General features: G+C 55.5%; 153 protein-coding genes, 2 tRNA genes and 4 pseudogenes (1 of these 159 cut by a window edge). 61 read left to right on the top strand and 98 right to left on the bottom strand.

The features are described 5' to 3' along the window. Nucleotides 1-118 precede the first annotated feature (118 nt). Together FDP13_RS04915 and FDP13_RS04920 are read right to left on the bottom strand one after the other, a co-directional pair. Entirely contained in the window at nt 119-1,150 is a 1,032-nt protein-coding gene (locus FDP13_RS04915; protein WP_143838875.1) for a phage portal protein, read from the bottom strand. After that, nucleotides 1,151-2,917 (bottom strand): terminase ATPase subunit family protein, encoded by a 1,767-nt coding sequence (locus tag FDP13_RS04920; RefSeq protein WP_143838877.1) that lies wholly within the window; start codon nt 2,915-2,917, stop codon nt 1,151-1,153. Between the two features lie 150 nt (nt 2,918-3,067). Here FDP13_RS04920 and FDP13_RS04925 point away from each other — a divergent pair, with 150 nt between their 5' ends. From FDP13_RS04925 to FDP13_RS04965, 10 genes are all read left to right on the top strand, one after another. Next, on the top strand, nt 3,068-3,901 hold the full coding sequence (locus FDP13_RS04925) for a GPO family capsid scaffolding protein (protein ID WP_143838879.1): 834 nt from the start codon (nt 3,068-3,070) through the stop codon (nt 3,899-3,901). A 14-nt stretch (nt 3,902-3,915) separates the two neighbouring features. Next, on the top strand, nt 3,916-5,001 hold the full coding sequence (locus tag FDP13_RS04930) for a phage major capsid protein, P2 family (RefSeq protein ID WP_143838881.1): 1,086 nt from the start codon (nt 3,916-3,918) through the stop codon (nt 4,999-5,001). Nucleotides 5,002-5,003: 2 nt separating this feature from the next. Continuing rightward, nucleotides 5,004-5,666, top strand: coding sequence for a phage terminase small subunit (gpM, locus tag FDP13_RS04935; RefSeq protein ID WP_143838994.1), 663 nt, complete (start codon nt 5,004-5,006; stop codon nt 5,664-5,666). Between the two features lie 93 nt (nt 5,667-5,759). After that, on the top strand, nt 5,760-6,224 hold the full coding sequence (locus FDP13_RS04940) for a head completion/stabilization protein (RefSeq protein WP_143838883.1): 465 nt from the start codon (nt 5,760-5,762) through the stop codon (nt 6,222-6,224). After that, the gene (locus tag FDP13_RS04945) at nt 6,224-6,427 is read left to right on the top strand and encodes a tail protein X (protein WP_143838885.1); all 204 of its coding nucleotides are present in this window, start codon (nt 6,224-6,226) and stop codon (nt 6,425-6,427) included. The genes FDP13_RS04940 and FDP13_RS04945 overlap by 1 nt, the downstream gene beginning before the upstream one ends. Nucleotides 6,428-6,430: 3 nt before the next feature. Next, nucleotides 6,431-6,727, top strand: a complete 297-nt coding sequence (locus FDP13_RS04950; RefSeq protein WP_143838887.1) for a phage holin family protein — start codon at nt 6,431-6,433, stop codon at nt 6,725-6,727. Then, on the top strand, nt 6,720-7,208 hold the full coding sequence (locus FDP13_RS04955; protein ID WP_027711612.1) for a glycoside hydrolase family 104 protein: 489 nt from the start codon (nt 6,720-6,722) through the stop codon (nt 7,206-7,208). The genes FDP13_RS04950 and FDP13_RS04955 overlap by 8 nt, the downstream gene beginning before the upstream one ends. A gap of 39 nt (nt 7,209-7,247) precedes the next feature. Further along, nucleotides 7,248-7,421 carry a hypothetical protein gene (locus FDP13_RS21620; RefSeq protein ID WP_196808450.1) on the top strand — a complete coding sequence of 58 codons (174 nt, stop codon included), beginning with the start codon at nt 7,248-7,250 and terminating at the stop codon, nt 7,419-7,421. Nucleotides 7,422-7,424: 3 nt separating this feature from the next. Continuing rightward, nucleotides 7,425-7,856, top strand: coding sequence for a phage tail protein (locus FDP13_RS04960; protein WP_143838889.1), 432 nt, complete (start codon nt 7,425-7,427; stop codon nt 7,854-7,856). Then, nucleotides 7,849-8,292 (top strand): phage virion morphogenesis protein, encoded by a 444-nt coding sequence (locus FDP13_RS04965; protein WP_143838995.1) that lies wholly within the window; start codon nt 7,849-7,851, stop codon nt 8,290-8,292. The genes FDP13_RS04960 and FDP13_RS04965 overlap by 8 nt, the downstream gene beginning before the upstream one ends. Here FDP13_RS04965 and FDP13_RS04970 read toward each other — a convergent pair. Next, nucleotides 8,284-8,994 (bottom strand): DUF6216 family protein, encoded by a 711-nt coding sequence (locus tag FDP13_RS04970; protein WP_143838890.1) that lies wholly within the window; start codon nt 8,992-8,994, stop codon nt 8,284-8,286. The genes FDP13_RS04965 and FDP13_RS04970 overlap by 9 nt on opposite strands. A 120-nt stretch (nt 8,995-9,114) precedes the next feature. Here FDP13_RS04970 and FDP13_RS04975 point away from each other — a divergent pair, with 120 nt between their 5' ends. The 14 genes from FDP13_RS04975 (at nt 9,115) to FDP13_RS05040 (ending at nt 20,303) form a co-directional block, all read left to right on the top strand. Next, nucleotides 9,115-9,648 carry a phage baseplate assembly protein V gene (locus tag FDP13_RS04975; protein ID WP_143838891.1) on the top strand — a complete coding sequence of 178 codons (534 nt, stop codon included), beginning with the start codon at nt 9,115-9,117 and terminating at the stop codon, nt 9,646-9,648. Next, entirely contained in the window at nt 9,645-9,995 is a 351-nt protein-coding gene (locus FDP13_RS04980) for a GPW/gp25 family protein (protein ID WP_143838892.1), read from the top strand. The genes FDP13_RS04975 and FDP13_RS04980 overlap by 4 nt, the downstream gene beginning before the upstream one ends. Continuing rightward, nucleotides 9,992-10,900: a baseplate assembly protein gene (locus tag FDP13_RS04985; protein ID WP_143838893.1), complete on the top strand. Its 909-nt coding sequence runs from the start codon at nt 9,992-9,994 to the stop codon at nt 10,898-10,900. The genes FDP13_RS04980 and FDP13_RS04985 overlap by 4 nt, the downstream gene beginning before the upstream one ends. After that, on the top strand, nt 10,890-11,501 hold the full coding sequence (locus tag FDP13_RS04990) for a phage tail protein I (protein WP_143838894.1): 612 nt from the start codon (nt 10,890-10,892) through the stop codon (nt 11,499-11,501). Before FDP13_RS04985 ends, FDP13_RS04990 begins: the two co-directional genes overlap by 11 nt. Continuing rightward, on the top strand, nt 11,498-12,637 hold the full coding sequence (locus tag FDP13_RS04995) for a phage tail protein (RefSeq protein WP_143838895.1): 1,140 nt from the start codon (nt 11,498-11,500) through the stop codon (nt 12,635-12,637). The genes FDP13_RS04990 and FDP13_RS04995 overlap by 4 nt, the downstream gene beginning before the upstream one ends. Continuing rightward, nucleotides 12,637-13,260 carry a tail fiber assembly protein gene (locus FDP13_RS05000; protein WP_143838896.1) on the top strand — a complete coding sequence of 208 codons (624 nt, stop codon included), beginning with the start codon at nt 12,637-12,639 and terminating at the stop codon, nt 13,258-13,260. The genes FDP13_RS04995 and FDP13_RS05000 overlap by 1 nt, the downstream gene beginning before the upstream one ends. 93 nt (nt 13,261-13,353) lie before the next feature. Continuing rightward, entirely contained in the window at nt 13,354-14,526 is a 1,173-nt protein-coding gene (locus FDP13_RS05005; RefSeq protein ID WP_143838897.1) for a phage tail sheath protein, read from the top strand. An 11-nt stretch (nt 14,527-14,537) separates the two neighbouring features. Then, nucleotides 14,538-15,053: a phage major tail tube protein gene (locus FDP13_RS05010; RefSeq protein ID WP_143838898.1), complete on the top strand. Its 516-nt coding sequence runs from the start codon at nt 14,538-14,540 to the stop codon at nt 15,051-15,053. A gap of 62 nt (nt 15,054-15,115) precedes the next feature. After that, nucleotides 15,116-15,418, top strand: coding sequence for a phage tail assembly protein (locus FDP13_RS05015; RefSeq protein ID WP_143838899.1), 303 nt, complete (start codon nt 15,116-15,118; stop codon nt 15,416-15,418). A 14-nt stretch (nt 15,419-15,432) separates the two neighbouring features. Continuing rightward, nucleotides 15,433-15,552 (top strand): GpE family phage tail protein, encoded by a 120-nt coding sequence (locus tag FDP13_RS05020; protein ID WP_199886303.1) that lies wholly within the window; start codon nt 15,433-15,435, stop codon nt 15,550-15,552. After that, nucleotides 15,545-18,385, top strand: a complete 2,841-nt coding sequence (locus tag FDP13_RS05025) for a phage tail tape measure protein (protein ID WP_143838901.1) — start codon at nt 15,545-15,547, stop codon at nt 18,383-18,385. Before FDP13_RS05020 ends, FDP13_RS05025 begins: the two co-directional genes overlap by 8 nt. Then, nucleotides 18,382-18,915: a phage tail protein gene (locus FDP13_RS05030; RefSeq protein ID WP_143838902.1), complete on the top strand. Its 534-nt coding sequence runs from the start codon at nt 18,382-18,384 to the stop codon at nt 18,913-18,915. Before FDP13_RS05025 ends, FDP13_RS05030 begins: the two co-directional genes overlap by 4 nt. Then, nucleotides 18,912-20,021, top strand: a complete 1,110-nt coding sequence (locus FDP13_RS05035) for a phage late control D family protein (protein WP_143838903.1) — start codon at nt 18,912-18,914, stop codon at nt 20,019-20,021. The genes FDP13_RS05030 and FDP13_RS05035 overlap by 4 nt, the downstream gene beginning before the upstream one ends. 63 nt (nt 20,022-20,084) lie before the next feature. Continuing rightward, complete coding sequence (locus tag FDP13_RS05040; protein ID WP_143838904.1) at nt 20,085-20,303, top strand: ogr/Delta-like zinc finger family protein; 219 nt, start codon at nt 20,085-20,087, stop codon at nt 20,301-20,303. Between the two features lie 198 nt (nt 20,304-20,501). On the opposite strand, the gene FDP13_RS05045 is transcribed toward FDP13_RS05040, so the two are convergent. The 17 genes from FDP13_RS05045 to FDP13_RS05130 all read right to left on the bottom strand — a co-directional run bounded on the left by FDP13_RS05045 (nt 20,502) and on the right by FDP13_RS05130 (nt 95,283). Next, nucleotides 20,502-20,588 (bottom strand) — tRNA-Leu (locus FDP13_RS05045). An 8-nt stretch (nt 20,589-20,596) separates the two neighbouring features. Next, nucleotides 20,597-20,670, bottom strand: a tRNA-Cys gene (locus tag FDP13_RS05050). Between the two features lie 343 nt (nt 20,671-21,013). Further along, the gene (locus FDP13_RS05055) at nt 21,014-21,733 is read right to left on the bottom strand and encodes a 4'-phosphopantetheinyl transferase (RefSeq protein ID WP_050516106.1); all 720 of its coding nucleotides are present in this window, start codon (nt 21,731-21,733) and stop codon (nt 21,014-21,016) included. 51 nt (nt 21,734-21,784) lie between these two features. Continuing rightward, nucleotides 21,785-22,918, bottom strand: coding sequence for an ACP S-malonyltransferase (gene fabD, locus FDP13_RS05060; RefSeq protein WP_143838905.1), 1,134 nt, complete (start codon nt 22,916-22,918; stop codon nt 21,785-21,787). Nucleotides 22,919-22,987: 69 nt separating this feature from the next. Beyond that, nucleotides 22,988-24,886 (bottom strand): ACP S-malonyltransferase, encoded by a 1,899-nt coding sequence (gene fabD / locus FDP13_RS05065; protein ID WP_143838906.1) that lies wholly within the window; start codon nt 24,884-24,886, stop codon nt 22,988-22,990. Nucleotides 24,887-24,984: 98 nt separating this feature from the next. Continuing rightward, nucleotides 24,985-26,424 carry a PfaD family polyunsaturated fatty acid/polyketide biosynthesis protein gene (locus FDP13_RS05070; RefSeq protein ID WP_231578089.1) on the bottom strand — a complete coding sequence of 480 codons (1,440 nt, stop codon included), beginning with the start codon at nt 26,422-26,424 and terminating at the stop codon, nt 24,985-24,987. Nucleotides 26,425-26,447: 23 nt separating this feature from the next. Then, complete coding sequence (locus FDP13_RS05075) at nt 26,448-27,275, bottom strand: hypothetical protein (protein WP_143838907.1); 828 nt, start codon at nt 27,273-27,275, stop codon at nt 26,448-26,450. A gap of 79 nt (nt 27,276-27,354) precedes the next feature. Continuing rightward, a complete protein-coding gene (locus FDP13_RS05080; protein ID WP_143838908.1) occupies nt 27,355-43,899 on the bottom strand; it encodes an SDR family NAD(P)-dependent oxidoreductase in 16,545 nt (5,514 codons plus the stop codon). Then, nucleotides 43,892-50,971 carry an SDR family NAD(P)-dependent oxidoreductase gene (locus tag FDP13_RS05085; protein ID WP_234424379.1) on the bottom strand — a complete coding sequence of 2,360 codons (7,080 nt, stop codon included), beginning with the start codon at nt 50,969-50,971 and terminating at the stop codon, nt 43,892-43,894. The genes FDP13_RS05080 and FDP13_RS05085 overlap by 8 nt, the downstream gene beginning before the upstream one ends. A 127-nt stretch (nt 50,972-51,098) precedes the next feature. Further along, nucleotides 51,099-51,461: a hypothetical protein gene (locus FDP13_RS05090; RefSeq protein WP_231578091.1), complete on the bottom strand. Its 363-nt coding sequence runs from the start codon at nt 51,459-51,461 to the stop codon at nt 51,099-51,101. Then, entirely contained in the window at nt 51,461-52,624 is a 1,164-nt protein-coding gene (locus FDP13_RS05095; RefSeq protein WP_143838909.1) for a cupin-like domain-containing protein, read from the bottom strand. The genes FDP13_RS05090 and FDP13_RS05095 overlap by 1 nt, the downstream gene beginning before the upstream one ends. A 26-nt stretch (nt 52,625-52,650) precedes the next feature. After that, a complete protein-coding gene (locus FDP13_RS05100; RefSeq protein WP_033576299.1) occupies nt 52,651-52,920 on the bottom strand; it encodes an acyl carrier protein in 270 nt (89 codons plus the stop codon). A gap of 170 nt (nt 52,921-53,090) precedes the next feature. Beyond that, the gene (locus FDP13_RS05110) at nt 53,091-73,679 is read right to left on the bottom strand and encodes an SDR family NAD(P)-dependent oxidoreductase (protein ID WP_143838910.1); all 20,589 of its coding nucleotides are present in this window, start codon (nt 73,677-73,679) and stop codon (nt 53,091-53,093) included. After that, on the bottom strand, nt 73,672-74,805 hold the full coding sequence (locus FDP13_RS05115; protein WP_033576301.1) for a MupA/Atu3671 family FMN-dependent luciferase-like monooxygenase: 1,134 nt from the start codon (nt 74,803-74,805) through the stop codon (nt 73,672-73,674). The genes FDP13_RS05110 and FDP13_RS05115 overlap by 8 nt, the downstream gene beginning before the upstream one ends. Next, entirely contained in the window at nt 74,802-82,382 is a 7,581-nt protein-coding gene (locus FDP13_RS05120) for a beta-ketoacyl synthase N-terminal-like domain-containing protein (protein ID WP_143838911.1), read from the bottom strand. The genes FDP13_RS05115 and FDP13_RS05120 overlap by 4 nt, the downstream gene beginning before the upstream one ends. Nucleotides 82,383-82,388: 6 nt before the next feature. Next, entirely contained in the window at nt 82,389-83,693 is a 1,305-nt protein-coding gene (locus tag FDP13_RS05125; RefSeq protein ID WP_033576303.1) for an NAD(P)/FAD-dependent oxidoreductase, read from the bottom strand. Nucleotides 83,694-83,790: 97 nt separating this feature from the next. After that, the gene (locus FDP13_RS05130) at nt 83,791-95,283 is read right to left on the bottom strand and encodes an FkbM family methyltransferase (RefSeq protein WP_143838912.1); all 11,493 of its coding nucleotides are present in this window, start codon (nt 95,281-95,283) and stop codon (nt 83,791-83,793) included. A 982-nt stretch (nt 95,284-96,265) separates the two neighbouring features. On the opposite strand from FDP13_RS05130, the gene FDP13_RS05135 reads away from it, so the two are divergent. The 5 genes from FDP13_RS05135 to FDP13_RS05155 all read left to right on the top strand — a co-directional run bounded on the left by FDP13_RS05135 (nt 96,266) and on the right by FDP13_RS05155 (nt 100,664). Beyond that, the gene (locus tag FDP13_RS05135) at nt 96,266-96,517 is read left to right on the top strand and encodes an acyl carrier protein (RefSeq protein WP_033576305.1); all 252 of its coding nucleotides are present in this window, start codon (nt 96,266-96,268) and stop codon (nt 96,515-96,517) included. Between the two features lie 63 nt (nt 96,518-96,580). Continuing rightward, nucleotides 96,581-97,837: a beta-ketoacyl synthase N-terminal-like domain-containing protein gene (locus tag FDP13_RS05140; protein ID WP_143838913.1), complete on the top strand. Its 1,257-nt coding sequence runs from the start codon at nt 96,581-96,583 to the stop codon at nt 97,835-97,837. A 31-nt stretch (nt 97,838-97,868) separates the two neighbouring features. Beyond that, nucleotides 97,869-99,131, top strand: coding sequence for a hydroxymethylglutaryl-CoA synthase family protein (locus tag FDP13_RS05145; RefSeq protein WP_033576307.1), 1,263 nt, complete (start codon nt 97,869-97,871; stop codon nt 99,129-99,131). A 2-nt stretch (nt 99,132-99,133) separates the two neighbouring features. Beyond that, nucleotides 99,134-99,910 (top strand): enoyl-CoA hydratase/isomerase, encoded by a 777-nt coding sequence (locus FDP13_RS05150; protein WP_234424380.1) that lies wholly within the window; start codon nt 99,134-99,136, stop codon nt 99,908-99,910. Nucleotides 99,911-99,914: 4 nt separating this feature from the next. Next, complete coding sequence (locus FDP13_RS05155) at nt 99,915-100,664, top strand: polyketide synthase (RefSeq protein WP_143838915.1); 750 nt, start codon at nt 99,915-99,917, stop codon at nt 100,662-100,664. 182 nt (nt 100,665-100,846) lie between these two features. On the opposite strand, the gene FDP13_RS05160 is transcribed toward FDP13_RS05155, so the two are convergent. The 6 genes and pseudogenes from FDP13_RS05160 to FDP13_RS05180 all read right to left on the bottom strand — a co-directional run bounded on the left by FDP13_RS05160 (nt 100,847) and on the right by FDP13_RS05180 (nt 104,944). Further along, nucleotides 100,847-101,455 (bottom strand): LysE family translocator, encoded by a 609-nt coding sequence (locus FDP13_RS05160; RefSeq protein ID WP_033576310.1) that lies wholly within the window; start codon nt 101,453-101,455, stop codon nt 100,847-100,849. Between the two features lie 576 nt (nt 101,456-102,031). After that, nucleotides 102,032-102,402: pseudogene (locus tag FDP13_RS21625) on the bottom strand (transposase); the annotation flags it as partial. A 21-nt stretch (nt 102,403-102,423) separates the two neighbouring features. Further along, a pseudogene (locus FDP13_RS21630) lies at nt 102,424-102,573 on the bottom strand (RomA family MBL fold metallo-hydrolase); the annotation flags it as partial. A 49-nt stretch (nt 102,574-102,622) separates the two neighbouring features. Next, a pseudogene (locus tag FDP13_RS05170) lies at nt 102,623-103,036 on the bottom strand (SMP-30/gluconolactonase/LRE family protein); the annotation flags it as partial. A gap of 101 nt (nt 103,037-103,137) precedes the next feature. Next, complete coding sequence (locus tag FDP13_RS05175) at nt 103,138-103,905, bottom strand: glucose 1-dehydrogenase (RefSeq protein WP_143838917.1); 768 nt, start codon at nt 103,903-103,905, stop codon at nt 103,138-103,140. Between the two features lie 25 nt (nt 103,906-103,930). After that, nucleotides 103,931-104,944, bottom strand: coding sequence for an alpha/beta hydrolase (locus FDP13_RS05180; protein WP_370512551.1), 1,014 nt, complete (start codon nt 104,942-104,944; stop codon nt 103,931-103,933). A 1,403-nt stretch (nt 104,945-106,347) separates the two neighbouring features. On the opposite strand from FDP13_RS05180, the gene FDP13_RS05195 reads away from it, so the two are divergent. Further along, nucleotides 106,348-107,520 carry an NAD(P)-dependent alcohol dehydrogenase gene (locus FDP13_RS05195; RefSeq protein WP_143838919.1) on the top strand — a complete coding sequence of 391 codons (1,173 nt, stop codon included), beginning with the start codon at nt 106,348-106,350 and terminating at the stop codon, nt 107,518-107,520. 196 nt (nt 107,521-107,716) lie between these two features. Here FDP13_RS05195 and urtE read toward each other — a convergent pair whose 3' ends face one another. From urtE to FDP13_RS05245, 10 genes are all read right to left on the bottom strand, one after another. Continuing rightward, a complete protein-coding gene (urtE, locus tag FDP13_RS05200) occupies nt 107,717-108,415 on the bottom strand; it encodes an urea ABC transporter ATP-binding subunit UrtE (protein ID WP_012770421.1) in 699 nt (232 codons plus the stop codon). Between the two features lie 2 nt (nt 108,416-108,417). Beyond that, the gene (gene urtD / locus FDP13_RS05205; RefSeq protein WP_143838920.1) at nt 108,418-109,209 is read right to left on the bottom strand and encodes an urea ABC transporter ATP-binding protein UrtD; all 792 of its coding nucleotides are present in this window, start codon (nt 109,207-109,209) and stop codon (nt 108,418-108,420) included. Beyond that, the gene (urtC, locus tag FDP13_RS05210; RefSeq protein WP_143838921.1) at nt 109,202-110,278 is read right to left on the bottom strand and encodes an urea ABC transporter permease subunit UrtC; all 1,077 of its coding nucleotides are present in this window, start codon (nt 110,276-110,278) and stop codon (nt 109,202-109,204) included. The genes urtD and urtC overlap by 8 nt, the downstream gene beginning before the upstream one ends. Next, a complete protein-coding gene (gene urtB, locus FDP13_RS05215; protein ID WP_143838922.1) occupies nt 110,278-111,855 on the bottom strand; it encodes an urea ABC transporter permease subunit UrtB in 1,578 nt (525 codons plus the stop codon). The genes urtC and urtB overlap by 1 nt, the downstream gene beginning before the upstream one ends. Before the next feature lie 108 nt (nt 111,856-111,963). Continuing rightward, nucleotides 111,964-113,235 (bottom strand): urea ABC transporter substrate-binding protein, encoded by a 1,272-nt coding sequence (urtA, locus tag FDP13_RS05220; protein WP_143838923.1) that lies wholly within the window; start codon nt 113,233-113,235, stop codon nt 111,964-111,966. 64 nt (nt 113,236-113,299) lie between these two features. After that, the gene (locus tag FDP13_RS05225; RefSeq protein ID WP_027712572.1) at nt 113,300-114,001 is read right to left on the bottom strand and encodes a GntR family transcriptional regulator; all 702 of its coding nucleotides are present in this window, start codon (nt 113,999-114,001) and stop codon (nt 113,300-113,302) included. A gap of 11 nt (nt 114,002-114,012) precedes the next feature. After that, nucleotides 114,013-117,627, bottom strand: a complete 3,615-nt coding sequence (uca, locus tag FDP13_RS05230; protein ID WP_143838924.1) for an urea carboxylase — start codon at nt 117,625-117,627, stop codon at nt 114,013-114,015. Next, nucleotides 117,620-119,422 (bottom strand): allophanate hydrolase, encoded by a 1,803-nt coding sequence (gene atzF / locus FDP13_RS05235; protein WP_143838997.1) that lies wholly within the window; start codon nt 119,420-119,422, stop codon nt 117,620-117,622. Before atzF ends, uca begins: the two co-directional genes overlap by 8 nt. A gap of 336 nt (nt 119,423-119,758) precedes the next feature. Then, nucleotides 119,759-120,334: a flavodoxin family protein gene (locus tag FDP13_RS05240; RefSeq protein ID WP_033577602.1), complete on the bottom strand. Its 576-nt coding sequence runs from the start codon at nt 120,332-120,334 to the stop codon at nt 119,759-119,761. A 31-nt stretch (nt 120,335-120,365) separates the two neighbouring features. Continuing rightward, nucleotides 120,366-121,025, bottom strand: coding sequence for a DsbA family protein (locus FDP13_RS05245; protein WP_143838925.1), 660 nt, complete (start codon nt 121,023-121,025; stop codon nt 120,366-120,368). 97 nt (nt 121,026-121,122) lie between these two features. On the opposite strand from FDP13_RS05245, the gene FDP13_RS05250 reads away from it, so the two are divergent. Continuing rightward, a complete protein-coding gene (locus FDP13_RS05250) occupies nt 121,123-122,007 on the top strand; it encodes a LysR family transcriptional regulator (RefSeq protein ID WP_033577604.1) in 885 nt (294 codons plus the stop codon). Nucleotides 122,008-122,179: 172 nt separating this feature from the next. Here the strand turns inward: FDP13_RS05250 and FDP13_RS05255 are convergent, their stop codons facing one another. Then, entirely contained in the window at nt 122,180-123,085 is a 906-nt protein-coding gene (locus FDP13_RS05255) for an MBL fold metallo-hydrolase (protein ID WP_143838926.1), read from the bottom strand. Nucleotides 123,086-123,824: 739 nt separating this feature from the next. On the opposite strand from FDP13_RS05255, the gene FDP13_RS21635 reads away from it, so the two are divergent. Next, nucleotides 123,825-123,992, top strand: coding sequence for a hypothetical protein (locus FDP13_RS21635; RefSeq protein WP_199886304.1), 168 nt, complete (start codon nt 123,825-123,827; stop codon nt 123,990-123,992). Between the two features lie 291 nt (nt 123,993-124,283). Here FDP13_RS21635 and FDP13_RS05260 read toward each other — a convergent pair whose 3' ends face one another. Further along, on the bottom strand, nt 124,284-124,694 hold the full coding sequence (locus tag FDP13_RS05260) for a hypothetical protein (protein WP_234424381.1): 411 nt from the start codon (nt 124,692-124,694) through the stop codon (nt 124,284-124,286). A gap of 516 nt (nt 124,695-125,210) precedes the next feature. Next, entirely contained in the window at nt 125,211-125,387 is a 177-nt protein-coding gene (locus tag FDP13_RS21640; protein ID WP_181000722.1) for a hypothetical protein, read from the bottom strand. Between the two features lie 132 nt (nt 125,388-125,519). Here FDP13_RS21640 and FDP13_RS05265 point away from each other — a divergent pair, with 132 nt between their 5' ends. From FDP13_RS05265 to FDP13_RS05295, 7 genes are all read left to right on the top strand, one after another. Next, on the top strand, nt 125,520-125,861 hold the full coding sequence (locus FDP13_RS05265; RefSeq protein WP_143838927.1) for a hypothetical protein: 342 nt from the start codon (nt 125,520-125,522) through the stop codon (nt 125,859-125,861). Nucleotides 125,862-125,863: 2 nt separating this feature from the next. After that, the gene (locus tag FDP13_RS05270; RefSeq protein ID WP_143838928.1) at nt 125,864-126,313 is read left to right on the top strand and encodes a hypothetical protein; all 450 of its coding nucleotides are present in this window, start codon (nt 125,864-125,866) and stop codon (nt 126,311-126,313) included. A gap of 11 nt (nt 126,314-126,324) precedes the next feature. Beyond that, the gene (locus FDP13_RS05275) at nt 126,325-126,597 is read left to right on the top strand and encodes a hypothetical protein (protein ID WP_143838929.1); all 273 of its coding nucleotides are present in this window, start codon (nt 126,325-126,327) and stop codon (nt 126,595-126,597) included. A 241-nt stretch (nt 126,598-126,838) separates the two neighbouring features. Next, nucleotides 126,839-127,195, top strand: coding sequence for a Mor transcription activator family protein (locus FDP13_RS05280; RefSeq protein WP_199886305.1), 357 nt, complete (start codon nt 126,839-126,841; stop codon nt 127,193-127,195). A gap of 1 nt (nt 127,196) precedes the next feature. Continuing rightward, the gene (locus FDP13_RS05285; protein ID WP_143838931.1) at nt 127,197-127,823 is read left to right on the top strand and encodes a hypothetical protein; all 627 of its coding nucleotides are present in this window, start codon (nt 127,197-127,199) and stop codon (nt 127,821-127,823) included. Nucleotides 127,824-127,826: 3 nt separating this feature from the next. Continuing rightward, entirely contained in the window at nt 127,827-128,519 is a 693-nt protein-coding gene (locus tag FDP13_RS05290; protein WP_199886306.1) for a hypothetical protein, read from the top strand. A gap of 72 nt (nt 128,520-128,591) precedes the next feature. Further along, complete coding sequence (locus tag FDP13_RS05295; RefSeq protein ID WP_143838932.1) at nt 128,592-131,081, top strand: phage tail tape measure protein; 2,490 nt, start codon at nt 128,592-128,594, stop codon at nt 131,079-131,081. Nucleotides 131,082-131,183: 102 nt separating this feature from the next. Here the strand turns inward: FDP13_RS05295 and FDP13_RS05300 are convergent, their stop codons facing one another. Both FDP13_RS05300 and FDP13_RS05305 read right to left on the bottom strand, forming a co-directional pair. Further along, complete coding sequence (locus tag FDP13_RS05300; RefSeq protein ID WP_143838933.1) at nt 131,184-131,522, bottom strand: DUF1869 domain-containing protein; 339 nt, start codon at nt 131,520-131,522, stop codon at nt 131,184-131,186. A 10-nt stretch (nt 131,523-131,532) separates the two neighbouring features. Further along, on the bottom strand, nt 131,533-131,865 hold the full coding sequence (locus FDP13_RS05305; RefSeq protein WP_012770431.1) for a DUF1971 domain-containing protein: 333 nt from the start codon (nt 131,863-131,865) through the stop codon (nt 131,533-131,535). Nucleotides 131,866-132,227: 362 nt separating this feature from the next. Here FDP13_RS05305 and FDP13_RS05310 point away from each other — a divergent pair, with 362 nt between their 5' ends. Then, complete coding sequence (locus FDP13_RS05310) at nt 132,228-132,818, top strand: flavin reductase family protein (protein ID WP_033577607.1); 591 nt, start codon at nt 132,228-132,230, stop codon at nt 132,816-132,818. Nucleotides 132,819-132,925: 107 nt separating this feature from the next. On the opposite strand, the gene FDP13_RS05315 is transcribed toward FDP13_RS05310, so the two are convergent. The 9 genes from FDP13_RS05315 to FDP13_RS05355 all read right to left on the bottom strand — a co-directional run bounded on the left by FDP13_RS05315 (nt 132,926) and on the right by FDP13_RS05355 (nt 141,111). Next, nucleotides 132,926-133,429 carry a DUF2501 domain-containing protein gene (locus FDP13_RS05315; RefSeq protein WP_012770433.1) on the bottom strand — a complete coding sequence of 168 codons (504 nt, stop codon included), beginning with the start codon at nt 133,427-133,429 and terminating at the stop codon, nt 132,926-132,928. A gap of 124 nt (nt 133,430-133,553) precedes the next feature. Beyond that, nucleotides 133,554-134,456 (bottom strand): helix-turn-helix domain-containing protein, encoded by a 903-nt coding sequence (locus tag FDP13_RS05320; protein ID WP_143838934.1) that lies wholly within the window; start codon nt 134,454-134,456, stop codon nt 133,554-133,556. 138 nt (nt 134,457-134,594) lie between these two features. After that, nucleotides 134,595-135,050: a MarR family transcriptional regulator gene (locus FDP13_RS05325; RefSeq protein WP_033577608.1), complete on the bottom strand. Its 456-nt coding sequence runs from the start codon at nt 135,048-135,050 to the stop codon at nt 134,595-134,597. A 188-nt stretch (nt 135,051-135,238) separates the two neighbouring features. Continuing rightward, entirely contained in the window at nt 135,239-136,000 is a 762-nt protein-coding gene (locus FDP13_RS05330) for an ABC transporter ATP-binding protein (protein ID WP_143838935.1), read from the bottom strand. Nucleotides 136,001-136,003: 3 nt separating this feature from the next. Next, nucleotides 136,004-136,816 carry an ABC transporter ATP-binding protein gene (locus FDP13_RS05335; protein ID WP_143838936.1) on the bottom strand — a complete coding sequence of 271 codons (813 nt, stop codon included), beginning with the start codon at nt 136,814-136,816 and terminating at the stop codon, nt 136,004-136,006. Further along, complete coding sequence (gene opp1C / locus FDP13_RS05340) at nt 136,813-137,670, bottom strand: nickel/cobalt ABC transporter permease (RefSeq protein WP_027712584.1); 858 nt, start codon at nt 137,668-137,670, stop codon at nt 136,813-136,815. The genes FDP13_RS05335 and opp1C overlap by 4 nt, the downstream gene beginning before the upstream one ends. Next, on the bottom strand, nt 137,667-138,602 hold the full coding sequence (gene opp1B / locus FDP13_RS05345) for a nickel/cobalt ABC transporter permease (protein ID WP_143838998.1): 936 nt from the start codon (nt 138,600-138,602) through the stop codon (nt 137,667-137,669). The genes opp1C and opp1B overlap by 4 nt, the downstream gene beginning before the upstream one ends. Nucleotides 138,603-138,667: 65 nt before the next feature. After that, on the bottom strand, nt 138,668-140,242 hold the full coding sequence (nikA, locus tag FDP13_RS05350) for a nickel ABC transporter substrate-binding protein (RefSeq protein WP_143838937.1): 1,575 nt from the start codon (nt 140,240-140,242) through the stop codon (nt 138,668-138,670). A gap of 71 nt (nt 140,243-140,313) precedes the next feature. Continuing rightward, nucleotides 140,314-141,111, bottom strand: coding sequence for a class I SAM-dependent methyltransferase (locus FDP13_RS05355; protein WP_143838938.1), 798 nt, complete (start codon nt 141,109-141,111; stop codon nt 140,314-140,316). 566 nt (nt 141,112-141,677) lie between these two features. On the opposite strand from FDP13_RS05355, the gene katG reads away from it, so the two are divergent. From katG to FDP13_RS05375, 3 genes are all read left to right on the top strand, one after another. After that, nucleotides 141,678-143,876: a catalase/peroxidase HPI gene (katG, locus tag FDP13_RS05360; protein WP_143838939.1), complete on the top strand. Its 2,199-nt coding sequence runs from the start codon at nt 141,678-141,680 to the stop codon at nt 143,874-143,876. A 326-nt stretch (nt 143,877-144,202) separates the two neighbouring features. Then, nucleotides 144,203-144,619, top strand: coding sequence for a CidA/LrgA family protein (locus FDP13_RS05370; RefSeq protein ID WP_027712590.1), 417 nt, complete (start codon nt 144,203-144,205; stop codon nt 144,617-144,619). Then, a complete protein-coding gene (locus tag FDP13_RS05375) occupies nt 144,609-145,304 on the top strand; it encodes a CidB/LrgB family autolysis modulator (RefSeq protein ID WP_033575866.1) in 696 nt (231 codons plus the stop codon). Before FDP13_RS05370 ends, FDP13_RS05375 begins: the two co-directional genes overlap by 11 nt. Before the next feature lie 27 nt (nt 145,305-145,331). On the opposite strand, the gene FDP13_RS05380 is transcribed toward FDP13_RS05375, so the two are convergent. Then, nucleotides 145,332-146,129, bottom strand: a complete 798-nt coding sequence (locus tag FDP13_RS05380; RefSeq protein WP_033575867.1) for an AraC family transcriptional regulator — start codon at nt 146,127-146,129, stop codon at nt 145,332-145,334. A 343-nt stretch (nt 146,130-146,472) separates the two neighbouring features. On the opposite strand from FDP13_RS05380, the gene cfa reads away from it, so the two are divergent. The 4 genes from cfa to FDP13_RS05400 all read left to right on the top strand — a co-directional run bounded on the left by cfa (nt 146,473) and on the right by FDP13_RS05400 (nt 150,591). Further along, nucleotides 146,473-147,621, top strand: a complete 1,149-nt coding sequence (cfa, locus tag FDP13_RS05385) for a cyclopropane fatty acyl phospholipid synthase (protein WP_012770446.1) — start codon at nt 146,473-146,475, stop codon at nt 147,619-147,621. A gap of 118 nt (nt 147,622-147,739) precedes the next feature. Then, nucleotides 147,740-148,459: a (Fe-S)-binding protein gene (locus tag FDP13_RS05390; RefSeq protein WP_012770447.1), complete on the top strand. Its 720-nt coding sequence runs from the start codon at nt 147,740-147,742 to the stop codon at nt 148,457-148,459. A gap of 9 nt (nt 148,460-148,468) precedes the next feature. Further along, nucleotides 148,469-149,896, top strand: coding sequence for a LutB/LldF family L-lactate oxidation iron-sulfur protein (locus FDP13_RS05395; protein ID WP_143838941.1), 1,428 nt, complete (start codon nt 148,469-148,471; stop codon nt 149,894-149,896). Next, a complete protein-coding gene (locus FDP13_RS05400; RefSeq protein ID WP_143838942.1) occupies nt 149,896-150,591 on the top strand; it encodes a lactate utilization protein C in 696 nt (231 codons plus the stop codon). The genes FDP13_RS05395 and FDP13_RS05400 overlap by 1 nt, the downstream gene beginning before the upstream one ends. Nucleotides 150,592-150,951: 360 nt before the next feature. Here FDP13_RS05400 and FDP13_RS05410 read toward each other — a convergent pair whose 3' ends face one another. Continuing rightward, a complete protein-coding gene (locus FDP13_RS05410) occupies nt 150,952-152,694 on the bottom strand; it encodes an ABC-F family ATP-binding cassette domain-containing protein (protein ID WP_143838943.1) in 1,743 nt (580 codons plus the stop codon). Nucleotides 152,695-152,997: 303 nt separating this feature from the next. Continuing rightward, the gene (locus FDP13_RS05415; protein WP_012770451.1) at nt 152,998-153,762 is read right to left on the bottom strand and encodes a sulfite exporter TauE/SafE family protein; all 765 of its coding nucleotides are present in this window, start codon (nt 153,760-153,762) and stop codon (nt 152,998-153,000) included. A gap of 444 nt (nt 153,763-154,206) precedes the next feature. Here FDP13_RS05415 and FDP13_RS05420 point away from each other — a divergent pair, with 444 nt between their 5' ends. After that, nucleotides 154,207-155,106 carry a LysR family transcriptional regulator gene (locus FDP13_RS05420; protein ID WP_143838944.1) on the top strand — a complete coding sequence of 300 codons (900 nt, stop codon included), beginning with the start codon at nt 154,207-154,209 and terminating at the stop codon, nt 155,104-155,106. A gap of 69 nt (nt 155,107-155,175) precedes the next feature. Here the strand turns inward: FDP13_RS05420 and FDP13_RS05425 are convergent, their stop codons facing one another. Both FDP13_RS05425 and FDP13_RS05430 read right to left on the bottom strand, forming a co-directional pair. After that, a complete protein-coding gene (locus FDP13_RS05425) occupies nt 155,176-156,252 on the bottom strand; it encodes an ATP-binding protein (RefSeq protein WP_143838945.1) in 1,077 nt (358 codons plus the stop codon). After that, nucleotides 156,249-156,986, bottom strand: coding sequence for a response regulator (locus FDP13_RS05430; protein ID WP_012770453.1), 738 nt, complete (start codon nt 156,984-156,986; stop codon nt 156,249-156,251). Before FDP13_RS05430 ends, FDP13_RS05425 begins: the two co-directional genes overlap by 4 nt. A 133-nt stretch (nt 156,987-157,119) precedes the next feature. Between FDP13_RS05430 and FDP13_RS05435 the strand changes: the two genes are divergently transcribed. Beyond that, nucleotides 157,120-158,382 (top strand): efflux RND transporter periplasmic adaptor subunit, encoded by a 1,263-nt coding sequence (locus tag FDP13_RS05435; RefSeq protein WP_033575875.1) that lies wholly within the window; start codon nt 157,120-157,122, stop codon nt 158,380-158,382. Nucleotides 158,383-158,402: 20 nt separating this feature from the next. Further along, nucleotides 158,403-161,537 (top strand): efflux RND transporter permease subunit, encoded by a 3,135-nt coding sequence (locus tag FDP13_RS05440; RefSeq protein WP_143838946.1) that lies wholly within the window; start codon nt 158,403-158,405, stop codon nt 161,535-161,537. 413 nt (nt 161,538-161,950) lie between these two features. Here the strand turns inward: FDP13_RS05440 and FDP13_RS05445 are convergent, their stop codons facing one another. Continuing rightward, on the bottom strand, nt 161,951-162,817 hold the full coding sequence (locus FDP13_RS05445; protein WP_143838947.1) for an arylamine N-acetyltransferase: 867 nt from the start codon (nt 162,815-162,817) through the stop codon (nt 161,951-161,953). A 401-nt stretch (nt 162,818-163,218) separates the two neighbouring features. Between FDP13_RS05445 and FDP13_RS05450 the strand changes: the two genes are divergently transcribed. After that, nucleotides 163,219-164,133 (top strand): LysR family transcriptional regulator, encoded by a 915-nt coding sequence (locus FDP13_RS05450; protein WP_033575878.1) that lies wholly within the window; start codon nt 163,219-163,221, stop codon nt 164,131-164,133. 610 nt (nt 164,134-164,743) lie between these two features. Next, nucleotides 164,744-166,249: a glycine betaine/L-proline transporter ProP gene (proP, locus tag FDP13_RS05455; RefSeq protein WP_033575879.1), complete on the top strand. Its 1,506-nt coding sequence runs from the start codon at nt 164,744-164,746 to the stop codon at nt 166,247-166,249. A 79-nt stretch (nt 166,250-166,328) separates the two neighbouring features. On the opposite strand, the gene FDP13_RS05460 is transcribed toward proP, so the two are convergent. The 5 genes from FDP13_RS05460 to FDP13_RS05480 form a co-directional block, all read right to left on the bottom strand. After that, on the bottom strand, nt 166,329-166,556 hold the full coding sequence (locus FDP13_RS05460) for a DUF1272 domain-containing protein (protein ID WP_012770460.1): 228 nt from the start codon (nt 166,554-166,556) through the stop codon (nt 166,329-166,331). A gap of 42 nt (nt 166,557-166,598) precedes the next feature. Then, nucleotides 166,599-167,912: an iron uptake transporter deferrochelatase/peroxidase subunit gene (gene efeB / locus FDP13_RS05465; RefSeq protein WP_143838949.1), complete on the bottom strand. Its 1,314-nt coding sequence runs from the start codon at nt 167,910-167,912 to the stop codon at nt 166,599-166,601. 11 nt (nt 167,913-167,923) lie between these two features. Continuing rightward, on the bottom strand, nt 167,924-169,045 hold the full coding sequence (gene efeO / locus FDP13_RS05470) for an iron uptake system protein EfeO (RefSeq protein WP_143838950.1): 1,122 nt from the start codon (nt 169,043-169,045) through the stop codon (nt 167,924-167,926). Nucleotides 169,046-169,071: 26 nt separating this feature from the next. Then, nucleotides 169,072-169,917: an iron uptake transporter permease EfeU gene (efeU, locus tag FDP13_RS05475; RefSeq protein ID WP_143838951.1), complete on the bottom strand. Its 846-nt coding sequence runs from the start codon at nt 169,915-169,917 to the stop codon at nt 169,072-169,074. 300 nt (nt 169,918-170,217) lie between these two features. Beyond that, entirely contained in the window at nt 170,218-171,696 is a 1,479-nt protein-coding gene (locus FDP13_RS05480) for a sensor domain-containing diguanylate cyclase (RefSeq protein WP_234424382.1), read from the bottom strand. Between the two features lie 962 nt (nt 171,697-172,658). Here FDP13_RS05480 and dgcN point away from each other — a divergent pair. Genes dgcN through FDP13_RS05495 form a run of 3 tightly spaced genes read left to right on the top strand, consistent with a single transcriptional unit; the run spans nt 172,659 to nt 175,528 of the window. Next, nucleotides 172,659-173,648, top strand: a complete 990-nt coding sequence (dgcN, locus tag FDP13_RS05485) for an N-acetyltransferase DgcN (RefSeq protein WP_143838953.1) — start codon at nt 172,659-172,661, stop codon at nt 173,646-173,648. Between the two features lie 9 nt (nt 173,649-173,657). Beyond that, entirely contained in the window at nt 173,658-174,668 is a 1,011-nt protein-coding gene (dgcA, locus tag FDP13_RS05490) for an N-acetyl-D-Glu racemase DgcA (RefSeq protein WP_143838954.1), read from the top strand. Then, on the top strand, nt 174,668-175,528 hold the full coding sequence (locus FDP13_RS05495; protein WP_143838955.1) for a D-amino-acid transaminase: 861 nt from the start codon (nt 174,668-174,670) through the stop codon (nt 175,526-175,528). Before dgcA ends, FDP13_RS05495 begins: the two co-directional genes overlap by 1 nt. 68 nt (nt 175,529-175,596) lie before the next feature. Here FDP13_RS05495 and FDP13_RS05500 read toward each other — a convergent pair whose 3' ends face one another. The 18 genes from FDP13_RS05500 to FDP13_RS05585 form a co-directional block, all read right to left on the bottom strand. Next, on the bottom strand, nt 175,597-176,529 hold the full coding sequence (locus tag FDP13_RS05500) for a DKNYY domain-containing protein (protein ID WP_143838956.1): 933 nt from the start codon (nt 176,527-176,529) through the stop codon (nt 175,597-175,599). A gap of 61 nt (nt 176,530-176,590) precedes the next feature. Next, nucleotides 176,591-177,958: a tetratricopeptide repeat protein gene (locus FDP13_RS05505; protein ID WP_143838957.1), complete on the bottom strand. Its 1,368-nt coding sequence runs from the start codon at nt 177,956-177,958 to the stop codon at nt 176,591-176,593. Between the two features lie 69 nt (nt 177,959-178,027). Beyond that, nucleotides 178,028-179,461 carry a VasL domain-containing protein gene (locus FDP13_RS05510; RefSeq protein WP_033575889.1) on the bottom strand — a complete coding sequence of 478 codons (1,434 nt, stop codon included), beginning with the start codon at nt 179,459-179,461 and terminating at the stop codon, nt 178,028-178,030. A gap of 51 nt (nt 179,462-179,512) precedes the next feature. Next, nucleotides 179,513-183,010, bottom strand: a complete 3,498-nt coding sequence (gene tssM / locus FDP13_RS05515; RefSeq protein WP_012770473.1) for a type VI secretion system membrane subunit TssM — start codon at nt 183,008-183,010, stop codon at nt 179,513-179,515. Between the two features lie 25 nt (nt 183,011-183,035). Continuing rightward, entirely contained in the window at nt 183,036-184,478 is a 1,443-nt protein-coding gene (gene tssA / locus FDP13_RS05520) for a type VI secretion system protein TssA (protein ID WP_143838958.1), read from the bottom strand. Nucleotides 184,479-184,489: 11 nt separating this feature from the next. Further along, nucleotides 184,490-185,053, bottom strand: a complete 564-nt coding sequence (gene vasI / locus FDP13_RS05525) for a type VI secretion system-associated protein VasI (protein WP_012770475.1) — start codon at nt 185,051-185,053, stop codon at nt 184,490-184,492. Beyond that, nucleotides 185,053-186,591 carry a sigma-54-dependent Fis family transcriptional regulator gene (locus FDP13_RS05530; protein WP_033575893.1) on the bottom strand — a complete coding sequence of 513 codons (1,539 nt, stop codon included), beginning with the start codon at nt 186,589-186,591 and terminating at the stop codon, nt 185,053-185,055. The genes vasI and FDP13_RS05530 overlap by 1 nt, the downstream gene beginning before the upstream one ends. A 2-nt stretch (nt 186,592-186,593) precedes the next feature. After that, a complete protein-coding gene (gene tssH, locus FDP13_RS05535) occupies nt 186,594-189,194 on the bottom strand; it encodes a type VI secretion system ATPase TssH (RefSeq protein WP_143838959.1) in 2,601 nt (866 codons plus the stop codon). Nucleotides 189,195-189,209: 15 nt separating this feature from the next. Continuing rightward, nucleotides 189,210-189,986 carry a type IVB secretion system protein IcmH/DotU gene (gene icmH, locus FDP13_RS05540; RefSeq protein WP_012770478.1) on the bottom strand — a complete coding sequence of 259 codons (777 nt, stop codon included), beginning with the start codon at nt 189,984-189,986 and terminating at the stop codon, nt 189,210-189,212. Between the two features lie 16 nt (nt 189,987-190,002). Further along, on the bottom strand, nt 190,003-191,340 hold the full coding sequence (tssK, locus tag FDP13_RS05545) for a type VI secretion system baseplate subunit TssK (protein WP_033575895.1): 1,338 nt from the start codon (nt 191,338-191,340) through the stop codon (nt 190,003-190,005). Nucleotides 191,341-191,342: 2 nt separating this feature from the next. Beyond that, a complete protein-coding gene (tssJ, locus tag FDP13_RS05550; protein WP_143838960.1) occupies nt 191,343-191,879 on the bottom strand; it encodes a type VI secretion system lipoprotein TssJ in 537 nt (178 codons plus the stop codon). Then, nucleotides 191,879-193,093, bottom strand: coding sequence for a type VI secretion system-associated FHA domain protein TagH (tagH, locus tag FDP13_RS05555; protein WP_027712628.1), 1,215 nt, complete (start codon nt 193,091-193,093; stop codon nt 191,879-191,881). Before tagH ends, tssJ begins: the two co-directional genes overlap by 1 nt. 2 nt (nt 193,094-193,095) lie before the next feature. Next, nucleotides 193,096-194,109: a type VI secretion system baseplate subunit TssG gene (gene tssG, locus FDP13_RS05560; RefSeq protein ID WP_027712629.1), complete on the bottom strand. Its 1,014-nt coding sequence runs from the start codon at nt 194,107-194,109 to the stop codon at nt 193,096-193,098. Beyond that, nucleotides 194,073-195,839: a type VI secretion system baseplate subunit TssF gene (gene tssF / locus FDP13_RS05565; RefSeq protein ID WP_012770483.1), complete on the bottom strand. Its 1,767-nt coding sequence runs from the start codon at nt 195,837-195,839 to the stop codon at nt 194,073-194,075. Before tssF ends, tssG begins: the two co-directional genes overlap by 37 nt. 2 nt (nt 195,840-195,841) lie before the next feature. Next, nucleotides 195,842-196,273, bottom strand: a complete 432-nt coding sequence (tssE, locus tag FDP13_RS05570; RefSeq protein ID WP_012770484.1) for a type VI secretion system baseplate subunit TssE — start codon at nt 196,271-196,273, stop codon at nt 195,842-195,844. A gap of 6 nt (nt 196,274-196,279) precedes the next feature. Next, nucleotides 196,280-197,758, bottom strand: coding sequence for a type VI secretion system contractile sheath large subunit (tssC, locus tag FDP13_RS05575; RefSeq protein WP_012770485.1), 1,479 nt, complete (start codon nt 197,756-197,758; stop codon nt 196,280-196,282). A 33-nt stretch (nt 197,759-197,791) separates the two neighbouring features. Further along, nucleotides 197,792-198,295 carry a type VI secretion system contractile sheath small subunit gene (gene tssB, locus FDP13_RS05580; protein ID WP_012770486.1) on the bottom strand — a complete coding sequence of 168 codons (504 nt, stop codon included), beginning with the start codon at nt 198,293-198,295 and terminating at the stop codon, nt 197,792-197,794. A 1,093-nt stretch (nt 198,296-199,388) separates the two neighbouring features. Further along, nucleotides 199,389-200,546 carry a M20 aminoacylase family protein gene (locus FDP13_RS05585; RefSeq protein WP_033575897.1) on the bottom strand — a complete coding sequence of 386 codons (1,158 nt, stop codon included), beginning with the start codon at nt 200,544-200,546 and terminating at the stop codon, nt 199,389-199,391. 1,087 nt (nt 200,547-201,633) lie between these two features. On the opposite strand from FDP13_RS05585, the gene FDP13_RS05590 reads away from it, so the two are divergent. Then, on the top strand, nt 201,634-202,161 hold the full coding sequence (locus FDP13_RS05590; RefSeq protein WP_033575898.1) for a DUF6882 domain-containing protein: 528 nt from the start codon (nt 201,634-201,636) through the stop codon (nt 202,159-202,161). Nucleotides 202,162-202,398: 237 nt separating this feature from the next. Here FDP13_RS05590 and FDP13_RS05595 read toward each other — a convergent pair whose 3' ends face one another. Together FDP13_RS05595 and FDP13_RS05600 are read right to left on the bottom strand one after the other, a co-directional pair. After that, complete coding sequence (locus FDP13_RS05595; RefSeq protein ID WP_143838961.1) at nt 202,399-202,986, bottom strand: hypothetical protein; 588 nt, start codon at nt 202,984-202,986, stop codon at nt 202,399-202,401. Then, nucleotides 202,958-204,788, bottom strand: a pseudogene (locus FDP13_RS05600) (RHS repeat-associated core domain-containing protein); the annotation flags it as partial. The pseudogene FDP13_RS05600 and the gene FDP13_RS05595, both read right to left, overlap by 29 nt. A 333-nt stretch (nt 204,789-205,121) precedes the next feature. On the opposite strand from FDP13_RS05600, the gene FDP13_RS05605 reads away from it, so the two are divergent. From FDP13_RS05605 to FDP13_RS05615, 3 genes are all read left to right on the top strand, one after another. Next, nucleotides 205,122-205,454 carry a helix-turn-helix domain-containing protein gene (locus FDP13_RS05605; RefSeq protein ID WP_026358148.1) on the top strand — a complete coding sequence of 111 codons (333 nt, stop codon included), beginning with the start codon at nt 205,122-205,124 and terminating at the stop codon, nt 205,452-205,454. A 78-nt stretch (nt 205,455-205,532) separates the two neighbouring features. After that, nucleotides 205,533-205,862: a SymE family type I addiction module toxin gene (locus tag FDP13_RS05610; RefSeq protein WP_143838962.1), complete on the top strand. Its 330-nt coding sequence runs from the start codon at nt 205,533-205,535 to the stop codon at nt 205,860-205,862. Continuing rightward, on the top strand, nt 205,859-206,209 hold the full coding sequence (locus FDP13_RS05615) for a SymE family type I addiction module toxin (RefSeq protein WP_143838963.1): 351 nt from the start codon (nt 205,859-205,861) through the stop codon (nt 206,207-206,209). Before FDP13_RS05610 ends, FDP13_RS05615 begins: the two co-directional genes overlap by 4 nt. 64 nt (nt 206,210-206,273) lie before the next feature. Here FDP13_RS05615 and FDP13_RS05620 read toward each other — a convergent pair whose 3' ends face one another. The 10 genes from FDP13_RS05620 to FDP13_RS05665 form a co-directional block, all read right to left on the bottom strand. Beyond that, a complete protein-coding gene (locus FDP13_RS05620; RefSeq protein WP_143838964.1) occupies nt 206,274-206,867 on the bottom strand; it encodes a hypothetical protein in 594 nt (197 codons plus the stop codon). Then, nucleotides 206,858-211,900, bottom strand: a complete 5,043-nt coding sequence (locus tag FDP13_RS05625) for an RHS repeat-associated core domain-containing protein (RefSeq protein ID WP_234424384.1) — start codon at nt 211,898-211,900, stop codon at nt 206,858-206,860. Before FDP13_RS05625 ends, FDP13_RS05620 begins: the two co-directional genes overlap by 10 nt. 17 nt (nt 211,901-211,917) lie before the next feature. Continuing rightward, complete coding sequence (locus FDP13_RS05630; RefSeq protein ID WP_143838965.1) at nt 211,918-212,835, bottom strand: DUF4123 domain-containing protein; 918 nt, start codon at nt 212,833-212,835, stop codon at nt 211,918-211,920. Beyond that, a complete protein-coding gene (locus FDP13_RS05635) occupies nt 212,832-213,800 on the bottom strand; it encodes a DUF4123 domain-containing protein (RefSeq protein WP_143838966.1) in 969 nt (322 codons plus the stop codon). Before FDP13_RS05635 ends, FDP13_RS05630 begins: the two co-directional genes overlap by 4 nt. A gap of 170 nt (nt 213,801-213,970) precedes the next feature. After that, entirely contained in the window at nt 213,971-214,735 is a 765-nt protein-coding gene (locus FDP13_RS05640; protein ID WP_143839000.1) for an ankyrin repeat domain-containing protein, read from the bottom strand. Continuing rightward, a complete protein-coding gene (locus tag FDP13_RS05645; protein ID WP_143838967.1) occupies nt 214,732-215,499 on the bottom strand; it encodes an ankyrin repeat domain-containing protein in 768 nt (255 codons plus the stop codon). Before FDP13_RS05645 ends, FDP13_RS05640 begins: the two co-directional genes overlap by 4 nt. After that, nucleotides 215,496-216,272 (bottom strand): ankyrin repeat domain-containing protein, encoded by a 777-nt coding sequence (locus FDP13_RS05650; RefSeq protein ID WP_143838968.1) that lies wholly within the window; start codon nt 216,270-216,272, stop codon nt 215,496-215,498. The genes FDP13_RS05645 and FDP13_RS05650 overlap by 4 nt, the downstream gene beginning before the upstream one ends. Continuing rightward, a complete protein-coding gene (locus FDP13_RS05655) occupies nt 216,272-217,639 on the bottom strand; it encodes a PAAR domain-containing protein (protein WP_143838969.1) in 1,368 nt (455 codons plus the stop codon). The genes FDP13_RS05650 and FDP13_RS05655 overlap by 1 nt, the downstream gene beginning before the upstream one ends. A gap of 9 nt (nt 217,640-217,648) precedes the next feature. Continuing rightward, complete coding sequence (gene tssI / locus FDP13_RS05660) at nt 217,649-219,685, bottom strand: type VI secretion system tip protein TssI/VgrG (protein WP_143838970.1); 2,037 nt, start codon at nt 219,683-219,685, stop codon at nt 217,649-217,651. 165 nt (nt 219,686-219,850) lie between these two features. Further along, nucleotides 219,851-220,369 (bottom strand): Hcp family type VI secretion system effector, encoded by a 519-nt coding sequence (locus FDP13_RS05665; RefSeq protein ID WP_012768188.1) that lies wholly within the window; start codon nt 220,367-220,369, stop codon nt 219,851-219,853. A gap of 524 nt (nt 220,370-220,893) precedes the next feature. Here FDP13_RS05665 and FDP13_RS05670 point away from each other — a divergent pair. Next, on the top strand, nt 220,894-222,351 hold the full coding sequence (locus tag FDP13_RS05670) for an AMP nucleosidase (protein WP_143838971.1): 1,458 nt from the start codon (nt 220,894-220,896) through the stop codon (nt 222,349-222,351). Nucleotides 222,352-222,433: 82 nt separating this feature from the next. Here the strand turns inward: FDP13_RS05670 and FDP13_RS05675 are convergent, their stop codons facing one another. Further along, on the bottom strand, nt 222,434-222,769 hold the full coding sequence (locus FDP13_RS05675) for a hypothetical protein (RefSeq protein ID WP_027712649.1): 336 nt from the start codon (nt 222,767-222,769) through the stop codon (nt 222,434-222,436). A gap of 552 nt (nt 222,770-223,321) precedes the next feature. On the opposite strand from FDP13_RS05675, the gene FDP13_RS05680 reads away from it, so the two are divergent. After that, nucleotides 223,322-223,807: a Dps family protein gene (locus FDP13_RS05680; protein ID WP_012770506.1), complete on the top strand. Its 486-nt coding sequence runs from the start codon at nt 223,322-223,324 to the stop codon at nt 223,805-223,807. A gap of 102 nt (nt 223,808-223,909) precedes the next feature. On the opposite strand, the gene FDP13_RS05685 is transcribed toward FDP13_RS05680, so the two are convergent. The 6 genes from FDP13_RS05685 to FDP13_RS05710 all read right to left on the bottom strand — a co-directional run. Continuing rightward, nucleotides 223,910-225,052 (bottom strand): lactonase family protein, encoded by a 1,143-nt coding sequence (locus tag FDP13_RS05685; protein WP_143838972.1) that lies wholly within the window; start codon nt 225,050-225,052, stop codon nt 223,910-223,912. 176 nt (nt 225,053-225,228) lie between these two features. After that, nucleotides 225,229-227,655 carry a TonB-dependent receptor domain-containing protein gene (locus tag FDP13_RS05690; RefSeq protein WP_143838973.1) on the bottom strand — a complete coding sequence of 809 codons (2,427 nt, stop codon included), beginning with the start codon at nt 227,653-227,655 and terminating at the stop codon, nt 225,229-225,231. Nucleotides 227,656-227,854: 199 nt separating this feature from the next. Then, nucleotides 227,855-228,649, bottom strand: coding sequence for a heme ABC transporter ATP-binding protein (locus FDP13_RS05695; protein WP_143838974.1), 795 nt, complete (start codon nt 228,647-228,649; stop codon nt 227,855-227,857). Further along, the gene (locus tag FDP13_RS05700; protein ID WP_050516185.1) at nt 228,642-229,598 is read right to left on the bottom strand and encodes an iron ABC transporter permease; all 957 of its coding nucleotides are present in this window, start codon (nt 229,596-229,598) and stop codon (nt 228,642-228,644) included. The genes FDP13_RS05695 and FDP13_RS05700 overlap by 8 nt, the downstream gene beginning before the upstream one ends. A 29-nt stretch (nt 229,599-229,627) precedes the next feature. Then, nucleotides 229,628-230,443 (bottom strand): hemin ABC transporter substrate-binding protein, encoded by an 816-nt coding sequence (locus FDP13_RS05705; protein WP_143838975.1) that lies wholly within the window; start codon nt 230,441-230,443, stop codon nt 229,628-229,630. Then, nucleotides 230,440-230,686 carry the 3' end of a hemin-degrading factor gene (locus FDP13_RS05710; protein ID WP_143838976.1) on the bottom strand. 785 nt of this gene lie beyond the right edge of the window, so only the last 247 of its 1,032 coding nucleotides appear in the window; its start codon lies beyond the right edge, outside the window — the gene reads right to left on this strand; it ends in the stop codon at nt 230,440-230,442. The genes FDP13_RS05705 and FDP13_RS05710 overlap by 4 nt, the downstream gene beginning before the upstream one ends.

Consider the following 230,686-nt stretch of genomic DNA (forward strand, 5'->3'; position numbering starts at 1 on the left):
CCCAAAGCGAGGGCCGTTCGGATCTCAAAAACCCAGTATCCCGTTCACTCAAAACACCTTAAGTGAACGGTGTTACCACTATGGCGGTTTTTTATCACATGATGTTACTAAAAGTGAATTACGTTTCTTCAACACCAAGTTGATACGATTCAAAACGGATTACATCTATTCCCACCCATTCGTTTAACGCCAATATCTGGCGTTGCAGCGGCATCAGTTCATTGCGCACGAAAACTTTACTGGCTTTGCCTACATCACCGAAACCGCCGACGTTGTTCGGGATAATCCCCATCATCTGCGGCGGTATACGGTGCGCGGCCAGCATGTCATCGCGGCTGACGTTCTTGATGTTCAGGAACTCATCTTTGGCCGCCACTTCGGACACAGGGATCACCTTCACCGAATCCGGCTTGCCGTTCGGCGAATACAGAAACAGGTTGCGAAAGTTGCCCGGCCCCTTGGCGCTTTTCATCGCCTGGCGGATGTTGTTCACGTCTTCCTGATTCTGCTGGCCGTCGCTCATGTACAGGATAAAACCGGCGTGACTGCCGTTCAGGTAATACTTACGCCGGAACAACGTGGCGGACTCGTTCAGCAGTGCCGACGGAATGGCGGACAAGTATTCCGGCAGACCATAAATTTCTTGCCCCAGGTCAGGCTCCATCAGGTGAAACACGCTGCGCGGTTCAAATTGATACGGTTGGCTGTTGTAGCCGTAGCGGGCAAACCAGTAGGTGTCCAAATCCAGCCCGCGCCGGGTGTATTTCGCCAGCGTTGGTTGTAGCGACAGCAGGCCGCCGAGGCGGTTGGTACGTTTCTCCAGGTACGCATTGCCGAACACCAGATAATCCTGCACAAACCGGCTGAACGCCTGTTGGCTTAACAGCGGGTGGGGGATAAAGGTGCTGGTCAGAATATTGCGCTTCACGAAAATCGGCGAGCTGTGGTGTACTGCCGCCCGGAACGTCCGGGCCAGACCTTCAAAGCTGATTGGCGGTTCGTACCAGCGATCGGTGCGCACGCATTCGATATAGTCCAGCAACTCGCGCCGGTCGAGTACCGGGATTGGGTCGCCAAATGAAAAGGCTTCCACGCCTGCCGGGGCGGCGGTGAGCGTAGCGGGTGGTTGTAGTTTGCGGCGTTTTTTCATTTAAAAAATCTCTACGATGTTATGGCTGTTGGCGTTCTCGCCTTCCAGCGGTTCGTTGTGAAGTGCGTGCATGGTGGCCCAGGCCAGGTCGGCGTGACTGGCCTCCTCGCTGCGGCTCGCCTCATACGTCGGGTGGCTGCCGCTGGCGGTCATAGCCTTGCGGATGGACATAAAAGATTGGGCGATATCGGTGTGGCCGGCGTCGAACTCCAGCCGGCGATGACTGATTACATCATAGGCTTTCAAAACCAGGGCGTTTTTGACGATCGGGTTGTAAACGAACTCACGGGCCGCCGGGAAAAACTGTTTCACGTTCTGATAGACGCCGTGACCGACGCCGGTCGAATCGATACCGATGTAGGTCACGTTGTACTGTTCGGTCAGTTTTCTGATGGCGTCCGCCTGGGCGCGGAAGTCCATCCCCCGCCACTGGTGTCGCTCCAGAATGCGGAACTTGCCGCCCGGTGCCCGCGGCGGAGCCAGAACCACACACCCGGCGCTGTCGCCGTTTTGGGTGCCTTTGGCCGGGTCGTAACCAATCCATACCGGGTAATGCCCGAACGGCCGGATCAGCAGCGGCTGGAAGTCATCCCATACCTCCCAACTGTCCACCATACACGCCTGCATATCCGCGAGTGGAAACACCGATGCCAGGTCGTCGATAAACTCGCACATCAGCAGGTTTTGGTAGTCGGCCGGGCTATAGCGCAGGCGCAGTTGATCCAGGTCGAACAGGTTACAGCCGCCGCGTACGGCGTCTTCTACCGTGACTATCTGCCGGTATTGCCCATCCGGGCACAGCACGCCGGGGGACAAGTGGGCATGTGTCAGGTCAATGTCGATACGGTCAGCCTTGGCGCGACCCCGGTTAAACTGCGCCCCGGACCAGAACGGATAGGCACTGTGGGTCAGGCTGGGCGGCGTGGAAAAGTAGGTTTGTCGCCACTGTTTATGTAACGCCATCCCCGACGCCACCTTTTGCAATTCCTGAAACTTGGGGATCCAAAAGTATTCGTCAAGATACAGGTTGCCGTGATAGCTCTGCGCCGTGCGGGCGTTGGTGCCGAGAAAATACAGGGTGGCGCCATTGGGCAACGTCATTGGGTCGCCTTTCAGTTCGACGTCCACCTCGCGCGCAAATTCAATGATGTATTGCTTGAACACGTGCGCCTGCGCCTTGCTGGCTGACAGAAAGATCTGGTTGCGGCCGGTAGTTAGCGCGTCGATCAGCGCCTCGCGGGCAAAAAAGTAGGTCGCGCCGATTTGGCGGGATTTCAGCAGGTTGCGAACTGTGTATTTATTGCCGGCTTCCCACCAGTGCCGCTGATAGTCGAACATGCCGTGATGGAACACATCGACCAGTTTCTCTATCTGTTCGTCGGTGAAGACGTTTTTTTCCGGCGGCTTGCGCGGGCCGTTGTTGCGGTTCGCTACCTTTGGGTTTAGATCGGCCTCGTTACCGCCGTTGTTATATTTACCGATGCGGGCGTGTCGTTCGGCCTGTCGGGCCAGTAGGTCGATTTCCTTAAAGTCTTTCCCCTCTTTGACCGGCTTCATGATGAGCTGGCAATAGCGCGCCGCTGTGGTGAGCTGCATCTGGTCAAGCGGGCCGTAGTCACCCCACTTGTCGCGCTTCTTCCAACTATGAACGGTCGCAGGTTTCTCCCCCAGCATTTCGGCAATGCGGGCGATGCGTAATCCCTGAAACCATAAAAACATCGCCTGACGGCGGGGATCGAGGTCGGTGTGTTGCGCTGTCGTTTCCATGCCCGCAAGACTACGGCCTGACCCGCCTGCCCTGCCGCTCTTGCCCATTGTGCTGTCTGGCGCACAATGCCGCCGCGTTGTCTCGGCCCCTACTGACGCCGCACCCTAAAGGTTCTCTGATTGTCCTGATGATGAACTGGAGCCTGAACAATGGCAGCGAAAGCAAACGCACGTCGATTCCGGATTGGCGTGGAAGGGGCCACCACTGACGGCCGCACGATTGATCGTGCCTGGCTGGAGCAGATGGCCGCCAACTATGACCCGGCGGTCTATACCGCGCTGATCAACATGGAGCACATCAAAGGCTATACCCCGGATAGCCCGTTTCGCCGGTATGGCAAAATTGAGGCGCTGGAAACCGAAGAGATTCAGGACGGCTTACTGAGCGGTAAGCTGGCGCTGTATGCCTACCTCGCCCCGACCGATGATCTGATCGCCCTGACCAAGAAGTGGCAAAAGCTGTTCACGTCGATGGAGGTCAACCCTGATTTTGCCGACACCGGCGCAGCGTATCTGGTCGGCCTGGCGGTTACCGATGACCCGGCCAGCCTGGGTACTGAAATGCTGACCTTTAGCTCTGGCGCAAAGCAAAATCCGCTGGCCGCCCGCAAACAGGCACCGGGCAACCTGTTTACCGCCGCCGAAGAAACCCCGCTGGTGTTTGATCTCGATGACAACAAGCCGTCTCTGTTCGGCCGCATCTCTGCGCTGTTCGCCAAAAAACAGACCTCGGACGATGCGCGATTCGGTGATGTGCATCAGGCGGTAGAGCTGGTGGCACAGGAGCAGCAAACGCTGGCCGGCCAGGTGCAGCGACACGATGTGCAACTGGCCCGACTGACGGCACTGGAAACCGACCTGCAGGCGCATAAAACCGAGCTGGCGAGCCTGAAAGAGACGTTAGGCCAGCAGGACCGTAACCCGGCATTTCGCCCGCTGTCCACCGGCGGCGCAGATACCGCGACCGTTCTCACCGATTGCTAAGGATTTTCCACCCCATGAAGAAAGACACCCGCTTTAAATATAACGCCTACCTGACGCAACTGGCCGCCTTGAACAACGTCCCGGTGGAAGATGTCGGCACCAAATTTACCGTTGAGCCGTCCGTCAGCCAGACGCTGGAAGACAAGATCCAGGAGTCGTCCGCATTCCTGACCATGATCAACATCGTGCCGGTGGATGAGCAGTCCGGCGAAGTGCTGGGGCTGGGCATCGGCCAAACCGTGGCCGGGACGACCGACACGACCCAGAAAGAGCGCGAGCCGACCGATCCGACGTATATCGACGGCAGTGGCTACAAATGTACCCAGACCAATTTCGATACCGCCTTGCCGTATAGCAAAATCGACCTGTGGGCCAAGTTTCAGGATTTTCAAACCCGCATTCGCAACGCGATTGTGCAGCGTCAGGCGCTGGACCGCATCATGATCGGCTGGAACGGCGTGAAACGTGAGAAAAACTCTGATCGCGTGAAATACCCGCTGTTGCAGGATGTCAACATCGGCTGGCTTGAAAAAATCCGTCAGGAAGCCCCGGCGCATGTCATCGGCAATATCGTGGACGACGACGGTCAGGAGATTTCTAAGAAAATCCGGGTCGGCAAGGGTGGCGACTTTGACAACCTCGACGCGCTGGTGATGGCGGCGGTGAATGAAAAAATCGCCGTGCAGTACCAGGACGACACCGAGCTGGTCGTTATTTGTGGCCGTCAGTTGCTGGCTGACAAGTATTTCCCGCTGGTGAACAAAGAGCAGGAAAACAGCGAGAAGCTGGCTGCAGACCTGATCATCAGTCAGAAGCGCATGGGTGGTTTGCAAGCAGTCCGCGTGCCGTTCTTCCCGGCCAATGCGCTGCTGATCACCCGACTGGACAACCTCTCTATCTACTGGCAGGACGGCACCCGCCGCCGCGCGGTCATTGATAACCCGAAGCGCGACCGCGTAGAAGATTTTGAGTCGGTCAATGAAGCCTATGTGGTGGAAGAATACGGCTGCGCTTGTCTGGTGGAAAACATCACGCTGGGTGAGTTTGCCGAGAGCGCTGCCGCCCCGGCTGCTGCTGATAACCCCAACGCCGGGGCGTAATGATGGTGCTCAACCCGTTCCAGCGTCACACCCGGTTTATTCAGGGGCAACAGGCCGCCCACTCGGGCGGTACGGCGCGGCCACTGTCCGGCTATGACCGCATGTTGATGCAACTCACCGAGGACCAGATGCGCCTCAAGCGCATTCAGTCTCAGGAGAAAAAGGCCGAGCTAAAACGCCAATTGTTGCCGGCCTATGCGCCGTGGGTGGCGGGCGTGATCGCCGCTGACGGCACGCATCAGGACGATGTGCTGATGCATGTGATGGTCTGGCGCATTGATGCGGGCGACTATGACGGGGCGCTGACGATTGCCCGTCATGTGCTGCGCCACGGCTGGGTGATGCCCAAGCGTTACAACCGGACCACTGCCTGTACCGTGGCGGAAGAGTTCGCCGACGCCGCGATACGGGCGTTTCTGGCCCGTCAGCCGTTCGATGCCGGGTTGTTGCAGGCGGCGCTGGAGCTGACGGCTGACGACGATATGCCGGACCAGTCCCGCGCGCGACTGCATAAATCGCTGGGGTACGCGCAGCGGCTGGCCGATTGCCCGGTGCCGGCGCTGGATAACCTGCGGCGGGCGCTGGAGCTGGATCAACGGTGTGGCGTGAAAAAAGATATCGAGCAGTTGGAGCGACAACTGCGCAACGCCGGAAACGGCGGATAACCTAACGTGCCCACGCACCGGGCGGCACGGGGTGGCGACAGGTTTTAAGCCGCGTCAAAACCCCGTCCACCGCCCACCCATTCCGAGGATGCCATGAGCTTTATTGCCCCTGAGTCCGCGCCCTCGCTGCCGGACCTGATTAAAAACACCGCCTTCTGGCCCGATCTGGACGTGGGCCACTTCCGCGATGCGATGCGCACCGATGGCACGGTGACCCCGCCCCGGCTGCGGCAGGCGGTACTGACCGCCATTTCTGAAGTTAATGCGGAGCTGTTCGACTGGCGACAACGCCAGCTGGCTGCCGGGTATACCACGCTGGCCGACGTGCCCGGTGAGCAACTGGACGGCGAGCCGGAACGCCTGCACCTCTACCGCCGCGCGGTGTGGTGTTGGGCGCGAGCCAATCTGGCCGAGCGTTACCGCGACTATGACGCCACCGGCGCCGGTAACAAGCGTGCCGACGCGCTGGAGCCTGCGATTGATGACCTGTGGCGGGATGTTCGCTGGGCATTGAGCCGTCTGCAATCGCAGCCGCATGTGATTGTGGAGCTGATTTAATGCAGGTGCGGGCGCAGCAACACGACACCGTAGACGCGCTGTGCTGGCGTCACTACGGCCGCACGGCGGGATTGACCGAGCAGGTATTGGCGGTGAATCCCGGTCTGGCTGATATCGGCCCGATCCTGCCGCACGGGTTGCTGGTCGAACTGCCGGACGTGGAGCCGTCCGCCACGACGGAAACTCTTCAACTCTGGGACTGACATATGAATGAAACCGATAAAAGTATTGTGACCCTGTTCATCATCGGCATGCTGATTGCCGTCGGCAAGGTACTGGCAGGCGGTGAGCCGATCACCGTGCGGCTGTTTCTCGGCCGTGTTTTGCTCGGCGGCTTTGTCTCTACGGTGGCCGGGGTAGCGCTGGTGCAGTTTCCCGACCTGTCGCCGCTCGCTATTAACGGCATCGGTGCGGCGTTGGGCATTGCGGGTTACCAAACCATCGAACTGCTGATCCAGCGGCGTGCCAGGCAACTGAGCGATAAGGCGGGTCGCAATGAATAATCACCCTAACCTACAGGGGTTCCTGGACATGCTGGCGTTTTCGGAAGGAACAGCCAACCACCCGCTGACCCGTAACCGGGGCTACGACGTGATTGTGACCGGTTCAGACGGCAAGCCGGAGGTTTTTACCGACTACCGCGATCATCCGTTCGCCAGTGGCCGGCCGGCGAAAGTGTTTAACAAACAGGGCCAGCGCTCCACCGCCGCCGGGCGTTACCAGCAGTTGTACCGCTACTGGCCCACGTACAAAAAGCTGTTACGCCTGCCGGATTTCAGCCCGGCATCACAGGATACGCTGGCGATTCAGCTTATCCGTGAGCGCCGGGCGCTTGATGACGTACTGGCCGGGCGTATCGCCTGCGCGATCGTCGCCTGCAATAACATCTGGGCATCGTTGCCCGGCGCGGGTTACGGCCAGCGCGAACACGCCCTTGATCGTCTGCTGGTGGTGTACCAGCAATCAGGCGGAAAGCTGGCGTAAACCTCTCACACCTATCACAGACAACAACATGAGGTCGTTATGAACTATCTACTTGAAAGACTGAAAGAACCTTCCACCTGGCGCGGTATCATTATGGTAGTGGCTGGGGTGTTTGGCGTACAACTGGGTGCCGACACCCAGGCGCTGGTTATCTCTGCAGGTGTCACGGCTGCTGGGCTACTGGGTGCGGCGTTGCCGGATACGTGGAAATAACCGATGAAAAAACCGCAGTCACTCCGTAATGCTCTGACAAACGCCGTGATCCATCTACGGGAAAACCCGGAGTGCCTGCACTTATTTGTGGATGAGGGCGCAGTGGTCAGTACACTGGCCCCTTCACTCTCCTGGGAATATCGCTACACCCTGAATGTCATCGTGACGGATTACGCCGGAGATCCGAATCTGCTGATGGCCCCTATCCTGAGCTGGCTGAGAGATAACCAGCCCGATATCATGGCAAACCCGGAGAACCGGGAAAAAGGCTTTACCTTTGAAGTCGATATTCTCAACCATACCGCTTGTGACATCAGCATCAACCTTAAACTAACAGAGCGCATTCAGGTGCGAGCCGATAACGGTCATCAGGTAGTCGAAGCCCTGCCAGAACCCGTTGAACCGGATGACTACTGGGCAGAACGCCGTGGATGACTTTCAACACGTTGAGGGGTGGCTGGCGGCCTTACTGGCAAAGCTCACCCCGGCAGAACGCAAAACCCTATTGCGTGAAGTAGCACGCGACTTACGCAAACGCCAACAAGACCACATTCGCCTGCAACAGAACCCGGACGGCAGCGCATTTGAACCGCGCCGGGTGTCACCACGCGAGAAACCCGGCCGCATCCGGCGGCAGATGTTCCGTAAACTACGCACCGCTAAATACCTAAAAGCGACAGCCACGGCCAACGTGGCCGAGATCGGTTTTACCGGTAATGTCCAGCGCATGGCACGGGTGCATCATTATGGCCTGCGGGATAAAGTGCGCGAGCGCGGCGCCGTGGTGAAATACCCGGCGCGGCAGTTGTTGGGGATGGATAGTACTGTATCTAACGATTTATTAGCTAAGTTAACAATGCTTTTACGTTAAATATTCGTAGGCTTTAGCCTTCTCCTTTTCATGGTGTTTTAAAATTTTATCTCTAATATAAAGACTAACCCACATATCAATTATCACGTATGTAAAAATAAATAATAATGAAAAACAAGAAATATACAGCCCGATTTTAAAAAACTTAGTTTCTTCAATTTTACTTGAAATTTCATCAGAATATTCCTTATGACCAATGACATTACAAATAATCTCAATAAGTTCTTTTGATATATGAAATTCATTTGATAGTTCGATATTATTTTTTTTGCATTCTGACACATCAAGTTCCCACTTCCTATCGCCATACACATTTTTTGCTTTCTCTTGAGATAACAGAATCATCTCTCTCTTACCTCCATTATCATAATATAAATCTGCCCAACCGCTTGGTACCTTCAAGGCATGCTGATTTACAAAGGTAGCAAGTGACACTAGAAAGACAATAAAAACCGCAGTGAATATTACAGCAGAGAAATAATCTATTTTATTATTAGCTCTATATGCCTTTATTGCCGAGAATGAATAACCAAACCCTAACATCCAAGGCTTCAATCCATCAATGAGCAGCAAACTCTCTTTCTCTTTGGGTACTGAATTAAATTTTTTAATTAAAAATCTAAAAAAATAAACAACGATAGGAAATAGCACCCCCCACAATGGAGCACCTACAATCTCATTTACCTGTTTTATCGTATCCATAATTTTCCAAAGCTGAAAAGTAACCAACTGAAAAATAACAATGGTAGCGTGATTTTTGTTTGATTATCCATACAAAACCAACTGTTAGTTATCAAAATTATCTCATGGGATTCTTTCCCCATGAACGCACAAACTACCGAAATCATGCGCCTGTTGCTGAACCTGATCCGGGTCGGCGTCGTTATCGACGTTGACCCGGATAACTGGCTGTGCCGGGTTCAAACGGGCGAGCTACAAACCGGCTGGCTGAACTGGCTGACTACCCGCGCCGGGCGTGCCCGCACCTGGTGGAAGCCCTCACCAGGGGAACAGGTGTTGCTGCTGGCTATCGGCGGCGAACTGACTACCGCCTTTGTGCTGCCCGCTATTTTCTCCAATGACAACCCGCCGCCGTCCACCTCGGATGATGCGCTGGTGACGGTGTTCCCTGACGGCGCCCGCTTTGAGTACGAACCAGACAGCGGCCGGTTGCTGATTGACGGCGTAAAAAGCGTGGTGCTGAACGCGGACACACTGACGCTGAATGCTGCCGTGACCATCAACGGCACGGTCACCCATCAGGGCGGCAACCTGTCGTCAAACGGCGTAGTGGTGCATACCCACCAGCACAGCGGCGTACAGGGCGGCGGCAGCAATACCGGGGGGCCAGTCTGATGCGCTATCTGGGGATGAATCAGCAGACCGGCGGGCGGATCAGCGAGATGGCCCACTTGCGGCAATCAATCCGTGACATCCTGCTAACCCCGCTCGGCTCGCGTCTGGCGCGCCGTGAATACGGTTCGTTGCTGCCCGAATTGCTGGATCAGCCACAGAACGCTGCCACCCGGTTACAGGTGATGGCCGCCATTTACGGCGCGCTGCACCGCTGGGAACCGCGTTTGCAACTGACCGCGATTGATCTGACCACCGCGCTGGATGGCCGCATGGTGGCGGACCTGACCGGCGAACTGGTCAGCGGCCAGTCAGCTGCGCTGTCTGTTTCTCTGGGGAGTGATGCATGAGTGTGATCGACATGTCGCAACTGCCCGCGCCGGCCATCGTCACGGTGCCGGATTTTGAAACCGTACTGGCTGCCCGCAAGGCGGCCTATCTGGCGTTGTTTCCGGCCGATGAGCGCGACGCGGTAGCCGCCACGCTGGCGTTGGAATCAGAGCCAGTGGTCAAGCTGCTGCAGGAAAACGCTTACCGGGAAATATTGCTATTGCAGCGTATTAACGAAGCGGCGCAGGCGTGCATGGTGGCGTATGCGCTGGGTAGCGATCTTGACCAGTTGGCCGCCAATTACAACGTTAACCGCCTGACAGTCACCCCGGCGGATGAAACGGCGGTGCCACCGGTAGAGGCGGTATTGGAGAGTGACGACGACTTGCGGCAGCGCATCCCGGCCGCGTTTGAAGGGCTAAGCGTCGCCGGACCGACCGGAGCCTATGGGTTCCATGCCCTGAGTGCCGACGGCCGGGTGGCAGATGCGACGGCGATCAGCCCGTCACCGGCAGCGGTTACGGTAACCGTGCTGTCACGCGAGGGGGACGGCACCGCCCCGGATGATTTGTTGGTCGCTGTCGCGGCGGCGCTTAATGATGAGTCGGTGCGACCGGTGGCGGATCGGGTCACCGTGCAGTCGGCCCGCGTGGTTCCCTATGCGGTCACCGCGCGACTGTATCTCTACCCCGGCCCGGAGGCTGAACCGATACGCCAGGCGGCAGAAGTCAAGTTAATCGCCTACATTGGCACCCAGCGGCGGCTGGGGCGCGATATTCGCCGCTCTGCGCTCTATGCTGCGCTGCATGTGGAAGGCGTACAGCGGGTGGAGCTGGATTCCCCGGCGGCGGACGTGGTGCTGGACGATACCCAGGCGGCCTACTGCACCGGTCATCAGGTCACCATCGGGGGCAATGATGAATAACAGCCTGTTACCGCCGGGGTCATCTGCGCTTGAGCGCCGTCTGGCGGCGGCTTGCGGTGATATCAGTGCACTGTCGGTGCCTATCCGTCAGGTATGGAACCCCGACACCTGCCCGGCGTCGTTTCTGCCGTATCTGGCGTGGGCATTTTCGGTTGACCGCTGGGATGAGCGCTGGCCGGAGTCGGTGAAACGCCAGGTCATTAAGGATGCGTTTTTTATCCATCGCCATAAAGGCACGCTGTCAGCACTGCGCCGGGTGGTAGAACCGTTCGGCTATCTGATCCGCATTACCGAGTGGTGGCAGACCGGCGGCACACCCGGCACCTTCCGGCTAGATATCGGCGTGCAGGATGCCGGCATTGCTGAGGAAACCTATCTGGAACTGGAGCGGCTGATCGCCGACGCCAAGCCGGTAAGTCGCCACTTGCTGGGGCTGGCTATCCACCTCGACAGTCTGGGCGCGCTGCCGGTCAGCGTCGGGCAGTACAGCGGCGATGCGCTGACCGTTTACCCCTATTTCCCCGAAACCATTACCACCACCGGCGCCGATGTGCACGGTGTGGCGGTGCATCTTTCTGACAACGTGAGCGTACGCGCATGACAACCAAGTACTATGCGATCCTGACTAACACCGGGGCGGCTCTGCTGGCAAACGCCACCGCGCTCGGGCGGCAACTGCCGATTACACAAATGGCGCTGGGGGATGGCGGCGGCACCTTACCAACGCCTGACCCGTCACAAACCAAACTGGCAAACGAGCGGCGCCGGGCGCCGCTCAATTCTCTGAGCGTTGACCCGGCCAACACCAACCAGATTATTGCCGAACAGGTGATCCCAGAAGATGAAGGCGGTTGGTGGATACGCGAAATCGGTTTATATGATGCCAGCGGCAATCTGATTGCCGTCGCCAACTGCCCGGAAACCTACAAGCCGCAGCTACAGGAAGGCTCCGGCCGGGTGCAGACGGTGCGCATGATCTTGATTGTCAGTAGTACCGACGCGGTAACGCTGAAAATCGACCCGTCGGTGGTGCTGGCGACGCGGGCCTATGCTGATGGTAAAACTGCCGAGGGCAAAGCCTACACTGACGCCCAGACGGGCAGCGCAAAAATTGAAGTGAAAGCTTACACCGATAACATGCTGACTGCGCATCTGGCGGCGGCAAATCCACACCCTCAGTATGCGGTATCCGCTGATGTTGCCGCGACCATGAAAGCGAAGCTGGATGTCGCCGAGGTGGTGGGGATTCCACTACCGTGGCCGCTGGCCGTCGCGCCGGGCGGCTGGCTAAAGTGCAACGGTCAGGCTTTCGACAAAAGCCTCTATCCGAAACTGGCGACGGCTTATCCGTCTGGTGTGCTGCCGGATTTACGTGGTGAGTTTATCCGCGGCTGGGATGACGGACGCGGAGTAGACAGCGGGCGCGCGCTGCTATCAGCACAGCGTGCGACATTACTACGCACCGCAATGATCGACTACGCCGGAACCGATTTAGACGATTCCAGTGTTTTAAACGGACTGGCGTATGCCGAGGCTGATGGCTCTACCAAATCCATCTATCCAGCGTCGGCCATTTATGCGCCGAATGGTAACAATCTGAGTAACACGGCGGCGGCGGATAATGCCGTAGTGGGTACATCGTCATTTGCTGCATTTCAGACCGGCGTTACGCCACCAAACTGGATCTCTGTTCGACCCCGTAGCGTCGCCTTTAACTACATTGTGAGAGCCGCATAATGAGCGAGAAATATTCTGTTGCTGTACAACACGCCGCATTAGGCAAAAACGGGCTGGCTGAACGTGCGGGCTGGCTGACGGTCTATCATGTTGACGCGCTAACACGCGAGTATACCGGCGCCAGTTATGAATATTTAATGATCGGCACTGGCCTGCCTGCCGACAGTTACGCCGACGCGCCCGAGCTGCCTGATACGGGCCAGGCATTGTGCAGAACGGCGGACGGTACGACATGGGAGCATGTGCCAGACCTGCGCGGCAAAACAGCATACAGCATAACTACCGGACAGGCGCAGACAGTACCGGATATCGGCGCGTTGCCGGCTGGGTTAACGTTGCTGGCTCCGGTGACGGCGTTTGATGTATGGAACGGTGGTGAGTGGGTTACCGATGTCGCCGCACAACAGGCGGCTGCGGTCGTGGTAGCGGCGCAAGCGCTGGCAGACCGTAAAGCGGCGGCTGTCGCCCGCATCAATGAGCTGAACTACGCGGCAACACTGGGGATGGCGACCCGCGAGGAGAAAGACGCATTGACCGACTGGCAAACCTACCTGGTGCAATTAAGCCGCATCGATACCGCCGCCGCGCCGGATATCGACTGGCCCACGCCCCCGGAAAAATAACCCCGCCTTGTGCCATTGCTGACACAAGGCGTAATGAATGCGCGGTTGTGTCAGGCATTACACCATAGCAGGCACCCAATTACGGAGGCTGCTATGGCAACTGACTATCATCACGGTGTGCGTGTCACCGAAATTAACGACGGCACGCGCACTATCACAACCGTATCCACGGCCATTGTCGGGCTGGTCTGTACCGCCGACGATGCCGACGCGGCAACCTTTCCCCTCAATAAGCCGGTGCTGATCACCGATGTGCTAACGGCCAGCGGTAAAGCGGGCGAATCCGGCACGCTGGCGAGTTCGCTGGATGCCATCGCCGATCAGGCCAAGCCGGTTACCGTGGTAGTGCGCGTGCCGCAGGGTGAGAGCGAAGCGGAAACCACGTCAAATATCATTGGCGGTGTCACCGCCGACGGCAAGAAAACCGGCATGAAAGCCCTGCTGGCCGCGCAGGCTCAGTTGGGCGTAAAGCCGCGCATTCTCGGTGTGCCGGGTCATGATAATAAGGCGGTAGCGGTCGAGCTGGCGAGCCTTGCCCAGAGCCTGCGCGCCTTCGCGTACGTCAGCGCCTACGGCTGCAAAACGGTGGCGGACGCCATCGCCTACCGGGGCAATTTTAGTCAGCGTGAGCTGATGGTGATCTGGCCGGACTTTGTGGCCTGGGATACCGCCGCCGATGCCGAAGCGACCGCCTGGGCGACCGCCCGCGCACTCGGTCTGCGCGCCAAGATTGACGAACAAACCGGCTGGCATAAAACCTTGTCTAACGTCGGCGTGAACGGCGTCACCGGCCTGTCAGCGGACGTGTTCTGGGATTTGCAAGACCCGGCCACGGATGCGGGGTTGTTGAACCAGAACGCCGTGACCACCTTAATCCGCAAAGATGGCTTTCGCTTCTGGGGCAGTCGCACCTGTTCAGATGATCCGCTGTTCGCCTTTGAATCCTACACCCGCACGGCGCAGGTGCTGGCCGATACGATGGCCGACGCGCACATGTGGGCGGTCGATAAGCCGCTCACCCCCTCATTGGCCCGCGACATTATTGAAGGCATCCGCGCCAAGCTGCGCGAGCTGGCTGCACAGGGCTACCTGCTGGGCGGTGACTGCTGGATTGATGAGAGCGTGAACAGCAAAGACACGCTGAAAGCGGGCAAGCTCGCCATTGACTACAACTACACGCCGGTGCCGCCGCTGGAAAACCTGCTGTTACGCCAGCGCATCACCGACACCTACCTGATGGACTTCACCGGCCAGGTGAGCGGCTAAGGGGCTGAAACATGGCATTACCACGCACACTGAAATACCTGAACCTGTTCAACGACGGTAACAACTTTATGGGGGTGGTCGAGTCATTCACGCCACCCAAACTGACCCGCAAGCTGGAGAAGTTCCGGGGCGGCGGCATGTCCGGCACGGTCGATATCGATATGGGGCTGGACGATGGCGCCCTGGAATGTGAATGGCAGATTGGCGGCTGGGAGCCGCTGATTTTCAAGCAGTTAGGCACGGCAAAAGCCGATGGCGTGCAACTACGGTTTACCGGCGCTATCCAGCGTGACGACACCGGCGAGGTACAAGCGATGGAAATTGTGCTGCGCGGCCGCCATAAGGAAGTCGACAGCGGCGAAGCCAAGCAGGGCGAAAAGACCACCACCAAAATTTCTACGGTCTGCACTTACTACAAGCTGACCATCAACGGCGACGTGCTGGCCGAGATCGACATTCTCAACATGATTGAAAACATCGGTGGTGAAGACCGGCTAGCCGAACACCGATCCGCCATCGGGCTGTAATGCGCTGCAGCACAGGCGGTTTCGTCTGTGCCGGCCACTGACATTTTTTACCGGAGAACCCCATGCAGGAACTGAACACTGAAAAGACCGTCACGCTCGATAGCCCGCTGAAACGCGGTGAGGTGGCGATCGATGTCATTACCATCCGCAAGCCTACGTCCGGCGCGCTGCGCGGCGTGCGTCTGCAGGCACTGATGGAGCTGGACGTTAACGCCGTCATGGTGGTGTTACCCCGCGTCACCGCTCCGGCGCTGACGGCTGCCGAGGTGCTGGAGCTGGACCCGGCCGATCTGGTGGCGCTGTCTGTCGAGGTGGTCACTTTTTTGTTGCCGAAGTCGGCCCGGCAGGATTCCCCGGCGAGCTGACAATAGAGGATTTGGTGGCGGATATCGCCACTGTGTTTCACTGGTCGCCTGCGGTCACCGCGGATATGTCGTTAACCGAGGTGCTGACGTGGCGTCATAAGGCCATTTTGAGAAGCGGAGCCGGTGATGAGTAACAGCAGCCTGCGTCTGCAGGTGGTCCTCGACGCAGTGGATAAACTCACCCGCCCGCTGCGTCAGGCACAGGCGGGTAGCAAAGGGCTATCCGCTGCCATCAAAGAAAGTCAGGCGCGCCTGAAAGCGCTGGACACGCAGGCCGCCCGTATTGATGGCTTTCGTAAAGCCAGCGCCCAGGCTGCCGTGGTCAGTAACAGCCTGAAAAGCGCCCGCGAGGAAGCGGCCCGCCTGGCAACCCAATTTGCCGCCACCGAGCGCCCCACCGCCCAGCAGGCGCGTCTGCTGCAACACGCCAAAGACCGGGTTAACGAGCTGCAGGATAAATACAACGGCCTGCGCGTATCCGTGCAGCGGCAGCGTGAGGCGCTGAGCGCCTCCGGTATCGACACCAAAAAATTGAGCGACGCACAGCGGCAACTGCGCAGCGAAGCACAGTCGGTGACCGATGCCCTGCAACGTCAGCAGCAGGCGCTGAAGCAGTTGGGCGAGCGGCAGCAAAAGTTGAACGCCATCAAGGCGCGGCGAGAAAAGACGCTGGACACCCGCAACAAGCTGGCCGGCACCGGCGGCACGATGATAGCGACGGGTGTCGCCACGGCGGCCCCGATGATTGCGCCGATTAAGGCGTATGCCGATTCAGAAGACGCGGCAACGCAACTGGCCGGCTCCATGATGGGGCCGGGCGCCAAGGTGTCGGCGGAGTTTGAGAAAATCAATCAGTTGGCCGTGTCGCTGGGCGACCGGTTGCCCGGCACGACGGCGGATTTTCAGAACATGATGACCATGCTGCGCCGTCAGGGGCTGTCCGCGCAAAGTATTCTCGGTGGCACCGGCGAGGCAGCGGCTTACCTCGGCGTGCAGTTGAAAATGGCGCCCACCGAGGCCGCCGAATTTGCCGCTAAAATGCAGGATGCAACTGGTACGGTAGAAAAAGACATGATGCCGCTGATGGACATCATCCAGAAAGGGTTTTACGCCGGTGTGGACCCGACCAACATGCTGGGCGGGTTTGCTAAGATTGGCAGCGCTATGTCCATTATCAAGAAAGACGGGATAGAAGCCGCAAAGATTTTTGCCCCCCTGCTGGTCATGGCCGATCAGGCGTCGATGGAGGGCGGTGCCGCTGGGAACGCCTACCGCAAGATTTTTCAGGCAGCAATGAAGACTGACAAAATCAAGGATGTGAACGACGACCTGAAAGATAAAAAAATCAAAATTAAGTTCGATTTCACCAACGGTAAAGGCGAGTTCGGCGGGCTGGAAAAAATGTACGCCCAGTTGGGGCAGTTGCAGAAACTGAACACGGAAACCCGGCTGAAGGTGCTGAAAGACATATTTGGTGATGATGCAGAAACCCTGCAAGCGCTGAACATCATGATCACCAAAGGTCTGGACGGCTACCGGGAAACCCAGGCCAAGCTGGAACAGCAGGCATCCCTGCGTGAGCGCGTAGACGCGCAGTTGCAGACGCTGGGCAATAAATGGGATGCGGCTACTGGTTCATTTACCAACGCAATGGCAAGCATTGGCGCCACCGTCGCCCCAGACCTGAAACAGTTGATTGACGGACTGGGCGAATTGGCCGGAAAGCTCAACGACTTTGTGAAAGCCCACCCAGTACTGGTCAGCAGCCTGTTTAAATCTGCGGCCGGGTTTGCCATTGCCGCCACCGCGATCGGCATCCTGTTTGTTGCGATAGCCTCAGTGATGGGGCCGCTGTCGTTGCTGCGAATGAGTCTGGGTATGCTCGGTTTGAAACTACCCACTCTGGGCGGCGCCGTGGCGCGTTTTGTCGGTCTGTTCGGTAGCGTCGGCTCTGTGTTTAGTGGCGTGGGGCGTCTGCTGCTGTGGCTGGTGGCCTCGCCGTTTGCTCTGCTGCGCACGGCGTTGATGTTTGTCGGCGGTATCTTGGGAACGTTGCTTAGCCCCGTTGCGTTGTTTATGGCGGCGGTTGTTGCTGTCGGGGTAGCGATTTACCAACATTGGGAGCCGATCAAGGCATTCCTGGGCGGCGTGGTAGGCGGTTTCACAGCGGCCGCCGGCCCGATTGTAGCGGCGTTTGAGCCGCTAAAACCGGTGTTTACATGGGTGGGTGATAAAGTCCAGGCGCTGTGGAAATGGTTTACCGACCTGCTGGAGCCGGTGAAGTGGTCCGCTGCCGAACTGGATAACGCCGCCGCGATGGGGCGTAAATTCGGGGAGTTCTTGGCCGACGGGCTGAGCAAGGCCATGCACCCGCTGGACTCACTGAAATCCGGGGTGTCGTGGCTGCTGGAGAAATTGGGTGTCGTCAAAACTGAGTCGGACAAGCTGCCATCCGCCGATGTGATCCAGAAAGCCCAGGATGCCAAAGCCGCGGCGACCGCTCCGGTGAATCCAACCAACGCGACCCCGTGGGGCGCACCGCCGGTCTACAGCCCCTTTGCGGGCATGTATGACAGTGGCGGGGTTATCCCGCGCGGGCAATTCGGCATCGTCGGGGAGAACGGCCCGGAGATTGTCAACGGTCCGGCGCGTATCACCAGCCGCCGCCACACGGCGGCGCTGGCGGCGGCCGTGCTGGGTGCTGCCGCTTCGCCAGTGCTGGCCCAGCCGCTGCACCCGTTCAGCCTGCCAGCCAGTCAGTACAGCAGTGCCGGACAGGCGCGCTCTGCCGGGCAGTTGGCTCCGGCCGCACCGATTACCGTTAACGCACCTATTGCGATTTACACCCAGCCGGGCCAGAACGCGACGGATATCGCCCGCGAGGTCGCCCGGCAACTGGATGAACGGGAACGCCGGGCCAGAGCGAAATCACGCAGCAATTACAGCGACCAAGGGGGGATCGGATGATCAATATTAACTTGAGTGTCAGCGTCATGATGGCGCTGGGCCTGTTCGTGTTTGGCCTGCAAACCGTGCCGTATCAGGAGCTGCAGCGGCAACGTAACTGGCGGCATGTCACTAACAGCCGTATCGGTCAGCGGCCGGCCTGGCAGTTTATCGGGCCGGACAGTGACACGCTGACGCTGCAGGGTGTGCTGCTGCCGGAAATCACCGGCGGCCGGCTGTCACTGCTGATGCTGGAGAAGATGGCGGAGAGCGGTAAAGCATGGTCGCTGATCGAAGGCACCGGCACGATTTACGGCATGTATGTGATCGAGAGCCTGAGCGAAACCCGCACCCTGTTTTTTTTCAATGGCAGCGCCCGGCGCATTGAGTTCACCATCACCCTAAAACGGGTAGACGGGGATTTTGGGGCGGTGACCGGTAGCCTGTCGGAACAGTGGACTTCACTGAAAGACAGCGTGACCGGCTACGCTGACAAGGTGACCACCGCTGCCGGTCAGGCTGTTGACGCCGTGAAAGGGGTGTTTTCATGAGCCTGCTGGGCCAGATGAGCACCGGCCGGGAGTCCACGCCGGATTACCGTATCACCATCAGCGGCAAGGATGTGACCGAAACGCTGGATAAGCGGTTAATGTCACTGACCATCACCGATAACAGAGGCTTTGAGGCCGACCAGTTGGATTTAGAACTGGACGACGCCGACGGGCAACTGATGCTGCCGCGCCGTGGCGCCCAAATTACCGTTTTCCTCGGCTGGAAAGGCTATGCACTGACGAAAAAAGGCACCTTTGTGGTGGATGAAATCGAGCACAGCGGCGCGCCGGATCGGCTGACGGTTCGGGCGAGAAGCGCGGACTTTCGGCAGACGCTGAACATCAAGCGGGAAAAGTCGTGGCATCAGACCACCGTCGGCGCCATCGTGCGGGAGATTGCCGGCCGGCACAAGCTGACTGCTGCACTGGATGAAGTCACCGCCGCCCAGAAGGTTGATCATATCGACCAGACCAATGAGTCAGACTGTTCATTCCTGGTGCGACTGGCGAAAGACCACGGCGCTATCGCGGCCGTAAAGGATGGGCGGTTGCTGTTCCTGCGTCAGGGCCAGGGGAAAACGGCCAGCGGGAAGCCACTGCCGGCAGCGATTATTACCCGTGAAGACGGCGACAGTCATCGTTTTACCCTGGCGGATCGCGGTGCTTATACCGGCGTAGTCGCCAATTGGCTGCATACCAAAGAGCCGAAGAAAAAACAGGAAGTTAAAGTGAAGCGCCGTCGTCGGCGACGTCGGACGTCAACGAAAAAGAAAAAAGAGCCGGAGGCAAAGCAGGGTGAATACCTGATCGGCACTGACGAAAACGTGCTGGTACTCAGTCGGACCTATGCCAACAAAGCTAACGCTGAGCGTGCAGCTAAGATGCATTGGGAGAGATTGCAGCGAGGAACGGCCAGTTTCTCTATCGATCTGGCACATGGTCGTGAAGACCTATTCCCGGAGTTGCCGGTCAAAGTTAGCGGCTTTAAGCAGGAAATAGACATGGCAGACTGGACGATCACAACGGTCACGCATTCACTGAATGACCGGGGATTTATCACGTCTCTGGAATTGGAAGTGAAGATTGACGAATTGGATATGCAATAACCTCTATTCAAAATTGTGAACTTTAAATAGAATATTGTGAATAAAGCAAAGAGGATAACCACTATGATGAGATGTCCACTGTGCGGCCAGGCAGCACACACCAGATCAAGTCATGAAGTCACATCGCATACGAAAGAGCGCTATAACCAGTGTACTAATATTAATTGCGGTCATACCTTTATTACGATGGAGACGTTTATACGCTCAATCGTCGTTCCTGCCAGCATTAACTCCGTACCACAACACCCTAAAGCGAACGGACAAACCGTCCTGAATTTTTAATCACAATTTAAGAATAAAGATTTTTCCGGCCGCAATCTTATTCCTGCTTAGAAAGAGCTATCACGGACACATGAGAAAAACGCTGTCGCCACTCTGCCGCCATTTTGCCGCCACTTGCCAAATTACAGGCACAAAAAAACCGCCTCGTGGCGGTCATGTTCTTTTATTTATTTTCTTATTAATCAAGGCGTTAGCACATGGTGCCCAGAGCGGGACTTGAACCCGCACAGCGCGAACGCCGAGGGATTTTAAATCCCTTGTGTCTACCGATTCCACCATCTGGGCTCAGAATTTGGAGGCGCGTCCCGGAGTCGAACCGAGGTGGACGGATTTGCAATCCGCTGCATGGCCACTCTGCCAACGCGCCTTACTTCAAAACAACTGCTAAACTCATTTTCAACAAGCTAAGAGACGATAATTTGACTCATAACTCTTTGTTTTCAAATCGTTTTAGCGCCCTGCCTTACAGGATGGACGGCATTATGGACTAACTCTGGGTCTATGGCAAGACCCTTTATGCAATTTTTTATTATAAGCTCCGAGACTGCATGACTAACCGCTTTCTCACCTTTCCCCCCACCTCTCACATACGATCCCCCACAACGGGAAGACCCGCAAGCATTGGGAAGGCCTCCCGTATCACAATAGACGTTGCCGCTGCATATGCTTGAGCGGCTTATTTTTTTCGGTGTTTGACTAAGCACTGTACATCATTCGGTGAATATTGCGGGGTGGCCGTCGATTAAATCAACCATGGTTACATATTGCTGCTCAGGTAATACCCTAAAATAACCGCGTAAGATTTTACCTTTGACAAGCTGCGGACTCAGTGTCTTTTTTAAGACAAAATCCATGCTCTGATGGGTAAAATCAATCTTGAATATTGACATTGCTTCAAAACCGAAATAGCGGCCGACATGGCTGTAAGCCGCCTTAAAAAAACTTTCTTTGAGAGAAAAGAATAAGGTAAAGCACGCCTGATACAACGCCGGATTGACAGAAATTACGTCAATTTCATGCTCATCAAGAGTTTGAGTCAATACATTGCCAATCACCTCATGGCTGATTTCATCTTCAACATCAATGCCGACACCGATTCTCCCCGCGGCATGGCCAACCAGCGCTACCGCTCGGTTATGGCAATGACTAATCGAGCCGGTCATGCCTTGCGGCCAGAGCGGCTCGCCATGCTCGCCTCGGCCGATATGCCGCACATGAATCCCCCATTTTTTTAACGCCTGTACGGCACAGAAGCGGCCCGCCAAATACTCGGCGCGCCTTTTGACTACGGCGCGACTCACATACCCGGCGCTCTCTATCTGATACAGTTGGAACAAGCCATCGTGATAGTGCTCCCTGGCAAACATACAATGATAAAGTTCAACGTCGGTATCAAACCAATCACCAGACTGATTTTCCTGAAAAAACATCGTTCAATCCTTGTTGCCGTCATGCCTGGTTTATCACTCGGCCTATCCACCTTATACCGGCTTCAATTCATCCAGTTCGAAATAACCGTTGTAACCTTTCAGATAGATCGCCGCACGATGCTGAAACAGCAAAACGGCATCTGTGCGGGTTTCCACCTCGGTGTTCAAAATACTGGAGTAAACCTTTTGCCCGATCCGGAATCGACTATTCCATTGTTCCACCTTCCGGGCTGCCGCTAATGCTCTGCTATGCATCGACCGGTTTGTAGATTCCGCCCGCCCCTTCACATCATTGGCCTCAGCGTGTGACCGAATGGCCTGTAGTTCGGCCTCTGTCGTCTCCGCCTTTATTTTTTCGACCAGCCCACCGACAACGTTACCCTGCCCCAGTTCCGTAAACGTCACCGCTCCCAGACTCATCAGATATTGAATACTTTCAGTCCAACGTACCGGGCTGGCAATTTGTTGGGCAAGGCAAGTTAATAGCGCCTCTTCTTGATAGGGTCGCGCCGTTTTATTGGCGATAACCGGGATTTTCAACGCCGAGAATTGAAAGCTCTGCAAGTATTTTTCAAATTGCTCCATTGCCTCCTGCATCAATCTGGAGTGAAAAGCACCACTGGTATTTAAAGGGACGCATCTGATATTACTCTCTTCAAATGCATCTACGGCGTTCATAATATCGCTACGAGGTCCCGAGATCACAATTTGTGATGGCGTATTAAAATTAGCTAAATCAATATTTTCCAATCTTTTGATTTGCAATAACGCTCGAATCTGTGCTTCGCTTGCTCCCAATACCGCAGCCATACCGCCGCCGTCGGCCTGCCCCATCAGTTCACCGCGTCTTTTCACCAGCTTCAAGCCGGTGGCAAAATCAAAACACTCGGCGGCCAGTAGTGCATTAAACTCCCCTAAACTATGGCCTAAAACAAAATCCGGACGTGTACCGGTTTCCTCCAGCGTCATAAAATAAGACAGTGCATTAACGACATAGATTGCGGGTTGGGTATATTGCGTCCGATTTAGATTGCCGTCGGGATCATCAAGGCAGAGTGTTTCAATGGAATAACCCAGGATATCGTCGGCAATACGGGTTAAATCGGCAAATCGCCTAAATAACCCCTCCCCCATTCCTCGTCTTTGGGATCCTTGTCCAGGGAACATATAAACCTGAATTGACATGATGGTTCACTCCTTTGAATAGATTTTATTAGCTCTCTTTGCGTAATTGCCTGATTAACAAGCTCCCCGTTACGCATTCAATTGCGATAACAGATAATCAAGCGATTTTAATCCGTCACCGAACTGGTTCAATACATAGCCATGCCGACATTCGATGCCTTTCGAATACTTCAGAAAGTTGGACAAGCTCCCCGTAGCCGATACATCAATAAAAAAGGGGTCCTTCATTACGGTAAAGGTTGAACTGACGAGAGCAGAAAAATCGACTTTACTTCTAATTATTTGCCATAAGTAAACCTGAGCCTCAGCGTGTGATAACTCACCGACAGCCCGCCCCAGTACGGATGAATAAAGGGGAATAGTCGGAGTAAAAACCGGTGTCTGACGCAGTAGTTGCTGATATTCCGGTTTGATCGCTTCAATCTCATCCGAATGAAAGCCATAGCGTACCGGCAGCGCAACAGACAGGATGCCTTTATCAGACAGTTTCCGTTTCGCTGCTGTGATGGCTGTTTTATCTCCGGAAATGAAGAAGTTATTGTCAAAATTCACGCCAGCCAGCGTACACCGTGAAAAAATGTCTGCGTCGCTATAGAACGTCTGCGTCGGGGCCAGTACCACGACCAGTCCCCCCTGCGGCGCATACTGAACCAGCAATCGGGCCTGTTCAACAACCAGTTGAAGCGCATCATCCAGCCGCAGCATACCGGCCACAACGGCGGCGACGTACTCACCCAAGCTATGGCCGACCACCGCCGAGGGCTGGATACCACGGGCAATCAACATCTGAGTCAGGCTATAGCCCAGACAAAACAGTGCCGGATGCGTGTAACGAATATCATCAAACACCTCGCCGGAATGGCCTTCTCCGTAGAGTTTTTCCAGCAGATTGACACCGCTCAGCTGATAGACTTTGTCACAAAGGCTGTCCATCGTCTGCCGGAAGTGCTCATCGTTATGGTAAAAAACACGCCCCATCTGGTAATACTGGCTACCCTGGCCTGCATACATGAAAACGCACGGGTGCGGTGTTGCCGGTATCGGCTCGTCTGGCTTCTGAATCGGTCTCGATGCCGGCGAGACCACAGGCGCTGAACGCGCGTCACCGATCGGCATCGGGTCTTCGACAATACGCTGATGGAGCTTCGTCAACACATCACCAGGGCCCACTTCCGTGAAATCATCATAACCTTGCGCCAGCAACCAGGAGATAGACTCATACCAGCGAACCGGGTTGGAAATTTGCCGGGTCAACAGTGTCTGATATCCCGTCGAGGGATAAGCCCTGGCTGTTACATTCGACATCACAGGAACAGTCAAAGGATGAAAAGTGAATGTAGACAAGAAATCGGCGAACTCCCGCTCAATATCCACCATACAGCGAGAATGGAACGCCGCACTGACGTTCAATTGGACAAAGCGGGCTCCGGCATCCAGAAAACGCTGCTCCAGCGTCGGCGACAAGATTTCGTCATAATTCCCCGAGATAATGCACTGCCGCCGGGAGTTAATATTGGCGATATCCACATGTTGAAAGCCGCTATCGGCCAGAATACGCTCAATATCATCCAGATTAATCTCCAGCAATGCGACCATAGCCCCCTTGGGAGCCTGGCTCATCAACTGACCACGCTTTTGCACCAGCCGAAGCCCGGTGACAAAGTCAAAAGCACCGGCAGCAAATAACGCGTTGTATTCCCCCAGACTGTGTCCGGCGAGAAAATCGGGCGGCGTCATTCCACGCGCCTTACGCTCTAAATAGCTCAGCGCATTCACGGTGTACAATGCCGGTTGGGTATACTGCGTCTGATTTAACACCCGCTGAGGATCTTTCACGCACAGGTTGGCGATGTCATAACCCAGCACCTGATTTGCCTGTTCGACCAGATCCGGATAGTGCTCAAATAGGTCATAACCCATCGTACGATATTGCGATCCCTGCCCTGGAAAGGTATAGACTGTCTTCATAAGTTTCCCCGCTGTACTATTCTGTCAGGCCCGTCAGGCCATCGCCGTCAGACCGTCGAGCCGTTAGCCGCGCGTTGCTACGCAGATAACATGTTGCTTTACAATTGGTTTTCCAGTGAACCGATTTGTCGTGATAACAGGGAAGCCGCTTCCTGCATCAACATTTTCCCGATTTCATCGACATGGCGAGCACGCCAGCTTTCATAAGCCGTGCCTTTCACCCACTGATTAAACGCGCCTAAAGCCGGCCCGCAATGCACCTGATAATCCACTTTGTTCTGCGGATCGCCGGCCAGCGCCAGCCGCGAGCTATAGGCAAAATACCAGCGAAAGATTGCCGCCATTTTACGCTTGGGATTCGCTTCGATTTGCGCCAGCATCTGAGAACGATTAGCCTGATAATATTGCCTGACATCGTTCCAGACATCGGATAACGGGCGCTTAAAGTACTTGTCTTCAAGCTGCCGTTTAACCTCCGGCGGGATGGCCTCCAACGAAGCATATTGTTGATAAAGCTGATAAAGCCGATTCGCTCGCGAAGGGAAAAACACACCGCGCTTTAGCACCTGAACTTTGGCGCCCTGTTCAAACATATCGCCGGCAGGCGCATAGTCGGTATCCTGAATATTGATACGTTGCAGGAGATCTTTCACTTCATCGCTGGTGGCCGCTTCAACCGAACATTGATTGACCGAACCGGTGACAACAAAATCAGCACCCAGCATAAACGCCGCCATTACGGCTTCCGGCGTACCGATACCGCCTGCAGCGCCGACTCTGATAGACCGGGGATAGTGTTGTCGGGCTGAAATCTCCCGACAAAGCCGGGCGATAGCCGGGAATAGCACATACGCATTCCCCTGATCGGTGTGGCCTGCCGAATCCGATTCAACGCAAATATCCTGCGCCATCGGCACCCGTGGCGCCAATTCAGCCTCCTGAGCACTAATCAACCCTTGCTGATATAAATGGGCGACCAGCTCAGGCGGTGCCGGGTGAGCAAAAATATCGGCAACTTCGGGGCGTGACACTTTCGCCATCAACGTATTGGGGATCACTAATCGCTGATCCTCTCCCCGATGAATCCCACTCAACCGATAACGGACTAATGCCGGCGTCATCGTGATATAAGCGGCCGCTTCAATAAAACGAATGCCATGGGTCAGAAACAGTTCAATCCGCTGCATTTCCTTTTCCGGGAAATCGTAATCCGCCAGCATATTCATGCCGAAAGATTCCCCGTTCAAATCAGATTGAATCCCTAAAATCGCCTCTTCCAGCGCATGAAGACTCACCCCTCCTGAACCGAAAAAGCTCATCATGCCGGCTCGGGCCATCGCTACAACCAGTTCGCGGGAGGCAATCCCCTGATACATGGCACCACTGACATAGGCATACTTAATCCCATAATCCTGACGAAATGCCGCACTTCCCAATTGTTCGGCCTGAACACGCGGTTCTTGTCGGCGGTCTCCCCCCTGAGGGGGAAGACCTTCTCGGCGTTCAGCCGGCCTCGTTTGCCCAACATGTGTCATCATCGTGCTCTCCCCGTTTAACCTGTTCAGAAAGCGTCGCCTTTCATATCAAAGGGGGGATAAGCAGGAAAATCGGTCGTCGATGGGTACTTACTGAAAGTCATCACCTCACGGCCATTGGTCAACACGGTATTACCGCCACGCAATTCAAACTCATAACTGACGTAACTTTGCCCTTCGCCCCAGAGTTTGCTGTGCGTTCTGGTATTAAATGTCGTTCGCAGACGGTCCGGAGATATCACCGCCATCTCATTCGACTCATAATTAATAATGATCTCTCTCGATTTATTGAAATCACTGGTCACCAGAATGTTATAGCTCCCGTAATACATCTGATTCAGCGGTGTTGCCGTTTCACCGCTATGGTTGCCGGCCAGAGGAATGCCATTACTATCCAGTACCGAAATATAGAAACCGCCGTCACGGGCAATCCAACCTTCGGAAGGTAAGATAGTCCCGGCCATCGAATACAGCCGATAATGACCATCCGGGTTACCGGTATATGTTTTCAGCTCAATACGTTTTTGCGCCACCAGCGCCTCAACATCAATACCGAATTCCCGATTAAAATAAGCAATCGCCTCTTCTCTTTTCTGTGCTAATTCACTCTGATTCAGCCCCATAATCCGGGTGTAGAAATAATCACTGCTGCATAACGTTCCCTGACATCCGGATATGCCGGGGAAGGGTTCGGTATTTGCAATATTGAGCGAGCCGGTTCCCATAAAAACCAGTACCTGCTTAAATCCCATAGGTTTAGGTAAACGCTCGCCGGCGTGTGCATTAAATGTCATCAAGGCCAGAGAGAAAACGGCGATGGCGGCGGCTTTTCGTTTAAATGTACGTAACTGCATAGAAGCTCCTTGTTGTTTTTCACTGATAACCGGCAAACCGGTTATAAATGGCTTTGTCGTTCCCTAAGACTTCCGGATGTTAAACATCCAATACCGTCAAGTTCGATATATCTTCCGGCGACAAACGTTCCAGCAGTATTTCCGGAACGGGAATGTCGTCAATGGTCAGATCCGGCTGTTCCACCATCATGTCCAATAAAACCAATACGTGATCGGCAAGTATTGAGATCACCTCCGGTGAAAAATAACGACGGTCATATATAAACGGCAGACTTAATTTACCGTGCGTTTTCAATAAACCTACCCACAGTGGCGCGACCGCTTCCCGGTCTTCCAGCACCATCGGCAGCAACTTGTGGGCGAACGCCGTCACCTCAACGAAGGTATCGCGGTCATTACTGTCAACCGCCAGACTACCTAACAACGTATGGTCGTGCGCATCTTGCCCTTCAGGAGCAAGCTGTCGGTGCAGCGCAACAACATCAACGTGTTTATATTTCTGTAGCCGTAATACGGCGTCGTCATAGAGGCGCCAGACTTGCCGTAAGCTAAAATGCGGCTGAAGCGTTAACACCAGCGGAACCGATGAAGAGAAGTCACCGTAAACGGATTCAAATTCATAGCGGTCTCTGAGGTTATATGCCATTTGGATCGGCATATTTTTCCCGGTGATGCGATACACCAACGCGGCAAGAGCACAGGTAACCAGCTGTGTGAGCGTGGTATTTTGGCGACGATTCGATAATTGCAGCCGCTCAAGCCTCTCATCAGAGATATTCAGATCATAGGCCCCTGCTTTTTCCGGCTGGGCGTTGTCTGTCTGCGGGCGGTAAATCTGCTTATCCTGCAGCATAAAAGACGCCCGCTTGCCATGTAATTGGCTCAACCAGTATCGGGTCGCCGTTTCCTGATGTTCGCCGAACTGGCTCAAGGCAAAATGTGCATATTCGGCTGTCGGTGCGGGGCAAGCAAAATGCGTACCGTTGCACAAAGCGTGATAGCGGTGATACAGCTCCTGCAAAAACAGGAATAACGTAAACCCATCGGCATGGAAATGGTGCGTAACAAAGTAGACCACGCCCAGGTCTGCGCCGTTATGAACAAGATACAGTTCAAACATCGGCATCCGATCCGCCTGAAACAGCTTCATATTGGTCGTTTTCTGAAAACCGGCGACGGTTTGCTCAAACGTCGCTTTGTCAGAGAGATGGGGCCAACAGATTTCCCGGCATTGCCGTATTACCTCGTCGTGAACGACCTGCACCCAGTGTTGCCCGACCCATTCAGCGCCGGTTCTCAGAATGGCATGGTGGCGCACCATCTCGTTCAACGCCTGATTCAACAACGGCAGATCGACAGGCATTTCAATCCAGAAGCCCTGACCGATATTAAAGGTCGACCGCTTTTTCACCTCGGTCTCATGCAGAATAAATGCCTGAATATGGCTGACCGGATAGTAGCGAACGCCTTCGGCTAAACACGACCACAAGCAAGCCGGCCGCTGCACGCGATCGAGCACCTCTTCGGCACGGTGGGCCTGCCGGTAGAACTCAAAATGCAGGCCGGTTGCATCTTTCCAGACGCCGATGCCTTGCTGTAATAACCGGCTTAACTCGGCGCGGCCCAGCGTCGGATCGTCAGTTGGGGTCGCCGCCGACGGTAAAGCCAGCGAAACCGACTGAATAAACGCCGGGCGTCTCCCTGCTATTGGGTTGCCTGAGACAAGTGCGGATACCCCGGCATCGGATGAAGAAGATGCCGCGTGCGCGACATGGCGCGGGCTATCCGCAACATGCGCGGCAATCTCCACCGCAACAGACCGAAGAGACGCGTTCGTCAGCAAGTAAGCATCAAACTCAGTCGCGAAAGCGGCGTTGATCCTGTTTAACAAACGCAGCCCCAACAGTGAATCGATACCGTAGCTGGCTGCCGGTTCATCCAGATCGATTTCCGTGACGGACAAACCCGCGAGCTCCGCCAAAATTCCCGTCAGCCGTTGCGCAACCTGCTGTACTTGCGCGGGTTGCTTCGCCGTATGATCTGGAGCTTCGCTGACCGGGTTACGCTGAACGGTGCCGGACCAACACCAACGTTTGTCGAAAGGATACCCGGGCAGCGATAACGGGAACTTTTCCGCCGAAGAAAATGCAGCCTCAATTCGGGCATCAGCGTTGAAGTCCGGCGAGAAAAAGTCAACGCCGCTGACGTACAGCCGCGCCAGCGCCAGCAAATTATCGCTATCTGCCGGCGCCAGAACGGCCTGGCGGACCCGTTCAGCGGCGGACAAATCTCCCTCTGCCAGTGCCTGACGGCCAGCGCCGACTTTCCCTTGATAGCCGTTGTCCTGCGGTGTCAATGCCGCACCGGCGATCATCCGCGTCAGAAACGCGTGCAACGCGTTGACGTCAGAAATGACACAGGCGCACCGATAGGAAAAATGGCTACGGCGCAACAACAAGTTTGCCGCCAGTTGTTTCAAATTCAACGTGTGTCCGGTCTGCACACGCTGTTGCAGATCCCGACAGCGTTGCTGCAACGCGCCGAGGCTTTTTCCAGACAACACAATACATACCGGCTGTTGACCGCCATGCTCCGGCGACGCGCTTGTTTGTGACGATCCAGACCCGGCTATTGTTTCCGGCGCCCCCTGACGCAGCCCCTCGTTTTCATAAAGCTGCGCGACAACAATATGCACATTGATCCCCGTCGCCCCTAACGAGCTGATCGCCGCCCGGCGTTTCTCACCGGGCTCCACATGCCAGGGAATGGTTTCCGGGTTGATATAAAAGGCACTCTGGTCGTGCGCCAACAAAGAGGCCCGGTCTTGCGTATTTGGCGTTCCGGGAATTTTCCGATGCCTGAGCGCTAACAACACCTTGAATAGATGGTTCATCCCCGCGCTGTGGAAAGCATGGCCGACGTTATTCTCAACACTCCCTAACGCACAGCGTGCAGGCTGACCTGAACGCGCTTCCCGGCGATGCGGCCGAAAGACGTTTGTCAGAGCCTCGACTTCTGCGGCATCCGCCGCCGGCATCCCGGTAGCATGTGCTTCGACCAACGTAATACTCTCCGGCTGGATATCAAACCGTTGGTAGACATCAGAGAGCAGCGCTTCCTGTGCACCGGCGCTCGGCGCCATGATCCCATTGGTTTTACCGTTGTGATTACTGCCCCAGGCTTCGATCACACCATGAATTCTGTCGCCATCCGCCAGCGCTTGCTGCAATGGCTTTAGCACCACCACCCCAACGGACTCTCCGGGCATCATGCCGTCGGCCTGTGCCGAAAATGCACCGCCACGATCAGACGAAGACAACAACCCCAGGCGAGAGGCACTGCGCAACATATTCGGCGTGGAGTAAATCATCGCTCCGCCGGCAATCGCCACTTCACACTGCCCCAGCACCAGTTGATCACAAGCCTGTGCGACAGCCAACAGAGAAGATGCGCACCCCGCTTCAACCGTCTGACAAGGCCCTGTCAGGTTCAGCGTGTAAGCGACGCGCCCCGGAACCTGAGACAAGGTAATATTCGGCGCAAAATGCTCGCCCTCGGCAAAACGCAGCGTATAGTCGCCGGCACTGCCGCAGAAAACGCCCCAACGCTTGCCGGACAACGATTCAGGAACAATCCCCGCATCTTCAATGGCTTTCCAGCTTTCCTGTAAAAACAGACGCTCACAGGGGTCCAGCATGGATGCTTCGTGTGGCGATATCTGAAAAAACAGCGGATCGAAGTGTTCGATATCTGAGAGAAAACCGCCATAACCGGCATATTCGCCCTCACGCGCCGGGGCTATCGACCACCCGCGGCTATCCGGCGGCGTGGTAAACGCGGATTGACCTTGTTCAAGCAAGTGCCAAAAGTCGTCGGGGGTTTTCGCCCCGGGAAATTGCCCGGATATGCCGATAATCGCGATTGGATTCCGGCCCTCGCTCCGCTGCGGTTCGGTCTGGCGACGCGGTTCATGCGCCGTGGTGTTCCCTGCCGCCCCGCGCTGATAAATCGCCCGACAATGCTCAGAAATCATGTCAACGCTCTCGCGTTCAGACAACAGATGAAAATGATCTCTGGCGTGGGTGCGAAATACCTGAGCGCCCGGCAAATAATGCAACCAGCGCTGGCAATGGCTTTCATCATGGGTTAACGCGTCACCCAGCACGTGACGATTATTCTCGGCCAGTGCCGATAACCTGTCCCGGCGGTGTGAGCCGTCATCCTGTGATGACGTGATGGTGATATAGTGCAGGTCAATCTCATGGGCATTCGGTAACGCGTTTACTGAATAAGCCGCCATGGCTTCGCGGTTACGCGTCAAGATCTGCGCCATGTTTTCAATTTTGTCTTTCACTACCGCTAGCGGCTGCGTCACCCCTTTTTTCAGGCACCCTTCAGCCAGCCACGCCAGTTGTTCATCGGCATCCACACACAGCAACTCTTGTTCGGTGTAGGCGATGCTTTCAAACCTGACCCGACCGGATGCCAGCACGTCGCTCAGGCTGTAATGCAAGAAGAAGTTTGCACTCATCAGCAGCGCGTCGCGGTAACAGAATGGTGACGAGACAGGATGATTGTCCGGCTGTGGAAACGGCGGCTCTAAAAGAATCAGGCTCGATACCCGATAGCCGGCCAGTTGCAGTTGTCTGGCCATCTCATAAGCGATAATGCCGCCCATCGAATACCCGGCCAGCGCGTACGGCCCGGTCGCATCGGCAGCCTGAATGATTTCAATATAGTAACGCGCCATGCTTTCGATGCTTTCCAGCGGCGGTAACCGGGTAAGAAATCCGCGCGACTGAATGCCCCAGATGGCATATTCATCTCCCAGATTGTCGGCGATCTTCAGATATAACCCGGTCGAGCCGGTGAGCGGATGAATCCAGAACCGGGCACGTTCGGGCTTCGGTTGATCGGTCATCCCGACCTGACGCAATCGCGCGCTCAGCGGAATACACTCCGGATAGTGTTTCAACCACGCATTAACCGCAGGCCGGCCCTGCGATGCCGCGACGGTTGCACCCGATGCCCTGAGCGAATCATTCGCCGCTTTCTGGACAACCGCTTCACCCGCGCTCACCGGCACCGATGCAAGGGTATTGTCCTTTGAGCCGGGCACCGAAGACGGCATCGGGTCATCAAGATACAACGACAGTGCCTCAATAGTGGGGTGGTCAAAAATGGCCTTGATCGTCAGCCTGGACGCAAACGCCCGATTCACCGCGTCAATAAAGCCAACCGCGTTGATTGAGTTGAGTCCCAATTCGGTAAACGGTTGATGGTTCTCAATTTCGCTCTCTTCAAAATAGAGGGTTTGCATCAGCAAAGCGCGAAGCTGACGGACGATGCTCTCACGCGCTGAGGTATCACCTTGACGCCTCGCGCCATCCTCCGGCATCACGTCCTTTTTCTCGCCACTAGCCACAGATGCGCCGTCCGCCCGAGCCTGCGCGGTTAGCGGGGTCGAGGCCGGCGTGGCCCAGTAACGCCGGCCCTGAAACGGGTAACCCGGCAGACTGATCCGTTGCGGCAATGAGGCCCCACGATATAAATCAAACCAATCTAGCTCGACGGCGTTATTAACCCAGGCTCGCGCCAATTCCTGCCATTGTTCCGATGCGATCCACTCCTGACGCTGCGCCGCCGCGTATCCATCATCCCATGTCTGCTCTCTTGCCCATTCGGCATCATCGCTTGGTGATTCGCCAAGGTAATACGCGCCGGGAGACGCCGCTGCGGTAATAAACAGCGCTAATTTTTCGCGCAACTCCGTGATATCGGAGACCACAAAAGCCACGCGTTGAGTCATCGCTTCTCGCCCGGTTTGCAGGCTATAGGCCAGTTGATCCAGTCGTGTTGTTGGATGACGCTGCAAAAATTGCCCCAGGGCCTGGGCATAGGCTTGCAGGGCGGTAGTGGTTTTCGCCGATAGCGGAACAATCGCCGGACGAGCGGCGATGCCCAACGGACGCCGGGCACCCTCTCCCGGCGAATAGCTATCCGTTCCGGTTAACGATTCGGGGTCATCGGCAATGTATTCTTCAATCACCGCGTGCGCATTAGTACCGCTGATCCCCGTCGCGCTGATGGCGCCGACCCTCGGTTGCCGACCCTGACGCAACCAGGGTTGATTCTGCGGCTGAATCGTAAAGGGAGTCCGCTCTAATTTAATGTAGCGGTTACACGTCTCAAATCCCTGGGTTGCCGGAATCGTCTGATGCGCCATAGCCTTGAGCATCGCTATCAGACTCACAACGCCGGACGCAGCGAAGGTATGGCCGATGACGGGCTTAATCGAGCCTAAAACGCAGCGATGCGAATCGCTGCATCGTCCGGCAAAGGCATCGGTGAGCGCCTGAACCTCGATCGGGTCGCCCAATTGAGACCCGGTACTGTGGGAAATCACATATTGAATATTCCCCGGGTCGATTTGGTATCGGTCATAGATATTTTTCAGGAGTTCAGCCTGGCGAACTGGGTTCGGTGCCGTAATGCCATTGGTTTTTCCATCGTAGTTCACCCCGCTGGCTTTGATACACCCATAGATTCGATCGCCATCGGCTTTGGCTTTTGACAAGGGTTTGAGCAACACCACGGCCACGGCTTCCCCCGGCACCAGCCCGTTGGCGCGTTGATCAAACACGCTGGCTTTGCCGTCGGGAGACAGCATTCCCGTCCGATGCATACTCTGATACACCCACGGCGTCATCAACAGGTTGATTCCCCCGGCCAGCGCCATCTCGCAATCGCCCTGACGCAGCGCCTGACAAGCCTGATGAACAGCCACCAGCCCCGATGCACACGCGGCTGTAAGAGCCATATTCGGGCCTTTCAGATCGAGCGCATAAGAAATACGCGCGGCCAGGGTCGCATTCTGATTGCCATTTATCGACCCCTGATCGCCAACAATGGCGCCGTAATCACTCTCTTCCGCCCCGACATACACGCCACAGGACATTCCCTGAATGCGTTGCCCCATATAACCGGCATCTTCAAATGTGTGCCAGGCCTCCTGCAGGAAGAGACGCTGTCTGGGATCCATCTCCATCGCTTCTTTCGGCGCAATATCAAAGAATGCGGCGTCGAACTGCATAATATCCGTCATGAACGCGCCCCACTGCGGCAGCGTGTTATGCTTGCCCCGGCCGTCCGGCGATCCCGAAGACGGGTTATCGCTGACAGACTGCCAATCCCAGCGCGCGCCGGACATCTCGCCGATACAACTTTCCCCCTGAATCAGCATATCCCAGAAGTCATCAATATTATCCGCCTGCGGAAAACGCCCGCTCATCCCGATCACGGCGATGGGCTCATTCATGACGTCGCCGGCAACCGTACTCGTCGTCGCCGCAGTTGGCTGGTGAAACACGGTCGTTGTGTTTGTCTTCCCGCTGGCCGGATTAACCTCTTCCTGCCCGGCGGTCAATGGCTCATGGTCTGCTACCGAGGATACGTGGCTTGCTTTCGCCTCCGGCGACGCCTGACGCGAGAACAGCGCATCCAACGCCTGTGCGTGTTCGCGACAAAAATATTCCGTCAGCCGCTTAACAGATGAGTGACCGAACAGCACCGCCGGTGTGATTTCAACGTCAAAATAGTGACTCAACTCGCGGGAAAATGACGCCAGCGTAATCGAATCAAAGCCAAAATCAGCAAAACTGCTATTCAACCCGATACGTTCAACCGGCGTGCCCAGTAACCGGCTAATCTGCGTTTTCAGAATGTGGCTCACCGCAGTCCGCCGGTCTGTGACATCGGCGGGCAACGGTACACCGAGCCCTCCGGGGCGCGACGTCGTCTCCTGATGGTGTTTTTGCCCCGTGGCACGGGTAGCCGCTTGATTGGCGATATCCGCCTTGCCGCTTACCGGATGATGTCCGTTGCGTTCGTCAGCCAAAGGCGCTGCCAACTTCAGAAAACGGGCGACACGGCTGGGTTTTCCCGCCATCACCAGATGCTGACCTTCACTTTGCCGCAGCAATTGCTCAAAGACTCGCACCCCTTCGTCGCTTTCCAACGCTCGCTGGCCGCTGGACCGGAGATAAAACTCGGTGCTCTCCCTGTCACGAACGCCCATTTTTCCCTCTTTCCAGAAGGGCCAGTTAATCACCAGCGTCTTACCACGCAGCATCCCTTGTTGAACCTGCGCCATTCGGTGTTTGCCATACGCCATCTGGAAACGGTTCCCCATGGCGTAGTCACAAGAACCAAAATCCCCTAATAACGCGGCGCTGGAGGAGAAATAACAGACAAAATCCAACGGGTCCTGCATCAGCAATTCGTCTAATAATTGCGTTCCGTCGACTTTCGGGCGGAGGATGGCATCAAACGCCCGGCGGGATTTCTCGAATACCGGCTCGCTGGCTTCCAAACCTGCCGCGTGGATAACACCGAGGATCGGGCCCATCACCTCTCTGGCCTGCACCAGATTAAAACGCATCGTGCCGACATCGCAGACATCGGCCTGAATATAATGTACCTGCCCGCCCAGGCGAGTTAGTTCCTCGGCCAGCGCCTGGCGCTCAGCATCCATCGCGGAACGCCCGGTCAGAATCAGTCTGGCGGAATAGTGCTGAGCCAGATACCGAGCGAAAATCAGCCCCAGTCCACCGAATCCACCGGTGATCAGGTAGGTTCCTCCTTGTTTAATCGCTGCTTGCGACGCCGTTTCATGCGTCAACGAGACCGGGCTGGGCTGCACCTTCAGGACATATCGCTCCGCGCCTTCATAGCAGACACTGTCGAAATGTTGCCCCGTCAACTCTTGATAAAGCATTGCGATATAGTGCTCGCTGAAGGCCGGTTGCACGGTAACAGCCGTTATCGCTCCCGCCGTACCCACCTCTGGCGCAACGCTGATGGCAACCGCGCATTGCGTGCCGGGTAAGGCCGGCGTCAGGGAACGTTCGATACCTATCCATGATTCCAGGTAAGCGCGCTCCAGTGAGTGATGGCTCACACCGGCCAGCAGTAAGCGCGCCGGCGCCATATTCTCCGCCACCATCGACGACAACAACGCGTGCAGCGCAGCGGCATCTTGCAGATGACGGCGATCCTCCAGTGGCCATAAATATAAAATCGCACTGTGCCGAGGCTCTATCCGGGCGGATTTCAGTTGTGCAAAACAGCGTTGATAACTTTCGGTATTTTCCTGCTCTGTTTCGCCGGGCGGCAGTTGAACGCCGTTCACCCCATCCGCCAGCGGATGCCGGGAGACAAACACAATCTCCGTCTGTGGCGCCAGCACCGCCATCTGCGATTGCAGCAAACGCTGGTTTTCCGGCTCCGACAAAAAGCAGATCACGGTGTTAAATCGATGGTCCTGCGAGGATGCGGCCGGATGGGGCATCTTCTGCCAGGATTCGGTAAACAGCATCAGCGCTTCGCGTTCTTCCTGCGGCGCTGATTGCTGCGTCGATACCGCCTGGGGCGACGCCTCGCCAGATGATGCATTCCGGCCGATCCGCCCCAGATCGTCCGGTGCCTCAATCCAATGCCGCTCCCGGGCGAACGGATAACCCGGCAGGCTGATGCGGCGCGGCGTTTCTATCGCATAGAGCGAATACCAGTCCACGTGGAAGCCTTCCACCCAGAATCGGGCTATTTTGTGAAAAGCGCGTTGTTCCACCCAGCGCTGAAGCAGGGTGCGGCTGTCCTCAGCCGACATAAACCCGGTATCCCGGCCGGTTTCCTTAGCACCGCTACCGGCCCCTCGCCAGCAGCGCTCCGGTAAGGCGCCATCGTCGGCAAACGCAGTCAGTTTGTTTTGCAGATCGCGGAGATCCTGCACGACAAAAACCACCCGTTCTTCCAGCGTCCGCCGCCCAACTTGCAGCGTGAAAGCCAGATCCGCCGGGTGAATGCCGTCAATATCCGGATGCATCGCCAGAAACTGCGCCAGATTTCGGGCCATCTCCTGAAGCCGCTCTTCCGTTTTCGCTGATAACGGAACAATCAGCGGCGTACTCTGTTGCCGGCGGTTACCCACCGGCCTGACGTCCGGCGGCAGAAACTCTTCGACGATCACATGGGCATTCGATCCGGTAGCGCCAAACGAGCTGATCCCCGCCCGCCGTGGAACGTTGATCTGTTCACCGTCGTGATTGACCGTAGGTTGCGCCCAATGCTGGGTTTCACGCTGGATATAGAAAGGTGAATGATCCAGTTCCAGATAAGGGTTAACCTGCTCGGCGTGCAACAGTGACGGAACCAGCGTCTTATGATGCAACTGGAGAATAACTTTACTTAACCCGCTGATGCCGGCCGCCGACTCGGCATGGCCGATGTTCGACTTGACCGACCCGATCGCGCAGAACTGGTTGTCTTTCGTGTATTGCCTGAAGGCCTTCACCAAACCCTGAACTTCAATAGGATCACCCAATGCCGTGCCGGTGCCGTGCGCTTCGATATAACTGATAGTGCGTGGATCAATCCCGGTTTTTTCGTAACAGCGCAACATCAAATCGGCCTGCGCCACCGGGCTGGGCACCGTAATTCCGCTCACCTGCCCGACATGGTTGATGGCGCTGCCCTTGATTACCGCATAAATATTGTCCTGATCTTTGATCGCCTGCGACAGCGGTTTGAGCAACACCGCTCCGACCCCTTCGCCGGAGACAAAGCCATTGCCGCCGTCGCCGAACGTTCGGCAACGACCATCCGTGGAATACATGTCCGCCAGCCCATAAGTCATATACTTATAGGGATGTAACGACAGGTTTACCCCGCCGGCTAAGGCAACTTTACTTTCTCCTCGGCGCACGCTTTCCAGAGCCAGATGCAACGCGGTCAAAGAGGAAGAACACACCGTATCTACGGCAAAAGAGGGGCCATGAAAGCCGCAGAAGTACGATACCCGGTTAGCAATCGGGGCATAATTCATTGATAGCGGCACTATCTGACCACGATTGACGATTTCAGATGCGATTAAGGCGTAATCATTGTGCATGACCCCAACAAAAACCCCGACATCGCGACGCTTGTTCGGCCCCTGTTCTGCGACCAGCGTTTCCGGGGTGTAGCCCGCATCTTCGATTGCCGCCCAGCAGGTTTCCAGAAATAACCGTTCCTGAGGATCAAGCCACTGTGCTTCTCTGGGAGAGACCCGGAAAAACTGGGCATCAAAACAGTCCACATCCTCAATAAATCCGCCCCATTGAGGAATCGGCCGACCTGACGGCGACGTAATGCCATCCAGTACGCTTTTCTGCCATCTCGAATCCGGAATTTCGGTGACGCAATCTTTACCGGCTTTGAGATTATCCCAAAACTCCGCCATCTGTTTCGCTCCGGGATAACGGCCCGACATGCCGATCACGGCAATATCTTCGTTTTCCGATGCCGTCTGGCTGCTCGAAGCGGCATGAGAAGCCGGCTGACCGGCGTTGATCTGCGCCGTACCGGCCTGAGTAGCGCCGGCGGGCACGCCCCCCGCGTCCGATAACGTTTCCGATGCCACCCGATGAACCTCATCCTGCCCGGCGACGGCGGCGACACCGGCCTCGACGTCGGCAAGCGCACCGAATGATTCCGGGTAGCGCGCCAGCAAATACTCCGCCAGTGCGCCGACCGTGGCATATTCAAACAGCAACGTCGGATTCAACTTAACCTTGAGCGACTGTTCCAGTGACTGCACCATTTGCAGCAGCCCCGCCGAATCCAACCCCAACTCGTAATAACCGATATCGCTCTCGATTTCCGTCGTACTTTTCGCCAGCGTCTCGGCAAGTATCTTTTTCACCGTATTTTCAGCTTGTTCCCATGCCGAGGCATTCTCACTCGTCGAGATAGCCGAGGCCCCTGACGCCACAGGCGCAACCGGTTTGCCGGACGCCGCGATGGGTTCATCAGCCTGGGTTGGCGCCGCCGGGGTCCGCGATGCGTTGATCGCCGCGGGATCGCGCACGCGCTTACAGGTGAAATTTTTTAATTCGCCGATCTTTTCACCGCTTGGCTTAAAAAACTCCATGGTCAGGTAAGAGAGTTGGCTGGTTTGCTTGAGCGAGTCACGGTTGACGCGGGTAATACAGCGCTCTGACAACGGTTCTGTCGCGCGGAAGGACTCATAATAAAGCGGTAAAAAGATATCCTGCTGGTGGTTTTGTTCCAGAAACAGATCCCCTGACCCGATAGCGCTCCCGTCAATCAAAACCGGGTGAAACAGATACTGTTCCGCACCGAATAGCACATCGTCAGGAACGGCAATATCAATCAGATTCGCCGAAGGCAGGTGATAGATAATGCCGTCACCGACCATCGGCCCGCGGTGACGGATGTCATCGCCGCCAAATTCCGCATACGCATCCTGTAACCTAAGCTGACTGACCGCCGCCTTTTTCAGCCCGTCGATATCGAGTGTTTCATGAAATACCGACGCTGCAACCGGGTGCATTTCCGCACTCATATACAACTTCACCCCGGACGGCGAGTGCTCATCCGACACTTCACTGCCTTCCACTTTCAGTTGCCAGTATCCTTGCGCCTGCTTTTGGCAGCTGATTTGTGCCTCCACGCCATAATCATCACCGATAGTAAAAGGGTAATGAATGGTGAGGTTCCGCATTTCCAGTTGCCGGTAGTCCATCCCCTGCCGATGGAAAAACTGAAAGAGCAGATCGATATATGCCAGTCCGGGCAACAGCGATTGGCCGAACGCCTGATGGTTACGCAAAATGCGGTGATGGTGGTTAAATGGTTGACTCCACGGATGATTTTCCGCGAAAAACCCGGCACGACCGATAGGATAACGCCCTTCGCCAATGCGGCTGCCGTCATCAGCGATGTTTTCAGCCATGCGGGTTACCGATGCCGGTAACCGCGCCCGAAAAACGTCCTTCGCAAAGACATAACCGGGCAGATGAATTCGCGTTGGCGGCTGCGGATAGAAACTTTGCCAGTCAACCGGTTTACCCTGTAGCCAGGCGAGACCAATCGCCTCCAGTTCCGGTCGGGAGAGTTGGTGCAGACCACGGTGTTGATAAGCATCGGCAGTCAGAGGCGGTTGTTTTTTCCCCGCCGCCGCGACCTGACCGAAAGCGTGACTCGGCGCGACAGGCTGACGGCAGAATGCCTGTAACTGCTGCAGACAATCGTGCTTGTCCGTCGCAATCAGGAAAAAGCGTTCCGGCATCGCTTCCCGTCCAACCTGCAACGTATACGCCATTGACTGGATGAAAGACAAGCTATCATCAGGCCGCTCAGCGTCTGCAAGATAGCGGCTCAGCACCTGAATCTGCGCGTGCAGACTTTGCGTCGTTTTCGCCGATAACAGAATGATCCACCCGGCGGTAGCGGGCTCAGCAACCGCAACCCGTTGCGGTAAATACTCTTCGATAACCAAATGCGCATTGGTGCCGCTGTGACCGAAAGAGTTCAGCGCCGCCAGTCGTGGTCTGCCGGCATCGCTTTTCCAGGCCGACGTCGCGTTTTGAATGTAAAAAGCAGAATCCTGCAGCTCAAATAGCGGATTTGCCTGCTGATAATGCCTTAAACCCGGTAGCTGACCATGACGCATCGACAACAATATCTTGATGAGGCCGATCACCCCGGATGCCGCCGAAGTATGGCCGATATGCGATTTCACGCTACCCAGCGCACAGTAATGTCGTTTGTCGGTTAACGCCTTAAATGTTCGAGCCAGGGCATTGACCTCAATGGTATCGCCCAATTTACCGCCGGTGGCATGGGCTTCAACGTAACTGATCGCTTCCGGATTGATGTGATATTGCCGGTAGACCTGCTCCAGTAATTGTTGCTGAGCCGTACCGCTCGGCGCGGTAATACCGTTACTCGCCCCATCCTGATTGATACCGGAAGCACGAATCACGCCGTGGATAGGGTCCCCCTGCGCGATGGCCTGATCCAGACGTTTCAATGCAACGATCCCGACCCCTTCCGAGAGCAGCATACCGTCGGCCACCTGCTCAAAAACCGGGCACTCGTCGCGGTGAGACAACATGCCGATACCGGACAAACTGGCCAACGCGCCGGCATCCAATGCGGCGAAGACACCGCCGGCCAGCGCCAAATCGGTTTCACCACGACGCAGGCTTTCACACGCCAGATGTATCGCCACCGCAGAAGAGGAACAACCGGTATTCACCACCAGTGCCGGGCCTTTCATATCCAGAAAGTAAGACACACGTGATGCAATAATCGCCTCAGACGACCCGACAAAAGAGCCATGATGATAATTCGATGGTTCAGCGCCGATAAAAACGCCCGTATGGCTACCGGCCAGCGCTTTAGGGTTATAGCCCGCGTCTTCCAGTGCTTTCCAGCTTTCCTGCAATATCAGGCGCTGATGCGGGCTCATCGACAACGCATCCTGCTCGGTAATCCGGAAGAAGGTCGCGTCAAAGCAGTGTCGGTCTTTGACGATCCCACCCCATTTGCAATAGGTTTTTCCGCTCTGCGTTGCGTCTTTTGCGCCTGTGTCGCTGCTGTTTGTCTCGACAAAATATCTGGCTTGATCCAGATAATCCTCAGGTAACTCTTCTATGCCTGAGCGGTTGGCAATCAGGTTCTCCCAGAAACGCTGGGTATTCTCGGCGCCGGGAAATTGCCCCGACAGCCCAATCACGGCAATCGCCACCGGCTCGGCCGGTTGTCCCTCTGGCGCTCGCCCTGCATCCTGCTGGGGCATCGGCTGTGCGGCAAACGAGGAGGTCGCCGACGGCGTGGGTTCATGCTGGGGTGGCGCTTGCCACTGTGGCGACGTGGGTTGCCGTGATGGAGACGACGCCTGAGGGATAATGCTCTGAACGGCACACGTCAGCGCGATATGCGCACTTAATGTTTCGACCGTCGAATAATCGTAGAGCAACGCCGGATTTAGCGTGATCCCCAGCGATTGGTTGACCTGATTGATAAAGTTAACGCTAAGAATCGAATCAATACCAAAATCGGAAAACGCCCGCTGCTCATCAATCTGCTCAGGCGGTAAATTCACTGAACGGGCTAACGCCTTGATGACACGGCGCGTGATAGATTCCCGCGTAGTTTCATCATGTGCAGTTTCATTATGTACAGTTTCATCATGCGTCTTGGCTCGCCCGGCGTCATACGCCTGGCGGACCGGGGCGGCAAACAGCGTCTCGCGCGTACCGACAGAAAGCACGTCACGATCCGCAGTAAGGACGATATGGCGGCTCAACGTGGTGGCCGAGCTGTAGTCATACAGGATGGCGGGATTCAGGTGAATACCGAGTATTTCATTGATTCTATTTACAAAATTGACACTTAAAATAGAATCGATTCCGTATTCGGAAAAAGCGATGTCCGCCTCGATTTGCGCAGCCGACAGATTAACCGCCTGCGCCAAAGCAGACACGATGGCCTTATGGACATGTTCTGCAATGTGCTCGTCGGTGACGTGATCGTCGGTTATCGGCGCAGTGAGTGTGGCCGCCGCCGGTGAACGCGTAACCAACGCAACCGCTGGCGACGCCTCGGCCGTCAGCGCCTGCACGGCGGGTTGCCTTGGCTGGCGAATCATTCCGTCGCTTCTGGCGACAATCACGGTTTGCCCCAGTGCATGTGCACGTTGCGCCGGGAACTCAACCGCCAGGAACCCTTCTTCTTCCAGTATCTCCCGCCAGGTTTCAGGCGCGATGGCCGGGCTACCGACGATGCGTAACGCGGTGTCCTGATGTAACCACCATCCTTTGAGTAACCCGAACGTTAAATGAGTAAAAACAGACTTCTCGCTCAGCTCATTAATGACCACCATTCCCCCGCGGCGCAGGGCAGCTTTGCAATGTCGCAGCGTGGTCCGAATATCTTGGGTGGCGTGCAGTACATTCGTCGCAATCGCCACGTCAAACGATCCCTGCGCAATCGGCTGTGTCGCCAGCGGTTGTTCAATGTCCCACAATGCATAACCAAGAAACGGGCACGTCGGCCCATAGTGACGGCGGGCGTGCATCAAAAACGCCTGAGAGAGATCCGTATACAGATATTCCTGAATATTGTGCCGATATTTCATCAGCTCGGGCAAAACCATGGCCGTTGTTCCACCCGTACCGGCACCGATTTCAACCAGGCGCAACGGCGCATCATGATCAAACTGCAAGACTTCATGCACGTAGTCGCTCACCGCTGCCGTCAACACCCGATTAAAAAAATCAGAGACCGGATTATTTTTATAAATCCCTTCGACTTTCTCCATCGATGCATTGGGGAACAGCACTTCCGTTGCCTGCACCTGTCCCGTCAGAATCTGGGGCAACTGGCGCAGGCAGCTCTCGACAAGGTTCATCTGCGTCATGCGGGCGTGATCATGACGATAACGGTCACGATAGGCCTCCCACGCCTGCCATACCGACTCAGCCGACTCCGCCGACGGCTGTCGGCGAATCAACGCCTCGCCCTGCCGGGTTAGATATCCCGCCTCGCCTAACTGCGCCATCGACTCCGCCCACCAGGCGCGGAACTGATGTTCCAGCCCAATACGGCCGGCAAGCGAAGAAAAATCTGCGGCATCCGGCGACGACGAAAAAGCGCCAAGCCCGTCAAGCTGTACATAAAGCAGTTTCACCAACCACTGATTAATGGCCTCAGGATGATGGGATTGCAGCAGTGCGTCGGCCTCTTCATCCCATTGATTGTCAGAGATATTATGCATTGGTCAGCCTCCTGCTGCGTTTATCCGATGAAGATGGCGTGAATGATGGTTGGCGTTGATGGCTCAACAGCATGGACTCCTGCGGATGCAGGTTCATCAGTTGCTGTACCGGTGCAGAAGCATTCAGGCACACCAACTGTGCCAGGCGTCCTTGCTGTAACAGCGTGACAAAACGTTCAAAACAGGCAAAACCCTCAGCATCGCTCAGAGCAGAAATGCTTTGACTGGCGGGTAACCCGGCAAGGGAAGCTTGCCAGAATCCCCAATTGATAATCCCGACGGGAAAATCGGCGTGATGCTGTAAAGCCCGCACCAACGTATCAGAGAAAGTAATCCCTGCGGCATAAGCCGATAGCGTCGCGGCACCCGAGAAAGAGAACGCCTGGCAGGAGGAGAAATAGACCAGAAAATCCAGTGCTTCGTGCCGAAGCGCCTGGTAGAAATTAAAACTCCCCGACGCCTTGACCTGAAGTATCCGCCAGAATGTTTCTTCTGTTGTCTGGCTGACGGCATTCTCGGCATCAAAGACCAGACCGGCGAATATCGCGCCGTTAATGCGGGAATATGTCTGCTTGATCTGAGCCATCGCCGCCTGCAAAGAGGCCGGGTCCGTTGCATCTGCCTGAACATAATCCGGCCGGATACCGGCGGTTGCCACCGCCGCCAACGCGTTCTGAACGGCGGGACTGGACGCCGGCTGACGCCCCAGCCAGATAACCGTTGCCTGATAGTGCTCCAGCAACTGCCGGGTCACCACACGGCCAACAGTGCCGCTGCCTCCCAGAATCAGGTAGACGCCGCCATGCTTGAGCCCATTCTCATCACTGAAACTCTGCGGATCCAGGCGAAAGAAGGTTTGCCGGTAGCGGCGCCCGCAGAGCAACCGAATCTGTTCGCCCCGCTCGCTCATCCGCTCGCCGACTATCTGCTGCATCAGTTTTTCTCGCCGCTCCGGCGTCTGTAAATCGCGGCTGGACACATCCAGATTTCTGACTCTGAAGCGGTGGTCCCCCTGCGCAATCGAGTAAGCCAGCCCGCTGACTCCGGCACCGTGATAACGAATGTCCCGGGAAGAAGCGGGATGGTTATCCTGCGTGATTACGGTAAAATCTATCGTGGTCTCTTTTGCCGACCGCTGTTGTAGCGACTTCACCAGACGCAGCAGTTGCAGCTCGTTCTGTTTCAGGCTATCCGTGATCGCTTGCGCGTCGGCCTGCGATTGCCCGACGGCGGCGGCAATAAAAAAGACCTGCTGTACCGCGCCTATCTCATCCAGACACTCGTGGATCGCGTTTTCATCCTGAATATCACATCCCCAGTGATCCAGCCCGACCCGATACACTTTTTGACCGGCCTGGCTTTGACCGGTCTGGCTGCTCAGCGAGAGACGCAGCAGGCGCCCGGACTGGCCGGCCAGTTTAGCGACTAACGCATCTTCCAGTTCGTTTTCCTGTCGGCTCCCAACCACCAGCACGTTATCCGCCCTGCCCGTCGCTGCGGTTCTGACGTGAGGGGTTTCATCCGATTCCCACCGTGCAACATAGCTGAAATACTCATCAGCCCGATTGATGGCCGGCACCGCAGCGGGAGCACGCGGCGTGGCGTCGCGCCCGGCCAGCTCATTGAACGGTTCCGCCGTCGGCGACTGATTCGCGCGCAACGGCGTGGCTGACGCGTCTATCGTGGCATCAGGCGGCGCGGTCATCGCGGCATGGCGGGGATTGCCTACCCAGTATCGGTCGGTGGCGAACGGGTAAGTCGGCAGGCTGATTCTTTTTGGGCGCGATTGCGGGTATAACCGATGCCAGTCAACCGGCATTCCCTTGACCCATAACGCCAGAATTCTGGCGTATTTACGTTTATGGAACCACTGATCAAGCGTGGACATCATGTCTTCATCGGTTGCGAATATGTCCAGTATTTCTTTGTTTTGCCTGACATTCCCGAGAAATAAATCATCAATGATGTCTTCTCCCGCCAGAAATCCCCTCAGTTTTTCAGCCAGAAAATCAATAGACGAGGTCAGTATCCCCAGACGCTGTTCCATCGCGTCCCGCCCGACTTGCAGGGTATAAGCCAGTTCGCTCAGTGCCGGTTGCGGTTTATTTTCCGACGTAATCCGGGCCAAAAGATTTCCCGCCGCCGCCATCAGACGATCCGCATTTTTTGCCGACAGTATGACCATGACGGATTCCGGTTCCTCTGCCTGCCGGCCGACATCCGGCGCGTTCTGTCCTCCGGTATACTCCTCGAGCACGATGTGCGCATTGGCACCGCCAAAACCGAACGAACTGACGCCGGCCCGGCGAGGCAGCGTCTGCCCCTGGCTGTCCACAGGCGCGGCCCAGGGCCGGTTCTCCTGCACCACATAAAACGGGGAATCGTCCAGCCGGATGTAAGGATTAAGCTGTTCAGAATGCAGGCTTTTCACCAGCGTTTTATGCTGAAACTGCAGTAAGACTTTAATCACCCCGGCAATCCCGGCGGCCATCTCCAGGTGGCCGACATTCGTCTTAACCGATCCCAGACCGCAATGTTGCGGCGAGTTTTCCAGCGTCGTCGTGGCCGGCGTGTGACGATAGAGATCCTGAAACGCGCTTTTCAGCCCATCAATTTCTATCGGGTCGCCAAGCGGCGTCCCGGTGCCGTGGGCCTCAATGTATCCGACGCTGCGCGGATCGATCCCGGCGTCGGTGTAGGCTCGCTTCAACAAGGCCGTTTGCGCTCGCGGATTCGGCGCGGTTAATGAGTTGGCTCGGCCGCCGTGGTTTTCGGCACTGGCCCGGATCACGCCATAAATGTGATCACCTGCGGCCTCTGCAACACTGAGCTTGCGAAGAAAGAGCATCCCGACCCCTTCCCCCCGAACATACCCGTTGGCCGCACTGGAGAAGGTTTTGCAACGACCGTCCTGGCACAACATACCGGCTTTGCTAAAGCTGATATAACCATCGGGAGTCACCAGCGTGTTCACGCCACCGACGATAGCTTGTTCGCATTCGCCGGCGGCGATGGACTGAACAGCCCGGTGAATCGCAATCAGGGATGACGAACACGCCGTTTCTATCGGCTCGCTGGGGCCGTGGATATTCAGGAAAAAGCTCATTCGGTTTGGTCCGACCGACGGAACGATCCCGGTCAGGGAATAGCCTTCAATCGGCAGCCGGGCTTCACTGAGCAGCGCGCCGTAACCGCTCATGCCGGTTCCCACGAAAATCGCCGTCTCGGTGCCGGAAATGTCACCGGCACTGTAACCGGCGTCTTCAATGGCACTCCATATGTAAGTCATCAGCAACCGTTGTTGGGGGTCCATCAACTCGGCTTCTTTCGGCGAAATTCCAAAAAACAGCGGATCGAATTCATCAACACCCTCAATGAATCCGCCCCATTTCACATTGGATTTATTGACTTCGCGAACCGGATCGCCATACAACGCCTGCCAGTCCCACCGCTGTTTCGGGATCTCCTGAATACAATCTTTTCCGCTGACCAGATTGTCCCAAAAGGCGTCTAGATCCCGGGCCATCGGGAAACGACCGCTCATGCCGACAATCGCTATCGGCTCACCGGCAGGAGCGGTCGTTTTTATAGCGGATGTGTTTTTATCAGACGGTAGCGATGGTAACGCCGGATTTACACGCCCCGGGGAGCGGAATGTCGCGCGTTGGGAAACGTCACGCTGAGCAGGGACGGCGTTTACGATGCGTTCATCTATCGCCGCCGGCTCCGCGGCCTTGGTCGGCATTGATACCGTGGTTGTTGATACCGTGGTTAACGCCGACGGCAAACGTGATGGATGCTCCGGATGCGGCGTCGTGAATGCCGCCGGGTGCGTCGCCGCCAGATAATCAACAAACTCGCCCAAAGTCGGGTATTCAAAAAATACCGTTGGCGTCAGCGACAGGTGATATTGGCGATTCAACTGATTGCTAAACTCCGTCAGCAAAATCGAATCCAGACCAAACTGCGACAGCTCAGTATTAAGACTGATCTTACCCGGCTCCAGCTTACGTAGCCTTGCCAGTGATTTTTGCATCAGCGGGATCAACGTTTCTCGCAGCGCCGCCGTCGTTGTACTCACCGTCGGAGCTGCCTCCGCCAACGCCGTCCCTGCGGCGGTCGTTTCATTGGTTTCAGGCTCCGCCCGCATCACCGAATGCGTATCGGCATCGGCGGATATCGTCGATGCCGCGGCTCCTTTCGTCGCCTCGTCAACCACTCTGGATGAAAAACCACGGAGCCTGACCCAGACATAACCATGCTCATCGCATAAGTCATAGTCCATTTTTTTGACTCGGTCGGTTTTCGATGAGCCGGAGGTAAAACGCGCCCACACCCAAAGATTCTCAGGCAACGCCGTCGTCGTATCCCAAGGGGACATCTCCAGACTTTCCAACGCAAACGGCAAGGCAAATTCAGGGTGTTTAGCATCCACCAATAAGCCGGCCGCTATCTGTAATGCTGAATCCATCACACTGGGATGCAAAAAAAACTGATGCCGGGTATCCGCCACACAGTCGGGTAATACAATCCTGGCAATAGCCTGGCTATCGCCTTCATCAATCGATATCACACCTTGATAAGCCGGCCCATGCAGGATGTCCATCGCGCTATAAGCGCGATAACACGCGGCGCTGTCGAGATGTCTGGCGGTGCACTGGGCCTGCAACGCGGCGATATCGACGATGGATGATGCTGCAGGCATCGCAAGCGGCGCATCGCCATCAGGCGACGCCGTCATCTGAGCCATGCCCCGGCAATGCGTGACGCGGTCGGTTCCGCCGGCAGACGTTTCCTCGCTGTATATCTCAAAACTGATATCACCGTTGTCTTCAGGATGCAGGTCGACGGCCACATGCAATCCGGCCTCCTGAACGATCATCGGCCTCAACCAACTCACATTTTTCAGCATCACCGACTGAGAATGGCCGGCCGCATCCGCTATCGCCGCTCTGGCCAATTCCAGATAGGCCACCCCGGGCAGCACCTTCTGCCCTTTAACGATATGGTCGGCCAGAAAGAACTCGAGCCCGCTGAAAAAACTGCGGTAACGCTGAGTGCCGAAATCCGACGTGTTTTGCTGCACAAGCGGGTGAATCTCTCGCCACATCCGCTGTTCACGAGGCTCCGGCACCGATAATGCCGCGGTCTCGGCGGTACTCCAGTAGGGCTCGAGGTGGAAAGGATAGCGGGGCAACGAGATCTTACTAAAACCCGATGTCCCGGCGAGCTCGGTCAGAGGGACATCGACACCCCTCATCCAAAGTTCCATCAGTACACTTTTGTCATTTTCCCAGCTAAGCGTTTTTAGCAAATCAGACAATCGGTTATGACGGGTAAAGATGTCGAGGGCTTTATTGTCGTCGTGTTGCCCGGTTTTCAGGTAGTACGATTTCCGTCCATTCGCAGCAATAAACTGAGCCAGTTTTTCCTGTAGATTGTCGATGCTGGTGTAACGGAACACCACCCGCCGCTCAAACTTGTTTCTTGCCGTCAGATAGAAATATTCCAGCGCAGCGGGGTGAACATCATGAGATTGCTGCAAAAAGGCCAGCATGGATTTGGCGTAATGCATCCACTGCCATTCATGCATGACCGACAGCGCCAGAAAGTAGACGCCTTCCTGCGGCTTCATTGCATCGTCAACGGTATTGCCATGTGCCGGAACATCAGCGGCGCGGGGATATTCCTCCAGCAGCAAATGGGCATTGACGCCTCCGGCGCCAAAGTTATTCATCGCGGCCCGGCGGGGAATGTCTCTGCCGTGCTCATCCTGCAAAGGCGACCACTCTTCTGTGCCGTCATTGATATAAAAGCGTGAACCGTCCAGCTTGATTTTGTCGCTACAGACTGAAAAATCTTTAATTCCCGGTTTCTTTCGCGTTTTAAATGCATTCAGTACGCGAACCAGCGAGACCATCCCGGAAGCCGAGTTAGCGTGCCCCATATTAGGTTTGAGCGTACTGATTTTACATGGGTTTCTCTTTGACGGTTCCACCTGCGCCGTGAGTTGCGCATCGGCATGTTTCAACCCTTTAATTTCTTCGGCATCAGCCAGCAGCGACGACGCGCCGTGGGCCTCGACATACGTAACGGTGTCCGCATCAATGCCGGCCTGGCGGTATGCATTCACCATCACCTTCGCCTGCGATTCCGCGGAAGGCATCGTCAGGCTGCCATAACCTCCGGTGTGGTTGACATCCGAACCTAAAATCACCCCATGAATATTGTCTTGATCGGCAATGGCCTGCGATAAGCGTTTAAGCAAAACGGTCGCGGCGGTTTCGGCGGGCAAAAAGCCCTGTGCATTGGCCTGAAAAGGGAAACAGGCCGTCGCGCCGCCGAGAATCCCTAAAGACTCCTGCCCTAAATACGAACCGGCCAGCGCATCGCCGAATAAAAGGTTGGCCGCCCCCACCAGCGCGTAATCGGCTTCACCTCGCAGTAATGCTTCTTTCGCCTGATGCAAAGCAACACTGGCACCGGAGCAGGCGGTATCGATATAGAGGCTTTTACCGTTAAAACGAAAAGCATGGGAGAGGTAATTCGGCAAAGACCAGGACATCATGCCCAGGATGGAATAACTGGTCAGTTCGGCTTTGGCGAGAAAAGGCGTATAAGCAGCACCTTCGGAAGCAATATACACATCGACTTTCGCCTCCCGTAACTGCTGAGGCAAATAACAGGCATCCTCCAGCGTGTGCCAGGCGGACATCAACAATAATCGGGTCCTGGGGTCCATATATTCGGCTTCCATCGGCCCCATATTGAACAACTCAGGATCGAATCCGGCGATATCATTCAGAAATGCCCCATACCGGGTTTGCATCTCCGGCCCCGGAAAATGATTCTTCGGCACGAGAGAAAACAGCGACGCTTGTTGATCCAGCTTCCGGCAAAAATCCTCAATAGAATCAGAGCCGGGAAAAAAGCCGCCTATGCCGATAATCGCCACGGCTTCTTTTTCGTAAACCGAAAAGAGATCATTAGCCCAGGATGCATTATTAGCCACCTCGCCCTGTATCTCCGTTAATACCGCAGCCTCTTTATTGTCGTTATTCTGCTTCGTCACGTTCAAGCCTCCAATTGCCTTATCTGACGCCGTTACCCGGTCGCTGCACACGGTTTTTCGTGCTGAGTACAGCGACTGGGAATCAAACGATGGCGTGCATTCCTTTTCTCTTCGGACGAACAGTTCGCTAATTCGCCGACAATTGCAATTTGTCCCGCTTAAATACTTTGACGGTCCCGGCCTGAGAATCCCTGACCGCGACCAGACTGCCAAAGTTAAATTTTTTCAATACAAAACGGTCGATCAGTTCTGCTTCAGAAAGCTCCTGCCCTAAACGGTATTCTTTTTTATCAAAATCCTGCCACGATTCATCCGCCCGATAACGAAACCAGAGAGGTTTAAGCCGACTATACTGGACTTTTCCCCCTGCCAGAAACTCCTTTACCGTCTCTGCCGATGCCGGATCATCATCCAGAATATAGTAGGCTTTATCCGCCGGACAAATAATCATATTAAAGTTTCCGGAATTTATCAGATACTCGCTCATCATTAATCTTCCTTACTCAGAACATCACTGGTGGTGTTGTAGGCAGAAAAATAGTTCTCATCTCCGATAGTTTTGGATTTTTTACCCAGACTATTGAAAATATCGAATTTGAATTTGATAAAGGATGGATCAGAATTCAGGATATTGTCATACACCGGCATCAACGTGGGGACATCTTTGCCTTTCGTCATGGTTTCCAGATTCACTTCCGTCATCCGCATATTCGCCATGATCTGCAGCGGCGTCGTATTGATGACGGCATGAGGCCAGTATTTGGTGAAAAAGAGCACATCGCCTGGCTCCAAATCGACATAGAACTTGGGCGCATAAGCGTAAAGTGGGTTGTGAATTTTATGAAAGTTGATATCCAAACGCGCATCCATTTTCGCTGACATCCCATTTGCCCCATCAAGGAATGGGCGCAAGATATACCCCAACCGGGGATCGACAAAGTACCAGCGTTTTACTCCGCTTATCATCAACGCACAGGAAATATCATTCCCCTGATGCCAGTTAGTTCCCCAGGTTCGCAAATTACCCACAAATAACTGGCTAAAACTATTCGCCGAGTGACCATGGAACAGATCAAGAATTTTTCCCGCCCCCACTTCATCAATCAGGTCAGGGTAGTCATTAAAAATTTCCGCCGAGTTGTTAATGTAATAACTGACTCTGGAATCTTTGTCCAATTGAGAACGGAGTATTTTCTCCAGTTTGAGTTTTTTCAAACTGTTTCCCTTCTCATCATAGCCGACGGCAATAATCTCCGTATCTTTATAGTGTTCAATCAGATAATCATGGCTCCACTCCTGAACGGCTTTCGTATCATTGAGAAAACCTTTGGCAATAATCGGCGGCGTACCGGCATCATTGATCATTTTCTGAAAAGTCGCGCGATCCATATCTGAAAAATCGTAAGACTTCATTTTAATAAATGTATCGGCACAGTCCGTATCGGCCAAATCAGGATACGCCGCCTGTAAATCCGCCAACTTTTTCTCGAATAAATCACGTTCGAAGGTATCCATAAAATCGGGGGATTTCAACAGCAGACGCATATGCATCATAAAGTGAAAATTGGCCTGTTCTTCCTGAGAGAGAAAGAAAGACGGCATCATTTCAAACACTTTCCGTTGCGTTTCGCTTTGGATGTCATATTTTTCCATAAATATCTTCCTTTTGGATTCAGGACTCAGAGAAGAGCGGCTTCAAGGTTATTGAAATGATGTTTTTTCAAATAGTCACTCAACCCCTGAAGTGAATTAACTTCCAGAAATACCACCGGGGTTAACTTGATAGAAAAAAACGTGTTCAACTCAGCACAATATTGATTCACTTCCATCGACTCAAAACCATATTCATCAATATCGCTTTCCCACTCGATATTCGCTTGTTCACATTTCAGTATCCTGGCGGCCAATGTAACCAGATAGCCTGACAATGCTTCATCTAACTCATTCATTATTCACCTCTATTTCATCCAGAAATAACTATACCCAAAATAATTCGAGTTGCAGGAAGGCGGCAATCGAGCGAATCCCCAGGAGCTTACACAAGTAAGTGACTGGGGTGAGTGAGGGCAGCCAACGCACCTGCAACTTGAAGTATGAAGGGTATACACTCACTCCGTGTTTACGCCACAACAGAGCGCGGCTTCGCGTCTGTCGATACTGAATGACTTTCATCATTACTTTCATCAAATGTATTGATATCGTCGAAACCCTCATGCCAGCAAAAAACCTTTCGCAATGGATTAGCCGGCAGATGGAGTTTTTGTCGCGTTCTCCCCCGGCCTTCAGCCTGACGCAACGTCATCCAATCTACCGACTGCCCCGCCAGCCAATCCATCACCGCTTGCCGTATGGCATTGCCGCAATCGGACAGTTCGCCGGAAATATCCGCTGATGGCTGTCGGCTATCATCACTCCCGGGGGGATTGCCCGCATGGGCGAGCCAGCGCTGTAAACGCGTTTGCAACTGCGCCATGTTTGCGGCGCAAACCGCCAGCCGCACCGCCCGGTGTTCCCGCCCCTGTTGCAGGGTATATTCGAGCTGCGCCAGATAGGCCGCCTCACGCGCAGGTTGCGTTTCCACCGCCGACGCGGGCGCCCTCCACCGACCCGCAGCAATATCGGCCTGGATGCGAGACAAGAAATCCAGGTAGTCGCCCACCAGGGTATGTAACCCGGCGTCATCGGTTTCGGAAAACAGGAAAACGAAAGGTGGGTTCGCCTGCCCGGCGGACGGCTGAAATACCCCCTCGCCGTGAACGGCCTGCGGCTTAACCTCGAACTCTTCCAGCAACAGGTGCGCATTCACCCCGCCGATGCTCATGGAGTGAATCGCGCCTCGCCGGGGTACATCGCCCTGTTTCTCCCAGGTGCGGTCCTCTCTGATCAGCTCAAACCCATCAGCCAGCGTGATGCCTTCGTTCAGTTCTCCCAATCCGTCGATTTTTGCCAGACGGCGGTAGTACATCGACAACACCATTTTCACCAGTACCGGAAAGGTCGATGCCGTTTCCGCGTGCCCGGTCAGCGGCTTCAGCGACCCGATGGCAATCGACGGCGTCGGTCGGCCTGCCGGTAGAGCATGTTCCGGTAGAGGATGTGCCGGCGTCGTACGCAGCTTCTCCTGCAAATACGGACCATACACCGCCTGAATAGCAACCAATTCAGACGCGTCCCCCAACTGGGAACCGTTGGCTTCCGGTTCGATATAAGACACGGTGGCCGGATCAATGCCGGCCTCGCTGAGCGCGGCCTCAATGGCTGATTTCTGCCCTTCGATATTCGGGCTGTACCACTTCAGCGGTGCTTTGCCGCCGTGGCTGACCCCGACGGCCTTGACATTGGCATAAATGGCATCGCCTTGCGCCAGTGCCGTCTCTTCTGCTTTCAGGATAATGGCGCCGATCACCTCACTTTTTACATAACCGTCTGAGTCATTGGCAAAACTTTTCGTGACGGGATGAGAGCTATATAAAGCCTGATCATCCGTGCGATTCTGTACAAAAGGAGAGAGCCCCAACTCCGCCGTGGCGACAATCGCCTGCTGGCAGCGGCCTTCCTTGATGGCGCACATGGCGTGCCGGATTGCCACCAGAAAGCTGGCACAACCGGTTTCAACGATTTCGCTTAACCCTGCCAGGTTCAGGATATTGGAGATACGGTTGGCATAAGCGGATATCTGCTCTGCCTGAAAGCGCCACTGTGCCGTCTGGGCCGGGTCCAGTCTGGCGGGAATATCCTGATAACCGGAATGTCCCCGTGTCGCGACAAACAGTCCGGTGCGTTTCTCACGGAACTGGCTGAGGGTATATCCGGCATCCGCCACCGCCTGCCAGATAACTTCGAGCAATTTGCGTAGCTGAGGGTCCAGCTTTTGCGCCTCTTTGTGCGGAATTTTGAACAGCTTATGATCGAAATACTCCACCCCGTCGAGATAACCGCCAATACGGCTGTAGCCGCTGTCTCGCGCCTGTAACGCCATCAGATATTTGCGCTTGTCGCTCAAGACAGAAAGCGTCGTACGGCCGGCATTCAGGTTTTCCCAAAATTCGGCGATCTGCTCTGCCTGAGGGAAAATACCGGCCATGCCGATAATACTGACGTTCCGCCCCGGTTCGTCTTGGGTCGGCGCGCTATCGGCGCTCGCCGGGTTGGCGTGAACCACGCGTTCTGCCGCCTCGGTTGGGCGGCCCGGCATCATCCGTCGCCCGCCGAGATGGCTACGCAGATGCTGCTGAATGTCCCCCAGCGTGTGGTATTCCATAAACAGCGAGCGAGACACATCAGGGAATGTTTCCCGGATAGTGTTCAACAACGCGACGGAGACGACGGAATCCATCCCCAGTTCATCGAGCGCGCGATCCGGGCTAATCATCTCTTCGGCGACTTTGAGCTGCCGACTGATGAGCTGTTTCAGATAGGTCGCAAGATTAACGTCAGCGCTGTCGCTCTCAGCCTCGGCGTCTTGCAATAACGACGGCGGCATCTCGGCCGACTCGTCCGGCGCCGGGTGGGCGGCGCGGCTTTCAGTTACGTGCCTGACAACACCGTTTTTCTCCTGACTCGCCGGCAGCCAGAACGTCTGACGATCGAAGGGATACGTCGGCAAGCTGAGGCGGCGCGGGCGCAGTCCCCGATACAGTACCGACCAATCGAACGCCAGCCCCTGGCACCACAGATTCAACAACCTGGCGTACTTGCCGCGCTCGGCCCATTTGGCAACGGCTTCCCGTAACTCTTCGTCCGCCGAGAACTGGGCCATCAGGCTTTTATGCGCGCCGCGTTGGCCCCGGTATGTGTCGTCAGGGTTGGCGGTACTTTGTAGAAAATCGTCGATCTTCGCCATCAGGTCGTGGAATGACGTGACGATCCATCCCAAGCGTTCATCCATGGCATCGCGCCCGACTTGCAGCGTATAAGCCAGGTTGGTCAACGTCAGTTCGGCATCGCCTTGATGTCGCTCCAGATACAGCCTGAGATTCCGGGCAACCGACCGTAAACGCACCTCGTCTTTGGCAGACAACAGAATCACATACCGATCCTGCACCGCCTGCGATACCGGGCGAGTATCACGATATTCTTCAATGACCACGTGCGCGTTGGCGCCCCCAAAACCAAAAGAACTGACGCCGGCCCGGCGCGGCAACGGCTCGCCCTGCGCATTTTTCAGCGCTTGCCAGGGGCGATTTTCGTTAACGATATAGAACGGCGTGCCGGTGAAATCGATGTAGGGGTTCAGCGCCTCACAGTGCAGGCTCTTTACCAGGGTTTGGTGCTTCATTTGCAGCAGCACTTTAATCACGCCGGCAATACCCGCCGCCATTTCCAGATGTCCGATATTGGTTTTTACCGAACCGATACCACAGCCGACGTTGTGGTCCCCCTCCTGCGGCGAGGTGGCGTTTACGGCGTTAAATGCGGCTTTCAGGCTACTGATTTCTATCGGATCACCGAGTTTCGTTCCCGTACCGTGGGCTTCGATATAACTGACGCTGCCGGGGTCAATGCCGGCATTCCGGTAGGCGCTTTCCAGCAAGGCCGCCTGAGCCTTCGGATTCGGCGCCGTCAACGAGCTGGCTCGACCGCCGTGATTCTGCGCACTACCGCGGATAACACCATAGATGTGATCACCGTCCGCTTCTGCCGCCGCTAAGCGTTTTAGCAACAACATCCCGACCCCTTCGCCTCTGACATAACCGTCCGCCTGGCTGGAGAAGGTTTTACAGCGGCCATCGGCAGCAAGCATTCCGGCTTTGCAGAAGCTGACAAACGTATCCGGCGTGACCAGCGTATTAATCCCACCGACAATCACCATGTCGCAACCTTCATGGCGCAGGGCCGATACCCCACGGTGGATAGCGATCAACGAGGATGAACATGCCGTTTCAATCGGCTCGCTTGGACCGTGGACATTGAGAAAATAGCTCATGCGGTTCGGCCCGACAGACGGCACGACTCCCGTGGCGGTGAAACCTTCCGCCGGCAGCTTCGCATCAACAATCAGACCGGAATAACCGGTGTTCCCCGTTCCAACGTAAATCCCCAGCGAGCTGCCGGACAGAGAAGCCGCGGAATAACCGGCGTCTTCAATCACTTTCCAGGCGTGGGTCATCAACAAACGTTGTTGTGGGTCCATTAATTCAGCTTCACGGGGAGAAATGCCGAAAAACAGCGGATCGAATTCCGCCATATCCTGGATAAATCCCCCCCAACGAATACTGTCGCGGTTTTCAGCGCCATGCACCGCTTGCAGGTAGTCCCGCCAATTCCAACGTGCCGGCGGCACTTCGCTGATACAGTCTTTCCCCTGAAGCAGGTTTTCCCAGTACGTTTCAAGATCCGCAGCCATAGGGAAACTACCGCTCATTCCTACAATCGCAATCGCTTCGTGTTCATCACGCCAGGGTGGGTTACCGGCGGCCTGCACGCCGCGGCGTGCATCTGCCTGCGAGGTGTGAACGTCATGCCGTGGCGAGGCGTCATCTGCCGACGGATGGCTGGATAGTGGTGATTGCCGCATCACTCTTGCGGCAAACAAGCGACTGAAATGGTCCTGGTAATGCTCGGTCAGGTAGTGGGTCAACCCGGCAATGGTCGGGTATTCAAAAAATACGGTCGGGAGCAGCTCCAACGTGTATTGCCGGTTTAGCTTATTGGCAAACCCAGTCGTCAGAATCGAGTCGAAGCCCAGTTCATTCAGCTCGGTATCGATATCAATGTCGGCCGTCGCCACATGCAACAACGTGGAGACTTCCTGCACCAGCAACGACGCAATCACCTCATGCAACGCCTGCCTGTCCGGTTCGGCATGGCGTGCCTCGGCGGCCTCGCCTGGCCGGAAACGGGTCATAACGGGTTCAGCATGACTCGCCTGAGACGGGTCAACGCGCTCATGATGAACAAACGCGTCACGCGCGCCTGCCTGATGCAAGACATCGGCGAATTTCGCCGACAACACCGCCTGATACGTGTCGGCCAGATAACCACTTAATGCTGAAAGGGTCGGGTATTCAAAAAAGACCGTCGGCAACAGATCAAGCCCGTACTGACGGTTCAACTTGTTGGCGAACCCGGTGGTCAGAATTGAGTCAAAGCCCAATTCCGTCAACTCAAGATCCGCATCAATGTCTGCAGCGTCCACCTCAAGTAATGCCGACACTTCTCGCATCAAACGTTGCTGTACTACACTTGCCAACTCTTGCTTATCAATCCCGGTTGCCGTCATAGGGCCAAATCCTTTTGCCTGTTCTGCTGCTACCGCCTCGTCACTGCGTACTATCGGCGCATCACTGCGTACTACCACCTCGTCACTGCGCTTTTCATCTTGTACCGGCTGCCGCCCGCGGAGCGTTCGGCGTAATTTTTCAACGTCGCCGGCAATGACCAACACCTGATTGTCTTCCCGCTCAAGAGCCTGATAAAAAGCCTGCAGGCCGGCAGCCGTAGACATCGCCACCATGCCGGTACTCTGGTACATCATGGTTTCGACCGCGTCATCAACCTGCATTCCACCCTCTTTCCAGAGTGGCCAGTTGATCGCAAGGGTTCTTCCCATCCGCAACTGCGCAGCCGCCTGTTGTTGACGATAGTGGGCGTAGGCATCCATGAAACTATTGGCTGTAACATAGTCGGCCTGCCCCGGATTACCCAATCCTGCTGCCGTTGAGGAAAACAGAATAAAGAAATCCAGCGGATGCTGTGCCAGAGCCTGATCCAGATTCACGGTTCCCTGTACTTTGGGGGCCAACACCGCCTGAAAATCCGCCTCGGACTTTTTCAGTATGTAGCCGTCACGCAGCACTCCGGCGCAATGCAGCACGCCGTTGAGCGTCCCATACTGCGCCGTTAGGGTCGATATCAGTGCGTCAACCCCTTGCCTATCACACACATCAAGGCTGTGGTAATCGACCTGTGCGCCCAACGCGGCCAACCGGCTGAGCGATGTCTGAATGCGGGCGTTCATGGCGGAGCGTCCGGTTAAAATCAACCGGGCATGTTGGGTTTGACGGGCAATCTCCATGGCGAAAATAAGCCCCAGCCCTCCGGCACCGCCGGTAATCAAATAAACCCCCTGTTCTTTCCACGGCATACGGGGGAGCGTGGACAGCGCAGACGAAGCGCCGGCGGTAGGAGGAGCCAGCGTACTCGTCATCACGCCGACTTCCTGCCAGAACAGCACTTGCCGCCCTTCACGGCCATAGCGAATATGACGTTCGTCCGGCACCAGGCGACTTTCACGCAGCATCTCGCCCACCATATCGGCGCTGACCGACTCATCCAGCTCAATCAATTGACCGATAACATGGGGGTTCTCTAAACATGCCGTTTTTAACACCCCGCCGAGTGCGGCCAGTAGCCGAGCCGGGAAATCCCCCACTACCACCAGTTGCAGGAATATCGCCTGCTTGGGCTGGTCGGCTAACATCGTTTTTACATGCGCAAACAGCGCCAACGCATTCTGATGAAAGCTCAGGCCGATATCATCCCGGTTCATTCCCGGTAATACGACGTCGCCCGTCAGGCCACGCTCGGTGGCGCTAGCGAGGTCACCACACAATAAGATGTGGCGGCTCGCGTATGAGTGCGGAACAACGGTATCGACCGGAGCCGGTTTACGACGCCACTGCGGCACCAGCAGGAGCGTCCCCTTCTCCGGCGTCGGCGTCGGCTCAGGCGCGCGAGCGCTAAAGCCGCGCAGGAAAACACACAACACGCCGGCATCGTCGTACAACTTGATGGTCAGTCTTTGCACTTTTGCCTGGGGACCCGGCTGCACGCCGCCGTCATAAGAAATACTGGCCCACATGGCGGGCGTGCAGCGATGCAAGATATCTATCGACTCCATATCAAAAGGCAATCCCAGCCGATGCTCGCGGGACAACCCCAGCGTCGCCTGTAATGCCGAATCCATCAGGCCGGGGTGCAGGACATACTCGGCCAGTGTGTCATAGTACGATTCAGGCAATACCAGCCGCGCCAGAACGCGTCCTTTCGCCAGATACAGCTTTTCAATGCCCTGATGTCCTGGCCCGTAGATGATCCCCAATCGGTGAAAAGCCTGATAACACTCAGACTTATCCATGATGCCGTCCTGATGCCCGGCCATCGCGACAGACAAGTCGAGTGTTTCCCGGTCATTCGACAGCCGGTCAATGACACGCACATTCCCCTGACAATGCGTCTGGGTTTGACCATCCGCCATCAGAGAACAGATTTCAAACCGCATCGCCGTCGTTGACTGCGGCGACAATTTAACCGTTAACGGGTACATCCCATCGGCAGCCGCCGATGGCTGCGGAGGTTCGGCAATGAACGGTCGCACCCACACAATCTGCGTCAATTGCAGATGCAACCCGGCACCCACGACTTGCTCAACGGCGGCGCGCGCCATTTCGAGATAAGCCACGCCGGGCAACAGCTTTTTCCCTTTAACCCGATGGTCAGCCAGAAAAAACTCATGACCGTCAAACCAGGAGGTAAAGCTGAGCCCATGAATATCCGACGTGTTGCGATGCACCAACGGATGCAGACGATGCGGACCGGTTTTGACAGCGGATGCCATCGTGCCTTGTCGATCACGCTCCGGCGCCTTGATCTTCAGCCAGAAGCGATCGCGTGCGAACGGATACGTCGGCAAACCGATGCGACGAGGTTTTGCCGCGGCCGGATACCATTGCTTCCAGTCAACTTGTCCGCCTTTCACCCAAAAATCGAGGAGTTTGTCGTAGTGGCCTTGTTGTAGCCATGTTCCGACCATCGCTTGCCAGGTTTCTTCATCAGCCAGCATCGACAACGATTCTTTACCGGCTTTAACACTGCCGCGATAGATCCCCGGCGGCATGTCTGCGCCGGCAAGATAGGCGGCCAGAGTTTGTTTCAACTCCTGCACAGAACGAACGACAAAGGCCAGGCGCTCCTCCATCGCTTCGCGCCCCACTTGCAGGGTGTAGGCGATTTCCGTCAGGCTGGGCTGCTGGTCTGCATACGCGGCGGAATCCAGAAATGCGGCCAGACCTTGCACCACGTCATCCAGCCGCACCGCCTTTTTGGCCGACAGCACAATTGCGACCGGAGCGGCAGGCGCGATCGAAATAGCCGCCGGAAGCGCAGACGACGCATGGCCGACGTCAGACTCCGGCGCATACTCTTCGAGCACAATATGTGCATTCGCCCCACCGATACCAAAACTACTGACACCGGCGCGTCTCGGCACCGACCGACCGGCCGCATCTTCTCCGGCAGGCCAGGTTTGTGTCTCCCTGACCAGATAGAACGGGCTACCGGCCAGCTCCAGATAGGGGTTTGCCGTCTTAAGGTGCACATTGCCGGGAATTTTCCGGTGGCGGAACATCAGCAGAATCTTCAGCACACCGGAAATGCCGGCGGCCGCTTCCAGATGCCCGATATTGGTTTTCACCGATCCCAGACCACAATACGCCTGTTGGGGCATCGGCTTATTCTGTTCCCGGTAGAGGGTTTCAAACGCTTTTTTCAACCCATTGATCTCAATCGGGTCGCCCAGTTTTGTTCCCGTACCGTGGGTTTCGATATAGCCGATCGTCTCGGGATCAATGCCGCTACGGCGATAAGCCTGAACCAGCAGTTCTTGCTGTGCCAGCGGATTCGGCGCCGTCGGCGAGGTGGCTTTGCCGCCATGATTCTCGGCACTGCCGCGAATCAGGCCGTGAATACGATCGCCATCGGCTTTCGCCTGACTGAGGGGTTTGAGCATAATGGCGCCGACCCCCTCACCACGACCATAGCCATCGGCGCTGATATCAAATGTTTTGCAGCGGCCGTCCTCACTCAGAATGCCGGCCTCCCCGGCGGTAATCGTGATCCCTGGGTTGACGATAATGTTGACGCCCCCCACAATCGCCCGATCACAGCTACCGGAGCGAATCGCCTCTATCGCACGGTGAATGGCGACCAGTGAACTGGAGCACGCCGTATCGATAGGCTCGCTGGGGCCGCGCAGGTTCAATACATAAGAAACACGGTTTGCCAGCGCGAAGTGAGACAGCCAGGGCGGGTCGCCGATCCCGAATTTATCGTGAGAGTACTTCAGCCAGGCGTCTTTATACTCAGACGTTGATACGCCGACAAAAACCCCGGTATTGCTGCCCGATAAATCACTGGCGCAATAACCGGCATCCTCGATCGTAGCCCATACCGTTTCCAGAAAAACCCTGAATTGCGGGTCCAGTGATTGCGCCTCACGCGGCGAAATCCCGAAAAACAGCGGGTCGAAACAATCGACATCCTGCATGAACCCGCCGCAATTCACTTTGGTTTTGCCGGGGGTTTCATGCGGATCGCCATAGTATTCCCGCCAGTTCCAGCGATCTGCCGGCACCGGGCTGATCACGTCGCGATTCGCCTCCAACTGTTGCCAGAATTCGTCCAGATTGCGGGATTGAGGAAACCGGCCGCTCATCCCGATAATCGCTATCGCGTCGGATGTGGGTAACGCGCTCGCCTCGGGGGTTATCCCGCGGGAAGGCGGAACGCCTGATGCCGCCTCGCCGGACAGAGCGTCGTCAAAGGGCGCGATCGTCGGTGCTGCCGACGGCCGGCTTTGCGATGACGTCCATCGGCCAACGGCTTTTCTGCCCTCACCCACTTTCGCCGTGCCGGTGACGGTAAGCTGAGGCGAGCGTACCGCCGCCGCCATACCGGATACACCCCCGGCGGTGAGGGGGAATGCGGCGGTTTTATCCGCAAAAGCGTCAGGGTAAGTGCCCGCCAGATAGTTGCCCATCGCCCTCAGGGTCGAATGCTCAAAGAAAACCGTCGGCATCAGTGCCAGCCCATAGGTTTTATTGAGACGGCCGGCGAATTCGGTGAAATCGATAGAGTTAAAACCATATTTGGATAACTCCATATCCAGCTCTATCTTTTTCTCATCAAGCTTTTGCAGTTGCGCGACCATACTGACCAACAAGGCGCAAACCTGCCCAACCTGAACCGGGCTGCCGGCTGTTGCCGGCTTATCGATAGCCGCTGAATGCGCCGATGACGAATGCGACTGCGCGTGCCCGCCACAGAGCCTGGCCTGGATTTTCTCTGCGTCGCCATATATCACGCCAAGCTGGGGCTCCTGACTGTGCAGCCCCCGAATCAATGCCTGAAGCCCCGCATCGGTGGGCATTGGCATCAACCCGGTCTGCTGCCTGAGCAGTGCTTCATCCGGGCCGGAAATGCCCATACCGCCGTCGCGCCACAACGGCCAGTTTATCGCCAGGGTTTTCCCCCGACGCAAACCGGCGGCGACCTGCTGATTACGCCGGACGGCGAACCCATCCATAAACCCATTGGCGCCGGCATAATCCGCCTGACCCGCATTACCAAAAGCGCTGCTCAGCGAAGAAAACAGCACCATAAAATCCAGATTGCAGTCCTGGGTTGCGTCGTCAAGAGCCAGCGTTCCCGCCACTTTCGGGGCTAAAACATCAAGGAGTTCCGCCTCCGTTTTATTCACAATCAACGCGTCACGAATGATGCCTGCGCTATGAATAACGCCGTTCAGTTGACCTTCGTTTTGCAGAATCTGCCGTACCATCTGCCGGGTTTGTACCGGATCGGCCACGTCCCCTTGCAGGTAAGTCACCTCAACCCCTTGTTGCCGTAACGCCACCAGGCGCTGTTCACCTTGTGCATTCAGGGCAGAACGACCACTGAGCACCAAGCGAGCCTGATATATCGTCCCCAGCTCACGGGCAACCTGATAGCCAACCCCCCCTAAACCGCCGGTAATCCAAATAACGCCGCCGGAAGAAAGCGGCAGCGCCTCTTCCGCCATGTCTGACTGCGTTATCCGGTGCCACTCCTTCACGGAGCGCTGGCCCGCGCCATCGTAATAAATCTCGGTGGCGTCATTCGCATCGTGCATTTCGCACGGCAGCTGCGTCAGCAGCAATGACACCGCTTCTGCGGAATCGTGGTATCGGATCACTTTTCCATTGATGCCGGCGTGTTCTTGCCGGGCCGTTTTGAGCATCCCCGAAACAGCGGATAACCACGCTTCATTTACCGGCTCCGACGCCAGCAACAATATGGACTGCCGACGGGATGTTGCGCGGCAAGCACGTATACTTTCTTTGATGTGGGCAAACAGCTGTTGCAAACAATGCGTAAATAGCTGTGGCGCATCGCCCTGCCCGACAGACAAGCTCACCACCTGACAATCGGGCCAGCTATGCTGTAACGCGGTTTGCAGCGCCGTGTTTTCATCCGCCAGAATAAAACACGGCGGCGGCAGCGCTGACTCATCGCCATATTCCGGCGTGATGCCTATATCCTGCAAGACCCACTGAGGCCGGGCAAAAACCAGCTCCGCGCGTGGTGAAGCCGGAGCGCTGACCATGCTCAGCCCTTTCATCTCAACCAAAATATGCCCGCGCTCATCGGTAAGCCAGATGTCGCAACGTACGACCCGATGTTCAGCCCCCGCTTCGGACTGTGTTTGGCGAAGATAAGCCCGGACACTGGCAGGTAATGGCTGATAGACGCGTAGCGCATCCATGCTAAACGGCATCAGTGGGTGAGCGCCTTGCCGTTCGCCGCCGACGGCCAGCATAATGCCGGCCAACACAGCGCCATTCATCAGTGCCGGGGGTAACCCCTGTTCTTCTTGTGCACCGATGCAATCCGGATGTACCGCCAGCGTCACCAGCGCTTCCTGATGCCCTTGCTTATAGTCGGTGATGCCAAGCAATCTGGGGCCAATGGCGGCGCCGAAAAATTCGGCGCAGTCATGATGAGAACGCCACTGGCGACAGCGTTGCGCAATATCATCGAGTTGCAGGGGTTGGGGCGCCGTTGCGTCGGTACGCCCGGTCATCACCCGGCCTTGCGCATGAACCTGTCCCTGCCGACTGATTACGCAGTAATAACCCTGCTCGTCCTGATGCAGGCACAGATCGATATCCGCGCCCTGTTCACCCACCGTCACCGGTTGGCGCCAGACCACATCGCCAAGGCCGACCACCGCTTCGGAGTGGCTTGCCGGAAGGCGCGATACCGCCAGTTCTCTCATCCATTCCAGCGACAACATGCCGGGAAGCAAGCCACCGTGATCCTGCAAAAAATACTCGGTGCCGTTTAACACTTTACTCGTGCGATTGACGACCGGTGCCGTGCTCAGCGCCGCGTCAGCGGTAGCCGCTGGCCGCTGAGGCGTAGCGTTAGGCGCGGTGTGCACATCCGCGCGATGAGGCAGCGGTAAAATTCGCGTTGAGAACCCCCGCATACTGACGCAGATACGGCCATGATCGTCGCAGAGATCGATATCCATTTTCTGTACCTGCTCATCCGCCGGGCTTGCGGTTGACGCCAGTCGCAGCCACACCCAGAGGCGAGAGTCTATCTCACCGAAAACATCCAGTTGTTCCAGAGCAAAAGGCACATACGCCGCGCCAGACAACGCGCCCGCGAGATTCAGCCCGAGGCTGGTTTGCAAGGCCGCATCCATCAGGCTCGGATGCAGCACGAATGCTGAGGATATCGCGGCGTCCGGCAGCGTAATTCGCGCCAAGACCTGACGCTCCCCGGTCAGCAACCGTTCTATGCCCTGAAAGGCTTCACCATAATTCAACCCCATGTCGAGAAACGTTTGATAACAGTGTTCAGCCTGATACTCAGGGCCTGTCATCTGTTGCTGCAATTGGTTGAGATCCAGGTAGTGCGGCTCTGATGCCGGCCCTCCTGCGGCGGCGTCATCGAAGGGCGGCGCAATGATTCCCTGCCCATGAACCGTGCGTTGCCGACGGTCGTCTTGCGAATAAATCTGGTAGTCAACGACGCCATTATCCTGCTCGCTGAGCCCCAGATAGAGCGTAGTGGTGGGTTGTTCGGCTACCACCGGTTGAAGCCAGAGCACCTGCTTTAGCCGGAAATACGGCGAATGCGCAACGGGCATAACGGGATCGGCGGCATACGCGTACGCCGCCCGGGCCATTTCCAGATAGCTGACGCCCGGCAGCACCTTCTGCCCATGAATTTGATGATCGGTAAGGAAAAACTCCTCGCCGCTGAACTCAGCGCGAAAACGAAGCTCAGCCAGCGTTGATGCATTCTCTTTCAGCAGCGGATGTAGCGCCCCGGTTTCGGCGCCTCGCTCCGGCGATGAAGATAACGCCGTGGCATCTTCTATCCAGTAATGTTCTCTGGCGAATGGATAGGTCGGTAAGACGACGCACCGGGGTACATCCGGCAATAACGCGGCCCCGTCCAGCTCATACCCCTGACAATAATAATCCGCCAGCGCGGACAGGATTTCCTGATATTCCTGTCCCTTCGCGTGTTGCGACTGGTGTAATAACGCATCGACATGTTGCCGAATGGTTTTCTGCCCGCTGAAGTTCAGCGGGACTTTGCCGCGAAACAGATTCGGACGTGGCGAATGCGCCGCCTGTCGTAAACTGACGATGACGCCTTCCCGATCTTCAACCACCACCGCGAGACGGTATTGGAAATGACCTCGTCCCCGTAGCAGGGTATAACTGACTGCCGCCAGTCCCTGAGCGCTGGTCTGCGGTTTCTGCACGTGCGCAATCAGATCATCGACTTTACGGTATAACGCCTCGTCGGTTTTGGCCGACAGGCAAAGAAGATAGTGGCTGCGCGTCGGCCCCGGCGACGAAACCGGCTGCGGGTATTCCTGCATCACCAGATGAGCGTTGGTTCCACTCATGCCGAAAGCGCTCACGGCCCCCATTCTCGGCCGGTCCGGCCTTATCGGCCAGGCTTTGGCGGTTTTATTGACATAAAACGGGCTCTCCGCCCAGCTAATGTAGTCATTTTCCTGTTGGCAATGCAGGCTTGCGGGGATGATTTGCTGATTCAGCGCCTGAATCAGGCTGACGGCGCTCACCAGCCCCGAGGCGGCAAACGTATGACCGAAATTGGTTTTTGTCGACGTCAGGGCGCAAAAAGCCTGTTTATCGGTATACGCACCGAATGCATCATTCAGCGCATTAATTTCGACCGGGTCGCCAAGGCGGGTCCCTGTGCCGTGCGTCACGATATAGTCTATCTGCTCGGGATTGATATGCGCACGCTGATACACGCTGTTGAGCAACTCGGTCTGCGCAACGCCGTTCGGCGCGGTGATCCCATTCGTTTTACCGTCATAATTGATACCGCTGGCGCGAATCAGGCCGTGGATCAGATCGCCATCGGCTTGCGCCTGCGACAAACGTTTTAGAACCAGCACCACCACCGCTTCCCCCGGCACCATGCCGTTAGCGCGCTGATCGAAGGTATAACAAACGCCATCTTCAGAGATCATCCCTGAACGCGCCATGATGTCGAAACCTTCCGTCGAGAGTTGCAGGCTCACGCCGGCCGCCAGTGCGGTATCGCATTCCCGGTTACGCAGACTGGCGCACGCCAGATGCGCCGCGACCAACCCGGATGAACAGGCCGTATTGACCGCCAGCACGGGGCCGTGCAGGTCAAGAAAATAGGCCAGCCGTGAAGCCAGAATACCATTGTGATTAGCAGTAATTTCAACGTGTTCGGTCGATGCGAAACGCCCGTATGCGCCCTCTTCCACACCCACGAACGTACCGATGTGATGCTGCCGCACCGTTTGTGCGCCGTAACCGGCGTGCTCCAGCGCTTTCCAGGCTTCCTGTAACAGCTGGCGCTGAGCGGGGTCCATGTTCTGTGCTTCGCGGGGCGAAATTTCAAAAAACAGCGGGTCAAACTCGGCCGCACCCGGTATCACGCCGCACCATACCCCCTGCTCCGTCGAGGTATCGCCATCACGACGGGATTCGTCCCGGCCGCGCAGGTATTTGGCACTCACCCGGCTGACAGACGATTTTCCCTCGGCCAGATACTGCCACATTTCATCAATATCGCGGGCACCGGGAAAACGACCGCTCATGCCGATAATCGCAATCGGCTCTTCGCCATCGAATGGGGTGTCCTGCGCATCGTGGCGAGCCGCTTCCCCAACAGCCGGGCGGATACCATGATGAGCATCCGCTTGAGCCGATTCGGCGCTCGGGTCAGACGCCTCGTCTGCGTTGCCCAATCCGCTGTAATACGCCTGCATCAACTCACCGTACGTCGACATAAAGTACCGGCAGAGTTGCGACAAGGTGGCATGGCCGAAGAACAGAGCCGGCGAGACCGTGATGCTCCAGTGCTTGCCAAGGCTGGATGCAAATTCAGCCAGGCTTATCGAATCAAACCCGAAATCGGCCAGGTTCATGTCATGGTGCAGGCGGTGTCGCTCAATCGCTAAAATATGCCCCACCGTCTGCTGCAATTCCCACAGCACACATTGCTCAACCGTCAGCCCCTGCATTTCCGGACGACGAAGAGATGCGATGGCTGTTGTTGTTATTGTTATTGTTGTTGCTGCTGCCGTGGCTGAGCGCTGCTGCGCGCTATCCTGACGCGCAGCGGATTCACCCGGTAAGCCGTTACCCAGTAAACGCTGAATACCGGCAGGTTGCCCGACCATCACCAGTGACGAACCGGCGTCACTGACGAGCAGTTGCTCAAACACCCTCACCCCTTCTTCAGGGCGTAACGCACGTTGCCCACTGGTTTTTAAGTAAAGGGATGTGGCCTGCTCCCGTTCAGTCGAACGTTGCGTCATTCCTCCGCTCTGCCAAACCGGCCAACTGATCGCGAGGGTCTTTCCTGTCGGCGAGGGTGCCTGTTCGCCAGCGCCTGTCTGGCTGTTCCGGGTGTTGGCATAAGCGGTTTGAAAACGGTTCGCTACGGCATAATCACAGCCGCCAAAATCGCCGAAAACCGCCGCGCTGGAAGAAAAATAGGCAACAAAGTCCACTATCTCTTCCGTACCGAAGACGTTTTGCCATGCCTGATCCAGAACCAGCGTCCCCTGAATTTTGGGCGCCAGTACCTGACGCACCTCATCACGATCTTTTTCTGCCAATGTCCGTGTCGTTTGAACGCCGGCGGTATGCAATATGCCGTTGATCTTGATGCCCTGACGCTGGCAATCGGCGAACAGCGATTGCATCTGAGACAATTCACTGACGTCCGCCTGAAGATAAATCGCCTGGCCGCCGTGCCGCTCAATTGCCCGTAAACTCGCCTGTTTTTCTGCATCCAACGGGGAGCGGCCAACCAGAAGGACCTTCGCCATAAAGTGCTCGCACAGATAGCGCGCGAATATTTGCCCTAACCCGCCGAGCCCACCGGTAATCAGGTAACATCCGCCAATTTTCAATGCGCTTTCTGTTTTTAACCTGTCATCGGGTTTTGAAACACCATTCGCGTTTAAGGGCGCGTCGGCGTTTAAAATATCGTCGCTTTCTAAACCGTCATTGTCTGAACCGTCATTGTCTAAACCGTCGTGTCCCAACCGGGCTGATTCGACAGTCAATACATGGCGCTTGCCCTGGCTATACCGCACACCGTGAACCGGTTCACTTTGCAGCTCCGCCCAGATGTCGGACAAACATCCGCCGACCCAAAGCCATTGTTCGGTCTCGGCGGCCTCGGTCAGTTCAACTGCGGCAAACGTGACTTGTGTTGCCGGCAGCACAAAACGTAAAGAGGCGCCGAACGCGACTAACGCATCGGCATAGCAACGCGCCAAATCGTCGGTAAACGCGCTGACCACCAAAACACGGCCTACCTCCAATCCGCTGGATAGCAGTCCCTGAAACAGCGGCACTAATTGATTCATACCGAATTCAGGCTCAACAAAGCACAGCAATGCGCCTACCGCTCCCGGCGCGCTCTGCGTCCGCAAGCCAGCCTGTACCTGAGTAAAATAGCGGCGATAGGCACCGGCATCGGTGGCCGCTAAGTCATCCGGGGTAAAAAATTCCGTCGTTGTCTCACCGGCAATATGCCTGATACCACGTTGTAGCGTTGTTTGAGCCGCCGCGGGCGCGACGCAAAGCAAGCGCGTTATCTGACGTTCAGCGCGATGCGGCGCATCCGGCAACGGTTGCTGTCGCCACCGTTCGCGATAGACCAACACGGCATCATCCTGTTCCGGGGCGGTTGCCTTATCCGGATCAATCGGCACATGACGTAAAGCCGGCTCGGTTTTTCGGCTCTGCTGACCCGGTGCGGATAGCGTTGCGGCAGGCGTAGCCGTTACGGAGTTATCCGCCGCGGGAATCCAATAACGTTCCTGTTCGAACGGGTAGGTTGGCAAGTGCAGCCTGCGTGGTGCCTGCCCCGGATATAACACCCGCCAATCCGTCGGCTCTCCCCGCAGCCAACACGCCAACTGCCCGCTAATCCGCGCAGAGGTTACGCCGGGCCTTTCACCTTCGGTAAGTAACGCTTCGGCGGCGCTGGAATAGGTCGCGGCGGACACATCGGCATAATACAGATCGGGACATGACCGGAATCCCTCTTCAGCCGTAAGATAGCGTTCCACGCTCTCCCGTAAGGCTGACCAGCTGTCGGCAATCCACGCCAGACGATGAGACATCGCCGTTCGCCCGCATTGCAGGGTATACGCCAAATCCCTCATGTGTTCCGGTTCATCCCCGGCCATCAGGTTTGCGGCTATCTGCTTTAACTGCGGTTCGCTTTTCGCAGACAAGACTATCAGGAACGGCTCGTCGGTATCTGACGGCGCATCCTGACGCTCCTCTTGTTCATCCGCGTTTTGCAACACCAAATGCGCATTGGTTCCCGAATGCCCGAAAGCGCTGACGGCGGCAAAACGCCGTTCCTGTTCCCAGCGTTTGAGTTCGGTATTGACATAAAAAGGGCTGTCGGCAAAGTTAATATCTTCATTTGGCCGGACATAATTGAGCGACGGCGGGATTTCGCGGTTTTTCAACGCCAGCGCCGCCGTAATCACATTCACGATACCGGAAGCGGCTTGCGTATGGCCGATGTTGGTCTTTGGCGAGGTCAATGCGCAGTACTGCTTTTTATCCGTATCTGCACCATGAAACGCATCAATCAGTGCATTGCATTCGATCGGGTCGCCTAACATGGTGCCGGTGCCGTGGCTGACGACATAGCCTATCTGGTCGGGAGAAACACCGCTTTTCTGGTGAATCTGGGTGTAAAGCTCACGCTGCCGGGCACCGTTGGGCGCGGTCAGTCCGTTGGTTTTACCATCATAGTTAATCCCGCTACCTTTAATGACGGCATAAATATCATCACCCTCTCGCCGTGCTTCGCTATAACGCTTTAACACAATCGTCGCGCAGCCTTCACCGACCACCATACCGTTGGCACGGTCATCAAACGCGTAGCACGTGCCGTCTGGCGAGAGCATGTCGCCCATGCGGGACAAGGCATGTAACATCCGCTCCGGCTGGCAGATCAGGTTACAACCGCCGGCAAGTGCTAATTCGCTTTCACCGCTTAAAATGCTCTGACAAGCGTAATGTACGGCAACCAGCGATGAGGAGCAGGCTGTCCCGATAGAAAGCAACGGGCCTTTGGTATCAAGGAAATAACCAATGCGAGCCGGCGCGGTTCCCGTATGCACCGAGGTAATGGCAGACTCGTCGGTCAGCGGATAATCAGACTCCTCCATACCGACGAAGATGCCATGCTTTTGCCCGTACCACCCATGCGGGTCATAACCTGCATCTTCAATCGCCCGCCATGCCGATTGCAGTAGCAAGCGATGGTGAGGGTCCATGTAACGCGCTTCCCGAGGAGAGATCTTGAAAAACAGCGGGTCAAAGCGGTCGATGTGCGTCATAAAACCACCCCGGGTGGTTTTCATCTGAAGATCACTGCCGGCCAGCCGAACATCAGGCACCGGGCCGATAGAACACCGACCTTCCCGTAACATTTGCCAGAATTCCGCGGCGTTGTCGGCGCCGGCAACGTTAATATCGATGCCGATAATGGCGATATCATCATCATGATGATGGCTGTTTTGCGAGGAAGCCGCCTCGTGGTGGCGCCGGTTGGCCGAACCGTTGTCGCGCATTTGTGCGGCGAGCATGTCGGCTAACGCCGCCGGCGTGCTGTAGCTGAATAAATCCGAACGCCGTAACGTAATCGGATAGGTCGCCGCCAGCCGCTTGACGAAAGCCGCAACAGAAACAGAATCCAGGCCAAGATCGGTAAATGCCTGATGGTCTGTGTCTTCACTTGCACCTTTCAGCCCCAGCAAACGGCTTATTGTCGCTCGTAGCTCCGCGCTGGCCTCCACAGCCGAATCGTCGGCTCGGTTTTTTTCATGGCTAAACGGCTTATCATCAATCGGCAATGTTTGAGAGGCTGAGGTTTGAGAAGCTGAGGTTTGAGAAGCTGAGGGTTGAAACCAGTAGTACTCACCCGCCAACGGCTCATGAGCGCGCGGGAAATCGGCGCCAGCGACCTGAGCGCCCCGGTATTCTTCAATCACGATATGGGCATTGTTGCCGCCTGAGCCATAGCTATGAATCGCCGCAAGTCGGGGGTGCTCATCCGCCGGCCATGCCTGCGTTTCAGTCGCCAAACGACAGGGGACATCGTGCGTATCGCAATATTCATTCGCTTGTTCAAAGTCCGGAATTTTATGGATTTTATCGGTCTGAAGACTGCGGATCACTTTCAGCAACGCCCCCAGAGAGGACGCGGAGTGCATGTGCCCCAACAGCGGCTTTAGACTGCTCACCCGGCAGTAACCGGGCTCGAATGTCAGCCCTTGCTCATCGCATAGCTGGCGTAATGCCCGGTTTATCGCGGTCCATTCCGCAATATCCGCGACAGGCAGCCCCATGCCCTGCGCCTCAATGTAAGACACCCGACGCGGGTCGATCCCCGCTTCCCGGTAACAATCCTTGATCAGTTCACAATGCGCATCCGTATTCGGTGATGCCATTGAAATACCACCCTGGCCATTGAAGTTAACCCGGGTGTGTTTGATGACGGCATAGACTCGTCGGCCGGCGACTTCAGCATCCGCCAGACGCTCAAGCAGAATAGTGCCGACCCCTTCAGAGCGAATGAATCCATCCCCGTCTTTACCGAAAGAACGTACCGTTTTCCCGTGGGTCAATTGATTGGAATCGTTCAAACGGTTAGTGACATCCGGCATCAGCATCACATTAGCGGCACCGACAATGGCACGGTCAATCACACCGGCTCTGAGCGCCAGCGTCGCTCTGTGCAGCGCCACGGCAAACCCGGCACAGGTTGCATTGATTAATTCGCTGGGTCCGGCTAAATCAAACTGGTAAGAAATCCGGTTCGCAATCATGCTATCGGCCTGCGACAGGCCGAACTCAGGTCGATAGCCGTGGCGCGCCATCAGCGCCGCGTACTCATTGGATTCACAGCCGATAAACACCCCGGTCTGCGTTTTTCGCAGAGATTCGGCAGCAATGCCGGCATCTTTCAGCATGTGATAGGTTGACATCAACAACAGGCGTTGCCTGGGGTCCAGCTCTTCGGCTTCTATCGGTAAAATACCGAATACCTCTGGCGCAAATGACGCGATGTCAGGAATAAATCCCCCCGACAACACAGACCAGTGATCATCGCCCCCGTTTTCCCCCTGTCGATACCATGCCTGGCGCTGTGCCGGTAGTTCGGTGATTAAGCCGTCATCCGCATCCAGATGTCGCCATAACTCAGCCACACTCATACATTGCGGGAAATACCCGGCCAACCCCGTAATCGCCAACGGCGCATTGTTTGCGTGCGTCGCGGACACATCCAATAGCGAATCCGATGTGGTCGTTTTATGGTGTTGAATCCACTGTTCAAGGAAAGACAGGTGTTCTGATTGATCATGCATAAGCCACCTTCTCCCGCTTGAGATTGAATTCAACTAATTGCTGTAAATAACCAAAAGCATTGCGGACTGCGGCGTAGTCGATGCCAAAGTCCTGAAGGAAGGCAATTTCATCGACGCCAGATGCGATGGCTAAATCAATCTGTTTCTGGCACTCCTCAAGCGGGCCAAAGATGCCTCCGGTTTTGAAGTAACGGGCATAGGCATAATCAAGAATGTGGTCAATCTGGCTGTTGTCGAAATGCTTATCCCGGGCTTTCATCTGCGGAATAATGCTGCTGCGGATATACGCTTTGAAGGGCTCGCGCACCACCTGCTGTACCCACTCCCGATCCGGATGAACAAAGGCGTGCATCATCAGGGTGACCCGGCCGCGTTGCGGGTCAAGCCCGGCTTCCGCCCGTGCGGCGCGGTAAACATCTACGTATTTTCTGAACTCGTGCAGGTCGATACCATGCAACATGCCGAATACGTTATAACCCTGCAGGCCCGCATGTCGAAACCCTTGTTCGGAAAGGCTGAAATACCAGATATTTATTTCTTGCTGAATGGGGCGTGGATAAACCACCGTCGGAAAAATCTCTCCGCCGGGACCGGGGAAATCCACCGTTTCGCCCCGCCACAGTTTCTGTATCACCGGAATCCGCTGATCGCGTATTGTTGCCCGGTCTTCATAAGTTTCCGGCGACAGGATAAAATCCGCTTTGTTCCAGCCGCTCCCTACCCCCAGGTCAACCCGGCCGTCGGAGAGGATATCCACCATCGCCCAGTTTTCGACAATTTCGACCGGATGATGCAGCGTGTTCGTCACCGCAGCCGAACGTAACCGCACGTTTTTGGTGAGCGGCGCAAAGTAGGCGGCAGCGATGCTGTTATTGGCGTAAATAGAGCCGAATTCATAAAAATGGCGCTCAGGAAAGCAAACCGCTTCAAAACCGGCCTGATCGGCAAACTCGACCAGCTCACGGGCAAAGCGGTATTTATCCCGGTCTGAGACATCTTTTCGAACATCCGAAAAAAACAGATAACTAAAAGAGATACCGGCGCCCGATTCACCGGCCTTCGCCGTCGCCCCCAGGCTGCGGTTGCCGGAGAAAAAATCGTCCAGTTTTTGATTTATCGTCGTCATAGCCGGATGTCTCCTGTCCCCACCTGTTGCCGCAATTTATTCATCAGTAGATTGGGCGTCGGATGTTCTATCAGCCAATTCGGTTGCACGGGAACTTTCATCTGTTTTTCCAGCGTGGTACTCAATTGCATCGCAATAATCGAGTCCATTCCGTAGTCTTGCAGGGGTTTGTCCCAGTCAAGACTGCTGCCCAGTTTCATGACCTTTTCAATTCCGGCCGCCAACACGCGACGAAGCTCGCCATCACGTTCAGCCGGGGTGGTTGCGTCAGGGGTGGTAGCGTCAGGCGCGACCGCCGCCTCAGGCTGGGTGGATGGGGGTACGGAACGTTGGGTCGCCAGCGGCGGTGGCACCGGCCGGGCGGCGGTTATCACGCTTTCCACTTCCTGCCGTAGTTCGGCGGGTAAGTCGGCTAACGACAGCGACGAGAGATAATCCGCAAATTCCGCCGTCGATAACCGCCCGGCGCTGAAACAATGGATTTTTTGTCGAACCGCATCGGCGATGGAACGGCTGGCGCTGATAAACGGCGACACGGTCTGATCATCGCCAAGGCCCAGTAACGCTTTGGCTTTTTGTCTGTCCGTGATGGCAACCAGCGCCGTGACCACGTCATCCCCTGCTGTTTGCAGCGCCCGCACCGCCGCCACGGCATCAATACTTCCCATGCCCTGTTGCGCCAAAGACGCTAACCGCTCGGACAACCGCGAACCGTCAACAGCGCCATCGACGCTCCATTGTCCCCAGCAAATCGAGGAAACCCGTCCCTGCCTTTGTCTGAGAGAAACCTGCCGTTGGCGATATCGGGCAAACGCATTCTGGAACGCGGCGGAATAGGCATAATCAGAAGAACCCTGAAGGCCAAACGCCGCAACGGAGGAAAACATCAGGAAGAACTCCAGCGGCTCATTCGCGGTTGCCGCATCAATGTTCAGGGTTCCCGATACTTTCGCCGCCATCATCTGCCGGAACGTATCCCAGGGTTTATCCAGAATCGAACCGTCATTCACCTGCCGGGCCAGATGGATCACCCCATGCAGGGTGATACCTGCCGATTTCAGGGACTGCATCGCCTGGTTAAGGCCATCGATATCCAGAATATCGACGGCACGGTAAATCACCTGAGCGCCGGACGCCCGGATACGCGCCAAAATCGGGGCGACCTGATGTTCCGGACGGCGGGAAAAAATCACCAACCGTGCCTGATAGTGGCGGGCTAATACCTGACACACCTGCTCCCCCGTCTCGCCCAGCGCGCCGACCATTAAGTAGGTCGCCCCGGTGCGAAAGCGCGTTTCAGACGCCGGATGTTCATCGGTTTCGCCAACACGGAGCGCATAGCGGCGGCCACGGCCGAAACGGATTGTCGGAGTATTGATGGCCTGAGTATGTTTTCCCGGTTCAGAAAGCGGTATCTCATCGCCCAGCCAGGTTTGCATCAATTGCAGCGCGACATCCTGATCCGTTGCCTGAGTCTCGACAATGACGCTCCGATAGCGATGCCCGACGGTTTCCAGAATCGCAGACCGGAACAATCCGCAAAGCGCTTCATGTTGTACATCCGCCATCGTCAGGCCTTGTTCATAATCCGCCCGATGGCAGCAATAGAACTGTACCGGGTTCAGCCGGGCTACCGCCTGCACAGCCTGAACACACAGGTACGCAAGCTGCAGGCCATACCCGGTTTCGGCGTCTGCGTCATGAGGTAAGAACAGAAAAACCACCAGTGGTTTACCTGCATCGGTGACCGCCGCCGAGAGTGCGGATTTCAGTGCATTAATCCCCGTTGGTGCCTGTAACACATAAGGCTGCAACGTGATATTCCGCACATCCCAGATCGACGGCGGCATATCAGCAATATGTTGAATCTGTTGACAAACCTGCTCGATATCCCGGCAATCCGAAGGGGTTTGGCTGAGGACCAGAATTTGCCGATCGCAGTTGGCCTTGATCCGCTCAACCCATTGGTTGCCTTCATGTTCCGTTACCTCGACCCACGTCTCTGTGGCTCGCAGCCAGTGGGTTTTTCCGGTTTCAACGACCGGCGTTTTCGCTGCATCTTCCGGCAAACACGGCAGACTCTCCGCCGCCTTCACCGCCGACGCGGCTTTTTCTTCAAACCAGCACGATTGTTTGAAAAACGGATAAGTCGGCAGGCTGATTCTTCCCGGGGAACGGCGGCCGGCGGAGTGCCCCGCAGCCTTGGCCTCGGGGTAGAGTAAATCCCACGGAATATCCAGACCCGTCACCCATAATCCCGCGAGCTGATTCAGGTTTTGCTGATGTGCCCATTGTTCAATAACCGCGCCGAACTCGGGGGCATCGACAAACGCTTTATAAGAAGGCGCGTTGTTATTCACCCGGCCTCTAAACAGCGGCGGAGCAGAAATATCGCCGTGAATGCATAGGGTTAATGTTGCTTGCAGTTCACTGGTCGAGCTCGCAACAAAAGCGAGACGCTCCTCCATCGGCTGGCGTCCACGCTGCAAGGTATAAGCCAGTTGCTGCAAGTCGACGCCATGCCCATCGGTCTGTTCCCGCTGGAGCCAGGCCAGCAGATTTTCCGCCATCAGCGGCAAACGATCGGCTCGCATTGCCGAGAGCACGATCAATACCGGTCTAGCCGCCGGAACGGTTTCAACCGCCGGCGCCAGATACTCCTCAATCACCAGATGGGCATTAGTACCGCTGTAACCAAAGGAGCTCACTGCCGCTCTTCGCGGTTGCCTTTCATCATGCTGCCACGGCGTAAGTTGGGTATTGACGTAGAAAGGCGAGTCATCGAAGTCAAAGTGTGGGTTCGGCGTACGAAAGTGCAGCGACGGCACCAGTTGCCGGTGTTTCATCGACAGCAACACCTTCTGCACGCTCGCCATGCCAGACGCTGCCGACGTATGACCAATATTGCTTTTTACCGATCCCAAACCGCAGAAGTTTTTGCGCGAAGTCCGTTCTCTGAACACCGAGGCCAACGCTTCAAGCTCAATCGGATCGCCCAGTTTGGTACCGGTTCCGTGTGTTTCAACGTAACTGATTGAATCCGGGTCAATCTGATATTTCCGGTAAATCTCTCTTTCCAGTTCTATCTGGCTGTTGACGCTGGGTGCCGTGATCCCATTCGTCTTACCGTCTTGATTGATGCCCGAACCAATGATGACGCCATAAATATGGTCGCCATCCTGTTCAGCCTGCGACAAGCGTTTCAGTACCAGACACCCGGCCCCTTCGCCGGGTACAAAGCCATCCGCCGTATTATCAAACGCTTTACACTGACCTTCGGGAGACAACATACCGGCAGAACACATGCCGATATACGTTTCCGGCATCAGATACAGGCTAACCCCGCCGACCAATGCCAGATCGATTTCACCATTTTGCAGCGCCTGAATAGCCAGGTGCGTGGTAACCAGAGACGAGGAACACGCCGTATCGACAGGAATGGCCGGTCCTTTCAGGTTCAGGAAATACGGAATCCGCGCTGCACCGATCGCAAAACTGTTGCCGGTCCCGGACAGCGGCGTAGCGGAATTAAGCATCATATGGGCATATTCATAACTCATAATCCCCATATAAACGCCGCACTTCTTATGGCTCAGTTCTTCAGGGCTGTAACCGGCGTCTTCAAACGCTTTGTACCCTTCTTGTAGGAAGATCCGATGCTGAGGGTCCATTCCCTCTGCTTCTGCGGGGGAGATCGAGAAAAATAACGGGTCAAAACGGTCGATATCGCTTAATGCCCCGAGCCACTTGCAATATATTTTGCCGTCTTTGCTACGGTCAGGATCGAAATAGTGATCGACGTCCCAACGCGTTTTAGGCACTTCACGAATCGCGTTATGTCCATCCGTTAAGTTATTCCAGTATTGGTCCAGATTGTCTGCATCGGGGTAGCGCCCCGACATCCCGATAATGGCTATTTTCTCGGCCGTCGGGTTAATCACCCGATCATTCTCGGGTATCGATACCGATGCCGGCACGGCCAGATTTTGCGCATCCCGAGACAAATCCGGCGATTCAGGAATATCGGTCAATGTGACCGTGACCGGCTTTGGGGGCCACCCGCCGCCATCCTGCCGGGTGGCAATGTACTCAGCCAAAGCATGAATAGTCGGATAATCGTACAGGCGGGTAGCAGAAAGATGGATGCCCAATCCCTTGTTAATCTGATTGATCCATTCGGCACCGATGATGGAATCCAATCCCAATTCCGAGAATGCGCGATCGTTGCCGATTTTTTCCGGCGCCATGTAGAGTGCGTCGGCCAGACTGGTTTTCAGTGACCGGGTTATCTCGGCAATGTGCTCACTCTGAGCCGATGACCGGTCAGTGGCTGGGGGGACATGAACCGTTTGTGGTGAATCAGCCGTACCGCCTTGCAGTTGCGTTATTATCTTCTTATCTTCATGCCGTAACGGCACGTCAGCCTCGGGGCTTTCCGACAAGGGGTTATCCGACAAAGGTTTATCCGACAATGATTTATCCGCCGCGGCGCTGTGCTCCCCATTGAGCACAATAAACTGCGCCAGTTGACGAACGCTGGAGTAATCATAAAGTCGCGTGGCGGACAGCGAGCTGCCCAGTTGTCGATTGATGTCATGAACCCATTCGGCTCCGACAATCGAATCGAGCCCCATCTCGGCAAAGGAGCGATCAATATGAATATCCGCCTCCGGTGAACACAACGCCTGGGCCAGACTCACCCGTAATTTTTCGATAACCCTCGCCAGAGGAACACCGCCATGCCGGTGCTCCGGATGAAGAGCGCCATTCGCGTGTGTTGGATTGACCCCGTTAATTTCTCCGCCGCCCGCGGTGTTCCGGGAAGATGTAGATGTAGATGTAGCGTGACCATTGATGCCATGACTGAGGTGAACAGCCGTCTTGTCGCCCGGCTGTTGCGCTGCCGCCGCGCCGTTCAGCACGGCTGGCTGGTCGATGTCTCTTTTCAGCGTCAGCGGCGGCAACGTCATTTTCCCTGCATGACTCGCCGTGACGCCAGTGGCGGTTGATTGTTTAACCGTTTTTTGCGGCTCGGGTTGACGCCGCGTTGCTTTTATCCAGTAACGTTGACGGTCAAACGGATAGGTGGGCAGCGCCAAACGTGAGTAATGCTGACCGGAATATAATTGCCGCCAGTCAACCGCTCTGGTCTCCACCCATGCCTGGGCGATTTTCGTCCACTGGCGGCTCTGCCACCAGCGCGTAATATCCTGAATATCAAGGTTGGGTAAACGACCGGACTCATCGCAATTGACAAAAATCGCCCCCTCGCCGGCGGCGGCCAGCGGATCGCCGGCAATGATGGCCAGTTGACGCAAAAGCGATGCCACATCTTCCGCAACGAACGACGCCCTCGCTTCCATTGCATCTCGTCCGGTTTGCAGCGTGTAGGCGAACTGCTTGAGATTTCTCGCTACATAGCCTGAATTTTCAGCGACATACTGCATCAGGTGTTGCGCATAAACCTGCAACCTTTCACTGTTTTTGGCTGACAGAACGATAACTTCCGGGCCATGCCCGAACGACACGGCCTCTTCAGGTTCCCGACGGTATTCCTCAATGACCAGATGAACGTTCGAACCACCCGCACCAAACGAACTCACCCCTGCCCGCAGCGGCTGCAACACATCATCGACGAGCGGACGCTGCCATGCCTGACCCTGCTGGAGTACATAAAACGGGCTATTCTCCAGTTCCAGCAAAGGGTTCAGCGTCTGGCAGTGCAGTGACTGGGGCAGATATTCCTCCCGCATCGCCAGCAAAACCTTGATGACGCCGGCGACGCCGGCGGCGGTTTCCGTATGCCCGATGTTCGATTTAACCGAGCCTAACGCGCAGTGTTTCACCACGGCTTTCCCGGCGCCGGCGCCGGAATGAAGCCCATGCGCCTGATAAAGATCGTGAAACGCTATTTTCAAGCCATTGACTTCAATAGGATCGCCTAACGGCGTGCCGGTTCCATGACACTCAATATAGGAAATACTGCGGGGATCAACGCCGGCTTTCATATGCGCATCGCGGACAAGCTGAGCCTGAGCATTCGGATTCGGCGCCATCAAAGACGTCGCCGCCCCGCCGTGGTTCTCTGCCGAGCCGATAATCACGCCGAGAATATTGTCTTTATCGGCCTGCGCATCTTTCAGCTTTTTCAGCAGCACGACTCCCACCCCTTCCCCTCGGGCATAACCATTCGCCTGTTCAGAGAAAGTCTTGCAGCGCCCATCCTCGCAAATCATCTCTGCCTTACTGTACAGAATATGCATTTTCGGACTCAGGATCAGATTGGCGCCGCCGGCAATCGCCATGTCACAATCACCGTGCTGAATGCTCATCACCGCACGATGAATTGCCACTAAAGAGCTTGAACACGCCGTATCAATAATTTCACTGGGACCATGCACATCCAGCAAATAAGAGATACGGTTCGGACAAAACATATGAGGAATCGCCGTCAGTTCCACAATATCGCGGGGCTGGGCATTCAGGACGGTTTCGGCATAATCCTGTAAATTGATGCCGGCAAAGACCCCAACCTTTTTTCCGGCCAACGATGACGGGGCATAGCCGGACGATTCGATAAGCCGCCAGGTCGATTCCAGAAACAGTCGATGCTGGGGGTCCATGGTCTGGGCTTCGCGGGGAGAAATACCAAAAAATGCCGGGTCAAACTTATCCACATCGTCAATAAAGCCGGCATATTTCACATTGGTGAATTCCCCGTCTTTAGGATTACCGTAGATTGCCTGCCAATCCCAACGTTCACGGGGAATCTCGGTGATGCAGTCCTGGCCCTGATAAAGATGACGCTGCAACGCCTCCACCGAGGGAGACCGGGCAAACATCCCATCCATTCCGATAATGGCGATAGGCTCATTATTCCCGCCATTCCCGCCGAACTGATTGACGTCGGTTTTCCTGGCCGGCGGACGTTTCTCGCTCGCCGGGGAAGGCGGATTACGCTTTTGATGGAGCCGGTAACTGGTCGCCATGAGCTCGCGAAGCCGTTTGGCCGATGGCGCATCAGACGATAACGGCGGTGCTGATGAATCGACAACCGGCGGCGGCCGGACATCTTTTAACTGTGCGTCTAACTGCACATCTAACTGTGCATCTAACTGTACGTCGCCGGCGGGCCGACGCTCATCGTTGACAGGCTGGTCACCATAACGTCGCACGACTTCCGGGCCGAATCGCTTGATGATGATATCCGTCAGTTCGGCAATGTTTCTGGCTTCAAAGAAAATAGCGGCGGAAAGCGATACCCCCAAGGCATCGGCAACACGTCCCATGATTTCCGTGATGACAATCGAATCAACGCCGTAGGTCGATATCTTTTCTTCTCTGTCGATTTTTGCCGACGGCAACTTTAATATCGCAGAAAAAATAGCCAGTATCTCCTGCAGAAGTTTCTCACGGTAATCTCCGCTTTTGACGTCAGCCAGCACGCCCGACGGGGTTTCGCCGCTAGTCGTGTAAACCGCTTGCGAATGTTCCATGGCAGACTGCATCAGCTCAGCTTCCAGAATGTTCCGGGCTGACTCGTGTAAGTCTCGGGTTCTGTTCTCTTTGCCTGTCATCGTTTCCTACCTTCCATTGAGGACTTCACGGTACTGCGCCAATAACTTGAGAAATTTCCACAAATCAACTTCCCACTGATGACGGAAAGAGCCGATGTAATAGTTCTGGCCCAGGTCAGGATGCTGTTCTTTTTTCATTCGGCTGAAATCACGCAGCCCTTTGGCCTGTAAGAAATAAGCGTTGAGATAGTCCACGACAAACAGACCATGAGAACGGGCTGATACACCCAGCCCGGTGGCGGAATTGATGTAACCAACAAACAACAGGTTATCGAAGTTTTTGGGGACAATATGTAAGAAACAATCGGGAATACCTTGCTTCATTTCCAGATATTGTTTGTCCAGAAACGGAAAATGGCGGTTATATCCCGTCGCATAAATAATGGTATCGACGTCAATCTGTGAACCGTCTTCAAAGGTCACCGTCTGTCCTGAAAAAGCGCGTACATCCCCTTTGGGGTGAATATCGCCATGACCAATAAAATATAAAAGTTGCGAATTCATAATTGGATGGGAGGCATCCAACGGGTAATCCGGTTTTTTCAAGCCGTAATCCGTACCGTCATAACCGGCAAGCTTAAAAACCTGTTGTATATACGCCAGCGTTTCTTCGCGGGTGTTGAATTTATTACCCAGCCCTTCCATCCATCTCGGCGTCGGTATGCCATTAATAAATTTAGGCTGATAGTAATAACCCCGGCGTGTACTGTGATACACCGCCGAACAATGGTGAACCGCATCGACCGCAATATCGCAGCCGGAATTACCCGCGCCGATAATCAATACCCGTTTACCCTTGATGCGCTCCGGTGTCCGGTAATCGATAGAATGCATGACATCGCCGGAGAAGTGGCCGGGATAGGCCGGCTCGGGATAACGGGCTTCACGTTGCATCCCGTTGCTGACCAGCACGAAAGCATAAAACTTCCGCTCCCCCGTCGATAATTCAACCTGCCAGCCATCGTCCTGCGGCTCGATACGGGTAACGGCAACATGAAAATGCGCCTTTTCGTACACCCCGAACGCTCTCGCATAATCACAAACATACTGATGCATCAGCGTGTGGCTGGGATAATGCGGGTAGTCTTCCGGCATGGGAAAATCCGGATATTGGGTATTCACTTTCGGCGAGATCAGATGCAGCGACGGATAGGTGCGGCCACAGCGGCTGTCTGCATTCCACACGCCGCCGAAATCCGCTTCGGCTTCATACAAATCGTAGTCGATACCGGCCTGGTTCAGTTCCTTACCGAGACTCACGCCGTAAGGGCCGCCACCGATAATGCATACTCGTTTTCCGTGTATATTCATTCATTAAATCCTTTTAACGTGCCGGCAATCCGTACTATTTGTTTGATCAGCAATTGGTTTGAACAGCAATTTGCTCGATCAGCAATAGCGGGCGCGATCACTCCTCCGAGTGCTCAAGCGTGAGCAACGCGTCTTCTTTCACTATTTTTAAGTTCCTGAGCCACAGCCCGAGCACGCCCGACTCGTCGTACACCCGCAGGTCGTACCCTGGAATATCGCCGGTGATAATCAACGACTCTTGCTCTGCCGGTGTGGGCGAGAGGTGTACGGTTACGCTACCTGTGACCGGCCCGCAGGCAACGATCGAATCCAGCGAGAACGGATACCACAGGTGGCGCCCAGTCTGGGAATGACGATAGTCGTTGAGTGCAGAGAGTAACCGCCAGCAGGTCGTCAGCAGGATCGGGCGGAAAGTCGCGGCATTCGGATTACCGGGCAATTCGGCAAGTGACGTGAATGTCACCAGCAGTTGTTCGCCATCAAAACCGACTTTTTCGATCAACGCCTGATTTCTCATCCCGTCTTCATCAAACATCCGCCTTATTTGCTGCGTTATCTGATGATTACGTGGCGTATCCAGCTGTTTTTCCAGTGTGTGAATATCCAGCGTGTCACTTCTGCCGTCGGCCGTGGCATTCAGGGCGATTTGCCCAAAACTGTGCGTCACGGACTCCCCCGCCTGCTCAGTGACACACTGGAAATAGAGGCCATCCTCTTCCCGGGAAATATACGTCTGGATATGGCCGTTCAGAGCATCCTGCACGCGGGCGGGCTGCCCCCACAGGATGTAATTCAACTCGACCGCCTGTGCCGGGGCAGCCCGGTTTTGCCGGGCGGCTTGTTCCCAGGCACGTCGTGCCGACTCCAGCAACAACAATCCGGGGAGTTGCTTCTGGGCAGCCATGACACCGGCGGCCATCATGTTCCCATAGGCAGAAAAATCGCCCGGAATACTCACTAACGCCGGAACCGGCATCGTCTGTTGCTGCTCGTTGACGGCTTCGTCGGCCACCACGCTATTGTCGTGCGAAAACGCGGGATGACCGTCAATGGCAACGGCAGCGGCTGCATCAGAAGCATCCGTCGTCGCCGACGCGAAAACCGCCTCACCCGACGTTATTCGGAAATGATCCGTCGGCGTGCCCGGCAGGTCGACCCAATAGCGCTCGCGAGCAAAAGGGTATGTCGGCAACGAAACCCGTCTGGGCCTGAATGCCGGCGCCATAGCGGAATAGAGAATGCGCCAATCGATATTGAGGCCTTTTACCCATATCTCCAGCAGCTTGGCAAACTTACCTTTACTGGCCCAGGCCTGAACCAGCTCATGCATATCCTCATCGACATCGAATACGGATAACACCTCACGATGCGATTTGCTTTTTCCCTGATAGAACAAATCAGCAGTGTGTTGATCACCGGCCAGAACAGCCGACAGCTTACGTTGCAATTCATCAAGCGAGTGGGCAACCAATCCCAGGCGCTCACTCATCGCTTCACGTCCGGTTTGCAGCGTATACGCCAGAGAATGAAGGTATGCGCGCTCTCCCTGCGCTGTTATCCGCTTCGCATCGTCACCCACATGGGCCAACAAATTAGCGGCCATTTGTCTGAGCTGCTGATCATTTTTCGCCGATAACAGGATCAGTGCCGGATGGCGAGACATCGCCTCTCCCGCAGCGATGTCCCAAGCGGAGGATTCCCGGGCTGATGCCTCCTCTGCCGGAAATTGCTCAATAACGATATGGGCATTGGTTCCGCTGAACCCGAAAGAACTGATGGCCGCCTGACGCCGTTGACCAGACGCCACCGTCCAGTCGTTGAGCTCCCGGTTGACATAAAACGGTGTGCCGCCTAGCGCAATGTGCTCATTAAGATTCTGATGATGCAACGTGGGCGGAATCTGTTGATGCTTCATCGCCAACAACACTTTCAGCACCGAAGCGACGCCGGCGGCTCTCAACGTATGGCCGATGTTGCTCTTCACCGATCCCAATGCGCAGTAGTTTTCTTTTCGGGTAAAAGGCGAGAACGCCTGCTTCAGGCCGACGACTTCTACCGGGTCCCCCAGTTTGGTGCCCGTTCCGTGCGTCTCTACGTACTGAATCTGTGCCGGATCGATACCAAAGTCGGTGTATACCGTCTGCGCCAGGCGAGATTGCGCATTTCCATTCGGGGCGGTAATGCCATTACTTTTACCATCCTGATTCACCCCCCACCCTTTGATCACACCGTGAATGACGTCCTGATCATTAATCGCATCTTCCAGGCGTTTTAACAGCACCACACCAACGCCTTCCCCAGGAACAAAGCCGTTGGCTCGCTGATCAAAGGTAAAGCAACGCCCATCTTCCGACAGCATTCCGGCCTTGCTGGTCATGATGTGCATACTGGGGCCGGCCAACACGGAAACCCCGCCGGCCAACGCCAGATCGCTGTTGCCCAGAACCAGGCTATCGCAGGCCGAGGCAATCGCCACCAACGATGACGAGCAAGCCGTATCAATAGCCAGACTCGGCCCCTGCAAATCCAGATGGTAGGCAATTCTCGCCGCTAAAATGGAAACCGCATTCCCTATAAAGGTTTGCGCATTGAGTTCCATACCAAAACGCGCTTCGTAGTCACCGTCTCCGCAACCGACGAAAACACCGCATCGACTGCCGGATAAATCGGCAGGATTGTAGCCGGCGTCCTCAATACATCCCCAGCACGCCTCAAGAAATACCCGCTGCTGCGGATCCATCATCTCGGCTTCCCGGGGAGAAATATTAAAAAACAGCGGATCGAATTTATCGGCATCTTCCAGCACCCCCATCCATTTGGAATAGGTTTTGCCCGGCGTTTTACGATTACGATCGAAAAAGTCGTCGATCGCCCAGCGTTCCGGCGGAACTTCCGAAATACAATCTTCCCCTTTGCTTAAATTGTTCCAGAACTGCTGCAAATTCTTCGCTTTCGGAAACTGACCGGACATACCGACGATAGCTATCGCCTGACGCCCCACCGGGGACGGGGTTATCACCGATTCGGTGTTTACGATGCCGGGCGTGTTTGCGATGCCGGGCGTGTGTGCTGTACCAGGAATTGTTGCTGCCGGCGGCTCGGCACGTGCGGCCGTCTGAGGCGCCTGTTTGGCGCTCACTACTGATGTCTGATGCAGACCGTTTACAAAGCCAGTCTGCGAGTCAGAATCCGTCGGCAACGTCACGGTGGCGTCGCCAGTTGCCGCAGAATCAGGCATCAAGGCGCTATCCTCTCTGGAATAACGCTGAACCAGCACGGCGAATTCTTGCAACGTCGGATAGCTGTATACGTCGGCGGCATTCAGATTCAACCCATAGTGTTGGTTGATCTTTCTGATCCAAGTGACGCCGGTTATCGAATCCAATCCTAAATCGACAAACGCCACCGTCGGATCGACAGCCTGAGGTTTAATCTGCAGTTCCTGAGACAATGTTTGGCTTAAAAACGCCAACATGCTTGCGGAGGGAGTGTTGGCGTTGTTTCGAGAGTCAGCCTCACCTTCCCGCGCCTCGTTGCCATTGCCGGCCACTTCCGCTACCGGGGCCAGACCGGAAGTCCTCTCCGCCCCGCCGACTTGACCTTCACCCGTTACCGTGCGCTGCGCAGCTTCGCTAACGACCAGCCCGGTAAAAACACTCAGATTAGGGTAGCTGTACACCTCGGCGGCATTGAGTGTCAGGCCGTATTCCGCGTTAATCTTTCTAATCCAGGTGACGCCGGTAATGGAATCCAGTCCCAGGTCAACAAAGGGCTGTTCGCCGTCAATGTGTTCAATTTTGATTTGTAACTCATCCGCCAGCATACGGCGTAACAGGCTGTAGACCTGTTCAAAGACCACGTTATTGCCATGTTCTTGTTGCACCGTCCCCACTGAACCCGCCGCTTTCGTGTTTTCGCCCACAGATACGTTACGACGGTCGGCCGGGACCTGAGCGCTGACGTGACCGGACATCCCCTGATTAAAATGCTGCTGGATACGCGCCAGCACGTCCTGATTGCCGACAAATGTCTGCTCATGCATCTGCAGTTCCAGAGCATAGTTTGCTTCGACCTGATTTCTGATGTGCTGTGAACGTTGTGTTTTCCAGGCAACCAGCTCATCACGCGGCATCCGCGCCAGCGCATTGGCCGCAGCCAGAGCGAATGGCAATACCTGAGCACGTTCAAGAACCGGGTTTTTGAGCCCACGAGCCTGAAGCTCGCCCCCCTTATACTCTCTGGCGGTAAACAGAACTTCTCTGGCGAGATCCAACCCCAGACGACGGGGAAGAATCAGGGTTGACCCGGCTCCCGGCGTGAATCCGTAGCGCATATAAGGGCTGTAATAGACGCTTTCCTGACTGAAAATCGCCTCATCACAGAACATGCCGACAGCCCAGCCAGGGCCAATACCGTGCCCCTGCATGGCGGCAATCACCGGGATATCGCACTCCAGCGGTAAGGCAAAGATTTTCTCATCGGTAAACTTGGCGTTTCCCTTTTGGATCGCCTGCAACGTTTCCAGCGTACCGCCGCTGGCAAAATAGTGGTCATACCCGGTCAGCACGACCACCTTATAGCGTTGATTGTGCCGAATATGCGCAAAGACCTCGTCAAAGCCGGCAACAAATGCTTTCGAGAACTTATTACGACTTTCCCGCTCACACAGCCGAACCAGCAAAACGCCATTGTCATAGACTTCCGCATCGATAACCGGAGAATTGAATGCCACCTTACGCGGCTCGCCCGGCGGTAACCCTAATTGCCCGGCCTCAAATGCCTGTAACTTGTCTTCCGTCAGAACCACGAATTCATCGGTTTCGGGTGAGGCATTCTCGACGGCAAAAGCAACGGGGCTTTCTGCCAGCGCAACGGATTGACGAGTCAACCCGGCGGCTAAATGCCGCTTTAATTGAACCAACGCTTCTCTAGGTACCGTCGCCAACTCCTGCGCCATCTTCAGACTTTCCCCGGCCACGTCCGCCGATGGGAAAACCGGCATCAACACCCCCAACTCGTTCAGATGACGCCCTTCAATTCCCCGCCAATCCGTCAACAATATCTGCGCCGCGGCGGGCGAAAAACGCTCGCTCAGCAGATGATATAACTGCTGCGATACCAATTGTTTGCGGCTGACATACTGATAGCGGCCAGTGGTGCTCAAGACGGCAAAATCGCACAGGCAGACAAACAACCACGCGTAGCCTTTGCAATCCCCGGGCACAGAGGCAATCACGGGAAAAGGCAATTCCAGAACGGCACGATACAGCGCTTGTTGCCAAAACAGCGTGGCATCGTCTTCGAGGGCAGGCAGAAAACGGTGCTCCCCCCCGTTGAGTAACAACACGCTAATGTCTTTTCTGCTTTTTATTTCATTGAATAGATGGAGAAGCTGACTGAGCCGAGCCGTTTCCGAAGCCTCCTCTTCCGGCAAGCAGCCATCAGCGTCATGCAGTTGAAGACAAAATATTCCCTGGCCTTCATCCGTTAAATGAAAGGGAGAGTGCGGCGCATTTAGGCTCGAAACCTGAAATGACTCCGCCTGAAATGTCTGCAAAGAAGCCAGCACCCGCTTGCCTTCTGCGCGCGCTGCGGATGTGTGGCCGACCGCTGCGTTTGTTGAGGATGTTGAGGATAACGTTGCATTTATCGGCGTCACGGCGGCAGACGATACGGCACTGTGATTGCGGCTGACCGGCGTCGAATCGCCATTGTCATCAGGTAACCAGTACCGCTCTTGCTCGAACGGATAAAGCGGCAAGCCTGCCACACGTTGGCGCGGAGCCTGATACCATGCGGTCCAGTCGATTTGCCGACCTTCGAGCCATTGCCCCGCCAGCCCACGTAAATCACGCTGCTGAATAAAAGCCTCGATTTCCGCCTGCTGCCGCTTGCTGTTGCCCTTGTTTTTCTCTCCTTGTGTAACCGTGCCGGTAAGGTAACTTTGAGCAAACGTATTCCGGTTCAGATAATCACCCAGCCCGGTGAGTATCTCTGCCTCACTTCTTCCGGCAATAGCCAGGCGATGGCCTAAAGATTCACGCCCCAGTTGTAACGTATAAGCAATGTCTTTTAACTCACCGCCGGTCAGATGCGGGTGTTGCTGAATATAGGCGTTGAGTTGCCGAGCCAGGGCATGTAATTGCGCCTCGCTTCTGGCAGAAAGCAGTAATAACGCCGGCTCAGCATTCGATTCCAGAGGAGCACTCACCGGCGACACGTCTGCAGGTCGGAATTCTTCAAGCACCATGTGCACATTGGTGCCGCTAAAACCAAAAGAACTGACTGCGGCTATTCGCCTTCCCTGAGCGTTCGGTTGCCAGTCCTGCACTTGGGTATTGACGACAAAGGGCGTGTCTTCAAAGGGAATCAGTGGATTCGGCTTTTCAAAGTTCACGCTGGGAGCCAACTTGCGGTGCTTGAAAGACAACAGAAGTTTAATCAGCGCGCTGACGCCGGAAGCATGGACACAATGACCGATGTTACTTTTTACCGATCCAATCGCACAAAAACCGGTTCGCGGCGTCTGTCTGCGGAAGGCATCGGTTAGCGCCGTGATCTCGATGGGGTCCCCTAACTTCGTGCCGGTACCGTGCGCCTCAATATAGGTCAGCTCATCGGCACTGAGGTGCAACGCATCGTATACCTGGCAAATCAAATCGGTCTGCGAACGGCTGCTTGGCGCGGTAATCCCGTTCGTCTTACCGTCCTGATTCATGGCCGACCCTTTGATCACACTGTAAATATGGTCTTTATCGTCGATTGCATCCTGCAACCGCTTGAGGATAACGATCCCCACCGCTTCACCCGGCACAAAACCATCAGCCCGGTGATCAAACGGCTTACAACGCCCATCAGCCGACAACATCCCGGCTTTCGCACACAAAATGTGAAAGTTAGCGGTAGTATGGATTGATACGCCCCCGGCAATAGCCATGTCCACAGCCCCGTTTCTCAGGCTTTCGCACGCCAAATGTACGGCGGCCAAAGATGATGAAGAGGCGGTATCGATCGCCATCGCCGGGCCTTTCATGTCCATAAAATAGGCAATGCGGGCAGCCAGGATCGATGAATCGTTCCCCATGAATGAAGAGGCATCCAGCGGGATACCATGCTGCCGTAGATTAGCTTGATAATCGCCGGCATCGGCACCGGCATAAACAGCCCATTTTTTGTCTTTTATCTCACGGTTGGCATACCCTGCATCCTCCAGCGCGTGCCAGCTTTCCTGTAAAAACAGACGTTGCTGAGGGTCCATTTGCCGGGCTTCTTTGCCGGAAATACCGAAAAAAGACGCATCGAACCGATCAATATCCTCAATAAAACCGCCCCATCGGCCATAGGTCTTATTGGGTTTCGTACGGTCTTCATCAAAATAGTCGGCGATATTCCAGCGCGTTGCCGGCACGTCGGAAATACAGGTGCCGCCCTCCAGCAACAAAGACCAGAATGCATCAACATTCGCCACGCCGGGGAAACGTGCGGACATGCCGATGACGGCGATATCCCCCTCATCGATCTCCCTCTCATAGATGTGCCGTGCCATCTTGGGGGCCGCATCGGCTTTGTGCGCGTTCTGTCTTGTCGGGCTGTCTTCACTGCGCTGCGCCGCGTCATCCGGCGTATCAACGACCGGCCATTCCGACTGCATACGCGTCACAATGTCATGCTGATAATTTGCCATCAGATAACGGCGTAAATCATTCACGCAGCCATAATCGAAAAGCACGGTACTGGGAAGTTTTATCGCAAACGCACCGTTCAGTTTTACCACCAGATTAATTGCCGCGAAGGAATCAACGCCATATTCGGAAAATGCTTTAGCTTCGTCGATATCAACCGTTTTCTTCAGGCATTCCCGCAGATTCTTCACGACAACGGTGTTGATATAATTCAGGATGGCGTCTTCGTCGGTAACGACGGGTTGCGACACTTTCTCTTGTTCTGCCTGTAGATACGCTGCCGACCCCTGCTCCGACGCCGACCGGAGAACCGGTAATCGTCCGCGATGATCAGCGATTTGCTGCATCAGGCCCGTGTCTGCCGGCAGCAACCGTTGCTGTGGAGCCGCTTCAGATTCAGGTTGAGCATGATCAGTTGAATCAATAGGTTGTGATGATGGAGTAAAAACCAATTCAGCCAAGACGGCAGCGGGTATGGTGTAAATCCCTACATTGGAAGATTCAGGTACATACGTGATGGTCTTGATACTGCGCAGGAAATTTTCAGCCGGTTTATTTTTATCACTGGCCACAAATCGGATTTCAACGTTCGCCTTCTTCCGCTCCAGCGCTTGTCGCCCAAGGGCATTCAACATCTGATATTCAACACCACGCCCCAGTACGCGGCAACTGAGCAATCCCCCCTCAACCGATAACACCGTTTCCCGCTCGGAGAACAAGCACAAACCGCAAATACCATAATCACCGAATCGATCGGCGACACGAATGCTCAGACAACCCTGTTCCGGACGTTGAATTTTGGCAACGATATCGGTAACGGAGTATGGTGCTTTGGCAAAGTTAAACTGATTGGTGCGATGCGTCAGTTGAGACAATCTTTCCGCCTGGTCCGGCATCGCTGGCTCGATGGTAATGTCAAGCGCCAGCCCACGAATGAATGTTTCCATGCTGAATACACTTTGACGAAACGCTTCACGCTGAACCTGCTCCTGATACATATGCGTACGTTTCGTGTCTTCATTCGTTCGGTGACGTCCCTGATCAAAGGCCCAGACATGAGCAAGAAATCCCGGAATGTCGCCGCTATTATCAGGCAGGCGTAAACTTACTACCTGTGGGCATCCGGCAGAGACCTCTGCACATTCGATCGGGCTATCATCAAGAAAAACAAAGCTATCCAGGCCCAGATTGAGCGTTTTTGCCAGATGTTGAAGATTAGCGGACTTGGCATTCCAGTTGATTTGGGTATCAACAAAATCATCCCACTGCAAAATCATGTCGTCACGACTATCGAATACGTGTCTGACATCCTCATGATTATTCTTGCTCACCAGACATAACAGCATACCCTGCTCTTTCTGCCGTAACATGAACTGCTGCAACGCACGATAATTCGAATCGATTTCGACGCCTTCGGCCCCCAGTTCACCTACCACGCCGGACCAAAGCGTGTTATCGCAATCAAGGGCGATCACTTTATAAGGGGAACGTCGGAAGGCATGGATGTGACGAACCAGCACCGATGCGATGACGTCAAAAAACTCGGGTATATAAGGAATGCGCCCCATCTCGTCACGCACGGCATCGTGATATTCGGTGACATCATAAGCGGCTGCCAGCTCGCTGTTCAGATCAATGCCGATAATGTCCGTCTTATCCCCCAGAATTTGTTGCATCATCTGAGGTATGGTATTGAGCAACTCGGCAGAAAACCGCGCTTTCATCTCAGGAGACGGCGGGCACAGCACAAAGAGCGTGGGCTCCCGGCGGCTATGTTGCGTTTTTCTGACCAGCGTCAGCAATTCCCTAAAGTTATCGCTGATCGCCTGCTCAAATGACGTCAGGCGATGCTGATTATCCGTATGGGAAACAGGACGCCGGGCATAAAAATTGGCTAAACCTGAAGACTTCAGCATCTCCTCTTCAACCGTCGCCAATTCAAAGCCTTTATCCCGCAGCAACTGGGCTATCTTAGTCGCTGTCGTACCTTCTTTATCATGAACCTCAACGACAACCTGACGAATATTCGGCCATATTTCATCGGTAATACTGCTGAGAATGTCCCATTCGCATTTTTCAGCATCCACTTTCAGCAAACCAATCGTCTCAATATGATGCTCTTGCATAATACTGGCTAACGAGCGCATCTTAACCTGATAGGTTTGCTTTCGCAGACGATCACCGATCATGTCATCCAGATGATCCCGAATGGCTTCACTATCAGTATCGCTGAAACGCTTGGTTACCTCATTTTCCATCGATTTTTTCAGCGCTTCGCCATCTTCTGTTTCGTCGGTATGAAACCCTGACCAAACCGAAGCGTTCGGGTAAAAAACAAACTCGGCTTCGCCGTCCTTATCGGCAATACCGGCTTGCAATGCTTTCGCCTGAGGTGCATACAATGCAAGGTTCTTTCGGAGAATCTCGTAAGAAATCGGCGAAGGTTCGCAAGAAAAAATACGTAAATCAGGACATTGGGTGGTAGCAAACAGAGAGAACATGCCGATGTTGCCGCCAATATCGACTATCACCTCTCCCGGCTCAAAAGAAATGCCGTGCTTCACGTATGTTTTCTCTACGAAAATCTCTTCATAGAGATAGCTGGTTTCATACGATTTAAGATGTGCTATCTCCATACCGTTAGGCAGTACAAAGCGTTCACAATCCGTCAAATGCCGCTCAATTTGCGCCGAAGAAACCTGAGGTACGCCCTTTTTTAGGGTAGGAGCTGCCATCGGGGACGTCGTTTTCGTCCCATTGGCAACCAGATCGTCTAACCGGCAGAGAATCGCATTGACGCCTTCTGTGTTGGCGGCGAACACGCTTTGTTGGCCCAGGAGAGCCTGATAAACCTGGTTGTATGGCGCAAAGTGAATCTGATCCTGCCAGTTCAGCCGAGAGAACCATGCCTGCAAAGGTTCTGCGATCGGTTCCGCAGTAAAGGTTGCGGCAATAGCCCATGATTGCCCGGCGATACGCTTTGTTTGATTTTGCTGACCAATATTCGGTTGGCCGGCCGGCTGTTCGACTTTTTCTACTTCCACCGCCGGCTCATACGACCCGACGCGTTGATATGAGCGAATATGTACCCCATGCATTTCCACCACGGTCTCCCCCGATTCATTAGCTAAGAACACATCAAAAACGCGCGTCTCGGTGGTGTCTGAAACGGGCTTTCTGGGTACGACAAATACGTCGCACGTTGGTGTTAAATGTCTATGAATGACGATATTTTCCAACGAGAAAGGGACATAAATCTGATTTTGATGATTGGGTAGTCGGCTTTCTCTGGCGCCAAGCAAGACCGTTTGGATTGCAGCATCGAGTATGTAAGGTGAAGGAAGATCCGTCAGATTCGCCTCATCAGCCACGATCCGCCCCCAAAACAGATCCTGGCTATAGTGAAACGCGTCCAGACACTGAAACGGTTCCCCATAGTTGATTCCGCCGGCCAGAAACACGCGGTAAATGTCATCGCGGTTCAGTCGCTGAGTAAAAGCGTGAGATGACGTATCAGGAAGACGAAAAACAGGCTCTTCGGCATGATTGGTCGCCGGTTTTTTAATTACATCAGGCCCATTGTTTAAACCTGAAAAAACAACACCTGTCGCATGACGTTTTGTCGCTTTTCCCGGCACCGTGGATGTGACCCAATAGGTTATGCCCTCTCCCTCGGTATCCAGATGAACATTAATCTGACATTCGCCCGCCGCAATCGTAAGGGGTGCAAACCATACCGCATCTTTTACCTGCAAAGGATAAAGAGAAATCTGATGATGATTTTGCTGGTTATTCAGAAGCGAGGCCGCAACAAAATGAAGATATCCCATAGCGGGCAGGATGGGTTCATTTGATACTATGTGCCCAGAAATAATAAGATGACTATTATTTAACGTGTACTCCGACATCACGACCTCCTTGTCACCAATATGCTTAAACAATTTTGGTTAAATCTCGAAATCTTCGTCCCTGAAAGTTTCGCTATTGATAAAAACCAAGAAATCAATAAAAAACCAGCTATTTACACCCCAAAGAAAGATTGATTCTGATATTGAAAAACCAAAAGAAAACCCGGAATCGAAAAGGAAAAGCCGGGTGTAAAACGAGTCAATAGGTTATTAAATACAAAGCACATACATCCGTTATCAGCGTGTTACAGATATGTTTTACTCTCAACAGGAAAATTATTTCAAATCATTTCCATTGTTAAAAACATCCTTTTAAATCAATAAAAACAGAGAAGTAATGGCTACAAACAGCAATAGATTTTTGAGTATGACAAGCTGAATTGAACAATTTTAGCTATCACAAAAAAATATACTTCCAGGCGGGCTAAGTGATGCCGAACAGCACGCAAAGCCTTCTCCATCGCGCAGTGACTAATACAAAAATATGCCGACATAACATTAAATCACTACACATCGACGACATATCTGTCGTGAATTTTCTGCTATAGGTTGAGTACGAAAATTATAAAAATCAACGCCTCACTTTTATTGCCAAGAACACTGATTGACACCGCTTTCTTCACTGATATAGAGTTGCCTATAAGTTACACATAAGTTAAAGAGATAAAGTCACGCTCATTTATTATAATAAAAGTAGTCACATAAGAAGTAATTTATATTACAGGAAACCGGTAACACGACCGCTCTATAATGTTTAAAAAAGTAATTACATGGAGTTATCAGTAACAATCAACAGATTCTGTTCATCGCAATATGACAGGTATAAGCACAGAGGCACACAATCAAAATAATCAGTTAAGCTTTTGTGTTTCATTACTCGTCGATAATTTTATTTTGGTAATAGTCATTTTATTTTTAGATAAGTTTTTCTATCTGTAGTTATTTTTATTTAAGTCAGTCATGCACAAGTAAGGAGCACCACATGAGCCATAAGAGTAAGGAAGATATTTTCAATATTATCGTGCATAACTTACTGGGCATCCTCCCCTATCTGGATACCAGTACCATTACGCCGGAGCGGAGCATGAAGGACTTGGGGGCCAATTCAATTGACCGGGCGGATATTCTGCTCTCCAGTATGGAAACCCTCGATCTCCTATTCCCTCTTCATGAAGCCGGCGATCTCAAAAACATCGGAGAATTAGTAGACTTCTTGCACGCTAAAGCGCAGTAGCCATCCAAACTATGCAGATCTTCTGGCGAAGATGGTCTTTCAGTGAATCAAAGCAGGATGCGTATGATGCACAATGTCGTTGTGACCGGCTTAGGCATAGCCGCTGCGAATGGAATCGGAATACCCGCTTTTACCCAATCATTGAAAACAGGTATCAGTGGAATCAGCAGGCATGTCGGCGAATACCCAGAAATTAAGGCAAGCCTGTCTGATTACAACTATAAAGCCGCATTAGCGTCTTTATCGCTCACTCAGGAAACGCTAAACGATGCTTTACGCCTGGGTGCCAGAGTACCACTGAGCGCCCAGGTATCGCTCACTACGGCGCTGGAAGCCTGGTATGCAGCCTTTGCCGACGAATGTCCTTACCCGCCAGAGCAAAGAGGCATCATCATTGCCGGACATAACATCGAGCAAAAATATCAGTATCAAATCCGGCAATCCTTCACCGACCAGCCTGAGTTTGTTCCTGCCAGCTACGCACTGTACTTCATGGACACCAACCAGTTAGGTTTGCTCAGCGAGCTCTTCACTATCCGAGGAGAAGGCTGCACCGTTGGCGGCGCGTCGGCCAGCGGAAACGCCGGCATTATCCAGGCATACCGACAAGTCGCATCGGGAATCACTCAGTCTTGTCTGGTCGTTGGAGCAATGGCGGATTTAGCGCCCCCGGAGGTACAGGCATTCAAAAACAGCGGCGCTTTGCTGGCCGAAAGCGATTCGGGTGATCCAACACAGCTCTGTCGCCCCTTTGACCAACAACGAAAAGGGTTTGTTTACGGTCAGGGGTGTGCCTGTCTGCTGCTGGAAAATGAACAAAGCGCGCGTAAACGCCATGCACCAATTTGGGGACGCATCCTCGGCGGCAGTATCTGTCTGGATGCCAATCGAGGTAGCAATCCAAGTTGTGAAGGCGAATCCAGGGTAATGGCTCAGGCATTGCAGGCTGCGGGTTGTGCCTATGATTCTGTCGACTATATCAATACGCATGGCACCAGTTCACTGATGGGAGATGAAACTGAAATCGCCGCCATCAAACGCGTTTTTGGCCCTTATCATCGCCAGATTTGGCTTAACTCAACCAAAAGCCTCACGGGGCACTGCCTGTATGCCGCCGCCGCGGTAGAAGCGGTAGCCACATTAGTTCAAATGAGAGAACACTTTCTCCATCCCAATCTGAACCTGGAAACCCCCATCAACAGTGAATGCCGTTTTGTCGGGCAACATGCTCAACGCCAGGATATCAACATCGCGTTGAACAACGCCTTCGGTTTCGGCGGCATTAATACCTGTGTTGTTTGGGAGCACGTCAACCAATAGCGTTTACCTAATTTAGCGTAAGAGGGACCTTATGATTTCCGTTGGAATTGAAGCGATAAACGCGTTTTGTGGTACAAGCTACATTAATGTCAGAGAGCTGGCGCAGCACCGCCGGCTGGATATGTCACGTTTTGACAATCTCTTGATGAAGCAAAAAACGGTGAGTTTGCCTTGTGAAGATCCTGTCAGCTTTGCCGTCAATGCAGCGAAACCCATCCTGGATGCGCTAAGTGAGCAGGAAAAAAACAGTATTGAGTTGTTGATCACCTGTACAGAATCGGGAATCGACTTCGGCAAGTCAATCAGTACCTATGTTCACCACTATCTGGGGCTAAAGCGAAACTGTCGATTGTTCGAACTGAAAACAGCCTGTTACTCCGGCGTCGCCGGTTTGCAAATGGCTATCAATACCATCCTCTCTCAGACATCTCCCGGCAGTAAAGCGTTGGTTATTGCCACCGATATGACGCGATTCATTCTGGAAGAAGAAAATAGCGACCATACCAGTCAGGACTGGTCTTTTGCCGAGCCAAGCGGCGGCTCCGGCGCTGTTGCCATGCTGGTCAGCGACACCCCTCACGTTTTTCAGATCGACGCGGGGGCAAACGGCTATTACGGTTATGAAGTCATGGATACCTGTAGGCCAGTCCCGGATCAAGAAACCGGTGATTCCGACCTGTCATTACTGGCTTATCTGGAATGTTGTGAAAAAGCCTATCTGGAGTACGAAAAACGCGTTGCCGGCATTGATTATGTCAATACATTTGGTTATCTGGCGTTTCATACGCCTTTTGGCGGAATGGTCAAAGGCGCTCACCGCAACATGATGCGTAAAATGGTACGCGCCACGCCGCAGGATACGGAAGCCGATTTTAACCGTCGCGTGGCTCCCGGCCTGAATTATTGTCAACGCGTAGGCAATATCATGGGGGCAACATTAGCCCTTTCTCTACTCAGTACCTTATCCAATGCGGATATTCAGTCACCACAACGGATTGGATGCTTTTCCTACGGTTCAGGATGCTGCTCAGAGTTTTTCAGCGGTGTCGTGACACCTGAAGGCTGTCGTCGTGTCAGGCAAATGGACATTGGCGCTCATCTTGACAGACGTCGTGAACTCACAATGGGTGAATATGATGCGTTGCTTTACGGCAACCATGGAGTCCGCTTCGGTACTAAAAACGTCATGCTGGATCTGAGTCTTTTTCCTCAAATCCATTCAGGCCCTCAGAACACCCGTCATCTCGTACTAAGCCGAATCAATGAATTTCACCGTGAATATGAGTGGGTCTGACCATGGCATTTTACCAAACAATTCGCTTGAGGCAGGAAGGTCCGGTGCTATACCTGCAGATACATCGACCTGAAGCCAATAACACCATTAATGAAAACTTTGCGATAGAGTGCCGGGAAGTTATCCGGCAATACCGCGATAGCATCAACATATTAGTCGTTGAAGGATTACCTGAAGTCTTTTGCTTTGGTGCCGATTTACACGCCATAGAACAAGGCAACATTGCTGGAAATAGCAGTGATGGTCGCCCTCAGGACCCAGAGATATTGTATGACGTCTGGCAGGATATGATGAGCGGGCCTTATATCAGCATCGCCCATGTCAGAGGCAAAGCCAACGCAGGAGGAATCGGTTTCGTTGCCGCCAGCGATATCGTTATTGCGGACACCCGGGCCCTGTTCAGTTTATCTGAAATGTTGTTCGGTTTGCTGCCGGCCTGTGTACTTCCTTTTCTGGTGCACAAAATAGGAAAACAAAAAGCGCATTACATGACGCTAATGACAAAACCGGTGTCAGCAGAGCAAGCTTACCGCTGGGGTTTAGTCGACGATTATGGTAACGACAGCGACCTGATCCTCAAAAAACACATACAACGACTTAACTGTTTATCGAAGCGTGCCATTACACGTTACAAATCATACATGAGTGAGCTGGTTACTCTCACTCGCGATCAGAAACCGGCAGCTCTCGCCTTGAATGTGGAAATTTTTTCCGATCAAGAGAATATCAATAAAATATCCCGTTATATCCAAACGGGGAAATATCCTTGGGAGGAATAAAGCAATGGCCACAAATGTTGTTGATTTTCAAGAAATAGAACCGGGGATTGTGTATATAAAAATGCAGGACAAAATCCACAAAAATACATTCTCCCGAGCATTGGTCCACGAGCTAATCCAGGTATTTAAGCATATTGAAACATCAGACCACTATAAAGCAGTCATCCTGACAGGTTACGACAGCTATTTTGCTACAGGGGGAACACAGGAAGACCTGTTCGCGTTACAAGAGGGAAAAGGAAAATTTACTGATACCAATATTTATAGCTTACCTCTGGAATGTCCGATCCCCGTTATTTCCGCTATGCAAGGGCACGCGGTCGGAGGTGGCTTGGTGATGGGGCTGTTTGCCGACTTTGTCATTATGAGTCAGGAAAGCATTTATACCGCCAATTTCATGAAATACGGCTTTACTCCCGGTATGGGAGGAACACTTATCGTACCCGAAAAATTAGGATTGGCTCTGGGACAAGAGATATTGATGTTGGGTAATAATTATCGAGGTGAAGAGCTAAGGCAGCGAGGAATTCCCTTTCCGGTTTACCCAAGGGAACACGTTGTAGAGGCCGCATTGTCCAGAGCCAGAGATCTGGTCAAAAAACCACGAACATCACTTGTCACGTTAAAGGCTCATCTGACTCAGCACCTTAGGAGTAAGTTACCTGAGTACACGGCACAGGAAGTCATCATGCATGAAAAAACCTTTTTTCAACCGGAGGTCAGACAAAACATATCCAGGCTATTCAGCAATTAAGATAATTCAGTACACCAAAAAAGTGCGGACGTACTGAATATCAGAACGTTGATGAAAAAATCGTTTTTTACAACTATCGCAATCAGCACACAATAAATTTGCGTATATCCTGGCTATTCGCAGTGAAGAAAAGCGCAATAAAACCTCAATATCAGGATTACGGTAACAAGACAATCTTTTTACTAAAGCATAATAGATACTGATTTATAAAACATCGACGCAGCAAAAAGTGAGATAACGAGTGAAGCGCCACGATAAAACACCGTTGGTTTTAGTCTGGACTGGCTTGAGGTTTGGCTAAGATTAATCAACGTGCCGGAGTAAATCCACATGCATGATATGGGTAACAATGCCAAAAACAGGCAAAGCATCGCCTTCATATAGCTGTCTTGATCTATGAAGGCTGATGGAGGGATGATGGAGTCAGCGAAGAAAAAGGCCTTGGGGTTGAGTAAGGTCGTGATAAAAACCGTGCTGAGAGTGATCTTCTCACTGGTTTGATGAAGAGAAAACCTCCACACTTTCACCGCTAAATACACGACATAACATGCCGATAATATCTTCATGACGTTTAGTACCGAGTTTCCATGTTGTGCCAAATAGTTAAACAACAATCCCCATGCAGTGACAGCCAATAGATATCCAAGCCATTCTGATAAAGTCAATTTTATACTTTTAACAAAACCTTGAGTATAACCAGAGCAAAGAAGCAATGTATTAGTTGGTCCCGGCATACTGAGAAACAGTGCGATGTATGACGTGATTTTTACGTATTCAATTCCATGAATCATTTTGACACCTCCTTGATTAAGGCCAGTAACGCCAAGCCTGATATTACCCTTATTCTAACATTATGATATATCTCCCCTCTTAAAATAAAAAACCCTATTTTCATCTCAATCCATCGCTTAATTCTTCCGTCTGATAATTTATTTTTATTGATAATTCCCCCTCGAAATCACTATCAATAAAAATATATCTAAACATAAAAAAAAGAAAAGAATAATACCGTGAATTGCAGAGCAACACATTATCGAGACAAATAATGCAAGGCATCAGCCTCACCGTATAAGATAATCCAGAACCTTATCACGCGCTTACTATAACTTGCATAGAAAAGAAATTGATAAAATCAGAGTATCAATCATGAAAAGTACAACCGATATATCCTCAATATTTCTTATAATAACCTTACCAGATTATCAGGCGTGTCGAAATTAACATGAACCAAACGGGATTTTGATAACCCAAACCAATAAGTCGAGGCATTGGATGCTATCGCAAATGCTCTGCTTACTATTAATACCCCTATTCTACTTTATATGGAAAAAAGTACGCCAATACAAGCAAGATTTCCTCAAACTGGCCTTCTCATTCGATTTAAAAGGAATAACTGTTTTTATTCCTTTTACTTTCAAATAAATGCGAATATTTCCACTTGGATAACCCTTATCCGCCAGTACCGCTTTCGGACGCGATTTCAGATGCCCACTTTTTCGGATAATCCCGACCCGGTTAAGCAACGTTTCCGCATACCGGCTTTCGTGGGCTTGTCCGCCGCTCAGACAAAAACTCAGCGGTCATCCTGTACCATCTGTCGCCAGATGGATTCTGGTGCCAAAGCCGCCGCGAGAGCGACCCAGCCCATTGTCCTCGCGTTCATCGGGATGTTTTTTTTCGCACCGGCGGCCGCTTTCAGGGCGCGAACGTTACTGCCATCCAGCGCAAAACCAACCCAGAGTGACGGGTTCCGCGTCAGAGTATGACCGGAAAAATGTCGGGCCGGAACGACGTGGATATCCACCTCAGGAGATTCCTTGACGATGTCATTCCAGTCAGCTTCATGAATCTGGTCAACAGCGTAGCCCCAACGCTTGAAGTGTGCTCCAACACCAAGGCCAACGACCACGCGTTTGACTTTACTTCGAAGCGCCAGAACGGTGGGGTAGTCCAGATGGTCATAGTGTACCAGGCCGTATCGCCAGACTGGTTGAGTGCAGGTTGCGCCCGTTGTCTCTCCCGGGCAACAGAATTTGCCCGATAGGAATTCCGTTACGGTTGAAAACCATACTCCGGCCTTGACCATAAATCGCCACGTAGACATTGCCATCTGCATCCATTCGCATCGAATCCGGTGCTGGCCCGGTAAATCGGTAGGGAACGGCAGAGCCGATGGGTGCGATTGTCATCGGGTCGGTCAATTCGACACGATGCAAGAGGTTGCGACCGAATTCGGTGGCCCACAGGGTCTTGCCGTCGGGGCTGAGGGCAAGACCATTTGTCATTGATAGGTTCGGCAAAACCGGTCTGATCGTGGCGAAATCAGGTGTGACGTAATACACGCCGCCCTTTGGCTCCGTCGCCGTGCCCCTACCCTATTCCATAAGTGAGAAGGTATCCGTTATTGATAATTGTGTTCGAAAAGGCAGCGCCATCTAGCCTATTGATGGGCTGCCATCACATATCGGTGCGTTTAATGGGCGGTGAAACCGCCGTCCACGGGCAGGCCGACGCCAATCACAAAGCTTGCCGCAGAGCTGCACAGCCACAATACCGTAGCGGCGATCTCATCATCCCGTCCCAATCGCCCGATGGGTTGTTCCTTTAGGATCGCCGCCATCGCATCGGGTTGCTCGCTAAGCATCGCCTGCACCATCGGTGTGTCGATGGTGCCTGGACATATCGCGTTGATGCGTATGCCAAGCGCTGCATACTCCATTGCCGCACTCTTGGTCATACCCAGCACGGCATGTTTGGTGCCGTGATAGGACGCTCGACCAGGTAGCCCCACCAGACCGCCCAGCGATGAATTATTAACAATTGCCCCGGTTCCTCGGGAACGCATGACCCGGAGCTCATGTTTCATGCTTGCCCACACGCCAAACTGGTTGACGGCCACAACCTGCTGGAACGCCTCGGCGGGTTCCTCGGCTGCGTTGCACGGCGGCACCTGGATGCCGGCATTGTTGAAGGCCATGTCCAACTGCCCGTATTCGGCGATGACGCGATCCACGGTCGCAGCGATCTGGGCTTCGTCAGTCACGTCGCAAGCCACGCCCAAAGCGCTCGCCCCCTCAGCCACGAGGGCGCGAGCATGTTGAGCGGCGAGTTCGCCATTGCTATCCGCCAACACTACGCGCGCGCCGCTTCGTGCGAATGCACGTGCAGTGGCGAGCCCCATTCCCATCGCAGCGCCGGTAACCAGGGCGACCTGCCCTTTGAAATCGTAGGTAATATCCATATACACTCCCCCGAATTTATCGGTATTACAGGTATTTATTGAAGAACGTCGTCATCGCGTCAAAGGGGATTTTGTCCATGCGATCATACAGATCAACGTGGCTAGCCCCTTTGACGATCAGGAGTTCTTTCGGCTGCGCGGCGGCCTCATAGGCGGTTTCAGCGAAGTAGAGCGAGTGAGCCTTTTCACCGTGAACAAACAGGATCGGACGCGGTGAAATCTCCTTGATGTAAGTCAGGATCGGCATGTTCATAAACGACAGCGGCGTGGTGACCGTCCAGGAATTGCCGGAATTGACCGCACGCTTGTGATAGCCGCGTGGCGTCATGTAGTAGTCGGCGTAATCGACCAGAAACTGCGCCTCACCGCCCTTCAACTGGTTAAAGGCCGGTTGGTAGGCCGGCGTTTTGTGCGCGGCGTCTTCCCAGCGCTGCCGGCTCAGTTTCTCCAGCGTCTGCGCCCGTTGCTCAGGCGTCACGCTGTCGTTATATCCTTTGGACATAACGCGGCTCATGTCATACATGGTGCTGGCGACAACGGCTTTGACACGCTTGTCGGCCGCCACGGCATTCAAAGCCATGCCGCCCATGCCGCAAATGCCGATCACACCGATACGCTCACGATCAACGTAGGCTTGCAGCCCGATAAAATCCACCGCCGCCATGAAATCCTCCGTGTTGATGTCCGGTGAAGCGACGTTACGTGGCTCACCACTGCTCTCCCCGGTATAGGAAGCATCGAAGGCCAGCGTGACGAAGCCGTGCTCAGCCATCGTTTGCGCATACAAGCCCGATGCTTGTTCCTTTACCGCACCGAATGGGCCGCTAACCACCAGCGCAGGCAATCTCTGATTATCACGGTTCTTCGGTAGATACAGGTCGGCTGCCAGGGTGATGCCGTAGCGATTTTTGAAGGTGACCTTCTGGTGATCGACTTTGTTGCTCCGGGGGAAAGTCTTATCCCATTGCTTGACCAATTTCGTCGACATGCCTGCCGTCGATGCCTGGGTCTTAGCCGCGACTGATTGTACGCCAGCCATCGATACCACACTTGCGATAAGTGCAACTTTGAATAAACTCTTTGGAAAAGATAAAAGCGTCATTGCTTGTACTCCTTCAGGGTTGGGTAAAATAGTGCTCGCTTCACAGGGCGCGTTTGAGAATATTTGTCACGACATGCGGCGGGCACCAGGTATCTTCCTGACTCCCGACGCGGGCTCTCGATGAACGACAGGCGATGTCCGGCTTTCGGTGAATCGCAACACGATTGATTTCATTCACCCAATGCCGGAGCCGCTGTCGTTTGAACGTCTGCTTCTCCGGCCGCTTTAGCTGCCGATCGGCCCGCGAGGTAAGAGAGAACGGCAGTGACTGCGAGCAGCAGTGCACTGGCTTCGAACGTCGCCCGATGCCAGAATGTGCAAAGAGTGTATAAGTTTCGACCTGAACTCCATTAGCATATTTCTATGGTTTACTTGCCTAATCCTATAAACCGTTGCAGGCGCCGTCGGTTTACCCGTCGCAGATGGGCTACAGTGAAAAGCGAAACGCGTAGTAAAGGAGCGAGCCAAGATGACTTCTGCGCGGTACGCCGCGAAGGGATCGAACAGTTGACAGGCATGAGCCCACTTCAGTATCAAAATATGAATGAATCAATGTGACAGTAATTTATTTTTCAAGCCGCTGTATAAATTCTTTTTGGTATTGCGGCAAGCGTGAGTAATTCACAGCCTGGAATGTTAACGGAGGCAAATAGACCATTCCTGTATGCCGTGCGCTGGCTTCCATGGGGCAAAAACATCCGACAAACTCATCTTTTGAAATAAACAGGTAATATTAATAAATTACTGGTGACTGCAACGTGAAGTATGACGGGTACGCGCAGTATATCCATTTGTTCGCACAGGACTATGGCTAACAATACATTCTGGAGGATCAGGCAAGAAATTTGGTGATTCTGTATATCGATAGCGTAGCCCGGCCGATAATATGCCTTTGTAGCTCTGACTTGCTGTATTAACGGCGAATTATCCGACTGCCATTATTCCGATATGACTGCCATTATCATTTCGATATATACCCAAAATAATTCGAGTTGCAGGACAACACGCTCGCGTGTTGAACAACGCAACGCGTTGGCCCGTCAGGGCAAGGCTCATTAAGAGCCTTGTAACGCGGCAAGAGAGAGACAAATTCGTCGGGAACGAATTTGACCAGCCAAAGGCTGGCCTCTGGTGAGAGACAGGATGTCTCTCATTTCATCCCGATGAGCTTACTCAGGTAAGTGATTCGGGTGAACGACAAATCTGCCGGGAGCAGATTTGAACGCTGCTTGCAGCGGCCCGAAGGGCGAGGCCCATTGATGGGCCGAGTCACGCAGCCAACGCACCTGCAACTTGAAGTATGACGGGTATAAGTCCCCTATTCTGTAGGAGTAACGAGTATGAGCGAAAATAAAGACCTAAGCCGCCGAGATTTTGTCATTCGTTCTGGTGCCGTGATTGGTGCAGGCTTGCTGATGAGTAGCCCGGTAGGGGCGCTTGCCGCAGACAGCAACAACCCGAATATTAAATCCCGTGGTTATGCTGCTTTTGATACCTCAGGGAAGCTTGCACCGTGGTCGTTCGAACGCCGTCCAGTAGGTGATAACGATATTCTGATAGAAACGAAATACTCCAGTATCTGTCATTCCGACATCCATCAGATGAAAGGCCACTGGGGAGTACAGAAGTACCCGCAAGTTCCCGGACACGAAATAGTCGGTGTGGTCACTGCGGTAGGAAAAAACGTCACTCGCTTTAAAGTCGGTGATCGCGCAGGGGTTGGCTGCATGGTTAACAGCACGCTGCCTCGTCATCAACTGGCAACACTGGAAAACGTTGAGCAATATCACCCTGCCACCATTTTCACCTACGGTTTCCCGGAAAAAGACTCACCGTCAGGTATCTCTCAAGGGGGATATTCGACGAATATCGTCGTGCGAGACCATTTCGCTGTGCATATTCCAGAAAATATTAGTTTTGAAGAAGCTGTACCGCTGCTGTGCGCCGGTATTACCACTTACTCCCCGCTGATGCAGGCGAAAGTCGGAAAAGGTATGAAAGTTGGGGTGGCGGGTATCGGCGGTCTGGGCCACATGGCGATAAAGCTTGCCGTATCCAAAGGTGCTGAGGTTTACGCTTTCACCACCACAGCATCAAAAGCCCAGGATATTTTGTCCTTTGGCGCAAAAGAAGTGATCGTCGTGGATGACCTCAGCAAACTCAAACCGTATCAGGGAATGCTGGATTATATGATTTCCACTATCCCTTATCAGTACGATGTCGCCGCCTATGCTGCGGTCGTTAAACCGCACGGCACGTTTACTCAGGTTGGTATGCCGGAAGGTTTTCAGTTAACACTTAACGCGCTTGGGCTTGCAGCCTCCAGAGTGAATTTTAATGCCTCACTGATTGGGGGTATGAAAGAAACACAGGAAGTCGTTGACTACTGTGCCAGTAATAAAATTTACCCCAAAATTCAGATTATCAAGGCGGATCAAATTAATGAGGCGTGGGATAATGTATTCAATAAGAAAGCGCGTTATCGCTATGTGATAGATACAGCGACAATATAATTTTAAATAATCACCACCCACCTCTTAATATCTCTTTAAAATATCTACAGATATTCACCCGGTCAAAAGACCGGGTATTACAAATGCCCGGTTATAACAAGCCGCAGTGAACCCCGCTCTGGAGCGTAATACCGGATTTAGCGCTATCCCGGCCAGTTACGCGCATTCTTCAGATTAAGCGACGTTATGTGATGGTTTAAATCGCCACCAACTGCCTGACGCCCTGCTGCTCCATCTCGTCACCGCGGCCGCGTTGAATGATCGCGCCACGCGACATCACCAGATAGTGATCCGCCAGCTCGGCGGCAAAATCATAAAACTGCTCCACCAGTAAAATCGCCATATCACCGCGGCGCGCCAGGCTGCGAATCACCGTACCGATTTCTTTAATCACCGACGGTTGAATCCCTTCGGTGGGTTCGTCCAGAATCAGCAGTTGTGGTTTGCAGGCCAACGCCCGCCCGATGGCAAGCTGCTGCTGTTGCCCTCCGGAGAGATCTCCCCCGCGGCGCTGTTTCATTTCCCGCAGCACCGGAAACAGTGCGTAGATCTCCTCGGGGACGCTTTTCGCCTGGCTCCCCGGGAAACGCGATAACCCCATCAGCAAATTTTCCTCAACGGTCAGGCGCGGGAAAATCTCTCTGCCTTGCGGTACATACGCAATGCCCTGCTGCACCCGCTGGTGTGGTTTGCTCGAATTGATCAGTTTCCCTTGCCAGTGAAGGGTGCCGGATTTGGCCGGAATGATCCCCATCAGGCATTTCAGCAACGTGGTTTTCCCTACGCCGTTACGCCCCAGAAGGCAGGTAATTTCACCGGGCGTCGTTTCAAACGACAGGCCGCGCAAAATGTGGCTGCCACCGTAATATTGATGTAATTCATTAACCTGCAACATGTTCAGCGCCCCAGATAAACATCGATGACCTGCTCATTCGCCTGTACTTCACGCAACGAACCTTCCGCCAGTACTTGCCCCTGATGCAGAACCGTGACGTGATCGGCAATCGTTTCCACAAACCCCATATCATGTTCAACCACCATCAGCGAATGCGTGCCCGCCAGCGTGCGGAACAGCTCGGCGATGTAGTCGGTTTCCGCATCAGTCAGCCCGGCAGCCGGTTCGTCGAGCAGCAGGAGGTGGGGTTCCTGTACCAGCAACATGCCGATTTCCAGAAACTGCTTTTGCCCATGGGACAGCAACCCCGATGGGCGATGACGGTGCTCCGTCAAGCGGAGCAGTTGCAGTACTTCGTCAATGCGATCCCGTTGTTCGCCACTCAGTTTCGCCTTCAGGCTGGCCCAGACCGATTTATCCATTTTCTGCGCGATTTCCAGGTTTTCCATCACGCTTAGCGCTTCAAAAACGGTCGGTTTCTGAAACTTACGCCCAATTCCGGCGCGGGCGATCTCGACCGATGACATCCCCACCAGATCGATAGTCTGGTCGTAAAACACCTTGCCGCTGTCCGGGCGTGTTTTACCGGTGATGACATCCATCAACGTCGTTTTACCCGCCCCATTCGGCCCGATGACGCAGCGCAGTTCCCCGACGCCGATCGACAACGACAGATCCGTCAGCGCGCGAAACGCATCGAACGTGACGTTAATATTCTCAAGCTGCAATACCGGATCGGTGATGGTGCGATAGCGGTCCTGGCGCTGCGGCTGGGTATACAGTAAATCAGTCATCTTTCCTCCGTTTGAGAAGGCCAATCACACCCCGCGGCAGGAACAGCGTGACCAGAATAAACATCAGCCCGAGGAAAAAGAGCCAGAAATCCGGAAATGCCACGGTAAACCAGCTCTTGGCACCGTTAACAATACCCGCGCCGAGGATCGGCCCGACCAGCGAACCCCGCCCGCCGAGTGCCACCCAGATGGCCGCTTCGATGGAGTTGGTCGGCGACATTTCGCTCGGGTTGATAATCCCCACCTGCGGCACATACAGCGCGCCGGCCAATCCGCACAGCACGGCCGATAAGGTCCAGACAAACAGCTTGAACCCCATTGGGTCGTATCCGCAGAACATCAGCCGGTTTTCCGCATCGCGCACGGCGGTGAGTACGCGACCAAACTTGCTGCGCGTCAGCCACATACAGCTCACCAGTGAGAGCGCCAGCAACAGTACGGTGGCGATGAACAGGCCAATGCGCGTCGCAGTGGCCGATACCGGGAAACCCAGCAACGTGGTGAAACCGGTAAAGCCGTTGTTGCCGCCAAGGCCGGTTTCGTTACGGAAAAACAGCAGCATACCGGCGTAGGTCAGCGCCTGGGTCATAATAGAGAAATAGACGTCTTTGATACGCGAGCGAAAGGCAAAGTAACCAAACAGCAGCGCCAGCAGGCCGGGAACCAGTATGATCAGGCATAACGCCCAGGCGAAATGCTGTGTCCCGGTCCAGAACCACGGTAATTCCGTCCACGACAGGAACGACATAAACGCCGGTAGCCCGTCGCCGGCGGCCTGACGCATCAGATACATGCCCATCGCATAGCCGCCGAGCGCGAAAAACAGGCCGTGCCCCAGCGATAATAACCCCGCATAGCCCCACACAAAATCCAGCGCGACCGCCACAACCGCATAGCAGAGGATTTTCCCTATCAACGTCAGTGTGTAGGTGGAGATAGCCAGCGGGTTCTCTGCCGGCAACAGGGCGCAAAACGGCAGCACGACCAACGCCGCCAAAATCAGCGATGCCAGCGAGCCGGTCAGGCGCGGGGCGCGTTGGGCCATTGTTACGGTGATAGGTTGGCTCATCAGTCAATTACCCGCCCTTTGAATGCAAACAACCCTTGCGGCCGTTTCTGAATAAACAGCACGATCAAGACCAAAATGGCGATTTTGCCCAGCACGGCGCCCATTTGCGGCTCCAGTACTTTATTCAATACGCCGAGCCCCAGCGCCGCGACCACCGTACCCGCCAGTTGCCCTACGCCGCCGGTCACCACCACCAGAAAGGAGTCGATGATGTACCCCTGCCCTAACTCCGGCCCGACGTTGCCCAACTGCGACAACGCCACCCCGCCCAACCCGGCAATGCCGGAACCTAAACCGAAAGCCAGCATATCAACGCGCCCGGTCGGCACGCCGCAGCAGTCCGCCATCCGCCGGTTTTGCGTCACGGCACGCACGTTCATGCCCAGCCGGGTTTTGTTGAGCAATAGCCAGGTCAAAATCAAAACGCCGACGACAAAAATCATCACCGCGATACGGTTATACGGCAGCACCAGATTGGGCAGCGCCGACCAGCCGCCGGAGAGCCAGCCGGGGTTGGCGACTTCGAGGTTCTGCGTGCCGAACAGCACCCGCACCAGTTGAATCAGCATCAGGCTGATCCCCCAGGTGGCGAGCAGGGTTTCCAGCGGCCTGCCATACAGATGGCGAATAATGGCGCGCTCGAGCAACATCCCGACCGCGGCGGTGATAAAGAACGCCACCGGCAGTGCCGCCAGCGGGTAGAGCGCCAGCCAGTCCGGCAACAGACGCTGAAACAGATTCTGTACCAGCCAGGTAGAGTACGCCCCGAGCATCAGCATTTCGCCGTGAGCCATATTGATAACACCCAGCAGGCCGTAGGTTATCGCCAGCCCCAGCGCCGCCAGCAGCAGAATCGACCCCAGCGAGAGACCGCTAAACGCCTGCCCCAGCCAGTCCCCCCATCTCAGGCGCTGCTGCACCTGCTTCAGGCTGGCGGCGGCGGCGGCGCGCACGGCGGCATCCGGCTCATTTTGCGGCTGCGTTAACCGCATCAGGCTGGCCTGCACCTGCGGATCGCTGGCTTCGCCAAGCCGTTTTACCGCCTGCAAACGCCGTTCGGCCCGGCTGTCTGAAAGTTGTAAGTTCGCCACCGTGATGGCGATAGCGGTATGGACGCGCTCGTTTTGCTCCACCGCCAACCGCTGGGTGAGAAACGGCAGTTGCTCGGCCTGAGCATTGTTTTGTAGCTGAAGCGCCGCCCGCAACCGCACGCCGTCGTCCTGGCTCACCAGTTGATGCGCCGCCAGCGCACTGGCGACCAATCCCCGAATGCGGTTATTCATAAACACTTTTTTCGTTGCGCCGCCTGGCGCGGCATCGCCTTCCAGCGGCACCGGTTTGCCGTCCTGTTCGGTAAACAGTTGGCCATTCTGGTCCGCCACGACGGATTCATCATTCAGCGCCTGCAATAACGGCAACCGCGATGCTTCCGGTGCGGCCGACCACTGCTGAAGCAACTGCGCCTGCTGGGTGCGGCTGGCCTGGCCGTAGTCGGCGGCCGGCCCGGCCTGTGCTGCTGCGGTCATCAGCAAGCCGCTAACAAAAAGGAGAAAGCCCAAAGCCGGGAATCGTTTCATGGTGTCGGTATCTTTTGATGGTTATCCGGTGATGCTTATCCGGCCTGGCCGGCACATTCAACCACTGACAGGGGCGGCCAGGCAGCCCCCGTCACTGAGCGCACGGGCTTATTTACCGCCGGTTTTCACCGGGTAATCCGGCTTTTTGTCGTTGCCGGCGATGTACGGGCTCCACGGCTGAGCGCGCACCGGTTTATCGGTCTGCCACACGACGTTGAACTGGCCGTTCTCTTCGATTTCACCAATCATCACCGGTTTATGTAAGTGATGGTTGGTGGCATCCATAGTCAGGGTGAAGCCGCTCGGCGCGGCAAATGTCTGCCCGGCCATCGCCGCCCGTACTTTATCGACGTCGGTAGTGCCGGCTTTCTCAACCGCCTGCGCCCACAGATGAATGCCGACGTAAGTCGCTTCCATCGGGTCGTTGGTCACGACGCTATCGGCATTCGGCAGTTTGTGCGCTTTGGCGTAAGCGCGGTAATCGGCAACAAACTTCGTGTTGGCCGGGTTGCTCACCGACTCAAAGTAGTTCCACGCCGCCAGATGGCCGACCAGTGGTTTGGCGTCGATCCCGCGGAGTTCTTCTTCCCCTACCGAGAAGGCGACCACCGGGACATCAGTCGCTTTAATGCCCTGATTCGCCAGCTCTTTATAGAACGGGACGTTGGAATCGCCGTTGATGGTGGAGATCACCGCCGTTTTACCGCCTGCGGAGAATTTCTTGATATTGGCCACGATGGTCTGATAGTCGCTGTAACCAAACGGGGTGTAGACTTCTTCGATGTCTTTATCCTGAATGCCCTTAGCGTGCAAGAACGCTCTCAGGATCTTGTTGGTGGTACGCGGATAGACATAGTCGGTGCCCAGCAGGAAGAAACGTTTTGCCCCGCCACCGTCTTCACTCATCATGTATTCCACCGCCGGGATCGCCTGCTGGTTAGGCGCGGCACCGGTGTAGAACACGTTCGGCGACATCTCCTCGCCTTCATACTGCACCGGATAGAACAGCAAACCGTTCAGTTCTTCAAACACCGGCAGTACCGATTTACGCGATACCGACGTCCAACAGCCAAACACCACGGCGGTTTTGTCCTGCGTCAGCAACTGGCGGGCTTTTTCTGCAAACAACGGCCAGTTAGAGGCGGGATCGACCACCACCGGCTCCAGTTTTTTACCCAACACGCCGCCTTTGGCATTGATTTCATCAATGGTCATCAGCGCCACGTCTTTTAACGGCGATTCCGAGATAGCCATGGTGCCCGATAAGGAGTGCATGATCCCCACTTTGATGGTGTCGGCAGCGGTTGCCTGCAAAGAAAAGCCCATGTTCAAAAAGGTGGCGGACAGGGCAAATGCTTTCAGTAAAGAACGTCTTTTCATTACAAAACCCCTGGTTGATGTTGGTGTATGACGATTCCCCGCCCTACGACGGGATGGACCATGACTACGATGAAACGGGTTGTAAACTGGCCTGCTGGAGCATGTGTAAGGTGATTTTCCTGACCTCGGCTTTGCTCTGGGAAATGTGCCCGGTCAGAATGCGCTGCGCCTCCTCTGTCTGTTGTTGCAGGATCGCCTGTAAAATCCGGGCGTGTTCGTTGTAAGTCGCCTCCACCCGGTCTTCACGGGTGAAATCAAGGTGACGGATGATGCGCATCTTCTCGGTTAGCTCCACATGAACGCGCGTCATTTCACTGTTACCGCCGGCGCTGACCAGCGTGGTGTGAAAGCACTCATCCTGCTGCGATAACGCTTTGCCCGGCACCATACGCGGCGCATCAATCCAGAAGCCGACCAACGGCGCCAGATGTTCTGAGCAGACGCCGGGCGGCATACCGCACAGGCGTCTCACCGCTTCCCGCTCCAGCACGATACGAAAGTCATACAGCGCCTCGAAATAATTGAAATCAAAAGGCTTTACCTGCCATCCACTGCGGGAATAAACCTGTACGTAGCCTTCGTGCTCCAGCCAGAACAGCGCCTGACGCACCGGAGTACGGCTGGCGGACATCCGCTCGGAGATGTCGTTTTCGCTGAAATGCGCACCAGGCATGAGGCGAAACTCGAAGATGTCGTTTTTCAGCTCATGGTAGATGCGTTCCGCCAGCCCCACCGGGCGTTTTTTTCGGCTTGTTTCGTTCACCATCGGCGCCTCCGTTATTCCAGCCACAGCAGCGCGTCGCCGGGGCTGACCGGGCGACCGGGCTGGCAGGCAATGCGTTTGACTTTGCCGCTTTGCGGCGCGTTAATCGCCAGTTCCATTTTCATCGCCTCGACGATGATCAGAGGCTGACCGGCATCAACCTGGCTCCCCGGCGTGACCAGCACCTTCCAGACGTTGCCGTTCATGTCGGCACGTACCGGCAACGCCTCGTCGTCGGCAACCTCCGCCGTGTCAGGGACTGAGGTTTCCAGCACGGCCTGATCGTCCTGCTGCCAGCGTTCGACTTCAGCCTCAAAAGCGGCGGCCTGACGGGCACGAAAATCCGCGATGTCTGCCGCATGGGTGTGCAGGAATTGCAGATGCGCCTGAAAATCAAACACCGTCTCTTCGATCCGGATAGCCGCGCGTCCTTCACGGAAATCATCACGTAACCGATTCAGTTCCGCTTCGCTCACCGGATAGAAACGGACCTGATCAAAGAAGCGCAGCAACCAAGGCTCCCCGGCCTGAAACTGCTCGTTTTTCAGGAATTTGTTCCAGATAGGCAATGTCCGCCCCACCAGTTGATAACCGCCGGGAGAATCCATGCCATAGATGCACATGTACATCCCGCCGATGCCTACCGTGCCTTCTGCGGTAAAGGTGCGCGCCGGGTTATATTTCGAACTCAGCAGGCGATGGCGCGGATCGACCGGTACGGCGCACGGCGCGCCGAGATAGACGTCACCCAGCCCCAGAATCAGGTAGCTGGCGTCAAACAAGGTCTGTTTTACCGCATCGCGACTGGCTAACCCATTGATGCGTTGGATAAAGTCAACATTATTCGGTAGCCACGGCGCACTGGCGCGCACCGTGTCTTGATAGCGGCCGACGGCATCGAGCGTGGCGCTGTCTTCAAACGCCATCGGCATGTGAACAATACGCGACGGCACCTTCATCTGGCTGACGTCGCCAATGCGCGTCTCAAGCTCCAGCAGTAACGTCACCAGCGCCGACTGGCTAATTTGCCGGCTGTCGTAGCGAACTTGCAGCGAACGTACGCCGGGAGACAGCTCCTTCACACCCGGATGCGCCCGCGTGCGCAGTTGTTCCATCAACAGGTGAACACGCAAACGCAACGCCAGATCCAGCACGTTATCGCCGTACTCAATCAGAAGGTAGTTATCCCCGGCCTGGCGATAGACAATCGCCGGGGCTGCGGCGGTAGCAGGCAGCGATACCAGCGCCGCCGCCGAAACACCGTCACGATCAGCCAGAGAGGGCGCGGCAAACGCGGCGACGCGACCGGCGTTCAACGTCGTAATGCAGTGCTCCTGCGCGTGTTCCAGCGCAACCGCCTCTTCTACGCTTATCGGGTAGAAACGAATTCGATCGCCGGGTTTCACCTGCCCGACCTTCCACAACTCCGCTTTGGCGATAGTCACCGGGCAGACGAAACCGCCGAGGCTTGGGCCGTCGCGCGTCAGGATCACCGGAAAATCGCCGGTGAAGTTAATCGCCCCTATCGCGTATTCGCAGTCGTGCACGTTCGAGGGGTGCAGACCCGCCTCGCCGCCGTTCGGACGCGTCCAGCTCGGTTTCGGCCCAACCAGCCGAACGCCGAGGCGGTTGGAGTTGTAATGGACTTGCCAGTCGCTGGCGAAAAACGCGTCGATCGCCGCCGGAGTAAAGAAATCCGGCGCGCCGTGCGGCCCGTACAGCACCCCGATTCGCCACGCCTCGCCATACGTCGGGATCAACGATGCCGGCAGCGCTTGTGGTTCGCTCACCGGTGCCGGCGTGGTACAGGCAGCCCGCTCAGGATGTGAGATCGGTAGCAAATCCGCCACGTTCAGCGTACGCCCGGCGTGGCCGCCGAACTGCCCCAGCGCAAAGGTGGAGCGGCTGCCTAAGTACTCCGGCACGTCGAGACCATTGCGCACCGCCAGATAAGCGCGGCATCCGCGCAGCGCGCGCCCCAGCGCCAGCGTCTGCCCCGCCGTCACACTCACCGGCTGCCACAGCGGCACCGCCTCGCCATCAAGCGTGGCCTGGCAGTCCGCCCCGGTCAGCGCGATTAACGCGTCACTGTGGAACAACAATTCCGGGCCTTGCAGGGTGAACTCCAGCCCTGCCGCCGCCTCATGGTTGCCGACGATGCGGTTGGCGAGGCGGAAAGCGAAATCATCCATCGGGCCGGACGGCGGTACGCCGATATCCCAATAGCCCAGACGCCCCGGATAATCCTGAATGCTGCTCCAGGTGCCGGGCTGGATCACTTCAATCACCGCCGATTGGGCGATGACGCCGTCGAGCATCCGCGTCCAGACACGCCCCTGCTGAAAAGCATCGCCGGCGGTAATTTGACGCAGATAATCCAGATTGGTGGAAATACCGTGCAAACGGGTGGCATCAAGCGCCGCCTGTAGTTTTGCCAGCGCTTCGGCGCGGTCCGCGCCATGTACAATCAATTTGGCGATCATCGGGTCGTAAAACGCCGACACCTCGCTGCCGGTCGTCACGCCGGAATCTATGCGTACCCCCGCCGGGAAAGCCACTTCGGTTAATACCCCGGGGCTTGGCTGGAAGTTCTTCAGCGGATTTTCGGCGTAGAGGCGCACCTCAATGGCCGCCCCTTGCGGCGCTTGTTTCAGACGCGCCCAGTCGATGGGCTCATCCGCAGCGACGCGCAGCATACACTCCACCAGATCCAGCCCGGTCACGCACTCGGTGACGGGATGCTCAACCTGCAAACGGGTGTTCACTTCAAGAAAATAGAACGCGTCCTGACCGGCGTCGTAGATAAATTCCACCGTCCCGGCGCTGCGATAATTCACCAATGCGCCCAGTTGCATCGCCGCGCGCAGCAACGCGTCGCGGGTCGCCGCAGGCAGATGCGGCGCCGGGCTCTCCTCCACCACTTTTTGGTTACGACGCTGCAAAGAACAGTCCCGCTCGCCAAGCGCCACCACGTTGCCTTTGCCATCACCAAAGATTTGCACTTCGATATGGCGAGCGTGATCGACGCAACGCTCGACAAACACCCCGGCGTCGCTGAAAAACTGCTCACCCAGTCGCCGCACGCTGTCCCATGCCTGCCGTAACGCCGGTTCGTCGGCACAACGCGTCAGGCCGATCCCGCCGCCGCCGGCCGTACTTTTCAGCATCACCGGATAACCGATGCGCGCCGCCGCGCTAAGGGCGTCCGCCAGAGAGCCGAGCAACCCGGTGCCCGGCGTCATCGGCACGCCGGCCTGCGCCGCCAGTTCGCGCGCCCGGTGCTTGAGGCCGAACTCGCCAATCTGTTGCGCCGTCGGCCCGATAAACACTATCCCCGCGTTTTCACAAGCCTGCGCAAACGGCAGGCTTTCCGAAAGAAAGCCGTATCCCGGCCAGATGGCCTGTGCGCCGCTGTGCTGTGCCGCAGCGATAATCTTGTCGATGCGCAGATAGCTGTCGCTGGCTTTTTCGCCCCCCAGCGCCAGCGCCACATCCGCCTGCTTCACATGTTCAGCGTTTTTATCCGCATCGGAATACACCGCTACGCTGGTAACTCCCAGACGTTTCAATGTGCGGATGGCACGACAGGCAATTTCACCACGGTTGGCAATCAGTACGGTGTTAAACATGTTTGCTCTCCTGACGAGTCACCCAATTACGCCAGCCTTTGAATTCCGTAATGTCGGTAGCGTCGTTCAGCGCCGCCGGTTCGCAAATAAAGCCCTTTACCCAACGCCCGTCGATCAGCTCAAGGGAGCCGATGCCCAGCGGCGCGGGAATTTCCGCCACAAATTCGCCGAAGCGGGCGAGCGGGATATCCCACAGTTCCACCGCAATCGCCGCGCCCGACGCCTGGCGCGCAATACCCGGTTTGGCGGGCTGCGTGTTCGCCAGCGCATACAGCCGGTAGCACGGTGCGGTTTCCGTGGCTTCAACAAACACGGCATCACGCTGAGTGAGCTGGAAATTCAGCGGCATTCCGCGCAGATGCGCCCCCACCACCGCAACGCGCACATGATGTAAAGAGGCGGGCAAGCGTGCAGAGTCTTGTTGATAGGGCTGAGCGGTGGCCCCCAACGGCAAGGCCAGTTGCCGCTGCCAGCGCAGACCGAAATCCGCCAGCGCACGGTCATGCCAGGCCGGGGCAATCAACGTAATGCCCGCAGGCAGCCCGTCGGGACGAAACGGTGCAGGCAAGGCCAACGCGGAAAGGTCGGCCAGGTTGGTAAAGTTGGTGTAGGTTCCGAACTGCGAGTTGAAACGAATGGGCTCCTGTTTCATCTCTTCCAGCGTATGGATGGTTGGCGAGGTGGGCACCACCAGCGCATCAACCTCGTTCAGGGTGCGCTGAATGTTTTGCGCCAGCTCGGCGCGTAAATATTCGGCTTGATACGCCTCCACCGCGCTGTAATTCAACCCGGCGGCAATAATGGTGTGCACGGTGGCGTCCATCTGCTCCGGGTGGTTGAGCATGTCGCCCACCGCCGCGGTGCGCTCGGCCACCCACGGCCCCTGATAAAGCTGCTCGGCAAGCTGGCGAAACGGCGAAAAATCAATCGGTTTGAGCGTTACGCCGCTGTCTCGCAACTCCGCCAGCGCACTCAACCAGGCGGCTTGCGCTTGCTCATCCCCAAAGAACGTCAATTCCGAAGGAACAGCAAAGGTCGGATTGTGCGGGATCGCCGCCGGTGCCGTTGCGGGGTTAACACGGGAATAGGCATCGTCGGTATCCGCGCCCCCCGCCAGCGATGCAATATAAAACGCATCTTCCACCGTCAGCGCAAACACCGAGAGCGTGTCATTGAGGCGACAGGCGGGCAGAACCCCTTTCGCCGATAACCACCCTTTGGTCGGTTTTAAGCCGACGATGTTGTTAAAACCGGCGGGTACGCGGCCAGAGCCGGCGGTGTCCGTTCCCAACGCGAACGGCACCAGACCGCGCGCCACGACAGAAGCCGAGCCCGAGCTGGAGCCGCCGCAAACATAATCGGCATTAAAGGTGTTGGGCACCGCACCATACGGGGAGCGTGTTCCCACCAACCCGGTCGCGAACTGATCGAGATTGGTTTTGCCAATCACAATCGCCCCGGCCGCTTTGAGTTTGGCGACAGCCGTCGCATCCTGCTGCGCGATAAAGGCAAAACCGGGGCAGGCTGCCGTGGTTGGCCAACCGGCAACATCCACGTTGTCTTTTACCGCAAAGGGAATACCGAATAGTGGTAATGCGTCGGGGTGATTACGATAAAGCGGCAGTAAATCGTCTAATTGAGATTGCAACTGCGCTTCGCTGGCGATCGCAATCCAGGCATTGTCTTGCGTCGATAAGGCATCAATATGGTCTTTTAAGCGAGCAAAAACGGCATCACTATCCTGTCTGATTTGCTGTTGCCATGCCGTCAGTGTTTTTCCTGTCATCAACGCCATCATTGAATTCCTACTGGTATACTAGATGGAGTTCAATTAGCAATTCACATGCCAATAAAATATCCTTTTGTTTTTTAATTAAAAATTAAATAACCGGATTGTATTTATGGCATTAATACGCACTCTTTCAGAACATTGTGCGCGCAATGACAGTGCATATTTATTGGGAATGGGCAGAGGTCAAAATAATAAGTTATGGCTGTATATACCCCCAATAATTCGAGTTGCGTTGCCCCTCCAGGGCAAGGCTCTGAAATATGACGGGTATGCCCCCTGAATTAATCAGGGTGCATACGCCGATTGCAGTGATAATTTCCGAAAACAAGCTGAATATCGTTAACCCCGGAAGCGGGCTGCTATTTCTGACACGCGCTGACCAAGCAATTCCGCGGTTTTCAGATCACCGGAGCGTGGTGCCTCTTCTGGCGATGCATCCGACGGTGAAATGGCCATCGCGCCTGCAAACCCTCCTGACCAGTTGATGTCATCAGGCCCGCTGGTTTTTTTGTTGGCAGGTAACTGACCTAAACCTACCCAGATCTGGCCATGCTGCTGTGACAAAATCCACTGATATTGGATGGTAGAAAGTTTATCGCCGTTCACTGCTGCGGAATTCGTAAAACCGGCCGCCAATGTATTTTTTAACTCTTGTTTCACCCATAATTTTGACGTCGCATCTGCGAATTTTTTGAATTGCCACGGCGGGCCGCCCATATAGGTTGGTGAGCCATAAATAATGGCGTCTTGCGCGGCAAGGCACTCAAAACCCCCTTCCGGAAGTTCACCCTGTTCATTAATTCTCAAGACGGTGACATCGACGCCGGATACTGAACGAGCTCCGCGCTCTACAGCTTCAGCCTGCTTTGCGGTATGACCGTAACCGCTGAAAAAAACGACTGCTACTTTTGTCATGATAATTACCTCTGTTAATGAATGTTGAAATTCAGGACAGTTGTTCCAGCGCATCGCGCATAGACTGGGGACCGCCGTACAGGCTATAGCCGCTCACGGTGTGAGTTTTTCCATTGACTGTCGCAAGCAATAACGGCACGCCGCTCACCCCGAGCGCGCCCATCAAGGCTTTTACGTTGTTGATGCGTTTATGGGTTATTTCGCTCAGCCTGGAACCGTCGGCAAGTTCGTCAGAAATAAGAGGGGTTGGAATATCCAGCCGGTGCCGCAGTGCATATTCACGGCTAATTTGAGCAACCACATCACGACGAGAGGTATCGAGGCCATGTATATAGCGTGAAATTTGCAGCTCATGCAGCAGGCCGGCTTCGGCGGCAGGTGCCGTCTGTTTAAACGCGGTCAAAGCACGGTTCAGATATTGCGAGTCAAACCGCCCATTGCTATGCAGCAGCGCGTGATATGACTCGCTGAAACGCTGCCCGGTGAGCGAGGCGATGCGTTGATCATTTGTCCATGCATGTGTTGCCCACTGCGCATTGATAATCCGGGCTCCGTCCCCGGAAAACAGTCCGCTGGGTAATAGCTCGAGCTGTGTTGGATATGTTTTTGCCAGATATTCAAGCGCAGGAGCGCTTGCGTAACACCATCCGCACAGCGGATCAAAGAAGTACTGTAATTTGTCGATTTGCATGTTTGTCATCTCTTAAACCAAGTGCCTCCATCATATTTGGATTTAAAAAGACGAAAAACAGGGCTACAGTAGACACATTGTTGCATGAGGTGATCGAATGGACCGTTTTACTGCGCTTGAGGTTTTTTCAGAGACTGTTAAACGCGGCAGTATTTCCGCGGCTGCCGAACACCTAGGGCTATCCCGGGCAATGGCGTCGCGTTACATCGCCCTGCTGGAAGAGTGGACGGGAGCAAGGCTTCTGCATCGCACAACACGTAAACTCAGCCTGACGATAGCCGGTGAGCAAGCCTTGATCGTATGTGGGGAAATCAAGCAAATGGCCGGCAATCTTGCCGAGTTAGGGCCTGATAGTGTGACAAAACCGAAGGGAAAGTTGCGGCTGGCATCTAATTCTATTTTCGCCGAGTTCTGCCTGACGGAATTACTGCTCAATTTTCTGTCTCTGCACTCGGAAATTCAGGTCGACCTTAACGTGCTTGACCGTACGGTTGATCTTGCAGAAGAAGGCATCGACCTGGCGATACGTGTATCCAGCGTATTAGATCCTCATCTCTATGCACGAAATCTGGGGTACTGCTCATCCGTCATCTGTGCAAGCGCGGCTTATCTGGAAAAAAATGGCTACCCTGACAATTTAAATGATTTAAAAAAGCATAATTGCCTGACATACACCTATTTCGGGCAGAGTATGTGGCGTTTCAGTAAAAACGGCGAAATGATAGAGGTGCCGGTCAGTGGTAACCTGAGCACCAACGAAGCCGCGATTTTGTTAAGGGCCACCCTTCTCGGGGCCGGCATTGCCATCCTTCCTCGGTTCGCGGTTGAACACGAAATACAATCAGGCAGTCTCATTCCTGTTTTGACTGATTACAGTGTTGAACGACTTACCGTCAGCGCCGTCTACCTGACTCATAAAAAAATGCCGCTGGCACAGCGTGTGTTGATTGATTATCTGGTTGAAAATTTACGGCTTCCCTGAAAAACGATAAACGTATTAAGGCGGCGGGTCTGAAAATATATTCGGCTTTACGTTGCAAGGGTATCGGCTAATGACCCGGCACATCCCTGGGCCTTCCTAAACAATCAACGCTTTGTGTTTTAAACAACACAAAGCGTTTTTGTCCTGCTGCGCGAATGAGTGAGGGTATCGTTTATTTCCCCCAGGTCATTTCACCTTTAGCGACTTTGGCGCCAAGTTCGAGAGAAACAGGCATCGCTTCGTTAGGATAACGCTTCTTCATTGCGGTAATCAGCGCAGCTGAATCTGCGGCTTTGGCTGCTTCGGCATCAAATGCCGCCAGGTAATCACGTGTATAAATGACGTTTGATACATCCAACGGCGACTCGGCTGTGACATGGCCTGGCACCACAACTGCTGGTTTTCGGGCCAGAATATTATCTAAAGCCGCACGCCAGGCATTACGATCCTCTACAGTTGGAGTATCCGCAACCCAAGGATACATACCACCGAATACAGCAACACCACCAAATACGGCACGCAGTGATGGCACCCAAATATAGCGGCCACGATCTTTAAGACCCGGTTCGTTGATAATTTCGAGCGCCTCACCGTCTACAGAGAGCGTATTAATCGTGCTTGCTTCAGGGAAAATCAACTCAGAAACAGAAGCCGGGCCATCTTTACCCAACGTACCGGCCCATGTTTTGATTTTCCCCTCCGCTTTTTTCTGCATCAATGCAACGGTATCTGGCGCGGCGAGAATACGGGCATCAGGAAATGCCTGCCGCACCGGTGCCAGACCAAAATAATAATCCGGATCATTGGTTGTAATATAAATAGTGGTCAACTTCTTACCACTGGATTTGATTGCATCTGCAACAATTTTACCGTCTGAATAATTAAAACTCGAATCAATCAATACGGCTTCGGATTTACCCGTTATCAGAACAGGAGCGCGCAGGAAACCTGCCTCATTAGTTTTGAATGCTACCCATTCGAGCGGGCGTTTCTCTTGCGCAGCAGAGTATGCCGTTGCGGATAAAAGCATTAAAGTCGTTACGGCTACATTTTTTACAAGACTGGTTATGTTAAACATATTAACCCCGATAGTAAGTTAGTCGCTCATAGTTAATACTCAGAGATCTGGCTGAATATAATCAGCGCAAAGTCTGGCAGAAATTTAATGAGAAAATAATAATTCACCCGGTCTACATTAACTAAAACAGGATAGCGACTTAGAGCCTATCGCTGTCATTCAGTTAACTGCGCGGTTTTAAAAATATACTGTTGCACCGGGTAAAGATATATCCCCTTTCAATAGACATATTGTCGCATAAAACGAGCAAATGGATGGTGCCGTCGTGCTCCCGACGCGTAACCAGTGCAAGCAGCGATGTGCCATATCGCTGAATGACATCCCCCAGCAATCCGCGGCTGGCTAAAAGCAAGATACTGAAACTATGGGAATTATTGAAACGCAGCGAAAGCGAGCGGAATTGCCAGAAACTGCCGACGGAAAGTCAACGTGTACGGCCCCAGCTAATGCCGAGTCCCTCCATTCAGCACAGGTTATTCCGGTGTTGGGAACGAATCTGACCCGCCAACGGCTGGCCTCCGGTGAGAGACAGGACGTCTCTCATGTCATCCCGATGAGCTTATTCAGGCCAGATGTAGGGGAACGGCAACTCTGCCGGGAGCCGCGTTGAACGCCGCTCGCTGCGGCCTTGAGAGGGTGGCTCTTAAGATAGGCTGGTTAATACAGCCAGCCTGAAATATGACGGATAAATGCCTGATGCGCGCTGCGCCGCCATAACGGATGATGGGGATTGAGATAAATGGACAAGGTACAGCAAGATAAATGGGATGTTGTGGTACCTGACGGGACGTTGTGGAACGGAACCAGTGAAACACTTTTACAGCATGTGAAAAAATCAGGCTGTCGAAAAATTCAGAGAAAATTTATGCTCAGCCTGTCGTCGTCAAACAAGCCTGCCTTGCTTTAACTCCATCAGATAACTTGCGATCTTGCCATTCATATCTCCTTAAAATCCTGAGTTGTCGTTGGCTGAGAATGTCCCAGAGTCGGGATATTTGAATCATCAGAAAGCCATCATACCGCTCAGCGCTGAGCGATTTTAAAAATAGCGATATCAGACTGGTTAAAGATAGCTATCACTCAAAAGCGACAACGTTGTCGCTTTTGAGTCATCAGAAAGCCATCATATTGCTCAGCGCTGAACGGTTTTAAAAATAGCGATATCAGACTGGTTGAAATAGTTATCACTTCAAAAGCGTCAGCGCTGTCGCTTTTGATCTGCCTCTTTGGCCATTTCAATCAGGGCACTTTTCTGGTCTTCCGGCAGGCGGCGAAACTGACGCAGCTCGCGGTAGCCGATACCCATGCGGGACATGGATTCCAGGGCTTCTTCTCCGAAAGATTGGAGGTTACTTATTGATTCATTGGCGTGTTCAGGGGTATATCCCAGCAGATTACAAAACTCAGCCCATGTTCCCGAAAACTCAAGACCGTCTTGGCCTTTTTTACCTTTAAGTGATTGATAAAGTTTATTTTCTTTTACAAATGCCATCTTTGAAGTCAAGACGGTCTTGGAAAATTTGGAGAAGGCCTCCGCCATCTGCGCTTGGCCCAGTAACTGATTCAACAAGTCACGTTCGTCGTTAAACTGGCTGTTAACCGTTGCCATCAGATTCTGCGCGGTGGCCGGTTCCGGGTAAAGGCGCAGGCGCTTGCGCTTCTTGAATCACACAACCTAAAAACGGCAGGCGCTTGCCGTTTTAAAAAAGCGAAAACGTTTTCGCTTTTGGGTAAGCATAGTAATGCTCGAATGTTTACTAAGAGCGTGCGATGTCGCACGTTTTGAAACCTTCCTGAAAGTGGTAACCGTTACCGGTTTTCCCAAACCGTTTGGTGTTTTCAGGCAAAGGCGAAAGCGCTTTCGCTTTTGGGTAAGCATAGTAATGCTCGAATGCTTACCAAGAGCGTGCGACGTCGCACGTTTTAAAACCTTCCTGAAAGTGGTAACCGTTACCGGTTTTCCCAAACCGTTTGGTGTTTTCAGACAAAGGCGAAAGCGCTGTAACACAACATTTGAGTAAAACCACAGGCATCATATAAAGCTGGAGCTTGTTGAATTGGAAAACGTTTCCCGATTTGATTGGCGGAATAGATGAATTATGGTAATCACTTAATAAATATAAAATTATTGTTTTTGGGTGATACCCCTTTTATCCAACTCACGGCGAAGTAACCTTTTAATCCATCCCGCCTTGTTATCATCACCATCTTCTTTCATTGCAAGTGCTAACCGTTCCGATAGATCTGCGTCTAAACGTAATTGTACGGTGTGCCTTTCTTTTTGGTTGTCATTGGTTGACATTGCATTACCTCGGTGTATATTGAATTCAATGATTGCAAATGTACACCAATGCATAGCATCAAGTAAAGCAAGGCTCGGTATGTGTTCCAGCACATCCGAGCCTCTAACCACCACCGTTACTAAGGAACGAAGATGGCTAACCACAATTCTAACCGCAATAGCGGGATAACCACAAAAAAGGCTGAACCGGTCAGCGCTGACCGCTTTGTAATGATTGATGGCGATACTTCTAAATGTGCCAGCGCTGGCATATTTGAGCAGCCTCGTGCAGCACGCTCCTTACAGGAGCGTAAGGAGTATTGTACGAACCTGCTTAAAGTGGCGTTACGCTATTCTGATGAACAGGAAATCATCTCCCTGACCCGTGAAGTGGAATCATTTATTGCTCAAGCGTTAAATAGCCAGTATCGCCCCGGTATGAATGCCGCCGCCTATCACGCATTCCGACAGTTTGCCATGACAGGGAGGAAGTGATCATGACTCTGCTGACATACCGCAACCCGCTGGCCGTGGTAAACCGGATATTCAATCCATCCAGTGTGCAGATTGATATGGTGGGAAGCGATGGTTTTATTACCGATAAAGCGCTGGGCAACGCGCTGGGGTTTGCCAACCCCGAAGCGGCGATCACTCATATTCTCAGCACGCATCACACACTACTGATGCCCCACGTTTACACCATGCAAAGGGGGGCGGACTGCGCCGACCAACCCGAACGGGTGCTTGACTTGCAGGGGGCGATGCTGCTTTCCCGCCTCGTTCGTTCACCTCATGCTGTTCGTGTCTATTCAATTTTACACGGACGGGAAATGACGATTGAAATACTCAAGCTGTCCAGACTCGCTGAAGATGACTTGGCAGAAGACAATATTTTATATTTTCCGTCATGCCGCCAGCGGGCAATTGCTGCCGGTCAGTGCTGCTGAGGAGGCTACCGATGAAAACCGAAAACGAAAAATATCTCCCGCTGGCAATTGCATCACAGGGATGCAGCCATAACGTGCTTTTTATCTGTCAGGATGTGCCGTCAGACGAACTCTTTGAGGCAGTGATATCACGTATGGAAGCCGCCCAAAGGGTACTTGATTTCGCATCATTTCAAACGGGAAATCAGTCAGGCTGTGAGGCTAAAATGGTGTCCGAGGCGGCAGGGATGCTGGTTAGCGATGCCCTGTCTATCATCAATATCCTGCACCGGAAGTGCCGCTAACCCCCATTCTCATTATTCCCTTCCGTTTAACCTTCGCCCCTGCCAGTCGGGGGCGGTTTATTTAAAGCCGATTAAAAAACACCGGTCTGAACCTCCTTTATTCTTAATTCTCGTTAATGAAACGTCAGCGGCGATATAAACCGTCAGGGGATTAATGCGGTGCCCTTGTCACCCGGTTATCAGAAAACGCCGTTATGACCTTTATAAAGCCTTTATACGTGAATTTTATACGGGGGATAACATGCCGAGAAAGAATCTCAATAATGAACTTCTTGAGGATTTAGCCGACCACCTGAAAAGCCAGCTACTGGAGAACCATGTTTCTGAGGACGTAGCTGAGAATATTTCAACCTCTATGGTTATTTATCTTTCAGGTATCTACGGCGGGCAAAATATTTATTTCCCCAAGGGGAATAAAATTAAAAGGGAAGACAAGGCATTAAACATGTTCAGAGATTATGAAGATGGAATGGAAATCTCTGACATTGCCAGAAAACATGGCTGTAGTATTCAATGGGTGTATAGCAATATCAACTATATCCGCCAGTCCCGCTTTGCCTCACAAAACAAACATGAAACGCTGAAGAAAGGAAATTAGCATGTCACTAAATTTGGAGAACTTAGATAACATGAGGGTTGTAAATGTTTTTACTTCGGGGACATTTACGGATGCGCATGGTACTGAGCTTACTTTCACGAGAGATGATTTATTAAAAACGACGGCTACCTATAATTCTTTATCCAAAGAAAAAGGGAAAGCGCCGTGTTATATCGGGCATCCTCCTGGCGAAGCCACGTCGTATGGTGAGATTGTCTTCCTTGCCGTCAAGGGTGATAAAATGATGGCAATGGTTGACCCAAAACCGGAGCTGACACAGTGGGTAAAACAAGGTGACTTAAACGCTGTTTCTATGAGTTTTTTCCAGCCCAGCAGCCCAGGAAATCCGTACCCCGGTATCTATTACCCGCGACACCTCGGTTTTCTCGGTCGGTTGAATGGGATGAGGCCAGCGCTCAAGCATCTTGACCCGCTGGCGTTCATGGAAGGGAAGCCGCTTCCTGTCGTCTTTCGTGACAGCAAGCAATACGTTTATTTCTCGCAATACGACAGCATCGTAGACAGGCGACAGGCCAGCATTGATCGCCTTACTCATGAATTTTCCACAGCAGCTAACGTGAGCTACGAAGAAAGTCATCGGGTTATTCTGGGATTATGGAGTTATTAAATCATGGCTAAATCTTCTGAGGTGCTGGCTTCTCTGGGTGAGGTTAAATCCACTCTTTCAGGTCTGATAAACAGACATTCTGAATTGAAAAAGAAAATCGGTGAGATTAACGGGCAAATTGAAGCCTTGCAAAACATGCCGTTATCTCTCGATGATTATTGCTCCTTTATTCCCGGCTTTATTCAGAGTTTTGGTGCGGGTGTTTTCTCCTCCCTCAAGCGTTCGATGGCAAATGGGTATAATCACAGCGAGGGGAACGCTGAGTCATGGGGGGCGCTGGAAAAAGAAAACGGTGAAATCACAGGAATTTCACGGCTTCTGGGGTTGTCCGGGTTACTCAAAACAGACGATACGAATCTGGAAATCATACGTTATTTCTGTTTTTTCTTCCCGGATATAGTCTCAGAAAGAATTATTGAAACGCTAAAAAATGACACGTCCGTAGTATGGGGGAATGATGATTTCCCGCCTGTTGCGGAACGCAGGGAAACAGTCAGGGCATTGGTGGCACAGAGGACGCCGCTCGAAAAAGAGTTGAGCGATGTATCCACGGAAATTCAGAGCATCAATAGTCTGTTCAGTCAGATGCCCCAGACAGATACAGAAGAGAGTGCAGCGATATCGTCATTGCGCAGTGACATGGTTGTCACCCAACATGCACCCGGTGGGTTTTCGATTCAGTCATTACATGACTGACTGCGCATTTCACCGTGGCCCGGTGCAGCGGCACCCGTCCATATCAGGTTCCAGCACTTAACGGAGCTGACAATGAATTCACAATTTAGCGTAGGGGTCATTATCGGGGGCACCATCAGTGGTGCCTTCCGTTCGGCCATGTCCGGCACACGCCGCACGCTCGATTCACTTGGCGATGTCTCACGCCAGCTCACTGAGCGGCAAAATACCCTCTCCCGCGCTATGGAACGTTACGGTGAGATTGGTTCCCGAAGTGCTCAACGGATAAATGCAGACTTGCTGCGTGTGGGGCGCACAATGGAGCAACTTCAGCAGCAGCAAAAGCGGTTGCAGTCAGCATCAGCCACCAGTGATGCCGCCCGTAGTAATCGCATGGCGCTTTATGGTCAGGGGGTTGAAACCTATGCAATGGCCAGAACCGGCTACGAGATGGTTTCACCGGCTATAGAAAAGTCCACGCTTTTCAGCGACAAGATGATAGATATGCAAATCACCGCCAAATACACCGACCAGACGCGGGATGGCCTTGCCAGCAAATTACGGGGCTGGTCAAAGGAATATAACCAGACTCAGGAAGACATGCAGGCGGCGATGGGGGAGTTAATCAGCAACAACATCGACAGCGTTCAGGATATTGAAAAATACATGCCGAGCATTGGTCGTGCGGCTACGGCAACCCGTACTTCCGGCAAGGACTGGGCCAATGTAGCCAAAGCATGGCAGTTATCACTGAGTGGGACGGCGGAAAAATTTGGTGCCGTGCAAAACATTATCGCTTATGCCGGTGATCAAGGGTCATTTGAAATCGGCGATCAGGTGAAATGGATACAGGAACTGGCCCCGGAGATTGCCTCAATGCTCAAAGGAGAAAGAGCGGTTGCAGAGCTGGGGGCCAGTCTACAAATTGCGAAGATTGGCTCCAACTCATCGGATATAGCCGGGAATAACTTCAAAAACTTCCTCACTAAAATCTTTGCCAAGGAAACACGCACCTCATTTGCTTCGGTAGGAATTGATCTTGAGAGTTCGATTATGTCTCATCAGGCGGCGGGGTTGTCTCCTATAGAGGGCATGATGAATATTATTGAACTCTATCTGAAGAAGAAAAGCCCGGAAGCCCTTGAGGGTTTCAAAAAGGCCATGAAGCTGAAAGATGACAAGGCACGGGACGAAGCCCTGACGTCACTGGCTGAACAGTATAACCTTGGTGATTTGTTTGCCGACATGCAGGTCATGGCGTTTGTCCGCCCCATGCTGGCCAATATGGATCGCTTCCGACATATTCGTGATGGTGCCCTTAAGGCCGCTAAAGATGATGCACTAGCCAAGTCGTATGAAACCCGAATGCGGTCGCCAATGGAGCAGATTAAGCGCCTGAGTATCGCCACCAATGATTTGGCAATAAGTATTGGTGATCAACTCACGCCGTCGTTTATTTCTGGTGTACAGGCCACCGTGCGATGGGTGGATGGGGTAAATCAATGGGTAAAAGCCAATGCCAGCATGGTGAATAAGATAGCAGGCATTGCCACAGGTATTCTGGCTTTTAAAGCTGCCTCTATTGGTGCCAGATTGGGGCTAAATTTATTGCTCTCCCCTATTGTTGATACTTACAAGGGACTTGTGTTGCTGCATTCCCGATGGACACTATTACGTGCCGCATTTGGTCAGGGAGGGCGTGCCCGTCAGTGGGTCAGTCTGTTTGGTAATCTGGCGAAGGGCGCGGTAAACCTTGGCCGGATATTGGGCGGAACGTTGCTCAGGGGAATAGGACTGGTTGGGCGCTCCATTATCACGATGGGGAGATTGCTGATGCTCAACCCCATCGGAATAGCTATTACGCTTATTGCCGGAGCGGCTTATCTGGTTTATCGCTACTGGGAACCGATTAGCGGCTGGTTTAAACAACGCTGGGTGGATATTAAAACGGCGTTTTCTGGTGGTATCAGCGGTGTGACGAGCTTGATTCTTGACTGGTCGCCGGTTGGTTTGTTCTACAGGGTCTTTGCCGGGGTGATGAAATATTTCGGCGTTGACATACCGTCTAAGTTCAGTGAGTTCGGCGGCAATATCATCAACGGGTTTGTGAGCGGTATACGCAATAAATGGGAAGAGGCGAAGGCCAGTGTCGGCGAACTGGGCGATAACATCAAAGGCTGGTTCGCTGAAAAGCTGGGCATTCATTCACCCAGCCGGGTATTTATGGGGTTCGGTGACAATATCGCGCAAGGCGCAGCAATTGGTATAAGTCGCAGTACCCCACTGGCCGCTACGGCGGGCCTGCGGCTGGCGAAGACCCTGGAACCTGAATTACCCAAACTGCCATCATTCAGCCAGTCTGAGCTGCCAACTACAGCCAGACGGAGTTCATCAGGAAGAGGTAATGATGCGTCATCCGGTAGTGGTGCCGGAGAGATTCATATCATCAACAATATCTATATTGACGGGAAACAGCAGACAGCGACAGCCGAACTATCATCAGCTTTGGGGGATATCACCCGCGAAGTTGAACGGGCGCTGGAGAGAATACTTTCTAGCAGACGGCGGATTGCGTACGACTGAGTGCATTAAAAATGCAATTCCTTTTCAATATCTGAAAATATTCGAGGCGCAATTTATCGCGCCTTTTTCGTTTGATTTATCGCGCTGGGCAACAAACGGACGTTACCAGCCACACACGTTTGTTTCCTCGTCCGACTCGTAACCCCTCACTATATTGATAAGCTCTTTGACGGCATCCGCGGCGACATCCGAATCGTTCAATTCAGCCAGGGTAGCGAAATCTTTATCCACCGATACGCCGTTATTTTTGTTGGTCACGGTCAGCACCACACCGTTATCAAGGTTGATTTTTCCCGACAGATGGCTAATCAAGTCGGTCATGCCCTGAGCCGCCACCGCCGGCACATATAACGCCATCGGTTTGAGAAAGACCCGCTCTTCTCTTTCACTATTACTGCGACTGGATAGTGAAATAGCATAACCTTTATTTTCAATGTCCATGATGAGCCCCTCAGCCTTCGATTAGAATTTTCGGATCAACATAAAAATCAACGTTAAATAACGTATCATCGGATAGCGCCTCTATTCGATGCCACTTTTCCGGCGGAAATACGCCAAACTGCCCGGCTTCAATGAGTAGTGTATCAACAGGTTCAGGGCTGGTTTCGTCTGCATAGCCGTAATAGCGAATCGCGCCCTGCATCACGCATAAACGGGGATAAACCCCCTGGCGTGTTCCCGCATCCAAATGTCGCTGCCAAATAGACGCGGGGGCGGTGTCTTTCGTCCAGAACGGTGTTGTTCGGGTATGAATATAATGAGCGGGTATGATAATTCGTTGCATATTTCAACCTCACGGCTTCTAATCTACTTAAATAATGGCCAGACAACAAACATATGTTGCATATAATATACCTCTTTATTTCAATTGGTATAACTTTTTTCACCTTTATTAAATAAATCAAAAAACACAAAACCAATAATAATAAAAAAACCAATAAAATCAAATAATTAAACAAAGTATTTTGATTTAAAAAAGAGAAGAAAAATATTCACGCCATACCGTTTATTCACAGTGATAAAATTACTGAAATCATTAAAAATAAAAGGAATACCCCATAAATACTCAATTATGGTTATTGTTAAGGCAATTTAAAAAGAGTAGAAATGAACACTGTACGTCCTTCAACAATAAGCTTACTTACCATGAAAAAGAATGTAAAACTCAGCTCCTTTTATTATGGCTTTCCCGTGTTTCTTGTTACAACGACAGATAGCAGCAATGGGGCTATCAATGTCTCCCCGGTATCATCGTCAATTTCGTTGGGTGATAAAATTATCATAGGAATTAGCAAGGGGAGTAAAACATACCACAACGTGCTTGCCGGCTCAGATATCGTGATTAATATTCCGGATTACCGCCTGTGGGCGAAAGTGGAAGAACTCGGTAAATTGACGGGGGGAGACACGTTATCTGAAAGCCAAATCAAATGGGGTGTCCAGGTCTGTCACGATAAATTCACCAGAACCGGGCTTCACACCGAAGCATCGACACAAGTGGCTCCACCGCGAGTGGCGGAATGCCCGATTCAGGTAGAATGTAAAACCGTCAGTACCACGGATAAGGGGCGTTTTATTCTGGTTGAACTGGATATCCTGACAATCTGGGCAGAGAGCACGATTCTCGGTCAGGACGACGTTATTGATTCGTCAAAATGGAAACCGTTGATATATAACTTCCGCGAATACGATACCACCGGCGATGCATTAGGTTTTAATTTTAAATATGGCCATTAACCGCCGACTTCCCCGTTATACCCCCAAATAATTCGAGTTGCAGGCGTGTTGACCTGCAACCTGAATACCGGGTTTGGCATCACTTCAGCCAGCGGTGTAAAAGGCTATCAGGAGATGAATTTCACGCCTTGCTTTAATACAATATCGCACGCTTTGGTTTTGACTTTCTCTCCGAGCGGGGTATTGCCAATCGCTTTCAGATCGACCTGTTTCCCTTCCCCTGTATTTAACAGGCCGGACAATCCTTGCATATAATCGGCCTGCTTTTGCTGCTCAGGCTGAGACGCCAGCCCCAGTTTATTAAGCAATTGGTCCTTGATATTTTCAGTGTTCGTTGCCGACACCAATTTCTGTTTTATGCAGTATTGCAGAATACCTGCTGCATTATTCATGCTACCGGCGCTGAGCGATTGCGTTCCGCTATTAAGCAGGCTGCCAAGCCCGCCGATATTGCCGGATGAAGCGCCATTGCCCGTTGCCGCACCATTCTGACTTAACTGGCTGGCCGCACTGGATAAAGAATCCTGCCAGCTTGCCGCCTGAGCATAACCTGATATCGCCATCAGTGCGGCAATGCCAACACGATTCACTGCACGTTTGATTAGTGTCATAACCCACTTACTCTTTTATGATCAAAAATTACCGCGCAGTATACCTTTACCACGGCGTCCTACCATCCGATAAAACTGAAACTGCCCCACAGCGTGTGTGGGGAAATGTCTGATTTAGTGCGCGTTACGCCGAATATTGCCGGTCAAACGGCGCATAGTACTCCACTTCAAAATATCCGGTATCTATTTTGCCGTCGGCATTTTTCCGGCAGCGGATAACCTCAAGCTCGCCACCACTCACGCGGGTATACGCCTGGCCGGGCAAAAGATGGTGGTAGATGGCTTTCAGAAACGATTGATATTCCTGCGCATCCCCCGAAAAACTAAAGTGCAGATAACTGCCGGCCTGCACCGCTGTCGGGCTATCCACCGGGGCTTCTTGCTGCTGCGACGGCTCAACGGCGCTCATGTGGTACGCTAACCGAACATGGCGGTTAACGCGATTGGCATCCGGCAGCACGGTGCAAAACGCATAAATCACCACATCGTCATCCTGTTGATGACTTGCCTGCTCCCACCAACCGACCCGTTGCGAGAGGTCATTAGCCGAAAGAAAGTCATCAATATTTTGTGACTGTTCAAAGTGATGCGTACTTGCCGGTATTGCCGGTAAATCGACGAGTTCCGGGATCGGCAGCCAATCCGCACCGGCGCCTAATGAGGGTTGCAGGCGGGAGAAATCCCATAATGACGCTCTGCGATAGTGGCCGGGCGACATGCCGAAACGCTTTTTGAACGTGCGGGTAAAAGACTGTTGAGAGTCAAAACAATAGCGTAACGCCACGTCCTGAATGGTTTGATTGGTAAGCTTTAACTCAATCGCCGCTTTGCTCAACCGCCGGTTGCGAATATAGGTTCCCAGTGAGACGCCGGTTTCTTTCTTGAATAACCGTTGCAAATGCCATTTGCTGTAACCTGATTTCGCGGTGACGTCATTGATCATCAGTGGGCTTTCCAGGTGGTTCTCTATCCACCCGACCAGCTCAGCGGTAAATCTCACCATCGATGGCATCGTTGATAACATCATTGCAAAATCCTCCTTACTGACTACCAGAAACTGACTCATAACCGCCGATGACAAACCGGCATCGGCATCAATTCATCTATTACTACTGCGACCTCCGCAGCAGTCACTACAGCGATGTAGCACGACCCAGGGCTGGACTTAGTAAGGCAAGTAGCGCGCCACCACTTCATCAGGCAGCATCTTGGTCAGCAGATATATCAGTTGTTCCGTTTCCTGAGGCGTCAGGCGGGCGGTCAGTTGCGCCGGAACGCCCCGCAAGCCTTCCTGTTCGAAATTCCGACAGATATCCTGCCCCTTTTCCGTCAACGCCAGAATGACCTGCCGTTTATCATCCGGATGAGGCTGACGCATAATCAGCTCCCGCTTCACCATCCGCTCAACCATGCGGCTCAGCGCGCCGCCATCCACCATCACGTTCTTGCTCACCTCTACAGGGCTTATCACCCCGTTATAAATGCTGATCAAGACCTTGAACTGGGGAGCCGTGATATCAGTGCCGGCGAAATACTCATTAAGCAGATGATCTTTAAACTGATTTGACAGATGGATGAGCAACCCTATCGAGCAAACCGTTTCGTTGTTGCTTCTGTTCATGTAATAAAAAACTGACTAGGCATTAATTGATCAAGAAACTAATGCCTGGTCAACGAAATGTCAAGCCGGACCATACCCCTATTTACATTTTATTTACAATGGACACGGAGCACCCCTTCCCCGCAGCAGACTTGCATCTGCCGCGCTCGTCATAGCCATGAACAGGGGAATACCAACGGTAGCAAGGGTTAGCGGAAGGTCATGACCGACTGCAACAGCCTTTGGGCGTAGGGATGGGAAACGGTGGGCAAATCGTTCACCGCGCAGGTTTCAACAATTTCGCCCTCGTAAAAGAACATCACGCGATGACACAAATATGCCGCCGCCTGAATATCATGTGTAATAAACACGCAGGAGAGGTTAAAGCGTTTTTGCAGGTCAATGAGCAGATCCAGAATCTGCACCTGTGAGGAGACATCCAGCGCGCTGATGGCTTCATCCAACACCAGCAGTTGCGGATTCGTCGCCACCGCGCGGCACAGACAGACACGCTGAATCTGGCCGCCGGACAACTCATGAATATGGCGATCGCCTAATGTCGGCGCCAGTCCGGCCAGCGCGCATAATTCGGCGATTCGGCGATCCCGGTCAACCCGCCGGGCGACACCCTGCAATATCAACGGCTCAGACAACGCCTGATTGACCGTCATCAGCGGGTTAATCGACGAGGTGTAATCCTGAAACACGGCGCTGATACGCTGTTTCCTGTTTTGGGGAGCCGAAACCGACTCGCCCGCTAATAACAGGCTTCCCCGATCCGGCGGTTCCAGCCCGCAAATCAGGCGCGCCAGCGTACTTTTTCCGCTGCCGCTTTCACCGACGATCGCCAGACATTCGCCGTGACCAAGCGAGAACGAAACCGACTTGATAATCGCACGCTTTCTTTTCAGGAAAGCCAGGCGCTGCGTTTCCGGGTAGTTTTTTTCAACCTGCCGCACATCCAGCAACATGCGTTATATTCCCATAATCCGGTGGAACGCCGCGCTCAAACGCCTGCGGGTATCAATCAGGTGGCGGGTATAATCCTGTTCGGGATGGGTAAATACCCGTTCCGTGCCACCTTGCTCGACAACCCGGCCGTCTTTCATCACGACCACCTGTTGCGCCAGCGCGCCGACCAACGCCAGATCGTGAGAGACGAACACCATGGCGCTGTCATGCTGTTTTTGCAGTTCGATAAACTGCTGCACGATGTCGTATTGCGTCATGCTGTCGAGCGAGGCGGTTGGTTCATCGGCGATGATTAACGCCGGTTGCGATACTAATGCAATGGCGATCATCACCCGTTGCAGCATCCCGCCGGATAACTGGTGAGGATAGGCCGCTAATACGGCAGTGGCATCCCGCAGACCGACGCGCGCCAGTTGTGCCAACGCGCAGGCCCGGCGCTGCGCGCGGGTTAACGCCCCATGCCGCCGGAGCGATTCGTCAAAATGGTTGCCGATCGTATACAGCGGATCGAATGCGCCGGGGGCGTCCTGCATGATCAACGCCATCCGCCGACCACGAATCGCCCGCCACGCCTGGGAAGAAAGGCACCGTAAATCGTTGCCGTTGAACATCATCTCGCCGCTTACCTGCAACCAAGGCGGCAGCAAGCCAAGCAGGCTCTTGCACAGCAACGTTTTCCCGCTGCCGCTCTCCCCTACGATGGCCGTACAACACCCGGCATGAAGCTTCAGCGTCACTCCCTCAAGCAGCCGGCACCCCGTGCGCTTGTCGGTGATCGCCAACCGGTTAACATCGAGCAAGGTCGGCGGCGTCATGGTGGTGATGTCCGATTATCGGTATAGGCGGCCGGATCCAACGCATCATGCAAAAAATCCCCCACCACATGACAGGCGGCGACCACCACGGCGATAGCCAGACCGGCAGGCAGCATCTGCGTGGGGTGCGTCAACATGACGTTTTTCGCCTCGCTGAGCATATTTCCCCATTCCGGCAATGGCGGCTGGGCACCCAGCCCCAAAAAAGAGAGCGCTGAAATCATCAGTATCACACTGCCAATATCCGCAGACGCCAAAATCACCATATCGGCGGCGGCGGCCGGCACCAAATGTCGACGCATCACATAGGCCGGCGGCGCGGCGATGATCCGCACATAGTTGACATAATTTTTGCTGCTGTGCCTGAGCGTTATCCCGCGAGTCATGCGCGCATACCAGGCCCACTTCGCCAACACCACCGCCAGCAGAATCGTCGGCATCCCCGGCCCGATTGCACCGACGATGGCAAACACCATCACTTCGCCGGGAAAAGACAGCATCGCGTCGCAGACGCGCATTAAGCAGCTATCGATCCGGCCCTGGCAATAACCGGCAGTCATCCCAATGACGGCGCCCGTCAGCACGGTCATCACCATAGCGGCGACGCTGTAAAATACCGTTGTTCTTACGCCAAACACCAGCCGCGAAAAAACGCACCGCCCCAGATTATCCGTACCGAGCGGATACAGCAGGCTAATGCCCTGATACTTATGCCTTATCGACGTCAGGGTCGGGTCGTGCGGCGCAATATAGGGGGCGAACACCCCGGCCAGACACACCGTCAGCAGCAGCAGGACGCATAACAACGCCAGCCGATCCTGCCTTATCGTCTTTCCGATACCCGGCCGCCTCATTCCCACGCGCCTCTTATTCGTGGGTCAAGTTTGCGCTGTAATAGATCGGTCAACAGATTGCCGCCCAGAAACAACAGCGCCATCAGCAGCATGTAAGCCTGAATCATCGGATAATCGCGGTTAAAAATAGCGGACAGACACAACCGGCCAACGCCGGGCCAGGCAAAAATATTTTCGATCACCACCGTACCGGCAATCAGTTTGGGAATACTCATGCCGATCGCCACCAGCGACGTATGCAGAGAGTTCACCAGCACATGCTTGATGACAATGACCGGCTCCGGCAGCCCCCGCGCTCTGGCGTACAACACGTAATTTTGCCGCAGATTGCCGAGCATACTGCCCCGAATCAGGCGAATATAGGTGCCGATGTACCCCATCGTCAGCGTACATGACGGCAAAATCACGGCATGTGCGTCTTGCATACCACCGACAGGCAGCAGGTCGAGCCTGACCGCCAGCCCCCACATCAACAGCAGGCCAAGCCAATAGTTAGGGATAGCGATCGTTAAAAACACCAGACTGCGTACGGCTTTATCGAACAAGGTGTTTTCGGTTACCGCACAGAGCACGCCCAGCGTCAGCGATATCGACACAATCAGCGCCAGCGACGTCGCCGCCAGATACAACGTGGCGGGCATAGCCTGCCTGAACTCGAGCCACACCGCGTTTCCGGTGATAAACGACGTGCCGAAATCAAGATGCAGCACCCGCCAGAGCCACTGCCAGTAACGCAGGAAAAACGGTTGATCCAGCCCCAGCTCGCGTCGCATCAGCTGTATGGCTTCGTCGGTCGGTACAATCTCATTCACCCGTAACGCCACTTCAGCCGGGTCCGACGGCACCCAATTCAGCAACGAAAACGCCAGAAACGATATCAGAACGGCCAGCGGCGCCGTCATACCTACTCGTTTGATGAAATAAATGCACATCCGCTGCTGTTTCCTCTGCTGGCCCACCACCGCCGACTCCCGATGCACCATCAGGAGCATTACGCTCAAAAATGCATGTTCTCAAAGGGAATTTCATACTGTGAGGCGTTAAACGCCACCCCTTTCAGCACCGGCGCATAAATCGCTTTCGTCCTTGAATAGGTCAACGGGATATACACCGCTTCATCGGCCAACAACGTAAACAACTGCGTGTAGCGTGTCTGGCGCGGTTTCTCATCCGGCGTCAGCAATATTTCGCCGATCAGCGTGTCGATCTCGGCTTTGCGGCGTAATCCCTTCTGCGCCTGATAATCCGCATGGGCAGGTATACGGAAAGACGATATATACGACGCCGGGTCATACGGCGTGCCCCATGACAACGAATATTGCAGGTCAAAATCGCCCGATTTTTGACGATCCAAAAACGCCTGTTTTTCTTCTCCCAGGATAGTCAACTGCACACCGACCTTTTTCAGGTCATCCTGAATCAGCTCGGCAATTTCCCGTTCCGCCGCATTATTGCGGTTATAAGACAGCATCAGCACCAGCGCCTTGCCGTCCTTTTCCCGCACCGTTTTTCCCGCCGCCAGATGCCAGCCGGCCGCCTCCAGCAACACCCCGGCCCGTTGCGGGTCAAACCGGTAAACCGGCAAATCGATATCGCAATACGGCACACGGCGCGACATCAGCGTATCGGCGACGCTTTCGGCGTTGCCCATCACCCCGGTGGCGATGGCGGCTTTATCAATCGCGTATTGCAGCGCCTGGCGTACCGCTTTATCTGCGGTGACAGGACGCCCGCTATTCAACACCAGCGCACGAGACGCCACCGGCGGGCTTATCAACGCCCGGTATTTTCCTGAGGCTTCCAGTGCGGCAAAGCTGTCCATATCCAGCATGTCGCCGTCCGCCCCGAAAATGAGCTGGACGCTTTCTTTTTGCAACGCCATCAGCATCGATTGCCGATCGGGCATCACCCGCCACATCACGCTGTGAAGACGCGGCCGGGTGCCCCAGTAATCAGGGTTAACGACAAACCGCGCATACTGATTGGGTTTATGCTCCGCCAGTCTCCACGGGCCGGTGCCGATATACCCGGTAATGCCGTCTTTGGTTTTTCCGCCGATAAATGCTTTCGGCGACACCAACCGGAAGGGCCGGGTCAACCCCAGTTCGATTAACGTCGGGTAATAGGGGTTTTTCAGCGTAATCTGGACGCGGTAACGGTCCAGCGCGGTGACGTTATCGATCTGCTTTACCAGCTCAAGCCAGGCATGGCGCGGATAATTCTCCAACACCGCGTCCATGTTCTGTTTAACCGCCGCCGCCGTCAGCGGCTCGCCATCGCTAAACCGGACATCATGACGTAACGAAAAAATATACTGTTTGCCGTCAGGCGATATCGTCCAGCTTTCCGCCAACCAGGGTTTCACACCGTCAGGGGTATTGATGACCAGCGATTCAAACACCATATTCTGGGCGGCCATTTCACCGGAATAAAGATGGGGATTAATATCCCGAATATCTTTGGTGCTGGCGTAAACCAATTGATTGTCATGCATATCGGCCGACACCGACAATGCGCCGAACAGCAGGCACAGCACCAGTGCCGCCAGCGAGAGGGGATGAATGCGCATCATCTTGCTTACCCTGAAAAATAAAAAAGAAACGCCAACGCACCTGCAACGTGAAATATGACGGGGACACCCGTTTATTTTTCCGCAACAACCATAAACATCGGCGTAGAGGCGTAATTAATTTTCTCTTCGTTATCCCATACGTTTTCAGCAATATTTTCATCGATAACGACTTGGTGAAAACCACAGGACAACAGAGCGCGTCGATCCCACGCCGGACGTATTTCCCGGCTTAACGGCAGCGCTCTGGCGATATTTTCCATCGCCACCGTATCCGTATTGGCGTAATGATCATTAATGTTAAGACGGCGGGCATTTTGTCTATCACGCAAATAGCCCTCTCGTGCCGCAGCATTAAAAAGGTGCGCGTACCAATTGGCGTCAAAATTAATTAACCGACCGCCCGGCGCTAATACCCGGTGCCACTCCTGATAGGCTGACAGCGGTTGTTTCAGGTTCCAGGTGACATTACGGGTCACCAGCACATCGAAATGGTTATCGGGAAACGGCAAGGCATGTACGTCGGTAGCCGCGAATGCAATCTCGACATCGTAATAATCTGCATTACTTCTGGCCTGCGCCAGCATGGCCGGCGTCACATCCACGGCAGTCACACGGTGCCCTGCCAGCGCCAGCGTCACGGCGAAAAAACCCGGCCCGGTGCCGACATCCAATATATTCAACAGCGGCTTTTTCGGGGCGTGGCGTAAAATAATCTCCTGCCATAACCGGCGTTTTCCGCCGGCTAATTCAGCGACGTTAACCTCGTTATACCCTTCCGCCCGGTTATTCCAGTAATGTTTTACCTCATTCAGTAAACCATCCTGCGTTATATCGTCCATGACCGCATCATTCATTATTAATTGTGTCACAACGGCTCCCCGCTATTATTACGACAAATTAACCTCAATAGGAAAAATCAGGCGGGTAACAGACACCGTTGGGAAATGAATAACCGTGTTCATGAGTACACCGCGAGGGAATAGTACACTGCGAAAAAAAATATGTACCCGCCCGGTGTATGAACTTTTATAAAAATCTCATACTTCATTGAGACAGATCATGAAAGCGGCCGGTGTCGATATCGGTCAATCCATCTGTCGCACCGGCCCGTGTTATGGTGACGGCATACACCCTGATAACAATTGCTTTACTTATTAATTCTCACAGTTAAATAGCCAATATCTATCACAATATTCATGTAATTCGATTTCACCTCTGGCAAGAGGCTGGCTAAGATGAATAGTGAATTTCACGCCAAAGGCACTGAATACCGCCTGGCGAACAAGAACTCCCCAATGAAATTCAATGCATTGCGTTAGATGCTAACGCAGTATCCAAGGCAAGCATCATTGAGCAATTTCCTGTCCATATCTCACTGCCCGGCGGTCTGTTCAGGCCGGGTCGATGGGGACACAGAGCATAAGGTAGAGAACGCATGACAACCGAAAGCAAATGCCCGTTCCATCACCAGAGTACACCCGTTACCGCCGGCGGTAGCGGTACCGACAATCGTGCCTGGTGGCCCAATCAACTGAATCTGAACATTCTGCACCAACACTCTTCCTTGTCTGACCCGCTGGATAACGGGTTCAACTATGCCGAAGCGTTTAACAGCCTCGATCTGGATGCCATTAAAAAAGACCTTCATGCCTTGATGACCGACTCGCAGGACTGGTGGCCGGCGGATTTCGGCCACTACGGCCCGCTGTTTGTCCGTATGGCCTGGCACAGCGCCGGCACTTACCGTACCGGTGACGGCCGTGGCGGCGCCGGTGCCGGTCAACAACGGTTCGCGCCGCTCAACAGTTGGCCCGATAACGTTAACCTTGATAAAGCACGTCGCCTGCTGTGGCCGATTAAGCAGAAATACGGCCAGAAAATTTCATGGGCCGACCTGATGATCCTTACCGGCAACGTGGCGCTGGAATCGATGGGATTCAAAACCTTCGGCTTCGCCGGCGGGCGCCCGGACGTATGGGAACCGGAAGAAGACGTCTACTGGGGTTCCGAAACCAACTGGTTGAGCGGTGATAAGCGCTACTCCGGCGAACGCGATCTGGAAAACCCGCTGGCTGCGGTACAAATGGGGCTGATTTACGTCAACCCGGAAGGCCCGAACGGCAACCCCGACCCGATTGCGGCGGCCAAAGATATCCGCGAAACCTTTAGCCGCATGGCGATGAACGATGAAGAAACCGTGGCGCTGATCGCCGGCGGCCACACCTTCGGGAAAACCCACGGCGCGGGCGACGCAGCGTTGGTCGGCCCGGAGCCGGAAGCCGCCGGTATCGAAGAACAAGGCCTTGGCTGGACGAGCGCGTTCGGCAGCGGCAAAGGCGGCGACACCATCTCCAGCGGTCTGGAAGTGACCTGGACGCAAACGCCGACCCAATGGAGCAATTACTTCTTCCAGAACCTGTTCGGCTACGAATGGGAGCTGACCAAAAGCCCGGCGGGCGCTCACCAATGGCAGCCGAAAGGCGGTGCCGGCGCTGGCGAAATGCCGGACGCGCACGATCCGTCCAAACGTCATGTGCCGACCATGCTGACTACCGACCTGTCGCTGCGTTTCGACCCGGCGTATGAAAAGATCTCCCGCCGTTTTTACGAGAATCCGGATCAGTTCGCCGACGCGTTCGCCCGCGCCTGGTTCAAACTGACGCACCGCGACATGGGGCCGCGCGCCCGTTATCTCGGCCCGGAAGTCCCGGCTGAAGAGCTTCTCTGGCAGGACCCGATTCCGGTCGTTAACCATACGCTGGTCAGCGAGCAGGACATTGCCGACCTGAAAGCCAACGTGCTGGCCTCCGGCCTGACGGTTTCCCAGTTGGTTTCCACCGCCTGGGCATCCGCGTCCACCTTCCGTGGCTCCGACAAACGCGGCGGTGCTAACGGTGCCCGCGTTCGCCTCGCGCCACAGAAAGACTGGGCGGTCAACCAGCCGGAACAACTGGCGAAGGTGCTGGGCGTGCTGGAAAACATCCAGAGCGAGTTCAACCAGGCGCAGTCCGACAACAAGCGGATTTCGCTGGCCGATCTGATCGTGCTGGCGGGTGCCGTCGGGGTGGAACAGGCGGCCAGGGCTGCCGGCCACACGGTGAACGTGCCCTTCACGCCCGGCCGGATGGACGCATCACAGGAACAAACCGACGTTGAGTCGTTTGCCGTACTGGAACCGATCGCCGATGGCTTCCGCAACTACCTGAAAGGCCGTTACAGCGTGGCAGCCGAAGCATTGCTGGTCGATAAAGCCCAGTTGCTGACGCTGAACGCGCCGGAAATGACGGTGCTGGTGGGCGGGCTGCGGGTACTGGGCGCCAATGTCGATCAGGCGTCACACGGCGTCTTCACCACCCAGCCCGGCGCACTGACCAACGACTTCTTCGTGAACCTGCTGGACATGGGCACCGTCTGGAAAGCGGTGGGAGAAGACGGCGTGTTTGAAGGGCGCGATCGCGTCAGCGGCGACCTGAAGTGGACCGGCACTCGTGTCGATCTGATCTTCGGCTCCCACTCGCAACTGCGCGCGCTGGCCGAAGTCTATGGCAGTACAGACGCGCAGGCGAAGTTTGTCCACGACTTCATCGCCGCCTGGACCAAAGTGATGAACCTCGACCGTTTCGATTTGGCGTAGTCGTTATCATTGCTCTGCCCCGGCGTTTTCGCGCCGGGCGCACCCGATAGCATCACCTGCTCTGCGTGGCGGCCATGTCGCCACGCGACTGTTTTCCATGCGACTGTTTTCCACGCTACTATTTTCCACGCGACTGTCTGCCACGCTACGACCGGCATCACCTGCGCTTAGCCTACCCCCGCATGGGCGATCGGTTACCCATTCGCACCGGCCAATTTCGTCTCATAATCGATAAATATCGTCCTGATTTGATAATAAGCGCCACGACTAAGCGCGCGATAATCAACCCCGTTATCCACCCACTTTTATCCGTAGCCGATGTTTTTATGAAAATCTTTATGACCCGTTTCTGGCATCAGGCCAGAGCGTTTTTACTGATTTACGCCTGTTTGTACCTCGGTATCGGCGTTGCCGCCGTACTGCCCATCGCGTTGCCGGGCAGCATCATCGGTATGCTGATCCTGTTTCTGTTGTTGTCATTGCAGATTATCCCGGCGCAGTGGGTTAAACCGGGTTGCCACGTGCTGATCCGCTATATGGCGCTGCTGTTTGTGCCGATTGGCGTCGGCGTGATGCAGTATTTCGACTTGCTGCGCGCCCAGTTCGCACCGGTGATCATCTCCTGCGCCGCCAGCACGCTGGTGGTGTTGATTACCGTGAGCGGCTGTTCGCATCTGATCCACGGGCGTAAGCCGGCCCGCCATCCGGCCGACGCGGAAAAAGGAGCCGACCATGTGGCATGATATCGTCTGGTCACTGCCATTAACGCTGCTGGTGTTCTTTTTAGCACGTCGGCTGGCGCAGCGGCTGAATTCACCGTTACTCAACCCGTTGCTGGTGTCGATGGGGGTGCTGATAGCGTTTCTGCTGATAAGCCACATTCCGTATGAGCGCTATTTCCACGGCAGCGCGGTGCTGAACAGCCTGCTGCAACCGGCGGTGGTCGCGCTGGCGTTTCCGCTGTATGAACAGTTGCACCAGATCCGTATGCGCTGGAAGTCGATCATCAGCGTCTGTTTTATCGGCAGCGTGGTGGCGATGGTGACCGGCACCTGGATTGCGCTGCGGCTGGGTGCCACGCCGGCGATTGCCGCCTCGATCATGCCGAAATCGGTCACCACGCCGATCGCCATGGCGGTGGGCGGCAGTATCGGCGGTATTCCGGCCATCAGCGCGGTGTGCGTGATCTTTGTCGGCATCCTCGGCGCGGTATTCGGCCACACGCTGCTCAACGCCATGCGCATTCATACCAAAGCATCGCGCGGGCTGGCGATGGGCACCGCGTCGCACGCGCTCGGCACCGCCCGCTGCGCCGAGCTGGATTATGAAGAAGGCGCATTCAGTTCGCTGGCGCTGGTGATCTGCGGCATTATCACTTCGCTGATGGCTCCGCTGCTGTTTCCGTTGTTGGTCGTGCTGGCGAAATAGCCGCCACTGCCGACGCGGACAAACAGGTCAATAGCGCGTCGGCGGCACCCCAAACATCTGACGAAACGCGAAGGTAAACGAGGCGGTGCTGGCATACCCCAGGTCCAGCGCTACCTGCGTTACGCTGCGGTTGTTCTTCAGCATCACCACTGATTCAAGCAACCGCATACGTTTCTTCCACTCGCTGAACGCGACCCCGGTCTCTTTTTTAAAACGGCGCGAAAACGTGCGCACCGACATGCCGGTACGCGCCGCCCATGCTTCAATGCCGTGGGGCGCATCCGGCGTCTGCTGAATATCACGGCACACCCGCATCAGGGTAACGGAAGCGGGCCACGACAACGAAAACCCGGCATCCGGCAACTGCCGCAACAACGTGGTCAGCACCCTGACCAGTTGGGCGTCATCTCCATCGTAGTCGTACTGCTCCGGCACGTGTCCGGTGGCGTAATGAATAAACTCGCGGATAAAATCGCTGACCAACACCACTCTGCAGCCACTGTGGTCAATGGCCACGTAATCCGACTCGATATACAAACTTTCCAGCAACACATCGCTGGTAGCCAGAATCCGGTGCGGCACATGCGCCGGGATCCAGACGCCGTACAACACCGGCACGATCAACGTTTTACCTTCAATCTCTACCCGCATTCCCCCTTCCCGCGCATACAAAAACTCGACGAACGGGTGCTGATGCGGCGCCACCTCCGTCTCCTTTGCCAACGGGTAGGTACGAAAGTAGACCGGGCGCGGCAACGTGAGCAATACCGGCGCAGGCTGACCGGCTATCGGCAACCGGGGGGACGAGACAAGCGAATGAGACATCACAGCATGACCTCTACTCGATAGAGTTTGTCTTGATAGGGTAACGCAGGCCAGCCCGATTTGCCCGATAATCTGCAGCTATTCAGCCGGCGCGACGTCATCGCCGCAGAACCGATTCGCTGTGCTTGTACGATTTTTCAAACCAGAAAATGGATTGAGGAATGACTCATGGAAGCGACATTACATCATGCCTGTTCGCCGTTTTTAGTCATGCATTGTCCGTCTTTTGACGTATTACGCCATTTTGCCGATGGCAGCACGATGTCATCCGAAACGACAGTACCTCAGTAGTTATTAGTTTTGCGCTAACACATTGAATTAACTGTTAGTTAAAGGAGACATCATGAGTAATGCGTGCATCGTTGATGATATCAGCGAGAAAAATGAATGGCGGCGTATCACCCAGGAATTATTGCATCAGGCGGGAATTACCCTTAACGGCAGCGACCCCTGGGATATTCAGGTGAACGATTCCCGCTTTTTCAAACGGGTGTTGCAACAGGGTTCGCTTGGCCTGGGCGAAAGCTACATGGAAGGCTGGTGGGATTGCCCGCGACTCGATATGTTTTTTCATCGCATCCTGGCCGCCCGGCTGGATGAACAACGCCCGTCACGCTGGCACGACCTGATGCGCATTGCGCTGGCGCGGTTGGTCAACCGTCAGTCGCGCAAACGCGCCTGGCAAGTCGGCAAAGTACATTACGACCTCGGCAACGACCTGTTCAGCCACATGCTGGACCCTTACATGCAATATTCATGCGGTTACTGGAAACAAGCCGACACGCTTGATGAAGCCCAGCAGGACAAACTGGCGCTGATCTGTGAAAAACTGCAGCTTGAACCCGGTATGACGCTGCTGGATATCGGTTGCGGCTGGGGGGGTCTGGCGGTGTATGCCGCTCAGCATTACGGCGTTACCGTGCATGGCGTCACCATTTCCGCCGAGCAGAAAGCCTTTGTGGAGTCACGCTGCTGCGGGCTGGATATCCATATTCTGTTGCAGGATTACCGCGATCTGCGCCGGCAGTACGACCGTATTGTCTCCGTCGGCATGTTTGAACACGTGGGGCCGAAAAATTACGCCGCCTACTTTCATGTGGTGAATCGGAGCCTGAAGCCGGACGGCCTGTTCCTGCTGCATACCATCGGGTCGAATAAGACTGCTCATAACGTTGACCCGTGGATCAATAAATACATTTTTCCCAACGGATGCCTGCCATCCATTAAACAGATTGCCAACACCAGCGAACCCTATTTTGTGATGGAAGACTGGCATAACTTCGGTGCTGATTACGATAAAACGCTGATGGCCTGGCTGGCCCGTTTTACCGCCGCCTGGCCGCAACTGGCCGCCGATTATTCGCCCGCCTTCCGGCGTATGTTCAGTTATTACCTGACCGCCTGCGCCGGCGCCTTTCGGGCCAGAAACATCCAGTTATGGCAGGTTCTTTTTAGCCGGGGCGTCGAACAGGGATTGTGCGTGCCGCGCTGAGTATTCACCACACGTTCAGGCCACCAGGCGCAGGCCAACGAACGTACGACGATAACGCGCCGACTGATTTTTTAACCCGATACGTTGTTAACCCCTACAAACAGGAAGCTAACACAACATGAATGTTAATTTTTTTGTCACCTGCATCGGCGATGCGCTCAAATCGCGCATGGCCCGTGACAGCGTGCTGTTGCTGGAACAGCTCGGCTGCCGCGTTCACTTTCCCGAACGTCAAGGCTGCTGTGGTCAACCCGCCATCAACAGCGGATACATCCGCGACGCGCTGCCGGGCATGAAAACGCTGCTCGCCGCGCTGGAAGAGAACGATGACCCCATCGTCTCGCCGGCCGGCTCCTGCACCAACGCCATCAGGCATTATGCCGACTGGCTGGTCGATGAACCGGAGTGGGCGGCCCGCGCCGCGCAGGTCGCCGCACGAATGGTTGACCTCACCTCGTTTATCGTTAACCGCCTCGGCGTCACCGATGTCGGCGCTCGCCTGCCGGGCAAGGCGGTTTATCACCCCTCTTGCAGTCTGTTTCGCAAAATGGGCGTGCGCGAAGAACCGCTGGCCTTGCTGCGTCAGGTGCGTGACCTGGAGCTGCTGCCGTTTCACGCGCAGGAAACCTGCTGCGGTTTCGGCGGCACCTTCTCCGTCAAAATGGCGGAGATCTCCGGTGAAATGGTGAAAGAAAAGGTCGCGCACATCATGGAAGCCAAACCGGACTACCTGATCGGCGCCGATGTCAGTTGCCTTATCAACATCGGCGGACGGTTGCAGCGTGAAGGACACGCCGTTCAGGTGTTGCATATCGCCGAAGTGTTGATGAGCCGCTAAGGAGACGCCATGTACCTCAAAACCAGCACGACCCCGTTTCATGAGCGTATCCGCCAGCAAATAGACGACCCGATCATGCGCCAGGCGGTTGCCAACGCCCAGGAACGCATCGGCGCCAACCGTCAGAAGATGGTCGATGAACTGGGCCAGTGGGATGTCTGGCGCACGAGAGCCGCGCAGATCCGCGCCCACGTGCTTGATAACCTTGACGCCTACCTGTACCAGTTGTCGGAACAGGTCACCGCCCGCGGCGGCAAGGTGTTTTTTGCCGCAACGCGCGAAGACGCGACCCGCTATATCTTGCAGGTGACGCAGGCTAAACAGGCCCGCAAGGTGGTGAAATCCAAATCCATGGTGACCGAAGAGATCGGCATGAATGCCGTGCTGGAAGCCGCCGGCATCAAGGTGGTGGAAACCGATCTCGGCGAATACATCCTGCAACTGGACCAGGACGCGCCCTCCCACGTGGTGGTGCCTGCCATCCACAAAGATCGCCATCAAATCCGGCGCGTACTGCAACAGCAGTTGGGCTACGACGGCCCGGAAACACCGGAAGCGATGACGCGCTTTATTCGCCAGAAAATCCGCGCCGACTTTCTCAGCGCGGAGGTAGGGATCACCGGCTGCAACTTTGCCGTGGCGGAAACCGGCACCGTCAGTCTGGTGAGCAACGAAGGCAACGCCCGGCTGTGCACCACCCTGCCCCGCACCCACATCGCCGTGATGGGCATGGAACGCATTGTCCCGACCTTTGAGGAGCTGGATGTGGTGCTCACCATGCTGGCGCGCAGTGCGGTCGGCGCCCGGTTGACCGGCTACAACACCTGGCTGACCGGACCACGCGATATCGGCGGTATCGACGGCCCGGAAGAGTTTCATCTGGTGATCGTCGATAACGGCCGCTCACAGGTACTGGGATCGCCGTTCCACGATATTCTGCGCTGCATTCGCTGCGGCGCCTGCATCAACACCTGCCCTGCGTACCGCCACATCGGCGGCCACGGCTATGGCTCTATCTATCCAGGGCCGATCGGCGCGGTGCTGTCGCCGTTGCTGGGCGGCTATGAAGACTTCAAACACCTGCCTTACGCCTGCTCGCTGTGTACCGCCTGCGACGATGTGTGCCCGGTACGTATTCCGCTGTCTTCGCTGATTGTGCAGCACCGACGCACGCTGGCAGAAAATGGGATGACGCCTGCGGCCGAGCGGCGCATCGTCGGGTTGTTCAACTACGCCAATAGTCACCCCGGAATCTGGAAAGTCGGTATGGTGGCAGGCGCGCGCGCCGCCCGCTTGCTCATTCGTAACGGCAAGATACCGTTCAACATCGGTGCGATCAGCGAGTGGACCGAAGCCCGCGACCTGCCGGACGCCGATGGCGAGAGCTTCCGCAGTTGGTTCAAACAGCATCAACGTCAGACCAAGGAGAAACGCTAATGGAAAACCGCGACGCCTTCCTGTCTACCCTGGCGCATCGGCTTGGTCGGGACCCCCGCCAAACGCCGCCGCCGTTACCGCCGCTGGAAAACAACCCGGCCGGCACCCGACTGACCGAGCTGACGCCGCAACAGCGTTGCGACGCCTTTATCGACTACGCCGGCAATGTGATGCTGGCGCACTGTGAACTCACCCCGCCCAATGACGTGGCGCAAGCCGCCGGGCGATTGTGCCGGCGTTACGGCGGCGCGCCGGTGCTGGTCAGCGGCGATGCGCGGCTGGCGGAGCTGGGCGTAACCGGCTTTCTGCAACAGGAATACCAAGCCCGATGCTGGGGCCCGGCGGCAGGCGAAGACAACCTGACGCAGGCGGCGCAAGCCCGCATCGGCGTGGTATACGCCGACTACGGCCTGACCGAATCCGGCGGTGTGGTGTTGTTCTCTACCCCACAACAAGGACGCGGCCTGAGCCTGTTGCCGGAGTCCACACTGTTTATTGTGCGCAAAAGCTGCCTGTTGCCGCGCGTCGCGCAACTGGCCCAGCATCTGCGCCGTCGGGTGCAACAAGGCGAACCGCTGCCGTCATGCATCAATCTGATCGCCGGTCCCAGCTCTACCGCCGATATCGAACTGATCAAGGTGGTGGGGGTACACGGGCCGCTGAACGCCGCGTACCTGATTATTGAGGATTGCTGATAGCCTGCCTGCGGCATGAGGTGTCGGGTTATGGTGGAACAGTGAGAGGTTTCGTGCGTGATGATCTCATGCCTTCCCTTGTAACATCATCGCACGCACGACAAGGAGAGGTTCAAACGCCACCTCTCCTTGACCACTGGCTTGAGGGCTAAACTGTGCCGCTTCGCGGTACCTTCGGCGTTCGTCTTCGCTGTTCGGGTCGCCCGTGACGCTCTCCCGGAGCGGCACGGGCTTTCGCGGCGTCCTGCCGCTCACCCGGCGAAGCCGCCCACCTCAGCGCAGTTTTTTACGCCAGAAAACCCAATACCGTGTAACCAAAATAATTCGTCGGTATTTTTACACCTCTGCAAACAGGCACGGTCAACATTGTGCCAATCCCAACAAGGCGTTGAGGCGGGCGATTTCTTGCCGCCACTGCGCCTGTAGCGCCGGTTTCTGGTGCTTCGCCTTCCGCGCCAGATCCTCGGTCAGCCGGTTTTCCAGCTCAACCAGTTGCGCCAGCAGCCTGTCGGCTTCATCCCCCTGTTCCAATGTCACCGGCGATACCGTTGCTGACGGCGGTGCCGAATGCATTGCGGTGTCGGCAGATGCGGTCCCCAGACGCTGATAGACCTGATCCAGATCGTGCCACTCGCTCAACATGCCGTGCTCAACCAGCCAGAAGCGATTGCAACTGTGGCTGATCAACGCCCGGTCGTGCGTCACCAACAGCACGCCGCCATCAAAGCATTGCAGCGTATCGGCCAGCGCCTCTTTGCCTTCCATATCCAGGTGGTTGGTCGGCTCGTCCAGCATCAGCAGCCCGTAACGCGCCAGCGACAGCCCGACGAACAGTAGCCGGGCGCGTTCGCCGCCGCTCAGAGTGGCGACGGTTTGCTGATGACGCGACCACTGAAACCCGGCGCTGATCAACGCCATCTTGCGGTCTTGCGCCAGCGGCGCGAACGGAGCCAGCGCATCAAACAGGGTGTCGTCGTCACGCAGTTGATGCAGCGTCTGGTCGTAATACCCCAACCGAACGCGGGGATGCAGACGAATCGCCCCATCCGGCGTCGAATTCGGGTACTGCTGCCATAGAAGACGCAACAACGAAGACTTGCCGCTGCCGTTTCGGCCGATAATCGCCACCCGATCACCGCTTTTCACCCGCTGTAACGGCACGGTGAGCAGCGTTGGCTGCTGCGGTGCCGGGCTGACGGCCAGCGCCGTCATCTCCAGCAGACGATCGGCGTTCAGCGCTTCGCCATGCAGCGCCAGCCGCCACTGGCTGCCGGCGGTCAGCTCGGTTTGCTCCTCTTTGAGCCGCTCGATGCGTTTTTCCATCTGTTTGGCCTTGCGCGCCAGATCTTCGTTATCGTAGACCTTGCCCCAGATGGCCAGCCGTTTGGCGCTAACGGTCACGCAGTCGATTTCCTTCTGTTCCGCTTTGCGGCGCAACGCATCGCTGCGATCGCGCTCCGCCAGTGCCGCGCGGGCGGCGCTACAGGGCAGCGCAAAATAATGCAGTTGCCGGTCACGCAGGATATAGCTGCCGTTGGTGACGTTATCCAGCAACTGGCTATCGTGGGAAACCAGCACAAAGCTGCCGCTCCAGTGTTGCAGGAACTGCTCCAGCCACAGCAACGTCGGCAAGTCCAGATGGTTACTCGGCTCATCCAGCAACAGCAGATCCGGCGAGGTGATCAGGGCTCGCGCCAGCAATAACCGGGTATGCTGGCCGCCACTGAGAGTACCGGCGCACAGCAGCCAGTCCCGCTCGCCGAATCCCATTTCCGCCAGCAAGGTTTCCGCCCGCCAGCGCTCGCCGGCGCGTTCGGCCGCGGGAAGACGAGCCAGCACCGCATCCAGCATCGTCAACGGATGCAGATCCGCCGGCAGATGCTGTTCAACGCGAGCCAGCAGGCAATGATGGGAAAGCGTCACACTGCCGCGGCTTGGCGCTAACGTGCCATCCAGTAGTTTTAACAGCGTACTTTTGCCGCAACCGTTATGGCCGATCAAACCGAGGCGGTCGCCCTGGTTCAGGGTAAAAGAAATGTCGTTCAGCAGAGGGCCGAAAGGGGTATCCACGCTCAGGGCGTGTACAGTCAGTAAAGTGCTCATTGCTTACTCAAGAGTTACAGGCACAACTGTGCCTCGTCAACACAACGCTGACGATAACCCGGTAAGCCCGAGAGAAGGGAAAATGCGGTTTGCTTCGCTCAAGCCACCGTTATCGCAGCACGATATCGATAACGCTTGAGCAGCGGCGATCGCCAAAAGGATGTGAAGTGTTAAACATTTCACAGCGCAGCATGAGGGTCCTCCTTAATATTATCCGTAGGTTAATCGATGGCTGGATTGTAGCGGCAACGGGCGGATAGCGCCACCCGTCAGGCTTCTTTTACGCAACGTATTCCCGCCGCGTTATTTCACCGCCAGCATCACCACCGCCACGCTCACCAGCACCAGACAGAACGCCAGCCGCAACGCCACCACCGGCAATTTGTGGGCCAGCGCCACCCCCCACGACACGCTGAGAATGCCGCCGATCGCCAGCGGAATGCCGGTGGCCCAATCCACATTGCCGGCCTGAGCGTACGATGCCAACGCCGCCAGCGCGCCGGGCACCACCAGCGCCAGTGCAATGCCCTGCGCCTGCGTCTGGGTGAAACCGAACAGCGTCACCAATGCCGGCACCACCACCAGCCCGCCGCCGACGGTAAAAATACCGGACATAAAGCCGCTTGCCACGCCGAGCGCCGGCAGGTAACGATGGGACAATACCGAAGTCGGCGTGCGGCTGCGTCGGCTATTGATCCACTGCCAGATGTAATACGTCGCCAGCACCAGCAGGAATATGGCGAATGCCTGCTGCAAATTATCAACCTGAATGGCCGCCGCCATATGTGCGGCGACATAGGCCGACACCGTGGCGAAGGCGCACAACATCAGCGTCATGCGGGTGTCTATCTTGTTGCGTTGCCGGTAGCGCAGAAAGCCGATCAGCACGTTCGGCGTAATCATAATCAGCGCCGTGCCCTGCGCCAGATGCTGGTTCATGCCAAACAGCATCCCCAGTACCGGAATGGCGATCAGCCCGCCGCCGATACCCAACATCCCGCCGCATACCCCAAGCCCCATCCCCAGAATCAAACACAACACCATATTGGTCATCAGCAAACTGGTCATAAACAGCCACTACATCCTGTTATATCGTTTTTATCCCCATCATACTCCAAGCCGTAGGGGCGTTTGCCACCTGCCTGCAACTCGAATTATTTAGGTTATATACCCGTCATACTTCAAGTTGCAGGTGCGTTGGCTGCGTTCGTTCACCCGAATCACTTACCTGAGTAAGCTCATCGGGATTCTCTCTCTTGCCACCTGCCTGCAACTCGAATTATTTAGGGTATAGAGATAATACGTTGAATAAAAAGAACCAACCTTGGTTAGCGCGAGTCATGGCAAAGATACTCGGCGATTTCAATCAGATTCAGATCAGTACAGCAGACATCCTAGGCGCAGGCGATGCGTTTGATAATTCCTTAATCGTCAATCACCCTTTCCTGACAGGAAAGGGTCGCCGATGTGTTAGGCTGTGGCGTCTTCGCTTTCAAGGACTGTCATCATCCCATGATCAATCCCGCGCATTTTGACCTGCAATCACTACGCCTGTTTTTGCAGGTCGCCAAAATCGGCAGCCTGACTAAAACCGCCAGCAGCTTTCACATGACGCTGTCCGCCCTGAGCAAACGCATGGCGGAACTGGAGCGCACCGTCGATTGCACGTTGTTTATCCGTATGCCGCGCGGCCTGGCGTTGACCGCAGCGGGAAAAGAGCTGGTGCACCACGCGCGTCAGGTGCTGAGCAATGTCGAGCGGATGGCGGACGAGATGCAGGATTACGCCGCCGGCGTACGCGGCCATGTGCATATCTGGGCTAATACGTCAGCTATCATCGAATTTCTGCCGCAGGAGCTGGCGCACTTTCTGCAACGTCATCCGCTGGTTCGCATCAATCTGGAAGAGAAACTGAGCGAAACCGTGGTGACGGCGCTGCTCACCGGGCAGGCCGATATCGGCATTTTCGCCGACAATGTGCCCTGCTCCGGCGTGGAAAAAATCCCCTACCGGGAAGACCAACTGGTGGTGCTGGTGTCGCCCCGACACCCGCTGGCCGACAGCCGGGAAATCACCTTTGCCGATGCGTTGCAGTACGATTTTGTCGGCCTCAACAACGGCAGCTCTTTGCTCAAACTGTTGCAGGACACCGCCGAAGAGCACGGAAAAATGCTGCGCCTGCGCATTCAGGTCAGCAGCTTTGACGGCGTGTGCCGCATGATTGAAGCCGGCCTCGGCATCAGCATCCTGCCTGAAGGCGCTGTCCGCCCGGAGATCCTCGGCGTCGGGCTACATGCCATCCGGCTGACCGATGACTGGGCCACCCGCAAGTTATGGCTGGGCATTAAATCCGGCGCGACATTACAGCCCGAAGCCGCCAATTTGCTGGCGCACCTGCGCCAGCCGGTATGAACACGCATCAATGACAGCAAACGCCCCCATCACCGTGCGGCGATTAAGCGATAGATGATTCATGGTTGTTCATCGCTGATTGGCGACCGCCGGCCAACGCAGCTCGAATAAAGCGCCGCCGGACGGCGCAGGGCAACAACTCGCCTGCCCGCCGTGCGCCTGCGCAATCGCCTGCACGACCGCCAGCCCCAACCCACTGCCTTTGCTGTTGCCGGTGCGTGACGGCGCGCCGCGCACAAACGCCTCAAAAATCTGATCGGCAAACTGTGGATCGATGCCGGGACCGCTATCCTCGACGCTCAGATACGCCACCCCGTCATCCACGCCCGCCCGAACGCATAACGGACCGGCGGCGGCATGTTTTTGCGCATTCTCCAGCAACGCCAGCAGCGCCTGACGAATCCGCACCGGGTCGCATTGCACCACCAGGTCTTCCAGTGCCAGCGACAGGCTAAACCCGGCGCTTTGCAACGTAGGCTCGAACGCACTCACCACCGCCGTCACTTCGTCGGACAAGCGAGTCGGCGTCCAGCGCAGTTCCAGATGACCGCTCTCCGCCAGCCCCACGACCCGCAAATCCTCAATGAGCCGCCCCAGCCCTTCCACTTGCGTCAACAAATTACGAAACAACCCGATATCGGGTTCGAATACGCCTTCGGTCAACCCCTGCAACCGGCCGCGTAAAATGGTGACCGGTGTGCGCAACTCATGGGCGATGGCGGCATTCCAGAACGCCCGCTCTTGCGCCATGCGTTCCAGCCGCTCCGCCATGGTATTAAAGTCACGCACCAGCAATGCCGCCTCACCCAACGAGTAGTCGTCGGTTTCGGCGCGTGCGTTCAGTTCGCCTTCGGCGATTTGGCGCAGGCTGTGCGCCACCGAATTTAGCGGCACCAGAATGCGGCGGGCCAGGCGAATCGCCAGCACCACGGCGATCACCAACGCCAGTAAGGTGGTTCCGACCATCCAGAACCACTCTAACGTGGTCGGCATCCATTGATCGCTCAGCGACAGGCTTTCCGGCGAAATAGCCAACATAAAGGCATAGAAAACATAGGAACCGACCACCATCAGCAGCGTGATGGACAGCGCCAGCAGCGTCATGGAACGCATAATTTGTCGGCTTAAACTGCCGATATGCGTCATGACGTTTCACCGAGTCGGTAACCGACGCCGCGCACACTGGACGGTACGCCGTTCAGCCCCAGCCGTTCCAACTTCTTACGCAGTTTGCTGATGTGGCTGTCCACCGTGCGTTCCAACGAATCCCCTTCCGGCAGGCAGGAGACCAGCAGTTCTTCACGGCTGAACACCCGACGCGGCGCACGCGCCATATGCGCAAGCAGCCGGAACTCGGTCAGCGTCAGTTCCAGCGTCCGGCTGACGCCCTCATAGTCCACCACCACCTCGTGGCTTTCCAGATCGATTTGGAAAATACCGGTCCGCAGGAAACGCGGCGGCTGGCGTTCGGCGCGCAACCCGGCACGGCGCAGCACCGCCTGTACCCGCGCCACCACTTCGGCGGGATTAAACGGTTTCACCACGTAATCGTCGGCGCCAATCCGCAAGCCCATCAGCTTGTCGATGTCCTGATCCAGCGCCGTCAGCATGATAACCGGGGTATCGCCGCGCAGGCGAATCCCCGACAGCACCTGCCAGCCATCGACCAGCGGCATCTGTACATCCAGCAGCACCAGATCCGGCTTCATGGAGAGATGAAGTTCCAGCGCCTGACGGCCGTCGGCGGCGTGCAGCGTGCGTAAACCGTTACGTGTCAGGTAAGCGCGAAGAATCTCGGCAATTTCCGGCTCATCTTCGGCGATAAGCACCAACCCATGGATATCGTCAACCATCGGCATGGATTGCGAATGAACAGTCATCGAACGACTCATAGTAAAAAATGCAGGGCCTCCATCATATCTCCATCTTTCTCCAACGAAAACCGCATACAGCAGATGCACACTACCGCAGTCTGGCCTCCCTATGGCCGGTAAACAGGGATTACGAAGTGATATGAACACAAAGAAACCGCATCAATACCCGGTCGCCTGTATTTTGTCGGCTCTGCTGCTGGCGGCGCCCGGTCAGTCGGAACCGAGCGGCATGGCCGCCCGTCTGCCCGTTTCACTTAAACAGCTGTGCCGCCACGGCGTGTTGCTGGCGCTGGTCGGCATACTGCTGACCGGCTGCGACCGTCCCGATGTGCCGACCGAATCACCGCCGGCGCAGGTCACCGTGATGACCGCTGCGCCGGTGTCCATTACCCTGACCGACGATCTGCCCGGCCGGGTGGCGGCGGTGCGCACGGCGGAAATCCGCCCACAGGTAGGCGGTATCATTCAGCGCCGACTGTTTGAACAGGGTGCCGAAATCCGTGCCGGACAACCGTTATTCCAGATTAACCCCGCGCCGTTCAAGGCTGATGTCGATACCGCCGGCGCCGCGCTGCAACGCGCCCAGTCGGTGCTGAACCGGGCGCAGATTCAGGTCACGCGCCTCAAACCGCTGCTCAGCACCGGCGCCATCAGCCAGCAAACCTATGACGATGCGATAGCGCAACGCGACCAGGCCGCCGCCGATGTGGCGCAGACACGCGCCACGCTGGCGCGCCGTCAGCTTGACCTGACCTTCGCTACCGTCGAGTCGCCGATTGCCGGACGCATCGATCAGGCGTTGATCACCGAAGGCGCGCTGGTCAGCACCAACGACAGCAACCCGCTGGCGCGGGTCCAGCAGATAGACCAGGTGTATGTCGATGTGCGCCTGCCGGCCTCTTCGCTGGAGCAACTGCGCGACATGCTAAGCAAACGCGCCGGCGGCAGTGACGGCGTACCGGCGGAGATTCTGCGCAGCGACGGCCAGCCCTACCCGATGTCGGCGCGCATCCTGTTTTCCGGCGTGAATGTGGATACCGGCACCGGCGACGTGCTGCTGCGCATTTTGGTGGATAACCCGCAACGCCAACTGCTGCCGGGCATGTTCGTGCGTGCGCGCGTCCCGCTCGGTCACCACGACAACGCCCTGCTGGTGCCGCAACAAGCGGTGATGCGCATCGCAGGCGAGGCCAAAATCTGGGTGATCGACGACCGCAACAAAGCTCATGCCGTTACGGTGGAAACGGGCGAGCTGGTCAACCGCCAGTATCGCATCCGCACCGGGCTCGACGCCGGTCAACAGGTGGTTGTCGAAGGCGGCGAAAGACTGAGCGACGGGGCCTGGGTGGCAACCCAGCACTGGAAAATGGTGCCGTCCGCTACTGACGTAGCACCACGCTAACCGCAAAGGAACTCCGTACCATGCCGCAATTCTTTATCCATCGCCCGGTGTTTGCCTGGGTGATCGCCTTGTTCATCGTACTACTGGGGACTCTCGCTATTCCCCAGTTGCCGATCGCCCGTTACCCGTCGGTGGCACCGCCGACGGTGAGCATCACCGCGTCTTACCCTGGTGCGACGCCCCAGACCATGAATGATGCGGTCGTCGGGTTGATCGAACGCGGGCTATCCAGCGTCAAAAACCTGCTTTATTTCGAATCGTCGGTGGATACCTCCGGTTTGGCGCAAATCAATGTGACCTTCAAGCCGGGAACCGACCCGGAGCTGGCGCAGGTCGACGTACAAAATCGCATCAAATCGATCGAACCCCGGCTGCCGCAAACAGTCAGGCAAAACGGTTTGCAGGTGGAGTCCGCCTCATCGGGTTTTCTGATGCTGGTCAGCCTGACGTCCGATAACGGGCGCTACGATCAGGTGGAGCTCAGCGACTACATGGCGCGCAACATCGTCGAAGAGCTACGCCGTGTTGACGGCGTCGGTCGCGTCCAGTTGTTCGGCGCGGAACAGGCAATGCGTATCTGGGTCGACCCGAATAAGTTGCTGTCCTACGGTCTAACTATGAATGACCTGTCGACCGCCATCACCCAGCAAAATGCGCAAATCGCCCCAGGCCGGGTCGGCGATGCGCCTATTTTAGCGGGGCAACGGGTGACGATTCCGTTGACGGTACAAGGGCAACTGGAAACCCCGGAACAATTCGCCGCCATTGTACTGCGCGCCCGGGAAGACGGCTCACGGGTGACGCTGGCCGATGTGGCGCGGGTTGAGCTCGGCGCGCAATCGTACGGTTTTTCGGTACGTGAAAACGGCAAGGATGCCACCGCAGCCGCCATTCAACTGGCACCGGGCGCCAATGCAGTGCGTACCGCCGCCGCGATCGTGCAACGCATGGCCGAACTGAAACCGTCCATGCCCGCCGGGATAGGGTATTCGCTGCCGTTCAACACCGCGCCGTTCGTTAAAATCTCCATCGAGCAGGTAGTCAGAACGCTGGCCGAAGCGATGGTGTTGGTGTTTCTGGTGATGTACCTGTTTCTGCAAAATGTGCGTTATACCCTGATACCGGCGATTGTTGCGCCCATCGCCCTGCTCGGCACCTTCACGGTGATGCTGGCGGCCGGGTTCTCCATCAATGTGTTGACGATGTTCGGTATGGTGCTGGCGATCGGCATCATCGTGGATGACGCCATCGTGGTGGTGGAAAACGTTGAACGATTGATGGCGCAGGAACGGCTGTCGCCCAAAGCGGCGACCACCCGGGCAATGAAAGAGATTACCGGCGCGATCATCGGCATCACGCTGGTACTGTCGGCGGTGTTTATCCCCATGGCATTAGCCAGCGGTTCGGTAGGGGTGATTTACCGACAGTTTACCCTGTCGATGGCGGTCTCGATCCTGTTCTCGGCGTTTCTGGCGCTGACGCTGACGCCGGCATTGTGCGCCACACTGCTCACACCGGTCACCGACGGTCATCATGAGAAACGTGGTTTCTTCGGCGGTTTCAACCGCCGCTTCGAGCGACTCACGCAGCATTACGCCGTCGGCACCCGCGCGCTGCTGCGCCGCTCCGGCAGCATGTTGCTGTTGTTTGTCGCGTTGACCGGCGTACTGGCGTGGATTTTTCGGGAATTGCCGTCCGACTTTCTGCCGCAAGAGGATCAGGGGTACTTTATGACCTCGATCCAACTGCCGTCGGATGCTACCGAAGCGCGTACGATGGAGGTAGTGAAAACCTACGAGCAGCACATCGCCTCTCGTCCCGGTATCCAGTCCAACATGTCGATCCTCGGTTTCGGTTTTTCCGGCTCCGGCCCCAACGCCGCAATGGCGTTCACCACGCTGAAGGACTGGTCGGCACGCAACGGTGCCACCGCACAGAGCGAAGTGGCGTTGGCGCAACAGGCGATGTCGTCAATTCGCGAAGGCACCGCCATGACGCTGATGCCGCCCGCGATCGATGAGCTGGGCACCTCGTCGGGTTTCAGCCTGCGCCTGCAAGACCGTACCGGTCAGGGCTATAACGCGCTCAAGGCAGCGGAAGCCACGTTGCTGACGCTGGCGGCGCAAAGCCGCATCGTCACCGGCGTCTACCCGGATGGTCTGCCGCCCGGCAGCACGGTGCGGTTAAATATCGATCGCCAAAAGGCAGAGGCGCTCGGCGTGCCGTTCAACACTCTCAGCGATACGCTGTCTGCCGCCATCGGTTCGCTGTACGTGAACGACTTCCCGAACGCCGGCCGTATGCAACAGGTGATCATTCAGGCTGATGCGCCGGCGCGTATGCAACTGGATGATGTGCTCAAACTGTATGTACGCAACAACGCCGGCGGCATGGTCTCGCTGAAGGAAGTGGTGACGCCGGTCTGGAACGATACCCCGCTGCAACTGACGCGCTACCAGGGCTTTCTGGCCGTACGGATTTCCGGCAGCGCCGCACCGGGCGTCTCCAGCGGCGAGGCGATGGCGGAAATGGAGCGGCTGGCGGCGCAACTGCCGCCGGGCTTTACCGTCGCCTGGACCGGGCAATCGCTACAGGAGCGGCAATCCGCCGCACAAGCGCCGATGTTGCTGCTGCTGTCGATGGTGGTGGTGTTTCTGGTGCTGGCGGCGCTGTATGAAAGCTGGTCGATTCCGCTATCGGTGATGTTGGTGGTGCCGCTGGGGCTGCTCGGCGCGGTGCTGGCGGTCACCCTACGCGACATGCCGAACGACGTGTTCTTCAAAGTGGGGCTGATTACCGTCATCGGGTTGTCGGCCAAGAATGCCATTCTGATTGTCGAGTTCGCCAGGCAACTGCACACCCAAGGCCAAACGCTGACAGAAGCTGCCGTTACCGCGGCGCGCCTGCGCCTGCGGCCGATCCTGATGACATCGCTGGCGTTTGCGCTCGGGGTCGTGCCGCTGATGCTGGCCTCCGGCGCCAGCGCGGAAACCCAGCACGCCATCGGCACCGGCGTGTTCGGCGGTATGGTCAGCGCCACGGTGCTGGCGGTGTTTTTCGTACCGGTGTTTTTCGTCGTGGTGATGGAGGTGCAGGAACGCTATGACCGCTGGCGTGAAAAACGCCGGACAACACACGTAAACGCCCCACACTAACCCCACCAGAACGGCGACAGGCTGGAAGCGACGGCACGTCGCCGCTCTTATTGTGAGGTATCCCATCGCGCTATGACCGCCAGGTCCGATCCTTGTATGTTTAAAGCAGACCCTGCTGCCCGTGTTTGCTTAGTGCCAGGTGCGGACATTGAGAATAGGTTTATGCAGGGGTGAGTGCGATTCGTGCAGTTGCAATATTAATAAGATTTGGCTCACTGGCGAACAATGAGCAGGTTCACTACCCGATTTTTGGCGTTACGCGTATCTATACCGCTCCGGCCGATAACATCAACGTATGTATCGGGCCGGGCGTCAATAACTTGCTGACCGGTACTTAATCGTCAGCGCTCGACTGGGTAAACGCTAATCCAACTGCTTAAATTTACGGTAAATCATAAATATAACATGCTGCTTTAGGCACTTTCACGAGTCAGTAGCCATTCTTCATGGATCTTCTGTACTTTAATCCACAGTTTTTTAAGTGATGTATCAGGAACGTTTTCGAAAGTCAGACCGAATTCATTTCCAAGCACTTCCAGCCACTCTGATAAAGACGTTGAGGTGTGAGTCGTTACGACTTCACCATCGGTTTTTGTCAGAACACAACCTCGCATAATCGTTTTACCGTGTGGCTTTCGAAGTTGTGCAGTAACAACTTTTGCATATCCGGATTCTGGAGAATGCATATTAAAGTGATGCCGATCTACGAAATCACTCATAGAAGCGGATTGCTCGGCCATATTCACACCTGCGATCCAGCACGATGGATCGGCAATGAGATGCCAATCACCAACACCGTTCTTGCCCACAGCTTCCATGCCAAACTGCATCGAGTTTTGGTTAACGGTAGTATTCATAAGAGGCATTTGTTCATGGAGTGCATCGCCAAGGCCGACATCCACCCACCATCTCCCGTTGGGATTATTTTCACTCGGCAACCCCTCAGCGATGATTGCTGCATGGTTTTCCAGTTTTATATGCTCAGGGCCTTCAACTCCGTGGACGTTTGCTGGGTTTATACTCACACGATAACCAAGTTGGGTGAGCAGTGTATGTAAGCCGCCATTAAGCTGGAAACAATAGCCACCTCGTCGGGTTGTCGCCGCTCTTCTGAAGCTTTCCATGGCGTTAATTCCCCAATCCTGCCCAAGGTGGATCCAAAATGTTTCGTAAGGAATCAGCTCGACATGAGCTTGATGTAAGCGGGTGAGTGCCTCGATGGAGGGTTTTTCTGCATCAAGGCCAAGACGGGTTAGATAGGCTTTTACTAAATCGTTCATGCTACTGTCATATTCCTAAGTATTTGAAATATTGCTCAGATATTTGGCTTAAGGCGTGACCTTGTATAAGCGCCATCACAGCGTTGAGAGGGCTTACGTTATGCTTCCCTATGACTTACGGCAGGCACTACGGGTGTGGTTTGCCGTCAGGCTCAGCTATATCATCGTCAGGTTATCAGTCTGTGCATTTTGCCTTATCATTTTTGAGAGCCACTTTGCTATTGGGTATGGAGTGCTAAAAGACGTGATAGCATCAGAAATATTCTAAGCCCTATCCTGATAAGGCATTTCATCCATGATTACTGGCGTTACCAACTGAAAGTGACTGTATTTTAATATTCACATTCAGTACTGTGTAGAGTCTGAATTGAGAATGATATTTTCATATTTGAGAGGATTCGATGGATCTCAATGCGTTAAAAATGTTTGTTCTGACAGCCCGCAACGGCAGTCTTTCTGCTGCTGCGCGGCAGAACAACATACCGCTTCCGACGCTAAGCCGCAGAATTGCTGAACTTGAGCATGAACTGGATGTTGTCCTGCTCGAACGAACGGTAAAAGGTTGCAGAGCAACAGAGGCTGGGGAAAGATTGTTGAATCAGGCCAGTTTGGCCATCGATATGCTTAATGATGTAGAACAGTTTCTCACAACAGCCGATTCTCATGTTACTGGTCGTTTGCGCCTGACTATGCCTCAATCACTTGAACCGTGGTGGGAGATCATAAGGCAGTTCCAGCTTACATATCCGGGTATTGCCATTAACATTTACACGACTGAGCGTCGAGTAGATTTGGTCTCTGAGGGTATTGATGTTGCGCTAAGGGTTGGGAGCATCTCTGATGATGATGTCGTTGCAAGCCATCTTATGGACTTCAGGCATATTCTGGTCGCCAGCCCGGAACTTTTTCAGGGCAGTGAACATCCCAAAGAGCCGTTAGATCTCATGAATTATCCCTGCGCCGCCTGGGGTTCAGTGATAGGTGCGCGTCCGGTATGGACGCTCGGTGAACATACCTACGATGTTCCAGCTACCTTCATAGTGAATGATTATCTTCATCTGCGCTCGGGAGCCCTTGCTGGTGATTACATTACCGAGTTACCTGCATTTTTTGCTGCTGAGTACATTTATAGTGGAAAACTGATTGAAGTTTTACCTCAGACACGCTTGCCCTTTTCATCATTGCATCTGGTTCATAAAAAACACAGACATGTTTCCGCAGCCGCAAGAGCATACATAGAATTCTGTAAGGATAATGTGCATGTACTAAGGGAAAAAAGCCGCGTCCCCTCAGATGATGAAAATGTGCATCCTTAGCCTGTATTATCAGTCAATCAAACCATGGCGTAGATATTTTTAATCCAGGTAGGGCAACGTCCGCTTCACGCCCATAGCGGACATCCATCGTTTACAACGTCTGCGTAACGTTTCGCCCACTTTATTGATATCAAACACAACGGCTCACCTTTGCTTTTCCAGTTAAGTTCGTGGTTATCCCCCCATTTCAGCCACCAGAAAAAGCCACTCAACACCAGCATAAAACACCAGTAAAAAGCCAAATTATCGATATTTAAATCCACATAAAATGACAAAAAATCGCCATTGTTTTTATAAATTAAAAAATTGTGATATTATTAACAACAATGCGTATTGACAACGCCTGCTCGTTCAGCATCGCAACAGGCCGTAGTACGCGATCACGCCGAGCCTGCATCATTTTGATGCCCCGGCCCGGCGGATGCCCAAGGGGGAGAATGAGACGGTAGCGCGCCGCCATCGCCGACGTGAATACCTGTTCCACCGGCAGAGGTCCGCGACACCCTCACCACACTACCCGATAGCACCCGACGTCATACCGGCCAGACGGTGTTTTCCCCACGCTTCACCTCCCGTTTCATGCAACGATAATAAAAAGGTTAGTTACTTTATGAAATTGAAGAGAAAACGTGTAAAACCCATCGCACTGGACGATGTCACCATCATTGATGACAGCCGTCTGCGTAAAGCCATCACCGCCGCCGCGCTTGGCAATGCGATGGAGTGGTTCGATTTCGGCGTCTACGGCTTCGTTGCCTATGCGCTGGGCCAGGTGTTTTTCCCCGGCGCCGACCCCGGCGTACAGATGATCGCCGCACTGGCGACCTTCTCGGTGCCGTTTCTGATCCGTCCGCTGGGCGGTGTGTTTTTCGGTGCGCTGGGGGATAAGTACGGCCGTCAGAAAATCCTCGCCGTCACCATTATCATCATGTCGATCAGCACCTTTTGCATCGGGCTGATTCCCTCGTACGAACGCATCGGCATTTGGGCGCCGATCCTACTGTTGCTGGCAAAAATGGCGCAGGGCTTCTCCGTCGGCGGTGAGTACACCGGCGCGTCGATTTTCGTGGCGGAGTATTCGCCTGACCGTAAGCGCGGCTTTATGGGCAGCTGGCTGGATTTCGGCTCTATCGCCGGTTTCGTGCTGGGTGCCGGCATGGTGGTGCTGATTTCCACCCTCGTCGGCGAACAGGCGTTTCTGGAATGGGGCTGGCGGTTGCCGTTCTTTCTGGCGTTGCCGCTCGGCATCATCGGCCTGTATCTGCGTCATGCACTGGAAGAAACACCGGCTTTTCAGCAGCATGTGAATAAGCGGGAGCAGGATGCGCGTGACGGGCTGAAAACCGGGCCGGGCGTCTCTTTTCGGCACATCGCCACCCATCACTGGAAAAGCCTGCTGGTGTGCACCGGCCTGGTCATCGCCACTAACGTGACCTATTACATGCTGCTGACCTACATGCCAAGTTATCTGTCGCACAACCTGCATTATTCAGAGAACCACGGCGTACTGATCATCATCGCCATCATGATCGGTATGCTGTTTGTGCAGCCGATGATAGGGCTGCAGAGTGATCGCTTCGGCCGCAAACCGTTCGTCATCATTGGCAGTATTGCTCTGTTTGTGTTGGCGGTACCGAGCTTCATGCTAATCAACAGCCATATTATCGGCTTGATCTTCGCCGGATTGCTGTTGCTGGCGGTCATCCTGAATGCCTTTACCGGCGTGATGGCGTCAACGTTGCCCGCCCTGTTTCCAACCCCCATCCGTTACAGTGCGCTGGCCAGCGCGTTTAACATCTCGGTGTTGATCGCAGGCCTGACGCCAACCGTCGCCGCCTGGCTGGTGGAAAGCAGCCGTAACCTGTATATGCCCGCTTACTATCTGATGGTGATCGCCATCATCGGCCTGTTGACCGGCCTGTTTATGAAAGAAACGGCCAACAAACCGCTGAAAGGTGCCACCCCGGCGGCCTCCGACCTGTCGGAAGCCAAAGCGATTTTGCGAGAGCATCACGACGGCATTGAACAGAAAATTGACGAAATCACCCGGCAAATCGCCGAGCTGGAAGAGAAACGCAAGCTGCTGATCGCTCAGCACCCGCGTATTACCGGCTAGTGGAATCCGCCCGTCGGCCATTTCGTCCGACGGGCGCGTTAAGATAAGCCAATCAACCAGACCGGCTCGGAAAGTACAGCTAGCGAGCCAGCACCCGCCGGGTCGACGCCGGGTTATTCACCAGTTTCTCCGCCGGTCTCATCGGCCGACGGACCAGTTCGCCGCCACAGTTGGGGCAACGGCCGTTCAGTTTCCCCTCTGCGCAATCGGCGCAGAAGGTGCACTCAAACGAACAAATCCGCGCCAGTAATGAATCCGGCGGCAGATCGACATCGCAACATTCGCAGTTAGGCCGTAATTCCAGCATGATGCACGCTCCTGTTTGAAAGAGAGAATCCCGTGCCTGACTTTACGCGGTCAGCAACCCACTCGCCAGCCAGTCATCCGCGCTTGTTATCCCCGGCAGCACGAAGAAATAACCGCCGCCGATCGGTTTGATGTACTCCTCCAGCGGCTCGCCATTAAGCCGTTTCTGCACCGTCAGAAAACCTTTTTCCAGATCGGCCTGATAGCAGACGAATAGCAACCCCATATCCAGTTGCCCGGCATTGGATACCCCCAGCGAGTAGCTGTAGCCGCGGCGCAGCATCAGGTTGGCTCGGGTTTCCGGCGTACGCGGGTTAGCCAGACGAATATGCGCATCCAGCGGAATCACCTTGCCTTCCGGGTCCTGACTGTAGTCCGGTTCGTCATGCTCATGAGCCATGCCCAGCGGCGCGCCGCTGTGTTTTTCCCGGCCGAAAATGGTTTGCTGTTCCTTAAGCGGCGTACGGTCCCAGAATTCGACATGGAAACGGATGATCCGCGCCGCCTGATAGCTGCCGCCCACCGCCCATGCCGGTTCGCCGGACGCCGCACCGACCCACAGAATCTGGTCCATCAGCGCGCCATCGCCGGTGTTGGGGTTGGCGGTGCCGTCTTTGAAGCCCAGTAGATTAACCGGCGTTTCTTTACCTTTGCTGCGCGCCGCGTGCGCGGAGATGAACCCTTCCCGCTTCCAGCGCACGCTGAGCAAGTCCGGTGCCTGTTTGATGATGTCGCGCAGCGTATGCAGCACCGTTTCGTTGGTATTAGCGCAGATCTGCAACAACAGGTCGCCATGACACAGGCTGGCATCCAGCGAGTCGTTGGGAAAACGGCTCATACGTTGCAGCTTCAGCGGTTTGAGCGCCTGCAAACCAAACCGTTCATCAAACAGCGATGCGCCGACCGACACGGTGATGGTGAGATTATCCGGGTAGATCTCCGGCCCCATGATGCCGGAATCCAGCGGCGGCAGGCGCGGGTCCACGTCCGGCACCTTGCCGCCCTGCGTCAGGAACGCAATACGCCGGGTCAGCAACTGGAACAACCGGGTCAGTTCGGCTTTATTGGTCGCCAACACATCAAACGCCACCAGCATCATCGCCGCTTGTTGCGGCGTGACGATGCCCGCCTGATGCTCACCGAGAAACGGCTGCTTTTCCCAGCGCTCATCCTGCGGCGTCTGTGGCTTGTCTTGCGCCTGCGCCAGCCGGTCTGCGCCGAGCGCCAGCGCACCGCCCATCATGCCCAGCCCCTGCAACAGGCGACGGCGTGACGGCGACGCAATGTCCGGCTGCACCGGACAAGCAGAAGAGGGGGAAGATTGCGGCCCGTCCTGCGGGCCCGTGGTGTGACTCATGGTCGCTTGCCTCAATCCAGCCCAAGCACGCCGCGCAATTGCGCCAGATCTTCCGCCAGGGTGGTGATCGGCCCCTTCAGCGCGGTGCGATCGGCGTCGCTCAGCTTCTCGTAAGATGCAAACCCGTCTTTGGTTTTGTACTTCGCCAGCACGCCATCGACCGTTTTGAAGTTGGCGTCGACCTTGTTCAGCAGCGGCTTATCGGCTTTCTCCAACAATGGGCGCAACAGGTTGACTATCTTCTGCGCGCCGTCAACGTTGGCCTGAAAATCCCACAGGTCGGTACGGCTGTAGCGATCTTCCTCGCCGCTGATTTTGGTCGCCGCCACTTCTTCAATCAACCCGGCCGCGCCGCCTACCACTTTATTCGGCGGGAAGGTCAGGCTGGCGATACGTTTTTGCAGTTCCTGCGTATCGGCGTACAGCTGATCCGCGTACTGCGCCATCCCTTTGGTGGAACGGTCGGCAAACAGCGCTTTTTCCAGCCGGTGGAAACCGGTGAATTTCGGGTCGTCGGCTTTCTTCTCGTAGTCATCTTCGCGGGCATCGATGCTGCCGTCCAGATCGGAGAACAACTCGGCGATCGGCTCAATACGCTCGTAGTGCTGACGGGTCGGCGCATAGAGTTTACGCGCGTCATCCAGCTTGCCGGCTTTGATGGCGGCAGTGAACAGTTTGGTCTGCTGTACCAGTCCTTCCACTTCTTTGGTGACGTAAACCTTGTATTCCGCGATCGGCCCCACCAGATCCAACACGTTGGTTTTTGCGACGGCGTCATCACCGCCGGCGGTCACCACCAGTTTACCTTTCGGGTTGCTGAGCAGCCCACAGGTCATGTCGTATTCGCCCGGTTCCAGATTGGCGGTCATTTTCTGGGTAAAGCCCGGCGCGATATTCTCGCGCTCTTCCACCACCATCACCCCTTTGAGGATTTCCCATTCCAGGTTTTTCTGGCTGGCGTTGGTGACCACAAACTGCGTTTTGCCTGCCGCGACCGTGACTTGCATCGGCTCGCACTGTTTGTCATTCACGGTGATTTTAACCTGCGGAACATCCGCAGCCAGCGCGCTGAACGCCGGTACAGCCAGCAGAGCGGCGCACAGCGCCGTACGGCGGAAGAATGGTGTAGACATAGACTTATCCCTTTTTACATTAATTGTTAATGGTGATGCTTACGCACCGCCGAAGCCGTGGTCGGCTCCATGCGTTGCGGCAGGAAAAAGAACACCAGCGCCGGGATCAGATACAGAAAATAGACCGCCACTTCGCTGACCGTCGGGGTTTCCTGATAACCGAACATCCCTTCCAGCAAGGTGCCGAACAGCGTGTGGGTCGACAGCGTGGCGCTGAAATCAAACGCGATGTGCTGAAATTGATTCCACAGTCCCGCTTCATGAAACGCGCGGATAGCGCCGGCGGCCAGACCGGCGGCAACGAACAGGATGAACAGGCTGCTCCATTTGAAGAAGCGGGCCAGATGCAGTTTCACCCCGCCCCAGTAGATCATCATTCCGACCACAACGGCGCACAATAGCCCCAATACAGCGCCGATCGGTGCATAAATGCCGACATCCTGCTGGAAGGCGGCCAGCAGAAAGAACACCGACTCCAGCCCTTCCCGCGCCACGGCAAAGAACACCATCGCCACCAGCGCCCATCCCTGACGCGAGCCGGCGCTGAGCGCCTGGTCGATAGCCCCCTCCAGATGCACCCGTACCGAGCGCGATACCTTGCGCATCCAGAACACCATGTAAGTCAGAATGACCACCGCGATCACCGCGACGACCCCTTCAAACAGTTCCTGCTGTTTTTGCGGAAACTCGCCGGTGGTGGCGTTGATGAACACCCCGAGCGCCAGACATAGCACCAGCGCCAGCACCACCCCGGCCCACACGGCACCCAACCACTGCTCGCGTTGGGTACGCTTCAGGTAGCTGGCAATCAGGCTGACGATCAGCGCCGCTTCCAGACCTTCACGGAACATGATGAGCAACGGCACAAACATGGATGGAGACTCCTCAAACAGACAACATGGACAGCGCACACACCGACGACGTACGCCGACCCGACGATGCACACCGACACCGGGATACAAATCGGACAAATAATGATAATAGTTCTTATTAATAAAGAAATGTAAGCTAGGGTAAAGCAATTTTTTCTAATCAAATATTTCAGCGCTGTCGTCTGGCCCGGGGTGGGCTATGGCAGGAAAAACCGACGGCGCCGCACATCCGTGGCGGGGCAATTAAACAGTTGGGTAATGACACGGCCGGGCAATCGCCAGATGCATCGTCAGCCGTACCTATAACCGCACGCAGCGGTCACGGCCTTTTTTCTTCGCCAGATACAACGCCTGATCGGCCCCCTCTTTCAGCCGCTGAATATCGCAAGGGTTATCGCTGGAGTGCGAATACACGCCCACACTCACCGTCACCACCTGTTCAGGCAGCAGTGATGCTTCATGCGGCAGCGCGCAACGGCGAACATCGCTCACCACCCGTTCGCCATATATCGCCGCTTGCTCGCCGTTCATTCCCGGCAAAATAATCGCGAACTCTTCACCGCCATAGCGAGCGGTCAAGGCGCCGTCAGGCAAGGACACTGCGCTCAACACACTACCAAGCTGTGTCAGGCAGCGGTCGCCCAGCACATGGCCGTAGGTATCGTTGTACCGTTTGAAAAAATCCACATCCAGCATAATCAGCGATAACGGGCTGCCCTCTTCACGGACCCGAGCCAGCGACTGTTCCAGATAGAGATCAAATCGCCGGCGGTTGGCCAGTTTGGTGAGCGGGTCGATCAACGCCAGTTTTTGCAACACCTTATTTTTGTTGCTTTCCTCCTGATGCAGACGGCTGATCGCCTCTTTGTTGCGCACCGTCAGCCGGACCTGCTTCAGAACGAAACCACCAGAGAAAAACATGGCTAACAGCACCATGATATTAATCACCATGGCCGGCATATTTTCCGTCAGCCAGCGTGCCTGTAATGCGTCTTTGTCCAGACTTGCCGCCACCACCAACGGATAACGATTCAGTCTCACATAACCGACAATACGCACCTTATTATCCAACGTGGTGCGCCAGGTGCCGCTACCGCTGCCTTGTTCCAGCCGGGATTGTTCAAACAAGCCGCCGTCAGAAAAATTACTGTTAATATATTGTTCACGGTTGGGATAAAGATAAATTGCGTGACCATCGGCATTCATTAATGACAGCACACCGTTATAATCCAGGCTGAAATAACTGTAGAAATTGCCGAAATAATTGTGATCGATAGAGGCAAGAAAAACGCCTTTGAATTCGCCATCCGGCCCATTGATTCGTTTCGCCACCGGAATAATACGTCTACGGGTCAGCGTACTGACGGAAACCTTACCGATATACAACGAGGCTGTATTATTCTCTTTGAGCCAGGAAAAATATTCCCGTCGGCTGGAATTATAAATATACAGCGGCCCTTTTCCAGTAGAAGAGATCAGATTGCCGTTTTGATCAAACAGATAAAACCCGACCAGTTGCGGCAATACGGCACGATGGGTATCAAGAACGCTTTTCACTCGCCGGGAATCCAACATGCCGGTTTGCAACAATTCCCGCAGCATGTCATCCATCGCGACCTCAATCGGCACAAAGGTATCCTGCGCCTGGCGTGACATCGCCACCGAGAGGTTGACGACGTTTTTTTCTGCATCCACTAACAGACGCTGATAAGAATCCCAGAAACTCCAGATACTGGCGGAAACGAAAATCAGACTGCAAGCCGCCAGAAAAACCATCATGGTAATACCGGGAGAAGCATGAAAAAGTAAAGCGCGAAGGAAACGCAGGGCACTGAGATGAGAATTATTATTATTTGACATATGCGTTCTCGGTGAGGCAACAACCTTATCGAATCATGCTACCCGATATTTCAGACTGTGTCCTGCTATTGCCATCGTACACACCATACCATCGCACACACCACCACTTTTATCAAAACGGTAGAATGGGCATCCAGGCATGGCACCCTTCTCATCATACTTCAGGTTGCAGGCGTGTTGGCTGCGTTCAACTCGGCTCCCGGTTGAGCTGTCGTTCACCCGAATCATTGACCTGAGTCAGCTCGCCGGGCTCTCTATTGCCGCGTGGCAAGGCCCTTAACGAGCGTTGCCCTGCAACTCGAATTATTTAGGGGAGATTCTCTGATCCCGATTCATTTTCTGAACCATTTCGGTGCGCTGTATTTATCCCGACGTCAAGTCGCCTATCGCGTCCGCACGTTATTCGTGCCTTTTATTTACGTAAAAATAAATGTTTTTTTAGATTGATTTAACATTTCCAAAAAAATAAAAAATATCTCCCCAATAATGTGCAACAGCACAAAAATAATGCAAACAGCGCACTGAAATAATCAAATGAGATTTTTATTTCGCTCATTTTTATAAAAAACTGCCGGCTATTTTATTTTTCAAAAACAAAAGTTTTTTGTATTAAAAATAAAATAAAAAGCACACACATAGAGCAACAATGAACACAAATAGCAGGATATAATCCTTATTTGTTGATGATATTGACAACATAAAACTGATTGATAGTATCAAAACAGCACATCAGCAGCCCGATTACCCAATGCCGCATTTTTTCAGAAAAAATCCTGAAAAATTATTATTTTGCTGATTTTAATTATTTATTGCTTTTACCAACCGGTGAGATGACGCCCTGTTGTTCCGCGTTTCTTATTTCAACAATGGAGTGGGTTACGATGATTAAAAAACCGTATTTATTGTTTCTGGGCGATGCCCACGACCAGTTAGCCGCCAAAGTGGCGATCGGCATTAAACAATGGCATCCGGAATATTGCGTCGGCCAGTATCGTATGACGGGGTGCCAGGCGGATTGCGGCCTGCCGGATATGGACATCCCCGGCGCATGGGCCGCGGGAGCACGCACGCTGGTGATCGGCGTCGCCAATCGCGGCGGCATTATTTCCGATGCCTGGATAACGGTACTGCGTCAGGCGCTGGAATGCGGCATGGATCTGGCCGCCGGCCTGCACAATAAATTGGCGGATGTGGGGGAAATCAACGAACTGGCCGCCCGGCTAGGGCGCTCGCTGTTCGACGTGCGTCACCCGACGCAGAGTTTCCCGGTCGCCAGCGGCCGCAAACGCAGCGGCAAACGGCTGTTGCCGGTCGGCACTGACTGTTCCTGCGGCAAAATGTACACCGCGCTGGCGATTGAAAAAGCGCTGCTGGCGCGCGGCGCTAACGCCACCTTTCGCGCCACCGGCCAGACCGGCATCCTGATTTCCGGCGCGGGCGTCAGCATTGACGCCGTGGTGTCTGACTTTATCGCCGGGGCGGTGGAAACCCTCGCCCCCGACAACGCCGCCGACCACTGGGACGTGATCGAAGGTCAGGGGTCGCTGTTCCACCCTTCTTTCGCCGGGGTCACCACCGGCATCATCCACGGCGCCCAGCCGGACGCGCTGGTACTGTGTCACGAGCCCACCCGCACCCACATGCGCGGCGTGGACTACCCGCTGCCGGATTTGCAAGCCTGTATCGACCTCAATCTGGCGATGGCGCGGCTGACCAACCCCGCCGCCCGTTTCGTCGGTGTCTCCATCAACAGCGCGTCGTTAAGCGAAGCGGATGCATTGGCCTATATGGCGACGCTGGAACAACGCCTGAAGCTGCCGGTGGTTGACCCGTTCCGCCAGGGCGTGGGCCGCATCGTCGACCAACTGTAAGGGCAGAGGATGGCAGAGTTAATCGTTACCCATGAACGTTGGGCGCTGAAAGAGACATTCACCATTGCACGCGGCAGCAAAACCCACGCCGACGTCATCAAAGTCACGGTGCGTGACGGGCGATACGAAGGGCACGGCGAAAGCGTGCCTTACGCCCGATACGGCGAGAGCATCGCAGAGGCGCAGGCACAGGTACTGTCGCTGCAATCCACGGTGCGCCGTGGTCTTGACCGCCTCACCTTGCAAACGTTGCTGCCGCCGGGTGCCGCGCGTAATGCGCTGGATTGCGCACTGTGGGATCTCGACGGCCAGCGGCACGCTACACCGGTGTGGCGACTGGCCGGGTCGCCGCGCCCGGAACCGATTGTCAGCGCCTTCACCCTGTCGCTGGATACCCCGGAACGCATGGGGCAAGCGGCGCGGCGTCATGCCCATCGCCCGTTGCTGAAACTCAAACTGGTGGATGAGCACGACATCGAGCGGGTCGCCGCGGTGCGCCGGTCGGCACCGCAAGCGCAATTAATCGTGGATGCCAACGAAGGCTGGAATGTGGCGCTGTATCTGAAACTGGTACCGGAACTGCAACGACTTGGCGTCAGCCTGATTGAGCAGCCGCTGCCCGCCCAAGACGATGACGCGCTGGCCGCGTTACCACGGCCGATTCCCTTATGCGCCGACGAGTCCTGCCATGATCGTCGGTCACTGCCGGGGCTGGCGACACGCTACGACATGGTCAATATCAAACTGGACAAAACCGGCGGGTTGACCGAAGCACTGCTGCTGCGTCAGGCGGCACGAGCGCAAGGGCTGAAGATCATGGTGGGGTGTATGGTCAGCACCTCGTTGTCGATGGCGCCGGCCACACTGGTGGCGCAAGGTGCCGAGATCGTCGACCTCGACGGGCCGTTGCTGCTGGCGGATGACCGGGTCGGCGGGTTGGAATGGCGAGGCAGCCAGTTGTATTTATCTGAAGAGGGATTGTGGGGCCACCCTCGCCCTTGTTTAACGGGAGCGGTGTAATGTCACGTACTGTTTATGTCAACGGGCGCTACCTGCCCGAAGAACACGCCACGATTTCGGTGTTCGATCGCGGATTTCTGTTTGCCGATGCGGTGTATGAAGTCACCGCCGTAGTCAACGGCCGGTTGGCGGAATTCGACGGCCACATGGCGCGGCTGGCGCGATCCTGTCGCGAGCTGAACCTGCGTTTGCCGGTCAGTCTGGAAGACTTGCGGGAAATTCACCTGGCACTGATCGAGCAAAATCGGCTGGAAGAAGGCGGCATCTATCTGCAACTCAGCCGCGGCAGCACCGGCGATCGTGATTTTACGTTCCCGACTGACGCCGCGCCGACGCTGGTGTTGTTTACCCAGTCCCGCCCGGTTATTCATCACCCCTGTGCGGAAAAAGGTATTCGCGTCATCACCTGTCCGGATCTGCGCTGGCACCGGCGCGACATCAAGACCGTCAGCCTGTTGATGGCCTGCATGGCGAAGGAGTGGGCGCACGCCAAAGGCGCCGACGACGCCTGGCTGGTGGAAAACGGCCTGATTACCGAAGGCAGCTCCAGCAACTGTTTTATCGTCGATGCCGACAACCATCTGATCACCCGGCCGCTTAGCAACGACATCCTGCACGGCATCACCCGCAAGGCACTGCTGCAACTCGCCGCCGATCATCAGTTGACGGTAGAAGAACGGGCGTTTACCCCACAGGAGGCGTGCGCCGCCAAAGAAGCGTTTATCAGCTCTGCCACCACCTTTGTCTGGCCGGTGGTGGAGATCGACGGCGTCAGGATTGGCGATGGGCGTCCCGGCCCACTGGCGCGCCGATTGCGGGACATTTACATCGGGATGATTCGCGCCCAGACGGCGGGATAATGCAGTCATCATCCGCTCGGTTATCAGAGAGCGGATGATGGCTTATCTCGTCACGCAGACGTCACAGGCTAGCCCTTACGGCACAACGGGCGACCGTTGACCTTGCCGGAACCGCACTGCCAACGGGCTTTGCCGTCGCTGATGGTATAGCCGTTGGCATCCGGCTCAACCTTGACATCACGCAGGCTCAGCCCGGCCAGTTGCACCGGCTCTACCCCCAAAAACCAGATGTGCTCGCCGTCGGTCGCCAGTTTTTCATTATCCGGCAACATGTGAATATCCGCCGTTTTCACCCCGTCCGGCATAGCCGGGTACGGCCGGCCAAAAACATAAAACCCGTTTTTGTCCAATGCGGTATTGAACGTCAGACAACGGAAGCTGGCGGCATCGCCATCGGCACGTTGCTCGCCCCGGTAGTAAAGGCTCCCGTCAATAGTGGCCCAGCCAAAACAGTTGCCCGCGCTCGGCGGCTGTTTTTGATAAGGGATGACGCTGGTTTCATTCTCCACGAAATAGTAATTCTGCTTGTCGAACGCCTGATTGCGGGCCAGCGTTTTAAAACTGGCAACATCCACGCCGTTCAGCTCTTCGCCGTCAGGCAACCAGACATGATGACGATCGCGGAAGAATGGAAAATCCAACGCCTGAAAACTGTCGGCGTCGATATCCTGCTTCATACGCTCGCAACCGACGAAGGAACCGACATTGGTAATCAAAAACGTCTCATAGCGTAGCCTGGCGCCGTCAGGCTTGAAACCGGCCGGCAACGGCTGCTGGTTACAGTAGTAACGTGAGCCGGACACCGCCAGCGCTACGCGTTTCTCACGCAGCAACACCCGAAAATCGGCCGGCTTGGCCCCCTCAAGCACCTGCGGATCTGCATTCACCGACACCCGGTACACCACCTTATCCTGCTCGACCTGATAAGGCGGTTTCACGTCCGCCTGCGACGACCAGGCCGCCATACTCAGCAACAAAGCAAGATATCCGTTCTGTTTCATAGATGTTCCTTTATATTACCGCGAAGGTTTTATCCATTAAGTCAATAAGTTAGATACAGAGTCACTGTGTATCCGTTTCCTTGCCTGTTGACCAGTGCATCGCCAGTTTCTGGCCGGCTTTGATTTCATCCGGCTGCATGGCGGCTTCCAGATCGTTGCGGGCCGCCAGCGCCTCCGCCATACCCTCGGTAGCGGCCAGCGAATACCACGCGTAGGCGTGAATACGGTTACGGGATGCGCCCAATCCATCCTGACGCATCATCCCCATACGATACTGCGCCATACGGTTGCCGTCATGCGCCGCGAAGCGATATTGTTTCATCGCTTCCACATAATCGGCTTTTCCACCTTGGCCCAGCCGCAATATTTCGCCATACGCCAGGCGGGATTCGGTATCACCGGTCGCCGCCGCGTTGGCGAACACCTCGCGGGCGCGCTCCAGTTCGCCGCGCTTGAGCAACCACTCGCCCAGTTCACGCTGAGCCGGCACATAGCCCGCAGACGACGCCAGCACCAGATAGTGTTCCCGTTTGGTTTTATCCGCCTGCATCTGGCTCAGCTTGTAATCCGCCTCGCCGTTACCTTTACCGGAAGCGCGCTCCAGCCAGTAATGCGCTTGCTTATCGTCCTTCGCCAGCCCTTTATTACCGTCGCGGTAGGCTTGCGCCATCCACAGTTGCGCCGCGGCTTCGCCGTTGGCGGCCGCTTTCTGATACCAGTCGAGCGCGTCTTTACCGTCGGCGTGTCTCGCCATCCATAACTGAGCCTGCGGCTGCCCTCTATCCGCCGCCCGGAAATACCAGCGCTCGGCCAGATCGGTGCGCTTTGACACCCCTTTGCCCTGTTCATAGCGCTGAGCCAGTTGATATTGCGCGTCGCGGTTACCCTGTTCCGCCGCTTTCTCAACCCATTCGCTCGCTTCTTTTTCGGCGCCGGGGTGCGCGGCATACCACTGCGCCACCACCAGTTGCGCCGGCGCATAGCGGTTGTCCGCCGCCCGTTCGAACGCGTCCAGACAGGCCGCTACCAGTTTGCCCTGATGCTGCGCCTGGCAGTCGGTTCCCAGCCGGTAGCCGGCTTCGCCGTTGCCCAGCCGCGAGGCTTTCTGCCACCACTGGCGCGCCAGCGGGGTATTTTTCGGCTCGCCCAAACCGGCCTGATACCAATCGCCCACCTGTAACGCCGCCGCGGCACGGGTTTCGCCGGCGCCGGACAGCTCCGTTAATTCCGCCGCTTTTTGCATCCACTGCATCGCCTCTACGTAATGCGAGCGCGATGCCAGTTGCTTCGCCAGCCTGAACTGGGCCTCACCGTTGCCGCTCTGTGCCGATTTGCGCAAGTCCGCGTCGGACAGCGACGACACCGGCGCCTGACAGGCGGTCAACAGACAGACGGTCAACGCCGCCAATACTCGTGTTTTTTTCATCATGTTACCGTCATTACCCCTGGTGATATCCGGCGATGCCGCCGGGCGGCATCTCCACCCGGCACGACGGCCTTAACTGCCGCTATCGCCTTGCTGCAACCGATACAACCGGATGGTGAACGCACGCAGCTCATCTTCCATGCCGCGCAGTTCCGCCGGGGTCAGCGACTGGCGGGCCGCTTTACGCGCCTCCAGCGTCCGCAGGCGAATGCCGAACGGCACATCGGACGCCAGATCTTGCTGAATATCATAAAGTTGTGATTTCAGGTACGAAATGGTCACCGTGCGGCGCTGCTTCTCCAGATCCAGCAGTTGTTGCAGCGTATCGCCCACCCCGGCGCGTGCCTGCTCGTAACCGCTGACACGCGGCGGCTTGTCGCCCTGTTGGCGGTCAAGGGCTATCTGCCACTGCCGGTCCATCTCTTTGACTGCCAGCGAGTCGGGATACAGCTGTTGCATCACGCCTTTGAGCCCTTCGCCATACTGGTACAAATAGAACGACGACGCGTTCTTCACCTGTTCCAGTTGCGCCTGATAACGGTTGGTCAGCTCGCCTTCCATGCTTTGCAGCTTCTGCTCGCCCAGCACAATGCGCACCCGGCGGATATCATTGTGATCGGGTGCCGCCGGCAGCGTGTATGCCGGTTGCTGCAACAACGCCAGCGCCTCGGCTTTCTGCTCCTGCCAATACTGCCAACCGGTGATGGCCGCCACCGGCAACGCGCAGGTCAGCACGCCGCAGGCAAACCAGAACCAGCCCGGTTTCGGTTTACGATGCGCTTCAATTTTCAATACCGTCGGTTTCATCTGTCCTTTCTCCCGCCCGACCAGAATACTGCCCGACGGCAGCGCCGGCTGGGCAGCCGCCGCCACAGACGCCATTCCGCCCGGTTCCATATCGGACTGGAAGAACACCATCGGCGGGATCTGCATATCCTGCTGTTTTTTCAGCGTTTGATCATCAGAGACAATCACAATCTCGGTTTCATCGAACAGGTGGGTGTAGCCTTCGATAAAGTGCAGCAGGTTCTCCACCCGGGGAATGCGGCTCAGGCCGGAGTTGTGCAGTTTTTCGCTCATCAGTTGCAACGCGCGTTCGCAGCGATACACCAGCCGTTTGTGTTCGTGGCTGATGGCGTACTGGCGAATCACCTCGCTGATGCGGGCGATAAACCAGTCCAGAATTTCGATACGCGCCCGCTCCTGATGCACCGGCGGCCAAAAGTTTTCCCACTGGGTGACGATCAGGTTAGCGAGGAACTCGCAGCCTTCGGTGAAGCCGTTCAACCCGGCCAAACGCGAGCGCGCCAGGGTAAAATAGATGGCGGTTTGCAGGTCGACGCCCTGTTTCTCAAAAATCGCGGTCGCCATATCGTGCACCCGCATCCAGTCCACTTCCGGACGGGAGGCATGGCTCAGCTTGTTGATTTCCGCGCGTAGCGCCTCGTACTCAGGCAACATCCGTGGATCACGGCCCACTTTCAGGGCCTGTTGTGCATCTTGCATATCACATCATCCGGCTACGGGCGCATTCGCATCGCGAACGCGCCCTCAGGGTTAATAGAGAGAATCAGGCAGTTTGAACTGGCTGAACAGACCACCGGCAAACGGGTTGTGGCTGGCGTCGGTGTAAACGCGATAGGTCATGCCGCCTTGTTCCAGCGAGAAACGCACGTCGAAGGTGTTGTCGTTCACCTGCGTCAGTTGGCCGTTGGTCAACAGGCGGAACATCGCCCACGGGCCGGTGAAGCTCAGGCTGCGCGGCGAGCGTTCGCGGTCATCCGGCACCAGCGTCAGCTTGCTTTCAGCACCGTCGCGCATACTGTTCGGCCACACCAGCGGCGTCTTAGTGCGGCGTCCGTGGCTGTACTCCAGCAACTGGCCATCCAGGTTCAGCACGCTGCGGCGTTTGTTGGCGGTCAGTTCCACCGGCTCCACCACAAAGTGGATTTCCAGGCTGCCTTGTGCGTTAAACAACGTCTGGCGGATACGGGTGGCGCGATCCAGCTGTTTCACCAGTTCGGTCTGCAACGGCGACGCGCCTTCGCCCTCCAACATGCCGCCGTCCATAATCGACTTGAGGTTGGTCTGGTAGAAGCTGTCCAATGTCCCGCCGACGGCAAAGAAGCGCTCCATCTCGGACAACGGCACATCCTTGTCGGAAGACGGGTTGAACGGGTAGCGATCGGCCAGTTTGTCGTTGAACGGCGTCACCACTTTGTCCATCCACTCTTGATTGAGCGACGACATGGCCAGCCCGGTCACCAGACTGGCGCTTTCTCCCGCCAGTTGGCCGACCCAACGGTCCAGCGGCGCCGGCAGGCTGCGGGCATACTGCTGCAATGCAAACACCGGGTCGGCGAACTTGTTGCCCTGACGCGCCTGCACCGCTTTCAATGCCGCCTGCCCCGGATCGGTCGCGTTCACAATCTGATCGAGATAGTGGTAGAGATCGGTCAGCTTCTGATTGACCTCCTGCACCAGCGGCCCCTGTTCGCCCCGCCCGCTCAGCGCGGCATTAATCGTCATGAACGGACGACCGATGCGGGTATTGATGCCCTGCGCGGTGTCGTTCTCGTCATCCGCCAGCTTGCGGATGCGGGTGTTGTCGCTCACCGTGGTCAACACCCGCTGAAACGGCTGATCATTACCGGTAATGTCGGTCAGAATGTTCAGCGCCTGCTCCGGGCTTTCCAGCGGCTGCACATCAATATTCGCCAGCACTTTCTGCCACTGGTTGATGTAGTCGGTGATGTAGCGATCGTTCACCTGACGCAGAATTTCCTTGCGGTCGGCCTCGCTCAGGTGGGCGCGCTCACGCTGGCCCAGCACCCAGGCATCCAACGCGGTCAGATCCAGCAGCGTCTTATCCTGCTTGAGGTAGAAATCGCTGAAACCGGGATAGGTCAACAACCGCGGCACCATGCCCGCCTTGTCGTTACGCAGCGAGAATACCGAGTCAAACGTCGGCCCCACCTCGTCGCGGAGAGCCAAATCCGGCGGCAGTACCTGCGTCGCCTTCATCACCAGACTCTGGTAGACGCGCTGGTACATCGGCAGCTTGCTCAGCTCGCGTTGGGCGGCGGCGATCGGGTCGACGAACGGCGCGAAGGTCGACATCGCCACCGCGTCTTTCTGCTCGCGGGACTGGTGCCAGTCGGTCCTCTCCAGCGCGTAATCCAGATGCTGCATCAGTTGTTCCTGCACCTTGCCCTGACCGGGGAACGCCTTCTGCCAGCGCAGCGCCATGAACTGCTCCACCAGCGTCTTGTTGCGCCCGGAGGCGTCGTCCAGCATCCGCATCACCCGCAAAATAGTGAGTTTTTGCTCGCTGCCGGCCGGCGCCTGATTCAGGTCTTCCAGCAGCCCCTGCATTACCGCCGGCAGGAAACGCTGGTTGAGCATTTGCAGGTAGGAACCTTCCACGTAAGGGCCGATCTTATCGCCCTGATACAAGCCAAGATCCGCCATCATCGGCGTGCGTTCATGGTAGTTGCCGAACGACAGGGTCGCGTCGCGGATCAAATTCAAACGCGGCAGTTGCTGGTAACCGTAGCCCGCCTGCCCTTCCAGCTCGTTGGTGCCGATGAACGCCTGCGCCTTGGTCAGCACGTTACGACCGGCTTCTTCGTTCACCCGGTAGAAATGGTGCCAACTGCCTATCATCGCCAGCCCGAACAGCACCATGCAGGTAATGCCGATGCTCATGCGGCGACGGCGATACAGGCTGTGCAGCCGGTTTTCCCCCGCCAGACTGGCCTCCGGAAAAATCACCTCCGGGAACAGTTTCTGTACAAAGAAGGTATTGGATTCACCGCGCATGGCGGCGTTGATCGGCTCCGGCAATTGGTAACGCCGGGAAGCGGACTGGGCGAAGGCATCAAACGGTACGCCCTGCTGATACACCGAGCTGACATACACGCCGCGCACCAGAAACGCGCGATCGTCGCCGGTCGCCAGCGTTTCACTCAGCACTTCCGTCACGTAATCCTTCAGCCCGGCCAGTTGGCGCACGAAGGCGAACAGCGTATTGCGCACGCCGCTGTCCGACTGCGTGAGCAGCATTTCCGGCAGGTTATTATTGAGGTTGGCGATCCAGTCGTCCCAAAAGCGCTCCAGCTCTTCCAGCCAGCCTTTGCCGTGGCTGGCCTGCGGGGTAAACGTCACCCCGAGCACCGCCTGACGCGCTTCCCGGTTCAACGAGCGGTACACCACGTCAAAACCGCGCAGCATATCCAGACGGGTCAGCGCCACGTACAGCGGCAGGCGGGTATTGATATTGACCGCAATCTCCTGCAACCGCGCGCGCATCACCTGTGCATACGCCTTACGCTCCGATACGCTGGCCTGCGACAGCCAGGACAGGTCGATAGTCAGCACCAGCCCGTTCAGCGGCTGGCGACGACGGTTGAGGCTCAGCCACTGCAACAGATGCTGCCACAGGCGGGCGTGACGTCCGGCCGACGGCTCCGCGCCGACTTCCGGCTGGGCCAGCAATTGGCCGCTGGGGTCCCAAATCACCGCCGACTCGCCGACCCAACTGTTTACCTGCTGGCCGCCGGCCACTTCACGCAACTCCGCATCCAGCTTCGGGTTGAGCTTATTGGCCGGGTTGGCGCGATGAATCAGGCTGCTTTTACCGCTGCCGGACAGGCCAATGGCCAGATACCAGGGCATGGCGTACAACGCTTTTTTGCCCAGTTGGGTCTGAAACGCCTGTAGCCAACGGTCCAGAAAGGTTTGCTGGCTATCAACGTATACCTGCAAGGGGTCTTGCTCGATAGTCTGCTGTTCACGGCGCTCCGCGCGCAGTTGCTGTACCCGCCGCCAGACGCGCCAGGCGCTGTAGGCAAAGCCCAGCCACAGCCAAACCAGCGTGAACACCACGCGGCCCCACACGCTTTGCAGCGGGCGCATCTCGCCGAGGGTCAGACGCGGCCCCAGCCACCAGGCCAGTACCAACGCCACCACCCATACCACCACCCCCAACAGCAGCCAGGATGGTTTCAGTTTCGGCAGCTGTTGCCGCAGAAAGGTAATGATTATTTTCAACATAAGTGACCATTCAACTCCGAATGTCTTATTTCCTGCGGGACGCGCCCAGCCGCTCCAGTCGGCTGACCATTCCCGGTTCCCACTGCATCAGGCCCAATCGCTCGCTTTCCTGCCACAGGTGCTGATAATGCTGTGCCGCCAGTGCTTTCATGCCTTCTTCCGCCAGTAAATCCGCCAATACCAGCTCGGCCAAAAAACGCTCACGCGGTTCTTTCAAACGTCGAATACGCTCATCCAGTAACGACAATGCGGCGCTCAGCCCTTGCTCGGCGCAGCACGCCGCCGCCTCAGCCGCCAGGTCGTCCTGTCGCTGAATGCCGCCGCCACCACGCCCTGGCTGCGCGGATTGCAGCCACTGGGCGCATTTGGCCGACAGAAACGGCGACCCATCGCTAAACGACAGCTCGCGTAATTCCGGCAACCGGGTGAGAAACGCCGACAGTTCATCGGCGATGGCGCTGGCGACGGCGCCATGCTCCAGCCGGGTCGCTACCGTCGCTGACAGCATGTGGCCGTCAAACCAGTACGGTGCCAGCGTCAGGCTCTGTTCAATCTTGTTCCACAGCGCCAGATCCGCCTGTCCAAGCGCGCTGTGGTACTCATCCACCCGGTCAGGCGATACCGGCGCTAACTGGGTTTTGTTACCCCGCGCCGCCATCGGTGGGGTGGTAATACCCGCCCAGATAGCATTGCGGCGCAGGCGATATCCCACTGGCGCTTCCGGCTGACGTTCCACCAGTAGCGCCGCCACGGTAAGCTGCGTCTGCTTCCAGCTACGATCGTCCGAACTGTTGATATCCACCGTCGCGGCCGCGCTGGCGGCGGTCCCGGCGGTGCTGCCATTGCCGCCGCCGGCAGCCGCGTCGCCGGCCGTTCCGCCCTGCCCGCCAGGCGCGGGTTCCGCCGCCTGATTGGCTTTCTCCTGCGCCTGATGACGTTGCCGGGCACGCTGAAGCGCCGCCACCAGTTCGTCGGTCAGGTCCGCTTTGTCGGCGGCCAGCCCGCTCCAGCGCGACGCCAGCTGTTCCGCCAGTTGATGCAACTGATGCAGCTCCGCCCCGGAAGCATTCTCCGTCATGCGCGGCAGCACGCCCTCAAAGCGGCGAATAATCTGCACCATCAGTTTCTGTTTTTGTACCGGGCTGGCGGGAAACGCCGTCGTCCAGTAAGCCTCCAGCCAGCTGTCGAGCAGCATGATGGCGGTAGCGAACGGCGTCGCCTTCGCCGGGTGTTGCAGACAGCGCAGCAACTGCACCAGCACGCGCATGTCTTTGGTGCGGCTTTCCAGCAGCGTCAGGCACTGACCGGCGACCGCGTTGAGATCCACCTGGCTGTGCGCCAGCGATCCCAGCTTGACCAGTTCGGTTTCCACCTGTTCCCACAGCGGATCATCCGCCGCCACCGCCGCCCGCAACGCATCGTCGGGCAAGGTCGTCAACAGTCGCTTACACCAGGGGTGTGTATGCATACTCATCGCTCCTACCAGCGGCACTGCTGACGCAACGGCGCCAGCGCCTCGCCCAGCCCGGTGAGATCGATGCGCAACGCGTGATCCTGCTCGCCATTCAGCACCAGCTCATGGTGGCCGACCCAGCGCTTGAGCGCGTCGATCGCCGGCAGGCCGCGGCCAAATTCCAGCAAGGTGCCGCGATTACGCACAAACCAGTTATCCGGCGCGCTGGCGCCGTCAAGCTGGGAGGTGATGTTGTCGCCCGGCCACGGCTGGCTGAGCGTCAGCCGCAGATGGGTAATGCTGCTGGCGCAGCTGATCACCAGCGTGTTGCCGTCCGCCAGCGTCCTGGTCAGGGTGATATCGCCATTAGCCGCCTCGCGGTTGAGACGAAACGCGTTCTCCCCCGCGCCGCTTTTATTTGTCTCGGGCGGCAAGGCGCTCGCGCGTTCCGTCTCGCGCCCGAGCGCGTCGTAACAGGCCAGGCGCACCTGCGGCGAGGTCTCGTTGCGGCACTGTTCCCACAGCGATTGCCAGGCCGGGTCGGGCGAACCGACTGCCGCCATCAGCAGCGGCACCATCGTCAGCATCATCAGTTCACCTCCAGTTTCTGGCACTTGTGATCCAGGGTTCGTTTAGGAATATTCAGGCTTTCCGCTACCAGTAACCGGTTGCCCTGAAACTGCTGCAAACGCGCCGCAATCACCGCGGCTTCATACTGCTGGGTAGCAATGCGCAAATCCTGAATATGGTGGAACGCGTCGCTATCGGCGGCTGTGCCCTCACAGACCCGTTCATGCAATTCCGGCGGCAACGACTCCAGACGAATCGGCTCGCCTGCCGGCGTTTGCGCGCACGCCACCTCCAGCAAGTTCTTCAGCTCACGCACATTACCGGGGAAGTCATACCCCACCAGTTGCCTGAGAAACGTGCGGTGCAGCGGCCCCAGCGGTTTCTGCTGTTGCTGGGCGAATTGCCCGATAAAGTGCTCGCACAACAGGCTGATGTCGTCCGGGCGATCGCGCAGCGGCGCTACCTGCACCAGACACTGGCACAGCCGGTGATAGAGATCCTGACGGAACTGGCCTTCCGCCACCCGCTGTTCCAGCGGGTGATGCGTGGCGGCGATCAACCGGAAATCGGAATGACTCTCCTGACCGGCCCCCAACGGGCGGAAGCTGTGCGTTTCCAACACCCGCAGCAGTTTCGCCTGCATCAACGGCGGCATGTCGCCCACCTCGTCTAAAAACAGCGTGCCGCCGTTGGCTTGCGCCACCAGCCCGACTTTATTGCTCTGCGCACCGGAAAACGCGCCTTTCTCGTAGCCGAACAGCTCGCTTTCAATCAAATTTTCCGGAATGGCGGCGCAGTTAATGGCGATGAACGGCCGGTCGGCGCGTTCGGAACACTGGTGCAACAGCCGGGCCACCACCTCTTTGCCCACACCGGTTTCACCGTGGATCAGCACCGCCAGACGATGGCCGGCCGCCTGGCAAATCTGCTGCTGTAGCTGCCGCGCCGCGACGGACTGCCCGATCAACCCTTCCGCCACCCGCTTTTCCCGTTCATGCCGCAGCGCGCCTTCGTCTTTAATCTGGCGCAACGAATCGCGCAGCGCGGTCTGCTCGCGTTGGCTGCGGCCCAGCTCGCGAATCAGCGCCAACTGGCTGCAAAATATCTGCGCCAGTTGCGCGCAGTCGCCATGCCGCCCGAGCGCCTGTAATCGTTCCGGCGTATCCAACAGCGCCAATACCGCCAGCGGTCGGCCGCCGTCCGCCTGCAACGGCATAGCGAACAAGCCGCAAGCCGTGCCGGCATCGGCCAGCAACTGACGAAAGCCCTCGTGTTCGATACGGGCGCCGCCGTACAGCGACGTCCAACTGCGAACCTGATTTTTAAGCAACACATAGGCCAGCGGATGACTGAAATCATCCACGCTGAGCGACAGCGACAGCGGCGTGCGGTGTACCCAACCGCTGCACATCAACTGACGCCCGCTGACATCCACCATACCCAGCAGCGCCCCCTGCGGCTGCCATTCAGCACGCAGCGTGCCGAGCAGCCATTCACACAGGCCGGCTTCATCCCGGTGCCGGGTCAGCGAGAGCGCCAAGGCGAGGGCAGATTGCATGTTCAGCCCTCCACCTCGGACCGGAACTGGCCGTCTTCCACCTGGAAATGAATACGGCTGACCGGCTGGCCGGCCGACAAGCGTTGCAACAACTGCAACGACACCGGCGGCAACAGCGCGCCGTCGATCACCGACTCCAACATGCGTGCGCCGTTCTCGCTGCGGTTCGCCAGACGCAAAATCTCTTCCGGCACCGCCGCGTCGATGACGACCTCGGCACCAAAGCGCTGTTGTAGCAACGTCACCAGACGGGACAGCTTGCCCTGTACGATCTCAACCAGCGTGTCGTGGTCCAGCGGCAGGTAAGGGATTACTTCCATGCGCGCCAGTAACGCCGGCTTGAAGAACGCCGCCAGTTCCGGGTAGAGCGCATCCAGCAGTTCATCCTGCCGATCCGCAAAATTGACGATGGTCTGGAACCCGAGGTTGGAGGTCAGGAAGAACACCACGTTGCGGCAGTCGATCAGCCGCCCTTCGCCGTCCGCCAGTTCGCCTTTATCAAACGCCTGATAGAACAGGTTGAGCACGTCCGGATGGGCTTTTTCCACTTCATCCAGCAGCACCACCGAATAGGGTTTCTGGCGAATCGCTTCGGTCAGCACCCCGCCTTCGCCAAAGCCGACATAGCCCGGCGGCGAACCAATCAGGCGGGAAACCGTGTGCTTCTCCTGGTACTCGGACATGTTGATGGTGGTGAGATAATGACGACCGCCGAACATCAGGTCGGCAATCTGCACCACGGTTTCGGTTTTACCCACGCCGCTCGGCCCCACCAGTAAAAACGCGCCCAGCGGGCGACCGGGACGGCGCAGGTCGGCGCGGGCGGTCAGCAGGTGTTTGTGCAATTGGGCAATCGCCAGTTGCTGCCCTTTGATGCTGTCGCCGAGGTAATCCGGCAGGCGGGTGACCACATCCAGCTCGCCCTGGGAAATACGGTTCAGCGGTACGCCGGTCCACTCGGCAATCACCGAGGCAATCTGGGTTTTATCCACATGCGGCGATACCAGCACCGACGGTTGTTGCAGTTCCGCCAGCGCCCGCTCGCTGTCGGCCAGCTCGGCGGCGGCCGCGGCGGCATCGAAATCTGCCGCCGGTTCATCGGCCAGCAAGGCGGTACGCAGGGCGACAATCTGCTGCACCAGCGTTTTTTGCCGCTGCCAGTCGGCTTCCAGTTGCGCCAGCGTCGCGGCGTCGGTTTCGCGGGCGTCACGCAGCGCCGCCAGCCGCTCCGCGGTCTCACCCAGACCGATGCGGCCCTGGCGTTCCAGTTGGGCCATTTCCAGCGCCTGCTGGTGCAGGCGGGTTTGCAACTGGCTAACCGCGCGCGGCGGCGTGGTCAGGTTAATGGCGACACGTGCGCAGGCGGTGTCCAGCACGTCGATAGCTTTATCCGGCAACTGACGCCCGGAGATATAGCGCGCAGACAAATTGGCCGCCGCCTGCAACGCTTCTTCATCAATCAACACGCCATGCGACTGTTCGTAAATACTGCGTAACCCACGCAGGATCACCGTCGCTTGCTCGACGTTCGGTTCGCCGACTTTCACCAGTTGGAAGCGGCGCGACAGCGCGGCGTCTTTTTCCACGTATTTCTTGTATTCGCTCCAGGTGGTGGCGGCGATGGTGCGCAGTTCGCCACGCGCCAGCGCCGGTTTCAGCAGGTTGGATACGTCCAGCCCGCCGGCCTGATTACCGGCGCCAATCAGCGTGTGCGCCTCGTCGATGAACAGAACAACCGGCTTCGGCGCCTCTTTGACTTCCTGCATCACGCCTTTAAAGCGCTTTTCGAACTCACCTTTCACCGACGCGCCGGCCTGCATCGCGCCCAAATCCAGCGTCAGCAGTTCCACGTCGCGCAGCCGCTCCGGCACCAGGCCGGCGACGATGCGCAGCGCCAGCCCTTCAATCAGCGCGCTTTTCCCCACCCCGGCTTCGCCGACCACGATCGGGTTGTTTTTACGGCGACGTGAGAGGATATCGATCATCAAATCGATTTCATGATCGCGGCACAGCACCGGGTCCAGCTTGCCCTGCCGGGCGGACTCGGTGACATTCTGGGTATAGCGGGACAGTTGGGTGGCGGCGGCGGCCGCCTGCTCCGGCATCACGCCGGCGGCGGTAATCACTTCGGTTTCCGCCGAGTCTTTCACCCATTCGTCAAACTGCTGACGCAGCAGCTCGCGGTTAATTTGCGCCAGTTGGCGGGTTACCGTGGCCGACAGATAACGCGTCGGCGTCATCAGCAACACCAACAGCAGCACGCCGCTACGCAGGCGGGCGTGCTGGAGTTCGGCCGAGGCCAGCAGCCAGCTGTCCTGTAACCACTCCACCAGCAGCGGCGAAAACGAGGGATAGCCCGACTCAAACCCTTTGTCTGCGGTATTGGGCTGCAACAGGGCCGCCAGTTCGTCGGCCTCTACCCCGGCGTGTTTGAGGATCAGGCGCACGTCGCACAACGGCGTTTCCAGCATTTTCAGCAACAGGTGCTCAATGCGGATCTCCGCGCCTTGATGCTGAATACACAGCGCCGCCGCTTCTTCCATCATGTGGCGGCACAGCGGGTTGAGTCGCTCAACCAGGATCGGCAGTTCGATTCGAATCACGAGAATACGCTCCTGTTATTGTAATAATTCTCCCAGTTGACGCAGTACGTCCTGGGTCTGGTTGGTTAGCTGATAGTGGTAGAGGCCAAACGCCGCCGCCATCACCACGCACAGGCCGATAAACAGGGTGCGCAGCGAAATCTGTTTACGCAGTTGGTAGCGGGAAGACTGCTGCCCCAGATTGAGGTGGAACACCGTCGGCGAGTTTTCCGGCTCCGGGCGCAGGGTGTCGTGCAAGCGGCGCACCACCCGATCCAGTTCTTCGCGCCCTTGCGTCATCACCCGGTAGCGCCCTTCGAAACCGAGGCACAAGCACAGGTAGATAAACTCCAGAATGTCGCGATAGCGCACCGGGTCATCCAGCAGTTTTTCCAGCAGCACGAATACCTTCTCGCCGCCCCAGGTTTCATTATGAAAGCGGGTGAGCAGCGAATGGGCCGACCACACGCTCTGCCCGCCCCACTCCCGCCCCATCACCGCTTCGTCAATGAAGGTGCACAGAATGTAGCGAAACGACAGGATCACGCCGTTTTCGTAGCCGTGAGAATGCAGTTCCTGCTCGATGGCCTGAATTTCGGACTGCACGCGCTGATACAACTCCGCCACACCGCCGTATTCCGACAGCTGGCGCACCCGCTCCACCATGCCCAGCAGCGGGGTCACCGCGTCGATCATCGGGTTAATGCTCTGCCCGCGCAGGCGGAACCAGTAATCGGAATCCATATCCAGTTGTCGGGCGTTGTCATACAACAGGTCGCCTAACTGGTCGTTTTTAATGATGTCGGTACTCACGGGTTCCTCCTGTTAACTACTGGCCGCGGATGGCCCACAGTTGCATGTCCAGTTCCGGGAATTCGCCGGCAATGTGGAACGCCAGCGTGTTGCTGGTGACCAGTGATTTCCAGGCCGGGCTTTGCCTGTCCAACTGGAAGTAGCTGTAGCCGGCGTGGTACGGCAGTTGGCGCGGCGCCACCGGCAGCGGCAGCAGCGGCACGCCGGGCAGTTGCAGGCTGATGAGTTCGCGGATCTTGTCGCTGGAGGCGATCTTGGTTTGTTGCAGCAGTTGCTTGCGCAAATGCTCCTGCGGCATACGCGCGCGCACCGCCAGCACAAATTCGGCGCCGGCCATCAGTTCGGCATCGCCCACCAGCGCCACCCGCACGCCGTAAGGCTGCGCTTTCATCTGGATCGACACCGCACGCGGCGACAGCACGGTACTCAGCGCCTGACGCAGCGCCATCATCAGCGGCTCAAAGCTCGATTGCTGATGCTCGTGCCGGTAAGCGGGAAACTCCGGCGGCAGGCGCGACTCGTCGGTAAAGGTCATCAGTTCGCCGCACAGTTGCACCAGCGCTTCGTGCAGCCGCTCTGGGTGCAGCGTACCGAGACGCGCCAGATGCGACAGTTGCGGCTGGGCGCGGTTAAGCAGTTGCAGCATCATGAATTCCGCCACGTCCGCCACCCCTTGCTGACCGGGCGCGGCGATACGCTGGGCCAGGCTGCGGGCGCGTTCCGCCACCAGACCGGCGGATTCACCCAGAAAGCGTTTCAGGCTCGCAATGGCGGTAACGCTGATGCTGCACGGCATAAAGTTAGGGTCCAGCACCAGCCCGCCGTCCGGCCGTTTGTCGAGGATGTTGGCGATCGCCAGCGACGCATAAGCGCTGCGATCATCGCGTTCCAGCATCAGCCGCAGGCTGACCTTGCCCACTTCCATCGACACCACGTCGCCGCCTTCGCTGTGCAAATCGCGCACATCGTGACGATGCGATTGCAGGCGGGTGGCGATACCGGCCCCGGCCTGCCCGACTTCGCTGACGCCGTTCACCGCCAGCGGCAGCGCCAGATAGACCTTCTGGTTAGCCAGCGCCACATCGGTGATTTCCAGCGGTTGCGGCAGCGCGTCATCCCCCGGAATGTTGAAGACCGTGCCGTCCGGCATCACGCCGGTGGCGTTCACCAGCGCGATACGCCCGAAGTTGAGGTATTCCTCGTTGATCGCCAGCGATTGCAGGCCGTAGAAATAGTCGCTAAGCGCGCTAAGACGGGCATGGAGCGCGTAGTCCGTGTGTCTTTGCTGTTGCTGGAAATGCTGCGGCTTGATGAACAGCCCTTCCCGCCAAATAATCCGATTTCGGCTCGACATAGTTATTCTTCTTCTTGATCTTTCTTGATTTCGACTTCTTCACGGCGCAAATGCACCAGAAGCTGATAAGTGCGACCGGTGTTTTTCAGTTTGATAACCTTGCGCCACTCGGCGCTGTCCGGGTCGGCGTACTTGGCAATCACCCCGATGTAATGCACTTTCTCATCCAGCTTGACCGGCGGCAGGTATTTGAACTGCCCCGGCAGCAGCGTGTAGTCCTGATGACTGAGGTAATTCTTGGCCAGCGCCTTTTCGATGTCGCCGGTCACCTGGTCATAGTCGGTCGCCAGCAGGCGTGAATCCTCCGCCAGCATCACCAGTTGAAACTCAATGGGCGCCGCGTCGCCGCTCTCGCTGGGGTTAACATCCGGCTCCGCCAGCAGGCTGAAACCGACGGTGGACGGCTGGTTATCATTGCTGCCTATCTGAATATCCGGGTTGGCCGCCACCTTCGCCATTTTGCCGAGCGTGGAACAGCCGGGCAGCAGCAGCATCAGAACGCATAACCACCCGGTTCGCAGCATTAAGGCTCGCAGCATTATTTCTGCTCCTGTTGCTGGCGAACCGCACGGTCATACGCCTGCGCATACACCTGATGAAACAGTTTCTGGAACCCTTGCTGGCGCGGCGAGGTCAGCTCGCGGTAATAGTGCTGGTACATCTGCCACGCCCAGCCGTCGTCCAGCGCCTGGCGTTCGCCGCTGCGGCGGTAATGCTCGAAACGCCCCAGCAGCGCCGCCGGAGAAAACGCCTGCAAAATGCTTTCCAGCGCCACGGCGATCGCCTGCTGGTTGGCCCGGTGATGCGCCTGCATATTACTCAGCACTTCACTGATGGCGGCCGGTGCGGACAGGTGCACCGGGCTTTTATCGTCGGCGAACAGCAGCGACAACGTATCGGTGTAATCCAGCCCCAGGCGCAGCGGGTTATCTTCAATCGGCCGTAGATGGGTATCCGCCAGCGCCGCCTGATCGGCCTGCAACGTCAGCAAGCCTTCCACCATTGCTTTGAGGCTTTTGCCCATCTCTTCGAGCATCTCGCGCAGTTGTTGCTCATCGCCGGTATTGAGCGATACGCCCAGCCCGCGCAGCAGCGGCGCCAGCGTCACCGCGTCAACCGCGCCGCCCAGCCCCGCCCCGGCGTGCGGATTGTCAATGGTCGGTAATTCCACAAATTTCTGATCCATGGTGTCCTCAACGGCAGAAAAAGAAGAAAGCGAGGTCGGCAGTTCATCGCCGCGCTCAGCCTCCGTTGCCAGCGGCGAGCGGCTCTGTTCCTGCTGCAACGCCCACAACGGGTCGTTAAATCGGTCTATCGCCGTCTCATCGGCGGGCGCACTACGTCGTTCTTCGCCAAGCCACCCTTCCAGTACATCGCCGGGGCGCTGCCCCAGCACCTGATCGATATCCTGCTCGCGCGCCGGATCCTCGAGGTAAACCCCCAGACGGAACGGGCCAATCACCAGTTCATCGCCATGATCCAGCCGTACCCGCCGATCGCGGCCGATGGGCGACAACGCGCCGTTGATGAAGGTCTGGCCGCTCAGGTCGCAGACGCAGAAATGGCCGTCTTGTAATTCGATGCGCGCATGTTCCGGTAATACCGCTCCCAGTCGGTCGCGCAATTGCCACTGATCCTTTTCCGATGCGCCCAGCGTGCCGCCGCGGTGATCAAAGCGGTGCTGCACCTGCGAGTTGATATCCAGTTGTTCGCTGTTGAGCACCACCAGCGTGAGTGGGTTGTTTTCGTTCACAATTACTCCTGCACACAAATCGTCACATACGGGTCGGCGGGCGGCTGCCCGAGAAAGCTGCTCCATCCCAGACGGCTGCTCTGGTCATCGCCCAGCCGCAACCCCCTGGCTTCCCCTTCGGCGAAACCGAGGCGCAAGTCCCAGGCCAGTTGATCGCGCAGAATGAAGGAAACAAAACGCACCAGCGGTTGAAAATGCTCGCCGTTGGGCAGGAAACTGAGAAAACGGCCGAAGCTGAGGTTATCCACTTTCAGCAGGAATTTGCCGGCGCAATCGTTCACCTTGTCGCCGATGACTAAATCGCCGCCCAGCACGCTGTTGGCGCGCCCCAGCCGGTTTTGCTGGTCCTCGAAAATCGGTACTTTGCGGTGCTGCCAGGCGATGACCTCGACGTCTTCCAGGTCGAAACAGTGGATGACCAGACCGGCGACCACTTCCGGCGAGCGGCTGGGGCTGGCCAGCAGGCCGGCGTAAGACAACATCTTGGCGCGGTTGACCGGCAGGCTGTCGCGCACGGCGTCGTTGCCGAGCCCCACCAGCGCGAACATCAGCCGGGAGAAGCCGTCTTCACCGTCATTCTGGAAACGTACGTGATAACGGTATTTTCGCCAGGCGCGGTGTAGCAGCGTCAGCAACCGGTGATGGAAGAAATCGAGAAACACGCCCAGTTTTTGCTCGCCCTGCGCGTATTCCCACGCCAGCTCTTCGAGGTAATACCCCGGCATCGGCGACTGGCTGCCGTGCAGCCCGAGAAACGCCACTTCCAGCTCTTGCCGGCCGTCACTGTCTTCGCCCACCCGCAGCACATCGCTGGGGTGAAAACCGATTGATGCGGTAGCGCGAAAGCGAATGCGCTCCAGTTCAGGCCGGAAGTCGAGCGCCTGCTCCAGATCGACGCCTTCCACCTGGTTGAGCAATTCCACCAGTTGAAAGAAGTTGAAGTGGCGCGCATCCTGGCGAAACATCGCCTGCCCTGCGGTCACATCATCGAGTGCTGACCTATCTGTACCGGCCATCGGTAGCGCTCCTTGTTATCGATGTTGACCACTTCCAGCAGATGGAAGGCGTTGACGCTGGCGTACAACGAGAAGAAATGCGCCAGCACGGTGCTGAACAGATAGAGTTCGCCTTCACTGGCGAACGCCGACTGCCGCACCGACAAAACCGACTTGAGCCCGCGCACCGGCATCCCCTGCACCAGCCGGTCCACCGGTGTGGTTTCAATCGTTTCTATCCCCGCCAGCCGCTTGCGCGACGCCTGCTCCGCCTGCTTGTCATGCAACGCCGGAAAGTCGTAGGTACGCAAGATCTGCACCAGCGCATCACGGCGCAGCAGCGACACATAGTTCAGCGACAGGTTGGAGATCAGCGTCCAGTGCAGGCTGCCGTCCAACGCCGGGCGCAGCGGGCGGGTGGGCCGAATCAGGTTGCGGAAGGTAGCGAAAGACGGCGAATTGCCGGTCGGCACGCAGATGGCGCCCACCGGCAACTGCGCCGCCCGCGAGCGGTTGGTGCAGGTCAGGCTAACCGAAATGGACTCATCCAGATCGATAACCTCTTTCTCGTCGCCGCGCACAAACGACAGCAAATGCTCAAAGCCGTCGCCGCTGACCGCTTCACGCACCCGAATGCGGTAATACAGCGCCAGCCGCCCTTTGGCTCGTTCGATTTGGTGCTGGAAACTTTCGAACGGCTGGTAGAGCCGCGGAATGCCGCGCGCGCGCCCGCTGTTGCCCTCCACCCAGCCTTCCACTTTGTCGATGGAAAAAATCTCGAAACTGTCGGCGTGGCGATAGCTGGCTTTGAGCGGGTAATCCGTCTGGCGGCCGTCAAGGTTGATCGGTTCGCTGTCATGGCGGAACAGATTGATGGCCGGCACGCAGTTGAGCATGAACGAATCCGGACGGATTTTCAGTTCCGCCGGCAGCGGCCGGTCAAAGCAGAAATGCAGTTTGAAATCCGTCACCATCAGCGGCTGGTTAGGCCAACTGGCGCCGGACAACTGGAAGAACAGAAAACTTTCCGGAAAACAGAAATACTCCTGCAGGATGCGGTAGCCGGAGTAGACGTTGCCGGGATACGGCAGCATCGCGTCTTCGCGCTCGAAGCCGACGGTTTTCAGCACATTCGCCTGCTGGCGAAAGCGTTTCCCGTCAATTTCCAGCTCAATGTGCGACAGCTGGCTGGCTATCCAGAAATAGAGTTCATAGGCGGTGTAACGGTCGCCGCCCAGGAAGAAACGCAGTTTATCGAGCTGCAAATCCCCCAGCGACAACGGCCCGTGCAGGCCGATATCCAGCGTGATGGCGGACATGTCGTTGCCGCTTTGCGCGTTAATCCGGTGGATATCCGCCGGGTAGATCCAGGCATCGTGGCAGGTTTGGAAATGGCAGACCACATCGTCTATCGGCAGGCTGTCCAGCTCGCAGCCGCGCGCCACGAACGCCGGCTGCGCGATGGCGCCGGGCAGTACCGAAAACTGCATGATGGTCATGCTGGGTACCGGGCGCAAATAGTTCGGCCACAGCATCCCCAGCAGGCCGTGCGTCAGCTCCGGAAACTCATCCTCGATCTTCGCCCGCAAACTGCCGGTCAAAAAGGCGAAGCCTTCCAGCAACCGCTCGACATCCGGATCCGTGGTCTGTTCTGACAAAAATCGGGTAAGTTCAGGGTGTGCTTTGGCGAATTCGCGCCCTTGCAGGCGCAAATAAGCGAGTTCATCCCTGAAGAAATGTTCCAGCGACATAATCACATCATTCTGTAATGGCGGTGGCTGTCCATATGAATATTGAAGGAGGTGACCTGCTCCAGTTCTTCCAGCCGCACATGTGCGGTGACCTGAAACGACATCTCCAGCGGGTTGGACAGATAGTCCGATGCACTGACGTCCACATGGACAATGCGCGGTTCAAAGCGACAGATACACTGTCGGATCGCTTCACGGATTTTGCCCCGGATATCCGCGCCGCCCTGCGTGGCGTCATTAAAATCAATCACGCCAAGCTCGGGTGCGCTGCGACAACTGCCGGGGCGCGTATTCAGTACCTGATCAAGCTGGCGTTTCACCGACGCGATCAGGTCTTCCAACTCCGTTTCGGGAGAGGAACGGCGCTCCTCTCCCCGGATACGATCAAACAGGCTGGCCGCAGATCCCCGCTCCCAGGCAGAGAGCGACGGCATCAGTCGTTATTCCTTATCCAGACGACCAACCAGGGACAATTCAAAGTTCGCCCCCATGTACTTGAAGTGCGGGCGCACCGCCATGGTCACCTGATACCAGCCCGGTTCGCCTTCCACATCCAGCACTTTGATCTGTGCCGCACGCAGCGGACGGCGGCTGCGTACATCAGCCGGCGGGTTTTCCTGATCGGCGACGTACTGCTTGATCCAGTTATTCAGCTCGCGCTCCAGATCCTGACGCTCTTTCCAGGAACCGATCTGCTCGCGCTGCAACACTTTGATGTAGTGCGCCAAGCGGTTGATGATGAACATGTACGGCAGTTGCGTACCCAGTTTGTAGTTGGTTTCCGCCTCTTTCCCTTCTTTGGTATTGGCGAACACCTTGGGTTTCTGCACCGAGTTGGCGGAGAAGAACGCGGCGTTATCGCTGTCTTTACGCATGGTCAGGGTGATGAAACCCTCTTCGGCCATTTCGTATTCGCGACGGTCGGTGATCAACACCTCGGTCGGAATCTTGGCCTGCAACTGGCCCATCGCTTCATACACATGCACCGGCAGATCGGTGATGGCGCCGCCGCTTTGCGGGCCGATAATGTTCGGGCACCAGCGGTACTTGGCGAAGCTGTCGGTAATGGCGGTCCCCATCAGATACGCAGTGTTGCCCCACAGGTAGTGTTCGTGGTTGGCGCTGATGTCTTCCTTGTAGTGAAACCCTTTGATGGGGTTTTCTACCGGGTCATACGGCAGGCGAGCCAGGAAACGCGGCGCCGTCAGCCCCAGATAACGGGCATCTTCCGATTCACGCATCGAACGCCATTTGGTGTAAGCCGGGCCTTCGAATACCGATTTCAGGTCTTTGATCGACGGCAGATCGGTAAAGCTGTCCACACCGAAGAAGGTCGGTGCGACGGAGGAGATGAACGGTGCGTGCGCCATCGCGCCCACCGCGCTGACATACTGCATCAGCTTGATGTCCGGCGAGCTTTGAGTCAGCGCGTAATCGCCGATCACCCCGCCGATCGGCTGGCCGCCGAACTGGCCGTAGCCGCTGGAATAAACGTGTTTATAGAAACCGGACTGGGTGATTTCCGGTGCAAACTCAAAGTCTTCCAGCAGCTCGTTTTTGGTCGCGTGCAGCAGCAGGATTTTGATGTTTTCACGGAAATCGGTGCGATCGATCAGCAGTTTCAGTGAGCGCCAGGAAGATTCCAGCTCCTGCAACTCCTGTGCATGAAGAATCACGTCGATCTGTTTGCTGAGTTTTTTGTCCAGCTCAACGATCATGCTGTCGACCAGCGCCTTGTTCACCGGCTCGGCCGCGTTGCCGCTGTCCAGAATGTTCGCCACCAGCGCGGCGATCCCCTGTTTGGCGACGTTGTAACCTTCATCCACCGGGGTGATGCGCGCCTGCGCCATGATTTCTTCAAGCAGCGATGATGAACCACCGGCCGCGCTTGTCTGGGCCTGTTCTTCAACCATTGACATGTTTGTTTCCCTTCTCTCGTCAGTGACAATCAATTATTCGGCGGGTTTCACCAGATCCAGCTCTTTAAGCAACTGCTCTCTGGCTTCTTCGCTGGATAACAGATCCTGCAGGCGATTGCGGAAAGCGGGGATATTACCCAGCGGCCCTTTCAGCGCCACCAGCGCTTCGCGCAGTTCCAGCAGCTTGCGCAGTTCCGGTACTTGCTGGGCGATGCGATCGGGGGAGAAATCATTCAGTGAAGCGATACTGAGTTTGACGGGGAGGTCATCCTGGCTGTCTTCTTCCAGGCGGTTAGGCACGCTGAAATTCAGCTCCAGATTGGCCTCTTTCATGACCGAAGTGAAATTGTTCTTGTCGATAGACACCGTCTGACGTTCTTCAATCGGTGTCTCTTCTGTGCGTCCCTTCATATTTCCCACTACCATCAACGTCAGCGGTAATTCAATTTCCGCCTGCTGACCACCCGTAGCTGGGACATATTTGATATTAATACGTTCCTTTGGTGCGACAGATGCACCGTCAGTTCCTTTTGCCATATGTCAATACCAACGTGAGGGCACTCTGGCCCGATAAAATAAGGTCGAATCCTACTGAAAACCCGCCTGAATCCATGACAGACCAGGTTATTCAGCGAACAAATAGGCTATATCCTTCATACTTCACGTTGCCGGTGTGTTGGCTGCCTTCATTCACCCCGCTCATTGACTGATGTCAGTTCCCGAGGATTCATTCGATTGCCGCCTTCCTGCAACGCGAATTATTTTGGATATGTTTGTTTTTCGACCGACGATATGCAAGAAATAGAACCCGCCGCCTCGGCGCATTCACTCAACGCATTCTTAAACCGTATGGAATTAGTAAGCTAATAAAAACGACAGAACTGTATTCAAAATGTGTAGATATATTTCTGCTTCGTTCGCCAATCATACACATAACGCTGATACATGGTCAACGCTAATATATTTTTAATATCCCAAAGCTCCCAAAAACACAAAAAATACTTAAAAATCAATTAAATAAATAAAAAACCAATGAAAAATAATTCAATTTTTACGGAAAATAACGCCTATACTGCACGTATTACAATTTCCCAAAAAACGGGTGTTTTTTGCCTCTCTAATTTCGTTAGATTTAAAAACAATTATCATGCTAATTAAAAACAAGAATAAACGCATTATTAATAAGGAATATGCCTAGTCATACTCCTTGATTATTTTCACACCGCAACATCACGTAAGCGAAACATTTCATCACTATTTATGTCATGAAAGAAAAATAAAACACCGCCTGATCGCACAATAAAAAATCACATCCCACCCGATAGCAAAATCGTGAGTCGCCGCATAACTTGGCAAAATAAATGCTCGGACAGCACCGTGAATACGATCGAAGGAAAAACGTTTCCGGTTTATTATTTCCCCGTGCAATTTGAATCAAAAAAAATAAAAAACAGACTTTATGGAAAAATAGTTTCCGTTATTGGGATTAAATAAACCGGATTGTGGAACAGAGTGAAAAGCGCCGACAAACATAGCAAACACCCGGTCTGAGCCGGGTGCATAAAAGCCATAATTGAATGAGGATCATAAGGATGCCGCACAAGATGGCAGCGGGCGCTGCCGGATACGGTTAACGCAATGGCAACCGTTTTTCCACTAACGCAACCCACATCGCGACACCATGTGGAATGAGTGCGTCATTAAAGTCATAGCAGGCATTATGTAATGGGTGGGAAGGGGTTTCGCCATCAGCGCCCAGCCAGAAATAAGCGCCGGGACAGTGTTCGAGCATACAGGCGAAATCTTCCGAAGCCATGGAAGGAGCGATATCCCAATGAACCTGCCCCTCACCGCACGTTATTTGCGCCACTTCGCGAACGGTTTGCGCGACTCGGGCATCGTTGTGGGTCACCGGGTAGCCCGGAAAGTAACGAATGGCCCCGTTGACGCCGAACAGCGCGGGGACCTGCTCTGCAAATTGTGCAATCAATGTTTTCACCTGATCACGCGTTGAGGTTTGCAGACAACGCAACGTACCACGCAACACCACGGTTTCCGGAATCACGTTAATGGCTTCCCCGCCGGCAATCTGCGTAATGCTGATGACGACCGACGACTGAGGCGACAACAGCCGGGAAGGAATCGTCTGTAGCGACAGCACCAGTTGAGACGCCGCCATAATAGGATCGGCGCCGCTTTCCGGCATCGCGGCATGGCAGCTCTTGCCCGTCAGGGTAATTTCAAACGAATCCAGCGAAGCCATCATCGCCCCACTGCTCACGCCGACATGCCCGACAGGCAACCCAGGCCAATTATGCAAAGCATAAATGTCATCCATTGGGAAACGCGTAAACAGCCCTTCTTCCACCATCCGGCGCGCACCGCCCAAATTCTCTTCCGCCGGCTGAAAAACGGCGTGCACCGTTCCGCTGAAACGTCGGGTTTCGCCAAGATGACTGGCGGCAGCCAGCAACATGGCGGTATGCCCGTCGTGACCACAGGCATGCATCACGCCGGAATGCTGTGATGTATAGGGTAGAGAACCCAGTTCAGTCACCGGCAGCGCATCCATATCGGCACGCAGGCCAATGGTCGGCCCCGGCCCGTTCTCCAGGGTGCCGACTACGCCGGTTCCCGCCAGCCCGGTATGGACCTGAAACCCAAACCGGGTCAGTAATTCGGCCACCATCTGAGATGTCTGATGTTCCTGATACCCCAATTCCGGATTAGTATGCAACTTACGGCGCCATTCAGTAGCCTGCGTAATCAGTGCTGGAGAAATCCCCATACTTCCCTCCTCATTGATTCACACCTCGCCACATGCGCGGGTGCCTGTCCCCGCCCTATCCCAGCCGTTGTGGGGAATAACCTACTCTACCCCAGCCCTCCATACCGGCAAAGATTATCTACCGCGCAATAATGATGCTTTGGGTATAAGGGACACGTTGTACTTACTATGAGGAAATAGCGCAGGACGTTATGATGAGGGGGAAAGTAACAAGGTAGGCCGAAGCCGATAAAGGTATCTACCGGTTGAACACCACGCCCTCAGGGGCCCAAAAGTAGCAATGGTGTTTAGGATAGAGGCCCAATTTTGTGTCAGACGCCAACCTCCGATAGCATCCTTGCAGTACAACTGAAGATCCTGTCATCTATTCGTAAGCGCTGAATGGAATTCACATCCCCCCACGTGAATCCAGAAATGGCATTTATTCATCACGTCTCAAATGAGTCACATTTTCCGCCCCGGATTTCAATCTCATAAAAGAATATATGACTGGCATTGAGTAAAGGACAAAAAATATGCAATTGGTAGAAAAGTAAATATAGACATAACTCTCGACCGTTGAATAAAGGTAAATTGGAACAACCTTTGACACAGCATCAAAAATAAGCTTAAACAGCAGCTCAGATATATAATAATGCGCATAAGAGATAAAAATAAAGCAGAATAACAACACATGTGTGTAGTCTCCACCTATCGGCTTCATTTTAAGTGATAAATAATATTTTTTTAGTAAAGACAATATTTCTTTATTTTTTGACGCAAATAACAAAAAAGAAAAAGCTGAGCACATCAACATTACGAAAACATTCTGAAATTTAGATATAAATGACAAGTCCGCCATGACAGTATAAAATGAATACGCATAGTTACAAATCGATAAAATCGAAAGAAGCAGAAAAAACCTACGCATTATATAAGCACCCCAATAATCATTATATAGCAAAAAATGATTTAATTTCACATATACTACACCTATACCAAAAATAATGCGAGTTACGAGTTGAACAACGCAACCCATTGGCACTTTAGAGTAAGATCCATTCGAGCAACATTAATTCACGCCAAATGAGAAACCAGGAGAGTATCAATGATCAATTTCTTAAAGACGCTTTTTGGCGGCAAAGAAACCGGGGCCACTAGCGACACCGTAGCGCTTGCAGAACCCCACCTGACGATTGCACGCGCAAATAACGAGATGCAATTGCGTACACAAGCAGCCGTGGAGATGTGGGGTCTTGATGTGGCCTCATGGGCGGTCGATCTTGATGCCGGGATAATTACCTTCACGAATAACGAAAAGAAAATGGTGATAACTGCCCCCGTGCAAGTCATCGGCACTTACAACACGGAAGATGGCACCTGGCTATGGGGATGGGAGCATCCATCAGTCCGCGACTCACTGGGAGAGTTTGCCTGGGGCGTACGCCGCTTTGGTGAACAATACGGGAAAGCCGAACTCACCACACGTAAAATCACAGCCTCGATGGATGAAGCCTGGGAATTTACTGCCCTTGCTTGTTACCTCAATGAGGGCCAGGGGGGTTACCGTGGTTCGTCAGGTTCGACCGATGTATTTATGGTCTATGGTTCTGTAACCATAAACAGAAAGGATTAAGTGCATCCATGACACTTTTGCGGATATTGAGTGGGCAATGTGTGATTCCACCAGCCGATCACAACCAGCGTAAAAAAGTCACCGTTTAGCATTGAAGCCCTGCCTGGCCGGATCATCCTTCGGGCTGAACCGGATGTGATGCTGGCGTAATCACGCTGATGGCCAAATAAAAAAGCCGGAAGGATCGTAAGATCGCTTCCGGCTATAAAACACCACTGATATAGTGCTTAATAAAAATCACATAAGGACATTAAAATCATCATTTCCAATAAGAGAATTCAAAAATGACTTACAAACAGCATCATCCTCACCAAGGGATATAATACCAAATCCTATATCACCATGAGGATATATTGCCAACTTCAACTCCAAATTAATCATAAAAAAAACCTGACCTAGTACACCCCCATGCCCCATGATTAACCTACAAATATCCATAAAATTATCATTATCAAAATGCAGACTTAATGAAGATGCAGGCAAAGGAATCTCACCATACAAATAACTTTCGAAATCATCACTCAGAGGTTTCAAATAATTATTAATCTTAGCATAATCATATACACCTCCATATTCTTTCAATATATCACCATCAGTCTCCCTTTCATCATCAAAAGACAAAGCTGACAGAGCAAAGAAACTATCCCAATGGGGAGAAAAAAAATTACGCACTATTTCTATAGAGTCATCAATCAATGAAATTGCAAATGGCGATTTTTTCTCAAAACAACCAACCCATTTATTTGACGAACTAAAAGAACTAAAATTAATATCAGCCAAGTTAAAATTAAAGCTATTACTTGTCAATTTTAATGATTTTTCCATCACTCATCCCCACCGTAATCTTTTTACTTGGAGTAGGTGCATTTTTCCCTATCCCAACCTTCCACTCCCCAAGCTTGTCACTGTGAGTGGTATTACTCTTACTCCATATTTCTCCTGTATTTTGATTTTTATAATCACCACCTCTTATTTTTGTAAAATCTTCAGGATGTGACGATGGAGTACGAACAATATCCCCTACTTCAGCCGAGTTAACTTTTTTCTTAGGGTTATCTAAGTGGCTATTTCCCGGACACCCAACCAACCCCAGCGGATCCACCCACTCCATCGGGTTATGCACATACCCTTGCGGCCTCAGCCCCCCCTGCCAGCCCTATCGGGTCTCCCGACAGGTACTGCGCTGTCTCAGGGTCGTAATACCGGTGGCGGTTATAATACAGCCCCGTCTCCGCGTCGTATACCTGCCCCTGATAACGCAGCTCGCAGTACACCTCCTCGTTCGCTGCATCGCCCAGCCAGCGCCGCAGCGGAATGGGGATTTTCTCTTCACGGAGCGCGCCCCACAACGCCTGCTCGCCCCGCCAGTGCACCTCCCCCGTCTCGCTGCACAGCTCCCGCGCCGTTCCCGTCAGGTCCGTCACGATGTAGTGCAGTTGCGTGCGCCCGCCCTTCTCCTCCACCTGCGCCAGCGGCCGGAAACTCCCCGGCTCGTACACCCACTGCACCGCCCGCGCCACGCTGCCGTCCGCACGGTACTGCGTCTGGCCCGACAGTTGGTCGCCGTCCCACCGGTACGCCACCCGCGCTACCGCCTGCGCCGACGGCACCTGGCCCTCGCGCACCTTGCTGATTCGACGGCCGAACGCATCGTAACGGTACCGCCACCGCGACCCGTCCGGCAGACTCACCCGCACCAGCCGGTCCTGCGCATCCCACTCGAACTGCGTGTCCCGCGGCCGAAAACCGGCGCGGCTTTCCCGTTTGTTCACCAGCCGGCCGCAGGCGTCGTACTGATACCGGCTGTCGCCACGCATCACCACCCGCCCTGCCGCATCGTAACCCGATGACGCCTGCACCGCCGCATTGCTCGCCGACAGCCGGCCCGCCCCGTCCGGCTCGATTGCCGACACCTCGCACAGGTTCTGCTCGCTGTCGTAGCCAAACAGCCGCGCCTGCTGCCGGCGACCCTGCTCGCGACGCTCCGCCACCACCTGGCCCGTGCCGTTCAGCCGCAGCGCCTGCTCGCCCCAGTGACTGTCGCTGAGGCCCGTCAGCCGGTCCAGTACGTCGTACCGGTAACGTCGCTCCAGCACCCCGCTCACGCCTTCCAGCGCCTGACGCGACAACAGCCCCGCAGCACTCCACTCGTGCCGCAGCGCGAAGCCCGACCCGTTGCTGCGCCGCAGCTCTTCCCCCGACGCCGTGTGGCTGAACGTCAGCGGCAGGTGCGAACCGATGCCCAGCGTCGTCAGCCGGCCGCCCTGCCACCCCAGATTCAGCGACGCCAGCAGCCCTTCCACCACCGACCGCTGCCCGCCGTCGTCGTAGCCGGTGCGCACCTCTTCGCCGTTGACCGTCTCGCTCACCACCTGACCGGCGCGGTTGTACGCATACTCTACCACCGCGTCCGGGCTCGCCGCCTTCAGCAGCCGTCCCGACAGGTCATACGCAAAGGTCGTCGTCCCCTCGCCGGCCCCGTCCGCACTGACCGCCTCAATCGTCCTCAGCCGACCGCCCGCGTCATAGCCGTACGCCAGCCGGCTGCCGTCCGGGGCCTGCCGGCTCGCCAACTGCCCCGCCACGTCGTAGTCATACCGGTACACCCGCCCGTCGTAATGCCGCTCCTAATAGGGAATACGCCGTACTGTCAACGTGACCCGGCCATCACAAAAACACTGTCAATAACCCTACAAGAAACATTTAACGACCCCATATAGAACACATGGAAAACACTCTACACAGATAACATTCATAATGTGAGCGCTGTAATAAAAGGTTAAATGCTATATAAGACAAGATTAAAACAGAAAGGTTAGCCAGTGAAATGTTTCTTACAAAAACCTTGAAAATGCTCTCTATAGATATTAGCATAAAGTCTATTAAGAACACAAAAGACACCCCATTCAGAACAGGGAGAGATAATGCGAAAAACCGGTAATTATCAGAGGATGTTCTGGATGAGCTTTTCAACTCGCTTTCTGCAACTGCGCAAGCAGTACGGCCTGACCCAGCCGCAGATGGCTGACAAGGTAGGGATACATCTTACTCAGGTTCGTCGCTATGAGTCCGGCGAAGCGCAGCCCTCTTTAGATATTCTTAAACGCACAGCCATCACCTTCAACGTATCGACTGACTGGCTGATTTTTGAGGATGGTGAGCGCGAGCCGCAGGATGAGCTGAAACTGAAATTTGAAGCCATCAGGCAGATGGATGAGGACGAGTTGAAAACGGTCACATCCGTTCTCGACGCCATGATATTAAAACATCAGGCAAAGCGCTTATTGCGCTGAGCCTTAACTGACGCCGTGCAGGCGTGCTCGCAACACACCCGCACGGCTAACCACAAGCAACTAACAGGAGTAGTTACTATGGCTGACGCGCATTCTACGCCAGACACCACCGTTTTTAAAATCTCTCAACACGAGCGCTTTACCCGCGTCAGCTATCGACCGGTCAAAGGCAACCACGACACCCCCGCCATCACCATGGCAGGCCACTGGCTGAAGGAAGCCGGGTTTCACACCGGGCAACCGCTCCGGCTGCGTATCATGCCCGGTTGCATTGTGATTACTACGCAGGATATCCGTGCGCTGTGGCAGGACTTGCACGCGCTCAGTGTTGCCGCGTTCGATGAACAGGCGGTGGCACGGTGGCTGAAGGGGTTTCCCGGTGGGATGGATGTTGGGGGCGTACAATGAGCATCGATATTGATATTGCGTGGCAAGCAGGCGACCTGCCCGAACTGACCCTGACCGGCTCCGCGCTGGCACAGGCCGGTTTTACCGCCGGGACGTTGTTTCGTATCAGCCTGTACCGCAACGGGCTGATGCTGACACGGCTGGACGATGACACCGATATCGCCGCGCTGGTGGCCGAACTGGATGGCAGCGAGACAGAAGGGACTGATTGGGTGAGCGACAACAGTGAACTAACGCTGGCAGGCGACTGGCTCACCCAAAGTGGCTTACTCACCTCGCCGTTCAGTATTGAAGCGCTACCCGGCCGGATCATCCTTCGGGCTGAGCCGGATGTGATGCTGGCGTAATAATACCAACTGATAAATATAAAAAAGCCGGAAGGATCGTTGGATCACTTCCGGCCCTCTATATTTAATGATTCAAAAAACCCTTAATATCCTCAACATCCTTTCTTACATACCCTTTAGGTGGAAGCTCTAACTCAGGATATAGAAATTTTATCTGAGTATCGAAATTAACTCCCTCAGAAAAACACCTCACCAACCTTTCCTTTATTTTATCCACTTTTCCATTCATGCCAAGCAATTCAAATGAATAAAGAAAATCTTTATGAAAAAAAGGGTCTAAATCTTTAATCAAAACCCTAATATCATTAGGATCGAACACTTTCCCATACTCTATTAAATTTAGACCAAAAACACCTGTACTTTCCCTTACTGATGAATAGCTGAGTCCAACCAGACAGCGCGCTCTCTCATTAAATATGACTTCTGATGTAATGTTTCTATGAAATAAAGCTAGTAACCGATGTGCTGCAACCACAATGCAAAAAAGTACTTTTTCTTCATTTAGATCTACCCCCTCCCATTCATCCCTCTCTCTAAGAACATCAAAGAACTCCATTTGACAATCATCTCTTAGTTGGGCAATTGTATAACCAATCCCTTCCAAATAAATTGAAAAAACAGAATTCTCAATTAAATCTTTCTTCTTTACTATGGACATTTATCCCCCTTTGTTCTGTGCTTATCTGCAGCAGCCAAATAATCATCTCTACGAGGATTATTTGGACCTATCGGGTTTTGTTTATTTGATGTTTTTTCTAACCCACCAAGATCTTCAAATGTCCGTTGTTCCAGACCTCGTGCAGTGTATTTCCCTTCAAGGCCATCACCTCTATAGAAGGGCTCAGGTTTAACATCAAATGCATCAAAATTATTCCCATACCGATAATTGAGCACATCTTGTGCTGAATGTCCTAGCCCAGGTTTGCTGGCATATCCCACATAAGGCTTACCATTTTTTACACCTTGATAGGTGATATGAGTCGCTTTTGCTGGGTCACCTACAAGCCCCAGCGGGTCCACCAATTCTAGCGGATTAGGAACATACCCCTGCGGCCTTATCCCCCCGGCGATCCCCAGCGGATCTCCCGACAGGTACTGCGCTGTCTCAGGGTCGTAGTACCGGTGGCGGTTATAATACAGCCCCGTTTCCGCATCGTACACCTGCCCCTGATAGCGCAGCTCGCAGTATACCTCCTCGTTCGCCGCATCACCCAGCCAGCGTCGTAACGGAATGGGGATTTTCTCTTCCCGGTGCGCACCCCACAACGCCTGCTCGCCCCGCCAGTGCACCTCCCCCGTTTCACTGCACAGCTCCCGCGCCGTTCCCGTCAGGTCCGTCACGATGTAGTGCAGTTGCGTGTGCTCGTCCTTCTCTTCCACCTGCGCCAGCGGCCGGAAACTCCCCGGCTCGTACACCCACTGCACCGCCCGCGCCACGCTGCCGTCCGCACGGTACTGCGTCTGGCCCGACAGCTGGTCGCCGTCCCACCGGTACGCCACCCGCGCTACCGCCTGCGCCGACGGCACCTGGCCCTCGCGCACCTTGCTGATTCGACGGCCGAACGCGTCGTAACGGTACCGCCACCGCGACCCGTCCGGCAGACTCACCCGCACCAGCCGGTCCTGCGCGTCCCACCCGAACTGCGTGTCCCGTGGCCGGAAACCGGCGCGGCTTTCCCGTTTGTTCACCAGCCGGCCGCAGGCGTCGTACTGATACCGGCTGTCGCCACGCACCACCACCCGGCCCGCCGCATCGTAACCCGATGACGCCTGCACCGCCGCATTAGCCGCCGACAGCCGGCCCGCGCCGTCCGGCTCGATTGCCGACACCTCGCACAGGTTCTGCTCGCTGTCGTAGCCAAACAGCCGCGCCTGCTGCCGGCGACCCTGCTCGCGACGCTCCGCCACCACCTGGCCCGTCCCGTTCAGCCGCAGCGCCTGCTCGCCCCAGTGACTGTCGCTGAGGCCCGTCAGCCGGTCCAGTACGTCGTACCGGTAACGCCGCTCCAGCACCCCGCTCACGCCTTCCAGCGCCTGACGCGACAGCAGCCCCGTCGCACGCCACTCGTGCCGCAGCGCGAAGCCCGACCCGTTGCTGCGCCGCTGCTCTTCCCCCGACGCCGTGTGGCTGAACGTCAGCGGCAGGTGCGAACCGATGCCCAGCGTCGTCAGCCGGCCGCCCTGCCACCCCAGGCTCAGCGACGCCAGCAGCCCTTCCACCACCGACCGCTGCCCGCCGTCGTCGTAGCCGGTGCGCACCTCTTCGCCGTTGACCGTCTCGCTCACCACCTGACCGGCGCGGTTGTACGCATATTCTACCACCGCGTCCGGGCTCGCCGCCTTCAGCAGCCGTCCCGACAGGTCATACGCAAAGGTCGTCGTCCCCTCGCCGGCCCCGTCCGCACTGACCGCCTCAATCGTCCTCAGCCGACCGCCCGCGTCATAGCCGTACGCCAGCCGGCTGCCGTCCGGGGCCTGTCGGCTCGCCAACTGCCCCGCCACGTCGTAGTCATAGCGGTACACCCGCCCGTCGTAATGCCGCTCCTCGCTGAGCCGGCCCGCCGTGTCGAACCGGTACTGCCACGTCTGACCCTGGCTGTTGGTCACCCCGGCGAACTCCGACTCCGCATTGTAATGATAGCGGACGCTCGCCCCCAGCGGGTCGGTCGCCTCCAGCAGGTTATCGAACGCGCCGTAGCGGAACCGGTAACGCTGGCCCAGCGCATCCGTCACCGACGTCAGGTTCCCTTCCCCGTCGTAACCGAACCGCGTTTCGCTGCCGTCTTCGTAAATCACCTTTTCCGGCGTCTCGCGACCGCCTTCGTACACCCACCGCCGCACCTGCACGCCCTGCTCGTGCGCAATGTGCCGCTCCGTCAGCCGGTCATGACCGTCGTAGAAGAAGGTCACCGGCGAGGTGCCTTCCGCCTCCAGACGCTCCAGCAGCCCGCGACGGTTGTAGTGATAACGCTGCACCCGGCCGTCCGGCCCGGTCACGCCCGATAACAGCCCCTGCGGCGAATAGCGGTGCTGCCACGTCCGCCCTTCCGGGTCGCTCGCCGTGTCCACCCGCCCGGCCGCATCGCGGGTATAACGCCACGCACTGCCCAGCGGGTCGATATAAGCCAGCAACTGGCCGTCATCATCGTACTCATAGCGATGCGTCGCCCCGTCCGGCAGAGTCACCGCCGTCACCTGTCCCCAGTCGTTGCGCTGATATTCGGTGCGCCCGCCCAGCGGGTCACTCTCCGCCGCCAGTTGGTTGTCCACCCACTCGAAGCGGTATTCCCCGCCGTCCGGCTCCCGGCGCAGCAGAATGTTGTTGCGCGCATCGCGCACATAGGTGGTGACGCCGCCAAAACCGCTGTGGTACTGGCTGGTGAAGGCGTCGTCGTCGTAACGAAATTCGCCCGGCCAGAACCCTTCCGCCGTACGGTCACGCCGCGAGCGCCCCTGTTCGTCGTACTCGTGCTCAACCCAGGTGTGCGCCAAATCCGACCAGCGCAGCAGCCAGCCCTGCGGCGAGTACTGATAGTCGAAATTGCGCCCTTCCCCCGCCCGCACGTTCAGCAGGTAGCCTTGTGCATCATACTGATAGCGGACCAGCGTTTTCAGCGGCTGGCGGTGCTCGTCGCACAGCGTCAGTGTGGTTATCCGCCGCCGCTGCGTTTCCACGTGGACCAGACGCCCGTCCGGCAGGCTAATCCAGCACAGGTCGGCGCGGTCCCACAAGAAGGTGAGGCGATGGCCCGCCCGGTCTTCGATGGCGGTCAGGCACAGGTGCAGCCCCAACGCGTGCTCGAAGCGGTAACGCAGCCCGTCGACATGCTGCAACACCAGGTGCCCCTGCTGGCGGCACAACCGCCATGACGGGTTGGACGGCGCCCGGCTCTGCGCCCCCTCTTCGGGCAGCACAAAGACCGCCTGGTTGAACTCACCGTCCGTCAGCGTGGCGACACCGTTGTCCAGCGTCAGGCTCATGTCCCAGTTGCTGCGCCACAGCGCCCCCAGCAGCCCCGGTCGGCGTTCGCCGCCCGAGCGGTAATAACGTTTCATCGCCAGCGGCAGCAGGCCGCTCTGCGTAAAATCGGTACGCCAGTCCACCACATAGCCGGTCGCCATATCCACCGGCTCGCCCTCTTTCTGGCACTTATCGCTTCTGGCTTTGCACGTTTTATCTTTTTCCCCGGCGGCCGCCTGTTGGTGGGAATTATCCGGCTGTTCGCCTTTGTTGCTCCCGGTGGTGATGTCTTCCGTCCCTTCCGATGACTGACGTGTTTTTTCCTTGCCGGCGGCGTTTTTCGGTTTCGCCGCCGGGTTGTTGCTTTTCTTTTCGTCGGTTTTGGCCGACGTCGCTTTTCCGTTGTTGCCCCCGCCTGCCTGCATCCCAGCCGTTTTCTCCCCCGCCGCGAGCTGGCTCTCGCTTTGCGCGGCGGGTTTGGCCGACGGGCTTTCCGCCGGTGACGGCGCTTTCGACGCGGCGGCGTCATGGGCAATGCTGCCCTTCTTCCGCGCACTCCCGCTGACGCGGGTCACCACCTTGTCGATGAATACTTTGAATTGGGATTCGATGTAGGCCAACGCGCCGTCGTACTTGGCAATCAGCTTTTCCAGCGCGGCGATCATGGCGCTGAAGCTGTCTTTCATCATCGACACAATCCAGTTGTTCTTCCGCGCGGACTCGGCCAGCACCTGTTTGAGCGCCGCATGGATCTTCAGCAGCAGCGCTTTGGCCTGCGCGCCGTAATGTCGCAGCTCGGCCTGCAATTGGGTCAGCCCTTTGACCAGATTACCGTCCGACAGGCTGCGGATAGTTTTGATGGCAAATTGCAGCTCTTTGGGGGTGGCCTCTTTGAGCGCACGGATAATCGCCCGTCCGCTGACCTTCAACGCATCGCCCAACCCCGGGATCACGCCGATCGCACAGAGCGCGCCTTCGGCGATATGCAGCGGGTCTTCCAGCCTGGCGGGTTCTTGATACGACCGCCAGCTCCACTCGCCGATCGCGTACACATCCATGGCCTGCCCGACCACCGGAATAAACCCCAGCGCGATTTCACAAAACAGCATCAGCGCGGCGTTGCTCTCTCCGCCTTTGTCCGCCACTTCCGCCGCCAGGCTGTGGTGGATTTTATTGACCGCCCGCTTCAGCTCGCGGCTACCGCGATTGACCCGTTTATCCAGCTCCCAGAAGCGGTCATAGGATTTGCGGTACTCTTGAGGGATAGAGGTAAACAGCCCGGCGCCATCCACATCGACATGGCGATCGCTGCTGTCGTCGGCGTCATAGTTCACCAGGCCCTGTTTGCGCAGCAATAGAAACAGAGTGAAATACTCACCCGCCAGCGTGGCATACGCCGGGTTCGACTGTAATACCGGGTTGTTTTCTACGGTTTCACGGGGGGTGAAATCATCGGAGCCTTCCTCCAGCATCAGTTCGAAGGTGCCGCAGCCCATGTCGTAGATTTGGCACAGTCCGTTGGCATCGGTTTTGCCGTGGATCTCGGTCTTGTTGCTGTCAGTCAACACAAACGGCGCATTCGGCACCGGTTTTCCCGAGTCGTAATGGTAGTAAATCAGCACTTCGCAGCCGCATTGGGCACAACCACCGGAGATTTTGTTATCGGTAGAAAAGGTTTGATTGGCGGCGTCTTCGCTCGATATCAGCGTCGCTTTTTTATTCTCACTCATGAAAACGTCCTGTTTGATTATGCGTCGTCCAACTGATCAATCGCCGCCTGATACAGGCGGTCCATACGGTTTTGCGCGCCGATGTATTCCGGCTGCGCCAGAATGGCTTGCGCCCACGGTTGCTGAATAAACGTCGGAGTAAGCTCGGTGGCCAGCGCCAGATAACGCACGATGTCGCGGTCGTTGTTGAACCCCTGAATACGGGCTTGTTCGGTTTGTTGGCGGGTGAAATCCAGTAGGCTGTCGTCGTCGCTTTCCCGCCAACGCGCATGATGTGTTCGCAGGTGCGCCATGTACCTTTCCAGCATCTGGCGCAACGCTGGCGCCAGCAGTACCTGCCACTGCGCATCACTGAGCGTACGCGGCAAAGTATCCGGCAGATTATGTGCGACGCGTTCGGTCAGGCTCAGGCTTTGCAGGCTGCCATCCGGCGACAGGTCGCAAAACGTGGCGATCGGCCCGTACAGCGCCGTGGCTTCCTGCACCGTACTGGCGGATAGCAACGGCTGAATCACCTGCCAGTCGCTGACGCGCAGAATCGCGCTGTCGCCTTCCTGCGTAGCAACCAGGCTCCATTGACGCAGGTGTTTCACCAGTTCCCGCAATTGGTCAAGCGGTGAATAAGCCTGCATAAACCACGCCAGTTGCACGCCAATGCCCCAGCCTTCTTGCGTCAACAGATGCTCGCGTACCTGTGGCCAGTTGGCGGCGTGAACGGGAATGCAATAAGGCGAGACGGAGGCATGTACCTGCCCGGCTTCCCCCCAATACAGCCGGGTCTGCTCCAGGCTACCGCCCCAGCGCTCCGCCAGCCAGGGCACGGCGTCGTTAAGCGCCGCCTCAGCAATGACAAAACATCCTCCGGCGTTGAGCCGTTCCTGCCAGTCGGCTTCCGTTTCTGGTTGTTGCATCAAAAAAGCATGAGACAGACTCACGGCATAACCTCCGTCGTATCCGGTAATTCGCCCCGCATCCAGCCGGGCCGGTGATAATGCAAACGAACCTCTTCCATCCGGGCGGAATCGGATTTGAAAATCCGAATGCTGTCGCCCAGTGAATAACGCTCAAGCAAATGTATAAAAACCGGGTGGTGATAAAATTCGCTGCCGATAACCCACCGGTGAGCCGACCAGGCTTCACATTCGGCTTCCGAAGCACGCGGATAACGCGCTTGCGCTAGGGCGATACCACTGAGAAAGCGACTTTTCACCACCTCGACGTCCAGCTCGGCCCAATACAGCGCACTGACATGCAAAAACAGTTCATTTGCCAGCCGGTGCAGACGGTTGTCGTTGGATAACAGGTAAAACTGGTAGCGATTTAGGGTGATCAGGTAGTCGTCATGCGCCGATGGCGGCATCGGCTGTGCTTCATCGGTACGCCAGAGCGCCTGATAGCGACAAGGTGCGTTCGGCTCATCGTCCGCCAGCGGCAGATATAACTCAGTCAGCGGCCCGATAAACGCGGCCCGCTCCTCACTGTTTAGCGTGCGCCACCACAGTTGCAGTACATCCGCCACATAACTGCGCAACAGCGCCAGCGTACCGTCCGGGTAACGGCACCGCAGGCGTTGTTGCCAGAAAGCCGTCATCTGGCTCAACGTGCGCTCGCTATGCATTAACATCACGCCGTGATGACGCGCCGGTTGTGAATCCGCCAGCCAGTGCAACAGCGTTTCGCCCGGGCCACCTTCTTCGACCAACACCACCAGCGGTGCCCAGCACTGCCAATCGTCATCCGCGCCTTCAAAACGCAAGGGTTGCCATATGTGCGCCGCTCTCGGCTGAAACGCCCGCCAGAAATCCGGCAACGCCGGATAACGCATCGGATCGATAATCGCATACAGCGGCAGCGAGCAATGCTGACTGAGTTCAAACAGGGTATAGCCCGTTATTGTCATGATGTTCACTGGAATAATGAATATATTTAACAAGCGTTCCCAATAGCGTTATCAAGGTTTAAATAACGTCTATTGCGTCAGAAAAAAATGAGAGAGAATCGAAGAAAAAATTGGCCGCATCGCGTTACAACGCTATGAAATAGAATACGAGATAAGTCGAAATACTTTATTTACAGCGATTCACCTTTAGCCCTGCGCTCTCGTACTTCCGCCGGTGATAAGGGCGGGAATTTGATGCCGCGTTGTTGTAATAACTGTTTTACTTTCAGCGCCCAGGGATAATGTGGTGACCGATTTTCCATAAGCGATAAACTGTCTTCTACCGTCCATGCCAGACTCGCTCCTGTCGCAGAATACGTATTAATATTAGCGCCGTGCTCTATTAGCCAATATGCGATTTCATATTGATTAATATAAGCAGCGTAATGCGCGCTCGTCGTTTTTTGGCCATCAGTCAAATTCACGTCTGCACCGCGCTCGACCAATAATTTAATATCTGCCCAACGCTCTTCCGCTATCGCACTAAATAACGCAGGCACGTTATTGTGATCGCGGGAATTGGGATCACCACCCGCATCCAGCATCATTTTCAGCCATTCGGGCGACTTCGCACCGGCTGCCATATTAACGGCCGTGGTTCCCGTACCCGTTCGAAAATTAGCATCCGCACCCAACTTTAACGCCAGTCTGGCACCAGCCTTGTCCTGTTGCATCATCAGCCACAATAGAGGGGTAATCCCTTCAGCACCCACTACATTCAGGTTTACCCCCTGCGCCAGCTGTTGCCGGGCTGCGGCTTCATCCCCTTTCTGGATACTGGATAACACATTCACCATCGGTGGTTTAAAAAACTCACTGGCCTGCATACTGCGCCCTCCAGCCTGACAGGCGGTTAGCAGCGGCAAACAGGCCAGCAGCCAGTGCCACCACCTCAAAGGGGCTCTCCTTTTTCCCATTTATCCTGAACCTCTGCCGGAGATAAGGGCGGGAATTTAATTCCGCGTTGTTGTAATTGCTGTTTAACCTTTAATAACCACGGATACTGCGGTGAACTCTGCGCCATAATTGACAAGCTTTCATGCACCCGCCAAGCCAGACTTCCACCCGTTGCAGAATAGGTATCAACTTTAGCGCCATGCTCGATAAGCCAATACGTAATATCATACTTATTTAAATAGGCTGCATAGTGAGCGCTTGTTGTTTTTTGTCCATCACCCAAATTGACATCGGCTCCATGCTCAACCAACAGTTTGATATCAGCCCAACGTTCTTCACCTATCGCACTAAATAACGCCGGTTGCTCAAGTCGCCCAATAGCATTCGGATTTCCCCCGGCATCCAGAACAATACGCAACCAGTCTGGATCACGCACACCGGATACCCGGTTTACCGCACTGTCGCCTGAACCATCTTTATAATTCGGGTCCGCACCCAGCTTTAGCGCCAGCCGTACCGCATTCTTATCCTGCGTTTCATAAATCAACCACAGCAGCGGCGTAATCCCTTCTTTACCCTGAATATTCAAATTCAGCCCCTGCGCAAGCTGACGCCGGGCTTCCGCTTCATCACCTTTACGGATGGTCTGCAATAATATCGCCATCGGTGGCTGGAACAATTCACTGGCCTGCATACTGCGCCCTCCAGCCTGGCAGGCGGTTAGTAGCGGCAAACAGGCCAGCAGCCAGTGCCACCACTTCAAAGGGGCTCTCCCTTAGCACGGCGATCTCGTACTTCCTCTGGGGATAAAGGGGGGAATTTAATGCCACGTTGTTGTAACTGCTGTTTAACCTTTAGCAACCATGAATAATTTGGAGAGTTATTAGCAACTATCGATAGACTGTCATGAACTCTCCATGCCAAGCTTCCACCTGTTGCAGAATAAGTATCTACTTTCGCACCATGCTCAATAAGCCAATATACCATTTCATACTCGTTAATATACGCTGAATATAGAGCACTATTCCGCTTTTGTGCATCTTCTAAATTAAGATCCGCACCTCGCTCAACAAGAAGCTTAATGTCATCCCATCGTGATTCATTGATTGCACTGAATAACACAGGTGATTTATTGGCATCCATAGAATTAGGATCACCACCGGCATCTAACATCATCTTCAACCATTCAGGCGATTTCGCACCAGCAACCATATTAACAGCATTATTTCCATTACCTGCACGGAAATTAGGATCTGCGCCTAGTTTTAATGCTAATTGAGTAGCAGATTTATCCTTTTGCATGACTAACCAAAGTAAAGGTGTAATTCCTTCTTTACCCTGAATATTCAAATTCAACCCTTGGGATAACTTTTCCCTTGCAGCTGCTTCATTTCCTTGCAGGATGATTTCTAATAAATTAACCATTCTTGGCTCGAAGAAATTAGTTGCCTGCATATTACTTCCTCCTGCCTGGCAAGCGCTCAATACCCCCACCAGTAGCATCCCTACCCAATTTATCTTCTTCAACCATCGCATTACTCCCCCTTAAGCGTACTGGTAATTTTTCCAATATCGTCTTTTTTCTCTTTTTCTATACCTGCAATCACCTGATCCATACCATGACGAGCTAACGGCGATCCACCGGAGGCAGGCAAAGGCATCATCTCCCCCGCCGCTTTGGGAAGCCCACCGCTCAGCAACGCAGCCACACCGGCAACTCCGCCTATTACCGCACCGACTGAACCACCCACCAACGCGCCAGCCCCTGACAATAGACCGGGAACGGCAGCTTTGCCATAGGTTTGCACCATTGTCAAAATCTCACCATCCACTGCCTGTGTCTTAATCAGGGAATTGGTCGTAGTCATGTCCGCACCTTTCGCCACCGTATTGCTATGCAATCCCGCCGCATTAAAGGTATAGCCAGGCAATTTAGCTGCACTGACCGCAACTGAAGCCAAGCCGCCTCCCAAAGAATGACCAACAATTACAGACGATTTACCCGGCATTAAATCTTTTACTTGGCTAGCCAAATCAATAGCCTGCTTATATTGTGTCGTCTCTCTACCCATTCCTTGAGAGAGATTCGTCATCCAGTCTTTTGCGCCAGTTACCGAATTATTTGTTCCCCTAAAGGTAAGCATCGTCTCGCCATTAATATCAGACTTAAATAAAGCAGCCCCAAAGCCAGAATCCAGATCTGTAAATCTGGCGCTAGCCAATTCTGGAATCTCTTTAGCCGTTAAATGAACTAATCCAACTGGTGGCTTTGGCAATACTGCTCTTGCCTTACGTGCTACTTCATCCACCGGATAAACATACTGCGCCGCCTCAGCGCGCAAGATACTGTCGTTGTTAAACGCCAGTCGGGTGCCGGCGTCTTTCAGGCCCGGCATGGCCGATGCCTGTTGCGCCAGCTTAGCGCGCGCCAGATAGCGATCCTTACGCTGCAATACCGTCAGCGCTTCATCCAGCACCGGCAGTTCGGCGGTCGCGGCCCACTCCATCATCGCCGGCAGCAACATCGGTGTGAGCGCCAGCAGTGGCGCGCGGCTTTTCGCCGACTGCTCCGCACAAGATTTCACCGGCGACTGATAAGGCGTGTCGCCAATAATCACATCCCCGCTGCCTGCCGCCACCGAGCCGCCGCAGCCGATGGCATCACCGATACGGGCAGCCAGCTTACCGTTGATAATCACCGTGCCGGAACCGGCGGAAATCGCCCGGCTGTGAACACCGTGCGGCATATTCGGACAGGGGCAGGCGTGCAGTAATACCGCATCGCCTTTACGCGCCGCCGGTTTGCCATTGATAATTACATCGCCACTGCCCGCAATCACCGGGGTGGCGGGAAAGCAGCCGTGACCAGCACAACTGTCTCCTAAACGTGCAGCTCCTGGCATGATGACTCCTTAACGCCGGTCCGGCGCATCGGGCAGCGTCGGTCTGGTGGGGGATTCGGGTTCGATAGACACCGGCGCAGTGCTCGCCCCGGCGGAGCCGCCGTCGTTGATTTTCACCAGCGTGCCGGAAATGGTGACACCCGCGCCGTCAATCTTGATAAACCCGCCGGGCGCTTTGATGGTCAGCGATTGTCCGGCTTCCAGCACGATGTCCGCGGCTTTGAGGTAACTGTCGGTATTGACCAGTACGCGCTGATGGGCGCCAATCAGTGTTTCTTCCGAACCGGACAGCGTGGTCTGGCGGCTGCCGTCAATACGGGTGATCTCGCCACCGCCAATGAAACGCTTGAATGACTGGGTGATGCGTTGCACAAAATGACGCCCGACCGACTGGTGATGATCCTGTCCGATTTGTTCGAAATCATCCTGCCCGATGGTGCGATGGCTATGGCGGTCCACCCGCTGGAACTGGTCATTCGCCACGCTCAAATGTTGATCCAACCCAACGCTCTGGCGATGAATGTTGTTAATCACCGCATCCATGTCTTTCTGCGCGTGCAGGTAGATCTGTTCCCGGGTGGCTTCATCTTCAAAACGCAGCTCGTTGAAGCCGCTGCCTTTGTGCGTATCGGTGCGTAAGGTGGTGCGGGTTTTATGCTCCGGTAAGACATACGGCGACGGGTTGGTGGCGTGAAACGTCCGCCCGGTGATAATCGGCTGGTCCGGGTCGCCTTCCAGAAAGCTCACCACCACTTCATGGCCGATGCGCGGAATGGCGATTAACCCGTACTGACCGCCGGCCCAACCCTGACTGACCCGCACCCAGCACGAGCTCTGGTCGTCGCTGGCGCCGTAGCGGTCCCACGGGAATTGCAGCTTCACCCGGCCAAATTTATCACAGTAAATCTCTTCACCCGCCGGACCAACGACGGTGGCAATCTGCGGGCCGTCCACCATCGGTTTGTACGGTATCGCCGCACGCCAGGTGGTGGTGGCTTTCACCACCTCAAAACTGTTGCTGATGGTGGTCGGCTCGCCGCCGCTCTCTTCTTCCAGAGCCTGCGGCTGCTGGCCGCTGTGGGTCACCGCCACCACCTGCCAGGCCAGATTAAACGCCGGGTTAGGGTGCTCGGTCAGGGTAAAGCTGCTGCCCGGCCTCAGTTCGGCGGCGTTGGATTCGCCACTGCCGGTCATCGCCCCGGCGCGCAGCGCATCCAGCCGGTAGCCGGTAAACGCCTTGCCGCTCGGATCTTGCTTGAAGCGGCCGGGGTAGTCGAAGTGCTGGTAGGATTCACGCTGGTGCGCCAGTTCGTTGCTGGTTTTCTTGTGCGACAGACCATACGCCGGGGTTTTGAAGCTGTAATCCTTCAGTTCCACCTCAGCCGTGCTCACCGCCTCGGCATAACGGAAACGGCGGACATACGCCCCTTCGGTCAGCCCTTGTGTTGCCAGGTTAAAAAACAGCTCGGGGCCTTTGGTCAGCGCACCGGCGTCATCGGCAAACACCACCCGGTGCTTACCGGCTTCGAATTCGTGGAAGTAGAACATCCCTTCTTCTGCGGCCAGCCGGTTGATGAACGCCAGGTCGCTTTCGCGGTACTGCACGCAGTATTCACGGACGGCGTGGTCATGGCGCAGGGCAAAGGCAAAGTCGCTGATACCGGCTTCCTGCAACAGTTCGGTGATGATCTCATCCGGTTTTTTGGTCTGGAAAATACGGGCGTTGGTGCGCAGACCGAGCCGCCACAGCGCCGGGCGCACCTCGGCCTGATAGCGGGTGCGGCGAAAACCGGTGTCGCCCTGGGCAAAGCGGCTGACGATGCCGCTGACCCGGCGCTGCAATTCGCCTTCGTACCACACCATCAGTTCGCACGGCTGGTCCAGCACCGCGCCGAAGTCGATATCCGCCTGGCTGCTGGCAAGGCTCAGCGACAGCGCAAACGGCTGGTTCAGCGCCTCGCTGAGTTCAAAATCCACCACCGCGAAGGTGGTGTCCGCCAATGCGCCGATTTTGACGGTAAACTGCAATCCTGTACTGTTGGCCACCCTGCTTCCTCCTTTCCCCGGCTCCATAGCTACCGCACACCCGGTCTGTGCCGTGTGTCAGTGCCTTTATCACAATGAATGCGCCTGCACTCAGCGATGGGCGTACCATCGCTCAACGCAGACAAAAACAGCAAAACCCGGACCGGAGTCCGGGTAACGGCGTAATTACGCTTCGATCGGCGCGCGCCAGTCGTCAGAGCCGGAAGTGCCGGCGACGGTGTGCTCCCAGTCCACCTTGCGGTAGGCCAGCGACACTTCGATCAACTGGGTATAATCCTGCTTGGACGGGTCCTGGCAGTGCGGCATCTGGTTGTTGATATCGACGATGGTGGCGTCGGTCAGGGTGGTGGTGAAGAAGTGCTCCTGCTTGCCTTCGACAGAGGTGCGATACCACTTCAGGGTCACGGTCGGCAGCATTTCGCCGGAGGCCAGCGCGTTATACAGCAGCGGGACGGCCTTGTTTAGGGCGACGGTGAACTTGAACGGTTTGTGCACGCGCTGACCGGCAGGCTGGCCGGACTGCGGGTCGGTCGGGACGGTGACGATGTGTTTGAATTCCTGCACCAGCATCTCGTCTTCGTGACCCTGCACGTAGATGTTGCCGACGGAGTCGGAGGTGAAGGCACCGGCGGTGATGTTGCCCTGCGTTTTCCCTTCGATGCTGATATAGCATGGAGTTGGCATAGTCTTGCTCCTTGTTGTTGAACGGTTAGTATGACTTCACCGCTTACATAGCAATTCCCATGCCAACTAATATCTTGTTGTTTTTAAATACAATTCACTTAAGTCAAATTTTCCCTAAGTCAAATTTGAGCAAAAAGTTGCGCAGACTTCCCGAAAAAACGGCATCCATTGCGCAAACAGGGATTTATGCTGGAAAGTGAGCAAGAAGTTGCGCAGATTTTGCATTTGTTCTGAATCAGTTTAAAAGTTGAGCAATTCAGCCCATTAAAATTGAGATATAAATCACAAATTGGTTTTCTATACAGGGACTGCCCGCTGACTTTTCAAATTCACTTTTCTCCCATCGTACTGCGATATGCGCTGTGCCACAATGTGCCCACGGTATGGCATCCGCCATCGCACAGTCGACTGATAAAACAATCGACTTATAAAACAATCGACTTATAAAACAATCGACTTATAAAACAATCGACTTACAAGACAATCGCCTTATAAGACAACCGCATTACAAGAAAGGAGTAAAGATGAGTTATGCACCTGGCGCTGGCTTGTCCGCCAGCGAGGCGCTGGACCAGTTGGAAGCGCTGTATGACAGCGCGGTCAAAGCGTTACGCACCGCCATCGGCGATTTTATTACTCACGGCACTCCGCCGGATGCCGCCGCGCGCGCCAACGGGCTGTTTGTCTACCCGGAACTGCGCATCAGTTGGGACGGGCTATCGCAGAAACACAGTAAAACCCGCGCGTACGGCCGTCTTACCCACGGCGGCAACTACCGCACCACGGTGACCCGCCCGCAGTTATTCCGGCACTATCTGGCGGAACAACTGACGATTCTGGAAAACGACTATTCGGCCACGATCGAAGTCGCGCTGTCGGACAAGGAAATCCCTTATCCCTATGTGATCGACGGTGCCAATCTGAAGTTGGATCGCTCAATGAGCGTTGCTCTGGCGCAGCATTTCCCGACCCCATCGCTGGCGTTGATCGGCGACGAAACCGCCGACGGCCTGTTGCAGACCCTCGACCATTCCCCTCTGTCGCACTTCGACGCGCTACGTACCGATTTTTCGCTGGCGCGCCTGCGCCACTACACCGGCACCCGAGCCGAGCACTTCCAGCCGTTCGTGCTGTTCACCAACTACACCCGGTATGTCGATGAATTCGTGCGCTGGGCTTGCGATCAAATTATCGATCCTGCCAGCCCGTACCAGGCGTTAGCCTGTGCCGGCGGCGCGCTGATTACCGCCGATACGGAGAACCCGCAGCAGGCGGTATCCGACCTGGCGTGGAAAAACCATCAGATGCCGGCCTACCATCTCATCGCACGCGAAGGGCGCGGCATCACGCTGGTGAACATCGGCGTCGGGCCGTCCAACGCCAAAACCATCTGCGATCATCTGGCGGTGTTGCGGCCGCACGCCTGGCTGATGATCGGCCACTGCGGCGGCCTGCGGGAGAGTCAGAGCATCGGCGATTATGTGCTGGCACATGCCTACCTGCGCGACGACCATGTGCTGGATTCGGTATTGCCGCCGGATATCCCGATCCCCAGCATCGCCGAAGTCCAGCGCGCGTTATACGATGCCACCAAACAGGTCAGCGGTATGCCGGGCGAAGAAGTGAAACAGCGCCTGCGTACCGGTACGGTGGTCACCACCGACGACCGCAACTGGGAGTTACGTTATTCCGCCTCGGCACTGCGTTTCAACCTCAGCCGGGCGGTGGCGGTCGATATGGAAAGCGCCACCATTGCTGCGCAGGGATACCGCTTCCGCGTACCTTACGGCACCTTGTTATGCGTATCGGACAAGCCGCTGCACGGCGAGATCAAATTGCCCGGTCAGGCAAATCGTTTCTATGAAGGGGCAATTTCCGAACATTTGCAGATAGGCATCCGTACCGTTGATCTCCTGCGCGCCGAAGCGGAGCACCTGCACTCGCGCAAACTGCGCACCTTCAACGAGCCGCCGTTCCGGTAAATCAGGCCGCTCCCGGTGAACGGGAGCGGTTACCGCCGTATCATTCGTACGCCTGCGGCGGACACCGTGGATGTTTTGCGCGTCACATGCACCCGGCGCAACTGGTACAACGCCAGTCTTGCGGATTGACGGCCTGATAAAAAAAGCGGAAATAACACTCTTCAATCGGTACCTGATGTAATTCGAAACAGTCCGCCAGCCAATCGACATTTTCCAAAATCCAGTCATCTTCATCCAATCCGTCCCGATAGAGTTCGTCATCCGGGTCGATAACCGAATAAATCCCCAAGGTGCCCAGATGCTGCTCACGGTATTTTTCCGGCAATTCAAACACGCGACCCTGATAATGAATTATCCAGTTACCATGACATAAAAGATTACCGCTCCGGCTCCATGATGCCGTGAAAGGATTAGGCATAATTTCTAAAACCCTATTCATATAAAATAAATACAAATTTTCAATAAGTAACGAGTAAATACAGCCAACGCACCTGCAACTTGAAGTATAACGGGTATAAATAATACCGTTTATCAGGCTGGAAAAATATATGGATATAAACCTATAACCCCCAATGGGTAAATAATACATTCATTGATGAAAAACAACGTATTCCTTATTAACAAAAAATTTCAGATTAATATCTGAATATGGATTATTCCCAATAGGCTTGTAGTTAGATGCGCCGGCCCGTTGCGCGATGCCCTGGTATTGGGCTGGTTATCCACCACCCCGTATCGCCCGCAAGCCACACATCGACGGCCGGGTTGTGCGCAACTTCGAAAAATTGATACGCCGCAAACGTTTATTCACAGAATCGTTTTATAAAGGATGAACCAGCCCACCCGGTGGGATGGAACAGCGGTTTCTGGTCTATGATGAAAAGGCCGTCACGTTGCCCGGCAAACGAGCACATGCCGGACGGATGCTCATGGCGAACCACTATGCGATTGACAGAAAGGAGAGCGTTATATGTCAGGCAGTAAAAAGAAAAAGAGCCCGATTGGCCTGGATGTGCAGCAGTCTGAAAAGATTGCCGCCAAACTGAACACCTTGCTGGCTAACTACCAGATTCTGTATATGAATGTGCGTGGTTATCACTGGAATATTTCCGGTGCGGCCTTTTTCGAACTTCACGCCAAATTTGAGGAAATCTACAACGAACTGCTGTTGAAAATCGACGAACTGGCAGAGCGTATCCTGGCGCTGGGCGGACAACCGCTACATGCCTATAGCGACTATTTGAAAGTGGCGGATATCAAAGAAGACGTGAATGCCACTGAGGGCAAAAAAACGCTGGAAGGATTGTTGGCTGGTTATGCCGTGCTGCTGCAACAACAGCGAGAAATCCTGCCGCTGGCGGCGGAAAGCAGTGATGAAGGCACCGCGTCGCTGATGACCGATTACATCAAAGAGCAGGAAAAACAGATCTGGATGTTCAACGCCTACCTGAAATAACCCCGGCCTGACACCTCATTACCACCCCGCCCGCTCAGGGCGGGGGATTCTGCATCAACGGTATTTACCGTGCACTCTTAACACCATAGTGATGCGCCTTATTTAAGGCAGCGTGACGATTTCAATCCAGTTGGCGCCTTTGCCCGTCGGGAAACGGCCGGTCAGCGTCAGTTCACCGCTGGTTTGGTTGATGCGATATACCGACAACTGTTCGGATTTTTCACCGCTGGCGATCAGGTAACGGCCACTGGGATCGATCTGGATACCGCGCGGCTGGGTTTCGGTGGGATAGCGCGTGACATAACGCAGTTGACCGCTCTTGGGCGTCACCCGCAACAGGCTGACAGTACTGCTGGTGCGTTCAGACACATACAGGAAACGGCCATTCGGCGTCAGCCGCAGGTCCGCGCTCCAGATTTTGGGGCGATTATCGATGCCCGGCGCTTTAGGGTCGACGGTGCCGGGTTGCATTCCCGCGTCCGCCGGGAGGGCATCGGTATAATCCAGCAGCGTCAGCAATCCGGTCTTTTTATTCAGCGACAGACGCGCCACCTTACCGGACAGCTCATTACTGACGTACAGCGTCTGGTTATCCGGCGACAGCACCAGATGGCGCGGCCCGTTGTCCGGCGGCAACGCCAGTTCGGCCGGCGTATTCGGGGTCAGTTGTCCGGTTTTGGCATCAAAACGCAACTGCTGTAGCTGGTCGCTGCCCAGATTGCTGACCAGCACAAACCGGTTCTGCCGGTCGGCAATAATGCTGTGCGCATTCTTCCCGGTAGGCAAAACCTGCACGGCTTCAGCGCTGACGCGGCCGTCTGCCGCAATCGGGCTGACCGCCACCTTGTTGCCGCCATAGGAGGCGCTGAGCAGCCAGCGTCCGGTGCGGTCGGTGGAAATATACGCCATGCTGTCCGGCAACGGCGCCGTGCCGGCCGGGCTCAGTGCGCCGGTTTTTCTGTCGATAGCGTAACCGGCCAATGTGTAGGGCTTGCTGCGTACCGCGGCATACAGGTGGTGCTTGTCCGGGCTGAGCGCCATCGGCATCACCTGCGGGCCGGCGGTTACCGATCCGGTAGCGGTCAACTGGCCGTTTTGGGTATTCAACGTATAGGCGCGAATTTCCCCGTCCCCTGCCGCCGATACGTACACAGCGGTAACCGCCGATGACGCCAGCGGCCACAAGCTTGCCGCCAGCAACGCCGCCATACCGCCCCATGTGGTGAGTCTTACCTGCTTTGTCATATTTTTCCCCTGATTATCTTGCGGTGATCCGCTTATACGTCAATTCGTCCGGTAAATTACAACAGCATTATAATATTAGAGGAAATAGCCAATATCGTAAGGATTCATGAACGCGGTCAGAGCAAAAAGCGGCTTCCTGCAACTGACAGGAAGCCGCCGGCAAGGCTCAGTGGCGATCAGAAATCGACATTGACGCCCAGTTGGAAGGTACGTCCCGGCATCACCGCCAGTTCGCGGTTGTAGCCATCCTGATTGGTGCTCAGCGTCAACTGGCGGCTATTCAGGTAGTCCCAGTATTTTCGGTCGGTCAGGTTATAGACGCCGCCGCTCAGCCGCACCGTCGGCAGTACGCGCCAGTAAGCGGTCAAATCCACCAGCCCGTATCCCGGCACTCGCAGGTACTCGGCGGTCGAATCGGTTAGCGCCGCGCCGGTATTGTTATAGGTCTGACGGTTGGTGGCGGTAGCGCGCTTACCTTTCTGGAAGGTGGAGGTGATGGCGGCACCGTAGCGATTATTCGCTTCATCCCAGGCCAGACCGACGACCGCTTTCACCGGTGCTACGCTGTCAAGATCGACGTATTTGTCGCCCAGATAACGGGATTTCGATTTCCCTTGGTTATAGCCGACTGCCAGCGTGGTGCTGAAACCACCGATCGCGTCAAACCAGGTGCCCCACTGCACGCGGCTGCTGAATTCCGCGCCGTAGATGTAAGCCTCGTCGCGATTTTCCATCTGGTAAGCGGTATAGATATTCGATGGTACGTTGGCGAATTTTTCCGGGTTGGCCGCACGGGTATAACGGGTGCTGGCGATAAAGTTCTTGTAGTCGTTGTAGAACACCGCGGTGCGGAAGCTGACCCCATCGGTCACATCGCCTTTCAACCCCCACTCATAGTTGTTGCTGGTTTCAGTTTCCAGATTGCTGTTGCCGATCAGCGCATATTGCGCACGGCCGGCATAGTTGGAGCCGAGACTCCAGGAGCCGTACAGTTGGCTGGCGTCCGGGAACTGGGCGCCGCGGCGATATTGCAGGTAGGTGCTCAGGCGCGGCGTCAGTTCATACTGCAGGCTGAGCGACGGCAGCACTTCAGTATCGCGGGTGGTTTTGCCGTACAGCGATTGCACATCGCCTGCGGTAATGATACGGCTGCCTTCACTCAAGCTGGACAGGTTGCGTGATCTTGTGCTCTGGTGCGCCACCCGCACCCCTGGGGTTATCGCCAGCGTCTTACCGGCCAATTCGACGTCCATCTTATCCTGTACGAAACCGCCCAGACTGTAGCTGCGGCTGTCCGCTTCCGGCTGCATAATGGCGTTGGCACCGGCCTGCACCGGCGTCTGATGGAACGGACGCTCGGTATCGGATTGCTGGGCGTTAACCCCCCAGGTGAACTGGTGCATACCGACGGATTTCAACAAGCTGGTTTCGACGCCGTAGGTTCTGACGTTGTAATCGGAGTTGACCTTCTGCATTGTGCCGTCGTCCAGCGGCATGTCGGTGTCGTCTTTTGCACTGGAACGCTGGGCGTAGACGCGGGAATCTACCGCATCCACCCAGCCGGTATTAGTGGCAGCGGTCCAGCTGTGGCGCAGGCTGCCGCTCCAGCGCTCACTGTCGCTGTCTTGCTGTGAGGTGCCGACGATGCTGCTGCCCTGAGTATTCCAGCCATCGTAACGGGTGTGGGACGTCTTGCTGTAATGGTCGAGCGTTCCGGTGAAACGGTGCTGATCGTTAGGTTGCCAGATAGCCGAGGTCATCACCGCCGTCGAGTGCCAGTTAAGTGGATACGCCGGCAGTTGGTCGCTGTTGGTGCGGGTTTCCTGGCCGTCCCGACGGCTAACCACGGCAATACCACGCAGGGTTTGATCGCCACCGGCAACGGTAACGCCGTTGTGCCAACTGCGGCTGGCCGAGTCGTAGTCGCTCTGATAACCGACATAGTGGTCTTTCTGTGCGGATAAGTACTGATCGGGCGATTTGGGACGGAACGATACCGCGCCGCCGATGGCGTTATTAGCGCGCTCGATAGGCGTCGCGCCCGCGTCGATGCTGACCAGGCCGTACATGTAAGGGTCGATGTAATCGCGGCCGATACCGAAGGTATTAAGACCGGGACGCCCGGCATAACTGCGGCCGGTGGCATTGGGCAGCGGGATGCCGTCTACGTCGATCGCCACCCGGTTGCTCTCCAGACCACGGATGTTGTAGCCGGTGTAGCCGCCGCGATCGAACCCGCTTTTACCGGCACCGGAACCACCGCTGACGCCGGTGGCGCTCACCAACGGCTGGTAACGCATGATAGAACCGAAGTCGTTGCCGCCGTTCTTTTGCATATCGCTGTCGGTAAGCGTAATGGTGGTGCCCGGTTTGTTGACACGCGGCGACATCACCGTCATTTGGTCGCCGGATGAGCCGCCAGCGGCGTTGTCCACCAACGCCGTGTTCTTCTTTCCGCCCCCCGTCGTGGCCGATGCCGCCGTCGATGATGTGGAGGTATTTACATCCGCCGCCAACGTAGGGCAGGCAAGACCGGTCAACACGCCGGTCAAAATAATTCGGTTTAACCCGATGCGATGCGTTTCTTTCTTGTGCAAGAACATACTGCAACCTCAATAGTGGATGTCGTTATCTTCTTGCTCAGGGATTGCCAAACAGTATTATTTCAACCCGTTACGGTTGTGTATCCGTCATCGTTCCGGTTGCCGGTGCGCTAACCGCGCTGTCGCAACCGGAGCACTGCCGGGTAACGTTGTTATTATTATGATTGCCGTGCTTTTGACGTTATCAGTGCGTCACCACTTAACGGCGCAACGCGACCAGCGGCGTACCGGTTTCGGCGTGTCGGTTGACCCACACCTCCGCCTGATACCAGCGCTGAATCGCCTCCTCGGTCAATACCTGCGACGGGGCGCCTTCCGCCATATTGCGCCCGCTCTGCATCACCACCACCCGATCGGCCCATAACGACGCCAGATTGAGATCGTGCAATACACAGCACACCGCCAGATTTCCTTTCGTGGTCAGTGACTTCAGCAACCGTAACAGCCGTTGCTGATAGAACAAATCCAGCGCCGAGGTGGGTTCGTCCAGAAACAGCCAGCCTTGCGGGCCGTCGTCTTGCCAGAGCTGGGCCAGCGCCTGCGCCAGCCGGACTCGCTGCTGCTCGCCGCCGGACAATTGCGGATACAACCGCCGGCGCAGAGGCTCGCAACCGGTCAGCGCCAGCACCGCAGACACCACGTCCGGCTCCGGCGTATCACGCCAGGGGGTTCGCCCCATCGCCACCACCTCTTCCACCCGGAATGACGCGGTTAGCGTATTGTCCTGCCGCATCACCGCCCGCAGGCGCGACAACGCGCCCGGCGACCAGCTTGCCAACGCACGGTCGCCCAGTCGACACTCGCCCCGTTGTGGGGTCAGGTAGCCGGTCAACAACCGCAACAAGGTGGATTTACCGGCGCCGTTAGGCCCGATCAACGCCACCAGTTCGCCGGGGTTCAGCGTCAACGACACATCGTCAATCAGGAGCCGACCGGCATCCCCCCGGTAACTCAACTGCTGCGCCTCCAGTGGCGCAAAACGCGGTTCAGCCATGTTGCCGCCTCAAAATCAACCATAAAAACCAGGGGCCGCCGATCAGACTGGTGAGCAACCCCACCGGCATCTCCGCCGGCACCACCAGCGTGCGCGCCAGCGTATCCGCCAGCAACAGCAGCAACGCACCGCCCAGCGTCGCCCCCGGTAACAACCAGCGGTGATCCGCGCCCAGCAACAACCGCATCAGATGCGGCGTTATCAGGCCGACGAAAGCGATAATGCCGCTGACCGACACCGCCGCCGCCACCAGCACCGCGCACAGAATCACTATCCGGCGCCGGGTGCGGTGCACATCTACGCCAAGGTAGTGCGCTTCCTCATCGCCCAGTTGCAGCAAATTGAGCGGCGAAGCCAGCCGTTGCAGCCACCACACGCAGGGCACCACCAGCGACGCCACCGCCGCTACCGTTACCCACTGCGCCTGCCCCATGCTGCCCATGCCCCACAGCGACAACTGCCGCAGTTGCTGATCATTGCTGAACCACGCCAGCAGGCCGGTCGCCGCGCCGCCGATGGCGTTGATGGCAATGCCCACCAGCAGCAGGCGCGACAGGGAACGCTGCCCCGACAAACTCAGAGAGAACAGCAGCAGCATGATAAGCAGGCTACCGACAAAGGCCGCCAGCAACGGCAAGTACAGTGCCAGCAGTGTCGGCAACGCCAGCGGAAACAGTATCGCCAACGCCACGCCGACAGCCGCGCCGCTGCTGACACCCAGCAACACCGGGTCCGCCAGCGGATTGCGGAACAACCCCTGCATCCCGGCGCCGGACAGCGCCAGCGCCATTCCCACCAGCAACGCCAGCGCCACGCGCGGCAGACGAATATGTAGCCACACCTGCCATGCCATGCTATCGAGCGGTTGGATCATTAACTGCGTCAATGACACCGACATTGCACCGCTGCCGGCGGCAATCACCGCCAGCAGCGCCAGCGCACCCACCATCGCCAACAACGTTAAACGCGGGGACGGACTCACTTCGCCGCATCCACGGCCTGACGCAGGCGCAACAACGCTGCAGGCGTATCCAGAGTAAAGCCCAGCAGCGCCATATCATCGACAACCAGTAAGCGCTGGTGTTTGCCGGCCGGCGTCAGCGCCAGCCCCGGCAGTTTCCACACTGCCGCTTCGCCGCCGAGGGATTTCGCGCCGTCGGTGGTGACAACCACCCAGTCCGGCTGGCTCGCCACTACGCCTTCCTGCGACAGCGGTTGATAACGGTTGAATCCTTGCATCGCGTTCTGTAATCCGGCGGCCCGGAACGCTGCATCCGCTGCCGTGCCCTGCCCGGCGGCCATCGCGTTCATGCCGCCATGACTGAGGATAAACAACATGCGAGCCGTCGACGGCTGGGACGGCACCGCCGCCAGTTGCTGCGCCACTTGTTGCGCCAGCGCCTCACCGCGTGGCGCTGCCCCCAACGCATCAGCGATCACCTGAATTTTTTCGCGAATCCCTTCAATCGCTTGCGGCGCCGGCACCGTCACCACGCGCACACCCCGACTGGCGACCTGCTCCAGCACGGTGGACGGTTGCGCCAGTGCGCTTGCCAGCACCAGCGTCGGCTGCATCGACAAAATGCCTTCCGCGTTTAGCTGACGCATGTAACCGACATTCGGCAATGCTGTCGCCGCCTCAGGATGCAGGCTGGTGCTGTCACGCGCCACCACGTTGTCGCCCGCCTGCAACGCAAACACAATCTGGGTAACATCGCCGCCAATCGTGACGACCCGATCGGCAGCCAGCAACGACAGCGGCAGCCACAGCAACATCAAAAACAACGCTTTCATGCCGCCACCTCCGACGTCACCAGCGACATCACCTGGTCACGCCAGCGCGCCTGCTCAAGCTCCCCTTCCGAACGCTGACCAAACAATTGGGCGATCGGCGTGCCGTCGGCGGCGAATAACTCCAGGCTGGTGACGATGCCGTCTTGGGTCGGTTTACGGGTGACCCAGCTTTCAGCGATGGCGTCTTCTGCCAGATGCAGTGTGAAATCACGGTTGAACACATTCAGCCAGTTGTCGAGCGGC

It is taken from the genome of Dickeya sp. ws52, assembly GCF_007210685.1.
Taxonomy (GTDB): Bacteria; Pseudomonadota; Gammaproteobacteria; order Enterobacterales; family Enterobacteriaceae; genus Dickeya; species Dickeya chrysanthemi.

Bases quoted from the DNA above. Each gene is read 5' to 3' on its own strand.
- FDP13_RS04915 (WP_143838875.1), bottom strand. From the start codon at position 1,150: ATGAAAAAACGCCGCAAACTACAACCACCCGCTACGCTCACCGCCGCC.
- FDP13_RS04920 (WP_143838877.1), bottom strand. From the start codon at position 2,917: ATGGAAACGACAGCGCAACACACCGACCTCGATCCCCGCCGTCAGGCG.
- FDP13_RS04925 (WP_143838879.1), top strand. From the start codon at position 3,068: ATGGCAGCGAAAGCAAACGCACGTCGATTCCGGATTGGCGTGGAAGGG.
- FDP13_RS04930 (WP_143838881.1), top strand. From the start codon at position 3,916: ATGAAGAAAGACACCCGCTTTAAATATAACGCCTACCTGACGCAACTG.
- gpM (WP_143838994.1), top strand. From the start codon at position 5,004: ATGGTGCTCAACCCGTTCCAGCGTCACACCCGGTTTATTCAGGGGCAA.
- FDP13_RS04940 (WP_143838883.1), top strand. From the start codon at position 5,760: ATGAGCTTTATTGCCCCTGAGTCCGCGCCCTCGCTGCCGGACCTGATT.
- FDP13_RS04945 (WP_143838885.1), top strand. From the start codon at position 6,224: ATGCAGGTGCGGGCGCAGCAACACGACACCGTAGACGCGCTGTGCTGG.
- FDP13_RS04950 (WP_143838887.1), top strand. From the start codon at position 6,431: ATGAATGAAACCGATAAAAGTATTGTGACCCTGTTCATCATCGGCATG.
- FDP13_RS04955 (WP_027711612.1), top strand. From the start codon at position 6,720: ATGAATAATCACCCTAACCTACAGGGGTTCCTGGACATGCTGGCGTTT.
- FDP13_RS21620 (WP_196808450.1), top strand. From the start codon at position 7,248: ATGAACTATCTACTTGAAAGACTGAAAGAACCTTCCACCTGGCGCGGT.
- FDP13_RS04960 (WP_143838889.1), top strand. From the start codon at position 7,425: ATGAAAAAACCGCAGTCACTCCGTAATGCTCTGACAAACGCCGTGATC.
- FDP13_RS04970 (WP_143838890.1), bottom strand. From the start codon at position 8,994: ATGGATACGATAAAACAGGTAAATGAGATTGTAGGTGCTCCATTGTGG.
- FDP13_RS04975 (WP_143838891.1), top strand. From the start codon at position 9,115: ATGAACGCACAAACTACCGAAATCATGCGCCTGTTGCTGAACCTGATC.
- FDP13_RS04985 (WP_143838893.1), top strand. From the start codon at position 9,992: ATGAGTGTGATCGACATGTCGCAACTGCCCGCGCCGGCCATCGTCACG.
- FDP13_RS04990 (WP_143838894.1), top strand. From the start codon at position 10,890: ATGATGAATAACAGCCTGTTACCGCCGGGGTCATCTGCGCTTGAGCGC.
- FDP13_RS04995 (WP_143838895.1), top strand. From the start codon at position 11,498: ATGACAACCAAGTACTATGCGATCCTGACTAACACCGGGGCGGCTCTG.
- FDP13_RS05000 (WP_143838896.1), top strand. From the start codon at position 12,637: ATGAGCGAGAAATATTCTGTTGCTGTACAACACGCCGCATTAGGCAAA.
- FDP13_RS05005 (WP_143838897.1), top strand. From the start codon at position 13,354: ATGGCAACTGACTATCATCACGGTGTGCGTGTCACCGAAATTAACGAC.
- FDP13_RS05010 (WP_143838898.1), top strand. From the start codon at position 14,538: ATGGCATTACCACGCACACTGAAATACCTGAACCTGTTCAACGACGGT.
- FDP13_RS05015 (WP_143838899.1), top strand. From the start codon at position 15,116: ATGCAGGAACTGAACACTGAAAAGACCGTCACGCTCGATAGCCCGCTG.
- FDP13_RS05025 (WP_143838901.1), top strand. From the start codon at position 15,545: ATGAGTAACAGCAGCCTGCGTCTGCAGGTGGTCCTCGACGCAGTGGAT.
- FDP13_RS05030 (WP_143838902.1), top strand. From the start codon at position 18,382: ATGATCAATATTAACTTGAGTGTCAGCGTCATGATGGCGCTGGGCCTG.
- FDP13_RS05035 (WP_143838903.1), top strand. From the start codon at position 18,912: ATGAGCCTGCTGGGCCAGATGAGCACCGGCCGGGAGTCCACGCCGGAT.
- FDP13_RS05040 (WP_143838904.1), top strand. From the start codon at position 20,085: ATGATGAGATGTCCACTGTGCGGCCAGGCAGCACACACCAGATCAAGT.
- FDP13_RS05055 (WP_050516106.1), bottom strand. From the start codon at position 21,733: ATGTTTTTTCAGGAAAATCAGTCTGGTGATTGGTTTGATACCGACGTT.
- fabD (WP_143838905.1), bottom strand. From the start codon at position 22,918: ATGTCAATTCAGGTTTATATGTTCCCTGGACAAGGATCCCAAAGACGA.
- fabD (WP_143838906.1), bottom strand. From the start codon at position 24,886: ATGAAGACAGTCTATACCTTTCCAGGGCAGGGATCGCAATATCGTACG.
- FDP13_RS05070 (WP_231578089.1), bottom strand. From the start codon at position 26,424: ATGATGACACATGTTGGGCAAACGAGGCCGGCTGAACGCCGAGAAGGT.
- FDP13_RS05075 (WP_143838907.1), bottom strand. From the start codon at position 27,275: ATGCAGTTACGTACATTTAAACGAAAAGCCGCCGCCATCGCCGTTTTC.
- FDP13_RS05080 (WP_143838908.1), bottom strand. From the start codon at position 43,899: ATGCATAATATCTCTGACAATCAATGGGATGAAGAGGCCGACGCACTG.
- FDP13_RS05090 (WP_231578091.1), bottom strand. From the start codon at position 51,461: ATGATGAGCGAGTATCTGATAAATTCCGGAAACTTTAATATGATTATT.
- FDP13_RS05095 (WP_143838909.1), bottom strand. From the start codon at position 52,624: ATGGAAAAATATGACATCCAAAGCGAAACGCAACGGAAAGTGTTTGAA.
- FDP13_RS05100 (WP_033576299.1), bottom strand. From the start codon at position 52,920: ATGAATGAGTTAGATGAAGCATTGTCAGGCTATCTGGTTACATTGGCC.
- FDP13_RS05110 (WP_143838910.1), bottom strand. From the start codon at position 73,679: ATGCATGATCAATCAGAACACCTGTCTTTCCTTGAACAGTGGATTCAA.
- FDP13_RS05115 (WP_033576301.1), bottom strand. From the start codon at position 74,805: ATGACGACGATAAATCAAAAACTGGACGATTTTTTCTCCGGCAACCGC.
- FDP13_RS05120 (WP_143838911.1), bottom strand. From the start codon at position 82,382: ATGACAGGCAAAGAGAACAGAACCCGAGACTTACACGAGTCAGCCCGG.
- FDP13_RS05125 (WP_033576303.1), bottom strand. From the start codon at position 83,693: ATGAATATACACGGAAAACGAGTATGCATTATCGGTGGCGGCCCTTAC.
- FDP13_RS05130 (WP_143838912.1), bottom strand. From the start codon at position 95,283: ATGTCGGAGTACACGTTAAATAATAGTCATCTTATTATTTCTGGGCAC.
- FDP13_RS05135 (WP_033576305.1), top strand. From the start codon at position 96,266: ATGAGCCATAAGAGTAAGGAAGATATTTTCAATATTATCGTGCATAAC.
- FDP13_RS05140 (WP_143838913.1), top strand. From the start codon at position 96,581: ATGATGCACAATGTCGTTGTGACCGGCTTAGGCATAGCCGCTGCGAAT.
- FDP13_RS05145 (WP_033576307.1), top strand. From the start codon at position 97,869: ATGATTTCCGTTGGAATTGAAGCGATAAACGCGTTTTGTGGTACAAGC.
- FDP13_RS05150 (WP_234424380.1), top strand. From the start codon at position 99,134: ATGGCATTTTACCAAACAATTCGCTTGAGGCAGGAAGGTCCGGTGCTA.
- FDP13_RS05155 (WP_143838915.1), top strand. From the start codon at position 99,915: ATGGCCACAAATGTTGTTGATTTTCAAGAAATAGAACCGGGGATTGTG.
- FDP13_RS05160 (WP_033576310.1), bottom strand. From the start codon at position 101,455: ATGATTCATGGAATTGAATACGTAAAAATCACGTCATACATCGCACTG.
- FDP13_RS05175 (WP_143838917.1), bottom strand. From the start codon at position 103,905: ATGGATATTACCTACGATTTCAAAGGGCAGGTCGCCCTGGTTACCGGC.
- FDP13_RS05180 (WP_370512551.1), bottom strand. From the start codon at position 104,944: ATGGCTGGCGTACAATCAGTCGCGGCTAAGACCCAGGCATCGACGGCA.
- FDP13_RS05195 (WP_143838919.1), top strand. From the start codon at position 106,348: ATGAGCGAAAATAAAGACCTAAGCCGCCGAGATTTTGTCATTCGTTCT.
- urtE (WP_012770421.1), bottom strand. From the start codon at position 108,415: ATGTTGCAGGTTAATGAATTACATCAATATTACGGTGGCAGCCACATT.
- urtD (WP_143838920.1), bottom strand. From the start codon at position 109,209: ATGACTGATTTACTGTATACCCAGCCGCAGCGCCAGGACCGCTATCGC.
- urtC (WP_143838921.1), bottom strand. From the start codon at position 110,278: ATGAGCCAACCTATCACCGTAACAATGGCCCAACGCGCCCCGCGCCTG.
- urtB (WP_143838922.1), bottom strand. From the start codon at position 111,855: ATGAAACGATTCCCGGCTTTGGGCTTTCTCCTTTTTGTTAGCGGCTTG.
- urtA (WP_143838923.1), bottom strand. From the start codon at position 113,235: ATGAAAAGACGTTCTTTACTGAAAGCATTTGCCCTGTCCGCCACCTTT.
- FDP13_RS05225 (WP_027712572.1), bottom strand. From the start codon at position 114,001: ATGGTGAACGAAACAAGCCGAAAAAAACGCCCGGTGGGGCTGGCGGAA.
- uca (WP_143838924.1), bottom strand. From the start codon at position 117,627: ATGTTTAACACCGTACTGATTGCCAACCGTGGTGAAATTGCCTGTCGT.
- atzF (WP_143838997.1), bottom strand. From the start codon at position 119,422: ATGGCGTTGATGACAGGAAAAACACTGACGGCATGGCAACAGCAAATC.
- FDP13_RS05240 (WP_033577602.1), bottom strand. From the start codon at position 120,334: ATGACAAAAGTAGCAGTCGTTTTTTTCAGCGGTTACGGTCATACCGCA.
- FDP13_RS05245 (WP_143838925.1), bottom strand. From the start codon at position 121,025: ATGCAAATCGACAAATTACAGTACTTCTTTGATCCGCTGTGCGGATGG.
- FDP13_RS05250 (WP_033577604.1), top strand. From the start codon at position 121,123: ATGGACCGTTTTACTGCGCTTGAGGTTTTTTCAGAGACTGTTAAACGC.
- FDP13_RS05255 (WP_143838926.1), bottom strand. From the start codon at position 123,085: ATGTTTAACATAACCAGTCTTGTAAAAAATGTAGCCGTAACGACTTTA.
- FDP13_RS21635 (WP_199886304.1), top strand. From the start codon at position 123,825: ATGGACAAGGTACAGCAAGATAAATGGGATGTTGTGGTACCTGACGGG.
- FDP13_RS05260 (WP_234424381.1), bottom strand. From the start codon at position 124,694: ATGGCAACGGTTAACAGCCAGTTTAACGACGAACGTGACTTGTTGAAT.
- FDP13_RS21640 (WP_181000722.1), bottom strand. From the start codon at position 125,387: ATGTCAACCAATGACAACCAAAAAGAAAGGCACACCGTACAATTACGT.
- FDP13_RS05265 (WP_143838927.1), top strand. From the start codon at position 125,520: ATGGCTAACCACAATTCTAACCGCAATAGCGGGATAACCACAAAAAAG.
- FDP13_RS05270 (WP_143838928.1), top strand. From the start codon at position 125,864: ATGACTCTGCTGACATACCGCAACCCGCTGGCCGTGGTAAACCGGATA.
- FDP13_RS05275 (WP_143838929.1), top strand. From the start codon at position 126,325: ATGAAAACCGAAAACGAAAAATATCTCCCGCTGGCAATTGCATCACAG.
- FDP13_RS05280 (WP_199886305.1), top strand. From the start codon at position 126,839: ATGCCGAGAAAGAATCTCAATAATGAACTTCTTGAGGATTTAGCCGAC.
- FDP13_RS05285 (WP_143838931.1), top strand. From the start codon at position 127,197: ATGTCACTAAATTTGGAGAACTTAGATAACATGAGGGTTGTAAATGTT.
- FDP13_RS05290 (WP_199886306.1), top strand. From the start codon at position 127,827: ATGGCTAAATCTTCTGAGGTGCTGGCTTCTCTGGGTGAGGTTAAATCC.
- FDP13_RS05295 (WP_143838932.1), top strand. From the start codon at position 128,592: ATGAATTCACAATTTAGCGTAGGGGTCATTATCGGGGGCACCATCAGT.
- FDP13_RS05300 (WP_143838933.1), bottom strand. From the start codon at position 131,522: ATGGACATTGAAAATAAAGGTTATGCTATTTCACTATCCAGTCGCAGT.
- FDP13_RS05305 (WP_012770431.1), bottom strand. From the start codon at position 131,865: ATGCAACGAATTATCATACCCGCTCATTATATTCATACCCGAACAACA.
- FDP13_RS05310 (WP_033577607.1), top strand. From the start codon at position 132,228: ATGAAAAAGAATGTAAAACTCAGCTCCTTTTATTATGGCTTTCCCGTG.
- FDP13_RS05315 (WP_012770433.1), bottom strand. From the start codon at position 133,429: ATGACACTAATCAAACGTGCAGTGAATCGTGTTGGCATTGCCGCACTG.
- FDP13_RS05320 (WP_143838934.1), bottom strand. From the start codon at position 134,456: ATGATGTTATCAACGATGCCATCGATGGTGAGATTTACCGCTGAGCTG.
- FDP13_RS05325 (WP_033577608.1), bottom strand. From the start codon at position 135,050: ATGAACAGAAGCAACAACGAAACGGTTTGCTCGATAGGGTTGCTCATC.
- FDP13_RS05330 (WP_143838935.1), bottom strand. From the start codon at position 136,000: ATGTTGCTGGATGTGCGGCAGGTTGAAAAAAACTACCCGGAAACGCAG.
- FDP13_RS05335 (WP_143838936.1), bottom strand. From the start codon at position 136,816: ATGACGCCGCCGACCTTGCTCGATGTTAACCGGTTGGCGATCACCGAC.
- opp1C (WP_027712584.1), bottom strand. From the start codon at position 137,670: ATGAGGCGGCCGGGTATCGGAAAGACGATAAGGCAGGATCGGCTGGCG.
- opp1B (WP_143838998.1), bottom strand. From the start codon at position 138,602: ATGTGCATTTATTTCATCAAACGAGTAGGTATGACGGCGCCGCTGGCC.
- nikA (WP_143838937.1), bottom strand. From the start codon at position 140,242: ATGATGCGCATTCATCCCCTCTCGCTGGCGGCACTGGTGCTGTGCCTG.
- katG (WP_143838939.1), top strand. From the start codon at position 141,678: ATGACAACCGAAAGCAAATGCCCGTTCCATCACCAGAGTACACCCGTT.
- FDP13_RS05370 (WP_027712590.1), top strand. From the start codon at position 144,203: ATGAAAATCTTTATGACCCGTTTCTGGCATCAGGCCAGAGCGTTTTTA.
- FDP13_RS05375 (WP_033575866.1), top strand. From the start codon at position 144,609: ATGTGGCATGATATCGTCTGGTCACTGCCATTAACGCTGCTGGTGTTC.
- FDP13_RS05380 (WP_033575867.1), bottom strand. From the start codon at position 146,129: ATGTCTCATTCGCTTGTCTCGTCCCCCCGGTTGCCGATAGCCGGTCAG.
- cfa (WP_012770446.1), top strand. From the start codon at position 146,473: ATGAGTAATGCGTGCATCGTTGATGATATCAGCGAGAAAAATGAATGG.
- FDP13_RS05390 (WP_012770447.1), top strand. From the start codon at position 147,740: ATGAATGTTAATTTTTTTGTCACCTGCATCGGCGATGCGCTCAAATCG.
- FDP13_RS05395 (WP_143838941.1), top strand. From the start codon at position 148,469: ATGTACCTCAAAACCAGCACGACCCCGTTTCATGAGCGTATCCGCCAG.
- FDP13_RS05400 (WP_143838942.1), top strand. From the start codon at position 149,896: ATGGAAAACCGCGACGCCTTCCTGTCTACCCTGGCGCATCGGCTTGGT.
- FDP13_RS05410 (WP_143838943.1), bottom strand. From the start codon at position 152,694: ATGAGCACTTTACTGACTGTACACGCCCTGAGCGTGGATACCCCTTTC.
- FDP13_RS05415 (WP_012770451.1), bottom strand. From the start codon at position 153,762: ATGACCAGTTTGCTGATGACCAATATGGTGTTGTGTTTGATTCTGGGG.
- FDP13_RS05420 (WP_143838944.1), top strand. From the start codon at position 154,207: ATGATCAATCCCGCGCATTTTGACCTGCAATCACTACGCCTGTTTTTG.
- FDP13_RS05425 (WP_143838945.1), bottom strand. From the start codon at position 156,252: ATGACGCATATCGGCAGTTTAAGCCGACAAATTATGCGTTCCATGACG.
- FDP13_RS05430 (WP_012770453.1), bottom strand. From the start codon at position 156,986: ATGACTGTTCATTCGCAATCCATGCCGATGGTTGACGATATCCATGGG.
- FDP13_RS05435 (WP_033575875.1), top strand. From the start codon at position 157,120: ATGAACACAAAGAAACCGCATCAATACCCGGTCGCCTGTATTTTGTCG.
- FDP13_RS05440 (WP_143838946.1), top strand. From the start codon at position 158,403: ATGCCGCAATTCTTTATCCATCGCCCGGTGTTTGCCTGGGTGATCGCC.
- FDP13_RS05445 (WP_143838947.1), bottom strand. From the start codon at position 162,817: ATGAACGATTTAGTAAAAGCCTATCTAACCCGTCTTGGCCTTGATGCA.
- FDP13_RS05450 (WP_033575878.1), top strand. From the start codon at position 163,219: ATGGATCTCAATGCGTTAAAAATGTTTGTTCTGACAGCCCGCAACGGC.
- proP (WP_033575879.1), top strand. From the start codon at position 164,744: ATGAAATTGAAGAGAAAACGTGTAAAACCCATCGCACTGGACGATGTC.
- FDP13_RS05460 (WP_012770460.1), bottom strand. From the start codon at position 166,556: ATGCTGGAATTACGGCCTAACTGCGAATGTTGCGATGTCGATCTGCCG.
- efeB (WP_143838949.1), bottom strand. From the start codon at position 167,912: ATGAGTCACACCACGGGCCCGCAGGACGGGCCGCAATCTTCCCCCTCT.
- efeO (WP_143838950.1), bottom strand. From the start codon at position 169,045: ATGTCTACACCATTCTTCCGCCGTACGGCGCTGTGCGCCGCTCTGCTG.
- efeU (WP_143838951.1), bottom strand. From the start codon at position 169,917: ATGTTTGTGCCGTTGCTCATCATGTTCCGTGAAGGTCTGGAAGCGGCG.
- FDP13_RS05480 (WP_234424382.1), bottom strand. From the start codon at position 171,696: ATGATGGTTTTTCTGGCGGCTTGCAGTCTGATTTTCGTTTCCGCCAGT.
- dgcN (WP_143838953.1), top strand. From the start codon at position 172,659: ATGATTAAAAAACCGTATTTATTGTTTCTGGGCGATGCCCACGACCAG.
- dgcA (WP_143838954.1), top strand. From the start codon at position 173,658: ATGGCAGAGTTAATCGTTACCCATGAACGTTGGGCGCTGAAAGAGACA.
- FDP13_RS05495 (WP_143838955.1), top strand. From the start codon at position 174,668: ATGTCACGTACTGTTTATGTCAACGGGCGCTACCTGCCCGAAGAACAC.
- FDP13_RS05500 (WP_143838956.1), bottom strand. From the start codon at position 176,529: ATGAAACAGAACGGATATCTTGCTTTGTTGCTGAGTATGGCGGCCTGG.
- FDP13_RS05505 (WP_143838957.1), bottom strand. From the start codon at position 177,958: ATGATGAAAAAAACACGAGTATTGGCGGCGTTGACCGTCTGTCTGTTG.
- FDP13_RS05510 (WP_033575889.1), bottom strand. From the start codon at position 179,461: ATGCAAGATGCACAACAGGCCCTGAAAGTGGGCCGTGATCCACGGATG.
- tssM (WP_012770473.1), bottom strand. From the start codon at position 183,010: ATGTTGAAAATAATCATTACCTTTCTGCGGCAACAGCTGCCGAAACTG.
- tssA (WP_143838958.1), bottom strand. From the start codon at position 184,478: ATGCATACACACCCCTGGTGTAAGCGACTGTTGACGACCTTGCCCGAC.
- vasI (WP_012770475.1), bottom strand. From the start codon at position 185,053: ATGATGCTGACGATGGTGCCGCTGCTGATGGCGGCAGTCGGTTCGCCC.
- FDP13_RS05530 (WP_033575893.1), bottom strand. From the start codon at position 186,591: ATGCAATCTGCCCTCGCCTTGGCGCTCTCGCTGACCCGGCACCGGGAT.
- tssK (WP_033575895.1), bottom strand. From the start codon at position 191,340: ATGTCGAGCCGAAATCGGATTATTTGGCGGGAAGGGCTGTTCATCAAG.
- tssJ (WP_143838960.1), bottom strand. From the start codon at position 191,879: ATGCTGCGAGCCTTAATGCTGCGAACCGGGTGGTTATGCGTTCTGATG.
- tssG (WP_027712629.1), bottom strand. From the start codon at position 194,109: ATGGCCGGTACAGATAGGTCAGCACTCGATGATGTGACCGCAGGGCAG.
- tssF (WP_012770483.1), bottom strand. From the start codon at position 195,839: ATGTCGCTGGAACATTTCTTCAGGGATGAACTCGCTTATTTGCGCCTG.
- tssE (WP_012770484.1), bottom strand. From the start codon at position 196,273: ATGCCGTCGCTCTCTGCCTGGGAGCGGGGATCTGCGGCCAGCCTGTTT.
- tssC (WP_012770485.1), bottom strand. From the start codon at position 197,758: ATGTCAATGGTTGAAGAACAGGCCCAGACAAGCGCGGCCGGTGGTTCA.
- tssB (WP_012770486.1), bottom strand. From the start codon at position 198,295: ATGGCAAAAGGAACTGACGGTGCATCTGTCGCACCAAAGGAACGTATT.
- FDP13_RS05585 (WP_033575897.1), bottom strand. From the start codon at position 200,546: ATGGGGATTTCTCCAGCACTGATTACGCAGGCTACTGAATGGCGCCGT.
- FDP13_RS05590 (WP_033575898.1), top strand. From the start codon at position 201,634: ATGATCAATTTCTTAAAGACGCTTTTTGGCGGCAAAGAAACCGGGGCC.
- FDP13_RS05595 (WP_143838961.1), bottom strand. From the start codon at position 202,986: ATGGAAAAATCATTAAAATTGACAAGTAATAGCTTTAATTTTAACTTG.
- FDP13_RS05605 (WP_026358148.1), top strand. From the start codon at position 205,122: ATGAGCTTTTCAACTCGCTTTCTGCAACTGCGCAAGCAGTACGGCCTG.
- FDP13_RS05610 (WP_143838962.1), top strand. From the start codon at position 205,533: ATGGCTGACGCGCATTCTACGCCAGACACCACCGTTTTTAAAATCTCT.
- FDP13_RS05615 (WP_143838963.1), top strand. From the start codon at position 205,859: ATGAGCATCGATATTGATATTGCGTGGCAAGCAGGCGACCTGCCCGAA.
- FDP13_RS05620 (WP_143838964.1), bottom strand. From the start codon at position 206,867: ATGTCCATAGTAAAGAAGAAAGATTTAATTGAGAATTCTGTTTTTTCA.
- FDP13_RS05625 (WP_234424384.1), bottom strand. From the start codon at position 211,900: ATGAGTGAGAATAAAAAAGCGACGCTGATATCGAGCGAAGACGCCGCC.
- FDP13_RS05635 (WP_143838966.1), bottom strand. From the start codon at position 213,800: ATGACAATAACGGGCTATACCCTGTTTGAACTCAGTCAGCATTGCTCG.
- FDP13_RS05650 (WP_143838968.1), bottom strand. From the start codon at position 216,272: ATGCGATGGTTGAAGAAGATAAATTGGGTAGGGATGCTACTGGTGGGG.
- FDP13_RS05655 (WP_143838969.1), bottom strand. From the start codon at position 217,639: ATGCCAGGAGCTGCACGTTTAGGAGACAGTTGTGCTGGTCACGGCTGC.
- FDP13_RS05665 (WP_012768188.1), bottom strand. From the start codon at position 220,369: ATGCCAACTCCATGCTATATCAGCATCGAAGGGAAAACGCAGGGCAAC.
- FDP13_RS05670 (WP_143838971.1), top strand. From the start codon at position 220,894: ATGAGTTATGCACCTGGCGCTGGCTTGTCCGCCAGCGAGGCGCTGGAC.
- FDP13_RS05675 (WP_027712649.1), bottom strand. From the start codon at position 222,769: ATGCCTAATCCTTTCACGGCATCATGGAGCCGGAGCGGTAATCTTTTA.
- FDP13_RS05680 (WP_012770506.1), top strand. From the start codon at position 223,322: ATGTCAGGCAGTAAAAAGAAAAAGAGCCCGATTGGCCTGGATGTGCAG.
- FDP13_RS05685 (WP_143838972.1), bottom strand. From the start codon at position 225,052: ATGACAAAGCAGGTAAGACTCACCACATGGGGCGGTATGGCGGCGTTG.
- FDP13_RS05690 (WP_143838973.1), bottom strand. From the start codon at position 227,655: ATGTTCTTGCACAAGAAAGAAACGCATCGCATCGGGTTAAACCGAATT.
- FDP13_RS05695 (WP_143838974.1), bottom strand. From the start codon at position 228,649: ATGGCTGAACCGCGTTTTGCGCCACTGGAGGCGCAGCAGTTGAGTTAC.
- FDP13_RS05700 (WP_050516185.1), bottom strand. From the start codon at position 229,598: ATGGTGGGTGCGCTGGCGCTGCTGGCGGTGATTGCCGCCGGCAGCGGT.
- FDP13_RS05705 (WP_143838975.1), bottom strand. From the start codon at position 230,443: ATGAAAGCGTTGTTTTTGATGTTGCTGTGGCTGCCGCTGTCGTTGCTG.